Raw genomic sequence first — 215457 nt, forward strand, 5'->3', positions numbered from 1 at the left:
GGTTCATCACCCCCGACGACGGCGGCCCCGACGTGTTCGTGCACTTCAGCGCGATCGACGACCAGGGCGGGTTCCGCACCCTCGACGAGGGCCAGCGGGTCGAGTACGAGGCCAGCCAGGGCGAGCGCGGCGTGCAGGCCGACCACGTGCAGCCGTTCTGAGCCCGGCGGGTCCCCGGCGCCCCGCACGGCGCCGGGGGCCCCTGGGGCACCACACCATGGCGGGAGGAACCGCCTCACCGACCTGCGGCTGTCCGACCCGCCGTCGTCGAGGGCGCCGTCGTCGAGGGCGCCGTCGTCGATGGCGCCGTCACCGGCCGGCCAGCCGTTCGTGTGCCAGGCTCACCGCCATCGCGCCCTCGGCGACCGCCGAGGCGATCCGCTTCGTCGACCCGCGCCGGACGTCGCCGGCGGCGAACACCCGCGGCACGGAGGTCTCCAACGGCAGCGGCGGGACGTCGAGCGGCCAGTCCGGCGGTGGCGAGCCGAGGTCGGCCCCGGTGAGCACGAACCCGCGCTCGTCGCGGCGCACCACGCCTTCGAGCCAGCCGGTGCGCGGCGCCTGGCCGATGAAGACGAAGACGGCGTCGGCGTCCACCTCCCGCTCCGCCGTCCCGCCCGAGCGCAGCCGCAGCCCCGCGAGCCGCCCGGTGCCGACCGCGCCGACGACCTCGGTGTCGTACTCGACCGAGACGGTCTCCGCGGCCTCCAGCCGGTCGATCAGGTAGCGGGACATCGTGCCGGCCAGCTCGCTGCCGCGGACGAGCAGGGTGACCGACGCGGCGACCTGGCCGAGGAAGATCGCGGCCTGGCCGGCAGCGTTCCCGCCGCCGACGACGTACACCGCGCCGCCGGCGTGGTCGACGGCCTCGGCCCGCCCCGCGCCGTAGTAGACGCCCTGGCCGGACAGGGCGTCGACGCCGGGCACGTCGAGGGTCCGGTAGGTGACGCCGGAGGCGATGACCAGGGTCGAGGCGCTCACCTCGTCGCCGTCGGCGAGCCGGACGACGGTGTAGGGGTCGGCCCGGCGCAGGCCCACCGCCTCGGCGGGCACGAGGACCTCGGCGCCGAGCCGGATCGCCTGCTCGCGGGCGCGCACGGTCAGGTCGGCGCCGGAGAGGCCGGCCGGGACCCCGAGGTAGTTCGCGATCCGGCTGGTGGCCCCGGCCTGCCCGCCCGGCGCGTTGCACTCCAGCAACAGCGTGGACAGCCCCTCGGAGGCGCCGCGGACGCCCGCCGCCAGGCCCGCCGGCCCGGCGCCGGCCACCACGAGGTCGTAGGCGGTCCGCTGGGCGCGCGCGGGCAGGCCGATCCGGCCGGCCACCTCCGCCGGCTCGGGGCGGGTCAGCACCTCGCCGTCGTCGAGAAGGAGGACCGGCAGCGAGCCGGCGTCGGCACCGGCGACGACCAGCAGCTGGCGGGCCGCGCAGTCGGCCTCCACGTCCATCCACCGGTAGGGCACCAGGTTGCGGCCGAGGAACTGGCGCAGCGCGTGGGTGGCCGGCGACCAGCGGTCCCCCAGCAGGCGCAGGCCGGCCACCGGCGCCGGCCGCCGCCACGTCCGGAGCAGGTCGTCGAGCACCGGGTAGAGCCGCTCCTCCGGCGGGTGCCACGGCTTGCGCAGGTAGTGCTGGACGCCGGCGTCGTTGATCGCCGCGATCGCGGCCTCGGTGTCGGCGTACGCGGTGAGCAGCACGCGCCGGGCCTCGGGATGGAGCGGCCGCGAGGCGGACAGCAGCTCCACGCCACAGGTGCCCGGCATCCGCTGGTCGACCAGCAGCAGCGCCACCGGCTCCTCGCGCAGCCGCAACCGGCGCAACAGGTCGAGCGCCTGGCCCCCCGAGGACGCGGTGAGCACACGGTAGTGCTCGGCGTACCGCGCCCGCAGATCCCGCTCCACCGCCGCGAGGACCGGCCCGTCGTCGTCCACTGCCAGCAGGACCGGTCTGCTCATCAGTCACCCCGGGCGGTCCGCTGTCGGGGCAGGCTGCGGTCTCGGGGCTGCCCCGGCGGCACGGCGGACGGTACGCCGGGGCGGCGCCCGGGGGAACCGGTCGGCCGGTCGTACGGCCACCGCGGCCGGCCCGCCGCGCGGGAGGGCATTGCGGGTGCCCCCGCGAGCCGCGACCCTGCTGACACCGGACGAGGGGACGCCGACCATGCCTGCACCGACCGACTACGAGCTCTTCGCCCTCGGGGACGTCACCCTCCAGGGCGGCGGGACCCTGCGCGACGCCCGGCTGGCCTACAAGACCTACGGCACGCTCGCCGAGGACCGGTCCAACGTGATCCTCCATCCGACCTGGTTCAGCGCCTGGCACGACGCCAACGAGTGGTCGATCGGACCCGGGCTGGCCTGCGACCCGGGCCGGTACTTCATCGTCGTCCCGAACCAGATCAACAACGGGCTCTCGTCCTCGCCGAGCAACACGCCCCCGCCGTTCGACGGGCCGAACTTCCCGCCGGTCACCTTTCACGACCAGGTGCAGGCCCAGCACCGGCTGCTCACGGAGCAGTGGGGCATCGAGTCGCTGGAACTGGTCCTGGGCTCCTCCATGGGCGCCGGGCAGACCTACCAGTGGGCGGTCAGCCACCCCGAGATGGTCCGGCGGGCCGCCCCGATCGTCGGCTCCCCCCGCACCAGCGAGCACAACCAGGTCTTCCTGAAGAGCCTGCGCGCGACGCTCACCCTCGACCCGGACTTCCGGGGCGGCCGCTACTCCCCCGACGCGCGCCCCACCCAGGGGCTGCGGGCCTTCGCCCGCATCTACGCCGGCTGGGGGCTGTCCCAGGCCTTCTACTGGCAGCGGGAGTACCGGTCGATCGGCTACTCCTCGCTGGAGGACTTCCTCGTCGGGTTCTGGGAGGGGTTCTGGCTCGACGACCGGGACCCGAACAACCTGCTGGCCATGCTCTGGACGTGGGAGCACGGCGACGTCGGGCAGACACCGGGGTTCGAGGGGGACACCGAGGCGGCGCTGCGATCCATCCGCTGCCCGCTGGTGTCCATGCCGGCCCGCACCGACCTGTACTTCCCGCCCGAGGACGAGGAGTGGGCGATCAAGCTCATCCCGAACGGCGAGGTGCGGGTCATCGACACCATCTGGGGCCACTTCGGCGGCCTCGGGCTGCACGCCCCCGACAACGAGTTCATCGACCGCACGCTCAAGGAGCTGCTGGGCCGGTCCGCGTGACGGCGGTCCCCGACCTGCCGGACAGGGACCGGCGGACGGGGGAATGAGCGCGGCAGCGGCGGGTACCGCACAGCCCGGCGGGCTCGGGAAGCAGCACCCCCGGTAGATCACCCCCGCCGGGAAGTTCCCCATGACCACGCTGCCTGCTGATCTGCTGCCCGAGATCGACCGCCGCATCACCGCGGCGCACTCAGCCCTCGGCACCGCCCGCACCGGGTTCACCGAGTACCCGACCGGCGAGGCGCTCACCGAGTGCGAGACGGCCGAGGCGACCCTCAACGAGCTGCTGGAACTCCGCTTCGCGCTGACGCGCGGGGTCGGTGGAGCGCACAGCCGGGCGCTCGCGCGGGCCCGGGCCGCCTGAGGCCCGGATCGGCCCGCCTCACTCCTCGGGGACGGCAGACAGCGGCCCCCGGTGCGGCGTTCCCCGGGCGTAGGTCTGTCTCCGCAGCCCCAGGTACAGGAACGTCTCGGTCGACGTCACGCCCTCCACCGCCCGGATCCTCGCCACGACGTCCGGCAGCTGGTCGTCGTCCTCGCACACGACCTCGGCGAGGACGTCGAGCGAGCCCGAGGTGATGACGACGTCGTCCACCTCGGGCAGCGCCGCGAGCGTGTCCGCGACCGCGCGCACGTCGCCGCTGGTGCGCACCCCGACCATGGCCTGGCGGGAGAACCCCGGGTGCAGCGGGTCGGTGACGGCCACGATCTGCATGACGCCGGCGTCGACCAGCCGCTGCACCCGCTGCCGGACCGCCGCCTCCGAGAGCCCGACGGCTGTGGCGATCCGCGCGTAGGGCCGCCGGCCGTCCTCCTGCAGCTGCTCGATGATGGCGCGCGAGACGTCATCCAGCGCGTACTGCCGATCCCGGATGGTCATCGCCGCTCTCCCCGTCCGTGCACCTGCGCCGGCCCGGCGCCGGGCCGGAATGGCGACGTGGCCCATCTGACCCCACTCCCAGCACGATGCTCACCGCTGCGCCCCTGCTCCCCGCGGCTCCCCGGCCACGCCGGGCTGCTCCTGCCAGAACCGCGCGTCCCGCATCCACCACACGACCATCAGCACCAGCCCGGCGACGAAGATGCCGATCCCGATGACCAGCGGCGGCCCGACGCCCAGCCAGGCCTGCCCGGTGTAGGAGTTCGCCGGGTCGGACAGGTCGCGCAGGGAGAGCACCAGCAACCAGACCAGCATCAGCGCCCCCGCCACCGGGCCGACCCCGACCAGCAGGAACGTCGAGACGCTGCGGGTCAGCTGCCGACGGAAGAACACCGCGCAGGCGATACCGGTGAGCGCGTAGTAGAAGGCGATCAGCAGCGACAGCGCGGTGATCGAGTCGAACAGCGCGTTCTCGCTGAGCAGGCTGACGACCACGTACCAGGCGATGGCGATGCCGGCGACCCACCAGGTGGAGACGTCCGGGGTGCGGAACCGCGGCGAGATGTGCGCGAACCGCTGCGGCAGCGCGGCTCGCCGGGCCATCGACAGCCCGGTCCGTGAGGCCGGGATGATCGTGGTCTGGGTGGAGGCGATCGCCGAGGTGGCGACGGCGAGCAGCACCACCCAGTCCCAGCCGCCGAGCGCCTCGGTGGAGAGCAGCGCGAAGATCGACTCCTCCTCGTCGGCGTTCTCGCTGAGGAACTGCGTGCCGGCGAACGCGACGACGGCGTAGGCGACGCCGACGTAGGTGAGCAGCAGGACGACGGTCGACAGCACCGCCGCCCGGCCGGGGGCGTGGACCGGGTCCCGGGTCTCCTCGGTCAGGTTGACCGCCGACTCCCAGCCCCAGTACGCGAAGACGCCGAGCAGCAGGCCGCCGGTCAGCGACGCCCCGCCCGCGCCGAACGGGTCGAGCCAGCTCAGCGCCGGGGTGAGCCCGCCGAAGGGACTGTCGCCGTTCACCCCGCGGACGATGGCGACCACGGCGAACACGAGCAGGGCGATCGTCTGGGCCACGATCAGCCCGTTCTGCACCCGCGCCGACATCTCCGTGCCCAGCACGCACAGCGCGGTCATGAGCAGGATGAGCAGTACCGAGAGCACCATCACCGCCGGCCGGGAGTCCGCCCAGCCGTCCAGCCCCGCCGCCAGCAGGGTGAAGCGCACGCCGACCTCGGCCAGCGAGCCGATCACCAGGACGCCGGTCATGGTGATCGCCCAGCCGCCGATCCAGCCCGCCCACGGCCCCATCGCGCGGGTGACCCAGGAGAACGTCGTCCCGCAGTCCTGGTCCGCCCGGTTGAGGTGGTGGAAGGCCGAGGCGATGAGCAGCATCGGCACGAAGGAGGCCAGCAGGACGCCGGGGGCGTGGACGCCGACCAGGGCGACGATCGGCCCGATGATCGCGGCCAGGGAGTAGGCCGGGGAGGTCGCCGCCAGGCCGATCACCAGGGCGTCGGGGAACCCGATCGCCCCCGGTCGGAGACCCGGCCCGGCCGCGGGGCGGACGGCGACGTCGGCGGGGTCCGCGCTCATGCGACCTCCCGTGCAGAGCAGAAGGTGGCCGCGGTCGGTGACCCGCGGTTCGTGCCCGCCCGGGTGGACGCCGGCGGGGCGGCCGCCGTCCGGGCGCTGCTGAGCGCCCACCGCTGCGACGTGCTGCTCAACGCCGTCGATCCCCGTTTCGTGCTGCCGTTGTTCCGGCGGCTCTGGCCGCCGGTGTCGACCACCTCGACATGGCGATGTCATTGTCGCGACCGTCGTTGTCGCGACCGCACCCGGAGCACTCGCACCGGGAGACCGGCGTCAAAGTCGGCGACGAGCAGTTCACCCTGGTCGCGGAGTGGGCCATCCCGCTGGTCGCGGAGGTGCCCCACGGCGGCTTCACGCACTCCGGGTACGGCGAGGACCCCGGGTCAAGCACGTCACGGCCGACATCGAATCCTGGGCCGGCCGCAGGCGGGAGTCTCAAAGTGAGACGATCTGGCGCCGGAGGATCCGTACGGTACGAGCCGTCCCCTGGATGACCTGCATCACAGGCCGCCGGCACGCCCCCCTCGACGGGTGGGATCGGCGGGGGACGCCACACGTACCCACGGAGAGGTGGAACCGGCTGTGCTGAGCATCGGCATCAACCTGGGCTTCGGGAAGCTCGACCCGGACCTGACCGACGAGCAGATGTACGACGGGGAGATCGACCTCGCCGTGCGCGCCGAAGGGCTCGGGTTCGACAGCGTCTGGGCCGTGGAGCACCACTTCGAGGACTACTCGCTGTGCCCGGACAACCTCCTGCTGCTGGCGCACCTCGCCGGCCGCACCCAGCAGATCAAGCTGGGCACCGGCGCGGTGATCGTGCCCTGGAACGACCCGCTGCGGGTGGCCGAGAAGGCGCTCATGCTCGACACCATCTCCGACGGCCGGCTGCTGCTGGGCCTGGGCCGCGGGCTGTCCCGCAAGGAGTACGTGCCCTTCCGCATTCCGCTGGACGAGACCCGGGACCGGTTCGACGAGGCCGCCCCGATGATCTTCGAGGCGCTGGAGACCGGCGTCATGGAGGGCGACGGGCCCTTCTACCCCCAGCCGCGCGCCGAGCTGCGACCGCGCCCGCGGGGCTCCTTCGACGGCCGCCGGTACGTCGTGGCCGGCTCGCCGGACTCGCTGGTCATGGCCGCGAAGCTGAAGGCCCGGATGATGTCGTTCATCGTCCGGCCGGTGCCTGACCTCATGCCCAACTTCACCCGCTACCGGGAGCTGTACGAGGCCGAGCACGGCCAGGTCGCCCCGGCGATCTCGCTGAACGTGAACATGTACTGCCACGAGGACGACGAGGTCGCCCGGGAGCGGCACTTCGAGCACGTCAACCGGTTCTTCATGTCCAACATCGAGCACTACGAGATGGCCGGCGAGCATTTCGCCACCATCAAGGGCCACGAGCGGTACGCGGCCAACGCCGCCTACTTCCGCGAGATCGGCCTGGAGAAGGCCGCCAACGACTACGCCGCCACCGCGCTGTGGGGGAACCCCGAGCGGATCCTCGGCCAGATCGAGGCGATCCGCGACGTCCTCGGCGACTTCGAGCTCATCCTCGCCCCCTGCTTCGGCGGCATGCCCTACGACCAGGCCCGCGCCAGCCTCGAGCTGTTCGCCCGCGAGGTCCTGCCGAAGGCGCGCTCGCTCCACGGCTCGCCGGTCAGCGTGGCGGCCTGAGGTCGGCGCCGGACAACGGGGATGACGGAGGGGGTCGGTCCGGGCGGGCCGCAGGTCCCGCGCACGGCGGCGGAGTGGGAGCGGGTCCGGGAGGCCAAGCACGACGTGCTCTCCCGGGACCCGTTCACGGTGCGCCCGGCCGACCACCCCGGGGTGCGCCCCGAGGTGGTGGCGTCCTGGCGCCGCTCGCTGCTGGCCGGCGTCGACCCGAATGCGACCCGCTTCCCGGTCGACGACCCCTTCGAGCCGCGGACCCGGCTGGCGTCGGTCGCCCAGCCGATCATGAACCGGCTGAAGGACCAGATCTCCGACCTCAGCTCCTGGGGCTTCCTCGTCGACCGCGGGTGCCGGCTGCTCACCGCCGCCGTGGGCGACTTCCCCCAGGCCGAGCGCGTCCTCCGGAAGGACCTGCGACCGGGGACCTGCTTCGCCGAGGACGTCATCGGCACCAACGGGCTGGGCTGCGCCCACGAGCTGCAGCAGGCATTCCTGATCTCGGGGACCGAGCACTTCCGGACCGACAGCGAGGTGCTGACGACCACCGGGGTGGTCATCCGGGACCCGTTCACCCGGAGATATGTCGGCACGCTGGGGGTGCACTGCCGCCGGGAGTACGCCTCGGCGGCGGTGCTCCCACTGGTGGTGGAGATCGGCCGGTCCATCGAGGCACAGCTGCTCGCCAGCCGGAGCGACGGCGAACGCGAGTTCCTCGACGCGTTCCTGGCCGCCCAGCGGCGGTTCCGCAGCCCCGTCGTGGCCGTCAGCCGGCGGCTGTGCGTGGTGAGCACGCGGGCGCGGGAGATCGTGCACGAGGCGGACGAGGACCTGCTGCGTCGCATCGTGGCCGAGTCCGGCGGAGCCCCCTCAGGCCGGACGGTGCGCCGGCGGTTGAGCTCGGGCGCCACCGTGACCGTCCGGGTGCTGCCCGTCGAGCAGCCGCGGGGCGAGTTCGCCGCCGTCCTGGTGCTGGAGCCGGTGGCTGCGGACCGGCCGGCCCCGGGTCCGGCGGCCGGCCCCGAGCCGGCCCCGGCCGACCTCCCCACCCTGCTCGACCGCGCGCTGGGGGCCGGGCGGCCGGTGCTCCTCACCGGCGAGCAGGGCAGCGGCAAGCGGTATCGGGCACGGGAGGTGCTCCGGGCCGGGGCCGGGAACGTCGTCGAGGTGGACGGCGCCTTGGCCCTCCTGGCCCCCGAGACCTGGCTCCGCCGCCTGCGGGACGCCGTGCAGGACCAGCGCGCGGCGGTGCTCCTGGCCCACGCCACGGAGATCCCGCCGTCCCTGACGGCAACCGTGGCCTCACTGGTGGCCGGCGCGCGCACGCCGGTCGTCGGCACCACCGCGGACGACGGCGGCGAGGACGGCACCGTGCTCGCCGTCCGGGAGAGCTTCCCCGTGATCCTGACCGTTCCCCCGCTCCGCGACCGCCGCGGCGAGTTCCCGGAACTCTGCCGCAGCATCCTGGCCGACCTCGCCGAAGCCGACGGCCGGGCGGTGACGCTGGCGCCGCGGGCCCTCGCGGCCCTGCTGGCCGGGGACTGGCCCGGCAACGTCCGCCAGCTGCTGCAGGTGCTGGCCAGCGCCCGCATCCGCGCGGACGGTCCGGAGATCGGCCTGCACCACCTCCCCGCCCGGTTCCGCGGCGGCGCACCCGGCCGGCCGCTCGGCGAGATGGAGCGCGTGGAGCGGCAGGCCCTCGCGGCGGCGCTCCGCGAGACCGGCGGCAACCGCAACGCCGTCGCCGACCGGCTCGGCATCTCGCGGGCCACCGTCTACCGCAAGCTCAAGCGCTACGAACTGCACTGATCCGCGGTCCGGCGGCCCGACGTCGCCCCGCGTCCGACGACATCGACCCGAAGGAGACCGAGCATGTCCCGCACTGTGGAGTTCACCGGTACGACGGCAGTGGTGACGGGAGGCGCCTCGGGCATCGGCAAGGGCCTGGCCCGGGCGTTCCTCGCCAGCGGCTGCCATGTCGTGATCGCCGACGTCGACGAGGCCGCGCTGGCCGCCGCCGCGCACGAGCTGGGCGTCCTCGGGGTGCGGACCGACGTCACCGACCCGGACAGCGTGAGCGCCCTGGCCGAGCGCGCCGTGGCCGAGTTCGGCGAGGTGCACGTGGTCTGCAACAACGCCGGCGTGGGCCCCCAGGGCCCGATCGCCGGGCTCGGGCTGGACGACTGGCGCTGGATGCTCGACGTCAACCTCTACGGGGTCATCCACGGGCTGCAGGCGTTCCTGCCGGTGCTCGAGCGCAACGACGACTGGGGCCAGGTGGTCAACACCTCGTCGATGTCGGTGTTCTTCCCGCCGGCCGGGCTCGGCCCCTACGTCGCCGGCAAGGCCGCCGTCCTGGGCCTGACCGAGGTGCTGGCCGCCGAGCTGCAGGCGGCAGGATCCCTCGTCGGCGCCACCGCGCTGCTGCCCGGCGCCGTGCACAGCAACATCAAGAACAGCCTGCGGACCCGTCCCTCGACCGGTGCGACCGCCCTCCGCGACGTCGACGTGTCCCTGTCCGGGCGGCACCGCTTCCTCGACCCCGAGGACGTCGGCGCGATGGTGGTCGAGGCCGTCCGGCGCAACGACCCCTACGTGGTGACCCACGGCGAGTGGCTGCCGCGGGCGGCCGACCGGCACGCGCGCCTCCAGGCGGCCTTCCCGGCCGAGGACGCGGTCGCCGGCTGACCGCCGGCCGCCGGCGGGCCCGTACGGGCCCGCCGGCGGTCAGCGGGGGGGCAGCTCGAGCCGGGTGCCCTCGGCGCGCACGAACGCGGCAGCGTCGTCCGGGTCGCCCTCGCCGGTCCAGCGCGCCACGCCCGGGTAGGGGAACAGCGGCCGGGTCTGCACCACGGCGCCGCCGTCGTCGACCCGGGCAGCGGTGAGCTGCTCCGGCGCCCGGCCGTTCTCCACCCACTCGACCACCGCCTCGAACTGGCCGGTCGGCTGCGGACCGACCCCGCCGCTGCAGTGGCCCACGCCGGGGGCGAGGAACAACCGCAGGAACTCGTCGGTGCGCTCGGCGCCGAGCCGCGCCCGGACCCGCTCGTAGTAGTCGACGGTGCCCTGGAACGGGATGCCGAAGTCGGCCGCCCCGTGCCACAGCAGGATCTTGCCGCCGCGGTCGGCGAAGGCCGACAGGTCCGGGTCGTCGGCGGCCAGGACGGCGGAGTACATCTCGACCGCCTGGTCGAAGTAGGCCTCGAACCCCTCGTGGGTGAGGGTGCGCCAGTCCCAGGACGGGTCCTGCTCCAGGAACAGGCTGATCCACCACAGGTCGAACACGAACGGCTTCCCCACCAGCTCGCCGTCGACGACGGCGGTGTCGTGCAGCCCCGCGAAGGGCGCCCCGGGGGCCAGGCCGTACCAGAGGAACTCCCCGTTGCGCCGCCGCGGGCCCTCACCGATCTTGCGGATCACCTCGACGTCGGCCGCGGTGAGCTCGCCGTCCGGCGTCGGCAGGCCGACCAGCTGGGTGAAGTCGACGGTGGCGCCCAGCGGGTCGCCGACCACGCGGTCGCGGATGCCGTCGCCGACGGTGTCGCACTGGTCGACGATGGCCGCCAGGGCGGCCTCGAACTTGGCCGCGGAGACGAAGTTCCCCGCCTCGAGCATGACCAGCTGGCCCCAGATCTGGCCGGTCTGCATCCGCGGCCAGTTGATGGCCGGGGCGCCGGAGAGGATGCCGTCGTAGTCGGCCGGGTAGCGCTGGGCCTCCATGAGGCCCTGCCGCCCGCCGGTGGAGCAGCCGTTGAAGTAGGAGTAGGCCGGCGGCCGGCCGTAGTAGGCGGTCACGACTGCCTTCGCCGCGACGGTCATGTCGTGGATGCCGAGGTGGCCGAAGTCCTTGATCCGCTGCCAGGAGAGCCGGTTGCGGTCGTCGAGCGCGAACGACGCGGTCGCGTCGGGGTGCCCGGCGTCGGTAGCCGCGGCCGCGTACCCGGCGCGCAGCGGGTCGAGCAGGAACTCCGGCGAGCCGCCGAGGAACCCTCCGCCGCCGACGCCCTGGAAGCGGCCGTTCCAGGTGTCGGCCGGCAGGTACACCCAGACGGTGACGCGGTCACCGGCCGGCGGGTGGGTGATGGTGAGCTGGACGCGGCAGGAGGGGGGCGTCGTCGCGTCCCCGGGGTCATCGACCACCGAGTCGACGGTCGTGTTGGTCAGCGACAGCGAAGCGAGACGGCTGGAGTCTCCCGGAACCGGCATGCCCGGATCCTGTCAGCGCGGGCAACCTGCGCCACGCCCGCTTCCGCCAGCAGGAACGGTCAGTCTGCGGCGACACGCGGCACCGGCCGCACGTCACGGGCACCGGGGAGTTCGTGCGCAGAACGTGCACCGAGCGCCGCCGCTGCCGCCGACTCACGGCCCGCGCAGCTGCCCGTAGATGCGGGCGAGGTCCGGCAGCTGGTGGTGGGCGTTGAGGCCGCTCGGGTTCGGCACCACCCAGGTGGCCGCTCCCCCGATGCGCTCGGGCTGCGGACCCGTGGTGGCCCGCGGGCGGTCGAAGGCGCGCCGCCAGGCGGTGATGCCCAGGACCGCCAGCACCCGGGGGCGGTAGCGGGCCACCAGCTCGGCCAGGGCCACCGCGCCGGCCCGCAGCTCGACCGGGTCGAGCTCGGCGGCCGCCCGGGTCGGCCGGTCGACGAGGTTGGTCACGCCCAGGCCGTAGCGGGGCAGCTCGCCGTCCTCCTCCGGCGCCAGCCGCCGCGGGGTGAGGCCGGCCAGGTGCAGCGCCGGCCAGAACCGGTTGCCCGGGCGGGCGAAGTGGTGCCCGCGGGCGGCCGACAGCAGGGAGGGGTTGATCCCGCAGAAGAGGACGTCGAGGCCGGGTGCGATCACATCGCGCAGCGGCTTGGCCGTCGTCCGCTCCACGCCCCCATCCTCGGGCACCGCCGACCGGCAGTCACCCGGAACGGATGAGGGCCCCGCCCGCCGGCCGGGCCACGCTGGGGTGCCGCGACGAAGGGGGCGGGCATGACCGGTGCCGAGCCCGCGGGACCCCTGCCGGCGGTCGCACGGCCGGCGCCCGCCGCGCTGCCGACGGTGCCCCCACCGGCCGGTGCCGACCTCGCGATCGGGCTGGCCGCCCTGGCCGTGGCCGCCACCCGCGCAGCCGGGCGCCTCCCCCGGACCGCGTGGGCCCGCCTGCCCCTGCCCGCGGCGGTGCGGAGGGCGGCACGGCAGGCCGGGCAGGCGGTGGCCGCGCACGGCACCGTCGAGCGCGGGGTCGCCGTCGCGCAGCTGCGCCGGCTGGCCGACGCGCTGGTCCCCCGCGTGGTCGAGGCCGTGCTCACCCGCATCGACGTGGCCGACCTCGTCCGGGCGCACGTCGACCTCGACCGCATCGCCGCCCGGCTGGACGTCGACCGGGTGGTCGTGCGGGTCGACCTCGACGCGATCCTCGACCGCCTCGACCTGGACGCGATCGCCGCCCGCCTCGACCTCGACGCCGTCATCGACCGGGTGGACGTCGACCGGATCGCCGCCCGGCTCGACCTCGAGCCGATCCTCGCGCGGGTCGACGTGGACGCGATCGCCACCCGGCTCGACCTCGACGCCGTCATCGACCGGGTGGACGTCGACCGGATCGCGGGCCGCCTGGACCTCGAGCCGATCCTCGCGCGGGTCGACGTGGACGCGATCGCCACCCGCCTGGACCTCGACGCGATCGTCGAGCGGCTCGACGTCGTCGGCCTGACCCGGTACGTGCTGGACCAGATCGACCTGTCCGGGCTGATCCGCGCCTCCACGGGGTCGATCAGCTCCGACGTGGTCCGCGGTGTCCGCAGCCAGGGCGCGGATGCCGACCGGGCGGTGGAGCGGATGGTCGACCGGCTCCTCCTGCGCCACCACGGGCGGCACAGCACGAACGACGGACCGGCCGGCGGGACGGCGCCCGGTCCGGACGGGGCCCCCGGCCGTGGCCGCCCCTGACCGGGAGCGCGCCGGCGGCCTTCCGGACGGCAGCCGGGCCGCGGCGACCGCGCGCTATCCGTGGCGCGCCCCCCACACCCCCGCTCCGGTGCCGGCCGCGCGCCCGGTCGTCCAGGGCCGGCGTGCCGGGCTGGTCACCCGGCTGCTGGCCAACGCCCTCGACGCCGGGGTGGTGGTCCTCCTCCTGGCCGCCGGGTACGTCGCGGTCGCGGCCGGCCGGTTCCTGCTGGACCCGGTGGCCTTCCGGTTCCCGGTCCCGCCCCCGTCCCTGCTTCTGCTGCTCGGCGGCGTCGTCCTGTTCGTCTACTTCGCGCTGGCGTGGGGCGGGGGCGGGCGCACCTACGGCGACGAGGTGCTCGGCCTGCGGGTGGGCGGAGCTCGCGGGGAGCAGCTGCGGCGACCGCGGGCCACCCTGCGTGCCGCGCTGTGCGTCGCCTTCCCGATCGGGTTGCTGTGGGTGCTGGTCAGCCGGCGCAACCACTCGATCCAGGACGCCGTCCTGCGGACGTCGGTGGTCTACGACTGGCCCTCCCCGGACGCCGACGGCGTGCACCGACCCTGAGTGCAAGCGAGGTCGGGTGCCTCAGGAGCGGGGGGCAGCCGTGTGGAGGGTGGCGGCCAGCGGGCGGGTCGGCACGACCTGCGGTGAGGTCAGAACGGTGGCGGATCGTCGTCCGGGTCCGCCGGTGGTGGAGGTTCCGAGCTCGGTGGAGGTTCCGGGCTCGGTGCTGGTTCAGGGGCTGGTGGCTGCAGGCCCGGCGGCCGGGTGGTGCGGGTGATGCCGGAGGGGGTGGTCACCTGGAGGACGCCGTCGGCGGTCATGACGAAGCGCCAGGTCTTGTCCCGGGTCTTGAGCCGGTGGTGGCTGCGGTACAGGCAGCACAGGTTGCCGCAGTCGGTCTGGCCGCCGTCGGCGTGCGCGACGACGTGGTCGAGGTCGGCCCAGCCGACGCGCTGGCCGCAGTTGAGGAACCGGCAGGCGCGGTCGCGGGTGGTGACGAAGGCGTGCTGCGCACCGGTGGGCGGGTAGGCCTCGGTGCCCGCCCGCGGCCGAGCAGCGGACAGCTGCAGTCGCCCGCGGGGTGGGTGGGGCAGCCGCGGCGGGCCAGCCGGGCCAGCTGGTCGAGGGTGGCGGTGGCCAGCAGCGCCCCGCCGGTGTCGGTGAGGGCCAGCACCGCCGCGCCGCCGGGCGGGGACTGCAGCCCCCCGGGGGCGAGGGCCTGCAGGTCATCCAGCAGTTCCCGCAGGTGCGCGGCGGTGATCGGTGGCCCGTTGACCTCACCGGCCTGGCTGGAGCGCCTCGCGAGGCCGGCCAGGGTGGCGACGATGGTCAGCCGCGCGGTGACCGCCGGCCGGGAGTCGTCCCAGAGCCGGCGGAGGAGATCGGCCAGCGCCTGCGCCCGCAGCTGGCCGATCGGGCGGGGGTCACCGTCGGCCTTGAGCATCTGGGCCAGCCGGTCGACGACCTCGTAGCAGGCCGCCGCCGGGGTGGGCAGCTCGGCGGCCAGCGTGCTCATCCCATCCAGCGGTGAGGGGTAGGTGCGCACGTCGGCCTGCCGCTGGGCCGACCGGCGGCGCTGGCCGACCGCCGCGGCGTCCCGCTCCAGGAGCAGCTGCAGGGCGAGCTTCCTCAGCGTGCCGATCGAGAGGTCCCCGGCTCGGGGCAGCAGCTGCGCCTCGATCCCGCGGGCCACCTCCGGCCGGGCGTGCACCAGCACCTCGGCCAGCGCCCTGGCCCGCGCCTCGTCCAGCGTGCCGGCCGCCAGCGCCGCCCAGGTGGCGGGCAGGTTCTCCCGGTAGGTCCAGGCCCGCCGGGCGGCGTGGGAGGCGGTCCCGCGGCCGCAGGTGAGCACCATCGACAGCTCGTGGGTGAACGACTCCGCCACGCCGGGCAGCTCGCCGTCGGCCGCCCACGACCCCTTCCGCGCCGCCGGATGGTCATCGGGCAGCGCGGGGGTGTCATCGGCCAGGGCGAGGATCAGCTCGGCCTCGTAGGCGGCGCGCATCGCCTTCTCCGCCTGCAGCCGCGCCAGCTCCGCGGCCTTCTGCTCCCGCGACAGCAGCGCCACCGGCAGCCGCGACGCCGCCGCGGGCACGCCGACGGCCCAGTCGAGGAGGACCCCCCGATCGACATCGCACCCAGGACCCGCGGCATGCATCGAACATAGGTTCGAGGTACGGCAGAAACGGGCTGCTCCGGCTCGTGGTTGCTTCGCACGACGGGCGAGATGCCCAGCGACCGACGTCCCGGCAGCCGGTGGCAGTGACTCAGGAGTTGAGGATCGCCGCCTTCTGCAGCTCGAACTCGGCGTCGTCCAGGACGCCGGTCTTCCGGAGCTCGCCGAGCTCGCGCAGCTGCGCCAGCTTGGTCGCCGTGTCCGTGCCCGCGGGCGGAGCCGCCGGCCCGGGGGCAGGCGCGGGCTCGGCGTAGGCCGCCTCCTGGGCGCCCCAGCGCCCCGCCTGGCGGCGGGAGACCCGGTTGGACACGGAGGTGGCGGTCCCGGCGATCACGGCAGTGCGGGCGACGCCTCGGAGGAGACCCGGCATGTCAGCTCCTGGGGGTGGGGACGGGCGGGGTCCCGCCGGCCTTCTCGGCCGCGTCGAGGACCTCGAGCAGGGACTGGATCGGGATGCGCCCGGAGGCGACGAGCTGGCCGCCGGCCCGGCGCAGCGCCACGGCGAACGGGGCGGCCCAGACGTTCTCGTACACCAGCACCCCGGCGGCGTTCCCCGGCTCCAGGGCGTGGGCTGCTTCGTCGAGGTCCTCCGGCCCGAGCAGGCCGGAGGCCGCACCGTCGAACAGCAGCGCCTCGAGCATGCCCATCCCCTCGAGGTCGACCATGCTCAGCGTGGTGACCGCGCCGTCGGCCTCCTTCCGGAGGAAGGCCAGGTCGAGGATGCGGATGATCCCCCGGTCGACCAGGTCGACCAGCAGCGGCAGCGCCTCCCCGGTCATCCCGTTCCCCGGGAACTCCACGACGATGTAGTCGACCGGGCCCATCTGGTCCAGGGCCGCCGGTCGTTCGAGGTGTGCGGTCATGTGTGCCCTCCAGCGGTGGGGCGGAGTCGGCCCACCATGCGCCCGGCGGCGCGGGCCGGCGTCATCCCGGGCGGACGATCGGCGGGCGGACGACCGGCCGTCAGCGCGCCCGGGGCATCGAGAGCCCCGCGGCCAGCAGGAAGCCGCCGAAGAGCAGCACCTGGATGCCGAGCAGCACCGACAGCACCAGCACCGTCACCTGCGGCCACGCCAGGGCCATGATGCCGACGACGACGTTGAGGACACCGGCGAAGGCCAGCCAGCCCCAGGTGGGGACCTCCCGGCGGGCGGCGACGGCCAGCGCGATCCGTACCACCCCGTGCAGGAGCAGCGAGACGCCGGTGATGACCGCCAGCGTCCACAGCGTGATGCCGGGCCAGAAGGCCGCGACCAGGCCGCCGACGATCAGGATCGCGCCGACCAGGACCGGACCCCACCGGCGGCCGCTGGCCTGCGAGCCGGCGATCTCCAGGCAGCCGGCGAGCACGAGAGCCAGACCGATGAGGAAGGCGAGGGTCCGCGCGGCGGCCACGGGGTTGAACAGCAGCACGATCCCCACGGCGACGGTGGCGCCGCCGAAGACGATCAGTCCCGTCCTGCCGAGGCGGGCCCCCCGTTCAGGTGAGCGGGACGAGCGGGAGGAGACGTCGGCCATGGGTCCTCCTTCGCAGGCAGCGACGTGCACCGCAGCCGGCACCGCCGCCGCTGACGACGGACGCCCCCAGGCTGTCGCGGCCCGCGGTGGGCGCACATCATCCGGGGGGGAGGATCCGCGGCCACCCCGGGTTGATGACCGTGGGCGCATGAGCCGGACACGGATGGCCGGGGTGCTGGTCCTCCTCCTCGGGGCAGCGGCGGCCGGGTGCGGGGGCGACGGCGGGTCCGCCGCCACCGGCACCACGACCGCCGCCACCACGAGCGCCGCCACCACGACCGGCGCCCCCACTGGAACCGGCCAGCCGGTGTGCTCCTCGGTCGCGGCGCTGCAGACCTCGGTGAACGCCCTCGGCGACGTGGACGTCGGCGCCTCGGGGGTGGCCGCGGTGCAGAGCTCCCTCGGCGCCGTCAAGGCCGACGCGCAGGACGTCGTCCGGGACGCGCAGGGCCAGTACGCCGAACAGACCGACCAGCTGAAGACGGACCTGGCCGCCGTCGAGTCCGCGGTGCAGACCGCGCAGGGCACTGCCTCGGCGGAGACCCTGCGCGGCGTGGGGACGGCGATCCGCACGCTCGGGGCGGACGTCCGCACCCTGTCCCACGACGTGGCCTCGACGTGCTGACCGCCCGAGCGGACACCGCCCCGTCCCCTGCGGAGCGGCGGGCGGCGGGCAAGGCGCGACGCCACGACGTCCCGCAGGAGATCGTCACCGCCACCGTCGCGCGGTACCGGGCCGCGATGGCGCGGTTCGCCGCCATGCGCGATCTCGAGGTCTGGTACAGCTCCGTCGACGCGGCCGGCCTGCAGCAGGTGGTCGCGCCGCGGCTGGACGTCCGGCGCCGGAAGCGGTTGACCCGGGCGCTGGTCGAGTTCGCCGAGACCTGTGCCGACCTGAGCGAGCGCGACCACCGCGCGCTCGCCGACGCCGTGGCGGCCGGGCGGGTGACGGCGCGCACCGGCCTGTGACCCGGCTCGGTCCCCGCGGGCCGGAGGACAGCGAGCCGGCCGCGGACGGTCCACCCTCGGACGGCGTGGACGGCCTTCCCCCCACCGGCCACGCGGGCCCCTCCTCCACGCCGACGCGGTACCTGCCGGCGCGGCGCGCGCTCGCCCGCGCCGGGCTCCGGACGACGCTGACCGTCGCCGCCCTGCTGGTGCTTTTCTACCGGCTCCCGCTGGAGCGGGACTTCAGCGCCGGGACCGTGGTCGCCCTGCTGGGCGGGCTGCTCGCGGTCGGCGTGCTGGTGGGCTGGCAGGTGCGGGCGGTGCTGCGCTCGCCCTATCCGGGCCTGCGGGCGGTGGAGGCGCTGGCGCTGATCGTTCCGCTGTTCCTGCTGCTGTTCGCCGTGGTCTACGTCGTGCTCGACGGGTCGGTGCCGGGCTCGTTCACCGAGGCGCTCAGCCGCACGGACGCCCTCTACCTGGTCGTGACCGTGTTCACCACGGTGGGCTTCGGCGACATCACGCCGGTCACCGAGGTGGCGCGCATCCTGGTGACCGTGCAGATGGTCTGCAACCTCGTCGTGCTGGGCCTGGGGTTCAAGGCGATCCTCGACGCGGTCCAGCGGCGCAGGAGGGGCTGAGGACCGCTGCGGTCACAGCGCGAGCAGCCGGTTCTTCTCCCGGGCGAACTCGTCGTCGGTGAGGACGCCGGCATCGTGCGCCGCGCCGAGGCGCACGATCAGGTCCAGCCGGCCCCCGAGTCCGGCGAGCACCTCGGGGGTCAGCGCGCCGGCCGCGGGTAGGGGCGGCACGGCCGGCTCCGCGGAACGGGTCACGACGAGGGTGGCGCCGGGGACCCCGTCGGTGGACGGTCGCGCGCTCGGCACGGGCGCCTGGTCCGGGGAGGGCGCGCCGGGCGCCGGCGCGGGGAGGGGCTGGCCCGCCGCCTCCCCTCCGGCCGGAGCGGGCCGGGCTGGCGGCGGGACCGGGGGTTCCGCGGGCGCCTCGGCGGCCGGCTCGGGCGCCCGCGCCGCGAGCCACTCCAGCAGCCCGAGCCAGAGCGCGACCAGCGCCGCGATCCACACCAGCACCGACAGCGTCGGCGCCGGCCAGAGCAGCAGGACGACCGCGCCGGCCACGATCCCGATCCACCGCGCGGGGCGCAGGTGGGCGGCGACGAAGGTGCCCAGCCCGGCGACGCGCCGGTCGAGGTCCATGCCGGCGACGAACGCCCGGGTATCGGCGGCGACCCGGCGCGGCCAGCTCTCGCCCGCCGGGACCACGGCACCGGGCTCGCCCGGGGCCCGCTCGGCAGCCAGGGCGCGGGCGGCGGCGTGCTCCTCGCGCCGGTGGCGGACCTGCTCGGCGGCGGTGCGCGCCCCGCGGCGGACGGCCGCGACCAGTCCGAGCCGGCCCCAGACCAGGGTCAGCACGAGCACCACGAGCGCCAGGGCGACCAGCCAGATCGTCCAGGCGCGCAGGCTGCCGGCGACGACGTCCCAGATCGCGCCGACCGCGTCGCGGTTGATCGGCTGGGCGGCCGACAGCACCGGCCCGCGCGCCACCCGCAGCGCGACCAGCGCCAGCAGCCCGAGCACCGCGGTCGTGACTGCCCAGGCCCGCAGCGTGCCGCGCCGGTTCCGCGACAGCGCCAGCGCGCCGGCCAGCGTGGCCAGGGCCAGCACGCCGAACCACCACCACACCGACTGGAGCAGGTCGATCGCGGTGTAGAGCTGCGGGGCGTCGGCGGGGGTCACGAGCGTGACGCCGACGTCGTCGGGAACGAGGCTGAGCACCTGACCGGCCACGCCGTCGCGCCGGTCCGCGGGGACGAGGTCCTTGGCCTGGCCCAGGGTGAACCGCACCGGCTCGCCGGCGACCAGCTGGGTGTGGGCCGAGGTCAGCGCCGCGTCGGTGAGGTCGGTGAACCGGTCGGAGGTGAGCAGCCGCTGGGTGCCGGTGGCCACGATCGAGCGGATGCCCTCCTCGATGGTCGGCTCGAAGCGCTGCAGCCGGTCGGGCAGCACCGCGACCGCGTCGTCGACCGCCTGCTGCACCTCCGGGGTCGCCATGACGGTGCTGGTCACCCGGTCGGTGATCCGCGCCTGCACCGCGGGCTGGGCCAGCATCGTCTCGGTGTCTGCGACGAACACCTCGGTGTTGATCACGTGCCGGCGGGTCCACAGCGAGGTGCTGGCGAGCAGCAGGCTCACGGCGCTGAGCAGGATCAGCAGCCCGGTGAGGAAGCGGCGCATGGTGTCCCTCCACCGCGTCGGTCGCCACCGCGAGGGCCGGGCACGACGCCCGGACCGGTGGCCCGTCGAGCATGCGTGCACGCTCCGGGCCGGCCCTCACCCCGGCCGGATGAGGCAGACCCCGGCCGGCGGGCGCGACGGTGGCGGGACCCGGACCGCGGGTATCCCCACCATCCCCAGGAGGAGCCATGACCATTCCCGAGCCACGCGAGGCATCGGCCACGCAGTCGGCGCTGAGCGACATCGCCTCCGGCGACGGGCCCGTCCTCGAGCGCCTCGTCGCCATGAACCTGGACTCCTTCGAGAACTCCGGGCTCGATGACAGGACCTACTTCCTCGTCCGGCTCGCCGCGCTCGTCGCGATGGACGCCGCTCCGGTGTCGTACCTGATCAACCTGGGGCTGGCCTCCGAGGCGGGGGTGACCGTCGAGGATGCGCAGGGCGCTCTCATCGCCGTCGCGCCGGTCGTCGGCAGCGCCCGGGTGGCCTCGGCCGCGGGGAAGATCCTGCGCGCGTTCGGACTGGCGGCCGCGGCCGCGGGCGTCGAGGAGGAGGTGGCCAAGGCGTGAGCGGCAGAACCTGATCGCAGGCCGTCGGGCCCGCGCGACCGGCCGGTCGCGCGGGCCCGACGGGGTCTGCGCTCAGTACGTCGTGGACTTCAGCTCGCGCCCGTGGACGACGATCGCGTAGATCACGATGACGTCGAGCGCGATCACGATCATCGACCACACCGGGTAGGCGGCGATGAACACCAGGTTGACCAGCGCGCTGAGCCCGGCCAGCACCACCCCGGCGACGCGCGCCGCGGTGTTGCCGGCGAGCAGCCCCACACCCGTCAGGCCGATGAGGACACCGAGGATGAGGTGCGTCCACCCCCAGACCGTGTAGTCGAGGTTCAGCACCAGGCCCGCCGACGTCACCACGTAGTAGTTGTCGTTGACCAGGGCTACGAGCCCCTGCACCACCTGGAAGGCAGCGACCAGGATCATCATCACGCCCGCGAAGACGACCCAACCGGCCCAGCCGGTCGCGGCCTCCTCGTAGGCGGGCTCCCGCCGCGCGGTCTGCGCGGCCTCACTCCGACGCGACGTGTCGGCCATTCTCGTTCTCCCCTCGTGCGGGTTCGGGTACCGGACACCCCGGGTCAGGCGGACAGCAGCCTGCGCTTCATGACCTCGTACTCGTCGGCGGTGATGGCACCGCTGTCGAGCAGCGACTTGGCCTTCATCAGCTGGTCGGCGCCGTCCCCGTTCGATGGGGTGGCCCGGGAGGCCGGGGTGGTGCCGGGGGCGGTCTCGCCGGTCCCCGCGACCGACCGGATGTAGTCGTCCATCGCCGCGCGCTGCGCGCGGGCCTGCGCCTCGTTCCGCTCACCCATCGACCGGCCCTGGGTGATCAGGTAGACGAAGACGCCGATCAGGGGCAGGAAGAGGGTGAGCACCACCCAGCCCGCCTTGGCCCAGCCGCCGATGTCCTGTCGCCGGAACACATCGGTGTAGACGACGATCAGGAGCCAGATCCACAGGATCCAGCCGAAGAACACGAACATCGACCACATGACATCCAGCAGCGGATAGTCCATCGCCCCTCCCTGAGGCCGTGTGTCTTGGGCCGAGTGTGTGCGGGCCGACCGGGTCCGACCTCGTCCGGTGAGGATGAACGCCCCTCCCGGCCTGGTCATCCCCGCGGGACGAGGCCCGCCCCGGCCGGCCGCCCTACGGTTCGGGAGCCGCTTGGGAGGTGGTCATGACCGAACCGAGTCCCGACGGCGCCCGGATCAGCGGCGGCGTCCTCGCCACGCTCGCCGGCGGCGGCCTGCTCGCGGTGTTCATGGTGCAGAACACCGAGAACGTCACGCTGCACTTCCTGTTCTGGAGCTTCACCTGGCCGCTGTGGCTGTTCACCCTGACCGTCGCGGCGCTGGGCGCGGTCGTGTGGCTCGGGGTCGGGGTGCTGCGCCGCCACCGCCGCCGGCAGGCCCGGCGGGACGCCCGGCGCGAGTGAACCGGCCGCGAACCGGCCGCGCTCCTGCCGCCTCCGGCCGGTGCTCCTGCTGCCTCCCGGTCAGTGCGCGGCCGCGGTGTCCCGCGCGGTCCTGCGCGGGATGAGCAGCGCCGCGACCCACCCGACCACCGCGCAGGCGACCAGGACCACGATCGCGAACGCGTACTGCCGGCCGCCGGGAACCGCCCCGGCGACGAGCGAGCCGGCGATGGCCACGCCCAGCGAGGAGCCGAGGTTGGACACGCTGCGCGAGACCCCGGAGATGTCGCCCTGGACCTCCTCGGGCCAGGCCGACTGGACGAGGTTCACCGACGCGGTGAGCATGATCCCGACCCCGGCGCCCATCAGGAGCAGGCCCGGGACGAACGACCAGACCGACGGGCGCTGCGAGCCCAGCGCGAGCAGCAGCGCGAGACCGAGCGCGGTCACGAAGAAGCCGGCCCGGATCAGCCGGCGCTGCGAGTGCCGCTTCGCCATGCGCGGCGCGGCCGCCGACGCCACCAGCACACCGATGGTCGCGGGCAGGAGGACCAGCCCGGTCTCGATCGCGGAGAACCCCCGGGCCTGCTGCAGGTAGACCGAGATCACGAAGGCCGCCCCCTGGAGGATCAGCCACTGGAGGGTCTGGGTCAGCAGGCCGAGGTTCGAGGTCGCGTTGCGGAACAGGCGGACCGACACCAGGGGGTCGCCCCCGCGCCTCTCCCGCGCCCGGACGTGGACGAAGAACGCGGCGAGGAAGACGGCGCCGATCCCGACGAACAGCCACACCGGGGAGATGCCGCCCTCGCGGATGAGGACCGTGCCGCCGACGGCGTAGTCCCGCGTCGCCCGGAACCAGCCGTAGCCGCCGGACTGGAGCACACCGAAGACGACGAAGAACAGCCCCGCCGCCGAGAGCACCGCGCCGAGCCAGTCCAGCCGCGGCCGCTGGGCGCTCCGGGGCGGGTCGCTGATCCGGCGCGCGAGGAACGCGATCCACGCGACGACCAGCACCTGGAGCAGGAACGACGCCCGCCAGCTGACGTAGCTGGTGATCAGGCCACCGATCAGGGGGCCGGAGGCGGCGCCGATGCCCGCGGCGGCGCTGACGACGCCGAAGTACCGCGCGCGGGTGGGGACGTCGTCGAACAGCACGGTGATCAGGATGTAGATCGGCGGGATCAGCAGGGCCGAGCCGATCCCCTCGAGCAGCGAGTAGCCGATCAGCAGGACGGGGAGCCCCTGGGCGAACGCGGCCAGGAGCGCACCGGCCCCGTAGATGACCAGGCCGGCCAGGAAGCAGGTCCTGCGGCCCAGGATGTCGGTCAGCTTGCTGCCGGGGATCATCAGCGCCGCCATCGTGAGGGTGAACAGCGTGATGGTGGCCTGGATCCCGCTGACCGTGGTGCCCAGGTCGGTGGCGATCGCGGTGATCGCCACGTTCATGTTCGAGGCGGCGTAGCTGCAGATGAACTGCGCCAGCGCCAGCGGCAGGACGGCGGCGCGCGCCGTCGCCACCCCCGCGCCGCGGCCGGTCGCGGTCATGGCTGCCCCTCGGGGGACCGGGCGGGGGACGTCAGTCCGCCGCCTGCCGGTCGAGTGCCGCGTCGAGACTGATCGCCGCGTCGATCAGCGCCAGGTGGGTGAACGCCTGCGGGAAGTTCCCGATCTGCTCACCGGTCAGGGCGATCTCCTCGGAGTACAACCCCACGTGGTTGGCGTAGGTGAGCATCTTCTCGAACGTGGTCCGGGCGTCCTGGAGCCGTGCGGCACGCGTGAGCGCGTCGACGTAGGAGAACGTGCACAGCGAGAAGGTGCCCTCCTCCCCGCGGAGGCCGTCCGGCGAGGCCTCCGGGTTGTAGCGGTAGACCAGGCTGTCGGTCACCAGCTCCCTGTCCATGGCCTGCAGCGTCGTGGACCACATCGGGTCACGGCCGTCGATGAACCCGACGGTGGGCATCCGCAGCAGCGCGGCGTCCAGGACGTCGGTGTCGTAGTGCTGCACGAACGCCTGGCGCCGGAAGTGGAAGCCACGCTCCATGACCTGCTGGTAGATGCGGTCGCGCTCGGCGGTCCAGCGCTCCAGCGGTGCGGGCCGGCCGTGCTCGACCGCCAGCCGGAGGCCGCGGTCGAAGGCGGCCCAGCACATCACCCGCCCGTAGGTGAACGGCTGCCGCCCGCCGCGGGTCTCCCAGATGCCCTCCTCGGGCTGGTCCCAGTTGTCCGCCAGCCAGTCCAGGACACCGGAGAGCGCCGTCCAGCCCGCATGGGGCAGCGGCAGGCCGGCCCGGACGCCGCGGTACATGCTGTCCAGGGCCTCGCCGTAGATGTCCAGCTGCAGTTGCTCGGCCGCGCCGTTGCCGACCCGCACCGGCGCCGAGCCCCGGTAACCGCGCCAGTGGTCCAGGACCTCCTCCTTGAGGTCGGAGGAGCCGTCGATCCGGTACATGATGTTGAGCGGGCCGCTGTCGCTGCCGGCCCGTTCCCGGACCCGGTCGCCGAGCCACCGGCCCAGCTGTTCGGCCTCGTCGAGGAACCCGAGCCGCAGCAGCGCCTGCACGGAGAAGGAGGCGTCGCGCACCCAGGTGTAGCGGTAGTCCCAGTTGCGCTCGCCCCCCACCTGCTCGGGCAGGCCCGCGGTCGGCGCGGCCACCAGGCCGCCCGTGGGGGCGTAGGTCATGAGCTTCAGCGTGATGGCCGAGCGCTGCACGGCCTCGCGCCACCGGCCGGTGTAGGTGGAGCCGGCCAGCCACGACCGCCAGAACCCCACCGTCCTGTCGAACAACGCCCGGACCTCCGCCACCCGCGTCTCCCGGGGCGGCCCGTCGGCGGCGGACTCGAGCACCAGCCCGCGGAGCTGGCCGGCGACCAGGTCCAGGGACCCCCGCACGTCCCCGTCGTCGACCCGCACCTGCGCGAGCCGCTCGTCCGCGGGCTCCCGCACCACGTGCAGGGTCAGCCGGAGCGTCTCGGACGCGAACACCACGCCGTTGTCGGACAGCTCGGTGCGGTGCGGCCGGCGGCCGTAGTCGAACCGCGGCGCCACCTCGACCTCGAAGCTCATCCGCCCCCGGACGCACTGCACGATCCGGATCAGCCGGTGGTGGTCCGTGGCCGCGTTCCCGGCCGGCGGCATGAAGTCGACCACCTGGCCCACCCCGGCCTCGGTGAGGAAGCGGGTGACGAGCACGGCGGTGTCCGGGAAGTACATCTGCTTCGACGTGTAGCCCCCGCCGGCCGGGCGGATCCGGAAGTGCCCCCCGTGGTCGTCGTCCAGCAGCGCCCCGAACACGCTCGGTGAGTCGAACCGGGGGCAGCAGAACCAGTCGACCGACCCGTCGGTGGTCACCAGAGCCGCGGTCTGCAGATCTCCGATGAGCCCGTGTTCAGCGATCGCCGTCTCGAGCATGGCCGGTGTCCTCCCACGTCATGCGGGAAGGGCAGCCGGCGCTTCCCGGACCGGGAGCGGCGCCCTTCTCCGAACCGCCTCGCCACGGTCACCGAGCCGCGCTCGCCCCTGCTTCACCCGGGGTGGATGAGTCCGCGCGGCCAGGCCCGGATCTCCACGACCTCCACACCCGAGGCGGTCAGCCGGCCCACGACGTCGGCGAGGTGGCGGTCACCGGCCACGACGAGCCGGCAGGTCGTGTGCCGCGGCACGGCCGTGGCGCTGGCGGGCACCGGCAGGGACGCCACGAGCGCGGCGCTCAGCACGGTCCGCACCGACAGCTGGAAGCGGTACCGCCGCGGGTCCGGGGAGACGTCGTCGCGCGGTCGGGACCCCGGGGCGGGCGGCAGGGGCACGGTCACTGCGGTTCGGCGAGGCGCTGCTCGGGGACGTCGGCAGGGTGGCTGCGGACCTCCAGCAGATCCAGCCCCAGGCGGCTCAGCCGCTGCAACAGGCCCTGCAGCCCGGACTGGTCCGTGGGCTGGGTGTTCAGGACGGTGAGCGGTGGTTCCTCGTGGATGTCGAGCGCCCCGATCTCGCGCAGCAAGTCCGCGGGCACCGCGCCGCGGACGCGCAGTTCGTAGACCTGGAGACCCATGTCGCCTCCTCCGTCGCCGGAGCGGAGCGGTCCACCGGCCGCGGTGCTCCCGGCCTGCACCGTGGCCGCTGGTCCGAGCGGGTGCGCGGTGTCCCCGAGCCTCCGGCCGCCGCGCGCCCCTCGCCTCGTCCCGGCCGGATGACACAGCCGGATGGCGCCGCCGGGCCGGTTCAGATGATCTTGATCTCGCGGGCTCGGCGCACCGCCTGGTTGCGCCGGCTGACCCCCAGCTTCCGCAGGATGCTGCGGATGTGCGTCCGCACGGTGTTGACCGAGACGAACATGGCCGCGGCGATCTCGGCGGTGGACAGCATCTCGGCGAGGTGCCGGAGCACCTCCAGCTCCCGCTCGCTGAGCGCCTGCGTCACCGGCGCCGCGGTGCCCGGGACGGCGGCGCCGGGCAGGAGGTCGTCCGGGGGGACGCGTGGCAGCGGGACGGCCGGGCGGGGCGCGGTGGACGTGGGGGCCAGCCAGGCGCCGGAGGCACCGAGCTGCGGATGGCTCCGCAGCAGCCGCCGGACCTGCGGCGGGGCGTCGAGGAACGGCCAGCGCAGCCGCTCGGGAGCGGCCAGCCGAAGGGCCCGGGTGAGGGCCGCGACGGCGGCGGCGCCGGCACCGGCGTCGGCCCGCTCGCACGCCCGGACGATCTCGGCCTCCACGGCCACGGCCAGTGGCAGCTCGGCGCCCGCGGGCACGGGCGCCGCGGCGTCCGACCCGCCGAGCAGGCCGGCCCGGGCGAGCAGCAGCGCCCGTCGGGGCGCGTCGGTGAGCTCGCCCAGCAGGCCCACGCCGGCCGCCACCTCGTCGTGCGCGAACGCCACCCGCACCTGCTCGCCGACGACCTGCTCGCGCACCCACCGGGGCGCCCCCGCGTCGGCCAGGTGGGGACGGAGGCAGTCCTCGGCGGCGGCCGGCTCGTGGCGCAGCCGGAACAGCCTGCTGTGCAGCACGGCCAGCAACGGCGCGGTGAGCGGCCCGTCGGCCTCCGCCGCGCTCTCCTGCGCCCGGAGCATCCAGCGGCGGGCCTCGGCGTGCTCGTTGCGGTCGACGCAGACCCAGGCCGCCGCCGTCGCCACCGCGGGGGAGTACGCGGCGCGGGACGCGTCGGGCGTGCCGCACAGCGGCCCGGCGCGGGTGATCAGGTCCTCGGCGCGGCGCAGCCGGCCCTGCACGGCCTCCAGGAGTGCGAGCCTGCCCAGGCACCGGCAGCTCAGCCGGCGGGACGCGACGGCCTCACTGGCCGCGAGCGCGGCCCGGTGGGCCTCGAGCAGGGCAGCGTCGGTGGCATCGCTGCGCAGCAGGGCGGTCGCGCGGGCCGCGGCCAGCGCAGCGGTGAGCTCCCGGCGCGCCGGCCGGCGCTCGTCGGGCAGCTGCGCCACCAGCCGGGCTGCCCGGGCCGACGCGTCGAGGACCGGCCCGCCGGCGGGGGTCCCGGCGGCCGCCGCCACGGCCGCGACGACCGACCCGCAGGCCCGCAGGCGCAGGCCAGCGGCGGCGTCCCCGCCCGCGGCGGCCGCGGCGGCCACGTCCTCCGGCCGCGGGGACCGCCCCACCGACAGCGCCCCGGCCGCCCGGACGACGGCCGCCGCCGGCCCCGGCAGGTCCGCGGGGACCGCGTCCAGCCCGCGGGTCGCGGACCCGGGCTCGCGGATCAGCAGGCGGCTGACCACCAGGCCGTCGATCACCAGCGCGACGACCAGCTGCCAGTCCCCGGCTGCGTGCGCGTGCTCCAGCGCCTCGCCGTCCCGGCCCTCCTCGGCGTACCAGTGCGCGCAGACGCGGTGCAGCTCGGCGACCTCCCCGGGCAGCTGGTAGGCCAGCTGCGCCTCGAGCATCTCGCGGAACAGCGGGTGGATGCGGTACTCACCGGGGACCTCGGCGGCCGGCTCCACGAACGCGTTCGCCCGGGCCAGCGCGGCCAGAATGCGCGCGCCGCCGCGGCCGCCGAGGCGGTCGACCAGCTCCGGGTACAGCTCGGGTGCCACGCTGACCCGCAGCAGGAAGCGCCGCACCGAGGCCGGCTGGTCGGCGAGCACCTCGGCGACCAGGTACTGGGCCACGCTCCCGTCGTCCTGGACCAGCCGGGAGACCAGGTGCGCGGCACCCGCGCCCTGCTTCAGGGCGGCCGCGGCCAGCCGGAGGCCCACCGCCCATCCCTCGGTGGCGTCGCGCAGCGCAGCGGCGACCTCCGGAGATTCGGGGACGCCGAGCAGCCCGAGCAGCTGCCGGGTCTCCTCGGCGGTGAAGGCCAGCTGGTCGCCGCGGATCTCGGTGATCGCGTCGGTCAGCCGGTACTGGTGCAGGGGCAGCGGCGGGTCGGCGCGGGCGCAGAGCACCAGCCGCAGCCGCGTGCCGGCGTGCCGGATCAGCAGGTGCAGACCGGTGGTGAGCTCGGAGGTGACCAGCTCGTCGGCGTCGTCCAGGATCAGCACGACCGGCCGGGGGTGCGCGAGCAGGCACGCGGCCAGCCGGGGGACGTAGCCGTCGGGAACGCGCTCGCCGCGTGCGGGGGGCTCCAGGCCGGCGAGCTCGACGCCGGCCCCCCGCAGCGCCTCGGTGACGTAGGCCCAGAAGAGCGCCGGCTCGTCGTCGGAGGCGTCCAGGGTCAGCCAGGCGGCCGGGTGCCGGGCCTGCTGCTCCTGCAGCCAGGATGCCGCCAGCAGGGTCTTCCCGGAACCGGCGGGGCCGCTGATGAGCGTCACCGGCGCCCGGCGCACGCCCCCGTCGAGCAGCGCGAGGACCCGGGGACGCACGAGGAGGGCATCGCCGAGGAAGGGCGGGGCCAGCCTCGAGGTCAGCACGGCGAGGCCGTCTCCCGGCGGGCGCCCCCGTGCGGGCCCGGGACCCGCTGCCCGCCCGCCGACCGGCTGCGCTGCGGACATCCTGAGTCCTCCAGGTCACGGTGCCGGCGACCGGTGTGCGGGGTCCGGGCCCGGCGTGACGTAGTGCGGGCGCTGCGCGTCCCACCCTGGCCCGCCGTAGCGGAACGAAGGAGAGCAGAACGTCCCGTTCCCCCGAGGAGGTGGTGCACGACCGGATCGCGCGAGGCCGGTCCCGCTCAGACGGGGGGCGCGCCGCGGGACCGGCCTGGCACTAGGCCGCGGGGGTGTCGCCGACGTCGGTGCGCGGGTGCGGGCGGCGGCGTACGTGCCGCAGCGACCGCGGGAGGCCGCGGTGCCCCCGCTGCGGTGCCGGAGGGCTCTGCACTCCTGGAGGGCTCTGCACTCCTGGAGGGCTCTGTGCTCCTGGCGTGCGGCCCGCCGCGGACGGGTCCACCGGGAGCCCCGGCGCCCCGGGCAGCCGCGCGGACCGGTCGGCGGGCGGCAGCTGCAGGGGCCGGGACCGCCTCCGCCGCCCGGGGTGGACGTGCGCCCGGGCCGACACCCGCGTGCCGGCCACCGTCACCAGCCGGACCACGGGCGCCCCCCGCGACCCGACGGCGTGCCCGGCGCCCGCGGCTGCCCCGAGCAGCCGGCTGCGGATCCGCACCATGGCGTGCTCTGCCTCGGTCAGCGGCTCGCCTCCGGCGTGCCCTGGAACGCGGGGCGCGCGCTTCTCCCGCTCCCAGCGCGCGGTGCTGCTGCGGGCCAGGGCGATCACCAGCGCGGTCGCCAGGAGGAACCCGACGACGCTCACGATCGGCCAGAGCATGGCGGCCCCACCTTCGGGCGACCGCGGGGATTCCGGATCCCGTTCGTCCGCGACGCCGCTCCGACGATCCCGCCGACGGACCGCGCCGACAAGGAGATCCCGCACGGCCGACCGGCGCACCGGCGCGTCGCGCCGACGCCGGCTCCGCGGTCGACCCGGCGGTCACCTGGGGTCGGTCAGGCGGGCGGGGAGGCCTTCCGCGGCGTGAGCTCGTCCCGCCGTGAGGCTCCGGCGGCCGGGGGGCCGGGAGCGGTGGCCGGTCGCTCCCCCGCGGGCTCTTCGGCTGGTTCCTCTGCTGGTTCCTCGGCCACGAGTGCGTACCGGCGTCCGTAGGTGTCGATGACCGACTCGATCGCGGCGACGACGGGGATGGAGACCAGCGCGCCCCACGGCCCGAACAGGCCGGCGCCGGCGAGCACCGCCCCGAAGGCCACCGCGGGGTGGATCGCCACCGTGCGCGCTGTGATGCGCGGGGCCAGCAGATAGTTCTCCACCTGCTGGTAGACGATGCCGAACACGACGACCCAGAGGGCGTCGCGCGGCTCCCCGGACAGGGCGATGACCGCCGGGACGGCGATGGCCAGGTACGTCCCGATGGTGGGCACGAACTGGGAGACCAGCCCGGTCCACAGCGCGAGCGGCAGCCAGAACGGCACGCCCAGCAGCCAGAGGAACAGCCCGGTGGCCACCGCGCTGACCGTCGCGAGGATCAGCCGGGACACCACGTACCCACCGGTCTTCTCGACCGCGATCGTCCACACCGTGGCGATCACCCGCTGGTGCCGCGGCGGGAACCACCGGGACACGGTGATGCGCAGCCTCGGCCCCTCGGCGGACATGTAGAACGCGAAGAGCAGGAACGTCAGCGCCTGGAACAGCAGGCCCACGAACGAGGCGACGATGCCGACCACCCCGGGCGTCAGCTCCTGGACCAGCTGCTGGATCCGCTCCGGGGTCAGCTGCAGCGACGCGACGACGTCGCCGGCCGAGAAGTCCGTGTCGAAGGTGCGGTTGACCCAGAGGACCACGTTCCCGACGACGTCCGGCAGTCCGCTGACCAGCTGGGCCAGCTGGTCGACCAGCAGGGTGCCGAAAACGGCCACGAAGCCGACCACCAGCCCGACGAGCCCCACCAGAACGAGGCCGGTGGCCGCCCCCCGCCGCAGTCCGCGGCGCTCGAGCGCGTCGACGACCGGCTCGACGCTGATCGAGAAGATCCAGGCCAGGAACAGCAGGCCGAGGAAGCCGCTGAGGTTCCGGAAGGCCCACACGAGCACCTGGTAGCCGGCCACCGCCACGAGGACGAACAGCGCGGCCCGGCGCAGCCACGGCGGCGCCCGATCCGGCCGGCCGGCCGCGTCGCCCTCGGGCTCGCGGGGGCCGGCACCGGCGACCGGTTCTCCGGGGTCCTGGGTGCGGTCCACCGGTGGACGTTAGGACGGGGCCGACCGGCGGGACAGGGTCCAGCGGTCCGGTTCCGCGGGCCCGGGCACCCCCGCCGGCTGCCCCGCCCCGGCAGGCCCGGTCGTCGACGCGTCGATCTCTCGGCACGCAGTGAGGTGGGGCCCGGCTCTGTTAGCGTCCCAGGCCCCTGCCCCGTGCCGGCGGCGCGTGGGTCGAGCATGGTCGCCCGCGCGCCCGCGGCCGGCCGGGAGGGATCGCGGTGAGGGTCGCGCTGTTCGCCACCTGCCTGGTGGACACGCTGGTGCCACAGGTGGCGCGGGCGACGGCGGTGCTGCTGCAGCGGCTGGGCCACGAGGTGGTCGTCCCGCCGGGGCAGACCTGCTGCGGGCAGATGCACGTCAACACCGGTTACCGGCGCGAGGCGGTGCCGATCGTGGCCAACCACGTGCGCGCCTTCGCCGGCGCCGAGGCGGTGGTGGCGCCGTCCGGGTCGTGCGTGGCCTCGATCCACCATCAGCAGGCGATGGTGGCCCGCCGGGCCGGGGAGACCGCGCTCGCCGAGGAGGCCGAGGCGCTGGCCGCGCGCACGTACGAGCTGTCGCAGTTCCTGGTCGACGTCCTGGGCGTGGTCGACGTCGGCGCCTACTACCCGCACCGGGTGACCTACCACCCGACCTGCCACTCGCTGCGCCTGCTGCGGGTGGGCGACCGGCCGCAGCGGCTGCTGCGCGCCGTGCGCGGGCTGGAGCTGGTGGAGCTGCCGGGGGCGGAGTCCTGCTGCGGGTTCGGTGGCACGTTCTCGGTCAAGAACGCCGACACCTCCACGGCGATGCTGACCGACAAGATGGCGAACGTGCTGGCCACGCACGCCGAGGTGTGCACCGCCGGGGACGCCTCCTGCCTGATGCACATCGGCGGCGGGCTGTCCCGGATGCGCTCGGGCACCCGCACGGTGCACCTGGCCGAGATCCTCGCCTCCACCGAGGAGGCCGTGGCCCCCGACCAGGCCACCGCCCCGGCGGTGTCCCGATGAGCGCCACCATGGCCATTTCGGCCCTTGGGGGGCGACGGTGAGCCACGTGTTCCTCGGCATCCCGACGGCGCCGCGTGGAGTCGGCCACCTGCGCGGGGACCGCCCGTTCCCCGAGGCCGCCCGCGAGGCGCTGCGCGACGGGCAGCTGCGGGCCAACCTCGGCCACGCGACGTCGACCATCCGCGCCAAGCGGGCCGCGGTGGTCGGCGAGCTGCCCGACTGGGAGCAGCTGCGCGCCGCCGGCAGGGCGATCAAGGCCGCCACCATGGCCCGGCTCGACGAGCACCTGCTGGAGCTGGAGGCCCGGGTCACCGAACGGGGCGGCACGGTGCACTGGGCGCGCGACGCCGCCGAGGCCAACGCGATCGTCACCCGGCTGGTGCGCGACACCGGCGCCGACGAGGTGGTCAAGGTCAAGTCGATGGCCACCCAGGAGATCGGCCTCAACGAGGCGCTGGAAGCCGCGGGGATCCATGCCTGGGAGACCGACCTGGCCGAGCTGATCGTCCAGCTCGGCGAGGACAGGCCCTCGCACATCCTGGTGCCGGCGATCCACAAGAACCGCGCCGAGATCCGCGAGATCTTCCTGCGCACCATGCCCGACGTCGACCCCCACCTCACCGACGAGCCGCGGCAGCTGGCGATGGCCGCCCGGGCGCACCTGCGCGAGCGGTTCCTCCGGGCGAAGGTGGCGATCAGCGGCGCCAACTTCGCCGTCGCCGAGACCGGCACCCTGGCGGTGGTGGAGTCCGAGGGCAACGGCCGGATGTGCCTGACGCTGCCGCAGACGCTGATCACCGTCATGGGCATCGAGAAGCTGGTGCCCACCTGGCGCGACCTGGAGGTGTTCCTCCAGCTCCTGCCGAGAAGCTCCACCGGCGAGCGGATGAACCCCTACACCTCGCTGTGGACCGGCGTCACCGACGGCGACGGGCCGAGCGAGTTCCACCTGGTGCTGCTCGACAACGGCCGGACGGCGACGCTGGCCGACGAGGTCGGCCGCGAGGTGCTGCACTGCATCCGCTGCTCGGCCTGCCTCAACGTCTGCCCGGTCTACGAGCGGACCGGCGGGCACGCCTACGGCTCGGTCTACCCCGGCCCGATCGGCGCCGTCCTCTCCCCCCAGCTCACCGGGGTCGAGGACAACGCCTCGCTCCCCTACGCCTCCAGCCTATGCGGGGCCTGCTACGACGTCTGCCCGGTGGCCATCGACATCCCGAGCATCCTGGTCCACCTGCGCGCCGAGCACGTTGAGGCCCAGACCCGCCTCACCCCCGAGGCGGTGGCGTTCAAGGCGCTGGCGAAGGCGATGTCGAACTCGCGGCTGTGGCGCACCGCCCAGAAGGCCACCCGGCTCGGCCGGCTCCTCGCCCGCGGGCGGCCGATCCTGCCCGCCACGCTGCCCCCGCCGGCCTCGCAGTGGACCTTCAGCCGCGATCTGCCGACGCCGCCGAAGGAGACCTTCAGCGAGGCCTGGGCCCGGGAGCACCGCCGGTGACCGCCCGCGACGAGGTGCTCGCCCGCATCCGCACCGCCCTGGGCCCCGACCGGCCACCGCCGGAGATCGCCCGCGACTACCGCACCACCGACGAGCGGACGGTGGCGGAGCTGCTCGCCGTCCTCACCGACCGGCTCGAGGACTACCGGGCCACCGTGCTCCGCTGCGCCCCCGACGCGGTCGCCGCCACCGTCGCCGCGGCGCTGGACGCCGGGCTCGGTGCCGGCTGGGACCCGGCGTCGGTCGTCACCGCCCCCGGCCTGCCCGGACCGTGGCGGCCCGGCGGCGCCGCGGAGGACGACGGCCGGCCCGCCGCCGAGCTCGCCGCGTTCGCCGCCACCCTCACCGGGGTCGCCGTGGCGATCGCCGAGACCGGCACCCTCGTGCTCGACGGCTCGCCCCTCTCCGGACGGCGGGCGCTGTCCCTGCTCCCCGACTGCCTGGTCTGCGTGGTCGAGGCCGGCCAGGTCGTGAGCGGCGTGCCGGAGGCGCTGACCCGGCTGGACCCGGCCGCCCCGCTCACGATGGTCAGCGGGCCGTCGGCCACCAGCGACATCGAGCTCAACCGGGTCGAGGGCGTGCACGGCCCCCGCACCCTCCTGGTCGTGCTCGTCGCCTGACCGGGGCGCGGAGGGCGACCACGGGTGGTGCCCTCCGACTCGCCGCGCCGCGCCCCAGGACCGGGCGGGCGGGCGGGTCAGCGGCTGGACCTCAGCAGCGCCTCCGGGGGAACGGCCAGCCGGGCGCCGTCGAAGCGCAGCCCGCGCAGATCGCGCACCACCACCTCCGCCGGCGTCCCCAGCGCCCGCTCGCCGACGCCGACCACGGTGGCTCCCGCGGCCATGCCCGCCGCGACGCCGGCCGGGCTGTCCTCGAGGACCACGCACTCACCCGCCGGCAGGCCCAGCCGGGCGGCGGCCCGCGCGTAGCCCGCGGGGTCGGGCTTGCCGGCCGGCACGTCCTCGGCGCACACGAGGACCGGCGGCACCGGCAGGCCCGCCTCGGCCAACCGGGCGGTGACCAGCTCCTGACGCCCGGACGTGACGACCGCCCACGCGCCGGCGGGCAGCGCGGTGAGCAGGTCGGCCGCGCCCGGCAGGGCGGTGACCCCGGCGGCGTCCTCGACCTCGTACCGGTCGATGGCCGCCAGGGCGTCGGTGCGCGCCGCCTCCTCGACCAGCAGGGCCACCGTGTCGGCCGAGCGCCGGCCGTGCACCATCGCCAGGACCGCGGCGGCGTCGAGGTCCCGCTCCTCCGCCCAGCGGGACCACGACAGCTCGACGACGGCGTCGGAGTCGACGAGGACGCCGTCGGAGTCGAACAGCAGCCCGCGGCAGGGGACGGCGACGGTCACGAGGCACCCCTCCCGGGGATCCGCCGGCAGGTCAGCGCCACCGGTACTCCAGCTCCGGCCGGCCGGTGCCGCCGTAGCGGGGCACCCGGTCGACCAGGCCGGTGTCGGCGAGGTACTCCAGGTAGCGGCGGGCGGTGATCCGCGAGGCGCCGATCAGCCGGCCGGTCTCGGCGGCCGAGACCCCGTCGGCGGCCCGGACGGCGGCGACCACGGCGTCCAGCGTCTCCCGGCCCATCCCCTTCGGCAGCGGCGCCGGGCGGCTGGGCCGGGCGGCGCCGAGCACCCGGTCCACGTCGTCCTGGCCGGCGGCGTCCCCGCCGGCGTGCAGCCGCTCCCGGTACTCGGCGTAGGCGGTCAGCCGGTCCCGCAGGGCCGGGTAGGTGAACGGCTTGAGCAGGTAGCCGACGACGCCGTGGGCGGCCGCGGCCCGCACCGTGGTGAGCTCGCGCGCCGAGGTGACCGCCAGGACGTCGACCTGCGCGCCGGCCCCGCGGATGCGCCGGCACAGCGTGATGCCGTGGGTGTCGGGCAGGTTCATGTCCAGCAGCACCAGATCGACCGGGAGCCGGAACAGCGCGTCGAGGGCCTGGGCGCCGGTGCCGGCGACCGCGGCGGTGGTGAAGCCCGGCGTGCGGTCCACGTAGGCGCGGTGCGCCTCGGCGGCCACCGGCTCGTCCTCGACGACGAGCACGCGGATCACCGGGGCGCCCTCGCCGGCACGCGCAGCGGCAGCGTGACCGAGAACTCGGCGCCGGGGCCGGGGCGCACCGCCAGGGTCCCGCCGTGGCGGCGCACGGCCGCGGCGACCAGCGCCAGCCCGAGGCCCCGGCCGAGGCCGGCCGGCGCGCCGGAGGCGTCCTTGGTGCTCCAGCCGCGCTCGAACAGGTGCGGCAGGTCCTCGGCGGCCACGCCGGGACCGGTGTCCTCCACCCGGATCTCCAGCCGGTCGTCCTCGACCCAGGCGGCCAACTGCACCTCCCGCGGTGGATCCCCGGCCAGGGCCGCCTCGATCGCGTTGTCGAGCAGGTTGCCCACGATGGTGACCAGGTCGCCGCCGGGCAGGCCGGTCTCCCCCACCGCGGTGGCCGGGTCGAACTCCAGCAGCACGCCCCGCTCGTGCGCGGTCGCCGCCTTGCCCAGCAGCAGCGCCGACAGCACCGGGTCGCCCACGGCCCCGACCACCCGGTCGGTCAGCTGCTGGGCCGAGACCAGCTCGGCGGTGGCGAAGTCGACCGCCTCGCGGGTGCGGCCCAGCTCCACGAGCGAGACGGTGGTGTGCAGCCGGTTGGCGGCCTCGTGCGCCTGGGCCCGCAGCGACTCGGCGAAGGAGCGGACGCTGTCCAGCTCGCCGGTGAGCGCCTGCAGGTCGGTGTGGTCGCGGAGGGTGACCACGGTGCCGGCGGAGCCGCCCGCGGCCCGGGGCGGTGCCTGGTTGACCACGAGCACCCGGGCGCCGGCGACATGCACCTCGTCGACGGCGGTGCGCTGCCGGGCCAGCACCTCGGTCAGCTCCGGTGGCAGCCCGAGCTCGGCGACGCGCCGGCCGGTGGGGTCGCCGTCGAGGCCGAGCAGCCGGCGGGCCTCGTCGTTGACCAGCTGCACCCGCTGCTCGTCGTCCACCAGGAGCAGCCCCTCGCGGACGGCGTGCAGCACGGCGTGGTGGTACTCGACCATCCGGGCGAGCTGGGCCGGGGACAGCCCGTGCGTCTGGCGGCGCAGCCGCCGGTTCAGCCCCCAGCTGCCCAGGCCGCCGACGGCGAGCGTGACCAGCGCGGTGCCGGCGATGCCCGGGACGGCGCCCGCCAGGTCCCGGTCGATCGCCTCGACGGTGATCCCGGCCGACACCAGCGCGACCACGTCCCCGTCCGCGGACCGCACCGGCCCGGTCGCCCGCACCGAGGGGCCGAGGGTCCCGGTGTAGGTCTCGGTGAACGTCCGCCCCTCCAGCGCCGGGCCGATGGTGCCCCGGAAGGGCCGGCCGATCTGCGCGGGGTCCGGGTGGGTGTACCGGGTGCGGTCGGGACCGAGCACGGTGATGAACGACGTGCCGATGGCGGCCCGCACCTGCTCGACGTAGGGCTGCAGCACCGCCGTCGGATCCGGGCCGGTGACCGCGTCGCGGACCAGCGGGGACTCCGCGAGGCTCTGCACGATGCCGGTCACCTGCCGCTCGGCCGACTCCCGCACCCCCCGCTCCGCCCGGACGTAGGCGACGGCCGTCGCCGCCAGGACGACCGCGGCGACCACCAGCACCTGGAGCAGCAGCAGCTGGTGGGCGAGGCTCGCGGTCCCGCGGCGGCGCGGGGAGAAGGCGGGGACGTGCACTCCAGCGAGTGTCCCGGCGGCAGCTGTGTACGCAATGAACACATGCGTGACCGCAGTCACTTCGCGGCGGACCGTGAATCCCGGCACCCCTTCCGGGGCAGACCCCCGCCACCCCGGGGAGGCAGCCCGCCTCCCGCCTACCACAGGAGCAGGAATGGCCTCAGGCACCGCCGCCGACCAGCCGCCGACCACCCGGCGACGGGACCGCACGCACTGGCTCTACATCGCCGTCATCGGCGCGGTGCTCGCCGGGATCGCCGTCGGCTTCCTCTTCCCCGAGTTCGCGACCGAGCTCAAGTGGCTGGGCACCGCGTTCGTCGGCCTGATCAAGATGCTCATCGGGCCGGTCATCTTCTGCACGATCGTGCTGGGCATCGGCTCGATCCGGCAGGCGGCGAAGGTCGGTCGGGTCGGCGGGCTGGCGCTGGGCTACTTCCTGCTCATGTCGACCGTGGCGCTGGCGATCGGCCTGGTGGTCGGCAACGTGCTGCACCCGGGCGACGGCCTGCAGCTCTCCGAGGAGCTGCGCGGCCAGGGCTCGCAGCTGGCGGCGACCGCCGAGGAGAGCGGCGGCACCGTCGACTTCCTGCTCGGCCTGATCCCGACGACGCTGCTGTCGGCGCTCACCGAGGGCTCGGTGCTGCAGGCGCTGCTCGTCGCGCTGCTGGTCGGGTTCGCGATCCAGGCCATGGGCCGCTCCGGCGAGCCCCTGCTGCGCGGCATCGGCCACCTGCAGAAGCTGGTGTTCCGCGTCCTCGCCATGATCATGTGGGTGGCGCCGATCGGCGCGTTCGGCGCGATCGCCGCCGTCGTGGGCGAGACCGGCATCGACGCGCTGACCAGCCTCGCGGTGATCATGCTGGGCTTCTACGCCACCTGCGTGCTCTTCGTCGTGGTCGTCCTCGGCCTGCTGCTGCGGCTGGTCGCGGGGGTCAACCTGTTCGCCCTGCTGAAGTACCTGGGCCGGGAGTTCCTGCTGATCGTCTCCACCTCCTCGTCGGAGACCGCACTGCCGCGGCTGATCGCGAAGATGGAGCACGCCGGCGTGAGCAAGCCGGTGGCCGGCATCGTGGTGCCGACGGGGTACTCGTTCAACCTCGACGGCACGGCGATCTACCTGACCATGGCCTCGCTGTTCATCGCCGAGGCGCTGGGCGACCCGCTCTCGCTCGGTGAGCAGCTGGGCCTGCTGGCGTTCATGATCATCGCGTCCAAGGGCGCGGCCGGGGTCACCGGCGCGGGCCTGGCCACCCTGGCCGGCGGCCTGTCCGCCCACCGCCCCGACCTGCTCGACGGCGTCGGCCTGATCGTCGGCATCGACCGGTTCATGTCCGAGGCGCGGGCGCTGACCAACTTCGCCGGCAACGCCGTCGCGACCATCCTGGTGGCCACCTGGACGAAGGAGCTGGACCGCGGGCAGCTGGACGCCACGCTGTCGGGCCGCAGCCCCTTCGACGAGGCGACGATGCTCGACGACGACCACGGTGCCCCCGAGGAGCCGCCGGCGTCGGCCACCAACGGCGGCCCCGGCCGGCGGGACGACGAGGCGGGGCAGCGCGAGCTGGCGGAGCCCTCGCTGCGCTGAGCTCCTCGGTGTTGATCATGGGGTTGTTGCACGCGACACGGGCGGGCACGCCGCGTCGGCCGGCAACAACCCCATGATCACGGCGATTCGGCGGGCGCCTCCGCCTGGCCGAGCAGCAGCAGCTCGGCGTCGGTGTGCTCCAGCGGCGCCGCGAACAGGTAGCCCTGCGCCAGGCCGACCTGGCCCTCGCGCAGGTGGGAGCGCTGGCGCTCCTGCTCGATGCCCTCCGCGACGATCTCCAGGTCGAGGGTGCGGCCGAGGTTGATCAACCCGCGCAGGATCGCCGGCATCGCCTCGGCGTCGTCGATCGTGCTGACGAACGACCGGTCGATCTTGAGGATGTCGACGGCGAACTGGCGCAGGTGCGACAGCGACGAGTAGCCGGTGCCGAAGTCGTCGAGGGCCACCCTCACCCCGAGGCCGCGCAGCTCGTGCAGCCGCTCGGCGGCCAGCAGCGGATCGCGGACCAGGACCGACTCGGTCAGCTCGAGCACCAGGGCGGCCGCGGGCAGTCCGCTGCTCTCCAGCGCCGACCGGACGTCGTCGATCAGCCCCGGTGACCCCAGCTGGGACGGCGAGACGTTGACCGCCATCGACAGCGCGCCGGCGCCCGGGTGGCTGCGCCGCCAGCCCGCCGCGGCGGCGCAGGCCTCGGCCAGGACCCAGCGCCCGATCTCGGGGATGAGCCCGATGTCCTCGGCGACCGGCAGGAACCGCTCGGGGAGGACGACGCCGAGCGTAGGGTGGTCCCAGCGCAGCAGTGCCTCGAAGCCCATCACCCGCTCGCTGCCCAGGTCGACCACCGGCTGGTAGACCAGCCGGAACTGCCCGCCGGGCAGCGCCGCCCAGAGGTCCTCCTCCAGCTGCCGCCGCTCGGCGGCGGCCGAACGCATCTGCGGGTTGAAGACGACGTACCCGCCGCGCCCGGCGCCCTTGGCCCAGTACATGGCGTTGTCGGCGTCGCGGAGCAGGGAGCTCGCGGTGGCGGCGACGTCCCCGGTGGAGATGCCGAGGCTCGCCGAGACGGTGACCCGCTGGCCGCCGAGGTCGACCGGGTTCGACAGCGCGGTCAGGATCCGCTCGGCGATGCGGGTCGCCTCCTGCACGCCGGGCGCGCGCTCGACGAGGATGGCGAACTCGTCGCCCCCGAGGCGGGCCAGGGTGTCCTCGCTGCGCACCGCCCCCTGCAGGATCTGCGCCACCGCGCCGATCAGCCGGTCCCCGGCGTGGTGCCCGAGGCTGTCGTTGACGTTCTTGAAGCCGTCGAGGTCGAGGTAGACGACCGCCACCTCGCCGCCGCTGCGGGCGGTGCGGCGCAGCGCGAGCTCGAGCCGATCGGTGAACAGGGCCCGGTTGGCCAGCCCGGTCAGCCCGTCGTGGAAGGCCAGGTGCGCGAGCTCGGCCTGGGTGCGCTCCCGGCTGCTGCGCTGGAGACGGTCGGCGGCGATCGCGGCGCCGGCCGCACCGGCGAGGCTGAGCAGCAGGTGCGGCAGCACCTCGGTCACGCCGTCCCCGGCGGCCGCGTGGCCGGCGGCCAGGACGGCCGCCGCGCCGGTGGCGAGGAGCACCGCCCGGGAGCGGCCGGGGCGGGGTCCTGTCGTTCCGTCGTCCACGCTGGTGGGCCTTCCCTCGGGTGTGCGTCGTCCCCGGTCTACGGACGACGGCCCCCGCGGGTTGAGCCGGCCGCGCGGGACCCCACCCCGAGGGGTGAGCCCGGCTCAGGACGCCGGGGAGGCCCGCAGCGCGGTGATCCACCACTGCAGCCGCGGGAGGGCCGAGGCGGAGAGCGGCACCACGCCCGACCTCCTGTGTGGGCCCGGGGTGCGCTGGGGAGTATCGGGGGGTGACGCGCACACCGACGACCGACGAGTGGGGCATCGACGCCGCCTGGCTCGATGCCCGCGACGAGGAGCACCAGGTCGCCCAGGCCACCATCGACCGGCTGCGGGAGATCATCGGCACCCCGCCCGCCGACCTCGAGGACCGCGCCCCGATCGTGGCCCGCCCCGGGGACGCGCTGGAGGTCGACCGGGCCGAGGTCACCTGCGAGGACGGGTCGGTGCGCTCGATCGACGGTGAGCTGCCCGAGGACTTCCCGCTCGGCTACCACTGGCTGCAGGCGCCCGGCGGGCCGCGCCGCCGGCTGATCGTCTCCCCGGGCCGCTGCTGGCTGCCCGAGGACCGCGCCTGGGGCTGGACGGTGCAGCTCTACGCCGCCCGCAGCCGCGCCAGCTGGGGCATCGGCGACCTCGCCGACCTGCGGGCGGTCCGGGAGATGGCGGCCGGCCAGGGCGCCGGCTTCGTGCTGGTCAACCCGCTGCACGCGGTGGCGCCGACCCCGCAGCAGGAGGCCAGCCCGTACCTGCCGGCCACCCGCCGGTTCCGCAACCCGATCTACCTGCGGGTCGCCGAGGTCCCCGGCGCCGGCTCGGTCGACCTGGAGGAGGACGCCGGCCGGGCGCTGAACGACGGCGATCTGATCGACCGCGACGCGATCTGGGCCCGCAAGCGCGCCGTGCTGCGCCGGATCTTCGACGCCACCGGGCGCGACGACCCCGCCTTCCCCGACTGGTGGTGGCACCAGGGCCAGCCGCTGCAGGACTGGGCCAGCTGGTGCGCCCTCGCCGACGTGCACGGCCCCGACTGGCGCGCCTGGCCCGAGGAGCTGCGCGACCCCCGCAGCGGCGCGGTCGGGCACTTCGTCGCCGAGCACGAGCGCGACGTCGCCTTCCACGCCTGGCTGCAGTGGGCGCTGCACCTGCAGCTGGGGCGGGCCACCGAGGGGATGACCGTCCTCCAGGACCTGCCCATCGGCGTGGCCGGCGGCGGCGCGGACGCCTGGACCTGGCAGGACGTGCTGGCCTCCGGCGCGCGCGTCGGCGCCCCGCCGGACGCCTTCAACTCCTCCGGCCAGGACTGGGGCTCCCCGCCGCTGATCCCCTGGCGGCTGCGGGAGTGGGACTACGCGCCGTTCATCGAGTCCATCCGCGCCACCATGGCCGGCGCCGGCGGGCTGCGCATCGACCACGTCATGGGCCTGTTCCGGCTGTGGTGGGTGCCGGAGGGCGCGAGCCCGGCCGACGGCGCCTACGTGCGCTACCCCGCCGAGGACCTGCTCGACATCGTCGCCCTGGAGAGCCACCGGGCTCGGGCGGTCGTGGTCGGCGAGGACCTCGGCACGGTCGAGAAGGGCGTGCGGGAGGCGCTGGCCGAGCACGGCATCCTCGGCTACCGGCTGCTGTGGTTCGAGGAGGAGCCCCCGCCGCGGTGGCCGGCCGAGGCGATGGCCGCCGTCACCACCCACGACCTGCCCACCGTGGCCGGCCTGTGGACCGGGGCCGACCTCGAGGAGCAGCGGCACTACGGCGTCGGCACCGACGAGGAGCTCGAGCACGGCCGCCAGGAGCTCCTGACGCGGCTCCCGGGCCTCCCGCGGAACGCCGGGCCGGAGACGGCGGTCCGGCGGGCGCACGAGCTGCTCGCGACGGCGCCGTCGCTGCTGCTGTCGGCCACGCTGGAGGACGCCGTCGGCGCGGTGCGGCGGCCGAACATGCCCGGCGCCACCGACCGGCCGAACTGGTCGCTGCCGCTGCCGGTGCCCGTCGAGGAGCTGCCCGGGCACCCGCTGCTGCAGGCGGTGGCCCGCACGCTGGCCGAAGGGGTCGCCGCGCGCAGGTGAGCGCCGCGCCGGTCGAACGCCTGTTCGATCAGCGTGCCAGACTGCTCCCGTGGCCGGCGGCATGCACCCAGGGAGATCCGGCCGCTCCCTCGGCGAGCGGGCCGCCTCCTCCGGCGTCGGCCGGCCGGTGGAGGCGGCCGAGCCGCGCCGCCCGGGCGGCGCGGGGGCGGCGGCACGGGCGGCGGCACGGGCCGAGGGCGGGGGCCGGCACTGCTGGGTGCACGACCCGCCCGGCGCGCCCGGCATCTGGCCGGGGCTGCTCGTGGAGTGGCGGCAGGCCGAGGGCGGCTGGCACGGCCGCGTCGCCTACGCCGTCGCGGGGCCGCACGGGCCGCTGCTCGTGGAGACCTGGGTGCCCGCCGCCCTCCTGGAGCAGCGCTGATCACCGGGTACCGCGTGTACCGGCAGAAGGTAGGCCCGGGAGCACGCCGCCCACGGCGGACCAGAGCCACCGCCTGGGACCATGGGATCCGTGAGTGCACACCGGGACCGCTGGGGCGCGATCGCCTGGCTGCTGACCCTCCAGTTCTTCCTCGTCGAGGCCGTCGTCGTGCTGCAGCACGACGGGCCCTACTCGCGCGCCGACGACCTGATCAGCGCGCTGGGGGTCGCGACCTCCGCCGGGCACGTGCTCATGAACGCCTCCTTCGTCGTCCAGGGGCTGCTGATCGCGGCGGGTACCGCGCTGCTGCGGCCGCGGCTGCTCGGCGGCGGCGGGAGAGTCGCCCCCGCCCTTCTCGCGGCGGCCGCGATCGGCGTGCTGCTCGTGGGCCTGTTCCCGCAGGACAGCCGGCCGACGCTGCACGAGGCCGGCGCCGGGCTGTACCTGGTCGGCGGCGGGCTGGGCCTGATCGCCCTCGCCTACGCCGTCCGGCCGCGGTCGGAGCTGCTCGGGACGACGCTGGCGCTGCTCGGCGTCGTCGGCGCCGCGATGACGGTCTTCTTCGTCGCCGGGATCACCGGGTTCCTCGGCGAGGGCGGCACCGAGCGGGCCGCTGCCTACGTCCTGCCGATCGGGCTGGCGCTCGCGGGTGCGGGGCTGTGGCGGCTCGGGCGCACCGAGCCGGAGCGCGCGGGCCGGCCCTCCCGGCGGGAGCGCAGGCGCGCGGAGGCGGCCGAGCGCGCCGAGCGCGTCCGCGAGCGGGACGCGGCGCTGGAGGCCGCCGCCCGGCCGGCGGAGCCCACGCGGGCGACCGCACCGGCCGGGGACGCCGACGACTTCGACCCCGACGACCCCTGGGGCTCCTCCCGCCGCCGCTGACCGTCCGGCCGGTCGACCGCCGGGTCAGCCGGTGCCCGGCGCGAAGCTCAGCACCTCGGCGACCGGCCGCCGGCCCGCGGTCGCCGTCGGGGCCGTCGCCGGGTACCCCATCCGCAGCAGCATCTGCGGGTAGCCCACCAGCGACAGCCGGGTGCGCATCCGGGTGCGGGTCGCCGGCCAGTCCAGCGCCTGGGTGAGCGGCGAGGCGACCAGGCCCTCCGCGGTGGCCACGAGCAGCAGCCGGCCCAGCGCCCGGCCGGCCAGCAACCACGCCGTCCGGTCGTCGCTGTTGGTGCCCAGCAGCACCACCGACGGCCGCTCCACGGCCGGCGGCGGGGCGTCGGGGTCCCCCGGCGGGAGGAAGGCCGACTGCGGCCCGCGGCTGCCGACGACGAAGTCGCGGATCAGCCAGTTCGACGGCCGGGTCGCCGGGTCCTCGCTGGGCACGGCGACCACGGGGACGCCGTCCGCGGCGGCAGGATCGGTGCGCAGCCAGCCCTTCAGCTCCGCGAGGTACTCGGGATCGCTGCGCTCCATCTCCTCGGCGCGGGAGATGAGGAAGACGGTCGCGACCTCCTCGTCGGAGGCGGTGATCGGCTTGAGCCACACGTCCACCGCGGCGGCGTCCTCCTGCAGCCGGTCGACCAGCCCGACCGGCACCGCCCGCGGCCGGAACGGCGCCCGGTCGGTGTGCCGGCGTCCGATCGCCTCGGCCAGGACCCGGTCCTCCTCGGTGACCTCCCGCGGCGGACCGACATGCACGCTGACCAGGTGGTCGGGGTCGGCGGGGTCGGGCAGGAGCTCGGCCTCGGCGCGGTGACCGGCGGCCCGCAGCGCGACCACGGCGAACTCCGCGGCGGCCCCGCAGCTGATCACCTGCTGGCGGGCGGTGGGGTCGAGCACCGGGAGCGCCCGCGCGGGGTCCAGGTGCAGCTCCAGCCGGTCCGGCGCGGCGACGAACCGCCACGGCTGGGTGTTGTGGATCGACGGCGCCCGGGTAGCGGCCGCCACCACGGCTGTCCAGCCCTGCTCGTCCATTCCGCACCTCCGGCGCGTTCCGGCTCCCGGCCCGGGAGCACCTCCCCTGCCTACCCCATCGGGCGCGGCGGCCGCACCCGGCCGGGTCGCCCGGCCGCGAAGCGGGGAGGATGAGCGCATGAGCGCCCCTGACTCCGGTGGACGGACCCTCCGCGTGCTGGTCGGCTACGACGGCTCGCGCAGTTCGGTGAACGCCATCGAGGCGGCCGCCCACCTGATCCCCTCGGCCGACGCCACGGTCCTGCACCTGTGGGAACCGCCCTTCACCTCCCCGGAACTCCGGCAGCGGCTGGCCGGCCGCGCCGACAGCCTCGAGTCCCTCAGCAATCTCCTGGAGAGCGAGGGGCGGGCCGAGGCCGAGCGGCTGACCCGCACGGGGGTGGCCCTGGCCCGCGCCGCGGGCTGGACGGCCGAGCCGCTGGTGAAGCGCACCTTCGGCGGCGACGGCTACCAGTTCGCCCGGACCGCGCAGGAGCTGGGCGCCGACCTGATCGTGGTCGGCTCCCGGGGCCTGAGCGGCGTGCGGGCCGCGCTCGGCAGCGTCTCGGAGCTGGTCGTGCACGTGAGCCCGGTGCCGGTCCTCGTGGTGCCCTACCCGCTCACCAGCGCCGAGTGGGACGCGGCCGATCACGGCCCGGTCCTCGTCGGCACCGACGGTTCGGCCGGCGCGGACACGGCCATGGCCACCGCGGCCGAGCTGTTCCCCGAGCGCAAGCAGCTCGTTGTCTCCGTCAGCGAGCCGGGCCCGGGCCCCGGTCCCACGGCGCCCGACGGCGCCGAGCTGGTCACCGTGCCCTCCGCGGGGCGGCCGGGGAGCTCTCGCGCCACCGCGGCGACGCTCGCCGAGTGCGCCACCGGCCACGGCGCCGGCGTCATCGCCGTGGGCACCCGCGGCCGGTCGGCCAGCCGGGAGCTGCTCGTCGGTGGCGTCACCCGCGCCCTGCTGCACCACGCCCACCGGCCGACCCTCGTCGTCCCGGGACCGCCGTCGCCGGTCGCCTGACCTCTCCGTGCGGGCGGCGCGCCGGGTGCAGCCCGGGCGCCGCCCGCGGCGTGTCCGGGGTCCCCTCTCAGATTGGGGGTCATAGGACCCCCTCGCCATGGCTGCTGGCATGACCGCACGCGGACGACCGTGTTCCGCACGCTCCGGTCACCCGATCGGGGAACAGCTCGACCGCGGAGACGTCATGGGCTCACCAGGCACGACCACCACCGGCGGTCGCCACCGTGCACGGGGCGCTGCGGCTCCCCTCGCCAGGCGACCGGCCGAGCGGGACACCAGCACGAGGGCGGGACGGCGGAAGGCTGTGGGCCTGCTGTCGGCCGCGACCCTCGGGGTCGGATCCGTCGTCCTGACCGGCGGTGCGGCGCAGGCGGCGCCGTTGCCCACCCTCCCGAACAACATGGTCATCTTCCCGGACCGGGACTTCATGACCGTCGAGGGCTTCGAGGGCCTCACCGACGCCACCGCCCGGGTGCAGGTGCTGCGCGGTACCGGCGAGACCGTCGTCGGCCAGACCGACGCCCCCGTCAACTACCCCGAGGCGGGGGTGGCCTTCGAGATCAACCACCCGGGCGGCGCCTGCTGGGGCGAGGGAGCCCCCGCCGGCCTCAAGGTGACGCCGGACATCCAGGGCGGCGACGTCCTCCGGCTGGTCATCGACGGCGTCACCTACGACAGCCCGGTCGCGCCGATCAGCGTGGAGTCCGAGTCCGCCAGCGGCGCCACGGTCACGGTCATCAGCAACGTCCCGGCCGACATCCCGCTGGAGCGGGTCGAGGGCCGGATCATCCAGCCCGACTTCAAGGACACGGCGGTCGGTCGCCGCGACGCCCGCGCCACGGTCGACGGCACCGGGGACACCGGCTACACCTCCTCGCTGACCCGCATCAGCGACACCCAGGTGCAGGCGGAGTACACCTTCGAGGACGCGGCGACCGCGCAGACCGCGCTCGCCGGCACCGCGCGGGTCATGTCCTGGGTCACCACCCAGGGCGAGGAGCGGGCCGGCATCACCATCGCCGAGCACGAGGAGGTCGGCGGGCCCGGGATGGGCGGCTGCCCGGCCGGTCCCGGTGACGCCGCCCAGCCCGCGCCGGGCAACGCGACGTTCCAGCGCTCCGCCGACCGCACCCAGATGCAGGTCCGCTGGACCCCGGCCGACGACGTCGCCGGCGGCACCGCCGTCTCCGGCTACCAGATCATCGCGACCGACCCCCAGGGCAACCTGCGGGGCCGGAACGAGGCCGCGACCGCGACCAGCACGACGCTCACCGGACTCGACCCGGCGCAGAACTACGCCATCCAGGTGCGGGCGGCCCAGGGCGAGGCCCTGAGCGCGGCGTTCCTGGCCGGCGAGTCCACCGGCACGCCGCCGGGAGGCGGGGGCACCCCGGGCGACACGGTGCAGCCGACGCTCGGTGAGGCCCAGTTCGACCCCGCGACCAACCAGCTCACGCTGTCGGCCACGGACGACGCCGGGACCCCGCAGATCTACTACACCGTGGACGGCAGCCCGGCCAACGACATCGACATGCCGGCGCTCAACGCGGAGCTCTACACCGCTCCGATCACCCTCACGGGCACGGCCCCGGTGACGGTCAACTACGCGGCGTTCGACGCGGCGGGGAACGTGACGACCGGCAGCTACACCGGGACGCCGGGCGAGGTCGCGCCGCCGGCCCCGCTGGCCGCTCCGGCCGAACTGATCGCGACCTCGGTCTCCGGCGCCGTCCGGCTGGACTGGCAGGCGGTCCCCGAGGCCACCGACTACGAGGTGAGCGTCCTCAACGCGGACGGCTCCGCGGCCCGGCCGGCGTCGCTGACCAGCGGCGCGCGGACGGCCACCGTCACCGGCCTCACCGGAGCGACCAGCTACACCTTCTCGGTGAAGGGGGTCGCGGCCGGCCGGACCGGCACGGCCGCCACGGTCGACGGCTCGCCGGGGGTGTTCGTGAGCTCCCCGGTGGTCACCCGGGCGCAGTGGAGGTCCGGTGACTTCCGCATCGAGGGCACCTCGGACGTCACCACGGGTCAGGTGCGGCTCTACCGGGCCAACGCTGGCGGCCAGCTGCTCAACGCCGGAGGCACCGTCGTCACCGCCGTCGCCCAGGCCCAGCAGTTCGGCAACGGCACCGCGGTGACCGCCGCGGTGGCCCCCGAGACCGGCGGCGAGTTCACCCTGCGGCTGCGGAACAACGCGGCCGGGACCGCCAACCCCGGGTACCTGGTGGCCATCGCCACCGACGGTGGCAGGAGCGCTCCATTCCAGGTCAGCGGCCGGTAGCCGCCGACCGGCGGTGATCCCACCGCTGCCGCCCGACTGAAGAGACCGAGGGCCCGTCACCGGCCGGTGGCGGGCCCTCGGTCCGTGTGCAGACCCCTGGCCGTCCGTGCCGGCCGGGGGTCAGGCGCGCGTGCCGGCCTCCTGCGCGAGCGGTGGGGAGACCCGGCCGCGCCGGCGGGACAGCGCCACCCCGGCCAGGCACACCGCGCCCCCGACGACGGCCAGCGCGGGCGGCACCTCGTCGAGCAGCAGCCAGCCGAGGGCGATCACCAGCGGCGGCACCAGGTAGGTGGTGACCCCGAGCTTCCCGGCATCGGTGCGGGCCAGCGCGTAGGCCCAGGTGCTGAAGGCCAGGGCGGTCGGCACGACGCCGAGGTAGACCATGCCGGCGGGGGAACCCCTCCCCCAGCCACAGCCCGGCGAGGACCGCGATGAGGATCGGCCCGATGTTGACCAGCATCGCCGTCGTCCCGGCGTCCAGGTGCTGCTCGGCGGCGTTGAGGGCGACGTTGTAGATGCCGAACCAGCCGACCCCGCAGATCGCGAGCAGCCCCCACTCGCCCCGGGTGGGCGGCACCCAGCGCCGGCCCGCGAGCGCCATCAGGGCCGCCAGCACTCCCGTGCCGACGGCCAGGCGCGCCAGCGCCAGCGCCCCGGGTGAGAGATCGGCGCCCACGGCGCGGATGGCCACGAACGCCGACGCCCAGGCCAGCACGGTGACGACGACCGCGGCGAGCACCGGGACGGCGGCACGGCGGCCGGGGGTGCGCACCGCCCGACCACAGGCAGCACCGCGGACGGACCACCGGCGGGTTTCCGACGTCGTCCTCCCGCCCCGTCCCGGCCCCCTGCAGGGCCCCGCCGCGAGCGTGCGAGCGGTGGGGAGCAGGGGGTTCTTGTTCAGCCGCGCAGGTGCTCGGCGTACGTCCGCCGCCCGTGGGTACCCCCGGAGGGCAGCGCCCCACCGTCCCGGACGGCGGCGGACAACCGCCCCGGCACCGGGGCGGACACCACGCGGGCACCCGGCTCCCGGGCGGCGGCCCACTCCCGCGCCACGTCGGCGGCGGTCAGCTCCTCCGGCCCGGAGTACTCGACGACATCCCCGGACGGGGAGCCGAGCGCCACCTGGACCGTGTGGGCCGCCGCCTCGCCGACGTCCACCGGCCGGATGCGCCAGCCCATCGGCACCGGCAGGATCGGCCCGCGCCGGGCGGTGGCCAGCAGCTCGTCGACGAAGTCGTGGAACTGGGTGATGCGCAGCAGCGTCACCGGCAGTCCGGAGGCCAGCAGCACCTGCTCGGCGGCGAACTTGGCGCGGTAGTAGCTGTAGGGGATGCGGTCGACGCCGACGATCGAGACGTAGACCAGGTGCCGCACCCGGTCCCGGTCGACCGCCTGCACCAGCCGCCGGGTCCCCGCGACGTCGACCTGCCAGGTGTCGCCACGCGGGTCGCTGGCCGCGTGCACGACCACCTCCGCGTCGCGCAGCGCCGGGGCCAGGTCGCGGCCGGTGGCCAGGTCGCCGCGCACCCCGCCCGGTCCGGTGCCGCGCCGGGACATCTGGCGCACCCGGTGCTCGCCGCCCTGCAGCAGCTCCACCATCCGCCGGCCCAGCCGCCCGGTTCCTCCGGTGACGAGAACATCCACGGGTGCAGTCTGGCCGGAGCCCTCCGCTGGGGCCAATCCCGAGCGCCGTGGAACTGCTCATCTCACATACGAGATAACGTTTCTCCTCGTGACGGCGCACGACTTCCCCTCGACCGACACCGCCACCCGCCGCATCGGCTCGCTGATCCGCGACGCCCGGCGGCACCGCGGCCTCACCCAGGCGCAGCTCGCCGAGCGGCTGGGCACCAGCCAGAGCGCGATCGCCCGCATCGAGCAGGGCGGGCAGAACCTCACCCTCGAGCTGCTCAGCCGTCTCTCCGACGCCCTCGACAGCGAGCTCCTCCGCGTCGGTCCGGCCGGCCCCGCCCACCTGCGCGTCACCGGCGGGCGCCCGCTGCGGGGCAGCGTCACGGTGAAGTCCTCGAAGAACGCCGCGGTCGCGCTGCTGTGCGCGGCGTTGCTCAACCGCGGCCGGACGACACTGCGCAACGTGGCCCGCATCGTGGAGGTCGAGCGCATCCTCGACGTGCTGCGCTCCATCGGCGTCGCCGCCACCTGGGACCCCGACGGCCACGACCTCACCCTCGTCGTCCCCGACGAGCTGGACCTGGTCGGCATCGACGCCGACACCGCCCGGCGGACCCGCAGCATCATCATGTTCCTCGGGCCGCTGCTGCACCGCGCGCCCGGTTTCGACCTGCCCTACGCCGGCGGGTGCGACCTCGGCACCCGCACGGTGCAGCCGCACATGATCGCGCTGCGTCCCTTCGGCCTGGAGGTGGAGGCACGCGCCGGCGAATACCACGCCACCGTCTCCGCCCCCGGCACGGCCGACCGCACCATCGTGCTCACCGAGCGCGGGGACACGGTCACCGAGAACGCGCTGCTGGCCGCGGCGCGCGCCGACGGCACGACGACCATCCGCAACGCCAGCTGCAACTACATGGTCCAGGACCTCTGCCTGTACCTGCAGCTGCTCGGCGTCGGCATCGAGGGCCTGGGCACCACCACGCTGGTCGTCCGCGGCCGGCCGGTGATCGACGCCGACGTCGACTACACGATCAGCGAGGACCCGGTCGAGGCGATGAGCCTGCTGACGGCGGGCATCGTGACGAGCTCGGAGCTGACCGTGTGCCGGGCACCGGTGGAGTTCCTCGAGATCGAGCTCGCCGTCCTCGCCGAGATGGGGCTGCGCTACACGCTCTCCCCGGAGTACCTCGCCGACAACGGGCACACCCGGTTGGCCGACATCACCATCTCCCCGTCGGAGCTGCACGCCCCGATCGACAAGATCCACCCGATGCCGTTCCCGGGCCTCAACATCGACAACCTGCCGTTCTTCGCGGTGATCGCGGCGGCCGCCGGCGGGTCCACGCTGATCCACGACTGGGTCTACGACAACCGGGCGATCCACCTCTCCGACCTGACCCGGCTCGGCGCCGACGTCCGGCTGCTCGACCCGCACCGGGTGCTGGTCACCGGCCCCACCCACTGGTCGAGCGCCGAGGTCGTCTGCCCCCCGGCGCTGCGGCCGGCGGTCTGCCTCCTGCTGGCGATGCTCGCCGCCAAGGGCACCTCGGTGCTGCGCAACGTCGACATCATCGCCCGCGGCTACGAGCAGCTCTACGAGCGGCTGATCGAGATGGGCGCGCAGATCGAGGTCTTCCGCGACTGAGAGGACCCCCTGCCCCCCACCGCTCGCACGCTCGCGGCGGGACCCTGCAGGGGGCCGCCGCTGGTCACGACGCCGGGTTCCTCCCGACTCGTTCAGCGCTCCTGGTCGGTGGGGCGGATCAGGATCTCGTTGACGGCGACGTGCGGCGGCTGGGTGACCACGTAGCGGATCGCGCGGGCGATGTCGTCGGCCTGCAGCGTGCGCATGTTCTCCGCCATCTGCCGGGAGGCCTCGCGCGCCTCGGGCTGGGTGATGTGGCTGGACAGCTCCGTCGCCACCGCGCCGGGCTCGACCAGGGAGACCCGCACCCCCCGGGCGGTCACCTCCTGGCGCAGCGACTCGCTGAAGGCGTTGACCGCCCACTTGCTGGCGTTGTAGACGCCGGCCCCCTTGCGCGCGGTCCGGCCGGCGACGCTGGAGATGTTCACGATGTCGCCGGACCCCTGCTCGAGCATCCCGTCGACGGCGGCGTGCGTCATGTACATCAGGCCGAGCACGTTGGTGTGGATCATCCGGCGCCAGTCCTCGGTGTCGGCCCCGACGATCGTGCCGAGCAGCATCACGCCGGCGTTGTTCACCAGCACGTCCAGGCCGCCGAGCTCCTCCCGGGTGTGACGGACGGCGTCGATGCAGGCCTGCTCCTCGGTCACGTCCAGGTCCAGCGCCAGCACGCGGGCGCCCTCGTCCCGGAGCTTGGCTGCGAGGTCGTCGAGCCGGTCGCGGCGGCGGGCGCCGATCGCGACAGCGGCACCGGCAGCGGCCAGGGCGATGGCGGTGGCCTCCCCGATGCCGGACGACGCGCCGGTGACCAGCGCAACCTTGCCGGCGAGCGGACGGGCGACGTCGGTCATGCGGTTCCTCCCTCACGGCCGCCCGGTGCGGCCCCGCCCCCAGCCTCGTCGACGGGGTCGGGCCCGGTGCGCGGAGGGGGGGTCAGGTCAGCGAGACGCCGAAGCCGCGGACGGCCAGCCGCAGCAGCACCGGTCCCGGCCGCAACAGGTCGTCGACGCGGGCGGCGGCGGCCGCCTCCAGCTGGGCCACCCGGCGGGGGTAGCTCCCCGGCCCGCGCCGGCGTGCGACGTCCAGCTGCGCGGCGTTGGCCCACACCTTGCGCCGCGACTCGCGCAGGAACACCTGGCTGGCCGTGCGGTTGGCCGGGGCCAGCACCCGGTCCAGGACCGTGCGCCGCCCGCCGGCCCGGTGCAGCTCGACGTCCTCCGCGGCGACCCGCGCGGCCAGCACCCGGTCGATCCGTTCATGGTCGCGGCGCCGGCGGTCGAGCAGCTCGGAGTCGTCGAACCCCTCCGGCGGGATCATGGCCACCAGCGACTGCGGCAGGTCGAAGTTGATGTGCGCGTTCATGCCCAGCAGCACGTGCGCCTCCGGTGGCAGATCGGGGCGGGCGCCGAAGGCCAGCCGCCACGGCCGCGGCGGGCCGGCCGGGTCCCGCCGGTGCGCGGCCAGCGCGTCGAGGTAGCGGCAGGCGAAGTCGACGTCCCACTCCTCGACCCACGCCGGCTCCTCGAAGCCGCCGCCGTCGATGGCCGCGCCGACGGCCACCGTGGTGCGCAGGTAGGTGCCCAGGAAGAACCGGGCCGGGTCCCCGCCGGCCTCCAGCGGGGCCAGCAGCCCGGTCATCCGCGCCACCAGGGCGTCCACGCCGGCGCCCATGCGCGCGTGCCTCCCGGCTCAGGTCAGGGCGTCGAGCCCCTCGTCCGGGGGCTGGGTCAGCGCGGCGTCCACCGGCGGGCGGTGCGGCTGGTCCAGCCCCCGCATCCGGGCCGCGTGCAGCGCCAGCAGCAGGTTCAGCCGCAGGGTGGGGTCGGTCGTGAACGGGCCGAGCAGCCGCTCCAGCTTGCCGATGCGGTACCGCATCGTGTTGTAGTGGAAGTGCAGCCGCCGGGCGGACTCCGCGACGTTGAGGTTGGTCTCCAGCAGCACCCGCAGCGTCTCGCGCAGGTCGGCGGAGTCCGGGTCGGAGGCGTCGGCCAGCGAGCCCAGCACCTCGTCGACGTAGTTGCGCAGCTCGGTGCTGTCCGGGATCAGCGACAGCAGCCGGAACACCCCGAGCTGGTCGAAGTGGGTCACCGCCGAGGTGCCGTGGATCTCCTGGCCCACGGCCAGCGCCCGGGCCGCCTGCTGGTGCGCCTCGCCCAGGGCCGACAGCGAGGCGGCGGGCCGGCCGATGCCGGTGCCCAGCACCCGGCCCACCCGGCGCACCCGGGCGTTCACCCGCGAGGTCACCGCCGACACCAGCGAGGTGATCTCCTCCGGCGTGTGGCCGTCGAGCGGCAGCACGGTGACGATCTCGGTGGACAGCCCGGCCACCGCGGCGCCGGACACCTCGGTCTCCAGCGCGGCCCGCCAGCCGTCGGCCAGCCGGTCGAGGACGTCGAGGGCGCGGGTGGGGTCGGCAGTGGCGTCCGCGGCGGTCTCGGTGGCGGTCACCAGGACCACGACCGGCCCGTCCAGCCGCCAGCCGAAGGACCGGGTCTGCGCCAGCGCCCGCTCGGTGTGCCGCAGGGAACCGCCGACCAGCCGCCGCACCAGGTCGCCCTGGAACCGCAGCTCCACCGAGTGGACGGCCTGCTGGCGGATGACCGACAGGGCCGAGACGACGGCCGCGCGCTCCAGCACCCCGCCGGCGCCGACCATCATCGGCCCGGTGCGGTGGACGGCGACCAGCCAGCCGTGCCGCTGCTCGCCGGCCATGATCGGCGCGACCGCGTACTCCCCGACCCCGCCGGGCAGCTCGTGGTGCCCCGGAACGAGGAGGATGCCGTCGGCCGGCGAGAGGTCGGCGTCGGCCAGCACGTCGGCCGGGGTCACCGTGACCTGGTCGGCACGGACGCCGGAGAGCCGCCGGGACGGCGCCATGAGGGCCAGCTCGTCCTCGGCCTCGGCGTCCAGCAGCCACAGCCAGTCGCTGATCTCGGCCACGTCGTCGGCCGGGCCGGCGGTGGTGACGATCTCCCGGTCCGGGCCCAGCCCCAGGACGGCGGCGCCCTGGAGGAAGGACGCCAGCCGCTCGGTCACCTCGGCCAGCCCGCCGCCGCTGAGCGCGACGTCGATGAACTGGTCGTGCATGCGGAAGGAGAGCGCGAGCGCCTCGCTCTGCTTGCCGACGACGGCGCCCAGCACCTCGGAGACGAGCTCGTCGGTGCGGACGTCGGCGGGGAGGGCCAGCACGGGGAAGGCCCGCCGGTCGGCCTCGGCCAGCACCTCGGCCGGCACCGGCGAGGGCCCCTCGGCGCGGGGGAAGGCCAGCGCGGTGGTGCCCATGGCGCCCAGCCGCTCGACCAGGGCGCGGCAGTCGGCCGGGTCGGCCGGAGGGAGCCGGGCCCCGAGCACGACCAGCACGTCGGGACCGGCGAGCGCGAGCGGGTCCACCGGGTCGTCGACGACCATGTGCCGCAGCACGCGGTTCAGCCCGGCGGCGCCGGCCACGACCTCGGCACCGGCCAGCCCGGGCAGCTCGAGCGCCTCGGCGAGGGTGAGCCCGACGCGCTCGTGCCAGCCGGCGCGGTCCGGTGGGTTCTGCGTCACAGGCGCCTCCGGGGCCGACAGGGAGCGACGAAGAGGGATCGCACCGTTACCCCTTGTTGTGATGGTGAGCGTTGCGTCACCCTGGGTCACGGTCTCCACCCTCCCAGTTGCCGTCTTGATCGGCCATACCACGACATCCTGTCAGGACTGCCTGGACCAACGTCCCCATTCTTGGCGACTTCCGCCATACAAGGGCATGCGACGCGCCGCTTAGGTTCGAAGCCCGGTTCCACTCCGCCCGCAGGATGGTAGGCCGGTCACCGCATGCTGGTGCGCCGAGTCCCCCCGACGGGCGAGGCGGGCCTGGGTGGGAGGCCTCGAGCCGACGGTGCCTCCCATTGCATCAACGGTGAAGAGGCCACCATGCGCACCATCGACGAGACCACCGGCTCCGGGAGCGTGCGGCCCGGAACGCCCACCTCCTCGCGCGGCCGCGCCGCCCGCGCCGGAGTCCCCACCATCCCCCTGCCGCGCGAATCGGCCCAGGCCGCCGCCCGCACCGCCCGCTCCGCCCGCGCCGCCACCGCGGTGCCGGCCTCGGCCAGCACCGGCGTCGCCGAGCTCCTCCGGGGACCGGTCCGCCCGGCGCGCGTGCTCATGAGCGTCCCGGCGGCGGTGTACCTCCAGACGACCGGGGACCGCGGCAGCGAGGTCGTGGGCGTCCTGACCAGCGACGCCGCGCGGCTGCCGCTCGGCTGCGTCCTCTTCCGCCCGAGCAACGGCCGGCCGCTCGTGGCCCTGCCCAGCGGGGCGCCCGCCGAGGTCGGCGGTGGCCGGATCGTCGTCGGTGACCTGGCCGTCAGCGCCGCCGCCTGGTGGGAGCCGCGCCCCCGGCTGCCCAGCGCCCAGCCGGCACTGCTGCCCGAGGGCGTCCGGCAGCTGCGCAACGCCCTCTACGGCGAGGGCGTCCCGCACAGCGCCTTCACCCTGCCCGGCCTGCCGCCCGGCCCCGGCGGCCCTTTGGCCGCCCTGCGGGGCGCCGTCCGCCGGGCCGACCTCGACGCCGCCCTGCGGACGGCCGCCCGTCTCGTCGGCCTCGGCCCGGGTCTGACCCCGGCCGGCGACGACGTGATGGCCGGCACGATGGCCGGGCTGGTCCTGCTCGGCCACCCCGCCGCCGAGCGGTTCGCCGCCGGCGTCTACGCCCTCGCAGCCGGGCGCACCACGGAGCTGTCGCGGGCGCTGCTCCGACACGCCGCCGCGGGCCGGGTCAGCGGCGAGTACGCCGCGGTGCTGCACGGCCTGGTCGGCGAGCGGCCGCTCGGCCCGGCCATCGCGGGCCTGCTGGCCACCGGGTCCACCAGCGGCCGGGCCATGGCCCTGGGGCTGTGCACCGCGATCGACCTCGTGGACCGGACCACCCGGAACCGGTGAGCACGGACGCGTGAGAGCCCCCGCCCTCGGGACGGGGGCTCTCGCGTGCGATCCGGAGGATCGCGGTGTCACAGCCGGCAGGCGTGGATGCTGGTCACCAGGATCGCGCGGGCGCCGAGCTCCCACAGCTCGTCCATCACCCGGTTGGTCTCGCTCTGGGCGACCATGGCCCGCACCGCCGACCACCCCTCGGTCTGCAGCGGGCTGACCGTCGGGCCCTCGAGCCCGGGGGTGAGCGCGGTCGCCTTGGCCAGCAGCTCGTTCGGGCAGTCGTAGTCGAGCATCACGTACTGCCGGGCGACGAGGACCCCCCGTAGGCGGCGGCGCAGCTGGGCGACCGCCGGGATCTCCTCGGCGCCCGCCCGCCGAACCAGGATGGCCTCGCTGGTGAGCACCGGCTCGCCGATGATGTGCAACCCGGCCGCGCGCAGCGTCGTGCCGGTCTCCACGACGTCGCAGACGGCGTCGGCGACGCCGAGCCGGCAGGCGGTCTCCACCGCGCCGTCGAGCTTGACCACGCCGGCGCTGATGCCCTGGTCGTCGAGGTAGCGCTGGAGCAGGACCGGGTAGGCGGTGGCGATCCGCTTGCCGGCCAGCTGCTCGACGCTCTCGATGCCGGACTCCACCGGGACGGCGAACCGGAACGACGAGCGCCCGAAGCCCAGCGGCATGACCTCCACCGCGGCCGCACCCTCGCCGTCGGCCGGCGCGGTCTCCAGCAGCATGTCGCGCCCGGTGATGCCGACGTCGAGCGTGCCGGCGGCGACGTAGACGGCGATGTCCCGCGGCCGCAGGTAGAAGAACTCGGTGTCGCTGTCGGGGTCGTAGACGGCGAGGTCCTTGGTGCTGCGCCGCTGCCGGTACCCGCTCTCGGACAGCATCGCCGCCGCCGGCTCGCTGAGGACGCCCTTGTTGGGCACGGCGATGCGCAGCACTCGAGGTCTCCTCGGACGTGAGATGACAGGGCGGCCCGGCCCCGTCCAGAGGCTCGCCCCGAGCATGTGAGGGGTGAGGAGGACGGGGTGTTTTTCAGAGGTGAGCGTAGACGTCGTCCAGAGTCAGCCCGCGGGCGAGCATGAGCACCTGCACCCGGTAGAGCAGCTGGCTGATCTCCTCCGCCGTCCGCTGCTCGTCCTCGTGCTCGGCCGCCATCCAGGACTCGGCGGCTTCCTCCACGACCTTCTTGCCCGCGGTGTGCACGCCGTCGCGGACCGCCGTGACCGTCCCCGAGACGGGGTCGCCGGCAGCGACCTTGGCGGAGAGCTCGGCGAACAACGAATCGAAGGTCTTCACGCGCGGCTCCCGTCGGCGGCCGGGGGGATGGAGAAACCGGTGGGTCGGTGCGGCGCCCGGAGGTCGCGGAGGGTCAGAGCGGTGGCCAGCGCAGCGATCGTGGCCTCCCAGCCCTTGTCCTCGGCCGAATCGGGCAGGCCCGCGCGGTCACGCGCCTGCTGCTCGGTGTCGCAGGTGAGGACGCCGTTGCCGACCGGTCGGCCGGCGTCCAGGGCCACCCGGGTCAGCCCCATGGTGACCGCGTCGCAGACGTACTCGAAGTGCGGCGTCCCGCCGCGGATGACCACGCCGAGGGCGACGACCGCGTCGTACCGCTCGGTGAGCGCCTGGGCGACCACCGGCAGCTCCACCGCGCCCGGGGCCCGGACGACGGTCGGCTCGACGATGCCGCAGGCGCGGGCGGCGGCGATGGCGCGGTCGAGCAGCGCGCCGGTGATCTCGGCGTGCCAGGTGGTGGCGACGATGCCCAGCGTCAGCCCGGCGGCGTCCACCGGCCCGACCTCGGGGGCTCCCCGGCCGCTCACGTGACCACCTCGCCGGCGCTCGTCGGCCGCGTTCGCGGCCCCGCTGCTCCGTCCCTGCGTGAACTCGCCCGCTCGTTCACGAGCGCTGCTCGCTGCCGCCGAGTCGGACCTCCGGAGGCACCTCGCCCGGGACGACCGGCCACGAGGGCACCGGCGCGGGCAGGTCGGCCGGCCCGGCAGCGTCCTCCAGCATGGCCGACGGCTCGATGATGTCCAGCAGGTGTCCCATCCGGTCCCGCTTGGTGCGCAGGTAGGCGAGGTTCTCCGCGGTGACGTGGCTGGGCAGCGGGACCCGGCCGGTGATCTTCAGGCCGTATCCCTCCAGCCCGGCGCGCTTGGCCGGGTTGTTGGTCAGCAGCCGCATGGTGTGCACGCCCAGGTCGACCAGGATCTGCGCCCCGGTCCCGTAGTCACGGGCGTCGGCCGGCAGCCCGAGGTCGAGGTTGGCGTCGAGGGTGTCGACACCGCTGTCCTGCAGCTGGTAGGCCTGCAGCTTGTGCAGCAGGCCGATCCCGCGGCCCTCGTGGCCCCGGATGTAGAGCACGATCCCCCGTCCCTCCTGGGCCACCGTGGCCAGCGCGGCCTGCAGCTGCGGGCCGCAGTCGCAACGCAGCGAGCCGAAGACGTCGCCGGTGAGGCACTCGGAGTGCACCCGCACCAGCACGTCCACGCCGTCGCCGATGTCGCCGTAGACGAAGGCGACGTGCTCCCGCTCGTCGTAGGAGCTGCGGTAGCCGACGGCGGTGAAGACGCCCGGGGACAGCGGCACGGTCGCCTCGGCGACCCGCTCGACCAGCTTGTCGAAGCGCTTGCGGTAGGCGATCAGGTCGGCGATCGAGACCAGGCACAGGTCGTGCTCGTCGGCGAACGCCCGCAGCTCCTCACCGCGGGCCATGCCGGTGGGGTCCTTCTCGCTGACCAGCTCGCACAGGGTGCCCGAGGGCCGCAGGCCCGCCAGCACGGCGAGGTCGACGGCGGCCTCGGTGTGCCCGGGACGGCGCAGCACGCCGCCGTCCCTTGCCCGCAGCGGCACGATGTGGCCGGGCCGGGCGAGGTCCGCCGACGACGTCTCGGCGTCGGCCAGCAGCCGGATCGTGTGCGCCCGGTCGGCGGCGGAGATGCCGGTGGTGACGCCCTCGCGGGCGTCCACGGTGACGGTGTAGGCGGTGCCCCGCCGGTCCTGGTTCACCCGGTACATGGGGGGCAGGTCCAGCCGGTCGGCGTCCTCCTCGGTCACGGCCACGCAGATGTAGCCCGAGGTGTAGCGGACCATGAACGCCACGAGCTCGGGCGTGACCAGCTCGGAGGCGAAGATGAGGTCGCCCTCGTTCTCGCGGTCCTCGTCGTCGATCACGACGACCGGGCGCCCGCGCTTGATGGCGGCGATCGCGTCCTCGATCGAGTCCAGCTGCGTTCCCGGATCCGTCACCGGCGTGCTCCCAACAGGCGTTCCACGTACTTGGCGATCACGTCGACCTCCAGGTTGACCGGGCTCCCCGGAGGAACCGCGCCGAGCGTGGTCTCGCGCAGGGTGGTGGGGATGAGGCTGATCTCGAACCACGGCTCCGGCGCGTCCGGCGCGCTCACCGCGCTGACGGTGAGCGAGACACCGTCGACCGCGACCGAGCCCTTCTCGACGACGTAGCGGGCCAGGTCGGGGGGCAGCGCGATCCGCACGACCTCCCAGTGCTCGCTGGGCGTGCGGGTCAGGACCGCGCCGACGCCGTCGACGTGGCCCTGCACGAGGTGCCCGCCCAGGCGGGTGTGCGGCGTCACCGCGCGCTCGAGGTTGACCGGGTCCCCCTCGGCCAGGGCGCCCAGGCTGCTGCGGCGCAGCGTCTCGGCCATGACGTCGGTGGACCAGGTGTCGCCCTCGACCGAGGTGACGGTGAGGCAGACGCCGTTGACGGCGATGGAGTCGCCCAGCGCCACGCCTTCGAGCGCTCGGCGTGCCCGGATCCGCAGCCGCGCGGCATCGCCCTGGTCCTCGCGGACGGTCAGGCTGCCGATTTCCTCGACGATCCCGGTGAACACCTCAACCCCTCCCGTCCGCCGGCCGACCCGCACCAGTGTGCCGGGTCGGCCTCAGGCGGACCTGCACGTCCCCGCCCAGGCGGGTCACGTCGACGACGTCCAGGGTCAGCGCGTCGTCGATGGCGGAAATTCCCAGGTCACCGACGAGGGGGGCGCCGGCGCCGAGCAGCTTGGGTGCCAGGTGCACGACCACCTCGTCCACCAGGCCGTCGCGGAGGAAGGCGGCGGCCAGCGTGGGACCGCCCTCGAGGAGCACCCGGCGCACGTCCCGGGTGAACAGCTCGGCCAGCAGCTCCCGCGGGCTGGGGGCGGCGCTGACGTGGGTGGGCGCGGCGCCGTCGAGCACCCGGGCGGTGCCGGGCAGCCGGCCGCGGCGGTCCATCACCACCCGCAGCGGCTGCCGGGCCGCATCGGCGCCGTCGGCGTCCCGGACGGTGAGCTGGGGGTCGTCGGCCAGCGCGGTGCCGGTGCCGACGACGACGGCGTCGCAGGTGGCCCGCAGCCGGTGCACCGCGGCACGCGCCTCGGGCCCGGTGATCCAGCGGCTGCTGCCGTCAGCGGCGGCGACGCGACCGTCGAGGGTGCCGGCGACCTTCCAGACGACGAACGGCCGGTGCCGGCGGATGCCGGTCAGCCACGCGGCCAGGGCGCCGTCGGCGGCCTCGGCCTCCTCGACGCCGAGGAGCACCTCGACACCGCCGTCGCGCAGCCGCTGCGCTCCGCCGCCGGCCAGCTCGGTCGGCTCGGGCACGGCGACCACCACCCGCGCGATGCCGGCCGCCAGGAGCGCGTCGGCGCACGGTCCGGTGCGGCCGGTGTGCGCGCACGGCTCGAGGGTGACGACGACGGTGCCGCCGCGGGCCCGTTCGCCGGCCCGGGCCAGCGCCACCACCTCGGCGTGGGGGCCGCCGGGCGGCGTGGTGGCGCCCTCCCCGACCGGGACGCCTGCCGCATCCAGCACGACCGCGCCGACCGGGGGGTTGGGGTGGGTGGTGCCGAGCACGGCGGCGCCGAGCTCCCGGGCGCGGGCCATGGCGCTGGACTCGTGCGCGGGGGTGGCCGCGCTGGACTCGTGCGCGGGGGTGACTGCGGGCCGCTCGCTCGCGGTGTTGCTCACCCCTGCATCGCCGCGGCGGCCCGCTTCCGCAGGGCGGCGATCGCCTCGGCAGGGTCGGCCGCGCCGTAGACGGCAGACCCGGCGACGAAGACGTCGGCACCGGCCTCGGCGGCCTGCTCGATGGTGTCTGCGTTGATCCCGCCGTCCACCTCGACGAACAGCTGCAGGTGCCCGGTGCCGACCAGCTCGCGGGCCCGGCGGACCTTGGGCAGCACCTCGGTGATGAACTCCTGCCCGCCGAAGCCCGGCTCGACGGTCATCACCAGCAGGGTGTCGAAGTCGCGCAGCACCTCCACGTACGGCTCGAGCGGCGTGCCCGGCTTGAGCGCCAGCCCGGCCAGCGCCCCGGCGGCGCGGATGTCGCGGGCGACGGCGCGGGGGTCGGTGCAGGCCTCGGCGTGCACGGTGACGTTGCGCGCGCCGGCCTCGGCGTAGCCCGGCGCCCAGCGCTCGGGGGCGTCGATCATGAGGTGGCAGTCGAGCGGCACGGGGCTGACCGCCTGGACGGCCTGCATCACCGGCAGACCGAAGGTGAGGTTGGGGACGAAGTGGGCGTCCATGACGTCGAAGTGCAGCCAGTCGGCGTCCGCGACCCGCTGGGACTCGTCGGCCAGCCGGGCGAAGTCCGCCGAGAGCAAGCTGGGCGCGATCATGGGGATGCGGGACACGTCTTCCGAGTCTAGATGACCTATTCCACGGGTCACTGGTCGTAGCGAGCAGCGCTCGCCGGACGGGTGGGCCGGTGTGGTCGTTGTGCCAGGTCGCGGCGGTCAGGTCATCGGTTCCCGGCCGGGAGGGGTCATAGGACGAAAGTGCAATGGAGTGCCCCCCGCGTCCGGCGGCATCCTCGTGCGGCAACCGGCGGGCGGCCTTCCGCAACCCCCCGATGCGGCACGCCGCCCGCCGGTGCCTCTGCAGGTGCGCGCCGCGCGGCGCGGAGCGCGCCCGAGCGGGCCGCGCCCGGGGAGGTCCCCGGCCGGCACCACCCCACCTAGTCTCTGAATGGTGAAGCGGATCACAGTGAACCGGTCCGCCGGCCGGCCCGATCGCGTGTCGGTCGCCGCGTCCGTCGCTCGCTTCACCGCGGCCGGGGTGGTGGTGACGCTGCTGCTCGCCGCCGTCATCGCCACGCTGGCCAGCCGGGCCGGCATGGAGGAGGGGACGCGGTCGGCCGAGCACGTGGCCCGCGTCGTCGCCTACGGCATCGTGGCCCCGTTGCTGACCCCCGAACTGCTCGACGGGGACGAGCAGCAGCGGACGCACCTGCGCATGGCGGTCGAGGCCGTCGCCGCCACCGGTCCCATCACACGGGTGAACGTCTGGGACGCCGAGGGAAGGATCCTCTGGTCCGACGAACCACGGCTCGAGGGCGAGGTCCACCCGCTGGACCCCGGGGTCCGCGCCGCCCTGACCGAGGGCGCGGTGTTCTCGGCCGTGGCCGACGCGTCCTCCCCCGACAACCGCTTCGCGCCGCCGGGGGAGGAGCAGCTCGAGGCCTACGTGGGGGTCCGCGACCGCGCCGGCCGCCCGCTGCTGGTGGAGATCGACCAGGGCTACGAGACGGTGGAGGCTCCGGCGTACTCGGCCTGGATGCGGTTCGCGCCACCCGCGCTCGGCGGCCTGCTGCTGCTGCAGCTGTTCCAGGTGCCCTTCGCCTGGCGGCTGGCCCTCCGGCTCCGGCGCCACCAGGAGATCGAGCGACGCCTGCTGCAGTCGGTCGTCGACGCCTCGGAGGCCGAGCGCCGGCGCATCGCCGCCGAGGTGCACGACGGCGTGGTGCAGGACCTGACCGGCCTGACCTACGACCTCGACGCGGCCCGCCTCGGCGCGCAGGGCAGCGACGACACGGCCCTGGTCACCCGCACCGCCGACCGGGTGCGGCACAGCGTCACCGAGCTGCGCTCGCTGCTGGTGGACCTCAACCCGCCGAGGCTGCCGAGCGCCGGCCTGGCCCCCGCACTGAAGGTGCTCGCCGAGGGCCTGGAGCGCTCCGGCGTCCGGGTCCGGCTGGACGTGCAGGACGCCGACGACCTGCCCGAGCCGGTCGCGACGCAGCTGTACCGGTGCGCCCTGGAGGCGCTGCGCAACGTCACGGCGCACAGCTCGGCCTCCCGGGTGCAGGTCACCGTGTCCCGGGCCGACGACGACGCCACCGTCGTCGTCGACGACGACGGCCGGGGCTTCGACGAGGTCAGCCTCGCGGCCAGCGACGCCAACGGGCACCTGGGGCTGCGGGCGCTGGGCGACCGGCTGCAGGCCATCGGCGGATCCCTGACGGTGGCCAGCGCGCCGGGACTCGGCACCCGGGTCGAGGCGATCGTCCCGCTGGGGCTGCCGTCCGCCTCATCCCCCGAGCCGCTGTCCTCCGCCGATGCGGTGCCCGGGCGCACCGGGGCCGCGCCGTGATCCGGGTCCTCGTGGTCGACGACCACGCCGTGGTCCGCACGGGGCTGATGCACCTGCTGGCCACGGCCGGTGACATGGAGTGCGTCGGGCAGGCTGCCGAGGGCGAGGCCGTGCCGGAGCTGGTCGCGCGGCTGCGCCCCGACGTCGTGCTCCTCGACCTCTCGATGCCAGGCGCGGACGGGGTGACGGTGATCCGGGATCTGCGGGCGGCGGCCTTACCGGCCCGGATCCTGGTGCTGACCTCGTTCAGCGACGCCGGGTTGGTCCTCGACGCCGTCCACGCCGGCGCCGACGGGTACCTGCTCAAGCAGAGCGAGGGCGAGCAGATCCTCGACGGCGTGCGCACCGTCGCCGCCGGGGGTGCCCCGGTCGACCCCGCCGTCGCCCGGTCGCTGCTGCGCACGGTCCGGGAGCGGGGCGGGCCGACGGTGGCGCTGACCGAGCGGGAGACCGAGGTGCTCGAGCTGATCCGGCTCGGCTACCCGAACAAGACGATCGCGCGCCGCCTGCAGATCAGCGAGCGCACGGTGAAGGCGCACGTCACGCACATCCTCCAGCGCATCGGCGTCCCCGACCGGACGCAGGCCGCGCTGTGGGCCGAGCGCAACCTGCACCCGCCGGGCAGCCGGGAGGCCCCGTCGTGACCCGGGGCCCCACGCCCCAGGGCCGGGGTCAGCGGGTCCGGCGGAGCAGGGCCAGGAACATCGCGTCGGTGCCGTGCCGGTGCGGCCACAGCTGCCCGTACCGGCCCCGGCTGAGGTCGGGGACCTCTGGGAACAGGGGCGCCACGGGCAGCACCTCGACGTCGTCGCGCGCAGCGGCCGCGTCGACCACCGCCACCGTCTCGGCCGTGTGCGGCGAGCAGGTGACGTAGGCGACGAGCCCGCCCGGGCGTACCGAGGCGAGGGCGCGCTCCAGCAGCGCCGCCTGCAGCTCGGCCAGCGGGGGGACGTCGTCCCCGGTGCGCCGCCAGCGCACCTCGGGCCGTCGGCGCAGGGCCCCGAGGCCGGTGCAGGGCGCGTCCAGCAGCACCCGGTCGAAAGACCCCGGTGCCCACGGCGGCTGCCGCCCATCGGCCACCAGCACCTCGACGTCCTCCTCGCCGCGCAGCGACCTCCGCACCAGCTCGGCGCGGTGCGGGGCGCGGTCGGCGGCGGTCAGCCGCACGCCCGGCGGACGGACGGCGGCCAGCAGCCCGGACTTCCCGCCGGGGCCGGCGCACATGTCCAGCCATGCGGCGTCCGGCCCGTCGAGGGGCGCGCGGGCCAGCAGCAGTGCGGCCAGCTGGCTGCCCTCGTCCTGCACGGCTGCCGCACCGGAACGCACGGCCGGCACCAGTCCCGGGTCGCCCCCTCCCAGGCGGACCGCGTACGGCGACCACGGCCCGGGCCGGCCGCCGGACTGCTCGACCAGCTCCGCGCGCGGCACCCGGCGGGCGACCAGGTGCACCTCGGGTGCCGCGTCGTCGGCCTGCAGCGCGGCCTCCAGCTCCGCCTCACCGTCGGGGGTCTCGTCTCCGAGGGCCTCGCGCCACGCCTGCACGATCCAGCGCGGGTGGTCGGTGGCCAGCGCCAGCCGGTCGTCGCCCTCGCCGTCCAGGGTCTCCAGCCAGCGGGCGCGGTCCCCGCCCGCGGCGACCCGGCGCAGCACCGCGTTGACCAGACCCGACGCACCGGCGCCGACGATCGCCCGGGTGAGGTCGACGGTGGTGGCCACCGCCGCGTGCGCCGGCACCCGGAGGTCGAGCAGCTGGTAGGTGCCCAGCCGCAGGAGGTCGAGCACCCGGGGGTCCAGGTCGGCCAGCGGCCGGTCGACCAGGCCGGTGAGGACCGCGTCGAGGGTGCCCCGGGCCCGCAGCGTGCCGTAGGTCAGCTGGGTGGCGAAGGCCGCGTCCCGCTGCTCGAGGTCCCGCTCGCCCAGCAGCTGGGGCAGGAGCAGGTTGGCGTATGCCGCGCGGGAGGTGACCGCGTCGAGGACGTCGTAGGCGGTCAGCCGCGCGCCGTCGAGCACCGGCCGGCGCGGGGCCGGGCGGCGGTCGCGGCGTCCGGATCGGGACGCGCCGGAGGGGCGGCTCATCCCCCGACCCGTTCGCCGGGGCTCGGGCGGGCGCCGCGGGCCCAGTCGGCCGCCGGCAGCATCCGCTTGCCGGCCGGCTGCACCTCGCCGAGCCGGACCGCGCCGCCACCGGTGCCCACCAGGACCCCGGTCGGGCCCACCGACAGCTCTCCCGGTTCCAGCCCGAGGGATGACGGGAGCGGCTCGACCGGCCCCAGCCGCAGCCGGTCCCCGCGCCAGGTGGTCCAGGCGCCCGGCGCGGGGGTCACGCCCCGGACCCGGCGGTCGACGACGTGCCCGGGCAGCGTCCAGTCGACGCGGGCGTCGGCCGGCTCGAGCCGGGGTGCCAGGCTGACCCCCTCGGCAGGCTGCGGCTCGGGCACCACCGTGCCGGACTCGATGCCGTCGAGGGTGGCCACCAGCAGCCGGGCGCCGCTGAGGGCCAGCCGGGCCAGCAGGTCGCCGGCGGTGTCCCGGGGGGCGATCGGCTCGGTGACCACGCCGTAGACCGGCCCGGTGTCCAGGCCCGCCTCCAGCTGGAAGGTCGACGCGCCGGTCAGTTCGTCGCCGGCCATCACCGCGTGCTGCACCGGCGCGGCCCCCCGCCAGGCCGGCAGCAGCGAGAAGTGCAGGTTCACCCAGCCGTGCCGGGGCAGGTCCAGCGCCGCCTGCGGCACCAGCGCGCCGTAGGCGACCACCGGCGCGCAGTCGACGGCGAGGTCGGCCAGCCGCTCGAGGAACTCCGGGTCGCGGGGCGAGCGCGGCTGCAGCACCGGCAGGCCCGCGGCATCGGCCCGCTCGGCGACCGGCGAGCGGCTGAGCCCGCGGCCGCGGCCGGAGCGGGCGTCGGGGCGGGTGAGGACCCCGACGACGTCGTGCCCGGAGGCGAGCAGCAGATCCAGCGAGGGGACGGCGACGTCGGGCGTCCCGGCGAAGAGGAGTCTCAGTGGGGGCTCACCTTCACCGTCGGGACCCAGGCCCCGGCACCGGACCACTCGGCCTCGGCGATCTCCGCCAGCGCGGCCGCCCGCGCCTGCGCGTCCAGCCGGTCGATGAACAGCACGCCGTCGAGGTGGTCGACCTCGTGCTGCACTGCCCGGGCCAGCACGTGCGAGCCCTCCACCCGGACCGGCTCGCCGTGCATGTCCCGGCCGGTCGCGGCCACGTGCAGGTGCCGGCGGCAGTCGTAGGCGTACCCGGGGATCGACAGGCAGCCCTCCGGTCCCTCCTCGGTCTCCTCCCCCACCGGGGTCACCTCCGGGTTGACCAGGTGCCCCAGCTCGCCGTCGACGCACCAGGTGAACACCCGGAGGCCCACCCCCAGCTGCGGGGCGGCCAGGCCGGCGCCGCCGGCGGCCACCATGGTGTCGGTCAGGTCGGCGACGAGCCGGTGCAGCTCCCGGTCGAAGTCGACGACGGGCGCGGCGGGCGTGCGCAGCACCGGGTCGCCGTAGAGCCGGATGGGGGTCACGCTCACCGGTCGATCGTAGGTGCCCCGGCGACGGCGCCGTCCCGCCGGAGCTGGTCCGGTGGGACGGCGCTCCCGATGGCTCAGTAGTCAGTCGTCGTCCCAGCCGGCGGTGGAGTCTCCATACACACGTCGCTGTACACCCAAGGTCCCGGGCACGACGCGCCGCCGGTGCGGCGCCGCCCGCACCGCGACGGACCCATTCGAGCCGGAACCGACCTATTCTCACGAAAGTGATCCGCAGCACGGGGCGACGGCGCCGGCCGGTGTCCGTGGACACCGACCGGGCGCACTCCCCCGACCCGCCGGCCGACCTCGGGCGCCCGGCGGCGGGGCTGCTCACGTCCGGCCCGGTGGCCGGGCCGTCGGTCCGGGACGCGGCCGGGCGGGTGCCGTGGTCGGACCGGTCCGAGGCCATCCTCGAGGGCGTCCGGATCGTCAGCACGGGGGGAGGACCCATCGACCCGCACGTGACACCTTCGGTGCTGGCGGCCCTGCGCGACCGGGGGCGGGGCGAGCAGCTCAGCGACCGCGAGCGGGAGGTCCTGGAATTGCTGCGCCAGGGGCACTCGAACAAGGTGATCGCCCGTCGGCTGCGCATCACCGAGGGAACCGTGAAGACGCACGCGAACCACATCCTGCACCGGGTCGGAGCCCTCGACCGGACCCAGGCGGGCCTGTGGGCGGAGCGCCACCTCCGGCCCGGCCGTCCGCAGGAGGGCAGACGCTGATGAGCACTGCCGCGCACGGCAACCGCCGAGAGCCCGGCCCCCCGGTCCCCGCTGACGGCCGGGACCGCCCCGTGGTGTTCCTGCGGGCCGCTCCGGCCCGCCCGCCGCGGCGCAGGTGGTGGGCCCTGGCGCGGGTGACGGCGGGCAGCCTCGTCGTCACCGGCGCCTTCCTCCTCGTCGTGCTCGTCGGGACGTGGGTCGGGCTGTCGCTGGTGGGTCGGCCCCCGGCCGACCACGCCCGCACCGTCGCCGAGCCGTTCCCGGGTGCCAACGACCTGCTGGGGCCCGGGAGCCGCGAGCCGCCGGCCGGGACCCGCGGACCGGATCCGCCCGCCGGCCCCGGCACGCTCGACCAGCCGACCCTGCAGTCCCGTCCGCCGGACGCCGGGCCACCGGAGGAGGGCGCACCCCTCGCCCGGCTGAGCGGCGAGTTGCCCGCTCCGTCCCCGCCGTCGGAGCCCGCTCCGGCCCGGGCCCCCACCCCGGCCGCGGGCCCTCCGCCTGCCCCGGAGGAGACCGCCGCCGCGCGGCAGCCCCCCGCCGCCCCGTCGGCGGCCGGCGCGCCTGCCGCGCCGCTGACCGCCCCCACTCCGGAGGCCCCAGCACCCCCCGCACCCCCGGCGGCGCAGCATGTGGCGCCGGCCCCAGCACCCGCTCCGGCTCCGGCCCCCGCACCGGCTCCGGCCCCCGCACCGGTACCCGCCCCCGCACCGGTACCCGCCCCCGCACCGGCACCGGCACCGGTCCCCGCCCCCGCACCGGCACCGGCACCCGAGCCGCCACCGGCCGGCCGCCCGGCGTCCGGACCCGGCCAGCACGAACCGGGAGACGGCCGGGCGCAGGCAGGCCGAGGGCACGGGGAGTGCCACACGGCCGCGGCCCCCGGCACCGGACCGGGCCGGACGCCCGCGGCGCGCGACGACGCGGCGCAGCCCGCCCCCGACCAGCAGCACCGGCCGGCCACGCCCGGGCCCCGCTGACCCCGCCCCGGGGTCACCGGCTCACACCAGGTCGAGCGGGTCCAGCTGCACGCGGACGTGCTCGGGCACCTTCTTCGCGCTGCGCACGCCCTGCACCTCGGCCAGCGCCGCGGCCAGGGCCACCCCCTCACCGCGGGGCACCCGCACCAGGTAGCGCTCCCGCTCGCCCTCCTGGCCGGGGCGCGGCGGCTCCGGCACCGGGCCCAGCAGGTCGGCGTCGGCCGGCAGCCGGGCGGCCTCCAGGAACTCCGCCAGCGCCTGCGGCGACCCCGAGAGGGCGGCGATGCGGGTGGCCGGCGGGAAGCCGAGGGCCCGCCGGTCGGCGAGCTCCCGCCCGGCCAGCCAGCCCGGGTCCCAGCGCACCAGCGCCTGGACGACGGCGTGCGCGGCGTCCGCGGCCACGACGACCTGCCCACCGGCCGTGGCGGGGCGGACCAGCGCGGCGGCGTTCAGCCAGCGGCGCAGCGTCTCCTCCCCCGCCCGCAGGTCGGCGCGCCCGAGCAGAGCCCAGGAGTCCAGCAGCAGCGCCGCCCCGTACCCGCCCTCGGCGACCGGCTCGGCTCCCGGTGTGGCGACGACGAGCGCGGGGCCCCCGGGCACCGTGGGCAGCACCCCGGATCCGCGGCCGGACACCCGGACCGCGGCGCCCGGGAAAGCCCGGCCCAGCTCCTCGGCGGTGCGCGTGGCCCCGACGACGGAGGCCCGCAGCTTCGTCCCGTGGCAGTGCGGGCAGTCGAAGGTCGCCGCGGGGCGCGCGCACCACCGGCAGGCCGGTACCCGCGACCCCCCGGGCCCGGGCGTGGGCGAGATGCCCAGCGGCCCGGAGCACACGGCGCAGCGCGCCGGCGCCCGGCAGCGGTCGCAGGCCAGGCCCGGTGCGTACCCGGCCCGGGGCACCTGGACCAGCACCGGCGCGCCGTCGGCCAGCGCCTGGCGGGCCACCCGGTGCGCCAGGCTGGGCAGCCGGGCGGTGCGGGCGGCCGGGTCGCGGGCCAGCTCCGCGTCGGCGCCGAGGGCCTGCACACGGGGGGCCGCGGCGCGCAGGGCGATCCGCTCGGCGGCCAGCTCGTGCGCCCAGCCGCTCTCCACCAGCAGCTGGGCCTCCGCGGTGCGCGCGGTGGCGGCCACGACGGCCGCGCAGGAGGCCAGGTGCGCCCGGTGGAGCAGCACGTCGCGGGCGTGGGCGTAGGGGGCGCGCGGCTCGGCGTGCAGGTCGTCGCCGTCGTCCCAGACGGCGACCAGCCCGAGGTCGGCGACCGGCGCGTACACCGCGGCCCGGGTGCCGAGAACCACCCGCGCGCTGCCCCGCACGACGTCCAGGAAGCGGCGGTAGCGGGCGTCGGGAGCGGCGTCGGCCCGGAGGACGACGAAGGAGCCCGGGGGCAACCGCTGCTCGGCGGCGGCGGCCAGCCGGTCCAGGTCCTTGCCGTCGGGCGCGACGACCAGCGCGCCACGGCCGCCGGAGAGCGCGGCCTGGCAGAGCTCGACGAGCCGGGCCGGCCAGTCCTCGCCGGGCAGCGCGGTCCACACCGCCCGCGCGGGGCGGCCCTCGCCGACGGCGGTGAGCAGCGCCGGCCCGGTCGGGTAGCGGGCGAACCCGGCCGGATCGGGGGCGGGCGGCAGCGGCGGCGGCTCGGGAACGGGCCGCTTCTCGGCCGCGGCCCGGCGGGGTGGGACGGCCAGCCGCAGCACGTCGGTGACCGTGCCGCCCCAGCGGTCGGCCACCGAGCGGGCCAACACGCTGACCTCCGGGCTCAGCACCGGCTCGGCCGACACCAGCTTGGCCAGCGGGGCCAGCTTCCCGCCGTGCTCGGTGGTGTCGGCCAGCTCGAGCACGAAACCGTCCACCAGCTGGCCGGCGAACCGCACCCGCACCCGGCAGCCGGCCCGGATCTCGGCAGCCATCGCCTCCGGGACGGCGTAGTCGAACGGCCGGTCCAGGTGGGCCAGCGGCACGTCGACGACGACCCGGGCGACCCGCGGCGTGCGGGCAGCCGGTTCGGTGCCGTCAGCGGCGGACCGGGGCGGGGCCGAGGTCAGCGGGATCTCCGTTCGGCGGATGCTGCGGGGTCGCCGCCAGTGTCGCCGCCGGGTACGACGGCGCCGCGGAGCTGCGCGGCCCCGTCCCGAGGCTCACCCCGAGCCTGTGGCGGGGTGAGGACGGCGGCCCCGCTGCAGGGACCCGCCGCCAGGGTGCGAGTGGCGAGGAGGACGGCGGCCCCGCTGCAGGGACCCGCCGCGAGCGTGCGAGTGGCGAGGAGGACGGCGGCCCCGCTGCAGGGACCCGCCGCGAGCGTGCGAGTGGCGGGGGGCAGCGGGGTCCTTTCTCAGACCCCGGTGGCCGAGCGCAGCGCGTCGACGCGGTCGAGCCGCTCCCAGGGCAGGTCGACGTCGGTGCGCCCGAAGTGGCCGTAGGCGGCTGTCTGCGCATAGATCGGGCGCAGCAGGTCCAGATCCCGCACGATCGCGCCCGGGCGCAGATCGAAGACCGAGCCAATCGCCTTCTCCAGCACGTCGTCCGGGAGGGACCCGGTGCCGAAGGTCTCCACGAACAACCCGACCGGGTGCGCGGCGCCGATCGCGTAGGCCACCTGCACCTCGCAGCGGCGGGCCAGGCCCGCGGCGACGACGTTCTTGGCCACCCAGCGCATGGCGTAGGCGCCGGACCGGTCCACCTTCGACGGGTCCTTGCCGGAGAAGGCGCCGCCGCCGTGGCGGGCCATGCCGCCGTAGGTGTCGACGATGATCTTGCGGCCGGTGAGCCCGGCGTCGCCCATCGGGCCGCCGATGACGAACTTGCCGGTCGGGTTGACCAGCAGCCGGTAGCCCTCGGTGGGCAGGCCGAGCGCGGCGAGCTCGGGCTCGACCACGAGCTCCTGCACGTCCGGGGTGAGCAGCTGCTCGATGGAGATGTCCTCGGCGTGCTGGGAGGAGACGACCACGGTGTCGACGCCGACCGGCCGGTCGTCCTCGTAGACGACGGTGACCTGGGTCTTGCCGTCGGGACGGAGGTAGGGCACCGAGCCGTCCTTGCGGACCGCGGACAACCGGCGGGACAGCCGGTGCGCCAGCGCGATCGGCAGCGGCATCAGCTCGGGGGTCTCGTCGGTCGCGTACCCGAACATCAGCCCCTGGTCGCCGGCGCCCTGCCGCTCGATCTCGTCCTCGGTGGTACCGGAGGTGCGCGCCTCGTAGGCGGTGTCCACACCCTGGGCGATGTCCGGCGACTGCGAGCCGATCGAGACGCTCACGCCGCAGGAGGCGCCGTCGAAGCCCTTCCGCGAGGAGTCGTAGCCGATGCCGAGGATGGTGCGGCGGACGATGTCGGCGATGTCGACGTAGCCGGCGGTCGTCACCTCGCCGGCGATGTGCACCTGGCCGGTGGTGATCAGCGTCTCGACCGCGACCCGGCTGCGCGGGTCCTGCGCGAGCATCGCGTCGAGGATCGAGTCGCTGATCTGGTCGGCGATCTTGTCCGGGTGGCCCTCGGTCACCGACTCGGACGTGAAGAGGCGGCGTGGCACTCGGTACTCCCTGGCTCGGTGACGTGTGGATGGGGCGGCGCTGGTCCCGTACGGCGGCAGCCGTGCGTCGGTTGCACGTTACCGGCGCGGGGCCGCGGCGGGTCGAACGCGCCCGTCGCGGTCGCGCGGCTCAGGACAGCCGCGGGGCCACGGCCGACCAGATGCCGGCAGCGACGGCGTCCTTGCTGCCCTGGAGCTCCTCGCCCGCCGTGCCGTCGGCGGCCAGCACCACCGCGGCGTTGTCGGGCCGGCCGAAGACCCCTCCGCCGGAGACGTCGTTGACCACGAGCAGGTCACAGCCCTTGCGGGCGAGCTTGGCCCGCGCGTGCGTGAGCACGTCGCCCGCGTCGTCCCCGGTCTCGGCGGCGAACCCGACGACGAGCTGCCCGGCCGGCCGCTTGGTCACCAGCTCGGCGAGGACGTCGGGGTTGCGCACCAGCGGCACCGCGCTCGGCTCGGCGGCGCCGCCCTTCTTCAGCTTGGTGGCGGCGACGGTCTCCGGCCGGAAGTCGGCGACCGCGGCGGCCATGACGACGACGTCGGCGTCGGCGGACTCGGCGAGCATCGCCGCGCGCAGCTCCTCGGCGGTCCCGGCCGGGACGACGCGGACGCCGAACGGTGCGGGCAGGTCGACGTTGGCCGCGACCAGGACCACCTCGGCGCCGCGGGCGGCGGCGACCCGGGCCAGCGCCCAGCCCTGCCGGCCCGACGAGCGGTTGCCCAGGTAGCGGACCGGGTCCAACGGCTCGCGGGTGCCTCCGGCGCTGATGACGACGCGGCGGCCCACCAGGTCCTGGGTCAGCGCCCCGGCGCCGGCCGTCAGGACGACGGAGGCCAGCGCGGCGATGTCGGCCGGCTCGGGCAGCCGGCCGGGACCGGAGTCGGGGCCGGTCAGCCGGCCGACGGCGGGCGGCAGCACGATCGCACCTCGGCGGCGCAGGGTGGCGACGTTGTCCCGGGTCGCGGGGTGCAGCCACATCTCGGTGTGCATGGCCGGGGCGAAGACGACCGGGCAGTGCGCGGTGAGCAGGGTGGCGGTGAGCAGGTCGTCGGCGCGGCCGGCGGCGGCGCGGGCGAGCAGGTCGGCCGTGGCCGGGGCGACGACGACCAGGTCGGCGGTCTGCCCGATGCGGACGTGGGCCACCTCGTCGACGTCGGCCCAGACGTCGGTGGTGACCGGGTTGCCCGACAGCGCCTCGAAGGTGGCCGCGCCGACGAAGCGCAGCGCCGCCGGCGTCGGGACGACCCGCACGTCGTGTCCGGCCTCGGTGAACGCCCGCAGCAGCAACGCGGCCTTGTAGGCGGCGACGCCCCCGCCCACGCCGAGCACGATCCGGCTCATGCAGTCATCCTCCCCACACGAGAACGCACCCGGCAGCCACTGCCGGGTGCGTTCTCATCACTTCTGGGTGCCCCTGGTGAGGTACTGGAGCGGCCACCCTGCAGGGACCCGCCGCGAGCCTGCGAGTGGCGGGGGGCAGGGTGGTCCTTTCTCAGTTGTCGCCGGCGGTGTGGGTGAGCAGGCCCTCGTTGATCTCGCGCAGCGCGATGGAGAGCGGCTTCTCCTGCGGGGCGGTGTCGACCAGGGGGCCGACGTACTCCAGCAGGCCCTCGGAGAGCTGGCTGTAGTAGGCGTTGATCTGACGCGCGCGCTTGGCGGCGAAGATCACCAGGCCGTACTTGCTGCTGGTGCGCTCGAGCAGTTCGTCGATCGGCGGGTTGGTGATGCCCTCGGGGGCGGGTGCGACTCCGGACACGGCGGGGCTTGCTCCTCGATCGTTGGGCGGGAGTGGCGGGCGGCGGGACCAGGCCCCGTCACTCGGAGGCGCCACCGCTCCGGAGGGATCCGGACGACGGCGCAGTCAACAAGCCTACCAACTCGTCTGCGGCCCGGACGACGTCGTCGTTGACCACGACCACGTCGAACTCCCCGGCGGCGTCCAGCTCGGCCTGCGCGATGGCCAGCCGGCGCTCCTGCACCGCCGCCGGCTCCGACCCGCGACCGGCCAGCCGGCTGACCAGCTCCCCCCACGAGGGCGGGGCCAGGAAGACCAGCTGGGCGTCGGTGTCGCGGGCCCGGACCTGGCGCGCCCCCTGCAGCTCGATCTCCAGCAGGGCCGGCGCCCCGGCGGCGAGGCGTTCGCGTACCGGGGCGGCCGGCGTGCCGTAGCGGTTGCCGGCGTACTCGGCCCACTCGAGCAGGCCGTCATCGGCGATCAGGCGGTCGAACTCGGCATCGGAGACGAAGTGGTAGTGCACGCCGTCCACCTCCCCGGGGCGGGGCGGGCGGGTGGTGGCCGACACCGACACCCACACCTCGGGGTGCCGGCGCCGGACCTCGGCCACGACCGTTCCCTTACCGACCCCGGACGGGCCGGAGAGCACGGTCAGACGTACCGGGGGGTGCTGGGGGGCGGCACTCGCCACGCGTCGTCCTCGGCCTCCGGGTGCCTCGTGGAGCGGGTCAGCCCTGGGCGGAGACCTGCTCGGCGGCCGCCTGCTCGCCGCCGAACTCGGACTCCAGGGCTCTGCGCTGGTTGGCACCCAGACCACGCACCCGGCGGGTCGGGGAGATCTCGAGCCGCTCCATGATCTTCGCAGCCCGCGCCTTGCCCACTCCGGGCAGGGACTCGAGGACCGCGGAGACGCGCATCTTTCCGATCACCTCGTCGGTGTCACCCTGCCGAAGGACGTCGCTGACCGTGGCGCCCTTGCTCTTGAGCCGCTCGCGCAGCTCGGCTCGGGCCTTGCGGGCGGCTGCGGCCTTCTCCAGAGCGGCGGCGCGCTGTTCGGGGGAAAGCTCAGGAAGGGGCATGGTGCGACCCAATCATCTTGGCGCTGGCCAACTGTCGGACCAGGCGGGCTCGGTGCGGTGTCGGGGTCAGGGGCTCGCTGCTGAGCCTGGCGATCAACCTAGTTCCCGGCATATGCGCAGGTCACGCTCCTCTGCGCCGCCAGATTCCCGTACTCGGCACCCCAGCGCTCACCCTGTGTGGCACTTTCCGGTGACCATCGGTCATCTCCCCAGGTCAGGAGCGAAACCGTCCGGTATCGACCGCGGCGAGATTTCCGGACGGATTCGTCCGACACACCGCGCGCGACACGCCGGGCGCGGTGTCGGAACCGCTGGTGAGCGCGCCGTCCGGCGTGTCCTCCGCCCCTTCGCGGTCCGGCATGCCCCCCGCCCGTCTCATCCGGCCAGCTCGTCGGCCCACCGTCGGGCCGCCGCCCGCAGCCCGGCGGGATCGGGGCCGGCGGCCAGGACGTCCCGGGAAACCGTCGGCACCACGGCCGTTCCGGACCCGAACAGCCGGCGCAGATCGGCGGCCGACCCGCCCTGGGCGCCCAGCCCCGGCGCGAGCACCGGGCCGCCGAGCCCCTCGAGGTCGATGTCGAGGTCGCGCAGCGTGGCGCCGACGACCACGCCGAAGGAGCCCGTGGTCGGCCCGAACCGGCTCGCCTGGTCCCGGACTGCGGCGACGTCCGGCAGCGGGTCGCCGATGACCCAGCCGGGGGTGTTCCAGCCGCGGACGGTGTCCACGACCACCTGCGCGACGCTCCGCTCGCCCACCGACGCGTGCTGGAACGTGCCGGCGTCCGGGTTGGAGGTGCGGGCCAGCACGAACAGCCCCCCGCCGCACATCCGGGCGGTGTCGACGGCCGGCTGCAGGGACCCCGGGCCCAGGTAGGGGCTCACGGTCATCGCGTCGACGGCGAGCGGGTGGTCGGGGCGCAGGTAGTCGGCGTAGGCGTCCATGGTCGACCCGATGTCCCCGCGCTTGGCGTCGAGCAGCACCAGCGCGCCGGCCGCCCGGGCCCGCGCGACGGCGTCCTCCAGGACCGCCAGGCCCCGCGAGCCGTGCCGCTCGTAGAAGGCCAGCTGCGGCTTGAGAACGGCGACGGTGCCGGCCAGGGCGTCGACGACGGTGGCGGTGAACCGGGCCAGCCCCTCGGGCCCGTCGGGCAGGCCCCACTTCTCCAGCAGCGGCGCGTGCGGGTCGATGCCCACGCACAGCGGGCCGCGGGCGGCGACGGCGTCGGCGAGGCGCCGACCGAAAGGGGCGGTCACGTCTCCTCCTCGCTGGCGCTCGTCGTCACCGCGCCCGACGGTGCTGCGCCTCCGGATGACCTCGCGAGCTCGGTCATCTGTGCGCATACCCGACGGCCTCGCGGAGGCTGCCGAAGCCCCGGGCGGCCAGCGCCGCGGCCAGCTCCTCGTGTACCCGGGCGACCGCGGTCGGGTCGTTGAACACCGCCGTCCCTACCGAGACAGCGGAGGCGCCGGCGAGCACGAACTGGAGGGCGTCGAGGCCGTCGCGGATGCCCCCCATGCCGAGGATCGGCACCTCCGGCAGGGCCTGGTGCACCTGCCACACGCAGCGCAGGGCGACCGGCCGGATGGCCGGGCCCGACAGCCCTCCGGTGACACCGCCGAGGACCGGCTTCATCGTGTCGGGGTCGATGACCAGCCCGAGCAGGGTGTTGATCATGGACAGGCCGTCGGCGCCGGCCTCGGTGACCGCGCGGGCGACGCTCACGATGTCGGTGACGTCGGGGCTCAGCTTCGCGTACACCGGCTGGGCGGGATCGGCCGCGGCCCGGACCGCGGCGACGACGTCGGAGGCGGCGACGGGGTCGCAGGCGAACACCTCGCCCCGGCTCTCGACGTTCGGGCAGCTGATGTTCACCTCGAGGCCGAGCACCCCCGGCACGCCGCGCAGCCGCTGGGCCAGCTCGGCGAAGTCCTCGACGCGCGTACCCGCGATCGAGACGAACGCCCGGGCGCCGCGCTCGGCCAGCCACGGCAGGTCATCGGCGAGCAGCCCGTCGATGCCCGGGCCCTGGAGCCCGATCGAGTTGAGCATCCCGCTCGGGGTCTCGGCCATCCGCGGCGTGGGACGGCCGGAGCGGGCCCGCAGCTGCACCGACTTGGTGACCACGGCGCCGATGGCGGTGAGGTCGATGAAGGGATCGAGTTCCTGCCCGAACGCCGAGCAGCCCGACGCGGTCAGCACCGGGCTCGGGATCGGTGCCGCGCCGAGCGCCGTCGTCATGTCGACGGCCGCATCCACCAGCGTCACGGCGCCACCACTCCCATCGCGTCGGCCCCCACGACGTCCCAGGGCAGCGCCCCGACGTCGGCGAAGCGCACCCGGTCACCGCCGAAGACCGGGCCCTCGGTGCACGAGCGGGAGAAGCGGGTGCGCCCGTCCTCACCCACCACAGGCAACACGCACGTCATGCAGACGCCCACCCCGCAGGCCATCGACTCCTCGACCGCGACGTAGGACGGCAGCCCCGCGGCGGTCGCTCCCTCGGCCACCGCGCGCAGCATCCCCATCGGGCCGCACGCGTAGACCACGCCGACCCGCCCGAGGACCCCGGCCATCGCGTCGGTGACCCAGCCCTGCCGGCCGGCGCTGCCGTCGTCGGTCGTGACGACCACCTCGGCCAGTTCACCCAGCTCCTCGACCGAGGAGAGCCGGTCGGCCGAGGCGGCGCCGCAGATCGCGGTCACCGGGGAGCCGGCGGCCCGCAGCCGGGCGGCCAGCCCGACCAGCGCGGCCGCGCCGTACCCGCCCCCGACCAGCAGCGCCGGGGTGCCGTCGGCCGGCATCGGGTAGGGCCGGCCGAGCGGGCCCACGACGTCGACGGTGTCCCCGGCCTGGAGCGCGGCCAGCCAGGTGGAGCCGGGCCCGTGCGGGGCCACCACGACCGTGACCTCGCCGTCCCCGGCACCGGCGATCGCGATCGAGCGGCGCAGCAGGTGCGCCGACGTCGGCCCGCCGACGGCGAAGGCCACGAACTGACCGGGCTCGCTGCGCTCGGCGATGTCCGGCGCGGCGAGGACCAGCTCCACGTAGGCCCCGACCGGCCGCCGCCGCGCCACCTCGACCACCCGCTGCACCGGCCGGTGCGTCGCCCGGGGCGCCGGGGAGGTCAGCAGCGGGCCGACCTGGCCACGTCGGCCCGTCACGGCCGCGCTCCGCCGAGTGCCGCGTGGACCTCCTGGAGGCTGCGCACGCCGATGTCGCCGCCCCGCAGCGCCTCGATGCCCTGCACGGCGGCCGCCATGCCCTGGACCGTGGTGATGCACGGGATCCCGGCCGCGACGGCGGCGGCGCGGATCTCGTAGCCGTCCAGCCGCGGCCCGCTGTTGCCCGGCGACCCGAAGGGCGTGTTGACGACGATGTCGACCTCGCCGGCCTGGATCCGCTCGACGACGTTGCCCGGCCCCTCGCTGAACTTGCCGACCACCTCGGCCGCCACCCCGTTGCGCCGGAGCACCTGCGCGGTGCCGGTGGTGGCGAGGACCCGGAAGCCGAGGTCGGCCAGCCGCTTGATCGGGAAGATCGCCGAGCGCTTGTCGCGGTTGGCCAGCGAGACGAAGACGGTCCCGCCGGTCGGCAGCGACCCGTAGGCGGCGGCCTGCGACTTGGCGAACGACGTGCCGAACTCGGTGTCGAGCCCCATCACCTCGCCGGTGGACTTCATCTCCGGCGAGAGGACGGTGTCGACGCCCTGCCCCTCCACGGTGCGGAACCGGTGGAAGGGCAGCACCGCCTCCTTGACCGCGATCGGCGCGTGCTCGGGCAGGTCGGTGCCGTCGCCGGTCGCGGGCAGCACACCGGCGGTCCGCAGCGAGGCGATCGTCTCGCCCACCGCGATCCGCGCCGCCGCCTTCGCCAGCTGCACCGCCGTCGCCTTGGACACGAACGGCACCGTGCGGCTGGCCCGCGGGTTGGCCTCGATGACGTAGAGGATGTCGTCCTTGATCGCGTACTGGACGTTCATCAGGCCCCGGACGCCGATGCGGGCGGCCAGCTGCTCCGTCGCGGCGCGGATCTTCCGCAGGTCCGCCGAGCCGAGGGTGATCGGCGGCAGGGCGCAGGCCGAGTCGCCGGAGTGGATGCCGGCCTCCTCGATGTGCTCCATGACCCCGCCCAGGTAGAGCTCGGTGCCGTCGTAGAGCGCGTCCACGTCGATCTCGACGGCGTCCTCGAGGAACCTGTCGACGAGCACCGGGTGGTCGGCGCTGACCTCGGTCGCCTTGGCGATGTACGCCTCGAGGGTGGCGTCGTCGTAGACGATCTCCATCCCCCGCCCGCCCAGCACGTAGGACGGGCGGACCAGCACCGGGTACCCGATCTCGGCGGCGATCGCCCGGGCCTCCGGGAACGTGGTCGCCGTCCCGTGCTTGGGCGCCAGCAGGCCGGTGTCGGCGAGCACGCGGGAGAAGGCCCCGCGGTGCTCGGCGTCGTCGATGGCCTCGGGCGACGTGCCGAGCACCGGCACCCCGGCGTCCTTGAGCCGCTGCGCGAGGCCGAGCGGCGTCTGCCCGCCCAGGGTGCAGATCACCCCGGCCACCGGCCCGGCCGCCCGCTCGGCCTCGACCACCTCGAGGACGTCCTCGAAGGTCAGCGGCTCGAAGTACAGCCGGTCGGCCGTGTCGTAGTCGGTGGAGACGGTCTCCGGGTTGCAGTTGACCATCACCGCCTCGTAGCCGGCGTCCTGCAGCGCCATGACGGCGTGCACGCAGGAGTAGTCGAACTCGATGCCCTGACCGATCCGGTTCGGGCCCGAGCCGAGGATCAGCACCGCCGGCTTCTCGCGGGGTTCGACCTCGGTCTCCTCGTCGTAGGAGGAGTAGTGGTAGGGCGTGCGGGCGGCGAACTCCCCGGCGCAGGTGTCCACCGTCTTGTAGACCGGCCGGACCCCCAGCCGCCAGCGCAGCCGCCGGACGCCGTCCTCGCCGGCCAGCTCCGGCCGCAGGGCGGCGATCTGCCGGTCGGACAGGCCGTACCGCTTCGCGCGGCGCAGCAGCTCGGGGGTGAGCGCCGGCGCCTCGCGGACGGCCTCGCCCACCTCCCGGACCAGGGCGATCTGGTCGACGAACCACGGGTCGAACCCGCTCGCCGCGGCCACCTGCTCGACCGTGGCGCCGGCCCCCAGCGCGGCCTCGGCGAGGTAGAGCCGGCCATCGACCGGGACCCGCAGCGCGTCGAGGAGGTCCTCGGCCGAGCGGGGATCCGGCTTCCCGGTCCAGAAGCCCGCGACCTTGGTCTCGGTCGACCGCATGGCCTTGCCCAGCGCCTCGGGGAAGTTGCGGCCCATCGCCATGACCTCGCCGACGCTCTTCATCGTCGTCGTCAGCCGGGGGTCGGCGCCGGGGAACTTCTCGAAGGCGAACCGCGGGATCTTCACGACGACGTAGTCCAGCGTCGGCTCGAAGGCGGCCGGGGTGACACCGGTGATGTCGTTGGTGATCTCGTCGAGCGTGTAGCCGATGGCCAGCTTCGCGGCGATCTTCGCGATCGGGAAGCCGGTGGCCTTCGACGCCAGCGCCGACGACCGCGACACCCGCGGGTTCATCTCGATGACGACCAGCCGGCCGGTCTCCGGGTGGACGGCGAACTGGATGTTGCACCCGCCGGTGTCGACGCCGACCTCGCGCAGCACCGCGATGCCGACGTCACGCATCCGCTGGTACTCGACGTCCGTGAGCGTCATCGCCGGGGCGACGGTCACCGAGTCGCCGGTGTGCACGCCCATCGCGTCGATGTTCTCGATCGAGCAGATGACGACGACGTTGTCGCTGCGGTCGCGCATCAGCTCGAGCTCGTACTCCTTCCAGCCCAGCACCGACTCCTCGATGAGGACGGTGTGCACCGGGGAGTCGGCGAGGCCGTGGCCGGCCATGCGGCGCAGCATCGGCTCGTCGGTGGCGATGCCCGACCCGAGCCCGCCCATCGTGAACGACGGCCGGATGACGACGGGGTAGCCGACCTCGGCCGCGGTGGCCAGGGCCTCCTCGACCGTGCCGCAGACCCTCGAGCGGGGGGCGTCGGCACCGATCGACCGGACGATGTCCTTGAACAGCTGCCGGTCCTCGCCGCGGTTGATGGCGTCGACATCGGCACCGATGAGCTGGACGCCGTACTTCTCCAGCACGCCGTTCTCGTAGAGCCCGATCGCGATGTTGAGCGCCGTCTGCCCGCCGAGGGTGGCCAGCAGCGCGTCGGGGCGCTCCTTCGCGATGACCTTCTCGACGAACTCGGGGGTGAGCGGCTCGACGTAGGTGGCGTCGGCGACCTCGGGGTCGGTCATGATCGTCGCCGGGTTGCTGTTGACCAGGCTGACCCGCAGCCCCTCGGCCTTGAGCACCCGGCACGCCTGGGTGCCGGAGTAGTCGAACTCGGCGGCCTGCCCGATGAGGATCGGCCCGGAGCCGATCACCATGACGTGCTGCAGATCGGTCCGCTTAGGCACTGCGGTTCTCCTCCATGAGGTCGACGAACCGCTGGAAGAGCGGAGCGGCGTCGTGCGGCCCGGCCGCCGACTCGGGGTGGAACTGGACGCTGAACGCCGGCGCCTCGAGCAGGCGCAGGCCCTCCACCACGTCGTCGTTGAGGCCGACGTGGCTGACCTCCACCCGCCCGTAGGGGGTGTCGGTCGGCCGGTCCAGTGGCGCGTCCACGGCGAAGCCGTGGTTGTGGCTGGTCACGCGGACCGTGCCGCTGACCCGGTCGAGGACCGGCTGGTTGAGCCCCCGGTGCCCGAACTGCAGCTTGTAGGTGCCGAGTCCCAGGGCCCGGCCGAGGATCTGGTTGCCGAAGCAGATGCCGAACAGCGGCCGGCGGGCGTCGAGCACGCCCCTGACCGCGTCGACCGCGTAGCCGGCGGCGGCCGGGTCGCCCGGGCCGTTGGAGAGGAACACCCCGTCCGGCCCGGCGGCCAGCAGCTCCTCGGCCGTGGACGTCGAGGGCAGCACGTGCGTCTCGACGCCGAGCGCGGCCAGGTGCCGCGGGGTCGCGGTCTTGATGCCGAGGTCGAGGGCGGCGATCGTGTACCGCTTCTCCCCCACCGCCGGGACGACGTACGCCTCACCGGTGCTCACCTGGGGCGCGAGGTCCGCGCCGGTCATGCTCTCGGCCGCCTGCACCACCTCGAGCAGCTGGTCCTGGTCGAGCTCGGTGGAGATGCCCACGCGCATCGCGCCGCGGTCGCGCAGGTGGCGGGTGAGGGCCCGGGTGTCGATGCCGCTGATCCCGACGACCCCCTGCTCGGCCAGCTCGTCGTCCAGGCTGCCGGTGGCCCGCCAGTTGGCCGGCCGGCGGGCGGGGTCGCGGACGACGAACCCGGCGACCCACATCCTCCGGCTCTCGTCGTCCTCGTCGTTGACGCCGGTGTTGCCGATGTGCGGGGCCGTCATGACGACGACCTGGCGGTGGTAGCTGGGGTCGGTCAGCGTCTCCTGGTAGCCGGTCATGCCGGTGGCGAAGACCGCCTCACCGACCGTCGTCCCGACCGCGCCGTAGGACTCGCCCCGGAACGTCCTGCCGTCCTCCAGGACGAGCAACGCTTCTCTCACCTCTGTGCCTTTCCGTCCAGAACGGTCGGGATCCCACGCAGGAAGGTCGCGACCACCCGGCCGGGCAGTTCCCGGCCGGCATAGGGGCTGTTGCGGCTGCGGCTGGCCAGCGCCGCGGGGTCGACCGTCGACCGCACGCCGGGGTCGAGCAGCAGCAGGTTCGCCGGCTCCCCCGGCTCGAGCGGGCGGCCGTGACCGTCGAGGCGGCCGATCGCCGCCGGGCGGGCCGACATCCGGTCGGCGACGCCGCGCCAGTCCAGCAGGCCGGTCTCGACCATCGTCTGCACGACCACCGGCAGGGCCTGCTCCAGCCCGAGCATCCCGGGCCGGGCCTGCGCCCACTCGCACTCCTTGTCCTCCACCGGGTGGGGGGCGTGGTCGGTGGCGACCGCGTCGATCGTCCCGTCGGCCAGCCCGCGCCGGACGGCCTCGACGTCGGCGTCGGTGCGCAGCGGCGGGTTCACCTTGAACACCGGGTCGTAGCTCTCGGCGCACTCGTCGGTGAGCAGCAGGTGGTGCGGTGTGACCTCCGCGGTCACCTGCACGCCCCGCGCCTTCGCCCAGCGCAGGATGTCCACCGAGCCGGCCGTGGAGACGTGGCAGATGTGCAGCCGGGCGCCGACGTGCCCGGCGAGCAGCACGTCGCGGGCGATGATCGCCTCCTCGGCGGCGGCGGGCCAGCCGGTCAGGCCGAGGCGCGCCGAGCGGTCGCCCTCGTGCATCTGGGCGCCCACGGTCAGCCGCGGTTCCTCGGCGTGCTGGGCGACGACGCCGTCGAGCGCTTTGACGTACTCCAGCGCCCGGCGCATCAGCGCGGGGTCGGCGACGCAGTGCCCGTCGTCGGAGAACACCCGCACCCGGGCGGCGGAGTCGGCCATGGCGCCCAGCTCGGCCAGCCGCTCACCGGCCAGCCCCACGGTGACCGCACCGACCGGGACGACGTCGACCAGTCCGGCCTCCTGGCCCAGCCGCCACACCTGCTCGACGACGCCGGCGGTGTCGGCCACCGGGTCGGTGTTGGCCATCGCGTGCACCGCGGTGAAGCCGCCGAGCGCGGCCGCGCGGCTGCCGGTCTCGACGGTCTCGGCGTCCTCCCGGCCCGGCTCGCGCAGGTGGGTGTGCAGGTCGACCAGGCCGGGCAGGGCGATCAGCCCGGCAGCGTCGACCACCTCGGCGCCGGTCGCGGCCAGCGACTCGCCGATGGCGGCGATCCGGCCGTCCTTCAGCAGGAGATCGACGGCGTCCCCGCCGTAGGGCCGTGCGCCCTTGATCAGGTACGAGGTCACTGGACGCCGCCTCCCAGCAGCAGGTAGAGCACGGCCATGCGCACGGAGACCCCGTTGCCGACCTGCTCGACGATGGTGGAACGGGCCGAGTCGGCCACGTCGGCGGCGATCTCCATGCCGCGGTTCATCGGGCCCGGGTGCATGACGATCGCGTCGTCGGGCAGGGCCGCCATGCGGGGGGCGTCGAGGCCGTAGCGGCGGCTGTACTCGCGGGCGCTGGGGAAGAACGAGGCGTGCATCCGCTCGGCCTGCACCCGCAGCATCATCACCACGTCGGACTTGGGCAGCACGGGGTCCAGGCCGTAGCTGACCTCCGCGGGCCAGCTGCCCACGCCGACCGGCAGCAGCGTCGGGGGCGCGACGAGGGTGACCTCCGCGCCGAGGGTGTGCAGCAGCCGCACGTTCGAGCGGGCCACCCGGCTGTGCAGCACGTCGCCGACGATCGCCACCCGAACGCCCTCGAGCCGGCCCAGCCGGCGCCGGACGGTGTAGGCGTCCAGCAGCGCCTGGGTGGGGTGCTCGTGGGTGCCGTCGCCGGCGTTGACCACGCTGCCCCGCACCCAGTGCGCCAGCCGGTGCGGCGCCCCGGAGGCGCTGTGCCGGACGACGATGGCGTCGCTGCCCATCGCCTCCAGGGTCAGCGCAGTGTCCTTGAGGCTCTCACCCTTGGAGACGCTGCTGCCCTTGGCCGAGAAGTTGATGACGTCGGCCGAGAGCCGCTTGGCCGCCAGCTCGAAGGAGATCCGGGTGCGGGTGGAGTCCTCGTAGAAGAGGTTCACCACGGTGCGGCCGCGCAGCGTGGGCAGCTTCTTGACCTCGCGACCGGCCAGCGCGGCGTCGATCTGCGCCGCGGTGTCGAGCACCAGGGTCGCATCGGCGCGGTCGAGGTCGGCCGCCTCCAGCAGGTGCCGCTTCACCGCTCGCCCCCGAGGAGCACGACCTCGTCGGCCCCGTCGATCTCGGTCAGCCGCACCTTGACCTGCTGGGTGAGCGAGGTCGGGACGTTCTTCCCGACGTAGTCGGCGCGGATCGGCAGCTCGCGGTGCCCCCGGTCGACCAGCACGGCCAGCCGCACCGCCCGGGGCCGGCCGAGGTCGCGCAGGGCGTCGAGAGCGGCGCGCACCGAGCGGCCGGAGAAGAGGACGTCGTCGACGAGCACCACCAGCCGGCCCTCGATGCCCGCGGCGGGCAGCAGCGTCGGCTCCAGCGCGCGGACGCCCTGCCGCCGCAGGTCGTCGCGGTAGAGGGTGATGTCGACGGTGCCGACGTCGACGGGGATCCCGGAGAACGCCTCGACGCGGGCGGCCAGCCGGCGGGCCAGCGGGGCACCGCGGGTGGGGATGCCGACGAGGACCAGATCGGAGAGACCGCCGTCCGGGGCGCCCGGACTGGCGGCCGCCGCCCGCTCGATGAGCTGGTGGGCCATCCGGTCCACCACACGGGTGACGTCGGCGGCGGAGAGCAGAACGCCGGTCGCGGGCGCGCTGCCGAGGGCATGCTCGGCCATCAGGCCTCCTTCCCCGCCTCACGGGACGGGTCGTTAAAGGAGTGGGGTGGACCGCCGACGACGGTACTGCACCCGGCCGGCAGCCCGCCGGAGTGGGCCCGAGCGACCGCGGTCGCCCTCCGGGGCTCGACCGTGGTCCCCGCCGGCGGCGGCCGCGCCGGCGCCGACCGGGCCCACGAATTCGGCGGTTCGCACGAACGGATGTGGCCCGTACCGGGGCGATGAGCGCGAGGATCGTGGCCGGATAACCCAGAGGAGTGTGATGGTGCCGTTACCTTTCCTTGACCAGTACGCTCCGTGACGACAGATCGCTAACCACGACGACGGACAGTGAGCAGGACAGCGATGAGCACCGACTACTCACGGGCCCTCGGTGCCCGGCTTCGCGCGATTCGCAACCAGCAGGGGCTCTCGCTCCAGGGAGTGGAGGACAAGTCACACGGCCGCTGGAAGGCCGTCGTCGTCGGCTCGTACGAGCGCGGTGACCGCGCGGTCACCGTGCAGCGGCTCTCCGAGCTCGCCGTCTTCTACGGCGTGCCGGTCTCCGAGCTGCTGCCCGACCCGCGCCCCAGCTCGGCGGTGACGTCGACGACGAAGATCGTGCTGAACCTGGAGTCGCTCGGGTCGCTGCCCGCCGACGAGGCCGGCCCGCTGGCGCGTTACGCCTCGACGATCCAGGCGCAGCGGCACGACTACAACGGCAAGGTGCTCTCCATCCGCGCCGAGGACCTCAAGTCGCTGGCGATCATCTACGACATGAGCCCCGACGAGCTCACCTCCCGGCTCATCGAGTGGGGCGTCCTCTCCCCCGGCATGGAGGGCATCGCCGGGGGAGAGGACGAGGACGAGGAGATCAACCCCAACTGGGAGCGCCGCCGCTCCCCGCGCTGACCTCGGCGTCGTTCAGCCGGTCCTCACGGCCCGGTGATCGGCGCGAAGGGCGCGGCGGACGGCGGCACGAGCCGGCTGCCGGCCGGAACCGGGAAGGGGAACCCGAGGACGGCCAGCCGCCCGCGGACCTGGTTCTGCGCCTGGCAGTCGGAGGTGCACTCGGTCGGCGGGTTGGCCACCTCGACGGAGTCCTCACCGGTCACGAAGCCCATCCGGCCGCCGCTGGCGACGTCCCAGACCGACACCCGGCCGCAGTGCTCGACGCTCGGCGTCACCGGGGCCTGGGTGTTGCACTCCGGCTGCGGCACCCGGTCGGCGACCTGGGCGCTGTCGCGGGCGACGAACCGCGAGGAGACGTCGTTGCCGATGTTCACCCGCGGCGAGACCCGGACGCAGAACCGGCTCGGCGGGCCGGTCTCGACGCTGGTGCACTCCGACCCGAGGTACTGCCCCTGGCGGGCACGGAAGTTCGGGTTGTCGAAGTAGAAGGCCTCGGGTGCCAGCGTGTGCTGGATGCGGGTCGCGGTGCCGTCGCCGCGCTCGGGCTCCATCTGGAAGATGCCGCCCTGCGCGCAGTCCTTGGACTGGATCTTCATCGACAGGCCGGTCCCGGTGCGGCTGATGACCAGGTCCTCGTCCTCCATCTGGACGGTGACGGCGCTGCTGAGCGCCAGGCCGCGGTGGTCGGGGACCTTGCTCTCCCACACCGGGGTGAACCGGCCGCCGGTCATGTCCAGCCGGTTGGCCGCGCCGGTGAAGGCGTAGTCGAACAGCGCGAGGTCGCTGGCCCGGACCACGAACTGGTTGTAGCGGCCCTGCACGGTGAACGTGGCGCCGAGGGTGACCGCCGGGACCGTGGTCACGACCTCCCGGTCGGTGGCCCGCGCGACGACCGCGCCGGTGCTGCTGATCAACCGGTAGCCGCCGTTCTCGCACGCCTTCGACGAGGCCGCCTGCGCCGGTGAGGCGAGGGCCGCCAGCGGCACCGCCAGGGCGAGGGCGATCAGGGCTGCGCGCCAGCGGGAGCCGGCGCGACGGGCGCGGCCGCGGTCGGGATCGCGGTCTCTCATGGTGTCCTCCTGGGTCGGGATGCGCCCTGATCCTGGGCACCGGCGAGGAGGGGACCCCAGTGCCCATTGGTCGTACGACAGGCCGCTGAGCTGGGCTTCCGTGCGCCGCGGGCCGGTTCGGCCGGCGGGTTGTGCCAGGGTGCTCGCCCCCGAGGCGGACCCACAGGGAGGCCCCACGCCGGCCGTGCAGACGACCGCGGTCTCCAAGACCTACCGGCCTGCTTCAGACGCAGGGCCGGGGTGTGCTGCTCACCGTGTTCTCCGCGCAGCTCGGCTTCGGCCTGACCAGCATCGTGCGCAACAGCGGCGCGGCGCTGGGCATCGCGTTGGTCTACGTCGTGGTCGCCCAGACCGCGGTGCGGGCGATGCGCCCGCGGTGACAGCCCGGCTGCTCACCGACATCGCGCGGGGACCGGTGCAGGAGGGCGGCAACACGATCGTCGTCCACGACGGCGTCCCCGACGCCACCGGCTTCCTGCAGCCGTGGGAGTACCACCTCGGGCACCTGCAGTCGGGGGTCACCCGCGGCGTCCTGCTCTTCGCCCGCCGCGACCTGCAGTGCCGCTGTGCACCTGGCCCGCGACAGGAACCGGGGCAGCCGTCGTCAGCTTCGAGGGGGGCCCTCGGTGGGGACCTCCCGGTCCAGGATCGCCCCGAGGACACCGTTCACGTACGCCGGCGAGTCGTCGGTGGACAGCGCCCTGGCCAGCTCCACGGCCTCGTCGATGACCACCGCGTCGGGCACGTCGTCGACCCAGAGGAGCTCGAAGACGGCCATGCGCAGGATCGCGCGGTCGACGTCGGGCAGCCGCTCCAGCGTCCAGCCGGTGGCGTGCCGGGAGATCAGCTCGTCGATCCGGTCGGCGTGCTCCGCGACGCCCTCCACGAGGCGCACGGAGTGCTCGCTGACCGGCGGGTGCCCCTCGGCGATCCGCTCGCGCAACAGCTCCAGGCGGTCGGCGCCGCGTAGATCGGCCTCGTAGAGAACGTCGACGGCACGCTTGCGCGCCTTGGACCGGGCGGCCATGGTCGGAGCCGGGCGGTCAGTTGGCGCGGCCGAGGTACCGGCCGTCGCGGGTGTCGACCTTCAGCCGGTCGCCGGTGTTGATGAACAGCGGGACCTGGATCTGCGCGCCGGTCTCCAGGGTGGCCGGCTTGGTGCCACCGGTGGAGCGGTCGCCCTGCAGGCCCGGGTCGGTGTGCTCGACGACGAGCTCCATGGTCACCGGCAGCTCGACGTAGAGCGGGGTGCCGTCGTGCACCGCCACGACGGCCTCGGTGTTCTCCAGCAGGTAGTCCGCGCCGCCACCGACGGTCTGGGCGGACACGGGGATCTGGTCGAAGGTGTCGCCGTCCATGAAGACGTAGTCGGCGCCGTCCTTGTACAGGTAGGTCATCGACCGCTTGTCCACGTTCGCCGTCTCGACCTTGGTGCCGGCGTTGAAGGTCCTGTCGACCACCTTGCCCGAGAGCACGTTCTTCAGCGTGGTGCGGACGAAGGCGCCGCCCTTGCCGGGCTTGACGTGCTGGAACTCGGTGACGGCCCAGAGCTGGCCGTCCAGGTTGAGAACCATGCCGTTCTTGAGGTCGTTGGTGGTAGCCATCTAGAGAACCAGCAGTTCCTTGCTCGTGAGGGTCAACAATTCGGGCTCGCCATCCATGACGACCAGCGTGTCCTCGATCCGGACCCCGCCGTGGCCGGGCAGGTAGACCCCTGGTTCCACGGTGACGGCCATGCCGGCGGCCAGCGTACCCGCGCCGAGCTGCCCGATGCCCGGCGCCTCGTGGATCTCCAGGCCCACGCCGTGCCCCAGGCCGTGGGTGAAGTGCTCGCCGTGACCGGCCGCGGCGATGACGTCGCGGGCGGCGGCGTCGACCTGCACCACGTCGGCGCCCACGGCGAGCGCCGCCCGCCCGGCCGCCTGCGCGGCGGCAACCAGCTCGTAGATCTCCCGCTGCCAGTCCGCGGCCGTGCCGTGAGGGCCGCCGAGGACCACGGTGCGGGTCATGTCCGAGTGGTATCCGTCGACGGTCGCGCCGAAGTCCAGCTTGAGGAAGTCGCCCTCCCGCAGCACGGTCGCATCGGGCCGGTGGTGCGGGATGGCGGAGTTGGCGCCGGTGGCCACGATCGTCTCGAACGACGGCGCCTCGGCCCCCATCGCCAGCATGCGGGCGTCGAGCTCCCGGCTGACCTGCAGCTCGGTGCGCCCCGGGCGCAGCGCCCCCTCTGCCGCCAGCTCGGCCAGCGCCGCGTCGGCCACCGCGCAGGCCCGCCGCAGGGCGTCGATCTCCGCGTCGTCCTTGATCGCCCGCTGATCCTCGACGGCGCGCCGCACGCTGGTCAGCTCCGGGACCGTCCCGCCCTCGGCGGCGTCGGCGAGCACCCGCTCGAGGGCGCGCAGGGCGTCGACGGTGAGGTGGTGGCTCTCGTAGCCGATCCGGCCGGCCCCGCGCCGGACCGCCGCCCGGGCGAGCGCGCCCACCGTGCCCCGGTCGACCAGCAGCTCGACGTCGGGCACCTGCGCGCCGGCCTGGGTGGTGTAGCGGCCGTCGGTACCGAACACGTCGGCGCCGTCGGTGCGCAGCAGCAGCGCGCCGTTGGACCCGGTGAACCCGGTCAGGTAGCGGACGTTGAGCAGGTTGGTCACCAGGACCGCGTCCAGCCCCCGCTCGGCCGCGGTGGCCCGCAGCCGCTCCCGCCGCTCCGCCGCGCGGCTCACCGGGTTCACCGGTGATCCCGGGCGGCCAGCCAGCGGAGGGCCAGCACGTAGCCGTCCACGCCCAGCCCGGCGATGACGCCGTCGGCCACGCGGGAGACGTAGGAGTGGTGCCGGAACTCCTCCCGCCGGTGGATGTTGGTGAGGTGCACCTCCACCACCGGCGCGGTGGCCGCGGCCAGGGCGTCGTGCAGCACGACCGAGGTGTGCGACCAGCCGCCGGGGTTGATGACGACCGGGTGGCCGGCGTCGGCGGCGTCGTGGACCCAGCGCAGCAGCTCACCCTCGTCGTCGGTCTGACGCACCTGCACCTGCAGACCGAGCTGCGCGGCGGCCGCCTCGATCAGCTCGACCAGCTCGGCGTAGGTCGTCGTCCCGTACTTCTCCGGCTCGCGCTTGCCCAGCCGGCCGAGGTTGGCGCCGTTGAGAACCTGGATCGTCACGCGCGCTCCTGTTCGGGTGAGGGGGCGGCCACGGCCGCCCAGGCCGCGTCCAACCAGGCCTGGTCGGGGTCGGCGAGGATGCGCGGGCGGCCCAGCCCGTCGAGGACGACGAAGCGCAGCGACGCGCCCCGGGCCTTCTTGTCCACCCGCATGACCGACTGCAGGCCCTCCCAGTCCCCGGCGTAGCGGGTGGGCAGGTAGCGGGTGGGTAGACCGATCGCCTCGATCAGCGTGCGGTGCCGGTCGACCTCGCCGCGGGTCAGCAGGCCGGCCTGCCCGGCCAGCTCCGCGGCGAACACCATGCCCACCGCGACGGCCTCGCCGTGCCGCCAGCCGAAGTCCTCCACCCGCTCGATGGCGTGGGCCAGGGTGTGCCCGTAGTTGAGGAACTCCCGGCGGCCGGTGTCGAAGAGGTCCTCCCCCACCGCGTCCGCCTTGACCTGCACGGCGCGCTCGATCAGCTCCGCGGTGTTCCGCCGGCCGCTGGGATCGGCCGCGAGCAGGTCGAGGATGCCGCCGTCGGCGATGAAGCCGCACTTGACCACCTCGGCGAGCCCGGCCCGGAACTCCGCCTCCGGCAGCCCGGCGAGCACGTCGGTGTCGGCCAGGACCCCCGCGGGCGGGTGGAACGCGCCGACGAGGTTCTTGCCGGCGCCGGTGTTGATGCCGGTCTTCCCGCCCACGGCGGCGTCGACCATGGCCAGCAGGCTGGTCGGCAGGTGCACCACGCGCACGCCCCGGACCCAGGTCGCGGCCAGGAAGCCGGCCAGGTCGGTGACCGCCCCGCCCCCGACGCCGACGACGGCGTCGGACCGGGTGAGCCCGAGCCGGCCGAACTCCTCCCACGCCCCTGCGGCCACCTCGGCGGTCTTGGCCGCCTCGCCGTCGGGGACGACGACCGCCTCCGCGGCCACGCCCGCGGTCTGCAGGGTCTCGACCGCCGCGCCGGCGAGCGCGGCCAGCGGCGGCGCGTGCACCACCGCGGCCCGCGCGGTGCCGGCGAGGAGCAGGCCCAGCTCGGCCTGCGCCCCCGGCCCGATGACGACCTCGTAGGGCTTGTCGCCGGGAACGGTCACCCGCCTCACGAGGGGCTCCGCTGCGGCGCGACGGCGGCGGCGACCTCGGCGATGACCTCGTCCGGCTGGCGCCCGCCGGTGGGCACGGTCAGGGTGGCCACCTCGCCGTAGAGGGGGGCGCGGGCCACGAGCATGTTCCTCAGCGTGGCCCGCGGGTTCATGCCGAGGACCGGGCGCTCCCGGCCCAGGCCGACCCGCTTGGCGGCCGAGGCGAGGTCGACGTCGAGCCAGACGACCGTGCCGCCCTCCCGGACGTAGCGCACGAGCAGGGCGCGGGTGGCCGCGCTGAGCACCGCGCCACCCCCCAGCGCCAGGACGCCGCCGTGCGCGGCGAGGGCGAGCGCCACCGCCTGCTCCTCCAGTGCCCGGAAGTGCGGCTCTCCGCGCTCGATGAACAGGTCGGCCACCGTCTGGCCGGTCACGTCCTCGATGTCGGCGTCGGTGTCCCGGAACGGCACGCCGAGGATCCCGGCCAGCGCCGTGCCGACGGTCGTCTTGCCCGACGACGGCGGGCCGACGAGGACGGCGAGGGGACGGGTCATCGGATCGCGAGGGAGTCGAGGTAGGCCTGCGCGTTGCGGCGGGTCTCGGCCAGGGAGTCGCCGCCGAACTTCTCCAGCACCGCGTCGGCCAGCACCAGCGCGACCATCGCCTCCATGACGACGGCCCCGCGCGGCACCGCGATGGCGTCGCTGCGCTGGTTGATGGCGACCGCGGGCTCCCTGGTGGCGACGTCGACGGTGGCCAGGGCCCGGGGCACGGTCGAGATCGGCTTCATCGCGGCCCGCACCCGCAGCACCCCGCCGTTGGTCATCCCGCCCTCGATGCCGCCGGCGCGGTCGGAGAGCCGCTGGATGCGTCCGTCGGCCAGCACGATCTCGTCGTGGGCGACCGATCCGCGGCGGCGGGCGGTCTCCAGCCCGTCGCCGACCTCGACCGCCTTGACCGACTGCACGCCCATGAGCGCGGCGGCCAGGCGGGAGTCCAGCCGGCGGTCCCAGTGGACGTGGCTGCCCAGGCCCGGCGGCAGCCCGTGCACGACGACCTCGATGACCCCGCCGAGCGTGTCGCCGTTCTTCCGGGCGTCGTCCACCTCGGCGACCATGAGGGCGCTGGTCTCCGGGTCGGCGCAGCGCACCGGGTCCTCGTCGATGCGCGGGTTGTCCTGCGGTCCGGGCACGATCCCGTCGGGCACGACGACCGGCCCGATGCCGACGACGTGGCTGACGACCTCCACGTCGAGGGCCTGGCGCAGGAAGGCCCGGGCGATGGCGCCGAGGGCGACGCGGGCCGCGGTCTCGCGGGCGCTGGCCCGCTCGAGCACGGGGCGGGCGTCGTCGAAGCCGTACTTCTGCATGCCCGGCAGGTCGGCGTGGCCGGGCCGGGGGCGGGTGAGGGGCGCGTTGCGGGCCTGCCCGGCGAGCTCCTCGGGGTCGACCGGGTCGGCGGACATCACCGTGGTCCACTTCGGCCACTCGGTGTTGCCGACCTGGACGGCGATCGGGCCGCCCTGGGTGCGCCCGTGCCGGACCCCGCCGGTCAAGGTCACGACGTCCTGCTCGAAGGACATCCGCGCGCCGCGGCCGTGGCCGAGCCGGCGGCGGGCCAGGTCGAGGTCGAGGTCGGCGGTCCGGACGTGCACGCCGGCGGGCAGGCCCTCGAGGATGGCGGTGAGCTGCTGGCCGTGCGACTCACCGGCGGTCAGCCAGCGCAACATGCCCGTGATTCTGCCAGGCGGGCGCTGCGCGCTCCGCCGCGGCTGCCGGCCCGGTCCTCCGCTCAGCCGAGCGGGACCGGGCCCTCCAGGGCCAGGGCCAGTGCGGCGCCGACGAGCAGCGGGGGCCCGAACGGCAGCGCGGTGCGCCAGCCCGCGCGCCGGCCGGCGACCAGGGCCAGCGACACGAGGGCTCCGGTGAGCAGGCCGAGGAACACCCCGGCCAGCAGCGCACCCCAGCCCACCCAGCCGAGCACCAGCCCCAGCAGGGCGAGCAGTTTGACGTCGCCGAAGCCGAGGCCCTCGGGTGAGAGGAGGGCCGCGAGCAGCGCCAGCCCGAAGGCCGCGCCGGCGGCCAGGACGGCGCGCAGCAGCGCGGGCCACGTGCCGAGCACGGCGGCGTCGACCAGCAGGGCGGCGGCGACCGCGGCGCAGGCGGGGAAGGTCACGCGGTCGGGCAGCCGGTGGACGGCGAGGTCGACCGCGCCGAGGACGAGCCCCGCGGCCGCGGTCCAGGCGAGCCCGACCGTGGCCGGGCGCAGCCCGCTCAGCGCGAGGACGGCGGCGAGGAGGGCGACCAGCGCGAGCGTGGTGACCGCGATCCGCCGTCCCGACGGCAGCGCGGTCTCGTCCCGGGCCGCCAGCCGCACCGAGACGCGGGCCAGCCAGGGACCCACCGCCACGGCCGCGAGCAGCACCGCGGCCAGGACGGGGCCCGGCGCATCCCCGAGGCTCAGCGGGCGTCCAGGGCGGCGCGCATCGCGGCGATCGGCGCGGGCTGCCCGGTCATGAGCTCGACCTGCGCGGTGGCCTGCCAGAACAGCACCTCGAGGCCGCTGATGACGGTGCCCCCGCACGCGGTGACGCGGGTGGCCAGCGGGGTGGGCCACGGGTCGTAGAGCACGTCGAGCACGGTCTGGCCGGTGCACCACTCCAGCGCGGCGGCGGCGGGTTGCCCGCCGACCGGCACGGTGCTGACCACCACCGGCGCGTCGACGGTGGTCCCGGCCAGCGGCCGGACCGTGGTCGGCACGGACAGGGTGTCCAGGACGCGCAGCAGGTCCGCGGCGCGGGCGGGCTCGCGGACGATCACGTCCACGTGCTCGGCGCCCAGCGAGGCGAGGGCGACGGCGGCCGCGGCCGCGGTGCCGCCGGCCCCGACGAGCGCGGCCCGCCCGACCCGTTCGACGCCGGCCAGCTGCAGCGCCATCCCGATGCCGGCGACGTCGGTGTTCTCCGCGCGCCAGCCGGCCTCGGTCCGCACCAGCGTGTTGGCCGCGTGCAGCAGCCGCGGCAGCGGTTCGACGACGTCGGCGACGTCCACCGCGGCCTGCTTGCACGGCATGGTCACCGAGAAGCCGCGCCACTCCTCGCCCAGCCCGGCCAGCAGCACCGGGAGGTCCGCAGGCCCGATGTCGAGGGCGTCGTAGGTCCACCCGGTGAGCCCGAGCGCGGCGTAGGCGGCCCGGTGGAGCAGGGGGGACAGCGAGTGCCCCACGGGCCGGCCGAGGACGGCCGCGCGCGCGCCGGCGGGCCCCGCCTTCCCCCCGGCGGTCCCGTCAGCCACCGCAGCCGAGGCCGGCGGCGGCGCACCGCTCCCGCGCCGCCTGGAACTCGGCGTAATCGGCGGTGAAGAAGTGCCGGCCGTCCGGCGACTCGAGCACGTAGTACAGGAGGTCGCCGGCGGTCGGGTTCAGCGCCGCCTGGAGGCTGGCCTCGCCCGGGGAGCTGATCGGCGTGGGCGGCAGGCCCGGGCGGGTCCGGCTGTTGTACGGGCCGTCGGTCTGCAGGTCGGTGACCGTCAGCTCGTTGCCGTTCTTTCCCAGGCCGAAGGCCAGCGTGGCGTCGATGCCGAGCGCGATCCCGCGGTCGAGCCGGTTGTAGATGACCTGCGCGACGGTCGTCCGCTCCTCGTCCAGCCGGGTCTCCGACTGCACCATCGAGGCGACGGTCACGATGTCCTCGACCGTGCGCCCGCTGGCCGCGGCCCGCTGCTCGAGCTGCATGCGCGCGGCGGTCTCGGTGAACTTGCCGACCATCGTCCGGAGCATGTCCACCGGGGTGGTGTCCGGGGTGAAGTCGTAGGTCGCCGGGAACAGGTAGCCCTCGAGCTGGCCACCGGCGTAGGCGGGCAGGCCCAGCGCCGCGGGATCGGCCGCGGCGGCCTGCAGCTCCTCGACCGGCGTCTCGGTGGCCTCGGCGAGCCGGTCCAGCACCGCCTGCACCGTGAAGCCCTCGGGGATGGTCACCCGGGAGAACAGCCGGGTCGCCGGGTCGAGCAGCAGGTCGAGGGCGGCCTGCCCGCTCATCTGCTCGCGCATGGCGTAGACGCCGGGCTGGATGCCCATCGCCGCGGGCTCGACCTCGGCGGCGTCGACGAACGGGCCGACGGAGGCGATCACGCCCGCGTCGGTCAGGGCCCGGGCGATGTCGCTGAGGGTGTCCCCCACCGCGATCCGGACCTCGACGCTGCCGCTGCCCTGCCCGGCGAAGTCCTCGCTGGGCGGGTTCACCAGGGTCAGCAGCGCCTTGCCGCCGAAGACGATGCCGGCCACCAGGCCGGCGAGCACCACGAGGGAGACGACGACGGCGATCGGGCTGCGGCGACGCCGCCCGGCGGCCGGGTCGCCGGCTCCGCCGCCGTCCCCGTGCCGGGCGCGGCGCCGCGACCGGGGGAGCTCCTCGGTGCCGGGCGTGCCGAGCACCTCCAGGCCACCGGTGGAGTCCTGCTCGTCGTCCCAGGCATCCCGGCCGCGGGTTCCGGCCTCCTCGACGGGGTCGTCGTCGCGCGGCTCGCCGGGCACGCCGGGGGCGGCGGCGAGCGGCTGGGCGACGGTCTGCGCGTCGTCGGGGCCGGCCTCGTCGCGGCGCTGCAGGCGCGACCAGGCGCCGGCCGGCCGCGGCGGCAGGCCCGGCAGCGGGGCCGACGGGTGGGTGCCGGGCTCGTGCGCGGCGCCGGGCACCGGCCGGGCGGGGCCGGGAACGGTGCCCCCGGCGGGCGGGATCAGGGGGCCGGTGCGGTGCTCCCCGTCGGAGGGGCCGGATGCCGCCTCGCGGAACAGCCCACCCGGCGGCACCTGCGGGACGCCGGTGGCCGGGGTGGCCCGGTGCAGCCGGGGCGCCGGTGCGCCGAACGCGCCGGCCGGGACCGGGTTGCCGGGCCCCTCCCCGGTCACCTGTCGCGGCATGGCGGCCCGCCACGCGTCGGCGGGCACGCCGCCGAACTCGTCGGGCGAGGCGTGCCGACCCCGCCGCCGGGGCGGGGTCGGATCACTCACGGGCGCTCCCGCTGGGCGTCCAGGTATGCCTGCAGGATGACCACGGCGGCAGCCTGGTCGATCACCGAGCGCTGCTGACGGCTGTCGAGACCGTTCGCCCGGAGGGAACTGGCTGCGGTCACGGTGGAGAGCCTTTCGTCGACGAGGTGCACGGGCACGTTCCCGATCCGCCCGGCAAGAGCTCGAGAGTAGGCACGGGCCTCCCGCGCCGAGGCGCCCGACGCACCCGAGAGGTGCCGCGGCTCCCCCACGATCACCTCTGTCACCTCGTGTTCCACGACCAGCGCCGCGATGTGATCCAGGTCCGATTCGTCACGGCGGCGCTGGACGGTCTCCAGCGGGCTGGCGAGGGTCCCCGTGGGGTCGGAGACGGCGACGCCGACGCGCACCGTGCCGACGTCGATCCCGAGGCGCCGGCCCTGCCGCGGGCGCCGCGGCGGGATCGGCAGCCCGCCGGGCAGCCCGCCGCTCAGATCGATCTGCGAGGTCTCGTGCCGCACCGGGGGGAAGCCGGCGGAGAGGTCGATCGCCTCGGTCCGGTGGTGGACCTGTTCGGGCGTGGTGCGGGGGCGCGCCGGCGGCACCGCGGGGCGGCGCACGGAGCGCTCTCCTACCGGACCGGTCTCGTCGGGCCGCTGCTGGGGCACGGGGCTCACCTTCCTGCGGCGGTCGCGACCGCCTGCTCGCCGGCCTGCAGGGCCGCGGGGATGCCACCGGCATCGGTTCCGCCGCCCTGGGCCACATCGGCCTTTCCACCGCCCCGGCCTCCGACCGGGGGCGCCGCCGCACGCAGGACGTCGTTCGCGGACAGCCCGCGCTCCTGTGCGGCCGGGTTCAAGGCTGCCACCAGTGCCACCTTGCCCGCCGACTCCGAGGCGAGCAAGACCACTGCGGGCCGGTCGGCCGACAGCCGGCCGCGGACGTCGAGGGCCAGCGTGCGCAGGTCCCCGCCGCCCAGCCCGGTCGGCGAGCCGGTGACCACCGCGATCCCGCCGACGTCGTGCGCCGAGGCGGCCAACGAGCCGGCCGCGGCGAGGGCCTGCTGGCCGCGCAGCTCGGCCAGTTCCTTGTCCACGTCGCGGATCCGGGCGAGCATGCCGCTGACCCGCTCGACCAGGTTGTCGGTCGGCGTCCTGAGCATCTCCCCGAGCTGGCGGACGAGGTCGCGCTCGCGGGCCAGGTAGCGGAAGCCCTCCAGGCCGACGACGGCCTCCACGCGGCGCGAGCCGGAGCCGACGGAGGACTCGCCGGTCAGCGCCAGCGTGCCGATCTGGGCGCTGCCCTGCACGTGGGTGCCACCGCAGAGCTCGCGCGACCACGGCCCGCCGATCTCCACGACCCGCACCTGCTCGCCGTAGGTCTCGCCGAACAGGGCCAGGGCGCCGATGGCCCGCGCCTCCGCCAGGGACATGTAGGTGGCCGACACCTTGTGGTCGGCGCGGACCGCGGCGTTGGCGACGTCCTCGATGTCCTGGCGCTGCTGGGGGGTGAGCGCACCCTGCCAGGCGAAGTCCAGCCGCAGGTAGCCGGGGCGGTTGTAGGAGCCGGACTGCAGCGCCTGCGGGCCGAGCACCTGCCGCAGGGCGGCGTGCACCACATGGGTGCCGGAGTGGGCCTGGCAGGCGTCCAGCCGCCACTCCCGGTCCACCTCGGCGACCAGCTCGGCGCCCTCGCGCAGCTCTCCCTCCAGCACCCGCACCTGGTGGGCGACCAGGCCCTTGACCGGCCGTTGGACGTCGAGCACCTCGGCACGGCCGCCGTCCCAGGTGAACACGCCGGCGTCGGCCACCTGGCCGCCGGACTCGGCGTAGAACGGCGTGCGGTCGAGCACCACCCGGGTGATCTCCCCCGGCCCGGCCGGGGCGGCCCCCCCGTCGGCCTCGGCGAGGTCGGAGACCAGGCCGAGCACGCGGGCGTCGGTGCGCAGCGTGTCGTAGGCCCGCCAGTCGGTGGGACCGTGCTCGGCCAGCAGCCGGCGGTAGGCCAGGACGTCCACCGAGCCGGTCTTCTTGGCGCGGGCGTCGGCGCGGGCCCGCTCGCGCTGCTGCTGCATGAGCGCGCGGAACCCCTCCTGATCGACGGTGACGCCCTGCTCGGCGGCCATCTCCAGGGTGACGTCGATGGGGAAGCCGTAGGTGTCGTGCAGCGAGAAGGCCTGCTCCCCGGAGAGGATCGGGCTCCCTGCCTGCTTGGCCTGCGCGACCGCGGTGTCGAACAGCGCGCTGCCGGAGGACAGCGTGCGGCGGAAGGCCTCCTCCTCGGCGTAGGCGACCGCGGCGATGCGGTCGAAGTCGGCGGCCAGCTCGGGGTAGCTGGGGCTCATGGCGTCCCGGGACACCGGCAGCAGCTCCGGCAGCGTGGCCGAGTCGACCCCCAGCAGCCGCATTGAGCGGACCGCGCGGCGCAGCAGGCGGCGCAGGATGTATCCGCGCCCCTCGTTGCCCGGGGTGACGCCGTCACCGATGAGCATCAGGCCGCTGCGCACGTGGTCGGCCACGACCCGCAGCCGGACGTCGTCCTCGTGGTTGCGCCCGTAGGTGATCCCGGCGAGCTCGGCGGCGCGGTGCAGCACCGGCGCGACCTCGTCGATCTCGTAGAGGTTGTCCACGCCCTGCAGCAGATAGGCCACCCGCTCCAGGCCCATGCCGGTGTCGATGTTCTTCTTCGGCAGGTCGCCGACGATGCGGAACTCCTCCTTGCTCCGCACGTCCTCGATCTGGTGCTGCATGAAGACCAGGTTCCAGATCTCGAGGAACCGGTCCTCGTCGACGACCGGCCCGCCGTCCTTGCCGTGCGCGGGGCCGCGGTCGACGTAGATCTCGCTGCACGGCCCACCCGGGCCCGGCTGGCCGGTGTGCCAGTAGTTGTCCTTCAGCCCGCGGCGCTGGATGCGCTCGTCGGGCAGCCCGGCGATCCGCTTCCACGCCTCGGCGGCCTCGTCGTCGTCCAGGTAGACGGTGACCCAGATCTTCTCCGGGTCGAAGCCCAGCCCGCCGTCCTCCACCGAGCCGGTGATGAGCTCCCAGGCGGACTGGATCGCGCCTTCCTTGAAGTAGTCGCCGAAGGAGAAGTTGCCGTTCATCTGGAAGAACGTGCCGTGCCGGGTGGTCTTGCCCACCTCCTCGATGTCGAGGGTGCGGACGCACTTCTGCACGCTGGTGGCCCGCGGGTAGGGCGCGGGCTCACGGCCGGTCAGGTACGGGATGAACGGCACCATGCCGGCCACCGTGAACAACAGCGACGGGTCCGGGGAGACCAGCGAGGCGCTGGGGACGACGGTGTGCCCGCGCGCGGCGAAGTGCTCGAGGAAGCGGCGGCGGATCTCGGCGGTCTGCATGTGGTTCTACTCGGCTTCTGTCGTTCCTGGGCCGGCGCCGGTCTCGCGCGGACGGCTCGGGGATGGTCAGCGGTCGGCGGCGTGCGCGCCCCGGCGGGCGGGGAGCTCCACGTGGCCCCGGGTGGGCAGGGGCGCATCCAGTTCGGTGCCCGCGCGCAGTTCCTGCTCCCGCTCCGCGGCGGCGGCGCGCACGTCTGCGCCGAACTCGCCGATCGCGTCGGCGAGATCGCGCAGCCCCTCCACGAGGGCACCGGCGACGCCCTGTGGGGTGAGCTTCTCGGCGGCCCGGGACAGCTTGCGGACGACCAGGGCTCCGATGGTAATGCCCATCGCGAGCCAGAAGAGCCGGCGCATCAGGCGGCCCGCCGGGCGGCGCGACGGGTGCGGCGCGCCTCCTTGTCACGGCGGGCGGCCTCGGCGATGGCCTGCCCCTCCCGCTTCTTGCGCGTGGCGCTGCGGACGCCGTAGCTGAAGGCGGCCACCTTGATCAGCGGGCTGCCCACGGTGGCGGCCACCACGCTGGTCAGGGCGGCGACGTTGCTGGAGACGTTCGCGGCGTTGCCGGTGATGTCGTCGACCCGCTCGAGGTTGCTGTTCACGTGGGCGACCGTGGTCGAGGCCTGGCTCAGGATCGGTGCGCTCTGCTCGCGGGTCTGCCGGATGGTCAGCGTCGCCTCGTCCAGCGTGCGCCCCAGCTTGAGGATCGGGACGGCCAGCAGCACCACCAGCAGCAGCAGCGCCAGCGCTGCGATCATTCCGGCCCACTCTCCTGCGGACACGCGCGGTCTCCTGTTCCTCGTTCGACGCCTCTGCACGCACCTGCCCGGCTCCGACCGGCGGGCGTCGGTCCGGCGTGGTCACAGTAGTCGCGGCCGACGACGGCCGCGGGGAGCCCGCTGGGGGTTCAGCGGCCGCGCCGGACGATCGCCCTCAGCTTGCCCAGGCGGGCGGCGATCGGCCCCTCCGCGCCGCGGCTGGTGGGCCGGTAGTAGTCGCGGCCGACGAGGGCGTCGGGCGGGTACTGCTGCGGCACGATGCCGTCGGGCGCGTCGTGGGGGTAGCTGTAGCTCCGGCCGTGGCCGAGCTTCTTCGCCCCGGCGTAGTGCGCGTCCCGCAGCCCGGGCGGCACCGGCCCGGCCAGCCCGGCGCGCACGTCCGCGATGGACTCACTGATCCCCACCGTGAGGGCGTTGGACTTCGGCGCGGTGGCCAGGTGGACGACGGCCTGGGCGAGCGGGAAGTGCCCCTCGGGCATGCCGATGAAGGCGACGGCCTCGGCGGCCGCGACCGCGGTCTGCAGCGCCGTGGGGTCGGCCATGCCGATGTCCTCGCTGGCGGCGATGACCAGCCGGCGGGCGATGAAACGCGGGTCCTCCCCCGCCTCCACCATCCGGGCCAGGTAGTGCAGGGCGGCGTCGACGTCGCTGCCGCGGATGCTCTTGATCAGCGCGCTGGCGACGTCGTAGTGCATGTCGCCCTGCCGGTCGTAGCGGACCGCGGCCTGGGCCACCGCCGTCTCCAGGGTGGCGAGGTCGAGGACGTCGGTGCCCATGGCCCGCGCCGCCCCGGCCCCGGACTCCAGCGCGGTCAGCGCCTTGCGCGCGTCGCCCCCGGCGACCCGCACCAGGTGCTCCTCGGCCTCCTCGGTGAGGGTCACCGCGCCGTCCAGGCCCCGGTCGCTGGTCAGCGACCGCCGCAGCACCGCGCGGACGTCGTCGTCGGACAGCGGCTGGAGGGCCAGCACCAGGGAGCGGGACAGCAGCGGGCTGACGACGGAGAAGAAGGGGTTCTCGGTGGTCGCGGCGATGAGGCTGACGATCCGGTCCTCGACCGCGGAGAGCAGGCTGTCCTGCTGGGTCTTGGAGAAGCGGTGCACCTCGTCGATGAACAGCACCGTGCGCCGGCCGGCGTAGGTGAGCTCGCGCTTGGCGCCCTGGATGACGGCCCGGACCTCCTTGACCCCGGCGTCGAGGGCGGACAGCTGCACGAACTGCCGCTTGGTGGCCAGCGAGATGACGTGCGCCAGCGTCGTCTTGCCGGTGCCTGGTGGGCCGTAGAGGACGACCGACATCGGCTCGTCGGCCTCGACCAGCCTTCTCAGCGGCGAGCGGGCGCCGAGCAGGTGCTCCTGGCCGACGACCTCGTCCAGCGAGCGCGGCCGCATCCGCACCGCGAGCGGCGCGCCGGGGTCGACGGTCGCGCCCTCCTCCGCGGCCGGGGCGTCGAACAGCGAACTCACGAATACGACGCTACCTGCGGGGCACGACCGTTCCCGGTTCCCGATCCGAGGAGGAGTCTTCCGTGCAGCAGCGCAGCATCGGCAACGACGTGGTCGGTCGGGCTCCGGTCGGGGCCATCGGCCTGGGGGCGATGCTCCTGTCGACCAGGGAGGACCGCCCCTCGCCCGCCGACGCGGAGGCCACCGTGCACGCCGCGCTCGACGCCGGGGTGACGCTGATCGACACCGCCGACGCCTACGCCCACGACGAGTCCGAGTTCGGGCACAACGAGTCGCTGGTCGCGGCCGCCCTGGCCTCCTACGGGTCGAGCACGACCGACGTGCTCGTCGCGACCAAGGGCGGGCACACCCGGCGCGGCACCGGCTGGGAGCTGGACGGGTCCCCGGCCTACCTGCGGCGGGCGTGCGAGGCGTCGCTCAAGCGGCTCGGCGTCGACGCCATCGGGCTCTACCAGTTCCACCGGCCCGACCCGGACACCCCCTGGGAGGAGTCGATGGCGGGGCTGCGGCACCTGTACGACGCCGGCCTGGTCCGGATGGTGGGCATCTCCAACGCCGACGTCGCGCAGATCGACGTCGCCCGGGCGGTCCTGGGCGACGCGCTGGTGAGCGTGCAGAACCAGTTCTCCCCCGGCTGGCGGTTCTCCGCCGACGAGCTGGCGCACTGCGCCGCGCACGGGCTGGCGTTCCTGCCGTGGAGCCCGTTCGGCGGGATCTCGGCCGCCGGCTCGCTCGCGGCGGCCGCGCCGGCGTTCGCGGAGGTCGCCGCCGAGCTCGGCGTGTCGGTGTACCGGGTGACGCTGGCCTGGCACCTCGCCCAGGCCGACGTCCTCGTCCCTATCCCCGGGGCGTCCCGGCCCTCGTCCGTCACCGACTCCGCCGCGGCGGCCGACCTCGCGCTCACCGCCGAGCAGCTCGCCCGCCTGGACGCCACCTGACCCTGCCCGCGTTGATCATCGTCTGCCTGCACGACATCCGGGCAGGCACACCGCTGAGCCGTGCACCCAGACGATGATCAACTGCAAGGGTCGCGTTCCACAGGTCCCGGCCCGTCCACAGATCCGATCAACGGCCCCGCCCGACCCGCCCACGCCCTCAGCGTCGCGGTATGGAGGGCATACCGCTGGGCAGCTCGTACACGTGGTCGGAAGCCCGCCGTCGCGGCGTGACGCGCCGGCAGATCGCTGCGGACGGTGTCGCGATCGGCCGAGGCCTGTACCTGTCCCGCGCGGTCGAGCCGACGCTCGCCGAGCGCTGCCGCGCCTGGGCCGGACTGCTCCCGGCAGACGCCGCCTTCGGGTTGGGCACGGCCACCGCGTTGTACGGGGTGACCGACCCGGAACCGCACGCTCTGCACGTCGTGTTGCGCCCGCGCTCTGTTCTTCCCCAGCAGACCGAGCTCACCGTGCACGCACGCCGGCTGACCGACGAGGACGTCGTCGTACACGGCGATCTCCGGTTGACCTCGGGGCCGCAGACCTACCTGGACATGGCGGCCCGGCTTCTGGCACCGGACCTGCTCGCCCTCGGCGACGCCCTCATGCACGCCGGCCACATGGATTCCGAGGCGCTCGAACGCCGGTTGAGCCGTGCCGATCGGGTCCGCGGGGTGGTGCGCGCCCGCGAATGGGCCCCGCACCTTTCCGGCCGGGCTGCCTCGCCACGCGAGAGCTGGCTGCGGTACTGCCTTCTCGCCAGCGACCTGCCCGACCCGGTGATGCAGGTGCCCATCGTGGACCGCTGGGGGCGCGCGGTCGTGCACGCCGATCTCGGCTATCCGGCGTGGAAGCTGGCGCTGGAGTACGAGGGACGGCAGCACGCCGAACGCGAGCAGTTCGACCGCGACATCGACCGGTACTCGCTCATGGCGGCCGACGGCTGGCTGGTGCTCCGCTTCGGCGCCCGCAACTCCGGTGCCGGCGTGGTCGTGGAGCGCACCCGACGGGCCCTCCTCAGCCGGGGCTGGCAACCCGGCCTCAGTTGATCACCGTCTGCGTGCACGACCCCTGGGTGGACACGCCGCCCGACCGAGCACGCAGACGATGATCAACTCACGGGGAGGTCGCCTCAGCGGCCGAGGACCTCGCGCAGCGCCCCCAGCACCAGCGTCACGGTGTCCGGGCGGGCGTTGTGGCCCATCAGCCCGATCCGCCAGACCGACGCGGCGTACGCGCCCACACCGCCGCCGATCTCCAGGTCGTAGCGCTCCAGCAGCTCCTTGCGGACGGCGGCGGAGTCCACCTCGTCGGGCACGCGGACCGTGGTCAGCTCCGGCAGCCGGTGCCCCTCGGCGGCGAAGAGCTCCAACCCCATCGCCTGCAGCCCCTCCTGCAGGAGCCGCCCGGCCTCCGCGTGCCGGGCGTGGACGGCGTCCAGGCCCTCGTCGAGGATCCGGCCGAGCGCGGCGTGCAGCGACACGACCATCCCGGTCGGCGCGGTGTGGTGGTAGGTGCGGCCACCGGAGCCCGCGGCCTCCCCGGCGTAGCCGCCGAGCATGCCCAGGTCCAGGTACCAGCTCTGCGGCTTCGCGATCCGCCGCTCCCACGCGCGGTCGTTGATCGTGAACGGCGCGAGGCCGGGCGCCACGCCCAGGCACTTCTGCGCGCCGGAGTACGCGAGGTCCACACCCCACTCGTCCAGCTGCACCGGGATCCCGCCCAGCGAGGTCACGCAGTCGGCGAGCAGCAGCGCGTCGCCCTTGCCCGCGGCCAGCGGCGTGAGGTCGGACAGCGCACCGGTGGAGGTCTCCGCGTGGACGGCGGCGATCAGCTTCGGCGCGGGGTGCGCGGCCAGCACGCGGTCGGCGTCGACCGGCTGCCCCCACTCGTGGTCCACCCGGACGACGGTGGCGCCGCAGCGGCCGGCGACGTCGACCATCCGCTCGCCGAACAGCCCGTTGACCGCGACGACGACCACGTCGCCGGGGCCCACGGTGTTGACGAACGCCGCCTCCATCCCGGCCGAGCCGGTGGCCGACAGCGGCAGGGTGCGCCGGTTCGCCGTCCCGAAGACCTGCCGCAGCCGGTCCGACGTCTCGTCCAGCACCTGCAGGAACACCGGGTCGAGGTGCCCGAGCAGCGGCTGCCCGAGGGCCACCGTCGCCTCCGGGTAGGGATTGGAGGGGCCGGGTCCGAGGAGGGTGCGGGCACGCAGCGGCATGGGAGGGACGCTACCGGTGAGACCGTGACCCACCGGCGTGGGACATCGACGCCGTGTCCGGGTCGGGGCCGTCCGGGACGGTGTCGCCCCCGGCCTCGGCCGGGTCGTCGTGCACTACGGCCGGATCGTCACGCCGCTTCCCGGCGCGCCGGGCTCCCCCGGCAGCGGCGGCTCCTCCGGCGTGGCGTCGATGCCGGCCTCCTTGCGCTGCTCCTCGGTGATCGGCGTGGGCGCCCCGGTGAGCGGGTCGTAGCCGGCCCCGGTCTTCGGGAAGGCGATGACCTCGCGGATCGAGTCCACCCCGGCCAGCAGCGCGACGGTGCGGTCCCAGCCGATCGCGGCGCCGGCGTGCGGCGGCGGGCCGTAGGAGAACGCCTCCAGGAAGAACCCGAACCGCTCCCGGGCCTCCTCCTTCGACATGCCGAGGGTCTCGAACACCCGCTCCTGCAGCTCGGCGTCGTGGATGCGCACCGAGCCGCTGGCCAGCTCGTTGCCGTTGACCACCAGGTCGTAGGCGTCCGACAGGGCGTTGGCCTTGTCCTCGGCGAACCGGTCCCGCCACTCGGGGGTGGGCGAGGTGAACGGGTGGTGCATGAACGTCCAGCCGCCGTCCTCGGTCTCCTCGAACATCGGGAAGTCCACGACGAACAGGAACGACCAGGTGCCGGGGGAGATCATGTCCAGCCGGCGGGCGATCTCGTTGCGGACGGCGCCCAGCAGCTCCTGCGCCGGGCGGCGCGCGCCCGCGGCGAAGAAGACGGCGTCGCCGGGCTGCGCGCCCACGGCCGCCACGAGACCGGCGCGCTCCTCCTCGGAGATGTTCTTCGCGACCGGCCCGCCGAGGGTGCCGTCCTCGCCCACGGTGACGTAGGCCAGCCCCTTGGCGCCTCGCGACTTCGCCCAGTCCTGCCACGCGTCGAACGCCCGCCGTGGCTGCGACGCACCGCCGGGCATCACCACGGCGCCCACGTACGGTGCCTGGAACACCCGGAACGGGGTGTGCGCGAAGTAGGAGGTCAGCTCGGTGAGCTCCAGGCCGAAGCGCAGGTCCGGCTTGTCCGATCCGAAGCGGTCCATCGCCTCGCGGTAGCTCATCCGCGGGATCTCGGGCACCGCGTAGCCGGCCAGCTCCCGCCACAGCGCCCGGACGACGTCCTCGGCCACGGCCAGGACGTCGTCGCGGTCGACGAAGCTCATCTCGAAGTCCAGCTGGGTGAATTCCGGCTGGCGGTCGGCGCGGAAGTCCTCGTCCCGGAAGCACCGGGCGATCTGGTAGTAGCGCTCGAGCCCACCGATCATCAGCAGCTGCTTGAACAGCTGCGGCGACTGCGGCAGGGCGTACCACTTGCCCGGCTGCAGCCGGACCGGGACCAGGAAGTCGCGGGCGCCCTCGGGGGTGGACCGGGTGAGGTCGGGGGTCTCCACCTCGACGAAGCCGTGCCCGGCCATCACCTGGCGGGCGATCCGGTTGACCTCCGAGCGCAGCCGCAGCGTGCGGGCCGGGCCCTGCCGCCGCAGGTCGAGGTAGCGGTACTTGTAGCGGACGTCGTCGTTCGCGGCCTGGTCAGTCTCGATCGGGAACGGCAACGGCGCCGACGCCGACAGCACCTCGAGCGAGGACGTGGCGACCTCGATCTCGCCGGTCGGCAGGTCGGGGTTCTCGTTGCCCTCCGGGCGACGGCGCACCTCACCGGTCACGAGCACGCAGTACTCGTTGCGCAGGTGGTGTGCCTCCTCCTCGCGCACGACGACCTGCACGTACCCCGAGGCGTCGCGCAGGTCGAGGAAGACCACGCCGCCGTGGTCGCGGCGGCGGGCCACCCAGCCGGCGAGGGTGACCGTGGAACCGGCGTCGGACGCGCGCAGCGTGCCGGCGTCGTGGGTGCGAAGCAAGGTGGGGTGCCTTTCGGAAGGAGGGGACGGCGAGGACTACCAGCGGTCGTGCACGTGCGCGCGGATGCGCTCGTCGTACACGCGCTCGAGATCGGCCAGCTGGGTGTCGGTGAGAGGGGCGCGGGCCGCGGCGACGCGGACCCCGGCCTTGGCCGGTGCGGGCAGCAGCTCCTCGGCTCCCGTCCGGCCGAGCGGGCGGGTCTGCACGGGACTCATGCCCCCACCGTCGCACGCACCCGCTCGAACAGCTCACCGGTCGGGACGGCGATCTGCTCGCCGGTGCGCAGGTCCTTGAGCTGGCCGACCCCCGCGGCGAGGTCCCGCTCGCCGATGACCACCGCGTGGGAGGCGCCCGACCGGTCGGCGGCCTTCATCGCGCCCTTGAGCCCGCGGTCGCCGTAGACGGTGTCGGCCGAGATCCCGGCCTGCCGCAGCTGCCCGACCAGGCGCACCGCCAGCCGCTTGGCCTCCGCCCCCAGCGGGACGACGAACGCCTGCACGCCGGTCGCGACGCCGATGTCGAGCCCCTCGGCCTGCACGGCCAGCAGCGTGCGGTCCACGCCGACGGCGTAGCCGATGCCCGACACGTCCGGCCCGCCCAGCGCGGCCGACAGCCCGTCGTAGCGGCCCCCGCCACCGATCGCCGACTGCGCGCCGAGCCCGTGGTGCACGAACTCGAAGGTGGTCTTCGTGTAGTAGTCCAGGCCGCGCACCAGCATCGGCGCCTCGGTCCAGCTGATGCCGAGGTCGGTGAGGTACTGGCGGACCGCGTCGTAGTGCGCCCGGGAGGAGTCCGACAGGTGGTCGACCATCAGCGGGGCGTCCTGGAGCTGGGCCTGCACCTCCGGCCGCTTGTCGTCGAGCACCCGCAGCGGGTTGATCTCCGCCCGCCGGCGGGTGTCCTCGTCGAGGTCGAGCCGGTCCAGGTAGGCGACCAGCTTCTCCCGGTACTGCGGCCGGTCGCTGCCGTCGCCGAGGGAGGTCAGCAGCAGCTCGAAGTCGGTGAGCCCCAGGTCCCGGAAGCCCTGCACCCCGAGCGCGACCACCTCGGCGTCCAGCGCCGGGTCGTCGACGCCGAGCGCCTCCATGTCCACCTGGGTGAAGTGCCGGTAGCGGCCGGCCTGGGGCCGCTCGTAGCGGAACGCCGAGCCGACCGTCCACAGCTTCACCGGGAGCGCGCCGGTGTGCAGCCGGTGCTCGATGAACGCCCGCATCAGCCCGGCGGTGAGCTCGGGCCGCAGGGTCAGCGAGCGGCCGCCCCGGTCGTCGAAGGTGTACATCTCCTTCGTCACGACGTCGGTGGACTCCCCCACCCCCCGGGAGAAGACGGCGGTCTCCTCGAACACCGGCGTCTCGACGTAGCCGTACCCGGCCCGCCGCAACGGCGCGGTCAGCGTCTCCCGGACGGCCAGGAACCGCTCCGACTCCGGCGGCAGGACGTCGAAGGTGCCCTTGGGCGCCCGCAGTCCCTCACTCACAGCCCTCGCCCCTTCGGCGCCGGCCCCTGCCCCGCGGCCGCCTCGGCCAGGTACGGGTTGGTCGCGCGCTCGCGCCCGATCGTGGTGGCCGGGCCGTGCCCGGGCAGCACCACGGTCGCGTCGTCCATCGGCAGGACGACCTCGCGCAGCGAGCGCAGCATGTCCTCCCAGGAGCCGCCGGGCAGGTCGACGCGGCCGACCGAGCCGGCGAAGAGGACGTCGCCGGCGAGCAGGCCCGGGGCGTCGTCGAGGTCGACGGAGAACATCACCGAGCCCTGGGTGTGGCCGGGGGCGTGCCGCACGGTCAGCTCCACCCCCGCCAGCGACAGCACGGCGCCGTCGTCCAGCGGGCGCACGTCGGAGGGGTCGGGCAGCTTCACCCCGGTGATCAGCGGCGCCAGCTGCGGGCCGTGCCAGCGCACCGGGTCGGCGAGCATGTCGAAGTCGCGGGGGTGCAGGTAGGCGGGGATGTCGTAGCCGTCGCAGACGGGCAGCACGGAGAACGTGTGGTCGAGGTGGCCGTGGGTCAGCACGACGGCGACCGGGCGGAGACCGTCCTCGGCCAGCATGCGGGCCAGCGGCTCGACGGCGTCCATGCCGGGGTCGATCACCACGCACTCCTGCCGCGGCCCGGGGGCGACGGCGTAGCAGTTGGTGCCGAACGCACCGGCCGGGAACGAGCGGATGAGCACCCCAGCAGGTTACGCGGGCCCGTTCCGCCGCACCGGGGCTTCCCGGCAACCAGGGAACGTCCAGGAACTGCACCTAGACTCGCGCGGAGTCCCGCGGTGTGCGGGCGCGCCCCGGGGCGCCGCCCCGCCGCAGCACACGCCGTCCGAGGAGTACGACCCGTGCCGAGCAACAAGCAGCGGCGGCAGGCCGCCCAGCGTCGCCTGCAGCGCCAACTCGAGCGCCGTGCCGAGCTGGCCCGCAGACGCCGGCGCAACCTGCTGATCGGGGTCACCGCCGCCGCGGTGGTGCTCGTCATCGGCGCCGTCTGGCTGATCACCGGGGGCGGCGGCGACACCGACAACGCCGCCGCGGAGCCGACCACCGCCGCCCCCACCAGCCCCGCGGTCGTCGACGGCAGCGACGGCACCTGCGACTGGACCCCGGCCGACACCGCGAGCAACCCCGCCCTGCGCGGTGACACCGGCACGCCGCCCACCGAGGTGAACCCGACCGGCACCACCCCGGCCACGATCACCACCAACCTCGGGACGATCGGGCTGACGCTGGACAACGCCAACGCCCCGTGCGGCGTGGCGAGCATGGTCCACCTGGCCCAGCAGGGCTACTACGACGGGACGGTCTGCCACCGGGAGACCGACTCCGAGGGCCTGAAGGTCCTGCAGTGCGGCGACCCCAGCGGCACCGGCCGGGGCGGCCCCGCCTACCAGTTCCCCACCCAGGTCACCGGCGCGGAGACCTACCCCCGGGGCACGGTGGCGATGGCCAACAGCGGGCAGGGCTTCGACGGCAGCCAGTTCTTCCTGGTCTACGGCGACAGCCAGCTGCCCCCGAGCTACACCGTCCTGGGGACGATCGACGAGGCCGGGCTGGCGACCCTCGACACCATCGCCGCCAACGGCAACGACGGCAGCAACGGCCCCGGGGACGGCGCGCCGACCCAGGAGGTCCGCATCGAGTCGCTGACGGTCGCCTCGTGACCGAGCCCGCGAGGTCACCCATGGGCACGGCGCGCCGCGTTGCGGGCTCGACGAGCGCCGGCGGGGAGCGCCCGTGACGCTGCGCCTGCGCGCAGGCGCCGGCCTGGCCGGTGCGCTGCTGCTCCTGTCCGCCTGCTCCGGTGAGGTGAGCGGGTCGGGCGCCCAGGCCCGCGCCGGGAGCGGCGGCGGCTCCGGGACGGCCGGTTCCGGCGAGACGGTGACCTGCGAGTGGTCGGCCGCCCCGTCACGCAACCCCTACCTCATCGAGGTGGACCAGCCGGCCGACGAGGTGCCCGCCGAGGGGACCGCGCAGCTGCGCATGTCGACCAACCTCGGTGAGCTGACGCTGACCCTGGACCGGGCGGCCACGCCCTGCACGGCGGCCAGCCTGGTGCACCTGGCCGAGGAGGGGTACTTCGACGACTCCCCGTGCCACCGGCAGACCGACAGCGCCTCGCTGCAGGTGCTGCAGTGCGGTGACCCGACGGGCACCGGCGCCGGCGGGCCGACCTACAACTCCCCCACCGAGGTGACCGGCGAGGAGACCTATCCCCGCGGCACCATCGCCATGGCCAACAGCGGGCAGGGCGTCGACGGCAGCCAGTTCTTCCTGGTGTGGGGCGACAGCCTGCTGCCGCCGGACTACACGGTGGTCGGCACCGTGGACGACGCCGGCCTGGCGGTGCTCGACGAGGTGGCGGCCAACGGCAACGACGGCTCGCTGGATCCCAGCCCGGGCGGCGGCGCCCCCACCGAGCCGGTGACCATCGAGTCGATGACGGTCGCGGAGTGACCCTCCGGGCGGGCCTCCGCCGTCCCGGCGTCGTGCTCGCGGCGGTCGCCACGGTGCTTGCCGTGGCCGCCGTCGCCGGCTGCACGGGCACGGTGACCGGGGACCCCGCCCCCGCCCCCGACGCGGTCACCCTCGAGAACACCCGCGTGGCCGACTACGCCCCCGGCCAGCCGCACGTGACCGGGGACGTCCCCTACGCCGAGCGCCCGCCCGTCGGCGGGCCGCACGACCCGGCCTGGGCCGACTGCACCGGCACCGTCTACGCCGCGCCGATCCGGCCGGAGAACGCCGTCCACTCCCTGGAGCACGGCGCCGTCTGGATCACCTACGACCCGCAGCTGGCCGACGCCGAGTCCGTCGCCGCGCTGGCCGCCGCGGTCGAGGGCGTGCCGGGCCTGATGCTCTCGCCGTACCCGGACCTCGGCGTGCCGGTGTCCCTGCAGGCGTGGAACCATGCGCTCCGCCTGGACGCGGCGGACGACCCGCGCCTGCGGCAGTTCGTCGAGCTGCTCACCGGTAACCCCGAGACGACGCCGGAACCCGGCGCCCCCTGCGAGAACGCCCGCTTCCTGAGCGAGACGCTCCCCGCCTAAGCCCCGCGCCCGGCCGCCTGAGGGTGCCGTTTCTCAGGCGGTGACGCGCTCCACGTCGAAGACGCCCTCGACGTTGCGCACCGTCTGCAGCACCGCGCCCAGGTGCGCCGGGTCGGCCAGCTCGAAGGTGAACCGGCTGATCGCCACGCGGTCGCGGCTGGTCTGCACCGAGGCGGAGAGGATGTTCACCCGCTCGTCGGCCAGCGCCCTGGTGACGTCGGAGAGCAGCCGGTGCCGGTCGAGCGCCTCCACCTGGATGGCGACCAGGAACACCGACCCGGGGTGGCTGCCCCAGGTGACGTCCACCAGCCGCTCCGGCTTGCTCGTGAGGTCCTCGGCGTTGGTGCAGTCGGTCCGGTGCACGCTGACGCCGCCGCCCCGGGTGACGAACCCGAGGATGTCGTCGCCCGGCACCGGGGTGCAGCACTTGGCGAGCTTCGCCCAGACATCGGCCATCCCGTGGACGACGATGCCCGGGTCCCCCCCGGAGGAGCGGCGGTGCACCGGCCGGCGGGCCGGGATGGCGGTCTCGGCGATGTCCTCGACCGCGCCCTCGGTACCGCCCAGCGCGGTGATCAGCTTCTCGACCACCGAGGCGGCCGAGATCTGGTTCTCCCCGACCGCGGCGTAGAGCGCCGTGACGTCGCCGTGGCGGAGATCCATGGCCAGCGTGGAGAGCGCCTCGCCGCCGAGCAGCCGCTGCAGCGGGAGGCCCGCCTTGCGCATGGCCCGGGTGAGGGCCTCCTTGCCGGCCTCGACGGCGTCCTCGCGGCGCTCCTTGGTGAACCACTGCCGGATCTTGGTCCGCGCGCGGGAGGAGCCGACGAAGGCCAGCCAGTCCTTCGACGGGCCGGCCGTGGGCGACTTCGACGTGAAGATCTCCACGACGTCGCCGTTGTTCAGCGTGCTGTCCAGCGAGACCAGCGCGCCGTTCACCCGGGCGCCGATGCAGCGGTGCCCGACCTCGGTGTGCACCGCGTAGGCGAAGTCGACCGGCGTCGAGTTGCCCGGCAGGCTGATCACGTCGCCCTTGGGCGTGAAGACGAAGACCTCCTGCGGACCGAGGTCGTAGCGCAGGGTCTCGAGGAACTCACCGGGCTCCTGGGCCTCGCGCTGCCAGTCCAGCAGCTGGCGCAGCCACAGCATGTCGTCGGGCGAGCCCACCTTGGACCTGCCGGTGTCCCCGGCCCGGCCGCCGGCCTTCGCCTTCTCCTTGTACTTCCAGTGCGCGGCGATGCCGTACTCGGCGGTGCGGTGCATGTCGTGCGTGCGGATCTGCAGCTCGACCGGCTTGCCCTGCGGGCCGATCACCGTGGTGTGCAGCGACTGGTACATGTTGAATTTCGGCATCGCGACGAAGTCCTTGAAGCGGCCCGGCACCGGCTGCCAGTGCGCGTGCATGATGCCCAGCGCGGCGTAGGTGTCGCGGACCGACTCGACCAGGATGCGGATGCCGACCAGGTCCCAGATGTCGGTGAAGTCCCGGCCGCGGACGATCATCTTCTGGTAGATCGAGTAGTAGTGCTTGGGCCGGCCGGTGACGACCGCCTCGATGCCGGCGGCCTTGAGCTGGTCCTTGACCGCGGAAGTCACCTCGGCCAGGTAGGTGTCGCGGGACGGCGCCCGCTCGGCCACCAGGCGCACGATCTCGTCGTAGCGCTTGGGGTAGAGCGTGGCGAACGCGAGGTCCTCGAGCTCCCACTTGATGGTGTTCATGCCCAGCCGGTGGGCCAGCGGGGCGAGGATCTCCAGCGTCTCCCGCGCCTTCTTCTCCTGCTTCTCCGGCGGCAGGAAGCGCAGCGTGCGCATGTTGTGCAGCCGGTCGGCCAGCTTGATGACCAGCACCCGGGGGTCGCGGGCCATCGCCACGATCATCTTGCGGATGGTCTCGGCCTGCGCAGCGTCGCCGAGCTTGACCTTGTCGATCTTGGTGACCCCGTCGACGAGGTGGGCGACCTCCGGGCCGAACGTCTCGGTGATCGACTCCAGCGTCTGCCCGGTGTCCTCGACAGTGTCGTGCAGCAGCGCGGCGACCAGCGTGGTCGTGTCCATCCCCAGCCCGGCCAGGACCGTCGCGACGGCCAGCGGGTGGGTGATGTAGGGGTCACCGCTCTTGCGCTTCTGCGCGGCGTGGGCGGCCTCCGCCACGTCGTAGGCCCGCTGCAGCAGCCCCAGGTCGGCCTTGGGGTGGCTCTGCCGGTGCAGGGCGGACAGCGGCTCCAGCACCGGGCGGACCAGGCCGCTGCGCTGACCCGCGACGATGCGGCGGGCCAGCCGGTCGCGCACTCGGCGCCTGGGCGCGCCGACCGGTTCGTTCTCCCCGGGCGGCTCGCTGCCGACGTCGTCCGGACGACGGACGATCGGCCGGGTGGGCAGCGGCGGGCGCTCCGCCGGCGCGGCGCCCGGATCGGCCGGCGCGGTCCCGGGCGCCGCCGAGCCGGCCGGCAGCGCAGGCGTCTCAGGCCGCGGGGCAGCCACGTTGGTGGCGGCGTCGGGGCCCATGGCGACTCCTGCAGGCCTGAGGAGGAGGAACCCTCACCATGGTAGTCGGCCCCTGGACGAGGACTGCCTGCTCGGGCAGGTCATCTCCCTCTCAGGTGGTCCACAGCGCGTGCACCGTGTGCGGGGCCAGCCGCTGGCGCCCGGCCAGTGCGGCGAGCTCGACCACCACGGAGACCGCCGCGACCACCCCGCCCAGCTGCTCGACCAGCGCGATGGCCGCGCCCAGCGTGCCGCCGGTGGCCAGGACGTCGTCGACGATCAACACCCGCTGCCCGGGGCGGATGGCATCGGTGTGCAGCTCGAGAGTGGCGGTCCCGTACTCGAGGGCGTAGTCGGCGGAGACGCGTTCCCGCGGCAGCTTGCCGGCCTTGCGGACGAGGACCACGCCCACACCCGCGTCCAGGGCCACGGCCGCCGCGAGCAGGAAGCCCCGGGCCTCCACGCCGACCACCACATCGAAGCCCGGATCTCCCGGCGGGTGCGGCGCGGGCCCCGCCAGCGCGGCGGCCCGCGGGTCGGAGGCCCCCGGCGCGGCCAGGCCGTCGATCATCCGGCGGAACGCCCGCCCGTCGGCGAAGACCGGCGTGAGGTCACGGAAGACGACGCCCGGCTCCGGGTGGTCCGGGATGTCGACGGTGAGACCGGCGATGAGCTCGTCCAGCGGCTCGTCCACGACCTCCTGGGCCGGCTCGACGTTCACCGGCGCTTCTTCCCGCCGCCGGACCGGCCCGGGCGCTGCGGACGGGCGCCGGGCCGCGGGGCCGCCGTTCCACCCCGCGGCTCGGGCTGCACCGAGTCCGGCGATTCCACCACCATGTCGGCCTGCGCCGGACCGAGGTCCTCCTCGCGCTCGGCCAGGGCCACGCCGGCGGCGCGGGGTGCTGCGCCACGGGCGCGACGGGCGCTGGCCACCGGGCCGGCGTCCGGGCGGGCGCCGCCCTGGCGGGCCTGGGCGGCGCGCCGGGCCAGCACCCGCTTGCGCAGGGCCTGGACCTCGGGCTCGCGGGCCTTGAGGTCGGCGACGATCGGGGTGGCCAGGAAGATCGACGAGTACGTGCCCGCCGCCAGCCCGACGAACAGGACCAGCGCCAGATCCTTCAGCGTGCCCACGCCCAGCAGGCCGGCGCCGACGAACAGCAACCCGGCGACCGGCAGCAGCGCGATCACCGAGGTGTTGATCGAGCGCATGAGGGTCTGGTTGACCGCCAGGTTCGCCGCCTCGCCCCAGGTCATCCGGGCGGTCTTCATGAGATCCCGGGTGTTCTCGTCGACCTTGTCGAAGACCACCACGGTGTCGTAGAGGGAGAACCCGAGGATGGTGAGGAACCCGATGATCGTCGACGGGGTGACCTCGAAGCCGACCACGGCGTAGACGCCCGCGGTGAGGACGATGTCGTGCGCCAGCGCCGCTATCGCGCCGACCGCCATCTTCAGCTGGAACCGCAGCGCCAGGAACGCCACCACGGCGACGAGGAACACCGCCAGCGCGATCAGCGCCTGCTGGGTGATGTCCCGGCCCCACTCGGGGCTCACCGCCTCGACACTGACCTCGGACGGCTCGATGTCGGCGGCCTCGGCCACCGCCTGGATCACCTTGCGCTCGGCGTCGTTGCTGAGCGCGCCGGTCCGCAGCAGCACGGTGTTGCCGCCCACGATCTGCGCGCTGGCGACATCCGCACCCGCCTCCTCGGCGGCCTCGCGCACCTGGCTCAGCTCGGCCTGGGTGCCGGGCAGCCGGAAGCTGTTGCCGCCGGCGAAGTCGATGCCGAAGTTGAAGCCCCGGAAGACGATCGCGAGGATGCAGGCCAGCACCACGACCGCGGTGATCCGGTAGATCAGCCGGCTGCGGCCGACCACGTCCAGCCCGGCCTCGCCGTTGTAGAGCCGGTGCCCCAGCGACGCGCGCCGCTCGGGACGGCGCGCCGCGGTGCCCTCGCGGGGCAGCCCGGCGTCCTCGAGCGCGGTGTCCGCCGCGGTCCGGCCGGTGGGGGTGTGCTCCGCCGCCCGGCCGGGACGGGGCTCCACGGGCGGGTCGCCGTCGGTCCGGGTGGGCGGCTCGTCGCGGGGGGTCATGACGTGCTCCTGTCCTGGGCACCGGCCCGGGAGGCGGTGCCCGCGGTGGCCAGCTGCTTCGACCCGGCCGGGGCGGGCCGGGCGGGACGGCGGGTGTGCTCGACCTGCCCGAGCCCGGAGAACCGGCTGCCGGCGAAGCCCTTGAACCGGGAGAGCACCGCCATGAGGGGATGGGTGAAGAGGAAGACCACGATCAGGTCCAGGACCGTGGACATGCCCAACGTGAACGCGAAGCCCTTCACGTCGCCGATGGCGAGCACGTACAGGATCGCCGCAGCCAGGAAGCTGACCGCGTCCGCCGAGAGGATGGTGCGCCGGGCGCGCACCCAGGCGCGCGGCACCGCCGACCGCAGCGTGCGGCCCTCGCGGATCTCGTCCTTGAGCCGTTCGAAGTAGACGACGAAGGAGTCGGCGGTGATGCCGATGGACACGATGAACCCGGCGATGCCGGCCAGGCTCAGGGTGAACCCGATCTGCCGGCCCAGCAGCACGAGGACGGCGTAGACGACCACCGCCGACAGGATCAGGCTGGCGAGCATCACCAGGCCCAGCAGCCGGTAGTAGATGAGCGCGTAGACGAAGACCAGCGCCACGCCGATGGCCCCCGCGATCAGCCCCGCCCGCAGCTGCTCGGCGCCCAGCTCGGTGGAGATCGACTGGGCGGTGGCCTGGGTGAACGTGAGCGGCAGGGCGCCGTAGCGCAACTGGTTGGCCAGCTCCTCGGCGCTGGTCTGGTCGAACTGCCCGGTGATCGTCGTGGGGTTGCTGGTGATCGCGCTCTGGATGGTCGGGGCGGAGATCACCCGGCCGTCGAGGGTGAACGCGACGTTCTTCCCCACGTTGGCCGCGGTGTAGTTGGCCCAGGTGGTGCGGCCGGTGTCGTTGAAGTCCAGGAGCACGACCCACTCGCCGGTGCCCTGCTGCGTGCCGGCCCTGGCGTCCTCGATCTCGGTGCCCTCGATGATCGTGGGGCCGAGCAGGTACTTGACCTCGCCGTTCTCGCTGCACGCGGCGACGTAGTCCTCGGAGCGGTCCACCGCGCCGAGCGGCTCGTCGGCGCAGGTGAGCGTCGCGTACTCGGCGGCCGCCTGCTCCTCGGTCACCGGAGGCGCGTCGGGGGCGGGCGCCGCGGGGGCGGACCCGTCGGTCGGGGTGGCCTCGCCCGACGGCGAGGGCGTGTCGGTGGGCGGCGCGCCCTCGACCGCCCCGGCCGGCGGCGTGGCCGGCTCGGGGCCGGCCAGCACCGGCCGGAACCGCAGCTGGGCGGTCTGGCCGAGTTCGCGGGCCTGCTCCCCGTTGTCGCCCGGGACGGAGATGACGATGTTCGAGTCGCCCTCGGTGACCACCTCGGCCTCGGCGACACCGAGACCGTTGACCCGCTGCTCGATGATCTGGCGGGCCAGGTCGAGATCCTCGGGATCGGGAGCCTTGCCGTTCGGCGTCTGGGCGGTCAGCGTGACCGTCGTGCCGCCGCGCAGGTCCAGCCCGAGCTGCGGCGTGCGGGTGTCGCCGGTGAGGAAGATCAGGGTGTAGAGCAGGGCGACGAGCAGGAAGAACGCGCCGATGTAGCGGCTCGCCGGGAGCTGACGCTGGGCCACGGGAAGCTCCGGATCAGCGCAGGGGGTCCGCGGGGCCGTCGTCGACGGACCCCGGCGTGTCGTCACGGGGCGCGGCGGGGCCGGGCTGGGCATCGGCCGGACGTCGCACCTCGAGGATCGCCTGCCGCGCGAACGTGGCCACGACGCCGGGGGCGATCTCCAGGTCCACGGTGCCCTCACCGAGGCCCGCCACCGTGCCGTGCAGCCCGGAGGTGGTCATGACCGGGGTGCCCGGCGCCAGGGACTCCTGCATCGCCTGGGCCCGGGCCTGCATCTTCTTGCGCTGCCGGGCGGGCAGCACGATGAGGAGCACGAAGGCCAAGGCCAGGAGGACGAGCGGGAAGTACTGCTCCACGACAGATGTGCCTCTCTACCGCGGCGCGTCGCGCGGTGGGTACGGCCCCGGACGGGACCGCTCGGGAACGTCGGTTGCGGCACGCCGACGACCGGCGCACGGGGCGCGGCCGGGGCTGAGCTCGGGTTGCGCGCCAGCGACGTGCAGTCTAGGCGTCGAACAGTGGCTCCGCTGATGTCCCCGGTACCTGCGGGACGGCTGTGACCGATCCGAGCGGGATCCCGCCGCGCGGGACCGGCTGCCCCAGGTGACGCCACGCCGCTTCGGTGGCCACCCGGCCCCGCGGGGTGCGGGCGAGCAGCCCGGCCCGCACGAGGAAGGGCTCGCAGACCTCCTCGACGGTGTGCGGCTCCTCCCCCACCGCCACGGCGAGGGTGGCCACCCCGACCGGACCACCGCCGAAGCGCATGACCAGGGCTTCCAGCACCGCGCGGTCGAGCCGGTCCAGCCCGAGGTGGTCGACGTCGTAGAGCGCCAGCGCCGCCTCGGCCACCTGCCGCGTGACCCGCCCGTCGGCCTTGACCTCCGCGTAGTCGCGCACCCGGCGCAGCAGCCGGTTGGCGATGCGCGGCGTCCCGCGCGAGCGGCCGGCGATCTCGGCCGAGCCGGCCTCGGTGAGCTCCACGCCCAGCAGCGCCGCGCTGCGGGCGAGCACCAGCTGCAACTCGGCGGGCTCGTAGAACTCCATCTGGCCCACGAACCCGAACCGGTCGCGCAGCGGGCCGGTGAGCAGCCCGGCCCGGGTGGTCGCCCCGACCAGCGTGAAGGGGTTGATCTCCAGCGGGATCGCCGTGGCCCCGGGCCCCTTGCCGACGACGACGTCGACGCGGAAGTCCTCCATCGCCATGTACAGCAGTTCCTCGGCCGGCCGGGCGATCCGGTGGATCTCGTCGATGAACAGCACGTCACCGGGGCCGAGGTTGGACAGCATCGCGGCCAGGTCGCCGGACCGCTCGATCGCCGGGCCGCTGGTGATCTTCACCGCGGTCCCGAGCTCCGAGCCGATGATCAGGGCCAGGCTGGTCTTGCCCAGACCCGGCGGGCCGGACAACAGCACGTGGTCCGGCGGCCGCCCGCGGCGCTTGGCCCCCTCGAGCACGAGGTCCAGCTGGCGGGCCACCTTGGGCTGGCCGATGAAGTCGGCCAGGGAGTGCGGGCGCAGCGCCGACTCGACGACCCGCTCCTCGTCCCCGGCCTGCGCGGACACCGCGTCGAACGGCCCGGGGCCCACGGCGTCGGACTCGGCCAGCAGCGGCCGGTCGAACGGCGCGCTCATGCGCTCACCCCCTCACACCGACGGTCGCTCACGACCGCCCCAGCAGCTGCAGCGCCTGCCGCAGCAGAACCGCGACCTCGACGGCACCGCTCGCCGCCACCTGCTCGTCGGCGAGCGGCGCGAGCTGGACGACGGCGCCCTCGGCCTCCTTGCCCGACCAGCCGAGCCCGACCAGGGCGGAGGTCAGCTGGTCCCGCCACGGCGCGACGGGGGTGACCGGCCCCAGGCCCGCGGGGATCGGCGCGCCGTCCAGCTGGGTGTCGGTCGTCGTCGTGCCCAGCCGGTCGCGCAGCTCCAGGATCAGCCGCTCCGCGCCCTTCTTGCCGATGCCGGGCACCTGCATGAGCGCCTTGACGTCGGCCGTCGACACCGCCCGCCGCACCTCGCGCGGTGGGTGGATGGCCAGCACCGCCTGGGCCAGCCGCGGGCCCACGCCGTTGGCGGTCTGCAGCAGCTCGAACAGCTGCCGCTCGTCGTCATCGGCGAAGCCGTAGAGGGTCAGCGAGTCCTCCCGGACCACCAGGCTGGTCGACAGCCGGGCGCTCTGCCCCACCTGCAGCCGCGCGATCGTGCCCGGTGTGCACTGCACGGCCAGCCCGACGCCCCCGACCTCCACCACGGCGCCGTCCGGCGAGACCGCGGCGACCCGGCCGCTCACGCTGGCGATCATCGGGCCGACACCCCCTGCCAGCGGGGCAGCGTGCGCTGCACGACGGGCGCCCCGAGCCCGCCGGCGAGCGCCGCGCTCCGCAGCCGCTGCTGTGCCGGGCCGCGCCAGGCGTGGCAGACCGCCAGCGCCAGGGCGTCGGCCGCGTCGGCGGGCTTCGGCGGGCTCGCCAGCCCGAGCACCCGGGTGACCATCAGGGTGACCTGCTCCTTGTCCGCACGGCCGCTGCCGGAGATCGCGGCCTTGACCTCGCTCGGGGTGTGCCAGGCAACCGGCCGGTCGGCCTGGGCCGCGGCCAGCGCCGCGACCCCGGCCGCCTGGGCGGTTCCGGTGGCCGTGCTCTTGTTGTTCTGGGTGAACACCCGCTCGATCGCCACGACGTCCGGCCGGTGCTCGCGCAGCAACGCGGTGACCGTGGTGTGCAGCTCGAGCAGCCGCAGCTCCAGGTCCAGCTCCGCGGCGGTGCGGATCACGCCCACGCCGACCGCGGTGGGCCGGGCGCCGGGACGCCCGTCGACCACGCCCCACCCGCACCGGGTCAGGCCCGGGTCGATGCCGAGCACCCGCATGGAGGCGCCTCCCGCCGTCAGCCGAACTGGTGTTCGACCCACGCTAACCGCCGCGGCCGACGATCCGGCACCGCGACGCGGACTTCCGCGCCGAAAGTCCGCCGGTGGCGTCAGCCGACCTTCTCGAGCACCTCGTCCGAGACGTCGTAGTTCGCGTACACGTTCTGCACGTCGTCGCAGTCCTCGAGGGCGTCGATGAGCCGGAAGACCTTGCCCGCCGTCTCCTCGTCGAGCTCCACCGTGACGCTGGGCACGAACCCGGCCTCGGCCGAGTCGTAGTCGATCCCGGCGTCCTGCAGCGCCGCGCGGACGGCGACCAGGTCGGTGGGCTCGGAGATGACCTCGAAGGTGTCGCCCTGGTCGCGGACCTCCTCCGCGCCGGCCTCGAGCACCGCCAGCAGCACGCTGTCCTCGTCCACGCCGTCGGCCTTCGGCACCACGACGACGCCCTTGCGGGAGAAGAGGTAGGCGACCGACCCGGGGTCGGCCATCGACCCGCCGTTGCGGGTCATGGCGGTGCGCACCTCCATGGCCGACCGGTTCTTGTTGTCGGTCAGGCACTCGACGAGGACGGCGACACCGCCGGCGGCGTAGCCCTCGTACGTGATGCCCTGGTAGTCGACCCCGCCGGCCTCGAGACCGGCACCGCGCTTGACCGCCCGGTCGATGTTGTCGTTGGGCACCGAGCTCTTCTTCGCCTTCTGGATGGCGTCGAACAGCGTCGGGTTGCCGGCGGGGTCACCGCCGCCGGTGCGCGCCGCGACCTCGATGTTCTTGATCAGCTTGGCGAAGAGCTTGCCGCGCTTGGCGTCGATCCCGGCCTTCTTGTGCTTGGTGGTCGCCCACTTGGAATGGCCGCTCACGGCACTCCCCTCTCGTTCCCGGCGCCCGATCGGTCCGCCATGTGTGTGCGCACCAGGTCGACGAACAGCGCGTGCACCCGGCGGTCCCCGGTCAGTTCGGGGTGGAAGCTGGTGGCCACCAGGTTCCCCTGGCGGACTGCGACGATCTTACCGTCGGCCGGCCCCCCGACGACCCGGCCGAGGATCTGCACCCCGGGGCCGGCCTGCTCGACCCACGGGGCCCGGATGAAGACGGCGTGCAGCGGGCCCCCGGGTACCCCCTCGAGCGCGATCTCGGACTCGAAGGAGTCGACCTGGCGACCGAAGGCGTTGCGCCGCACGGTGACGTCCAGCCCGCCGATCGTCACCTGGTCCGGCGGCGCGTCGAGCAGCCGGTCGGCGAGCATGATCATCCCGGCGCAGGAGCCGTACACGGGCAGGCCGCCGGCGACCGCGGACCGCAGCGGCTCCAGCAGGCCGAAGCGGGTGGCCAGCCGGGCCATGGTGGTCGACTCCCCGCCCGGGATCACCAGCCCGTCGACGGAGGCCAGCTCGGCCGGACGGCGCACGGTGACCGCCGCGGCTCCCTGCGCGCGCACCGCCGCCAGGTGCTCGCGGACGTCACCCTGCAACGCCAGCACTCCGATGAGCGGTTCGGCACGCACGAGGGACCAATCTACGGCGCCCGCTCCGGGGCCTCCGGGGGCCCGACGGCGTCCCGGGCGGTCGCGGGTCCCGTCCCGGCCGCCCGCCCGGAGCTCCAGGTGAGCAGCCGTTCGAGCGCTCCCCGCCCCAGGAGCAGCCGCCAGAGGGACGCCACGAGCAGCGCGGCGGTGCAGAAGCGCAGCCACAGGCCGGCCCCGGCCGGGAAGCCGGGGTCGAGCCACCACAGCGCCACGAGGTGCGCGCTGTACACCGACAGCGCCAGGGCGCCCACGGCCGCCAGCGGGTAGGTCAGCCGGGGCAGCCGGTCGGCGAGCACCAGGCACAGGCCGATGACCGCCAGCGCCACCCCGGTGGAGCCGAGCACCTCGAACGTCGTGCCGCCGTGCGCGGCGGCGCCGCTGAGCCAGGCCGCGTCCCACTCCCCGAGCTGCGGGAAACCGACGTCCACCCCGGTCGACGGGCGGCCGTCGGCCAGCAGCTCGGTGCTCAGCCAGCCGCCGGCGTAGCCCAGGGCGGCCAGCGTCGCGCCGCCCGGCACCAGGGCCGCGCGGACCCGGGCCGCGCCGAGATCCAGCCGGCCGACCGCGAGGCCGACGAGCACGAAGGCCCACCAGAGGACGGCCGGGTAGACGCCGGTGAACAGCAGATCGGTGAACGGCCGGTCCGCGGCGCCCTGCTCGGTGGCCAGCTGCCCGACGAGCAGGTCGACCGGAGGCGCCACCACGGCGAGCGCGCCGGCGAGGGTCAGCAGCCGCGGCGGGGACCAGCGCAGGAACGGGACGGCGAGGACGAACAGGACCGCGTAGACGGGCAGGATGACCGCGACGAAGGTGTCGAGCAGCTCCAGCAGGCCACCGATCGCGAAGAGCCAGGCCGCCCGGACCAGGATGCGCACGCGGGCCTGCACCAGCTGGTCGCCGTCGGGCGGGCGGGTGCGCCCGGACAGCAGCGCCATCGACACGCCCGCGAGGACGGCGAACAGGATCGACGACCGGCCGTTGACCACCTCCGACCAGGTGGCGGGGTCCCAGGACAGGTCGTCGGCGAGGCCCATGTGGGCACCGAACATGCCCAGCACGGCGAGACCGCGCGCCAGGTCGATGCCGCCCACCCGGGGAGCCGGCGCGCCCGGCCGGGCCCCGGCCGCCTCGTCCGGGCGCTCCTGCCGCACCGCCACGGGCCGCACACTAGGCGCGGAGCGCATCGCTCCGGTCACGTGCGCACCGCGGGGCGCGGGATCACCAGCCGCGGGTGGCGTACCGCTCGCTGTCGGGCAGGGTGGCCACGTTGATGCCGACCATGGCCTCGCCGAGCCCGCGGGAGACCTTGGCGATCACGTCCGGGTCGTCGAAGAACGTCGTCGCCTGCACGATCGCCGCGGCGCGCTGGGCGGGGTCGCCGGACTTGAAGATGCCCGAGCCGACGAAGACGCCCTCGGCGCCCAGCTGCATCATCATCGCCGCGTCGGCCGGGGTGGCCAGGCCGCCGGCGGTGAACAGCACGACCGGCAGCTTCCCGAGTCGCGCCACCTCGGCGACCAGGTCGTAGGGGGCGCGCAGCTCCTTGGCCGCGACGAACAGCTCGGTCTCGTCGAGGGTCGCCAGGCGGCGGATCCCGGAGCGCAGGGCCCGCATGTGCCGGGTGGCCTCGACGACGTTGCCGGTGCCGGCCTCGCCCTTGGAGCGGATCATCGCCGCGCCCTCGGCGATGCGCCGCAACGCCTCGCCCAGGTCGGTGGCGCCGCACACGAACGGCACGGTGAACGCGTGCTTGTCGATGTGGTGCGCCTCGTCGGCCGGGGTCAGCACCTCGGACTCGTCGATGTAGTCCACGCCCAGGCTCTGCAGCACCTGCGCCTCGACGAAGTGACCGATGCGGGCCTTGGCCATGACCGGGATCGAGACCGCCTCGATGATGCCCTGGATCATGTCGGGGTCGCTCATCCGCGCGATCCCGCCCTGCGCGCGGATGTCGGCGGGCACCCGCTCGAGCGCCATGACGGCGACGGCGCCGGCGTCCTCGGCGATCCTGGCCTGCTCCGGGGTGACGACGTCCATGATCACCCCGCCCTTGAGCTGCTCGGCCATGCCGCGCTTGACGGCCGCGGTGCCGGTGGTGGCGGCGGGGAGGACGGAAGGGTTCTGCTGTGCGTCGTGCGCTGCCACGGGATGCTGCCTCAGGTTCGACGATGATCGGGCAGGCTCATCGTACGGCCCGTCAGGGCCTGCCCCGACCGGCGCCGGAGACGCTGCCGGTCACCTCGTCCAGACCGTCCTCGATGTCGAAGAACCGCGGCAGCGGCCGGGAGGCGTGCAACCGCAGCAGCCCGGTGAGCCGCCGGGTGCGCAGCAGGTGGGTGTCGCGGACGGCGTCGTTGTAGAAGCGCCGGGCCAGCCCGATCCGGGTGGCGGTGCCCCGGAGGTCGGCGAGGAGCGCGGGAGGCACCCCCGGCAGCTCCGCGGGGAGCTCGCGCAGCTCGCGGCCCAGCTGGTTCTCCGCCAGCTCCCGGTCGCCGGCCCGCGGGTCGCGCGCCTCGCGCGCGGCAGCCGCCAGCCGGGCCGCGTGTTCCCTCCCCAGCGCGGCGGCGTGGTCGCGGGTCAGCTCGGCGGCCAGCCCGGCGCGCCGCCGCAGCTGGGTGTCCAGGGCGATCCGGGCGCGCTCCACGCGCGTCTCCAGGCGCCGCAGCCGGGTCAGCGTCCAGCCGGCCCACAGCATCAGCAGCAGCACGGCGGCGGCCACCGCCAGCAGCAGCCAGACGTCGGGAGTCACGACGGGTCAGGCTAGCGCTGGACCCACCGCCGCAGCGGTGACCGGGACGGGGCGTCCGTGGGTTCCCCGGGCAGGAGTGCGGGCACGGCGGGCAGCTCGACGTCCTCCGCCGCGGTCACCTCCGGCCCGCCGGGCAGCACCACGGTCTCGTAGACGGCCAGGATCCGGCGCGCGACCACCGACCAGTCGTAGCCGGCGGCCGCCGCCCTGCCGGCGGCCGAGAGCCCGGCCCGCCGGTCGGGGTCGGCGAGCAGGTCGCCCAGGGCCCCGGCCAGCGCCCGGGGGTCGCCGCGGCGGACCAGGACGCCGGCGGCGCCGTCCTCGAGCACCTTGGCGAAGGCGTCCAGGTCGCTGGCGACGATCGGCGCCCCCGCGGCCATCGCCTCGATGAGGATGATCCCGAAGGACTCGCCGAGCAGGTTCGGGGCGCAGTAGACGTCGACCGAGCGCAGGAAGGCGGCCTTGTCCTCCTCGGCGAGCTCGCCCAGGAGCGCGACGTGCGCGCGCAGGTCCTCCCCCAGCAGCTCGTGCACGGCCCCGGGATCGCCGCGGCCGGCGATGAGCAGCCGGGCGCCGGGGTGCTCCCGGACGACGGTGCGCATGGCCTCGAGCAGCACCGGCAGGCCCTTGCGCGGCTCGTCGTAGCGGCCGAGGAAGCCGATGGTGGGCCCGTCGACGCCCCGGGCGTACCCGGGCAGCGTCGGTCCCTCCGCGAAGGCGGGCACGTGCACGCCGTTGGGGATGATCACCGCGTCCCCGCCCAGGTGCTCGACCTGCACCCGGCGGGCGAAGTCGGACACGGCGATGCGGCCGCTGATCTTCTCCAGCCACGGGCGGATGACCGGCCCCAAGGCAGCCAGGAACTTGGACCGGGTGGTGGCCGCGTGGAAGGTGGCCACGATCGGGCCCCTGGCGATCATGCAGACCAGCAGGCCGGTCGACGGGGGCGCCGGGTCGTGCACGTGGACGACGTCGAAGTGCCCGTCGCGCAGCCAGCGCCGCACCCGCGCGGCCGAGACCGGCCCGAACTGCACGCTGGCCATCGAGCCGTTGTACGGGACGGGGACGGTGCGCCCGGCCCAGGTGACGTGCTCGGCCGGCAGCGACTCCTCCCGCTCGGCGGGGGTGAGCACCTCGACGTGGTGGCCCATCCCGCGCAGGGTCTCGGCGAGGTCGCGCACGTGGTACTGGACCCCGCCGGGGACGTCCCACTGGTAGGGGCAGACCAGGCCGATCCTCATCGGGACCGGTCTCCCCTCGCCGGGTCGGGAGGCACGTCGGCCCAGACCCGCCCGAGCATGTGCCAGTCCTCGGGATGCCGGGCGATGCCGTCGGTGAAGGCGTCGGCCACGCCCTGCATCGCGGCAGCGACGCGGTCCCGCAGCCGGCCCGGGCCGTCGACGGGAACCTCGCGCCGGACGTCCAGCCGCCAGCCGCGGTCGGTGAACGAGCAGACCGCCGGGTGCAGCGCGGCGCCGGTGCGGGCGGCCAGCAACGCCGGCCCGCCGGGCATCGTCGCCGGCCGGCCGAAGAAGTCCACCGGGATGCCGCCGTGCCCGAGGTCGCGGTCGACGAGCAGGCAGACCGACCCGCCGGCGGCGAGCCACTCGCCCAGGACGGCGGAGCTGGGCCGCGGCCCCCCGGTCAGCGGCACCACCCGCATGCCCAGGGACTCGCGGTAGTCGAGGAACCGGCGGTACAGCGACTCCGGCCGCAGCCGCTCGGCGACGGTCATGAACGGGCCGTCGAGCCAGTCGACGAACCACACCCCCGCGGCGTCCCAGTTGCCGCTGTGCGGCAGGGCGAAGACCAGGCCCCGGCCCTCGCCTCGCGCCTTCTCGAGGTGCTCCCGGCCGAGCATCTCGGAACCGGCGACGATCCGCCCGCTCGACAGCCGCGGCAGCCGGAAGGCCTCCTGCCAGTAGCGCGCGTAGGAGCGCATCGCACGCCCGGTGAGCGCGTCGAGCTCGGCCTCGCCCAGCCGGCCGCCGGTGACCACCCGGAGGTTGGCGCGCAGCTGCCGCACGCCCCGGCCGTCGCGCCCGGCCGCCCACCGCCCAGCCGCGTCGAACGCGGCCCGCACCACCGGCTCGGGCAGCAGCTTCACCGCACCCCAGCCGGCCGCGTAGCCCAGGTCGGTCAGCCGGGCCGAGGCCCGCGCGCCCGGCGAGGGGCGGCCCGGCACCGGGCGCAGCTCCACGGCCCCGCCGGGTCCGGCCCCCGGCTCCGGCACCCCGCCGCCGAGGGCCCCGCTCACGGCGCCTTCTCCGGCGACGGCGAGGCCGCGGACAGCTGCTGGTCCCGCGCGGCCCGGTGCACCGCGGCGAAGCGCTGCCCGACGGTCACCGCGCTGCCGACGAGCAGCACCCACAGCCCCACGTGGACGGCGTAGGGCACGCCCAGGCCGAACAGCCCGGTGCCCGTGAGCACGAGGATCAGCCGCTCGGTGCGCTCGACGATCCCGACGTCGCAGGACAGGCCCATGCCCTCCGCGCGGGCCTTGACGTAGGAGGTGAGCACGCCGAGGACGAGGCAGAGCAGCGCCAGCAGCACCAGCAGCCGGTTGTCCCCCGCCCCGGAGAACCACCACACCAGCGCGCCGAAGATCGCCGCGTCGGCGGCCCGGTCGCCGGTGGAGTCCAGCACGGCACCGAAGACCGACCCGCCACCGCGCGCCCGGGCCAGCGCGCCGTCGAGCATGTCGAGCAGCACGAAGACCGTCACGGTGAACGCGCCCCAGAACAGGTGCCCGGTGGCGATGAGCCCGATCGCTCCGGCGATCGCGCCCAGCGTGCCGGTGAGGGTGACCATGTCGGCGGTCACCCCGGAGCGCACCAGGCGCGCCACGACCGGCGCCCAGAACCGCCCGACGGCGGCCCGGGCGTTGATCCCGAGCACCTCAGGCCTCCCGGGGTGGCGCGGCCCCGCCGTCGGGGGGCGTTCTCCGGTCCGGTTCCGTTCCGGGCTCGTTCGCCACGGCGACGCCCCCGCGGCTGTCGTCGGGGAACGGCCAGCTCTCGGCCAGCAGCGCCCGCGTCTCGCTCAGCACCTGCGGGAGTACCCGGGTCAGCCCGACGACCGGCATGAAGTTGGTGTCCCCGCCCCAGCGCGGCACCGCGTGCTGGTGCAGGTGGTCGGCGATGCCGGCGCCGGCGACCGAGCCCTGGTTCATCCCGATGTTGAACCCGTGGGCCCCGGAGACCGCCCGCACCACCCGCATCGCCGTCTGGGTGAACTCCCCCAGCTCCGCGACCTCCTCCGGCGTGAGGTCGGTGTAGTCGGGCACGTGCCGGTACGGCACGAGCATCAGGTGCCCGGCGTTGTACGGGTACAGGTTCAGGACGGCGTAGACCGTCTGGCCGCGGGCCACGATCAGCCCGTCGTCGTCGCTCATCTGCGGGATGAGGCAGAACGGGCAGTCGTGCGCGCCGGTGGGCTTGCCCTCCCCGCGGATGTAGGCCATCCGGTACGGCGTCCACAGGTGCTCGAACACCGTGGCCGGGCCGCCGTCGTCGTTGGAGACCGGGGCGTGTAAACCCGCCCGGTCGCTCGCACCGTCGGTCCCGGCGGTCATCCGGCCACCAGCGCCTCGGCGGTGGGGTCGACGTTGGCCCGGCTCTCGACCCACTGCACGATCGCGGCCACCGCCTGGTCGACCGGCACGCCGTTGTGCTGGCTGCCGTCCCGGAAGCGGAAGGAGACCGCGCCGGCCTCGGCCTCGGTGGCGCCGGCGATGAGCACGAACGGCACCTTCTGCTTGCTGGCGGTGCGGATCTTCTTCTGCATCCGGTCGTCGGAGTCGTCGACCTCCACCCGGATGCCGCGCGCCCGCAGCTGCAGGGCGACGTCGGTCAGATAGGGCACCTGCTCGTCGGTGACCGGGATGCCGGTGACCTGCACCGGGGCCAGCCAGGCCGGGAACGCCCCGGCGTAGTGCTCGGTGAGGACGCCGAAGAACCGCTCGATCGACCCGAACTTGGCCGAGTGGATCATGACCGGCTGCGCGCGGCCGCCGTCGGCGGAGGTGTACTCCAGGCCGAAGCGCGCCGGCTGGTTGAAGTCGTACTGGATGGTCGACATCTGCCAGGTGCGGCCGATCGCGTCGCGGGCCTGGACGGAGATCTTCGGCCCGTAGAACGCCGCGCCGCCCGGGTCGGCCACGAGTTCCAGCCCGGTCTCCCGCGCCGCCTCCTCGAGCACCGCGGTGGCCTCGGCCCACTGCTCGCCGGAGCCGATGAACTTGTCCGAGTCCCCGCGGGTGGACAGCTCCAGGTAGTAGTCGTCCAGGCCGAAGTCGCTCAGCAGGCCGAGCACGAAGGCCAGCAGGTGCCGGATCTCCCCGGGTGCCTGCTCCGGGGTGACGTAGCTGTGCGAGTCGTCCTGGGTCAGCCCGCGCACGCGGGTGAGCCCGTGGACGACGCCGGACTTCTCGTACCGGTAGACCGTGCCGAACTCGAAGAAGCGCAGCGGCAGATCGCGGTAGGACCGCCCGCGCGACCTGAAGATCAGGTTGTGCATCGGGCAGTTCATGGCCTTGAGGTAGTACTCCGCGTTCTCCAGCTCCATCGGCGGGAACATGGTGTCCGCGTAGTACGGCAGGTGCCCCGAGGTCTCGAACAGGCCGCGCTTGCTGATGTGCGGCGTGCCGACGTAGTCGAAGCCCTCCTCGATGTGGCGGCGGCGGACGTAGTCCTCCATCTCCCGCTTGATCACGCCACCCTTGGGGTGGAAGACGACCAGGCCCGAGCCGATCTCGTCGGGAAAGCTGAACAGGTCCAGCTCGGCGCCCAGCCGCCGGTGGTCGCGGCGCTCGGCCTCGGCCAGCTGCTCCAGGTAGGCCTTGTGCGCCTCCCTGCTCTCCCACGCGGTGCCGTAGATGCGCTGCAGCTGCGGGTTCTTCTCGCTGCCGCGCCAGTAGGCGGCCGCCGACCGGGTGAGGGAGAACGCCGGGATGTTGTTGGTCCGCGGCAGGTGCGGGCCGCGGCAGAGGTCGGTCCACACCAGGTCCCCGGTGCGGGCGTCGCGGTTGTCGTACATGGTCAGCTGCGCGCCGCCGACCTCGACGTCGGCACCCTCGGCGGCCTCCCCCGCACCACCCTTGAGCCCGATCAGCTCGAGCTTGTACGGCTCGGAGGCGAGCTCCGCCTCGGCGTCGGCGTCGCTGATCTCCCGCCGGGAGAAGTACTGACCGGCCCGGACGATCTCCTGCATCCGCTTCTCGAGGGCCTGCAGGTCCTCGGGGGTGAACGGCCGCTCCGGGTCGAAGTCGTAGTAGAAGCCGTTCTCCACGGGCGGGCCGATGCCCAGCCGGGTGCCGGGGAAGAGGTCCTGGACCGCCTGCGCAAGCACGTGCGCGGTGGAGTGCCGGATCACCGCACGGCCCTCGGGGCTCGCGGCGGGTACCGGTTCCACCTCGGCGTCGGCCTCGGGCGCCCATGCGAGGTCCTTCAGGTCGCCGGTGGCCAGGTCCCGGACGACGACGGCTCCGTCGGGTCCCTTGAGTGGGATCCCGGCCTCCTTGAGCGCGTCCTGGGCCGTCGTCCCGGCCGGCACCCGGATCGGGGCGGTGGCGGCGAGGTTGGGCGCGGCTGACACGGGAGCTCCTGGGAGGTCGATCGATGCGGCCCGGCCGGGTCGGCCGGGACTAGGGAAGGGTATCCACCGGAGCTCCGGGAACCGGCGCGCCGGACCCAGCCGGCAGCGATCCCCGGGTCGGGGCTCTCTAGGGGGTGAGCACCTCGACCCGATCCCCGACCCGCACCAGGCCGGGGGTGCGGACCTCGGCGTAGACGCCCAGACAGTGCTTGGGCGTGCGGCTCACCGACAGCTCGACCTCGCCGACGCGCAGGTTCCGCCCCACCCAGGTGCGCTCGTCCTGCTCGTCGTCGAGCGCCAGCAGCAGGTTCGCGCGCGGGTCGTCGGCCGAGCAGCCCTCGGGGACGTCGCCCCCGGCGGCGCGGGCGATCGCCGACCGGCTGACCAGGTGGACGGCGGCGGCGTCCCCCTGCGGCGCCTCGGCGCGCACCAGCCGCACCGGGAGGCCCAGCACCTCGGTGAGGGTGATCGTGTCGGCCTCGCCGTCGCCGGTGGCGACCACCTCGGCCATCGCGGGTGCGGTCCTCGTCGTCACCCGCTCGCCCGTCGTCGCGTCGACCACCGCCCACGCCCGGTCCCCGACCAGACCGGCCGGACCCACCCTCGCCTCACCGACGGTGCGGCCGGCCAGGCTCTTCACCGGGTAGACGGCGATCTGCGCCACGCTGCCCACGTTCTCGGTCACGGCCCCTCCTCGCCGGCCCGGTCACCTCGCCGGCTCCGTCACATGGCGACGCTACGGCGACCCGGGGACCGTGCGCCCGCCGGCCGGGGCAGTCGTCGGCGCAGCCGGCGCAGCTGCGCGTCGAGGTAGGGCCGGGCCCGCCGCTGCCCACCGGTGCGGGTGATCGCCTCCTCCAGTCCGGTGAGCGCCCGGCCCAGCCGCGCCGCGTCGGGATCCCAGCCGCGCCGCTCGCACTCCTCGAGCCAGTCGACCGGGGCGCGGTGCCCGCGCTCGGAGTTGCACCGGCGGCAGGCCGCCACCTCGTTCTCCAGCCAGGACGGGCCGCCCTTGAGGCGGGGCACGACGTGCTCGGTGGTGGGGCGGATCAGGGGGCCGAACGCGCGGCCGCACCAGATGCACGTGGCGCCGTCGCGATCGAGGATCACGTCGAGGCGGTCGGCTCGGGCGAGCTGGGGCACTGCCCCATGGTGCGCCGCCGCGGCCGTCCCCGCCGCCGGCCGGCCGGGGCGGCAGCAGGCCGCGCGCCGCTCCTCAGGAGCCGGCGCGCGGCGCGTACATGATGACCAGCACGCCGACCAGGCAGATCGCCGCGCCGAGGATGTCGTAGCGGTCCGGGCGGAAGCCGTCCACGACCATCCCCCAGGCGAGGCTCCCCGCGACGAAGATTCCGCCGTAGGCGGCGAGGATGCGGCCGAAGTGCGGGTCGGGCTGCAGCGTCGCGACGAGCCCGTAGCCGGCCAGCGCCAGGGCCCCACCCGCCACCCACAGCCAGCCCCGGTGTTCGCGCAGGCCCTGCCAGACGAGCCAGGCGCCGCCGATCTCGGCCAGCGCGGCGAGCAGGAACAGGGCCAGGGAGCGCGCCACGGTCACCGGGTGATCATCCCGCGGGCGGTCTCCGGAGCCCTGCACGACGAAGGGTCAGGTCCGTGACGGACCTGACCCTTCGTGCGCGGTGGGCGATACTGGGTTCGAACCAGTGACCTCTTCGGTGTGAACGAAGCGCTCTACCACTGAGCCAATCGCCCGTGCGTCATCGATTCTGCCAGACGCTCATCTCCACAGGGGTACCCACCCCGGCACCCAGCCGGGAACCCCCGTCACGTGCAGGGTGACGACCAGGACGCCGTAGACGGACGCCGCCGTCACCAGGGCGACCGCCGCGCGCACCCACACGGGCTGCCGGCCGAGCCAGTCCGTCCAGGACTTGACGTGCTTCTTGGTGAACTCCAGCAGCCGCTCGGCCCAGAAGAACTCGGTGGCCAGCACGAACAGGCCGGCGATGACGGTCAGCCAGCCCGGGCCCGGCAGCGGGATCGTCGCCAGGCCCACGGCGACGATCACCCCGCCGACGACGCCCACGACGAGGCGGTACGCCGAGTCGACCGTCCGGCGGGTGGCCAACCGGCGCCGCCACCGGGTCTCGGCGACCCGCTCGCGCAGGCTGCGGAACCCGTCGTCGGCGAAGTGCTGCCGCCAGCCCTCGGGGGTGTGCTGGTGGCCGGACCGCTCGGGCGGCGCCGCCGTCTCCGGACCGCTCAGCTGGGCACCTCCCCGATCGCGACGTACTCCGACGGTTCCGGCGGAGCCTGGCGTCCGGGTTCGAGGCTGATGCCGTACGTGGCGTAGCCGTCCGGCCCGGTCGACGCGGAGCCTACGGTCTTCAGCTCCATTCGTGGGTGTACGACGTCGAAGGTGCCCAGCGCCACGTCCGCGCCCTCCCCGATTCCCCACACGACGTAAGTCTGTCGCTCGTCGTCGTTGACCGGGAGTCCGTGCGTCACCACCTGCAGCTGACCGGTACGGACGACGACGGTGGCCACCGCCGCCCCGTCGTCGTCGGACAGCGCCGCGACGGCGGTCCGACCGGGGGCCAGGAGGGCGTTCAGGATGCCGGCCTGCTCCGCCGCCGCGGTCCGGGCCTCGTCCCGCGCCGTGCCGAGCACCACGTTCCACGTGCCCAGGGCGAGGATCGCGGCCACCACGGCGGCGACCAGCGCGTTGGGCAGCACCCGCCGCCAGGCCGAGGGCGCCACGTCGTCGTCGAGCGGCGGGGGCACCCGGTAGTCGGGGGGGCCGGTGGTGGGGTCGCGTCCCGGCCGCGCGGCCGGGACGGGTCCTGCGGGCTCGGCGGGACCGGGCGGGTCGTCGAGCCGCGGCACCTGCGGGGTCTGCTCCACCGCGGCGCGCAGCTGCGCCCGCAACCGCTCGGCCGGCGACGGCTGGGGCAGGTCGGTGGCCATCGCGCCCATGACCTCCGCGGTCTCCGCGACGGTGCGCAGGCAGCGCAGGCACTCCGGCAGGTGGGCGGCGACGAGCGCCTCCTCCTCCGGCTCCAGGGCGTGCAGCGCCCAGCCGACCGCGAGCTGGTCGAACCGCTCGTGCCCCTCGCGCCGGGCCGCGGGGCCGGGGTGCGCGCTCACCGGCCCGCCCCGTCGGCCCGGGCGGCCTCGCCGAGCGCGCCCCCGGTCGCGGCGCCCGCGTGCTGGCCCAGCTCCTCCTTGAGGGCGCGCATGCCGGTGAGCATCCGGGTCCGGACGGCGTCGATCGGGACGCCGGTCAGCGCCGCCACCTCCCGCTGGGTGTACCCGCCGTAGTAGGCCAGGGCGAGCACCGCGCGCTCCCCGGGGGGCAGGAAGTCCAGCGCCGTCGGCGGGTGCTCCGCGGCCCCGGCGGCCAGGGCGAGCTCGTCCCCGGCCCGGGTCTGCCTGCGCCGGTGGGGCTCCTCCCGGCGGACGGCGTCGACCGCGTGGCGGTGCACCGTCGCCAGCAACCAGGCCGCGACGCTGCCACGACCCCGGCCGAACGCGCCGGGCTCGCGCCATGCGGAGAGGAACGCCTCCTGGAGCACGGCCTCGGCCAGGGCGTCGTCGCCGACGACCCGCCGGGCCAGCGCGAGGGCCGGGCGGCTGAAGCGGTCGTACAGCTCGTCGAGCGCGGCCCGGTCCCCCGTGCGCAGGCGCAGGGCGAGGTCGATGTCCCCGGAGCTGCCGCCGGGGCGCCGTGCCGGACGGCTCACCGCTCCATCGTCACACGTCCGGCCCGGAAGGGGCCGCGGTTCAGCCCCTGCCGGAGCGGGCATCACCAGAGCGACACGCCCGGGGAGAGTCCTGGCGTGACCTCGTACCGGAAAGGTCGTTCTACGGAACATGGTCAGCCGCTCGACACCCGGGTACACGTGCCCCACCACTCTCCATCTCGTCGGCCCGCAGTCCTGGACCGAGGTGCCCGCGCTGCTCAGCTACGAGATCAGCGACCCGTTCGCGGTCCGCATCACCTTCGGTGACAGCAGCGCCGGCGGTGGCGAGGGCATCTCCTGGCTGGTCGGCCGGGAGCTGCTCCGGACCGGGCTGGACCGGCCGGCCGGCGAGGGCGACGTCCGGCTGTGGCCCTCGCGCACCTCCGGGGACGTCCTCTACCTGCACCTGCGGGCCCCGTCGGGCGAGGCGCTGTTCGAGGTCTCCCGCGGCACGGTGGCGGGATTCCTGCGGCTGACCGAGTCGATCGTCCCGGCCGGGGAAGAGAGCTCGGTCCTGGAGGTGGACGACGAACTGGCTGCCCTGCTGTCCAACGGAGGGGCGGATCCGACGGGTCGCTGACCCCCCGGGGACCCCCCCGTGAACCCCGGTCGCGGGGTCAGGTATCGTTCTTCCTGCAACACAGCAACGCGGACGTGGCTCAGCTGGTAGAGCATCACCTTGCCAAGGTGAGGGTCGCGGGTTCGAATCCCGTCGTCCGCTCGGAACCTCGGGCGCTGGTCGCGAGACCGGCGCCCGTGTGCGGTGGAGTGGCCGAGAGGCGAGGCAACGGCCTGCAAAGCCGTCTACACGGGTTCAAATCCCGTCTCCACCTCGGCTCCTCGCCGAGCGCGGTGGAGCGGACCGGCCTGCAGGCCGGATCGGGCGATTGGCTCAGTGGTAGAGCGCTACCTTGACACGGTAGAGGTCACTGGTTCGAACCCAGTATCGCCCACCAGCACGAGAGGCCCGGGTCCACGTGGACCCGGGCCTCTCGGCGTTCCGAGCCCCTGCGCGGAGATTCCTGCGCCCTACGACCGGTCCCCTGCGTCGTACGACCACCGGCACGGCGGCATGAGGCATGAGGCATCGGTTCTCGCCGTCTTGACGATGCCCGGACGACGGTCTGCGCGCGAGCCGCCCGGCTCCCGCACACCGATCCCCGGGAGATGTCCTGCGCGCCATCCCGCCCCGCCTCACGGCCGTCCTGTCCGCCGGACTGCTCGCCGGCCTCGGGCTCGCCGCGAGCCTGGCTCACGCGGCGCTGTCCTGCCCTCCCGACCCGTACGAGAAGGACTGCGCCGCCGCGGCCGCCCCGCTCGAGGTCGGTGGGACGACGACCCGGGCGATCCGCCAGGCCCCGACCCCGCAGCCGCGGACGGAGAGCCCGTGGGTTGTCACGGCGGTGCAGGGCAGCTACACGCTGAGCGCCCCGCTCCCGCGGGCGGGATGTACGTGCACCTCGGCAGCAGCCACGTCTACAACGCCACGCCTCAGTCGGCGTACACCCCGGCCGGCGCGAGCCGGGTGAACGTCACGGTCACGACCCGCGCGAGCTCCAGCGACCTGCGGGTGACGCTCACCGCCCGGGGCGGGGTCGGCGATCGCCGCCCGCCGAGGACTCGGCATGCACCGCGGTGGCGCCGAGCGCCTCGGCCTCCACCAGGACGGCGATCAGGGCACGCCGGGCGATGCCCGGCTCAGCCATCACGAGCGACCCGCTCGGTCCAGAACCGGTCCACCTGCTCGGCCAGCTCCTCGGGCGTGCCACTGTTGTCGAGGACGACGTGGGCGACGGCGCGGCGCTGCTCGTCGGTGGCCTGGGCCGCGATGCGTGCGCGGGCGTCCTGCTCGGCCAGCCCCCGGAGGACCAGCCGCTCGATGCGGGTGCCGAGGTCGGCCTCCACCACCAGCACGAGGTCGTAGGAGGCCGCCTGCCCGGTCTCCACGAGCAGGGGGACGTCCTGCACCACCACGGCCTCCGCGGGGGCCTCGGCGATCAGTTCGAGGGCCCGTTGCCGGACCAGGGGGTGCACGATCCCGTCCAGCCGCCGCCGCGCCTCGGGATCGGCGAAGACGACCGCGGCCAGCGCCGGCCGGTCGAGTGCGCCCTCGGCGGTCAGCACGTCCGGGCCGAACTCCGCCACGACGGCCGCCAGCCCCGGGGTGCCCGGCTCGACGACCTCGCGCGCGATGCGGTCGGCGTCGATGATCCGCGCGCCGCGGGCGGCCAGCAGCCCGGCCACGGTGCTCTTTCCCGATCCGATCCCGCCGGTCAACCCGATGCGCAGCACGGACGGACAGTAGCCAGCACGCGGAGACCGGTCACGGACCGGTAACACCCGCCCATCTTGTCCGGCGCGTCGCTCCAGTCACACCCGTCACGCCACTAACGTCCGCCTCGGCGATCTTCCCCGCCGAGAGAGGCAGAACCGACCATGACCCGATCCGCCCACGCGGCCCCCTCGCCGTCCCCTGCTGCTGCACGACGGGGCCCTGGTCGTCACCGGATCGACCGCCCCGCCGGGGTGCGGGTCACCGACCTGCCCGCCGTGCGGGAGCGGCTGGAGCGCGACGGGGCCTCCGTGCGTCCGCGCAACGCCTTCCTGCGCTGGCTGTCGGCCACCGCGCCCGCGGGCCGGCACACGTGGCAGTTCCTCGCCAACTCCGGCGGGCGCCCGCGCACGGCGTTCGCCATCATCCTCAGCCTCTGAGCAACCCACCGAGGGCCCCGCGGACGTCGTCCGCGGGGCCCTCGTCGTCCCTGCGGCGGGCCCCCCGCGCAGGGCCCGGGAACGCCCGAGGCCCAGGACCACGCGGGTCCTGGGCCTCGGGCGTTCAGCCGCGAGCTACTGCTCACTCACCGCCGGCGAGCTTGGCCCGCAGCGCGGCGAGCGCCTCGTCGCTGGCCAGCGTGCCACCGGAGGAGGTGTCGCCACCGGTCTCGGCGTCACTGCTGGAGTAGCTGCCGCCGGCCGCAGCCTCGGCGTCGGCGGCGCGGGCCTCGGCGATCTGCTTGCGGTGCGCCTCGAAGCGGGCCTGGGCCTCGGCGTACTGCCGCTCCCACTCCTCGCGCTGGGCGTCGAAGCCCTCGCGCCACTCCCCGGTCTCCGGGTCGAAGCCCTCGGGGTAGATGTAGTTGCCCTGCTCGTCGTACGAGGCGGCCATGCCGTAGGCGGCCGGGTCGAACTGCTCCTCGTCGCCGATGACGCCCTCGTTGGCCTGCTTGAGGGACAGCGAGATCCGCCGCCGGTCCAGGTCGATGTCGATGACCTTGACCAGGATCTCGTCGCCGACCTGCACGACCTGCTCGGGGATCTCGACGTGACGCTCGGCCAGCTCGGAGATGTGCACCAGGCCCTCGATGCCCTCGTCGACGCGCACGAACGCGCCGAAGGGGACGAGCTTGGTGACCTTGCCCGGGACGACCTGACCGATCTGGTGGGTCCGGGCGAACTGGCGCCACGGGTCCTCCTGCGTCGCCTTCAGCGACAGCGAGACCCGCTCACGGTCCAGGTCGACGTCGAGGACCTCGACGGTGACCTCCTGACCGACCTCGACGACCTCGGACGGGTGGTCGATGTGCTTCCAGGAAAGCTCGGAGACGTGCACCAGACCGTCGACGCCGCCGAGGTCCACGAACGCACCGAAGTTGACGATCGAGGAGACCACGCCGGTCCGGACCTGCCCCTTGGCGAGCTTGTTGAGGAACTCGCTGCGCACCTCGGACTGGGTCTGCTCGAGCCACTGGCGCCGGGACAGGACGACGTTGTTGCGGTTCTTGTCGAGCTCGATGATCTTGGCCTCGAGCTCGCGGCCCACGTAGGGCTGGAGGTCGCGGACGCGACGCATCTCGACCAGCGAGGCGGGGAGGAACCCGCGCAGGCCGATGTCGAGGATGAGACCACCCTTGACGACCTCGATGACGGTGCCGGTGACGACCTCGTCGGCTTCCTTCTTCGCCTCGATCGTGCCCCACGCGCGCTCGTACTGGGCGCGCTTCTTGGACAGGATCAGGCGGCCTTCCTTGTCCTCCTTCTGGAGGACGAGGGCTTCCACCTCGTCGCCGACGCTGACGACCTCGTTGGGGTCGACGTCGTGCTTGATGGACAGCTCACGCGAGGGGATGACGCCCTCGGTCTTGTAGCCGATGTCCAGCAGCACCTCGTCGCGGTCGACCTTGACGATGACGCCCTCGACGATGTCGCCATCGTTGAAGTACTTGATCGTCTGGTCGATGGCGGCGAGAAAGTCCTCAGCGGTGCCGATGTCGTTGACGGCGACCTGGGGAGTGCTGTTCGGACGGACCTGGGTGGAGGTCATGTGGTCGAGTGCTCCGGACGGGGGATGCGTAGGGACAGGATTCCCCGCGGCCGGACGACCGCGGGGAAACGCGGGAGAGCCGGCTCGCGCCGCACCCGCGTGCGGGATACAGCACTCCAGACCTCTGGCGTATTCCCCATCGTACGGACGCCGAGACGCCCCGGTCCACCTGGGTCGCCCGCCGGTTTCCGTTCCGGGCGGCGTGTCACCATCGGCGTGTCATGACCTCTTCCCCGCGCCCGCACCCCACCCTGCCCCTGGGGAGCGACGGCTACCCGGTGCCCAGCGGGGTCGAGCGGCGCACCGCGGGCACCGTCGAGTCCGCCCGCGCCAACCGCCGCTGGTGGGACGCGGCGGCGCCGGCCTACCTCGCCGAGCACGGCGACGACCTCGGCGACGTGGACTTCCTGTGGTGCCCGGAGGGGCTGCGGGAGAGCGACGCGCACCTGCTCGGGAACGTCGCCGGCCGCCGGGTGCTCGAGGTCGGCTGCGGATCGGCCCCCTGCTCCCGGTGGCTGCGCCGCGCCGGTGCCGAGGTGGTCGCGACGGATCTCTCCGGCGGCATGCTCGCCCGCGCCGCGGCGCTGAACCGGTCGACCGGCGTCGACGTGCCCCTGCTGCAGGCCGATGTCGGCGCGCTGCCCCTGGCGTCGGCCGGCGTCGACCTCGTCTGCTCGGCCTTCGGCGGGCTGCCTTTCGTGGCCGACGTCGAGGGCGCCCTGACCGAGGTCGCGCGGGTGCTGCGGCCCGGCGGCCGGTTCGTCGCGTCGGTGAACCACCCGCTGCGCTGGCCGCTGCCCGACTCCCCCGACCCGGAGGACCTCCGGATCGTCTCCTCCTACTTCGACCGGCGGCCGTACGTGGAGACCGACGAGGAGGGCCGGGCGGTCTACGTGGAGCACCACCGCACGGTCGGCGACTGGGTGCGCGCGGTCGTCGGGGCGGGTCTGGTGCTGGAGGACCTGGTCGAGCCCGAGTGGACGCCGGACCGCACGCAGGAGTGGGGCCAGTGGTCCCCGGCCCGGGGGGCGCTGATCCCCGGCACGCTCATCCTGGTCTGCCACCGCCCCTGACAGCGGCCGCCGAGCCTCACCCTCGACCAGAGCTGGAGGGTGAGGGTCGGCAACCGCCGGGAGCGGGGCGCCCGGGGAGCGGGGCGCTCAGCGCCGCACCGGCGGACCGAGGCGGTCCTCGATCCAGGAGGCCACGAGGGCCCACGCGTCGGCGTTGTTCTCCTCGTGCGCGAGGCCGTGCCCGCTGCCGGTCACGCCGTGCTCGACCAGATCCAGGTGGTCGACCGGCACGCCGGCGTCCCGCAGGAACCGGACGGAGCTCCGGTCCGCCTCGGCCCGCCCCGACGCCTCCGCCGTGACGACGCACACCGGCACCGTGGCGAGGCACGGCAACGCGGTCCCGTCCGCCGAGCGGGTGAGGGGCACCGCCGTGAGGCCCTCGGAGAGCCGGCCCAGCGGACCGAGGTCGCGGTGCGGCGGGCCGAGCGGCTCGAGCGCCACGACGGCGCGCACCCGACCCGGACGGCGGTCGGCGGCCAGCCACCCCGACGGCGCGCCGGCCGAGGCGGCGACCAGGACCGCGGGGCCGGTCCGGTCCAGCAGGTCGACCAGGCGGCGGGCGTCGAGCTCCTGACTGAGGGCGAGGTCGCGCAGCATGCCGGAGGAGGACGCCACCTGGGCGTCGGCGTGCGGGCTGCCCGCCGTCCGCCCCCAGGGCCACGCGGTGTGCGCCGCCGCCCGCGCCTCGTCGCGCGGCACGAGAAGCTCCAGCCCTGGATAGTCCGGGAACGGCGTCTTGCCCCCCAGTCGGGCCGGGTCCCACGGCGAGCGCCCGTAGCCGGGCCGGTCGAGCAGGTACACCGGGTACCCCGCCCGGACGGCCAGCTCGGCCCACCCCACCGGGGCGCCCGTGGTCCCCAGCCAGTCCGTCGACTGGCTTCCGCCCCCGTGGACGAACACGATCGGCGGGCGCCCCGTGAGCTCGGCCGGCGCCTCCCACTGCACCCACGCCGGGCCGAGCTGCCACGGACGGCCGTCGGTGTGCTGCAGGTCGCCGGGCAGCCAGAACGCGCCGCGGCGGCGGTGGACGGGGTCGGCGAGCTCGTGCGGAGCGGGGCCGGTCACCACGCTCCGATCAGCGACTTGGTCTCCATCGCCTTGGTCACCATCAGGCGCTCGATCAGCGCCTCCCGATCGGTAGCGAGCCGGCGGAGCCCGGCCATGTCCCGCTCGAGCTGCTGCGGGTCGGACGAGTGGAAGATCATCTTCTTGATCGCGGTGGCCGCCGGGTTGACCATCTCGAGGAAGACCCGGCGGCGTTCCCGGGCGTACGCGTCGAGCACCGACCCGTCGGCCTCCCCGCGGATGACCGCGGCGAGCGCCTCCTGCAGGACGAAGGTGTCGAACAGCCCACCGGTCAGGCCCAGCCCGCCGGCCGGGTTCGTCACGTGCGCGGCGTCCCCGGCCAGCAGCACCCGCCCGTCGCGGAACCGCGTGGCGCAGCGCTGGTGCATCCGGTAGGGGGCGTGCTCGACCAGCTCGAAACCGTCCAGGTCGGGCAGCACCGCCGCGAAGAACCCCGGCATCCGGTCGAGGATGGCCTCCTCGGGCAGGGCCACGTCCTCGCAGTAGGTGTAGCGCCACAGCCCCCCGCCGGGCGACTCGTCGAGCTTGGCGATCACGGCGCCGTAGACGTCGTCGCAGACGAAGCTGGTCTGCGCGAAGCCGTGCTGCTGGAACGGGTAGCGGACGTTGGTCGCCACGAACCGCTCGGGCCAGGTGAAGCCCTCGAACTCGATGCCGAGCGCCCGCCGCACGGCGCTGTGCGCGCCGTCGGCCCCGATCAGCCAGCCGGCCCGCAACTCCCGCCGGCCCCCGGGCGCGTCGACCGCGACGGTGACTCCCGACTCGTCCTGCGCGACGCCGACGACGGTGTGCTGCCACAGGACGGTGGCCGAGTCGTGGGCGGCCAGCTCCTCGAGGGCGAGCCGCACCAGATCGCCCTGCCCGAGGTGCAGGTTGTACGGGCGGGCCACGATGCCGTCGAGCGGCTCGAGTCCGAACCGGACCCGCTCCCCCGTCCGGTGCGCGCGGTACTCGTAGTCCTGCTTGAGGAAACCGCGGGCGGCCGCCTTCTCGTAGACGCCGAGCCGGTCCAGCCCCTCGAGCACCGCCCAGTGGTAGACCGCCGCCCGCGGCGCCATCACCACGTCGTCCGCCCGGTCCAGCACGGTCACGGGGATGCCCGCCCGCGCGAGCCCGAGGGCGTTCAGGATGCCGACCGGCCCCGCGCCCACCACCAGCACTGTGTCATCGATCACGGCGCCAACGTCCCGGCCGGCGAACGGCGGGTCAACCCGCCCCTCCGCCCGCCGGAAGGGACGTTCGGGCAGGTCAGTGGGCAGCGGCGTCCCAGCTGGCGCCGAAGCCGACCGAGACCTCCAGGGGCACGCTCAGCTCAGCGGCCCCGGCCATCTCGCGGCGGACCAGCGCCTCCAGGGCCTCCCGCTCCCCCGGCGCCACCTCGAGCACGAGCTCGTCGTGCACCTGCAGGAGCATCCGGGAGCGCAGGCCCTCGGCGGCGATCGCCTTCTCCACGTTGAGCATCGCCACCTTGATGACGTCGGCCGCCGAGCCCTGGATCGGGGCGTTGAGCGCCATCCGCTCGGCCATCTCCCGGCGCTGCCGGTTGTCGCTGGTGAGGTCGGGCAGGTAGCGGCGCCGGCCGAGGGTGGTCTCGGTGAACCCGGTCTGCCGGGCCTCCTCGACCACGCCGTCGAGGTAGTCACGGATGCCGCCGAAGCGCTCGAAGTAGGCGTGCATCTGCTCGCGCGCCTCCTCCGGGGTGATCCGCAGCTGCTGGGCCAGTCCGTAGGCCGACAACCCGTAGGCCAGGCCGTAGCTCATCGCCTTGATCCGGCGGCGCATCTCCGGGTCGACGTCCTCGATCGGGATGTTGAACGCCCGCGAGGCGACGAAGGAGTGCAGGTCCTCGCCCGAGGTGAACGCCTCGATGAGCCCCTCGTCGCCGGACAGGTGGGCCATGATCCGCATCTCGATCTGGCTGTAGTCCGCCGTCATCAACGACTCGAAGCCCGGGCCGACGACGAACGCCTGCCGGATCCGCCGCCCCTCGGCGCTGCGGATCGGGATGTTCTGCAGGTTCGGGTCGGTCGAGGACAGCCGGCCGGTGGCCGCGATGGTCTGCTGGAACGTCGTGTGGATCCGCCCGCCGTCGTCGACCATCGGGATCAGCCCGTCGATGACCGTGCGCAGCCGGGTCACGTCACGGTGGCGCAGCAGGTGCTCGAGGAACGGGTGCCCGGTCTGCCCCAGCAGCCAGGTGAGCGCCTCGGCGTCGGTCGTGTAGCCGCTCTTGATCTTCTTGGTCTTCGGCAGGCCCAGCTCGTCGAACAGCACCGCCTGCAGCTGCTTGGGCGAGCCCAGGTTCACCTCGCGGCCGATCACCGCGTAGCACTCGGCGGCCGCGCCGGCGACGCCGTCGGCGAACTCCCGCTGCAGCTCCATGAGGAAGTCCAGGTCGGCGGCGATCCCGCGCTGCTCCATGCGGGCCAGCACGAAGCTCAGCGGCAGCTCCAGCTCGCCGAGCAGCCGGTCCCCGCCGCGCTGCCCGAGCACCGACTCCAGCGCGTCGGAGAGGTCGTTGACCGCCACGGCCTTGAGGACGTCTGCCCGGGCCGCCTCGCGGGCGAGGTCCTCCTCCGACGGGCCCATCCCGTCGAGGGTGAGCTGCGCCTCCTCGGCGGCGGCCTCCCTGAGCTCGCGGCGCAGGTAGCGCACCGCGAGGTCGCCCAGGTCGAACGACCGCTGCCCCGGCATCGCCAGGTAGGCGGCCAGCGCGGTGTCGCTGACCACGCCGACGAGCTCCCAGCCGCGGGCCCAGATGGCCAGCAGCGGGCCCTTGACCTCGTGCACGACCTTCGGCCGGTCGGGGTCGGCCAGCCAGACGGCCAGCGCCTGCTCGTCGGTGGCGTCGAGGCCGGGGCCGAGGTCGACGAAGGTCGTGTGGTCGTCGGCGGCGGCCAGTGCCAGCCCGCTGAGCTCGCCGGTGCCCCGCCCCCACGTGCCGCGGAAGATCACGCCGGTCCGGCCGGTGCGCGCGTGCGCGTCCAGCCAGGCACCGAGCGCCCCGGCGGGCACCTCGTCGACGGTGACGTCGAAACCGCCCTCGACCTCGGGTTCGGCGCTGCTCAGGGTGGCGAACAGCCGGTCGCGCAGCACCCGGAACTGCAGGTTGTCGAAGAGGGTGTGCACCTCGTTGCGGTCCCACGGCGCGACGGCCAGGTCGCCGGGCCCCAGCTCCAAGGGGACCGCGCGGTCGAGCTCGGTCAGCCGGCGGTTCTGCAGCACCGAGGACAGGTGCTCGCGCAGCTTGTCGCCCACCTTGCCCTTGACGGTGTCGACCTGGTCGACCAGCGCGTCGAGCGAGCCGTACTCGCGCACCCACTTGGCGGCGGTCTTCTCCCCCACGCTCGGGATGCTCGGCAGGTTGTCGCTGGGGTCGCCCCGCAGCGCGGCGAAGTCGGGGTACTGCGCCGGCGAGAGGCCGTACTTGGTCTCGACCTCCTCCGGGGTGAACCGGGTGAGGTCGGAGACGCCCTTGCGGGGGTACAGCACGGTGACGTGCTCGTTGACCAGCTGCAGCGCGTCCCGGTCGCCGGTGGCGATGAGCACGTCCATGCCCTGCTCGACGGCCTGGACGGTGAGGGTGGCGATGACGTCGTCGGCCTCGTAGCCCTCCGCGGTGATGACCGGCACGTGCAGCGCGCCGAGCACCTCCTGGATCAGGCTGACCTGCCCGCGGAAGTCCGTGGGGCTCTCGGCCCGGTTGGCCTTGTACTCGGCGTAGATCTCGCTGCGGAAGGTCTTGCGGCCCACGTCGAAGGCGACCGCCAGGTGGGTCGGCTGCTCGTCGCGGAGAATGTTGATCAGCATCGAGGTGAAGCCGTAGACCGCGTTGGTCGGCTGGCCCGTGGTTGTGGAGAAGTTCTCCACCGGCAGGGCGAAGAAGGCCCGGTAGGCCAGGGAGTGCCCGTCGAGGAGCAGCAGCCGCGGGCGCTGCCCGGCGCCCGTCGGGACGGCGGTCGTCGGGGCACTGGACGCGGGGGCGGAGACCGAAGCGGACATCGGCAACGATCCTAGAAGGACCCCACCGCTCCCCAACCCTCGCAGGCTCGGGTCGGGACCCTGCAGCGGGGCCGCTGAGCGAGCGCTGGTTACCGTGCCGGGGTGACCCTCGCTCGACCCGACTGGCTGCCCACCGGCCACATCAGCCCGCTCGACGAGAAGCTGGGCATCGAGATCACCGACTACGACCCCGACCACCTGGTGGCCACCATGCCGGTGGAGGGCAACCAGCAGCCGGCCGGGCTGCTGCACGGCGGGGCCACCTGCGCCCTGGTGGAGACGGTCGGCTCGTGGGCGGCCGCGCTGGGCGCCGGGCCCGGCCGGCGGTGCGTCGGGGTGGAGCTCAACGTCAGCTACCTGCGCGCGGCCACCAGCGGCGTCGTCACCGCGGTGGCCACCCCGGTACGCCGGGGCCGGACGCTGGCCACGTTCCTGGTCGAGGTCACCGACGAGGCCGGCCGGACGACGGCCACGGCCCGGCTGACCTGCATGCTCGGCGGCTGACCGCAAGCCGGCTCAGCCCTCGGCGGCGTCGAGCAGCGGGACGACCCGGCCCATCGGCCGGCGGCGCACCGGAGGACGGCGCGGGACCGGGATGGTCACGCCGCCGCGCTGCCACGCCGCCAGCGACCGGGCGAGGGTTTCCCGCGGCACGATCCGGCGGGTGGTGAGCGGCGCGAAGCCCATCCGCACGAAGAACCGCTGCCGCTCCGCCTCGTGCCCGCCGACGGCAGCGACCACGTGGTCCGCGCCGGAGTCGACCGCGTGCTGCACCGCGGCCCGCAGCAGCGCCGCGCCGGCGCCGCACCGGCGGTGGTCGCGGTGCACCACCAGGTTGTCGACGGTCACCTGGGGGACCCCCAGCACGACCGACAGCGGGTCGAGCCCGAGGACGGCCAGCCCGATGACGAGCTCGCCGGCGCCGTCCCCGCGGGCCGCGTTCGGCCCCGGCAGCACCGCGAGGACCACGCGGTGCCCCGGATCGGCGAGCAGCCGGCGGAAGCCGGCCGCTGTGGCGGCCCCGGGTGTCTGCCCGGTGAGGACGCCCTCGGCATGTGCCTCCGACCGGTGCTGGCGCACCAGGGCGAGCACGGCGGGCAGATCGTCGGGACGCGCCGTGCGCGTACCCACGCGGGACCGCGAACCTGTTCCTGGCACAGGAGCCCTCCCCTGGACGGTGGCCAGAGCGTGCACCTCCACCGGCCCGGGGGCACGACGGCGCGCCGCCCCCTGGTACGGGCGTGACAGAAGCAGCGTGTCGCGGAAAGGTCACAGCTCATCCCGAGGACAGGAGCGGGTGGGTGAGCTGGGTTACGGTCCTGCCTCACCACACCCGCTGGGAGGTCGAGTGACGCACGCGCCAGGGCGATTCCGACGGCCGGGACGCTGGACCGGCCCCGGAGAACCCGCCGCCCGGGACCGCCGGTGGGCCCTGCTGCGCCTGCTCCTCGTCGCGGTGTTCGCCACGGGCATCGCCGCCCTCACCCCGGGGGTGGCCTCCGCGGAGGGGGAGCAGCTCCTCGGGACCCTGCAGACCAGCCGGAGCGGCCCCATCGGGGGCGTCCAGATCGAGGTCACCACGCCCGGCGGCGAGGAGATCGAGACCGTCGAGAGCGACGAGCGGGGCCGCTGGTCGGTCGACCTCCCCGGCCCCGGGGAGTACGTGGTCACCCTCGACGCCGACGACCTCCCCGACGGGGTGGAGCTGGCCGGGGAGGACAGCCGCACCGTCACCGTCGACGAGAACCGGCGCGAGCCGGTCATCATCGGCCTCTCCGACGGCAGCCGGGACTCCGGCGGCGGCACGGTCCGGGCCGTCCAGCTGCTCGTCGACGGCATCCGCTTCGGGCTGCTGATCGCGATGTGCGCCGTCGGGCTCTCCCTGATCTTCGGGACGACGGGGCTGACGAACTTCGCGCACGGCGAACTGGTGACCATCGGGGCGGTCGTCGCCTGGTTCATCAACGTGGAGGGCGGCGTCCCGCTGATCCCGGCCACGATCATCGCGATGGTGGTCGGCGCCGCCGTCGGCGCGCTCAACGAACTGGCCCTGTGGCGGCCGCTGCGCCGCCGGGGCACCGGGCTCGTCGCCGCACTGGTGATCTCCATCGGGCTCTCGCTGCTGCTGCGCTACCTGATCCAGATCGTCTACGGCGGCCGCTCCAGCCCCTACCGGTTCCAGCCCGGCCGGGCCGTGGACTACGGCCTGTTCACCCTCACCGACCGGGCCGTGGCCTCGATCATCATCTCGATCGTCGTCCTCCTGCTGGTCGCGGTGATGCTGCAGCGGACCAGGATCGGCAAGGCGATGCGCGCGGTCGCCGACAACCGCGACCTCGCCGCTGCCTCCGGCATCGACGTCAACCGGGTCATCCTCGTGGTCTGGCTCATGGGCGGCGCGCTAGCGGCACTCGGCGGTGTGCTGCTGGGGCTGTCCGACCAGGTCCAGTGGGACATGGGCTTCCGGCTGCTGCTGCTCATGTTCGCCGGCGTCACGCTCGGCGGCCTCGGCACGGCCTACGGGGCGCTGGTGGGCAGCCTCATCGTCGGCGTGTTCGTGCAGATGTCGACCCTCGTCATCCCGAATGACGTCAAGTACGTCGGAGGACTGCTGCTGTTGATCGTCATCCTCGTCATCCGGCCCCAGGGCATCCTGGGCAGCCGCGTGCGGGTCGGCTGAGTCATGGGTGAGCTGATCGACGCCCTCACCGTCGCCGGCAAGGCGGCCCTGGGCTTCCAGGCGATCTTCTTCGCGCTGCTGGCCATCGGCATCAACGTCCAGTTCGGGTACGCTGGCCTGCTCAACTTCGGGCAGATCGCCTTTGCCATGCTGGGCGGCTTCGGCATCGCCATCTCGGTCAGCAAGTGGGGCCTGCCGTTCTGGGTGGGTGTGCTGGTCGGCGTCCTCGCCGCCGTCGTCCTCGCCCTGCTGCTGGGCCTGCCCACCCTGCGGCTGCGCGCCGACTACCTCGCGATCGCGACCATCGCGACCGCCGAGGGGCTCCGGCTGCTGTTCCGGTCGGTGTCGGCCACGCCGGTCACCAACGGCACCCGGGGCCTCTCTGCCTTCAACGGCGACTTCATCGCCCTGGCCCCGTGGGACACCGCCCGCCGGTACCGGTTCCTGGGCACCAGTTGGTCCGGCGCCGAGCTGTGGGTCGCCCTGGTCGGGTGGGTCCTCGTCGCGCTGGCCTGCCTGCTGGTGTGGGCGCTGGTGCGCAGCCCGTGGGGCCGGGTCCTCAAGTCCATCCGCGAGGACGAGGACGCCGTCCGCGCCCTGGGCAAGAACGTCTACGTCTACAAGATGCAGGCCCTCGTCCTCGGCGGCGTCGTCGGCGCGTTCGGCGGCATGATCTACGCCGTCGGGACCGGGTCGGCCGTGCCCGACCAGTACCAGAACGCCAACACGTTCCTCGCCTACGCCGCGCTCATCCTCGGCGGCGCCGCCCGCGTGCTCGGGCCGGTCGTCGGCGCCATGCTGCTGCTGTTCATCCTGCAGTTCGCCGACACCCTGTTGCGAGCGCTGATCGACAACGGGGTCATCCCCTCGGAGCTGCTGTCCTCCACCGACGTCGCGCAGATCCGCTTCGTCCTGGTCGGGCTCGGGCTCATCCTGTTGCTGGTCTTCCGACCGCAGGGCATCTTCGGTGACCGACGAGAGGTGATGCTCGATGCCCGCTGACCCCCGCTCCCCCGAGCCTCAGCGGCTGGCGCGGGCGGCGCTGCGCGACGTCGCCTGGGAGGTCGGCGTCGCCAAGCCCGACCCGGCCATCGTCGTCGACGGCGTCACCCGCACCTTCGGCGGGCTCACCGCCGTCGCGGTCGACCACCTGGAGATCCAGCGCGGCGGCATCACCGGCCTGATCGGCCCCAACGGGGCCGGAAAGACCACCCTGTTCAACCTGCTCACCGGCTTCGACCAGCCCAACGCCGGCAGCTGGACCTTCGACGGCCGGCCGCTGGGCAAGCTGGCGCCACACCGGGTGGCCCGGCTCGGCGTCGTCCGCACCTTCCAGCTCACCAAGGCGCTGGCCCGGCTCACCGTGCTGCAGAACATGCTGCTCGGGGCGCAGGATCAGCGCGGGGAGAGCTTCTTCCGGGCGCTGGTGCCCGGGATCTGGCGCCAGCAGGAGAAAGAGAACACGGAGAAGGCGATGGACCTTCTCGCGAGGTTCAAGCTGGACTCCAAGAAGGACGACTTCGCCGGGACCCTGTCCGGCGGTCAGCGCAAGCTGCTCGAGATGGCCCGGGCGCTGATGAGTGACCCCCAGGTCGTCATGCTCGACGAGCCGATGGCCGGGGTGAACCCTGCCCTGACCCAGAGCCTGCTCGGCCACGTCAAGGACCTGCGCGAGCAAGGGATGACGGTCATCTTCGTCGAGCACGACATGGACGTCGTGCGCGACATCAGCGACTGGGTGGTGGTCATGGCCTCCGGCCGGGTCATCGCCGAGGGGCCGCCGGAGTCGATCAGCCAGAACCAGGCCGTGGTCGACGCCTACCTGGGCGCCCACCACGACGCCCCGCTCACCGTCGAGGAGGAGGATCGCGTCCTCGCCCAGGCCGAGCGGGAGATCGCCCGCGAGGAGCACGTGGAGGGCGAGGTCCTCAGTTCCGACGTACCGCCGCAGGAGAGGACCGACCGATGAGCTCCCCCCTCTTCGAGGTGGACGAGTCCGGCGAGGACCGCACCCGGGCCGACCAGGCCGCCACGACCAGCACCCTCTCCCCCGCCGAGAAGGCCGCCACGCGGGAGGAGCACGTCCGCCTCGCCGAGGGCGCGCTCGTCCGCGCCGACGACCTCGTCGCCGGGTACCTGCCCGGGGTCAACATCCTGCGCGGGTGCGACTTCTACCTGCAGGAGGGCGAGCTCGTCGGCATCATCGGCCCCAACGGCGCCGGCAAGTCCACCCTCCTCAAGACGCTGTTCGGCCTCATCCCGGTGCGCTCGGGCACCGTCACGCTGCGCGGGGAGGACATCACCTCCGCCCCCGCGCACCGCCTGGTCTCCCTCGGCGTCGGCTACGTGCCGCAGAACAACAACGTGTTCCCCTCGCTCACCATCGAGGAGAACATGCAGATGGGCGTCTACCTGCGGCCGAAGACGTTCAAGGAACGCTTCGACTACGTCATCGACCTGTTCCCGCTGCTCGGCGAGCGGCGCAAGGGCAAGGCCGGCGCGCTGTCGGGCGGCGAGCGCCAGATGGTGGCCATGGGCCGGGCGCTGATGATGGATCCCTCGGTCCTGCTGCTCGACGAGCCCTCCGCCGGCCTCTCCCCCGCCTACCAGGACGAGGTCTTCATCCGCTGCCGGCGGATCAACGCCACCGGTGTCTCGATCATCATGGTCGAGCAGAACGCCCGCCGCTGCCTGCAGATCTGCGACCGCGGCTACGTCCTCGACCAGGGCCGCAACGCCTACACCGACACCGGCGAGTCGCTCATGCACGACCCCAAGGTCATCGAGCTCTACCTGGGGACCCTGGCCAAGGCCCGGTAACCCGTTCCTCGGACGACGCCGCGCAGCGGCGGCCATGTCACGCAGCATCGGGCGGGCGTCGGCGCCGGGCAGCCCGAATCGGTCGCCGGGGTCGGAGGAGTGGTCCGCGGCCGCGCGGGCCGCCGGAGCCGCGGTGGCACCGGGCCCGGACAGCACAGTGGCCCGGCACCACGAGGGGTGCCGGGCCACTGCGGTGGCTCTACCGGGTCAGTCACCCGGTCGGGACGCTCAGCGCTGGGGGCCGATGCCCTGGTCGTTGAGGCCCTGCAGGATCCGGGAGGACTCCTCGAACCCGATGACCACGATCGCGTCGGGGTTGAAGTCGACCATCTCCTGCACCTCGGCGTCGTAGTTCGCCGCCTGCGGGTCGTAGGTGAGGTCGACGATGTCGTCCTCGGAGAGCCCGGCCTCGATCAGGTTGTTCTTCGTGTTCTCCGACAGGCCGGTGCCGTACGAGTCGTTCAGCGCCAGGATGCCCACGGTGTTGTTGCCGTCCGCGATGATCATGTCGGCCAGGGCGCGGGCCTGCAGCGTGTCCGGGGGCGCGGTGCGGAAGTACAGCCCGTTGTCGTTGTAGTCGGTGAACTGGTCCGACGTGTTGGCCGGCGAGAACTGCAGGACGCCGGCCCCGGTGATGGCGTCGATGACCGTGAGGCTCACGCTCGACGACGCGGCACCGATGATGGCGTTGGCGCCGGCCTGCAGCAGCCGGTCGACGGTCTGGGTCGCCGTGTCCGTCGAGGTGTCACCGGAGTCGCCCTCGACCAGCTGCACCGGCTGGCCCAGCACGCCGCCGGCGGCGTTGATGTCGTTGATCGCCAGCTTGGAGGCGGCGACCTCCGGCGGGCCGAGGAAGGCCAGGTTCCCGGTCAGCGGCAGCAGCGTGCCGATCACCAGCGGCTCGCCGGTCGTCCCGGCCGGGGCGTAGGCCGGCCCCTCGTCGGTGGCCGCGTTCGCCTCGTCGCCGGTGATGACGAAATCGGTCGCGTCGGCGTCCAGCCGGTTGTCGTCCCCGAACTGGAGGAGGCCGATGCTCGCCTGGGCCGGCTCACCGGCATCGGTGAAGCTCAGCGGGCCGGAGATGCCGTCGTAGTCGACGTTGCCGCCGTTGTTGATGATCTCCAGGCAGGCGGCGAAGTCGGTGCACTGCTCGCCGCCGAAGGTGATGCCGTTGACGTAGTCCTTGAAGACGTTGGCGTCGTTGGTGCCGGCCGCCTGCGCCGCGAGCGCGATGATGATGGCCGCGTCGTAGGTCTCACCGGCGTAGTTGAAGTCCTGCAGGTTCGGGTCGACCTCCCGCAGGCGGCTCATGAAGTCCTCGCCGAGGTCGGTGAGCGGCTGCGTGCCCCGCATGCCGGCCAGGGCACCGTTCTCGCTGAAGTCGTCCCCGGTGCCGTTCGCCGTGTTGCCGTCGACGCCGTAGACGTTGACCAGCTTCTCGCCGTCGCCGCCCCCGTTCGCGCTGCCGCCCTCGTCGTCCCCGCCGCAGGCGGTCAGGACGAGCAGAGCGGCACCCGAGACGGCGATGCTCCGGGCCAAGGTGCCAGTGCGCATCAAGCAACTCCCACTGTCGTGTCGGTCATGCACCGGGCCGTCCCGTGCGGGGGCGACCGGATCAGTGGGGGGAAGGTAGCGGCTGCCCACGGGCCCCGAACCGGGGGCGACAGGACCGTGATGACGTTGTGACCTCCCGGATGGACGGCGGACACGTGCCGGGCCGCACCCCTCCGGGAGGAGACGCGGGTCTCAGTCCGCCGCGGCCTCGGGTGCCGACACCGGCTCGAGGATCTGCTGGGCCAGGGCCTTCATCGAGGTGCGCTCGTTCATCGCCGTCCGCTGGATCCAGCGGAACGCCTCGGCCTCGGTCAGCCCCTGCTCGGCCATGAGCTTGCCCTTGGCCTGCTCCACGACCTTGCGGGTCTCCAGCCGCTCCTCGAGCGTGCGGACCTCACCGTCGAGGGCGGCGAGCTCGGCGAACCGGGCGCGGGCCACCTCGATCGCGGGCACCAGGTCGTTCTTGGAGAACGGCTTGACCAGGTACGCCATCGCGCCGGCGTCCCGCGCCCGCTCCACCAGCTCACGCTGGCTGAAGGCGGTGAGCACGATGACCGGTGCGATGCGGGCCGTGGCGATCTGCTCGGCAGCGGAGAGCCCGTCCAGCACGGGCATCTGGATGTCGAGGATCACCAGATCCGGCCGCAACTCGGCGGCGCGCTCGACCGCCTGCTGCCCGTCACCGACCTCGGCGACGACCGCGTAGCCCTCCTCCTCCAGCATCTCCTTGAGGTCGAGGCGGATGAGGGCCTCGTCCTCGGCGATCAGGACCCGGATCGGCTCGCTGCTCACGGGCGGAGCCTAGCGATGCGGGGCGGGTAACGCCGTCGGGCTAGGCTGCTCGGGCAGCCGGAGCCCCGGTTCCGGCGCGCCCCCGTACCCCAATCGGCAGAGGGAGCGGATTCAAAACCCGCGCAGTGTGCGTTCGAGTCGCACCGGGGGCACCCAGGCACCACCACGACACGGTTGAGCGATTCACAACCCGCGCAGTGTGCGTTCGAGTCGCAGCGGGGGCACCGCCCCCGGGCGCCGGCCGCCCCATACGGTGGGGCCGTGAGCGAGCCGATCCCGACACCCCCGCACATGACGCCCGAGCAGTTCCGGCAGCACGGTCACGAGGTCGTCGACTGGATCGCCGACTACTGGACCCGGGTCGGCTCCCTCCCGGTGCGCTCCCCCGTCGCCCCGGGCGACGTGCGCGAGGCGCTCCCGCCGTCGGCCCCCGAGCAGGGCGAACCGTTCTCAGCCGTCCTCGCCGATCTCGATCGCGTCGTCGTGCCCGGGCTCACGCACTGGCAGCATCCCGGCTTCTTCGGCTACTTCCCCGCCAACACCTCGGGCCCCTCGGTTCTCGGCGACCTCGTCTCGGCCGGCCTCGGCGTGCAGGGCATGTCGTGGGTGACGAGTCCCGCGGCCACCGAGCTCGAGCAGCACGTCATGGACTGGTTCGCCGAGCTGCTCGGCCTGCCGGAGTCGTTCCGCTCCACCGGGACCGGCGGCGGCGTCGTCCAGGACACCAGCTCGGCCGCGAACCTGGTGGCGCTGCTCGCGGCACTGCACCGGGCCAGCAGCGGGGCGACCGTGCGGAACGGGGTGAGCCCGGAGGAGTACACGGTCTACGTCTCCAGCGAGACGCACTCCTCCATGGAGAAGGCCGTCCGCATCGCGGGCCTGGGCAGCGACGCCGTGCGGCTGGTCGAGGTCGACGCGGACCTGGCGATGCGCCCGGCCGCCCTCGCCGCGCGGCTGGAGCGGGACACCGCCCGGGGCTTTCGCCCCGTGCTCGTCTGCGCCACGGTCGGGACGACGTCCACCACGGCGATCGACCCGCTGGCCGAACTCGGCCCGATCTGCCAGAAGTACGGCGTCTGGCTGCACGTGGACGCCGCCTACGCCGGGGTGAGCGCCGTGGCGCCCGAGCTGCGCCCGCTGCAGGCCGGCGTCGAGTGGGCCGACAGCTACACCACCGACGCCCACAAGTGGCTGCTCACCGGCTTCGACGCCACCTTGTTCTGGGTCGCCGACCGGGCCGCGCTCACCGGCGCGCTGGCGATCCTGCCGGAGTACCTGCGCAACGCCGCCACCGACGCGGGCAGCGTCGTGGACTACCGCGACTGGCAGATCGAGCTCGGTCGCCGCTTCCGGGCGCTGAAGCTGTGGTTCGTGCTGCGCTGGTACGGCGCGGAGGGGCTGCGGGCGCACATCCGCTCCGGGGTGGCGATGGCCCAGGAGCTGGCCGGTTGGGTCGACGCCGACGACCGGTTCGACGTGGTCGTGCCGCACCCGCTGTCCCTGGTGTGCCTGCGGCCGCGGTGGGCCGCCGACGTGGACGCCGACGTGGCCACGATGACCCTGATGGAGCGGCTCAACGACGGCGGCGAGGTGTTCCTGACCCACACCACCGTCCGGGGGCAGGTGGTGCTGCGGGTGGCCGTCGGTGCGCCCACGACGACCCGGGCGCACGTCGAGCGGGTCTGGGCGCTGCTGTGCGAGGGGCACGACTGGCTGGCCGCCGACTTCGCCGAGTCCGCCGCCGAGCGGGCCCGGCTCGACGCCGAGCGCCGAGCGGCCCTCGCGGCACCGGCGGAGGCGCCGGCGACGCAGGACGAGACGGCCACGCAGGCCGCGGCGCAGGAGGACCTGCCGGCCGGCCCCGCCGACGTGCCGCCGGGCACGGACTCGGAGCCCGTCCCGGACGAGGCCGACGCCGCCTCGCGCTCCGGGAGCTGAACGCGGGGGCTGCTCAGCGCCCGCCGGCGCGGAGCAGCCCCTCCTGGGCGACGGTGGCGACGTGGGTGCCGTCGGCCGACCAGATCCGGCCGAAGCACAGCGCCAGGCCCCGCGAGGCGGCCGGGCTGTCGGTCTCGTAGAGGAACCAGTCGTCGGCCCGCACCGGGGCGTGGAACCACACCGCGTGGTCGAGGCTGGCCCCCTCGTGCTCGCCCCAGCCGCCGACCCGGGCCAGCCCGGCGCCCAGCAGCGTGAGGTCACTGACGAAGGCCAGCGCCGCGCTGTGCACGGCGGGGTCGTCGGGCAGCCGCCCGGCCACCCGCATCCACACCCGCGTGGAGGTGTCCGGCGGCTGCTTGAGCCGGCGCTCGAACGGGTCCTCCAGCAGCCGTTGCTCGACCGCCCGGCTGATCTCCAGGCTCGACGAATCGCTCGCGTCGTGCCGGGCGGCGACCTCGGCCAGCGAGGGCAGCTCCGCGGGTGCCGGCACGTCGGGCATCGGAACCGCGTGCTCCACGACCGCCTGCTCGCCGGCGTGGAAGTCGGCGGTCAGCGCGAAGATGGCCACCTCCTCGCCCCTGCGGTGCTGCCACGCCACGACCCGGCGGGTGGAGAACGAGCGCCCGTCCCGGATCCGATCGACGGCGTAGCGGATCTCCTCCTGCGGGTCACCGGGCCGCAGGAAATAGGCGTGCAGCGAGTGCCCGAACCGCTCACCGGGGACGGTCCGGCCAGCGGCCATGAGCGCCTGCCCGGCGACCTGCCCGCCGAAGATGCGCTGCAACCGGGTGGTGGGCGTCTGCCCCACGAAGACGTCCCGCTCGCGCTCCTCGAGGTCGAGCACGCCCATCAGCGCCGCGGCCTGCGAGGTCTCGGCGGGCTCGAGCGGCCCCGCGGTCCCGCTCACGAGTCGGTACCGACCTCGTGCACCCGGATGAGGTTGGTGGACCCGACGGTGTTGGGCGGGCTGCCGGCGACCACGACCACCCGGTCGCCCTCCTTGAGCCGGCCGATGGCCAGCAACGAGAAGTCCACCTGCTGCACCATGTCGTCGGTGTGCTGCACCTCGGGCACCAGGAAGGTCTCCACGCCCCAGGACAGCGCCAGCTGGCTGCGCACGCGGGCGTCGACGGTGAAGGCCAGCAGCGGCTGGCGGGGGTGCAGCGCGGCCAGCCGGCGGGCGGTGTCCCCGGTCTGGGTGAAGGTGGCCAGCGCCCGGACGTCGAGGGACTCCCCGATGTCGCGCGCCGCACGGACGATCGCCCCCGAGCGGGACCGCGACCGGCGGACCAGCTCCGGGGCCCGCACCGAGTCGCTCTCGACCGCGTCGATGATCCGCTCCATCGTCCGCACCGCGGCGATCGGGTAGCGGCCCACCGAGGTCTCCCCCGACAGCATGACGGCATCCGCCCCGTCGAGGACGGCGTTGGCGACGTCGGAGGCCTCGGCGCGGGTCGGCCGCGACGAGCTGATCATCGATTCGAGCATCTGGGTGGCGACGATGACCGGCTTGTTCCGCTCCCGGGCGGCCTGCACGGCCCGCTTCTGGACCAGCGGCACCTGCTCCAGCGGCAGCTCCACGCCCAGGTCGCCGCGGGCGACCATGATCCCGTCGAAGGCCTCGACGATCGCCTCGAGGTTCTCCACCGCCTCGGGCTTCTCCAGCTTGGCGATGACCGGGACGTGCACGTCCTCCTGGCGCATGATGTCGCGCACCAGCTCGACGTCGCGCGGCGAACGGACGAAGGAGAGCGCGACGAAGTCGACCGAGAGGTGCAGGGCGAAGCGCAGGTCCTCCGCGTCCTTCTCCGACAGCGCCGGCACGCTCACCGCGACCCCCGGCAGCGACAGGCCCTTGTTGTTGGAGACCTCACCGCCCTCGACCACGAGGCACTGCACGTCCGGGCCGTCGACGCCGACCACCGACAGGGCCAGCTTGCCGTCGTCCACCAGCAGCCGGTCCCCGACCTTGACGTCGGCCGACAGGCCCTTGTAGGTGGTGGAGACCCGCTCGGCGGTGCCCGGGACGTCCTCGACGGTGATGCAGACCCGGCTGCCGGTCTCCCAGTGCGCCCGCCCCTCGGCGAACGTGCCCAGCCGGATCTTGGGGCCCTGCAGGTCGGCCAGGACGGCCACGGCGTGCCCGGTGTGGTCCGAGGCCTCCCGCACCAGCCGGTAGGCCTTCTCGTGGTCGGCGTGCGAGCCGTGGCTGAAGTTCAGCCGGGCCACATCCATCCCGGACTCGACGAGGGCGGTGACCTGCTCGAGGGAGCTGGTCGCCGGACCGAGCGTGCAGACGATCTTGGCGCGGCGGGACATGCCCTGAACGCTAGTGGGAGGACCCTGGCGGCGCCGGGAGGGTGGGGTGTGACGATCGCCCACCGACCAGCAGGGCCGGGCCCCGCCTGTGGCAGGACCCGGCCCCGGCCGGTCAGGGTGCGCTCAGCGCAGCGCGACCGCCGTCGGCGTCACCGGCCGCGGCAGCATCGACTCCCCGGTGAGCCACGCGTCGACGGCACCGGCCGCCGCCCGGCCCTCGGCGATCGCCCACACGATCAGCGACTGCCCACGGCCCATGTCACCGGCGACGAAGACGCCGGGCACGGTGGACATGAACTCGCCGTCGCGGGCCACGTTGCCGCGGCCGTCGATCTCCACGCCCAGGGTGTCGAGCAGGCCCTCGCGCTGCGCGCCGGTGAAGCCCATGGCGAGGAACACCAGGTCGGCCGGGAGCTCCCGCTCGGTCCCCTCGACCTTCTGGAACCGCCCGTCGACCCGCTCCACCTCGTGGATGAGCAGGGCGCGCACGTTGCCCTGGGCGGGGCCCTCCTCATGACCCAGGAAGCGCTCGGTGTTGACGCTGTAGAGCCGCTCGCCGCCCTCCTCGTGCGCGCTGGAGACCCGCATGATCATCGGGTACGTGGGCCAGGGGTTGCTGTTCTGGTCCCGCCGGTCCGGCGGCGGCGGCATGATCTCCAGCTGGGTCACCGACAGCGCGCCCTGCCGGTGCGCGGTGCCCAGGCAGTCGGCGCCGGTGTCGCCGCCGCCGATGATCACGACGTGCTTGCCGTGCGCGTTGATCGGCGGCTCGTCCAGCTCGCCGAGGGCCTGCCGGTTGCCGAAGGGCAGGTACTCCATCGCCAGGTGGATGCCCCGGAACTCCCGGCCCGGAGCGGGCAGGTCACGGCCGATGGTGGCGCCGCCGGCCAGGACGACGGCGTCGTACTGGGCCCGCAGCTGCTCGGCCGACAGGTCGTCGGCACCGCTGCCACCGACCTCGACGCCGGTGACGAACCGGGTGCCCTCGGCCCGCATCTGGTCCAGCCGCCGGTCGAGGACGGCCTTCTCCATCTTGAACTCGGGGATGCCGTAGCGCATCAGCCCGCCGACCCGGTCGGCCCGCTCGTAGACGGTCACCTCGTGCCCGGCCCGGGTGAGCTGCTGGGCGGCAGCCAGCCCGGCGGGGCCGGAACCGATGACGGCAACCTTCTTGCCGGTGCTCTCCTGCGCCGGCACGGGGCGCACCAGATCACGCTGGAACGCCTGGTCGATGATCTCCCACTCGATCTGCTTGATCGTGACCGGCGACTCCTGGAGGTTCAGGACGCAGGAGCCCTCGCACGGCGCCGGGCACAGCTTCCCGGTGAACTCCGGGAAGTTGTTGGTGGCGTGCAGCCGCTCGATGGCCTCGGTCCAGTCGTCCCGGCGGGCGAGGTCGTTCCACTCCGGGATCAGGTTCCCCAGCGGGCACCCGTGGTGGCAGAACGGGATGCCGCAGTCCATGCAGCGGGCGGCCTGCTGGCGCACCGCGGCCACCGGGAAGACGGCGTCCTCGCCGTTCTGGCGGGCGAGGTACACGTCCTTCCAGTCCAGGATCCGGACGTCGACCGGGCGGCGCGGTGGCAGCGCCCGGTCGTGCTTGAGGAAGCCGGTGGAGTCAGCCACGGCGGGTCTCCTTCGGGCCGAGGGGTCCAAGGGGCAGGGAGCGGCGCGGGTCAGCCACGTGCGGCCTCCATGACGGCGAGGTCGACGTCCGTGCCCGCGGCCTCGGCGGCCCGCCGGGCCTCGAGCGCCCGCCGGTAGTCGCGCGGCATGATCACGCTGAACCGCTCGGACCACCGGCCCCAGTCGGCCAGCAGGGCGCCGGCCACCGGGGAGTCGGTGTCCCCGTGGTAGCGGACGAGCACGTCGCGCAGCCACTGCGCGGACTCCCCGTCCAGCGGGTCGATGTCGACCATCTCGGTGTTCACCCGGTGCCGGGCCAGGTCGAGCACGTAGGCGACGCCGCCGGACATGCCGGCCGCGATGTTCCGCCCGGTGGGGCCGAGGATCACCGCGCGGCCGCCGGTCATGTACTCCAGGGCGTGGTCGCCCGCGCCCTCCACGATCGCCAGGGCCCCGGAGTTGCGGACGCAGAACCGCTCGCCGACCCGCCCGCGCAGGAAGATCTCCCCGCCGGTGGCGCCGTAGCCGATGACGTTGCCCGCCACGACGTTGTCCTCGGCGGCGAACGTCGCCTCCCGCGAGGGGCGGACGACGATCCGGCCGCCCGACAGGCCCTTGCCGACGTAGTCGTTCGCGTCACCGAGCAGCCGCATGGTGATGCCGCGCGGCACGAAGGCGCCGAAGGACTGACCGGCCGACCCGGTGAAGGTCAGGTCGATCGTGCCCTCGGGCAGGCCCTCCCCGCCGTAGCGGCGGGTGACCATCGACCCCAGCATGGTGCCGACGGTGCGGTTGACATTGCGCACCGGCAGCTCGAGGGTGACCGGCCGCGCGTCGAGCAGCGCGCCCTCGCACAGCTGGATGAGGGTCTGGTCCAGGGCGACGTCCAGGCCGTGGTCCTGCTCCCGCACCCGGTGCCGCGGCGCGCCCTCGGGCAGCTCCGGCACGACCAGCATCGGCGAGAGGTCCAGCCCGGCGGCCTTCCAGTGGTCCACCGCGCGGCGGGTGTCCAGCAACTCGGCGTGGCCGATGGCCTCGTCGAGGGACCGGAAGCCCAGCTCGGCCAGGTAGTGCCGGACCTGCTCGGCCAGGAACTCGAAGAAGGTGACGACGAACTCCGGCCGCCCGGTGAACCGCTTGCGCAGCTCCGGGTTCTGGGTGGCGACGCCGACCGGGCAGGTGTCCAGGTGGCAGACGCGCATCATCACGCAGCCGGAGACCACCAGCGGAGCGGTGGCGAAGCCGTACTCCTCGGCCCCGAGCAGCGCGGCGACGATCACGTCGCGGCCGGTCTTCATCTGCCCGTCGCACTGCACGACGATGCGGTCGCGCAGGCCGTTGGCCAGCAGCGTCTGCTGCGTCTCGGCCAGCCCCAGCTCCCACGGCGAGCCGGCGTGCTTGAGCGAGGTGAGCGGCGCGGCGCCGGTGCCGCCGTCGTGCCCGGAGATCAGGACGACGTCGGCGTGGGCCTTGCTCACCCCGGCCGCGACCGTGCCGACCCCGACCTCGCTGACCAGCTTGACGTGGACCCGCGCCTCGTTGTTGGCGTTCTTCAGGTCGTGGATCAGCTGCTTGAGGTCCTCGATCGAGTAGATGTCGTGGTGCGGCGGCGGGCTGATCAGCCCGACGCCCGGCGTCGAGTGCCGGGTGCGGGCCACCCACGGGTACACCTTCTGGCCGGGCAGCTGGCCGCCCTCGCCGGGCTTGGCGCCCTGCGCCATCTTGATCTGGATGTCGTCGGCGTTGACCAGGTACTCGCTGGTCACGCCGAAGCGGCCGCTGGCCACCTGCTTGATCGCCGAGCGGCGCAGGTCGCCGTTCGGGTCCGGGGTGAACCGGTCGGGGTCCTCGCCACCCTCACCGGTGTTGGACTTCCCGCCGAGGCGGTTCATCGCGATGGCCAGGGTCTCGTGCGCCTCCTGCGAGATCGAGCCGTAGCTCATCGCGCCGGTGGAGAAGCGCTTGACGATCTCGCTGACCGGCTCGACCTCGTCGAGCGGCACCGGGGTCCGCTCGCCGGTCTTCAGCGTGAAGAGCCCGCGCAGGGTGGCGGCCTCCTCCGACAGCTTGTCGACGGTCGTCGTGTACTTCTCGAAGACGTCGTACTGCCGCGCGCGGGTGGCGTGCTGGAGCAGGAACACCGTCTCGGGGTTGAACAGGTGCACCTCGCCCTCGCGGCGCCACTGGTACTCCCCGCCGGTCTCCAGCCGGCGGTGCGCCCGCTCGGCCGGGTTGGCCGGGTACGCCCGGCGGTGGCGCATGGCCACCTCCTCGGCGAGCACGTCGATGCCGACGCCGTCGAGGGGGGCGGAGGTGCCGGTGAAGTACTCGTCGACCAGCTCCTGGGACAGGCCGACGGCCTCGAAGATCTGCGCCATCGTGTACGAGCCGACGGTGCTGATGCCCATCTTGCTCATGACCTTCAGGACGCCCTTGCCCAGCGCCTTGACCATGTTGCGGACGGCCTGGCCCGGCTCCACGCCGGTCAGGACGCCGTCGCGGATGAGGTCCTCGATCGACTCGAACGCCAGGTACGGGTTGACCGCGGCGGCGCCGTAGCCGAGCAGCAGCGCCACGTGGTGCACCTCGCGGCAGTCGCCGGACTCGACCACCAGGCCGACCTCCATGCGGGTCTTCTCCCGCACGAGGTGGTGGTGGACGGCGGCGGTCATCAGCAGCGAGGGGATCGGCGCGCGGTTCTCGTCGCAGTCCCGGTCGGAGAGCACGAGGATCCGCGCCCCGGCGGCGATCGCCTTGCTGACCTTGGTGCGCAGCTGCTCGACGGCCTCGGCGAGCGCCTTCCCACCGCCGTTGACGTCGAAGTGGCCGGTGATCCGCACGGCGGCGTAACCGGGCAGGTCGCCGTCGTCGTCGATGTGCAGGATCTTGGCCAGCTCGTCGTTGTCGATGACCGGGAAGGGCAGGAAGACCTGCCGGCAGGACGCCGGGGTGGCGTGCAGCAGGTTCTGCTCCGGCCCGAAGGTGCGCCCGAGGCTGGTCACCAGCTCCTCGCGGATGGCGTCCAGCGGCGGGTTGGTCACCTGGGCGAACAGCTGACCGAAGTAGTCGTAGAGCAGCCGGGAGCGATCCGACAACGCCGCGACCGGGGTGTCGGTGCCCATCGAGCCGATCGGCTCGGCGCCCGCCGAGGCCATCGGGGTGAGAAGGACGCGCAGGTCCTCCTCGGTGTAGCCGAACAGCAGCTGCCGGCGGACGACGGACTCGTGGCTGGGCCGGGCGCGGCGGCGCTCGGGCAGCTGCGGGAGGTGCACCAGGCCGGCGTGCAGCCAGTCCTCGTAGGGGTGCTCGGCGGCCAGGGCGCCCTTGACCTCCTCGTCGGAGACGATCTTCTGCGCCGCGGTGTCGACGAGGAACATCCGGCCCGGCTGCAGCCGGCCCTTGGCGACGACCTCGGCGTCGGGGATCTCGAGCACGCCGACCTCGCTGGCCAGCACGACCAGGTCGTCCTTGGTGTGCCACCAGCGGCCCGGGCGCAGCCCGTTGCGGTCGAGGACGGCGCCGATGAGCGTGCCGTCGGTGAACGCGACCGCGGCCGGCCCGTCCCACGGCTCCATGATCGAGGAGTGGAAGCGGTAGAAGGCCCGGCGGGCCGCGTCCATCTCGTCGTGGTTCTCCCACGCCTCCGGGATCATCATGAGCACCGCGTGCGGCAGCGAGCGGCCGGACAGGTGCAGCAGCTCGAGCACCTCGTCGAAGGTGGCCGAGTCGCTGAAGTCGGCGGCGGTCACCGGGAAGATCCGGTCGAGGCCGAGCTCCGAGGCGGGGCCGGCCGGGCCGTCGAACAGCGCCGTCTCCAGCTTGGCCTCGCGGGCCCGCATCCGGTTCCGGTTGCCCTTGATGGTGTTGATCTCGCCGTTGTGCGCGATCACCCGGAACGGGTGGGCCAGCGGCCAGCTCGGGAAGGTGTTGGTGGAGAACCGGCTGTGCACCAGCGCGATCGCCGACTCGTACCGCTCGTCGCGCAGGTCGGGGAAGAACGCGGGCAGCTGGTCGGTGGTCAGCATGCCCTTGTAGGTGATCGTCCGGGAGGACAGCGAGGCGACGTAGAGCGAGCTGCCCGCCTCGGACGCGGCCCGCTCGGCGCGCTTGCGCAGCACGAACGCGCGCCGCTCCAGCCGGGTGACCCCGTTGCAGACGATGTTGCCGCCGAAGGCGGCGGCGTCGGCGCGGGCGCCGATGGTCTCGGCGACGAACACCTGGGCGAAGTGCGGCATGACCGCGCGGGCGGTCGGGCCGACGTCGGCGCCATCCGCGTCGACCGGCAGCTCGCGCCAGCCGAGGACGGTCAGCCCCTCCTCGGCGGCGATCCGGGCGACGTCCTGGACCCGCGCGGCCCGCTCGGCCTCGTCGACCGGGAGGAAGGCGACGCCGACGGCGTACTCCCCCAACGGGGGCAGGTCGAAGTCGACCTCGGCCCGCAGCAGGGCGTCGGGGATCTGGGTGAGGATGCCGGCACCGTCACCGGAGTTCGGCTCGGAGCCGGCCGCGCCGCGGTGATCGAGGTTGTGCAGCGCGGTCAGGCCGGCGGCCACGATCTTCCGGGAGCGGCGCCCCTGCACGTCGGCGACGAAGGCCACGCCGCAGGCGTCCTTGTCGTTGGCCGGGTCGTAGAGGCCCACGGCCGGCGGCACCGCGGAGAAGGGAACGGCCGTGCCGCCGGAGGCGGCGGACGCCGTGCCGGAGGCGGGAGACCCGGTGGCGGGGGCGGGGAACTCGGACATGTCACTCCCGTCGTCGGCACGCCGTCCGCGGCCGTCGGCGGTGACGGGCGGGCGGGGGGCGAGGAGCCCGGGCCGGGTGGTCAGAGGGCGGAGAGGGCAGCACTGCGGGGAGCCGGGGAGCGGCAGGTGGTCGGGGACCACCTGCCGCACTGGCTCGCTAGCCCCGGGAGGGGTGTCCCGAGGCTGTCGTCCGCGGGGCGGCGCTGGCCCGGTTCCGACGGTTGGGACCCCCAGGATCACTGGGAGGTCTGGGTGAAGGGTACACATCCGTAACACGGGCCTCACACGCGTGAACCCCGTTCCGGCGCGTCCCGCTCAGGTCGTCCCGGCGTCCGGGAGACCGGCCTCACCTGCGGATTCGTCGCTCCGCCCGGCCTCCCGGGCCGGCGCGGCGGGCGCGGGCGGGCGGTCCTCCCCCGTTCCTGCACGGGGAGTGTCTGACTTGTCACTTCCGCGGGTGAGGACCTCCCGCGGACGGCCGCGCTGCCAGACCAGGTAGGCCACCGCGAGCAGGCCGACGATCAGCGACGTGTACACGTTGAGGCGGACGCCGAAGAAGGTCTCCGCGGGGTCGCTGCGCAGCAGCTCGATCCACAGCCGCCCCGCGCAGTAGCTGGCGACGTAGAGGGCGAAGACCCGGCCGTGGCCGAGGCGGAACCGCCGGTCGGCCCAGATCACGAAGGCCGCCGCGGCCAGGTTCCACAGCAGCTCGTACAGGAACGTGGGGTGGAAGGTGCCCAGCACCACCGGCTCGCCGCCGGGGCCCACCACCGCGCGGGCGCCGTCCCAGTCGTAGATCGTGAGCGCCCAGGGCAGGTCGGTGGGGCCGCCGTAGAGCTCGTTGTTGAACCAGTTGCCCAGCCGCCCGATCGCCTGGGCGACCAGCAGCCCGGGGGCGAGCGCGTCGGCGAAGGCCGGCAGCGGGATGCCCTTGCGCCGGCAGGCGATCCAGGCCCCGACCCCGCCGAGGGCGATGGCGCCCCAGATGCCCAGGCCGCCCTCCCAGATGGCGAAGGCGCGCAGCGGGTCGCCGCCCTCGCCGAAGTAGGCGCGGGGGCTGGAGAGGACGTGGTAGAGCCGGCCGCCGACGATGCCGAAGGGAACGGCCCAGACGGCGATGTCCAGGACGTCGCCCTTGGCCCCGCCGCGGGCCTCCCAGCGCTTCTCGGTGAGCCAGATGGCCGCGACGATCCCGGCGATGATGCACAGGGCGTAGGCGCGGATCGGCAGCGGGCCGAGCTCCCAGACCCCCTGGGTGGGGCTCGGGAGCGCCGCGAGGGAGGTCATGCGGGCGCGCTCTCGTGCCGGCGCACGCCCGCGGCGAGCTCCCCGGCCAGCCGGCGGGTCGCCGCCGCGCCCGCGGCCTCGTCCTCGGCGTCCAGCACGCACCGCACGAACGCCGACCCGACGATGACGCCGTCGGCGAAGGCGGCCACCTCGGCGGCCTGGTCGCCGTTCGAGACGCCCAGGCCCACGCACACCGCCAGGTCCGGCGCCGCCGCCCGGGTGCGGGCGACCAGCTTCTCGGCGGCGTCGCTCACCGTGGCCCGCGTCCCGGTGACCCCCATGGTGGAGGCCGCGTAGACGAAGCCGCGGCAGGCCGCCGTGGTGGAGACCAGGCGGGCGTCGGTGGACGACGGCGCGACGAGGAAGACCCGATCGAGGTCGGCCCGCTCGGCGGCGGCCAGCCACGCGCCGGCCTCGTCCGGGATCAGGTCGGGGGTGATGGCCCCCGCTCCCCCGGCGGCGGCCAGATCGCCGGCGAACCGTTCGACGCCGTAGCGCTCGATCGGGTTCCAGTAGCTCATCACCACCGGGACGGCGCCGGCGGCGGCCACCGCCTCGACGGCGCGCAGCGCGTCCCGCATGCCCACGCCCGCACGGACGGCGACGTCGACCGCCTGCTGGATGACCGGGCCGTCCATGCCCGGGTCGCTGTAGGGGACGCCCACCTCGACGATGTCGGCGCCGCCCTCGACGGCCGCCACCATCGCCGCGATCGAGCCCTCGACGGTGGGGTAGCCCACCGGGAGGTAGGCGATCAGCGCCGCCCGCCCCTCCGCCTTCGCCGCGGCGATGCGATCGGCCAGCTTGCTGCTCACGCGGTCTCCCCCGCTTCCTGCCCGGCGACGGCGTCGCCGGCGGCGACCGCGCCCTCCGTGGGCTGCTGCTCGGTGTCCAGGCCCGGCCCCGGGTCGACGTCCTCGCGGTCGCCGAGCCCGAACCAGCGCGACGCGGTCTCGACGTCCTTGTCGCCGCGGCCGGAGAGGTTGACCAGCAGCAGCGCGTCCGGCCCCAGCTCCTCCCCCACCTTCAACGCGCCGGCCAGGGCGTGCGCGGACTCGATCGCCGGGATGATGCCCTCTGTCCGGCACAGCAGCGCGAAGGCCTCCATGGCCTCCGCGTCGGTGATCGCCCGGTACTCGGCCCGGCCGATGTCGTGCAGGTAGGAGTGCTCCGGGCCGACGCCGGGGTAGTCGAGCCCTGCGCTGATCGAGTGCGACTCGATGGTCTGGCCGTTGTCGTCCTGCAGCAGGTAGGAGCGGGCGCCGTGCAGCACCCCGGGCGTGCCGCCGGTGATGGTGGCCGCGTGCCGGCCGGTCTCCAGCCCGTCGCCGCCGGCCTCCAGGCCGATCAGCCGCACCCCCTCGTCGGGGACGAAGGCGGTGAAGATCCCGATCGCGTTGGAGCCCCCGCCCACGCAGGCGAGCACCGCGTCGGGCAGCCGGCCCTCGCGCTCGAGCACCTGCGCGCGGGCCTCGTCGCCGATGACCCGCTGGAAGTCGCGGACCATCTCCGGGAAGGGGTGCGGGCCGGCGACCGTGCCGAACACGTAGTTGGTGGTCTCCACATTGGTGACCCAGTCGCGGAACGCCTCGTTGATCGCGTCCTTCAGCGTCCGGGACCCCGTGGTGACCGGGATGACCTCGGCGCCGAGCAGCCGCATCCGGGCGACGTTGAGCGCCTGCCGGCGGGTGTCCTCCTCGCCCATGTAGACGGTGCAGGACAGGCCCATGAGCGCCGCCGCCGTCGCGGTGGCCACGCCGTGCTGCCCGGCGCCGGTCTCGGCGATGACCCGCGTCTTGCCGATCCGCTTGGTCAGCAGAGCCTGGCCCAGCACGTTGTTGATCTTGTGCGAGCCGGTGTGGTTGAGGTCCTCGCGCTTGAGCAGCACCCGGGCCCCGCCGGCGTGCCGGGCGAACTTCGGCACCTCGGTGATCGGGCTGGGGCGGCCGGTGTAGTCGCGCTGCAGGCGGGCGAACTCCTCCAGGAACGCGGGATCGGTCCGCATCGCCTCGTAGGCCTCGGTCAGCTGGTCGAGGGCGGCGATCAGCGCCTCGGGGACGAAGCGGCCACCGAAGATGCCGAAGTGACCGGTGGCGTCGGGCCAGCTCGGGCGCGCCGGCTGGAGGTCTGCTCCGGGCTGCGGTGGGCTGGTCGTCGTCATGGGCACAGTGTCCCGTGCCGCGGGCCCGCGCGGTGCAGCGGGTGATCGGGACACGCGCGGAACGCCACCGCACCGCGCCCCGTCCCCGCCGGGACGGGGCGCAGGGTCAGCGGGTGGCGCGGGGCGTCGCCGGGTGCGACCCGGCGGTGACCAGGTCCGCGACCGCCTGACGCGCGTCCCGGGCGGTGACCAGTCCCTCGCCGACGAGCACCGCATCGGCGCCCGCGGCGGCGTAGCTGATCAGGTCGTGCGGGCCGCGGACGCCGGACTCGGCCACCTTGACGACGGTCGAGGGCAGCCCCGGGGCGATCCGCTCGAAGGTCGACCGGTCGACGTCCAGGGTGGTGAGATCGCGGGCGTTGACGCCGATCACCGAGGCGCCGGCGGCCAGCGCGCGGTCGGCCTCGGCCTCGGTGTGCACCTCGACCAGCGCGGTCATGCCGAGGGACTCCACCCGCTCGAGCAGGCCCAGGAGGGCGTTCTGCTCGAGGGCGGCGACGATGAGCAGGACGACGTCGGCACCGTGGGCCCGGGCCTCGTGCACCTGGTAGCTGGTGACCACGAAGTCCTTGCAGAGGATCGGCACGTCGACGGCCGCGCGGACGGCGGCGAGGTCGGCGTGCGACCCGCCGAACCGGCGGCGCTCGGTCAGCACGCTGATCACCCGGGCCCCGCCGGCGGCGTACTGCTGCGCCAGGACGGCGGGGTCGGGGATGGTGGCCAGCGCGCCCTTGGAGGGACTCTGCCGCTTGACCTCGGCGATGACCCCGACGCCGGGAGCGCGCAGTGCGGCCAGTGCGTCGAGCGCCGGACGGGCGTCCTGCGCGACGGCCCGCACCTCGGCCAGCGGAGTGACCGCCTCCCGCGCGGCCAGGTCCGCACGGACACCGGCGACGATCTCGTCGAGGACAGTCACGCGTTCACCCCGCTGGGGATCACCATGGGATCCCGGTGGTTTCGGATCAGTGGGCTCACTCTAGAGGCGGGAACGGCCGCCGCGGCCCGGGGGGCCACCCGAGGAGCAGTTCTCGGTGGTTGAGCCCGGTGGGCCCGGGGTAGTCAAGGCCGCTTGGCGCTCGAGCCCCCGTCGTCGCGCCCGGGTCGGTCCCCGTCCCGCTCCTCCGTCGGGTCCTCCCCCCGGTCGAGGGCGCGCCAGGCGTCCACGGCGCGGTCCTCGTCGGTTCGTTCCCGTGGGCTCCCCCCGGTGCCGCCCTGCCGCTCGTAGCGGCGCCCCATCCCGGGCCAGGTCCGGCCGCGGACGACCGTCAGCAGCCCGGCCAGCACGGCCAGCACCCCGGCGACCACCGCGAGTACCGGCCACGCGGCGTGCACCTCGGTGGTGAGGGCGCCGCCGGACGGGCCGGCGGCGACGGCGTCGGCCGCCGCCGTCGCGACGTCCGTGAGCAAGGGGCGCAGGCCCGACCAGCCGAGCAGCCCGCCGGCGGCGGCGGCGAGCAGGCCCACCACCGCCCGCCCGGCCCCGCGGACGGCAACCAGCGCCACCGCCGCGGCGAGCAGGAGCAGCCCGGCCGCGGGGACCAGGGGCGCCAGCGTGGTCCCGGTCAGGGCCTCGGTGCTCGGGGGCAGGGGGGCCGGGCGGCTCACGGTGACCGTCACCCAGGCCTGCCCCCCGGCCGACAGCGCCAGGCCGCCGGCGACCGCGGCGCCGATGACCGCCGCGGCCAGCTCCCGGCGGGCCGGGGGCGTCACCGGAGTTCCCGCATCCCTTCGGCGGTGGCGATCGCCGAGAGCACCGCGCGGGCCTTGTGCCGGGTCTCGGCCTCCTCGGTCGCGGGGTCGCTGTCGGCGACGACCCCCGCGCCGGCCTGCACGTAGGCCCGGCCCTCGTGCAGCACAGCGGTGCGGATGGCGATGGCCATGTCCATGTCGCCGCTGGCGTCGAAGTAGCCGACCGTCCCCGCGTAGAGCGCCCGGCGGGTCGGCTCCAGCGACTCGATGATCTCCATCGCCCGCGGCTTGGGCGCCCCGGAGACGGTGCCCGCCGGGAAGGTGGCGTCGAGGACGTCGAGGGCGTCGAAGTCCCCGGCGACCTCCCCGGCCACCGTCGACACCAGGTGCATCACGTGGCTGTAGTACTCGATCCGCATGAAGTCGGGGACCTCCACGGTCCCCGGCACGCTCACCCGCCCCAGGTCGTTGCGGGCCAGGTCGACCAGCATCACGTGCTCGGCGCGCTCCTTCGGGTCGGCCAGCAGCCCCTCGGCCAGCCGGGCGTCCTCGTCCGGGGTGGCGCCACGGGGGCGGGTACCGGCCGGCGGGTGGACGACGGCCGACGCGCCGGTCACCGTCACCAGCGCCTCGGGCGAGGAGCCGACGACCTCGAAGGGGGTCTGCCGCCCGGCGAAGCGCAGCAGGTACATGTAGGGCGACGGGTTGGTCGCGCGCAGCACCCGGTAGAGGTCCAGCGCCTCCACCCGGGTGGGCAGCTCGAAGCGCTGGGCGAGCACGACCTGGAAGGCGTCGCCGGCGCGGATGTGCTCGCGCACCTGCTCGACGCCCTTCTCGAACACCCCCGGCGCCATGTTGCTGGTCACCGGCGGCGCCTCGACCGTGGCGAAGGTGGCCACGCCCGGCGGTACCGCCTTGGTGAGGTCGGCGGCCATCGCGTCGAGCCGGGCCACGGCGTCGTCCCAGCCGGTGCCCTCCTCCCCCGCGCCCCTCAGGGCATTGGCGATCAGCAGCACCGTGCCGTCGGTGTGGTCCAGCACGGCCAGGTCGGTGATCAGCATCAGCGCCAGCTCGGGCATGCCGAGGTCGTCGACGCTGGTCGAGGGCAGCCGCTCCAGCCGCCGGACGATGTCGTAGCCGAGGTAGCCCACCAGCCCGCCGGTCAGCCGGGGCAGGTCGGGGGTGCGCGGGGAGCGCAGCCGGCGGGCCAGCGTGCGGACGGCGGCCAGCGGGTCGGCCGGCAGGTCGTCGGTCAGCCCCGGCAGCTGCTCCCCCAGCCACTGGGTGCGGCCGTCGCGCTCGGTGAGCACGCCGGCGCTGCGCACGCCGACGAAGCTGTACCGGCTCCACTGCTTGCCCTGCTCGGCCGACTCGAGCAGCACCGTGCCGGGGCGGTTGCCGGCCAGCTTGCGGTAGAGACCGACGGCGGTCTCGCCGTCGGCCAGCAGCCGTCGCGTGACCGGCACCATGGCCTGGTCGCGGGCGGCGAACTCCTCCCGCGAGGGTGTCGTCTCACCGAGTCGCACGGGACACCTCCAGCTCGCGGTGGAAGCAGCTGCGCTCGCCGGTGTGGCAGGCCGGGCCCTCCTGGTCGACGAGGACCAGCAGCGCGTCGCCGTCGCAGTCCAGCCGCACGTCGCGGACCCACTGCCGATGGCCGGAGGTCTCGCCCTTCACCCAGTACTCCCTCCGGCTGCGCGACCAGTAGGTGGCCCGGCCGGTGGTGAGGGTGCGGCGCAGCGCCTCGTCGTCCATCCAGGCGACCATGAGCACCTCGCCGGTGTCGTGCTGCTGGACGACGGCGGCGACCAGGCCGGCCGGGTCGCGGCGCAGCAGCGCGGCGACGGCGGGATCCAGCGCGGAGTCGGCGGGCGGGGCGGCGGACATGGCCCGATCGTCCCATCCAGCGCCGCCGGCCCGGGTCACCGGTGCTGCGTCGTCCCCTCCCCCGGGGTGCCGCCGAACCACTCGCGGGCGGGCCGGCCGACGAGCAGCCCGAGGCCGACGGCGGGGGCCGCGGCGAAGCAGAACACGGCGAACAGCAGGACCGCCGAGGGGTTCGACCCGACGGCACCCTCGGCGAGGGCGAGCAGCCGCACCGCCCAGTACAGCGCCAGCGCCACCTGGGCGCCGAGAGCGGCGAGCAGCGTGCGGCGGGCGCCCGGGCTGCGGCGGTTGAGCGCGAGGATCCCGCCGGCGACGAGGACGATCACCGAGACGACCTGCAGGGCGGCCAGGACCGAGGCCTCCGTGGCCAGCGCCTCGCCGTCCCCCGGGAACCCCGGCTCGGCCGCGGCCAGGGTGAACACCGAGGCGAGCAGGAAGACGTAGGCCGACGTCAGCGCGACCACGCCCGCCTGCACGAAGGCGAGCACCGCGGCGGCGATGACCTGGCCCGGCAGGCGGGGACCGCCCTGCGGCGGCCAGGGCATGCCGTACGGGCCGGCCGGCGGCCAGCCGTACGGGGCCGCGCCGTAGGGAGAGGCGGGCGGCCAGCCGTAGGGGGCCGGCGTCCCCCAGGAGCTCGCCGGCGCCGTCACCGGCGGGCCGGCGTACGGCGCCCCGGCCCCGGTTCCGCCGGCGGGATCGGACCAGGGGTCGACCGGACCGCTCACAGCGCCGCCGCCAGCGCGCGACCGGCCACCCGCCCGGAGAACAGGCAGCCACCGAGGAACGTGCCCTCCAGCGACCGGTAGCCGTGCATGCCGCCCCCGCCGAAGCCGGCCACCTCGCCGGCCGCGTAGAGCCCGGGGAAGGCCTCGCCGTCCGGCCGCAGCACCCGCCCGGAGAGGTCGGTCTCCAGCCCGCCGAGCGTCTTGCGGGTCAGCAGGTTCAGCCGCACCGCGATCAGCGGCCCGGCGGCGGGATCGAGCAGCCGGTGCGGCGACGCCACGCGGATCAGCTTGTCGCCCAGGTAGCCGCGGGCCCCGCGCAGGGCGGTGATCTGCAGGTCCTTGGTGAAGGCGTTGGTGATCTCCCGGTCGCGGGCCACGACCTCGGCCTCGACGGCGGCGAGCGGGAGCTCCGGCGTCCCGCCGGTGATCCGGTTCATGCCGGCCACGAGCTCGGGGAGGGTGCGGGCGACCACGAAGTCCTCGCCCTTGTCGAGGAACGCCTGCACCGGGCCGGGGACGCCGGCCCTGACCCGGCCCAGCAGCAGCTTGATGTCCCTGCCGGTGAGGTCGGGGTTCTGCTCGGAGCCCGAGAGCGCGAACTCCTTCTCCACGATCTTGTGCGTGGCGACGAACCAGGTGTGCTCGTGCCCGGTCCGGCCGATGTGCGCGAGCGTGCCGAGGGTGTCGAAGCCGGGGAACAGCGGAACCGGCAGCCGCCGGCCGGTGGCGTCCAGCCACAGCGAGGAGGGGCCGGGCAGGATCCGGATGCCGTGGTCGGCCCACACCGGCGAGTGGTTGGCGATGCCCTCGGTGTAGTGCCACATCCGGTCGCGGTTGACCACCCGCGCACCGGCGGCCTCGGTGGCCAGCAGCATCCGGCCGTCGACGTGCGCGGGGACACCGGCGAGCAGCCGCTCGGGCGCCGGCCCGAGGCGGGCCGGCCAGTTCTGCCGGACCAGGTCGGGGTTGCCGCCGATACCGCCGGAGGTGACGACGACGGCCTGCGCGCCGATCTCGAAGGGCGCCACCTCGTGCCGGGAGCTGGCCGCGCCGCGGGCCGCGGAGCTGGGCTCCAGGACGGCCCCGCGCACCCCGGTCACCGCGCCGCCGCTGACGACCAGCTCGTCGACGCGGTGGCGGAACCGCAGCTGCACCAGCCCGCGGTCGACCGCCGCGCGCACCCGGCGGGCGAACGGCTCGACCAGGCCCGGCCCGGTGCCCCACACGATGTGGAAGCGCGGCACCGAGTTGCCGTGGCCGGTGGCGGTGTAACCGCCGCGCTCGGCCCATCCCACGATCGGGAAGAACCCCACGCCCTGCTCCTTGAGCCAGGCCCGCTTCTCCCCGGCGGCGAACTGCAGGTAGGCCTCGGCCCAGCGGCGGGGCCAGTGGTCCTCGTCGCGGTCGAACCCGGCGCTGCCGAACCAGTCCTGCCGGGCGAGCTCGAGCGAGTCGCGCACCCGCAGGCGGCGCTGCTCCGGGGAGTCGACGAGGAACAGGCCGCCGAAGGACCACCAGGCCTGCCCGCCGAAGGAGGCCTCGGGCTCCTGCTCGAGGAGGACCACCCGCTTCCCGGCGTCGGCCAGCTCGGCGGTGGCGACCAGCCCGGCCAGCCCCGCTCCCACCACGACGACGTCGATGTCCGTCACGGTCGGCACGCTATCGGGCGCGCACCGTCCCTCGCCCCTGGTCGGGCGGCCGCGTCGCCCGGCCGGGGCGGGTCCACTCGCGGACGGGGCGGCGCAGGGTCAGCGCCAGGCAACCGACCGGACCGGCCAGGAGCAGCAGCCCCCACCACACCGCCTGCCCACCACCGAGGGCACCGAAGAGCACCACGAGCGCGACCAGGCCCAGCAGCGGCAGCACGCTGGCCGCGGCGAGCACCAGCCAGCCCCATGCCCGGCCCAGCCACACCATCGCCGCACCCAGAACGGTGATCGCGGCGAGCACCGCGGGCAGCACCACGTACCAGTACCAGCCGGGTTCGGGCTCCCACAGCAGGTAGGCCAGGTAGATGTCCTCGGCGGCGACCAGCACGCCGAACACGGCGGCGAACGGGACCAGCAGCGGGCGCTCGTCGAGCGCCGGTCGCGCCCCGCGGGCCAGCGGCGAGCGGGGCGCCGGTCGCGGCGAGCGCCGCGTCGCCGCCCGGCCACGCGAGGAGGACGACGGCATGGGCCGCAGCCTAGGTCCCGACGGCCCGGTCAGCGGGTCCGGCGCTCTCCCCGTGCGGGCCGCGGCCGCCCGGTCACCCACCGTCGCACCGGCGGCGTGAGCGCCAGCCCGGCGGCGATCACCGGGAGGACGAGGAGCAGCAGCGGCCACGCCCGGCCGCCGTCCCCCTGCCCCGCCGCGATGACAGCGCCGGTGAACACCGCCAGCGGCAGGACCGCGAGCACCAGTGGCCACCAGGCCCGGCGGGCGACCAGCCACGCGGCGGCCGCCACCTGCAGGACCGCGGCGGCCACCAGCAGGTAGGTCCACGGGTCGGGGCCGGCGTCCCCCGACAGGCCGCCGAGAGCGATGGCGACCACCGCCAGCAGCGCCGGGGGCAGCGCGCCGAGGAAGCCGACGAGCCCGGCGGCCAAGGCCAGGCCCGGCATCCGGGGGTCGGACGGCGGCACGGTCAGCTCGCCTGCTGGGGGTCGCCGGCCGCGGACCGCCGCCACGAGGCGTGCAGCCGCGCGTAGGGACCCTCCGCGTCGACGAGCTCGGCGTGCGTGCCGCGCTGGACCACCCGCCCGGCGTCGACCACGAGCACCTCGTCGGCCCGCTCCGCGGTGGACAGCCGGTGCGCGATGGTCAGCGTCGTCCGGCCATCGGTGAGCCGGTCCAGCGCGTGGGTGAGCCGCCGCTCGGTCGCCGGGTCGACGGCGCTGGTGGCCTCGTCGAGCACCAGCAGGTCGGGGTCGGCGACGTAGGCGCGGGCGACGGCGACCAGCTGCCGCTCCCCCGCCGACAGCGATTCGCCGCGCTGCCCGACCCGGGTCGCTACGCCCTCGGCGAGGCCCTCGACCCAGGCGGACAGGCCCAGCTGGGCGAAGGCGGCGAGCACCTCGGCGTCGGTCAGTCCCGGCCGGCCGTAGCGCACGTTGTCGGCGATCGTGGCGTCGAAGAGGAAGCCGTCCTGCGGCACCATCACCACCCGCTCCCGCAGCGAGGCGAACGAGACCTCGGCCAGCGGCACCCCGCCGAGCAGCACGCGGCCCTCGGTGGGGTCCATCAACCGCGTGACCAGCTTGGCGAGGGTCGTCTTGCCCGAGCCGGTCTCGCCGACGATCGCCACCCGCCGCCGCGGGGCGATCTCCAGGTCGACGTCGTCCAGGGCCGGGCGGGCGCCCGGCGCGTAGCGGAAGGAAACGTGCTCGAAGCGCACGCCCAGCGGGTGATGGGGCAGTTCGCGGGCGCGTGCGGGGTCGGCCTCGGCGGGGTCGCGCACGTCGGGCTCGGTGGCCAGCACGTCGAGCACCCGGCGGAACCCGGCGACGGCGTTCTGCGCCTCGTTGAGCACCTCGCTGGCCGTCTGCACGGGGGCGATGAACAGCGTCACCAGGAAGAGGAACGCCACGAGCGTGCCGGCGGTGATGTCGCCGGCCAGCCCGAGCAGGACGCCGGCGACGACGACCGCGGCGGTGGCCAGCGCGGCGACGAACTCGCCGCTCACGAACACCGCGGCGGTGACCTTCTGTGCGGCGACCTGTGCGCGGTAGTGCCGGCCGATGGCGCGGTCGAGCCGGGCCGCGGTGCGCTGACGGATGCCGTAGGCGCGCACGGTGGGGGCGCCGACCACCGACTCGGAGACGGCGGCCAGCACGTCGCCCACCCGCTCGCGGACCACGCCGTGGGCGGTGGCCAGCCGGCGGGCGAAGACCCGGACGGCGAGCGCCAGCGGTACGAAGCAGCCCAGCACCAGCAGGGTCAGCTGCCAGGAGTAGACCGCCATCACGGCGGTGGCGACCAGCAGCTGGCCCAGGCTCACCACGCCGAGCACGCCGCCCCACTGCATGAACGTGGAGAGCTGGTCGACGTCGCTGGTGACCCGGGAGACCAGCGAGCCGCGCCGCTGGCCCTGCTGGTGCAGCATCGACAGGTCGTGGACGTGGCGGAACGCGCGCGCCCGCAGCCCGGCCAGCGCGGTCTCCGTCGTCCGGAACAGCCGCACGTTCATCCGGTAGACCGCGACGGCGGTCAGCAGCACGACGGCGGCGCAGAGGAGCACGAGGTTGCGGACCAGGTCCAGGTCGGGGCCGCCCGGGCCGGTCAGGCCGCGGTCGATCACCTGCTGGACGGCGATCGGCACGACCACCCGGCCGCCGGTGGCGATCAGCGCGAGCGCGAAGGTCGCCGGCAGGCCCCGGCGGAACTCCGGCATCATCCGCAGCCCGCGTCGCAGGGTGGCCAGCGCCCCCTCCTCCCGGTGCTCGGCGAGGTGGCCGCCGCCGATCCCGGGCGCGCTCACGCCGCCACCTCCGCCTGGGCGTAGGCGTGCACCAGCGCCGCGTAGCCGGGCACCTCGGCGAGCAGCTGCTCGTGGCTGCCGCGGGCCAGCACCCGGCCCGACTCGAGCCAGACCACCTCGTCGGCCAGGGCGATGGTCGCCTGCCGGTAGGCCACGACCACCACGGTGGAGGGCCGGTCGGCGGCGCGGAGGGCGTCGAGGATGCGGGCCTCCACCGCCGGGTCGACGGCGCTGGTGGCGTCGTCGAGGACCAGCAGCCGGGGCCGGCGCACCACCGCGCGGGCGAGCGCCAGGCGCTGGCGCTGCCCGCCGGACAGGGTCGCGCCACGCTCGCCGACCCGGGTGTCGAGGCCCTCGGGCAGGCGGGCCACGAAGTCGTCGGCCGCGGCCACCCGCAGCGCCGCCCACACCTCCTCGTCGGAGTGGTCGGCGCCGAGGGTGACGTTGCCGCGCACCGTGTCGTCGAAGAGGAAGGTGCCCTGGGCGACGAACGCGGCCTGGCCGCTGACCTCCCCCTCCCGCAGTGCGCGCAGGTCGACCCCGTCGAGCAGCACGGTGCCCTCGCTCGGGTCGACCAGCCGCACGAGCAGTCCGGCCAGCGTGGACTTGCCCGAGCCGGTGGGACCGACGACCGCGACCGTGCGGCCGGCGGGAATCTCGAAAGTGACGCCCGAGAGCGTGGGCCGCGCTGCCCCGTCGAAGCGGAAGCCCACGTCGCCGAGCCCGAGCGCGGCTCCGCCCGCGCCGGCCGCGGCGACCTCCCGGCCGTGCCGCGTCTCCCCGGTCGCGTCGAGCACGGGGGTGACCCGGTCGAACCCGGCCAGGGCCCGCGGCAGGTCGGCGAGCACCCAGCCGATCGCCCGGATGGGCAGCGCGAGGAGCGTGAACAGGTAGGCGATGAAGACCAGGTCGCCGGCGTCGGTGGCGCCCTCGGCCACCCGCCCGGCGCCGATCAGCAGCACGGCGAGGGTGCCGAGGTTGGGCAGCGCCTCCATCATCGGGTCGAACAGCCCGCGGACCCGGCCGACCGCGACCAGCCCGTCGCGCAACTCCTCCGCGCGCCGGGTGAACCGCCGCGTCTCGACGTCCTCCCGGCCCAGGGTCTTCACCACCAGCGCGGCGTCGAAGCTCTCGTGGGCGATCTCGCTGACCTCGGCCCGCAGCTGCTGGGCCCGCCGCATGCGCGGGCTCATCGCCTGTGAGTAGACGGCGTTCACCACGAAGACCAGGGGGAAGACGACCAGGCCGACCAGGGCCAGCAGCGGGTCGGTGAGGAAGAGGGCGCCCGCGGTGATGCCGATCATCACCACCGCGCCGCAGGCGAAGGGCAGCGGCGCGACGAAGTACCAGGCGGCCTCGACGTCGGAGTTGGCGTTGGACAGCAGCTGCCCGGTCGGGTGGCGCTGGTGCCAGGACAGCGGCAGCCGCAGGTACTGGCCGGTGACCCGGCGCCGGTAGTCGGCCTGCAGCCGGTAGCCCATGATCCCGGCGAACAGCCGCCGGCCGAGGATGCCGAGGATCTTCAGGACCGCGACCGCGACGATGGCGACGGCGGCCAGGGTGAGCGCCGCGGCGGTGGTCGCGCCGTCCTCGAACGCGGGGAGGATGACGCGGCCGGACACCTCGCCGATGACGTAGGCGCTGGCGACGGTCATGCCGCCGTAGAGGCTGCTGGCGACGAAGGCCAGCGTGAACATGCCGGGTTGCTCGGCGATCGCCCGCCCGATGTGGCGGATTCCTCGCCGCACCACGGCGTCTCGGCGGCGGGGCACAGCTCTCCTCTGAGGTCGTGCGGGGGCGGCGGCGTGACTGTACTGAGCCGTGCCGACCACCCGTGGCAGAAATCCGGCCGGTGCCGGACCGCTGTCGTCGGTAACTTCGGGCGGTGGCCTCCTCTTCCCGGCCCCTGTCCGACCGCGAGCGGGCCGGGCTCGCCGACCTGCTCGACGCCCTCGGCCCGGACGCTCCGACGTGCTGCGTGGGGTGGACCACCGCCCACCTCGCCGCACACCTCGCCGTCCGCGACCGGCGGCCGGACGCGATGCCGGGCTACGGGCTGGAGATGCTGCCCGTCGGCGGGCGGCTGGCCGGCTGGTCGCACCGGCTGGAGGACCGGCTGCGCACCGCCACGCCGTACGCCGCCGTGGTGGACCAGGTGCGGTCGGGTCCCCCGCGGTGGTCGCCGATGCGCCTGCCGCAGGTGGGCGCCGCGGTGAACTCGGCCGAGTTCACCATCCACCACGAGGACGTGCGGCGGGCGCAGCCGGGCTGGCAGCCGCGCACCCTGCCGGGGGCCGACCAGGACGCGCTGTGGCCGGCCGCCAGGATGTTCGCCCGGCGGGCCACCGGCCGCGACGGGCTGGTGCTCCGGCGCAGCGACGCGCCCGGCGTGGAGAAGCGGCTCGGGGCGGGTGGCCGCACGGTGACCGGCGAACCGCTGGAGCTGCTGCTGTGGGTGAGCGGCCGCCGCGACGTCGCCCGGGTCACCGTCTCCTGAGCGGAGTCGCTCAGCGGACGGGGATGCCGGCGCCGGCCAGGGAGGCCTTGACCTCGCCGATCCGCAGCTTGCCGAAGTGGAAGACGCTGGCCGCGAGCACCGCGTCGGCTCCCGCCTCGACCGCGGGCGGGAAGTGCTCGGCCTCGCCCGCGCCCCCGCTGGCGATCACCGGCACGGTCACCTCGCGGCGCACGGCCCGGATCAGCTCGGTGTCGAAGCCGGCCTGGGTGCCGTCGGCGTCCATCGAGTTCAGCAGCACCTCGCCCACGCCCAGCGCGGCGGCCTGCACCACCCACTCGACGGCGTCCCGGCCGGTGCCGCGGCGCCCGCCGTGGGTGGTGATCTCGAAGCCGGAGTCGGTGGCCGCGCCGTCACGCACCCGCCGCGCGTCCAGCGACAGCACGAGCACCTGGTTGCCGAACCGGTCGGCGATCTCGGCGATCAGCTCCGGCCGGGCCACCGCGGCGGTGTTCACGGCGACCTTGTCCGCGCCGGCCCGCAGCAGCCGGTCGACGTCGTCGGCGCTGCGCACCCCGCCCCCCACGGTGAGCGGGATGAACACGCTCTCCGCGGTCCGGCGGACGACGTCGTAGGTGGTCTCCCGGTCCCCGGAGCTGGCGGTGATGTCGAGGAAGGTCAGCTCGTCGGCGCCCTCGGCGTCGTAGACGCGGGCCATCTCCACCGGGTCGCCGGCGTCGCGCAGGTCGACGAAGTTGACGCCCTTGACCACCCGGCCGGCGTCGACGTCCAGGCACGGGATCACGCGGACGGCGAGGCTCACGCCCCGGCCCCCCGCACCGCGTCGGCCTCGATCTCGACCAGCATCGCCGGGTCGATCAGCCCGGCCACCTGGACCATCGAGGTGGCCGGCCGGATGTCGCCGAACACCTCGCCGTGGGCGCGGCCGACCTCCTCCCACCGGGAGATGTCGGTGACGAACATCCGGGTCCGGACGACGTCGGCGATCGAGAACCCGGCCCGCTCCAGCGCATCCTCGAGGTTGGCCAGCGCCTGGCGGGTCTGCGCGGCCGCGTCGCCGGGGTGCACGACCACGCCGTCGACGGTGGCGGTGGTGCCGCTGACCCACGCGGTGTCGCCACGCACGACCACCCGGCTGTACCCGACCACGCCCTCCCAGGGCGCCCCGGAGCCGAGCCGGATGATGCTCATGCGGCGACCTCCCGGGTCACGGCCAGGGCCTGGGGCAGGGTGAACGCGCCGGCGTAGAGCGCCTTGCCGACGATCGCGCCCTCGACACCGACGGCGCTCAGCCCGGCCAGCGCGCGGATGTCGTCGAGCGAGCTCACCCCGCCGGAGGCGATCACGGGGCGGTCGGTGGCGGCGCAGACCTCCCGCAGCAGGTCCAGGTTGGGCCCGCGCAGCGTGCCGTCCTTGGTGATGTCGGTGACCACGTAGCGGGCGCAGCCCTCGGCGTCCAGCCGCGCGAGGGTCTCGTAGAGCTCGCCGCCCTCGCGGGTCCAACCGCGGGCGGCCAGCCGGGTGCCGCGGACGTCGAGGCCGACGGCGATCCGGTCGCCGTGCTCGGCGATCGCCCGGGCACACCACTCCGGCGACTCGAGGGCGGCGGTGCCCAGGTTCACCCGGCGGCAACCGGTGGCCAGCGCCGCGGCCAGCGACTCGTCGTCCCGGATGCCTCCGGACAGCTCGACGTCGACGTCCAGCTCGCCGACCACCCGGGCCAGCAGCTCGCGGTTGCTGCCCCGGCCGAACGCGGCGTCCAGGTCGACCAGGTGCACCCACTCGGCACCGTCCCGCTGCCAGGCCAGGGCCGCCTCGAGCGGGTCGCCGTAGGAGGTCTCGCTCCCGGCCTCCCCCTGCACGAGCCGGACGGCCTGGCCGTCGGCGACGTCGACGGCGGGGAGCAGCTGCAGCGTGGGCACGACCGACAGGCTAGTGACCCGCCGCGTGTAGCCCGCGTCACCGGCGGGCGACCCTCCGGTCGGCGGTATCCCGTGTCGTCGGCGGCCGGCGCGGCCACCGGCAGCCGGGCTCTCAGCGCGCGTGCAGGGCGGAGAACTCCCCCGGCGTCATCCCGGTGACCCGGGCGAAGTCGCGGTGGAAGTGCGGCTGGTCGGCGTAGCCCAGCACCGCGGCGGTCTCCGCGAGCGTCGTCCCACCGGCGCGGAGCCGTTCGGCCGCCTCCTGGAGCCGGCGGCGCTGGATCAGCCACTTGGGGGTCAGCCCGAGCCGGCGCTGCACGAGCCGCTGCAGCGCCCGCTCGGACAGGTCGAACTCGGCGCAGACCTGCGCCACCCGGAGGACGGCGCTGTTCGCCTCGACGAACCCCACGACCCGGTTGACCAGCTCCCCCTCCGGGTCGACCGGGAGGAAGCGCCGCAGCACCTCGCCGACGGCGTCCATGGCCGCCCGGTGTGCGGCCGGGGAGGCGGGGTCGGGGCCCATCGCCGCGCGCACCCGGTCGGCCAGCCGCGCGCCGTCGTCGCCGAGGACGTCGGTGAGGGCGACGGAGCGGTCGGTGTGGCCGGAGACCGGTGTCCCGGTGAGGAGCCACCCCGCGGCCGGAGCGCACATCACCCCGACGGCCCACCCGTCGCCGCTCAGCGTCGTCGTCGACAGACCCGTGGCCACTCCGTGGAAGCGGGCGTCGTGGGCCGAGACGACGACCAGGCACACCGGGTACTGCAGGACCTTCTGCGGCGCCGCGGTGCCCGGCGGCACCGACCAGACCGGGATCCAGAACCGGCGGAGCAGCTCCTCGAACCCGGCATCCGGCGGGTACCGGAAGATGACGTGCGAGGCGTCCCGCGGGTCCTTCAGGTGCGCCCGCTCGTGCGGTTCCCACGGCCGGGGACCGGTGTCGCCTTTCATCAAGACCGAGTCTGCCGACCTTCCTATGTTTCCTGCATGAACCGCACCGCGACGCAGTACGCAGCCGCAGACCGACGGCTGACCGACATCCTCGACGGCGTGCCGGCGGCCGGCTGGACCAGCCCGTCCCCCTGCGAGGGCTGGTCGGCCCGGGACGTCGTCGGCCACCTGATCGAGACCCAGCGCGCGTTCCTCACCGGTCGCGGCCTCGACCTCGGCGCGGCGCCGGACGTCGCCCTCGATCCGGCCGCGGCCTGGCGGGAGCACGCCACGGCGGTGCTCGGCCTGATCTCCGACGACGGCGTGGTGGCGGCCGGCTACGACGGGGTCTTCGGGCCGACCTCGATCGGCGACACCCTGGATCGGTTCTACGTCTTCGACATGGTCGTGCACCGGTGGGACGTCGCCCGGGCGACCGGCGGGGACACCGGCCTCTCCCCCGACGAACTCGACCGCATCGAGGCCGGCGCGGACGGCTTCGGCGACGCCCTCTACATGGAGGGGGTCTGCCGCCCCGGCATCGAGGCGCGGGCCGGCGCCGACCGGGCGGCCCGCCTCCTCGCCCGGCTCGGTCGCCGGGCCTGACCGGGGCACCGGCGACCGCCGGCGGGCACGGGGGCCGCCCTCAGCGCCCCTGCCCGTCGGCGGCGAGCGGCTCCGGGTGGCGCAGCGGGAACGGGCTCATGCCGCCGCCGTCGATCGGGATCGCCTGCCCGGTGACGTAGCCGGCCTCGGGCGAGGCGAGGAAGGCGACCGCGGCGGCGACGTCCTCGGGCAGGCCCACCCGGCCCACGGGGATGGCGCGACCCCGCTGGGCCATCAGTGCGGCCTCGTCGACGTCCGGACCCGAGCTGAGGAACGCCCGGCTGGTGCCGACCAGCCCGGGGCACAGCGCGTTGACCGTGATCCCCCAGGGGCCCAGGTCCATCGCCAGCGCCCGGGTGAGGCCGATGACGCCGGCCTTGGACGCCGAGTACGGCCCGGAGAAGGGGGCCGCGGTGAGCCCGGCCATCGAGGAGATGTTCACGATCCGGCCGGAGCGCTGGGTGCGCATGACCGGTACCGCCGCCCGGCTCATCAGCCACGGCCCGCGCAGGTTGACCGCGACGACCCGGTCGAAGACCTCGACCGGGATGTCGGCGACGTCGGCGCGGTCCGGGCCCTGGGGCGCCGCGGCGTTGTTGACCAGCACGTCGAGCCGCCCGAAGCGCTGCACAGCCTCATCGACCATGCGCTGGGCGTCGGCCTCGACGGCGACGTCCCCGAGCACGGCCGCGGCCGTCCCCCCGGCGGCGGTGAGGTCGGCGACCAGCGCCTCGACCCCGCCCCAGCCGGCCGACCGGTGCTCCTGCTGCCGGTTGGGCACCCCGGTGGCCTGCAGGTCGGTGACGACGACGGCGGTGCCCTGCGCGGCGAGCCGCCGCGCGATCGCCTGGCCCATCCCGTCCGGCTTGCCGCAGCCGGTGACGAGGGCGACCCGCTGCACGGTCACCGGTTCTCCCCGGCGGGCTTCGGCGGCTTGGGGCTGCTCGGGCCGCCGTCCACCGACAGGATCTGGCCGGAGATCCAGCGGGCCCGGTCGCTGGAGAGGAACAACACCGCCTGGGCGATGTCCCAGGGGCTGCCCTCGGTGCCGAGCGCCGACCAGCCCTTGCGGATCTCCCGCATCTCCGGCGACATGTTGGCGGCGGCGAAGGCCCCCCAGATGGCGCCGACCTGCACGCAGTTCACCCGGATGCCGCGGTCGCCGAGGGTGTTGGCGGCGCCGACGGTCATGTTCTCCAGGCCGGCCTTGGCCAGGTTGTAGACCATGCCCGGCCCGCGTGCCCGGACGCCGACCGAGCTGATGTTGACGATCGCCGAGCCGCTGGGCAGCACCTCCACCGCGTGGCGGGTCATCTGCCAGGCGGTGGTCAGGTTGAGGTCCATCAGCTGGTGGAACCGCTCGGGGGTCACCTCGAAGATGCCCGCGCGGTCGCCCACCGCCACGTTGTTGACCAGCGTGTCGACGCCGCCGAACTGGGCGACGGTCTCCTCCACCGCCCGCTTGCAGGCGTCGTCGTCGAGCAGGTCGGCGACGACGGGGACCGCCTTGCCGCCGTCGGCCTCGATGGCGTCGACGGTGCGCTGCGCCGCGGCCGGGTCCCGGTCGAGGACCGCCACCCGGGCGCCGTGGGCGGCGAACACCCGGCTGATGGCGTAGCCGACCCCGGGCTCGTTGTCGCTCTGCTGGCCACCGCCGGTCACCAGGGCGGTGCGGCCGGCCATCCAGAGGTCACCGGCCCCGCCGAAGGGGTCGGTGAGGGACTCGCTGTACTCGGTCACTGCGCGGCTCCTACCGGAGTGGAGGGGGTGGTCCGGCCGACGACCGGCACGGAGCTGGCCGACCAGCCGGAGAAGACCCGCACGACCATCGAGATACCGGCGTTGCGGGCGCCGGCGACGAGGATCGGCAGCGCCTCGGGGCCGTCGGTGGCGAAGAGGCGGTCGAAGGCTCCGGGGTCGGTGCCGCCGTCGGCGAAGCGGACGCCGTTGTCGCCGACGCCGTCCTTGCCGACCCGCGCCAGGTCGGCCTTGGACCGGCCGCACCGCTCGACCAGCCAGGCACGGACGTCGGCCTTGCTCATCCCGGCCCCGGCCAGCAACTGCGCGTGCTCCGGGCAGAAGACGATGCCGGCCGGGTGGTGGCGGAAGATCGCGGCGCCGCTGCGGGAGATCGTGTCGGCGAAGTCGGCGAGCAGCTGCTCGGGGTCGGCGGTGTGCCGGTTGTCGACGTACTCGACGGTGCGGGTGAGCATCCCGGAGACCGCCGAGGTGCCGGCGGGCACGCCGCCCTCCACGGCCAGCGGCTCCCAGGGGCTCTCCTCCTCGTTCTCGGCGAGGCAGACCTGCCAGCGGCCGGGCAGGCCCTGGGTGGCCTGCTCGAAGCCGTGCGGGACGACGCCGAGGGCGTTGCGCACCATCAGGCCGATCGCACGGGCGATCGTCATGTTGGGGCGGAAGCCGGGGCCGAAGGCGCCGCCGGCGGCATTGAAGCCCAGCTCCCGGCGCACCGGCCCGTTGACGACCAGCAGCGGCGAGGGGCCGCTGGTGCTCTGCCAGCCTCCGCCGGTGGCCGAGCGGTCGCGCTGGATGGCCTCCCAGGCGGCGAGCACCACCGGGAAGTACTCGGGGCGGCAGCCGGCCATCGCCGCGTTGATGGCGGCGAGCTCGAGGGTCACGCTGCGGTTGAGGTGCGGCAGCGTGCCGATGACCTCGTCGGGCTGCCGGTCCACGGTGGCGAGGAACCGGTCGACCAGCGTGCGGGTCGCGGGCACCAGCGGCAGGCCGTCGGACCAGTCCTGCGCGTAGCAGTGCTCGATCGCCGCCTGGGCGGCCTCGGGGTCGGCGTCCGGGACGGCGACCGGCGCGTCCGCCTGCAGCGTCACGACGCCACCCGCTGCGCCGACGCGTCGGTCACCGTCGCCACGACCTGCGGCAGCAGCTGGCGGGCCCGCTCGCGGACCGCGTCGGCGTCGAGGATCGCCACCGGGTGGGCGGTGGTCAGGTAGGCGTAGCCGGGCGCGCCCTGGACCTCGGCCATCCCGCTGGCGGTGGCGGTGAAGGCGTCGGAGCAGATGACCGCGGCCGGCACGCCGGCCCGCTCCAGCGCGATCCCGTCGGCGACCGCCGAGGCGCTGCAGGAGCCGCAGTCGCCGACCCCGGTGAGGACGACGTCGCACTCGCCGACCAGCTCGGCCAGCGTCTCCTCCGGCAGCGGCAGCGCGAACGCGGTCTTGGTGCGGCGCAGGACGGTGGCCGAGGCCCCGTGCTCGCTCTGCAGCAGCGCCGCGAGCTCGTCGAGCAGCAGGGCGGCGTTGTGCTTGGTGTTCTCCAGCAGCCCCAGCCGGACGCCGGTCAGGCCGGTACGCCGCGGCGCCCGCGCGGTGGCACCGATGCGGGCCGTCGCCCGGCCGGTCGGGTCGAGGATGTCGGCGAGGGTGGCCATCAGGCGGTTCCTCCCGCGACGGGGTTCGGGTTCGGGTTCACGCTGCTCGTGTCCTCTCGGCGGGATGGGGCCGCGGGCCGGGGCCCGGAGGCCCGGCCGGCGCGCGGATCACGGCTGATGGACGGCGCGCATGGCGGCCGGCGCACCGCCCTCCGGCGGGCGCCGGGCACCCGCCCGTCCTCGCCCCACCATGGTGTGCGGAGCCACACTCCCGCAGCGACGGGCCTTCCCCCCGGTGGAAGCCGGGCGCGCGGCACACCCACCGGCGGGCGTGCTTGACACCGCAGGAACCGCCTGCGCACAGTGGCGCGGCCCACGATGGGTGCATGACCCAACGTGATGGGCCGCGAAACGAGAGGGCGTTGATGGCAGTTCCGACACCGACCGCAGCCGCCACCGAGAGCCAGCCGGCCCGGCTCCCGGTCGGAGGGGCCGCGACGGCCGCCGGCCGGGTGCTCGCCGTGCTGTCCGCCTTCGGCCCGACGCACCCGTCCCTCACCCTCAGCGAGATCAGCCGGCGGTCCGGGCTGACGCTGACCACCACCCACCGGCTGGTCGGCGAGCTGCGGCAGTGGGGCGGCCTCGAGCGGGGGCCCGACGGCCGCTACGCCATCGGCCTGCGGTTGCTCGAGCTCGGCGCGCTGGCCCCGCACGGGCTACAGCTGCGCGAGCTGGCCCTCCCCTACCTCGACGACCTGCACCAGGCCACCCGCGCCAACGTGCACCTCGCCGTCCGGGACGGCGCCGACGGCGTCTACGTGGAGGCGTTGCGGGCCCGGGGTGCGGTGCAGGTGCTCAGCCGGCTGGGCGGCCGCTGGCCGCTGCACGCCACGGGCACCGGCCAGGTGCTGCTGGCCTTCGCCGACCGGGAGGTGCAGGACGAGCTGCTCCAGGCGCGGCTGAAGCGGTTCACCCCGGACACGATCACCGACGTCGGCGAGCTGCGCCGGGTGCTCGCCGAGGTGCGCCGCACCGGGGTCGCCATCGCCGACAACCAGCTGACGCCCGACGCCCTCGCCATCGCCGTCCCGGTGCGCGGCCGGCGCGACGAGGTGGTCGCCGCCCTGGGCGTCACCGTGCAGCGCGGGACCGTGCCGAGCCACGCCCTCGCGCCGGCTCTGGCCGCCACCGCCCGCGGCATCTCGCGCGCCCTGGGCTCGCCCTCGGCCACCCCCGAGGCGGGCGGCGCCATTCGCGCGTCGCGCACCGGGGGTGCGATGACGCCGCGGTCGCGCTGACCCCCGCTGACCCGACGCCGCCGGTCCTCAGGGACCGGCGGCGTCGTCGTGTCCGCGCACGGCTCGCCGGGCGCACGGCTGAGGCCGCCGGCACCAGGAGGTGCCGGCGGCCTCAGCGTCGGGCCCCTACGACGGCCCCGTCCAGAGGCTCACCGCGAGCCTGCGAGCGGTGAGGAGGACGTGGTCCTTCTACTCGTGCAGGATGACGCCGCGGATGTTCTTGCCGTCGGCGAGGTCCTGGTAGGCCTCGTTGACCTCGTCCAGCTTGTAGGTGCGGGTGACCAGCTCGTCGAGCTTGAGCTGACCGTCCTGGTACAGGCGGAGCAGCCGGGGCACGTCGAAGAGCGGGTTGCAGTCGCCGAACAGCGCGCCGCGGACCTGCCGCTGGTAGCCGATGAGCGCGCCGGCGTGGAAGTGCGCGGCCTTCTCGGTCAGCTTGCCGACGCCGGTGATGGTGACCTTGCCGCCCTTGCCGGTCATCTGGATGGCGGCGTTGACCATCTCCTCGGTCACCACACCGGGGGTGAGGATCGCGTGGTCGGCCAGCTGGCCCCAGGTGGTCTCGACCACGAACTCGTGCGCCTCCTTCGCCGAGGCGAAGGCGTGCGTCGCGCCGAAGACCGAGGTGGCCATGTCGCGCTTGAACTCGACCGGGTCGACGACGACGACGTTCTTCGCGCCGGCGTACCGGGCGCCCTGGACGGCGTTGCTGCCGACCCCGCCCGAACCGAAGATCACCACGGTGTCCCCGGCCCGGACGCCGGCCGCGTTGACCGCCGAGCCCCAGCCGGTGGGGACGCCGCACCCGACCAGGCAGGCGACCTCCCACGGGATGCCGTCGGCCAGCGGGATGGCCGCCCACTCCGAGATCACCGCGTACTGCGAGAAGGAGCCGACGGTGCAGAAGCCGCCGAGGTCCTCGTCGCCGAGGTGGAAGCGGAAGGTGCCGTCGAGGAACATGCCGGTCCCGGCGTTGAGCCCCTTGACGCACATGTTCTGGTGCCCGGTGGAGCAGGGCCGGCAGGCGCCGCAGGCCGGGATGTAGGAGCAGACGATCCGGTCACCGGGCTTGACCCGGGTGACGTTCGGGCCGACCGACTCGACGATGCCGGCCCCCTCGTGGCCACCCACCACGGGCATGCGCACCGGCGCGTCGCCCTGGGTGATGTGGTCGTCGGAGTGGCACAGGCCCGAGGCGGCGAACTTGACCCGGACCTCGTGCTCCTTGGGGTCGTCGAGCTGGAGGTCGACCAGCTCCCAGCCCTTGTGCGCCTCGCGGGCGATGGCCGCGCGCGTCGTGATGCTGCTCATGCGATCCCTCTCAGTTCCCGGTGCCACGGAGGGACACGGTCTTGACCTGGGTGTAGTCGAGGACCGCGTCGGCGCCCATCGACCGGCCGAAGCCGCTGCGCTTGTAGCCGCCGAACGGCCCCCCGATGACCCCGGCGCCCAGCGCGGCGTTCACCGCGACCTGGCCGGCCTGCAGACCGCGGGCGAACTTGACGGCCTTGCCGACGTCGCGGGTCCAGACGGAGGCGACCAGGCCGTAGTCGGTGCCGTTGGCGACCTGGAGGGCCTGCTCGTCGTCGTCCACCGGGGTGACGCCGAGGACCGGCCCGAAGATCTCCTCCTGGTGGATGCGCATCGCCGGGTCGACGTTGTCGAACAGGGTCGGCTCGACGAAGAAGCCGCGCTCGAACTGCTCCCCGGACGGGCGCCCGCCACCGAGGACGAGCTCAGCGCCCTCCTCCTGGCCCAGCTGCATGTACTTGAGCACGCGCTCCTGCTGCTTGGCGTTGATGAGCGGGCCCATGTTGACCTGCTCGTACCAGGGCCCGACCTTGACCTGGGACATGTGCTCGGCCAGCCGCTGCACGACCTCGGCGTGGATCGAGCGCGCGACCACGACCCGCGAGCCGGCGGCGCAGATCTGGCCGGTGTTGAGCGTGATGCCCCGGGCGATCGCCGGGACGGCGGCGTCGAGGTCGGCGTCGGCGAGGATGACCTGCGGCGACTTGCCGCCCAGCTCCAGGTGCAGCGGGGTGAGGTTCTTCGCGCAGGCGGCCATGATCAGCTCGCCGGTCTGCGGGGAGCCGGTGAAGCTGATCCGGCGGATCCTCGGGTGCGCCGGGATGGCGGCGCCGGCCTCGTGCCCGTAGCCGGTGACGACGTTGACCACGCCCGCCGGGATGCCGGCCTCGACGGCCAGCTTGGCCAGCGCCAGCGCGGTCAGCGGCGCGTCCTCGGCCGGCTTGATCACGATGGTGTTGCCCGCGGCGATGGCCGGGCCGACGTCGGTGACGAACATCGGGCCGGGGGCGTTCCACGGGATGACCGCGCCGACGACGCCGTACGGCTCGCGGAGGGTCAGCCCGAGGGCGTCCGGCGTGTAGGTCGGCAGGGACAGGCCTTGCACCTTGTCGGCCTGGCCCGCGGTGAAGCGGAGCTGGCCGGACATCGGCGGCGGCCCCCAGTGCGGGCGGCCGACCTCCTGGGACTCCAGGGAGTCCAGCTCGGCGATGTTCTCGTCGATGAGCGCGGCCCAGCGGAACAGCAGGGCGGCACGGGCGGTGGCGTTGGTGTCGCGCCAGGCCGGGAAGGCGGCCTCGGCGGCCGAGACGGCGGCGTCGACGTCCGCGGCGGTGCCGCGGGGCACCCGTGCGAGCACCTCGCCGGTGGCCGGGTTCAGCACGTCGATGGTCTCGCCGCTCGCGGCGGGGACCCAGTCGCCGCCGATCAGCTGCGCGTTGTCGATGATCAGGGACTTCCCGGTCGCAGGGCCGGGAGGGGCGATCGTCATGTCTTCGTCCTCAGTTCCGTTGTCTGCCGGCGGCTCAGCGCCTCTGACTTTCGATGCCTCAGTGCTCGTGGACGATGACGCCGCGGATGTTCTTGCCGTCGAGCATGTCCTGGTAGCCCTGGTTGACCTCGTCGAGCGTGTAGGTCCTGGTCACCAGCTCGTCGAGCTTGAGCTTCCCGGAGCGGTAGAGGCTGATCAGGCGCGGGACGTCGTGCAGCGGGTTGCAGCCGCCGAAGATGCCGCCCTGCACGCGCCGCTGGTAGCCGATGAACACGCCGGGGTGCTCGTTCACCCAGCCGTTGCCGACGGCGGTGACGGTGACCTGACCGGCCTTGCCGACCACCTGCAGGGCGTCGGCGATGACCTCGTCGTGCAGGCTGCCGACGGTGATGATCGCGTGGTCGGCCAGCTCACCCCAGGTCGACTCGACGACGAACTCGTGCGCCTCCTTGGCCGAGGCGAAGGTGTGGGTGGCGCCGAAGACGGTCGCCATCTCCCGCTTGAACTCCACCGGGTCGACGACGACCACGCGCTCCGCGCCGGCGAGGGCCGCGCCCTGGACCGCGTTGCTGCCGACGCCACCGGCGCCGTAGATGACCACGGTGTCGCCGGCCTTGACGCCGGCGAGGTGGACCGCGCTGCCCCAGCCCGTGGGCACACCGCAGCCGACGAGGGCCGCGATCTCGAACGGGATGTCCTCGGGGATCTGGATGACCGAGTACTCGCTCACGACCGCGTACTGGGAGAAGGTGCCCAGGACGCACAGACCGCCGAAGTCCTCGCCGTTCTGGTGGAAGCGGAAGGTGCCGTCGGGGAACTCGCCGGTGGAGGCGTTCTTGCCCTCGTCGCAGAGGTTCTGCCGGCCGGTGGAGCAGTAGCGGCACTTGCCGCAGGCGGGGATGAAGGAGCAGACCACGTGGTCGCCGACCTTCACCCGGGTGACGCCGGCACCGACGGCGTCGACGATGCCGGCCCCCTCGTGCCCGCCGACCACGGGGAAGCGCATCTGCGCGTCGCCCTTCTGGATGTGGTCGTCGGAGTGGCACATGCCGGCCGCCATGAACTTGATGCGGACCTCGTTGGCCTTCGGCTCGTCGAGCTCGAGCTCGGTGATCTCCCACGGCCGACCAGGCTCGCGGCAGACCGCGGCGCGCGTGGTCATGCTCATATGGGCTCCTTCCCAGGTACTGGACGTCGGCCGCAGCGGGGTGCTCGGCGGAGGCGCGGGGCCGTCGGGCGCGGGCCCTCGGGTGCCGACCGCCGGAACTGCTGAGCGCTCTCCCGGCCGCGTCCAATCTGCGGCGGCGGAGGTGGCGCGGACCACAGGTCTTCCCCATCACGGAAGACGACGGCGGAACCGGCTCCCCGCCCGAGCTGTGCACTGCGTCTCCTTTCCGGCACGTGGAAGTGGCACTGCTCCCCCGCCGGTGCGGCTGCTGCACTCGACGTGCCGACCTGAGCAACCGCTGCCCGGTACCGGTCGGTCGCTGAACCAGCAGTCCCCGCGCCGCCCGGCGCCTCCGCGGAGCCGCCGTCCGGTCCGCGAGCGAGCCCATCCCCGTGGAAGGACCCATCCCCCGTGAAGGACCGCCAGTGATCGACAAGTTCCGCGAGGACGTCCTGTCCGTGGTCGACGCCGTGCCCTCGGGTGCCTCCATCGCCGTGGGCGGCTTCGGCAGCTCCGGCCGGCCGGACGCGCTGCTCGACGCGCTCTGCGAGCTGGACAAGCGCGACCTGCACGTGATCGTCAACAACGTCGGCCACGACTTCACCGGCGTCGGGCGGCTGCTGCACGAGGGCCGGCTGCGCCGCGTGACGGCGTCCTTCCCGATCCTGCAGGAGTTCTACGACGAGTACTTCGCCGGCCGGGTGGAGCTCGAGCTCATCCCGCAGGGCACCCTCGCCGAGCGGCTGCGGGCCGGTGGCGCCGGCATCCCCGCCTTCTTCACGCCCTCCGGCGCGGGCACGATGCTCTCCGACGGCTCCTTCACGCTGCGCTACGCCCCCGACGGCGGCGTCGCCGAGCACGTGCCGGCCAAGGAGACCCGCCTGATCAACGGCCGCGAGCACGTCCTCGAGGAGGGCATCGTCGCCGACTTCGGGTTCGTCAAGGCGCACAAGGGCGACCGCAAGGGCAACCTGCGGTTCCGGCTCTCGGCCCGCAACTTCAACCCGATGGCGGGCATGTCGGGGAGGACGACGTTCGCCGAGGTCGAGCACCTCGTCGAGGCCGACGAGCTGCACCCCGACGACGTCCACCTGCCCGGCGTGTTCGTGGACGACGTGGTGCTGTCCACCGGCAAGGCCCCCGCCATCGACGACCCCGCCGCCGCGCCGACGAGGAAGGCCTCCTGATGACCGGCACCATCCCCGCCCCGGCCCCCGTCGTCGGGCGCACCCGCGAGGGCATCGCCCAGCGGCTCGCCGAGGACCTGCAGGACGGCTACGTCGTCAACCTCGGGGTCGGCATCCCGCTGCTGGTCCCCCGCTTCCTCCCCGCGGACAAGGAGGTCGTCCTCCACGCGGAGAACGGCGTCCTGGGCATCGGTGCCGAGGCCGCCCCCGGCCAGGAGGACCCCGACCTCACCGACGCCGGCAAGCAGCCGATCACCCTCATCAGCGGGGCGGCCATCACCGACTCGGCGCTGTCGTTCGCGATCATCCGCGGCGGCCACCTGGACTGCACCATCCTCGGCGCGCTGCAGGTGTCGGCCTCCGGCGACCTGGCCAACTGGTACGTGCCGGGCAAGAACCCCGCCGTCGGCGGCGCGATGGACCTCGTCGCCGGCACGCCGCAGGTGTGGGTCGCGATGGAGCACGTCGACCGCACGGGCCGGCCGAAGATCGTGCCCGAGTGCACGATGCCCCTGACCGGCAAGGGCGTGGTGACCCGGGTCTACACCGACCTCGCCGTCTTCCACGTCGTCGACGGCGCGCTGCGGCTGGTCGAGTGCGCCCCCGGCGTCACCCCCGAGGACGTCCGCGCGAACACCACCGCCCCCTACACCGAGCACCTGGCCGGCTGACCGGTCCGGTCCCTGGCTCCCGGGCCCGTACCGCCGTCCGTGCGGTGCGGGCCCGGATCGTGTCGAGACGAGGAGAGAACATGCAGGACGTCGAGGGCAAGGTCGCCTTCATCACCGGCGGGTCCAGCGGGATCGGCCGCGGCATCGGGCTGGCCTTCGCCCGGGCCGGCATGACGGTCGTCATCAGCGGCCGCCGCCAGGAGCACGTCGACGAGACGCTCAAGGAGTTCGCCGACGCGGGCCTGTCCGCCGACGCCGTGCTGCTCGACGTCACCGACCGGGACGCCGTCGAGCGGGCCGCCGAGGAGACCGAGCGGCGGCACGGCCGGGTCGACGTGCTGGTCAACAACGCGGGGATCGGGCTCACCGGCCCCGTCATGAAGGCCACGCCGGCGGACTGGGACTGGCTGATCGACGTCAACATCAAGGGTGTCGGCCACGGCATCCAGGCGTTCGTGCCGCGGATGCGCGCCCACGGGCAGGGCGGGCACGTCGTCAACACCGCCTCGATGGCCGCGCTCATGCCGATCGTCGCGGGCCTGTACTCGATGACCAAGGCGGCCGTCGTGGCGCTGTCGGAGGCGCTGGCCATCGAGCTGGCCCCCGAGGGCATCGGCGTCTCGGCGTACTGCCCCGGCCCGGTGCACAGCAACATCGCCGGCGCCGTGGCCAACCGGCCCCAGCAGTACGGCGAGAGCGGCTACACCCCGCCGCCGGCGGAGTTCCTCGAGCGGGCCAAGACCCAGCCCTACATGAGCTACGTCGAGGCCGGCGAGCGGGTGCTGGACGGCGTCCGCCGCAACGACCTGTTCATCCTCACCCACCCGGAGTTCAAGGCCGGCGTGCAGGACCGCTTCGACACCACGCTGGCCGCGTTCCCCGACGAGCCGATCAACGAGGAGCGGGCCGCGGCGATCCCGTTCCTGACCGCGCACCCGGTCTACTCGCCGGAGCGCCGCCTGCCCTCCCCGCGCCTCTCGCGCTGACCCCAGCCCCGGAGGGGGCAGAAATGGCCATTTCTGCCCCCTCCGGGCGGCCCTGTGGACGGCGGCAGCGAAGACCGGCCTGATCCGGCCACCCTGCCGCAGTGCCTCGCTCACACCTCACCGGAGTCTTCGTCGGCAGCCGTGCCGTTGCCGACGGCCTCCTCAGCGTCAAGCAGTTGCGCGAGCGCAGCTACCGCCGCCTGGTCCAGGGCGTCTACGCCGATCCCGCGCTGGTGCTCGACCACCGGCTCAGGTGCCAGGGCGTCGCCCTCCTCCTGCCGCCCGGCACCGCGATCGGCGGACACTCCGCGGCCGCCTGGCACGGCGCGCCCTTCGCCGGCCCGCACGACCCCGTGACCGTCGTCCGCCCCAGCACCGTGCAGTGGAAGGGACCGCGCGAGGTGCGCGTGCACCGCAGTGACCTCGACGCGACGGACGTCGAGTGGCGCGACGACGTCCCGGTGACGTCGGCGGTGCGGACGGCGTGGGACCTGGCCGCGCTGGAGTCGCGGGGCACCGCAGTCGCCGCAATCGACGCGATGGTCCGGTGCGGAGCGGTCTCGCAGGACGATCTCTCGGCCATGGCGAACGCGGGCGCGGGCCGGTGGGGCGTCGCTCGTGTGCGCAAGGCGGTCCTGCTCGTCGACCCGCGGGCGGAGTCGGCACCGGAGTCCCGGGTCCGGGTGGCTCTCGTCGTGGCCGACCTGACGCCGGTCCCCCAGTACGAGGTGCGGGTGGCCGGTGAGTTCGTCGCCCGGGTGGACCTGGCGTTCCCGGAGGCGCGCCTGGCGATCGAGTACGAGGGCGCCCACCACTTCACCGGCGACCAGATCGCCCGGGACGACGCCCGCCTCGAGCGGCTACGGGCAGCGGGCTGGAGGGTGATCCGACTCAGCGCGAGCGACCTGCGGGACCTGGACGGCGTCGTCGCCCGGGTCCGCGCCGCACTGGGCCTGTGACCCGCTGGAGGGCAGAAATGGCCATTTCTGCCCTCCAGCGGGGTGGGGTCAGGGCAGCGGGGTCTCGTCCAGCGGGATGAGCGGCACGGGGCCGGCGAGGTCCTCGGGGTCGGCCGGGAAGTAGGCGAAGTTCTTCGCCCGCGCGCCGCCGTCGACGACCAGGTCGGTGCCGGTGATCAGCCGCGCGTAGTCCGAGCACAGCCAGGCGACGGCGTGGCCGATGTCGGTCGGCGTCCCGGTGCTGCCCAGCGGCACCAGCGGCGGGCGCTCCCCCGACCACCGGGCCGGACGGCGCCACGGCTCGTCGCCGGTGTTCCCCCCGAGGCCGCCGCCCTTCCGGCCGGCGTTGAGCATGTCCACCGGCCGGCCCTGCGCCTGCAGCTCAGCGACCAGCTCGGGGTTGTCGATCGTCGGCGCGGTCGGGGTGTAGCTGTTGACCCGGATGCCGTACGGCGCGAGGTCCATGGCCGCGGCCCGGACGAAGTTGTTCACGCCGCCCTTGTTGAACGCGTAGGCGATGACGCCGGCCGAGCCGTTCCACCCGTTGGACGACGAGATGCAGACGATCGAGCCGCGGATGCCGCGCTCGGCCATGGCCCGCCCGACGATCTTGGTGTTGAGGAAGTAGCCGAGGCCGGAGACCTTGATCGAGCGCTCGAAGGTGCCGGCGTCCTCGTCGAGCACGCCCTTCCCGCCCAGCATGGCGGCGTTGTTGACCAGGATGTCGATCCGGCCCCACTTCTCCAGGACCGCGTCGACGTAGCCCTGCACCGCGGCCTCGTCGGTGACGTCCCCGGGCGCGGCCATCGCCTCACCGCCGTTGCGCTCGATGCGCGCCATCGCGGCCTTGATGACGTCGTCGCTGACGTCGTTGCAGGCCACCTTGGCGCCGTACCGGGACAGCGCCAGGGCGATGCCGCTGCCGATGTTGGGGCCGACGCCGGTGACCAGCGCGACCTTCCCCTCCAGGGAGATCTCCACTCCGTGCTCCGTTTTCGATCGGGCTGCAGCGCGGGCCGCAGCGCGGGATGTCGGGCTGTCGCGGGCACACCGAGGACCCGTGGGAAGCCACCGGGCTCCCCACGGGTCCGCGGGGCTCGCCGTCCGCGCGGGGGTCGGGACCCGCGCGGACGGACGGTCAGGCCTTGTCGGTCGGGTAGGTCAGCCGGATGCTGTCGGGCTGCACCCCGAGGACCGGGGCGAGCATCGACTGCATGAGGGGCTTGGGCACCAGGCACTCCTCGCACGCGTCGGGCCCGGCCACGATCGCGACGTCGGCCGAGTCGCCCTGCACGTCGACGTCGAGCCGGTAGTCGTCGGCCTGCAGCGTCTGCTTGAGCTGCTCGAGCTGAGCCTGATCGATGGTCACGGGGAGACCTCCTGGACTGTGGTCGGCCGGGCGTCGGCCGACCAGCGGACGGGTACGGAGCGGCCGGACCACGAGGCCCAGCCGAAGGGGCGGAAGACCATGGAGATCGCGGCGTTGGCCGCCCCGGCGACGAGCACCGGGATCTCCGCGGCGGACGGCATCATCGGGAACGCCGCGTCGCCCTCGGCGGGGCCACCGGGCCCGACCTTGCCGGCGGCCGCGAGCTCCTCGTGGGAGTGCGTGGCGTGCTCGAACAGCCACTGCTGGACGTCGGCCCGGCTGTAGCCGGCGTCGGCCAGGACGTGCGCGTGCTCGGGTCCCAGCACCAGACCGCCGCTGGAGTGCCGGATGCCCAGGTAGGCGCCGATGCGGGCGAGTGAGTCGGCGAGGTCCTGCAGGACCGCCTCGGCGCTCTCGGTGTGCCGGTTGTCCACGTACTCGCAGCAGCGGATGAGCATCGCCGAGACCGCGTCGACACCGAGCTCGAGCCCGCCGACGACGCTGAGCGGCTCCCACGGGGAGAGCTCCTCGTTCTCGCCGACGAGCAACTGCCACCGGCCGGGCACGCCCTGGGTGGCCTGCTCCAGCTGCTGCGGCTTGATGCCGTAGCCGTTGCGCACGATCAGCCCGATGGCGCGGGCGATGGTGGCGTTCGCGCGGAAACCGGGGCCGAAGACCCCTCCCGCGCAGTTGATGCCCAGGCGCTGGCGCATCGGCCCGTTGGCCACCAGCAGCGGCGCCGGGCCGCTCGTGGACTGCCACGCCCCGCCGTTGGTGGCCGGCTCGCCGTTGAGGGCGTCCCACGCGGCGAGGACGACCGGGAAGTACTCGGGCTCGCAGCCGGCCATGATCGCGTTGACCGCGGCCTGGCGCACGGTCACCCGGCGGTTGAGGTGCTCCTGCGCACCGATCACCTCGTCGGGATCCCGGTCGGTGGTGGCGAGGAAGGCGTCGAGGTCCTCCCGGGTGGCGGGTACGACCGGCAGGCCGTCGGTCCAGCCCTGCTCGTAGCAGTACCGGATCGCCTCCCTCGCCGTCCGGACCGGGTCCTCCAGTGCCGTCATGAGGCCACCGCCGCGGCGGGCCGGGTGAGCATGCCGACGATCTCCGGCAGGGCCGCGACGGCGCGCTCGCGGACCCCCTCGCGGGAGAGGCTGGCCACCGGGTGGGCGGTGGTGACGTACTCGTAGCCCGGCGTGCCCTGCAGGTTCGCCATGGCGTCGGCGCTGACCCGGAAGGCGTCGCTGCAGATGACCGCGGCCGGGATGCCGGCGGCCTCCAGCTGCAACCCGTCGGCGACGGCCGAGGCGCTGCAGGACCCGCAGTCCCCGACGCCGACGACCACGACGTCGGTCTCGCCGCGGAACTCCTCGAGCATCTCCGGCGGAGCGGGGTGGACGATGCTGGGCTTGGTCCGGGTGAGGACGGTGGTCACGCCGTACTCGGACTCCAGGGCTGCTGCCACCTCCTCGAGGAAGTCCGCGGCGTTGCGCTTGGTGTTGACCAGCAGGCCCAGCCGCAGCCCGTTCAGCTGCGCCGGCCGGCCGGCCAGCGCCGTCCGGCCCCGGTCGTTCCCGGGGGCGCCGACCGTCGGGTCGATGATGCTGTCGAACACGTCCCCTCCTCGGTCAGGCAGCCGTCGTGCTGGTCGGCGCCGGGTCGGCGACGGGCGCGGCCGGCTTCGGCGGCACCGTCGGCATCGGCAGGTCCAGCGGGAAGTGGCAGGACACCTGGTGCCCGGGCAGCCGCTCGACGAGCTGCGGCGCCTCCTCGGCGCACTTCTGCTGCGCCCGCGGGCAGCGGGTGCGGAAGCGGCAGCCGCTGGGCGGGTCGATCGGCGACGGCGGCTCGCCGGGCAGCGCGACCGGGCGGTGCGCCGCCCCGGTCACCGGGTCCACCCGCGGGATCGAGTCCAGCAGGGCCGCGGTGTAGGGGTGCAGCGGCTGCCGGTAGATCCCCTCCGACGGGCCGATCTCGGCCAGCTGGCCCAGGTACATGACCGCCACCCGGTCGCTGACCTGCTTGACCATCGCCAGGTCGTGCGCGATGAACAGGTAGGAGAGGTTCATCTCCCGGCGCAGCTTCTCGAACAGGTTGAGCACCTGCGCCTGGATCAGCACGTCCAGGGAGGAGACCGCCTCGTCGGCGACGATCAGCGCCGGCTCCAGGGCGATGGCCCGGGCGATCGCCACCCGCTGGCACTGACCGCCCGACAGCTCGAACGGACGGCGCTTGCCGTACTGCGAGGGGTCCAGACCGACCAGGTCGAGCAGCTCCTCGACGCGGCGCTTGCGGCTGTCGGCGTTGCCCCAGCCGTGGCCCCGCAGCGGCTCCTCGACCAGTTCGGTCACCCGCCAGCGCGGGTTCAGCGAGCCGAACGGGTCCTGGTAGACCATCTGCATGTGCCGGCGGGAGTCCTTGAGCTCCCGGCGGCCGACCTTCATGAGGTCCTTGCCCTGGAACTCCACCGTGCCGGACTTGGGCCGCGGGAGCTGGATGACCGACCGCGCCAGGGTGGACTTGCCCGAGCCCGTCTCCCCCACCACGCCGAGGGTCTCGCCGGCGTAGATGTCGAACGACACGTTCGACACCGCGTGCACCACACCGCCCTTGACCCCGCCGGCGGCCCGCACCGGGAACTCCTGCACGAGGTTGCGGGCGCGCAGCAGCGGGCTCCCCGTTCCGGCCCGCTGTCCGCCGGTGCGCTCGTCGACCGCGGTCATCGCTGTTCTCCGTTCGCGCTGTTGTGACCGGCGCCGGCACCGACCGGGTGCCAGCAGGCCCACAGGTGCTCGGGCTCGTGTTCGGTGAGGGGCGGGGCCTGCAGGCACGTGTCGGTGGCGTACTGGCACCGCGGCCGGAACGGGCAGCCCTTCGGCAGCGCGGACAGGTCCGGCGGCTGGCCGGGGGTCACGTCGAACAGCGAGTGCGGCTCCCGGTCCAGCGCCGGGATGGCGCCGAGCAGGGCGTGGGTGTAGGGCATCCGCACGTTCGCGAACAGCGTCTGCGTGGGCGCCTGCTCCACGGCCCGGCCGGCGTACATGACGACGACGTGCTGGGCGTAGCTGGCCGCCAGCCCGAGATCGTGGCTGATCATGATCACCGCCATGCCGAGCCGCTGCTGCAGCTCGACCAGCAGCTCCATGATCTGCGCCTGGGTGGTGACGTCGAGCGCCGTGGTGGCCTCGTCGGCGATGAGCAGCCGCGGCTCGCCGGCCAGCGCGATGGCGATCATCACCCGCTGGCGCATCCCGCCGGAGAGCTGGTGCGGGTACTCGTGGAAGCGCCGCTCGGCCGCGGGCAACCGCACCAGCTTGAGCAGTTCCACCGCCCGGGCGTGCGCGCCCCTCTTGTCCAGGTCGCTGTGCAGCCGGACGGCCTCGGTGATCTGGGCACCGATCTTCATCGTCGGGTTGAGCGACCGGGCCGGGTCCTGGAACACCATGGCGATGTCGCCGCCGCGCAGCTCCCGCATGTCCTTCTCCGGGAGGCCGATGAGCTCGCGCCCGTCGAACCGGATGGAGCCGGAGATCTTCGCCGTCGGTGGCAGCAGCCCCATGAGGGCCCGGGAGCTGACGCTCTTGCCGGACCCGGACTCGCCGATGATCGCCATCATCGTGCCGGGCTCGAGCCGGTAGGACAGCCCGTTGACCGCGTTGACCTTCCGGCCGCCCCGGGTGAACTGGACCCGGAGGCCCTCGACCACCACGAGCGGCTCGCCGGCCGCGCCCGCCCGGGCCGGTGCCGGGCGCCCGGCACGGGCCGGCGCGATCACGCCCTCGGACACGAGGGTGTCACCCGCGGGGTAGGCAACGGTTCGTTCGCCGCTCATCGACCACTCCAACGCGCACGCAGGTTCTCGCCGAGAAGGTTGAAGGCGAGGACGGTGACCAGCAGGGCCACGCTGGGCCAGACGACGAGCATCGGCGTCGCCGAGAGGCTCAGCTGGCCGGTCGCCACCATGTTGCCCCAGCTGGGAGCCGGGTCCGGGATGCCCAGGCCGAGGAAGCTCAGCGCGCCCTCGATGATGATCACGATGCCCATGCCCAGCATGCCGAAGGTGATCAGCTGGGGGGCGATGTTGGGCGCGAGGTGCTTGAACAGCATCCGCCACGCCGGGGTCCCGGCCAGCTTCGCCGCCGCCATGAACGGCATCTCCCGCAGCCGCAGGACCGCCGAGCGGGCCACCCGGGCGAACGCCGGGATGCTGAAGAAGGCCAGCGCGAAGATCGTGTTCGTCATGGACGGGCCGAGCGCCTGGGCCACGGCCAGGGTGAGCACCAGCGAGGGGAACGCGATCAGCACGTCGAGGACCCGCATGATCAGGGTGTCGGCGACGCCGCCCACGTAACCGGACAGCGCACCCAGGGTGCCGCCGATGACGAGGCCGAGGATGTTGACCGCCAGGGCGATCCACAGCGAGGACTGACCGCCGTTGAGCAGCCGCGAGAGGATGTCGTTGCCGTTCGGGTCGGTGCCCAGGAAGTGCCCGGGCGAGAACGCCGGCTGGTTGCTCTCCAGGATGTTGCCGCCCACGGGGCTGGGCAGCGACAGCAGGGTCGGGCCCAGGAAGCAGGCGATCACCACGAAGGCGATCAGCCCGGCCGGGATCCAGGTGCCCAGGTTGCCGCCCCGGCGGCGGCCGCGGATACCGGCCTTGGCCTCGGCCTCGTCGATCTCGGGGCCGATGGCGAAGGACGGAGCCGGCTCAACGACTGCCATAGCGGATCCTCGGGTCCAGGACGGCGTACAGCAGGTCCACGACCAGGTTGGCGACCACCGCGACCAGCGCGAAGATCACGACCGCGGCCTGCACGACGACGAAGTCACGGGTGTTGATGGCCTGCAGGAGCATCTGACCGATGCCCGGCAGCGCGAAGATCTGCTCGATGATCACGGTGCCGCCGATGAGCGCACCCAGGTTCAGGCCGACGACCGTGATCAGGCCGAAGGACGAGTTCCGGAAGGCGTGCTTGATCAGCACCGACCAGGAGCCGACGCCCTTGGCGCGCGCCGTGGTGACGTACTCCTCCTGCTGCATCTGGTCGACCAGGTCACCGCGCAGGAACCGGGTGTAGAAGCAGAACAGCGGGAAGCCGATCGCTGCCGAGGGCAGGATCATCGCCTCGAGGTTCGCCCACAGCCCGTCCTCGAGCGGGACGTAGCCGATGGCCGGCAGCCAGCCGAGGGTCACCGCGAACACCAGCACCAGGATCAGGGCCAGCACGTAGTTGGCGACCGAGAGGCCCAGCGTGCTGACCACCATGCTGATCCGGTCCATGATCCCGCCCGGCTTGTGGGCGGCCAGCAGCGCGACCGGGATGGCCAGGACCAGGGAGATGAGGAAGGCCAGCAGCACCAGCTCGCCGGTGACCGGCAACCGGTCGGCGAGGACGTCGCTCACCGGCTGCCGGCTGACGATCGAGTTGCCCAGGTCGCCGGTGACGGCGCCCTGCAGCCACTCCAGGTAGCGGACGACGCCGGGCTGGTCCAGGCCCAGCTGCCGCTCCAGCAGGGCGACGTCCTCGGGGGTGGCCTCGGCGCCCAGCAGCTGCTCGGCCGCGTTGCCGGGGATGAGGCTGAGCACCCAGAACGTCAGGATGGTGACCCCGAGCATGATCGGAACGGCCATCAGCAGCCGCTTGACGATCAGCCGGAGCACCGGCGACCCGGTCACCCGGGTGAGGCGGGAGACCCGCGGGTCCCGGCTGACCGGGACCCGCGGGGTGGTTGCCGTCGCGGTCACTGCTCCCGCCAGACCTCGTCCCAGATGACCCCGGAGTTCACCAGGAGCGGCGGGATCTTGGTGGTCAGGCCGGGGCCGTGGACGCCCTCGACGGCGACGTTGGCCGGGGCGAAGGCCAGCCCGAACGGCGCGTAGAAGTTCTCCGCGATCCGCTCGGCGGCCTGGCTGTACAGGCCGGCCCGCTCGTCCTCGTCGACGGTGGCGGCGGCATCGGCCAGCAGCTTGTCCAGCTCGGTGTCGACCACCCCGCTGTAGCGGGCGGTGGAGTTGAACCGGAAGCCGACGCCGACACCGGCGGCGGGGTCCCACGCGCCGGCGGTCTGCAGCATCGCCTGCCACTGGCCGCCGGTGAACTCCTGGATGACGCCGGAGAGCTGGGCGTCGAAGATCTCGACGTCGATCCCGGCCTCCTGCCACTGCGTCTGCAGCGCGGTGTTGATCTGGGTGGCGACGTAGTTGCTGATCGTGCCCAGCCGGACGGTCAGCCCGCCGAGCTCCTGCACGAGCTCCTTGGCGCGGTCCACGTCGTACTCCGGGTAGCCCCCCACCTCCAGCGCGTAGAACTTGCCACCCGGCGCGACGAAGGAGTCGGCCACCTCGTAGTTGCCGCCGAAGATGCCCTCGTTGATGGCGTCGAAGTCGGTCGCCCGGTAGATCGCCTCACGAGCCCGCGGGTCGTCGAACGGCGCGATCTTGGTGTTGAGCTGGACGACGTAGGGCGAGGTCGCCGGCTGGATCGTCACCTGCAGCTGGGAGTTGTTCTGCGCCTGCTCGACCAGCGGGGTGGTGTTCATGCCCTCGTAGGCCTGCGCCTGGCCGGCCTGCAGCGCCTGGTAGGCCGGCTGGTCCCCACCGATCGACTGGAAGGTGAGCTTGTCCAGGTAGGGCAGGCCCTCCTTGAAGTAGCTCTCGTTCCGCTCCAGCTTCAGCACCGAGGACAGCTGGTTCTCCACCACGGTGAACGGGCCGGCACCGACCGGGGTGATCTTGAAGGCGTCCTCGCCCATCTCCTGCAACGCCGTCGGCGAGGCGATCCAGTTGACGTTGCTGACCGGGAACGAGGCCAGGATGGCCGGGTACGGCTGGGTGAAGGTCAGCGAGATCGTCAGCGGGTCGACCACCTGGATGCCGTTCGGGGCCAGCGGCCAGTTGGGCTTGCAGGTGCACGGGTTGGCGAGGGCGCGGTCCCAGTTGAACTTGACCGCCTCGGCGTCCAGCGGGGTGCCGTCGCTGAACTGGATGCCCTCGCGGAGCGTGACCGTGAAGGTCGTCCCGTCCTCGGAGAGCTCGTAGCTCTCGGCCTGGTTGCCCTCGACGCGGGCGTTGGAGCCGTCGTCGTCGGCCTTCAGGAGGAACAGGCCGCCGTAGATGGCCTGCTGCATCGCGATGTTCGAACCACCGGTGGTGTTGGTGGCCGGGTCGAGACCGGCGGGCCAACTGCCGGCGAAGGCGGCGTCCTCCAGGACGGTGAGCTCACCCCCGGACTGCGGCTCGCCGACCGGGCCCGTCGTGCCGGAGGCGCTCGCGCCTCCGTCGCCACCGCCGCACGCTGACAACGTCAGCGCTGCAGCGGTGAGGAGGGACAGGATCGTCCGTTGCTTCATGTAGGTGCTCCCCTTGGGGCCTCGGTGACTCTGGGGTGGACGGTGGAGCGGCACGCCGAGGGCTGACTCGAGCGGGCGAGCCGGTGGCAGGCGCCGTGATGACGGTCACTGGCGGCCGGACCAGAGTCCGGGAGCGACCCGCCCGCGGACCTCGCCGCTTTCGTCCCGCGGAAGACAAGTTGGGGGCCCAGGGGCGGACCGGGCGGTCCACTCGGCCGCGGCGTCACAGCCGTCCCAGCCGGCACACGGATCGGCCAGCGAGCCCGTTTGACACGCCCGGCCGCGCGAACGGAGAGTGGCGCGGGACACGCCCCGTGCCCCGCGCCGGGGGCTGCCTGCGGGGCAGGGCTGGAGGCTGGGTTGAGCACGACGAGACCGCTGCGGCCGGTCGGCGGACGGAGCCGGGAGGTCCCCGGCAGCGGGCAGGGCTCCGCCACCGCGGCCAGCCGGGTCCTCGCCGTCCTGGACGCGTTCGGGCCCGCCCACGCCACCCTGACCCTCAGCGAGATCAGCCGCCGCGCCGGACTGTCCCTGACCACCACGCACCGCCTGGTCGGCGAGCTGCGGGTGTGGGGCGCGCTGGAGCGCAGCGAGGACGGGCGCTACGGCATCGGGCTGCGGCTGCTGGAGCTCGGCGCGCTGGCCCCGCACGGCCTGCAGCTGCGGGAACTCGCCGTCCCGTACGTCGACGACCTGCACCAGGCCACCCGGGCCAACGTCGTCCTGGGGGTCCGGGACGGCGCCGACGTCGTCTACGTCGAGGCGCTGCGCGCGCGGGGTGCGGTGCGGCTGATGAGCCGGATCGGGGGGCGCTGGCCACTGCACGCCACGGGCACCGGCCAGGTCCTCCTGGCCTTCGCCGGCCCGGAGGTGCAGGAGGAGGTGCTCAGCGGCCCGCTGACGTCCTTCACACCACACACGATCACCGACCCGGCCGCGCTGCGGCGCACGCTGGCGGAGGTCCGCCGGACCGGCGTGGCCGTGGCGGAGAACCAGCTGACCGCCGACGCGCCGGCGCTCGCCGTCGCCGTCCCGGTGCGCGGCCGGGGCGACGAGGTGGTCGCCGCCCTCGGTGTGACCGTCGCGGCGGGCACGACGCAGGCCTCGGCACTGGCGCCGGTGCTCAACGCGACCGCCCGCGGCATCTCCCGCGCGCTGGGCGCCCCGTCCGCGCAGCCGCCGTCCCGCCGCTGCACCTGACCCACGACGGCGCCGGAGCCCGCGCGGGGCTCCGGCGCCGGGCCGGTCAGCGGGTGGGCTGCATGCCCAGCCAGCGCCAGGCGTTGTCCCACGTGATCTGCCGCAGCACGTCGTCGGGCAGGCCCATCGACGCGAGCGTCCGGCCGGCCGGGTCCTCCCGCGGCATCGCCGGGAAGTCCGAGCCGACGAGCAGCCGGTCGGCGCCGAGCAGGTCGATGAGGTAGGTCAGCGCCCGGCGGTCGAAGACCAGCGAGTCGTAGTAGAAGCGCCGCGCGTGCTCCAGCGGCGACGGGCCGTCGTCGGGCATGACGGCGCGCTCGGGGTTCTTCGGCTCCTCGTTCCACGACCCGCCCCAGAAGTACTGGTGGCGCGGGATCATCAGCGGGTAGCCGCCGGCCGCGTGGCTGAAGGAGATCCGCAGGTCCGGGCACTTGGCGGCGGTGCCGCCGGTGACCATCGAGGCGGCGGCGAAGGCGCCCTCGACGCCGACCACGTAGGTGCCCATGGCCGACATGGGCAGCCGCTCGGTGGGCGACGGCATGGCATGCACGAACACGGCCAGGCCGAGCCGCTCGCACTCGGCGAAGAACGGCAGGAACTTCTCGTGGCCGATCGAGGCGCCGAGGATGTTGGAGGCGATCTCCACCCCCGCCAGGCCCATCTCCTGGATGGCGGTCAGCTCGGCGGTGGCGGCGTCCGGGTCCTGCATCGGGACCATGCCCAACGCGATCAGCCGGGTGGGCTCGGTCTGGCACAGCGTGGCGCTGAACTCGTTGACGTGCCGGGCCAGGGACAGGCCGTCGGCCAGCGGCAGGTCGTAGCGCAGCAGCGGCGGCATCGGGGTGAGCACCTCGACGTCGACGCCGGAGGCGTCCTGCGCCTCGAGGCGGCGCTCGGCGTCGAAGAAGACGTCCCTGGCCTTGAACTGCATCTGGCCGAACAGCAGCGTGCGCGCGGTCTCGCCGTCCACCGGCTCCATGCGGGGGAAGCACTCGGGCGCGTCGGCCGGGTAGTCGTACGGCAGCAGGTGGGCGTGGGTGTCGATGAGCATGCGGGTCCTCCGGTCGGGTCAGAGATTCGGGTGGACGGAGACGTGGACGGCGGACTCACCGGGCACCTCGCCGGCGAGGACCTCGATCGCGTGCGCGGTGTCGTCCAGGCCGAACGTGTGGGTGTGCATCCGCTCCAGCGGGAAGCGGCGGGACTCGATGAGCGCGATCGCCTCGGCCATCGCCTTGGCGTCCACGCCGAAGGCCCCTTGGACGGTGAGCGCCCGGTTGATGATCAGGTCGGTCCGGAGCGGGATCTCCCGGTCGCCCTTGATGCCGGCGAGGACGACCCGCCCGCCGTGCTTGGTCGACAGCAGCGCGTCGGTCACCGGGCCCGCGGCCATCGGGGTGAGCTCGAGGGTGGCGTCGACCCCGCGGCCGTCGGTGATCTCGCGGACCCGCTCGACGACGTCCTCGGCGGCGTCGCCGTCGACGACCAGCGTGTGGTCGGCACCGAACTCGCGAGCCAGGGCCAGCTTGTGCGCGTCGGCCTCCAGGCCGGTCACGATGACCGTGCCCGCGCCGGCGGCCCTGGCGGCGATGACCGCAGCGATCCCGCGCAGGCCGGCGCCGAGCACGAGCACCGTCTCCCCGAGCCGGACCTGCCCGTAGTGCAGCGCCCACCGGACCCCGGCACCCATCGAGTTGTACATCGCCGCGACCTCGACGGGCAGCGTGTTGTCGATCTTGTGCATGACCGCGCCGGGCGCCAGGTACATGTGCTCGGCGAAGCCGCCCCACAGCGACGGTGCGACGTCGACCGGGGTGACCCCGTGGCCGCCGACCCGGTTGCGGCAGGCCTGGTAGCTGCCGGTCAGGCACTCGAAGCAGCTCCGGCACGGGATGACCACCTCGAGGGCGACCCGGTCCCCCGGCTGCACGCCCCAGCGCTTGGCGGCGTTCTCACCGACCTCCTCGACGATGCCCATCGGCTCGTGGCCCGGCACGAACGCCGGCATGCCCTGGCGCAGGTGGCCCTTGTAGAACTCGACGTCGCTGCCGCACAGGCCGTTGGCCTCCAGGCGGAGCAGGCCGTCGTCCGGACCGATCTGCGGCCGGGGGAACTCCTGGATCTCGATCTTCCGCGGTCCGACCTGGACCGCGGCACGCACCATGTCGCCCAATTCGTCCTCTTTCCTCGTGCCGAGCCGGGACCGGGGAGGGAGCGACGCGGTCGTCGTCCGGGCACCGGCCCCCCGGCGGGGTCGCACGGGGACCCGCACCGCTCGGTGTGCCGGCGGTCACGCTAGGTCGGGGCGGGGCGGGCCGACCACGGCCCTTCCGCCGTGCGGTGGTCCGGTGCGGGGCGACCTCAGCGGGGCGGCAGGAGCAGCCCGGCGTCGATGTCCGCGACGGTGCGGCAGCCGGTGAGGGCCATGGCCCGGGTGAACTCCGCGCCCAGCAGCTCGAGCACCCGCTCGACGCCGGCCTGCCCGCCGGCGGCCAGGCCGTAGAGGTAGGGGCGGCCCACGAGCACCGCCGTCGCACCGAGGGCCACGGCCTTGAGGACGTCGGTGCCGCGCCGGACACCGCCGTCGAGCAGGACCGGGACCCGGCCGCCCACCGCCTCGACCACCGCCGGCAGCGCCTCGACGGTCGCGGGCACCCCGTCGAGCTGGCGGCCGCCGTGGTTGGAGACGATCAGGCCGTCGGCGCCGCAGTCGAGGATGCGGCGGCACTCCTGGGCCCGCAGCACCCCCTTGATCACGAGCGGGCCGTCCCAGAGGTCGCGCACGAAGGCCAGGTCGTCCCACGTGACCGGCCGGGGCGAGGCGAGGATCTGCCGCTGCGTGGCCCAGGCCGACAGCCGGCCGTCCCGCCGCGTGGGCAGGTTGCCGCGGAGGAACTCCACCGCCCACGCCGGGCGGGACGCCCCGTGCAGCAGCATGCGCGGCGACGGCCGGAGCGGCAGGGAGAAGCCGTTGCGGCGGTCGCGCTCCCGGCCGCCGAAGACGGGGGTGTCGACGGTGAGGACCAGAGCGCGGTAGCCGGCCGCCGCGACCCGCGCGACCATCGCCCGGGTCTCGTCCCGGCTCGCCGGCAGGTAGAGCTGGTACCAGAGCCCTCCCCCGCCGGCCCGCGCCACCTCCTCGAGCGGGTAGCCGGTCACGGTGCTCTGCACGTAGACGGTGTCCTGCCCCCGGGCGGCGGCGGCCACGGCGAGCTCGGCCCGGCGGTGGGCGATCCGGCCGCCCCCGGTCGGGGCGAGCAGCACCGGCAGCGAGAGCCTGCGGCCGAACAGCCGCACCGAGGGGTCGACCCGGGTGACGTCCTCGAACGGGCGGGGGCTGAGCAGGAGCCCCCGGAACGCCGCCTCGTTGCGGGCCAGGGTCAGCTCGTCGTCGGCACCGCCGTCGACCATGTCGAAGACCGGGCGGGGCAGGCGCCGGCGGGCCAGCTCCCGGACGTCGGCCAGGTTCACCGCGGTGCGCAGGCGCACGGATCCTCCCTCCGGGCCGGGGCCCGTGGACGAGACGGAACCGGCGGGGACGGCCGCAGCCGTCCCCGCCGGGGATGAGCGAGCCCGCGGGTCCCGGTCACCCGGGACCCGCGGGGTGGTGCAGGGGTCAGCCCTGCTCGCGCCAGACCTCGTCCCAGATGATCCCGGAGTTGACCAGGATCGCCGGGATCCGGGTGGTCAGGCCGGGCCCGTGGACGCCCTCGACGGCGACGTTGGCCGGGGCGAAGGCCAGCCCGAACGGCGCGTAGAAGTTCTCCGCGATGTGCTCGGCGGCCTGGGTGTACAGGCCGGCCCGCTCGTCCTCGTCCAGGGTGGCGGCGGCGTCGTTGAGCAGGGTGTCCAGCTCCGGGTCGACGACGCCGCTGAAGGGCGAGGTGGAGGCGAAGCGGAAGCCGACGCCGACACCGGCGGCGGGGTCCCACGCGCCGGCGGTCTGCAGCATGGCCTGCCACTGCCCGGAGTTGAACTGCTCCACCAGCCCGGACAGCTGGTAGTCCTCGATCGTCACCTCGATCCCGGCCTCCTGCCACTGCGTCTGCAGCGCGGTGTTGATCTGGGTGGCGACGTAGTTGCTGATCGTGCCCAGCCGGACGGTCAGCCCGCCGAGCTCCTGCACGAGCTCCTTGGCGCGGTCCACGTCGTACTCCGGGTAGCCCCCCACCTCCAGCGCGTAGAACTTCCCGCCGGGGGCGGTGAAGCCCTGGCTGACCTCGTAGTTGCCGCCGAAGATGCCCTCGTTGATGGCGTCGAAGTCGGTGGCCCGGTAGATCGCCTCACGCGCCCGCGGGTCGTCGAACGGCCCGGTCTTGGTGTTGAGCTGGACGACGTAGGGCGAGGTCGCCGCCTGGATCGTCACCTGCAGCTGGGAGTTGTTCTGCGCCTGCTCGACCAGCGGGGTGGTGTTCATGCCCTCGTAGGCCTGCGCCTGGCCGGCCTGCAGCGCCTGATAGGCCGGCTGGTCCCCACCGATCGACTGGAAGGTGAGCTTGTCCAGGTAGGGCAGGCCCTCCTTGAAGTAGCTCTCGTTCCGCTCCAGCTTCAGCACCGAGGACAGCTGGTTCTCCACCACGGTGAACGGGCCGGCACCGACCGGGGTGATCTTGAAGGCGTCCTCGCCCATCTCCTGCAGCGCCGTCGGCGAGGCGATCCAGTTGACGTTCGCGGAGGGGAAGGAGGCCATGACGGCGCCGTTGGGCCGGGTGAACGAGATCGAGATCGTCAGCGGGTCGATGACCTCGATCGGGTCCTCGGCCAGCTGCCAGGCCGGCTTGCAGCTGCAGGGGGCGGCCAGCGCGCGCTCCCAGTTGAACTTGACCGCCTCGGCGTCCAGCGGCGTGCCGTCGCTGAACTGGATGCCCTCGCGGAGCGTGACCGTGAGCGTGAGACCGTCCTCGGACAGCTCGGCGCTCTCGGCCTGGTTGGGCTCGACGCGGGCGTTGGAGCCGTCGTCGTCGGCCTTCAGGAGGAACAGGCCGCCGTAGATGGCCTGCATCATCGCGATGTTGGCCCCGCCGGTGGTGTTGCTGGCCGGGTCCAGCCCGGTGGGCCAACTGCCGGAGAAGGCGGCGTCCTCCAGGACGGTCAGCTCGCCACCGCGCTGCGGCTCGCCGACCGGCGCGTCGGTGGCGGCGGAGGTCCCGCCTCCGCCACCCCCGCCGCACGCGGACAGCGCCAGCGCTGCGGCGAGGAGGAGGGACGGCATCGTCCGTTGCTTCATGTGGTGGATCCCCTTGCTGGGTCGGCCTCGAAATCGGCGGGGTCGATCGGGAACGCTGCGCGGCGCCGCGATGGGGTCGCGGATCGCCCGGCGGGGCTGCGGTGACCTGGATCACTGCGACGGACAAGATCTCGGCCACGGCCGTCCGGGCGTGAGGACGCTTGCGCCTGACGGAAGACATGTTCGGTTTCGGCGTTCGACCTGCACACCTCCGGCCACGCCTCCGGAGGGCAGGCACGAGCGGGGTGGCAGGGTGGGCGCATGGAGCCGCGCCGTGGAGTTCGCTGACGTCGTCCGCCGGCGGCGCATGGTCCGCGACTACGACGCGGACCGGCCGGTCCCGCCGCAGGTGCGGGAGCGGCTGCTCGAGCACGCCGTCCGGGCCCCCTCGGCCGGGTTCAGCCAGGGGTGGGCGTTCCTCGTGCTGGAGTCACCCGAGGAGCGGGACCGGTTCTGGGCGGCCACCACCGCCGGGGGCACGCCCGACAGTTGGCTGACCCGGATGCGCCGGGCACCGCTGCTGATCATCCCGCTGTCGCACAGGGCGGCCTACCTCGAGCGCTACGCCGAGCCCGACAAGGGCTGGGGCGACCGCGACGAGGCCCGCTGGCCGGTGCCCTACTGGGACGTCGACACCGGGATGGCGGCGCTGCTCATGCTGCTGACCGCGGTCGACGAGGGGCTGGGCGCCTGCTTCTTCGGCGTCCCCGCCGACCGGGTCGACGCGTTCCGGGCGGCGTTCGGGGTGCCCGAGGACCACCGGCCGGTCGGCTGCGTCTCGGTGGGCTACCCGGGCGGCGAGGACCGCCGCTCGCCGTCGCTGCGGCGCGGCCGGCGCCCCCTCGAGGAGGTCGTGCACCGCGGCCGGTGGTGAGCCCCGGAGGCTCAGTCGAGGGTGTGCAGCCAGTTGGTCAGCAGCTGTGCGCCGGCGTCGCCGCTCTTCTCGGGGTGGAACTGGGTCGCCGACAGGGCGGCGTTCTCCACGCCGGCCACGAAGCGGTCGCCGTGCTCGGCCCAGGTGACCTGCGGCGGCTTGATCCGCGACGGCACGCCGTCGGCCGCCAGCGGGAGCTCGCGCACGCCGTAGGAGTGCACGAAGTAGAAGCGCTGGTCCTCCAGGCCGTCGAAGAGCACGCTGCCCGCCGGCACCTGCACGGTGTTCCAGCCCATGTGCGGCAGGACCGGGGCCCGCAACGGCTCCACGACGCCGGGCCACTCGCCGCAGCCCTCGGCGTCGTAGCCGTGCTCGACGCCGCGCTCGAAGAGGATCTGCATGCCGACGCAGACGCCGAGCACCGGGCGACCGCCGGCCAGCCGGCGGCCGATGATCCGCGGCCCGTCGACGGCGCGCAGGCCGGCCATGCAGGCGGCGAAGGCGCCCACCCCGGGCACGACCAGCCCGTCGGCCGCCAGCGCGGCCTGCGGGTCGGCGGTCACCGTGACGTCGGCGCCCACCCGGGCCAGCGCGCGCTCGGCCGAGCGCAGGTTGCCCGATCCGTAATCCAGGACGACGACCTTCTTCACGGCGCTCACGGTAGTCGTCAGCCGCGGGCGGTCTCGTGGTGTTCCAGGAGGTCCCTCACACCATGCGGAGGATGCCCGATGCGGTGGCCAGCGCCGCGGCCACGAGCAGCACGACGACGAAGGCCACCTGGGGGCCGGTGCGGCCCTTGGTGTCGGAGTCGGCCTTCCAGATGCTCCAGGCGCCGCCGAGCAGGAAGCCGCCGACAACGAGGAGCAGGACGGCGAACGTCACCTAGAGCGCGCCCTTGGTGGAGGGCACGTCGGTGACCCGGGGGTCCAGGGCGACGGCGGCGCGCAGCGCCCGGGCGAGCGCCTTGAACTGGCCCTCGACGATGTGGTGGGCGTCGCGGCCGGCGTAGAGCACCCGCACGTGCAGGCTGATCCGCGCGTTGAACGCGAAGGACTCCAGCACGTGCTTGGTCAGGCTGGTCGGGTAGTCCGGCCCGATCATCGGCGTCATGTTCTCGGGCTCGGAGTGCACGAAGTAGGGCCGGCCGGAGAGGTCGACGGCCGCCTGCGCGAGCACCTCGTCCATCGGGATGGTGGCGTCGCCGTAGCGGGTGATGCCCTTCTTGTCGCCCAACGCCTGGGCGAAGGCCTGGCCGAGCGCGATCGCGACGTCCTCGACCGTGTGGTGGGCGTCGATGTGCAGGTCGCCGTCGGCCTGCACGGTGAGGTCGATGCCGCTGTGCTTGGACAGCGCGGTGAGCATGTGGTCGTAGAACCCGACCCCTGTGCTGATCGAGCTCGTCCCGGTGCCGTCGAGGTCGAGCTCGACGACCAGCTTGGTCTCGCTGGTCTCCCGCTCCACGCGTGCAGTGCGACTCATGCGATCAGTCTCCCAGGCGGTGGTCGGCGGCCACCTCACCCAGCGCGGTGAGGAAGGCATCGGTCTCCTCGGCGGTGCCGGCGGTCACCCGCAGCCAGCCGGGCAGCCCGACGTCGCGCACCAGCACCCCCCGGTCGAGCAGCGCCCGCCAGGCGGCCGGCGCGTCGGCGAAGCGGCCGAACAGCACGAAGTTGGCGTCGCTGGGCACGCTGGTCAGCCCCAGGCCGGGCAGCGCGGCGACGATGCGGTCCCGCTGCGCCTTCACCGCGTCGACGGTGGCGAGCAGCGCGTCGGTGTGCGCCAGCGCGGCGCGCGCGGCGGCCTGGGTGAGCGAGCTCAGGTGGTAGGGCAGCCGGACCAGCTGCAGCGCGTCGACGACGCCGGGGTCCGCGGCGAGGTAGCCCAGCCGCAGCCCGGCCATCCCGAAGGCCTTGCTCATCGTGCGGCTGACGATCAGCCGGGGACGTCCGGGCAGCAGGGTGAGCGCCGACGGCGTCCCGGTGCGGGCGAACTCCTCGTAGGCCTCGTCGACCACCAGCACGCCGGTGGTGGCCTCGTAGAGGGTCGCGATCGTGTCCAGCGCGACCGCCGTGCCCGTGGGGTTGTTCGGGCTGGTCACGAAGACGACGTCCGGCGCCACCTCGCGCACCTGCGCCGCGGCAGCGGCCGGGTCGATGGTGAAGTCGGCCCGGCGGTGCCCGTCGACCCAGGCGGTGCCGGTGCCCGCGGCGATGATCGGGTGCATCGAGTAGGACGGCGTGAAGCCCAGCGCGCTGCGGCCGGCCCCGCCGAAGGCCTGCAGGATCTGCTGCAGCACCTCGTTGGAGCCGTTGGCCGCCCACACCTGCTCGGGCGCCACCGGCTCCCCGCCGCCGCGGGACAGGTACGCGGCGAGGTCGCCGCGCAGCGCGAGCGCGTCCCGGTCGGGGTAGCGGTTGAGGTCCAGCGCGGCCCGCTGCAGCGCCGCACCGAGGTCGGCGAGCAGCTCCGGTGGCAGCGGATGCGGGTTCTCGTTGGTGTTGAGCCGGTACTTCGCCGGCAGCTGCGGGGCGCCGTAGGGCGAGCGACCACGCAGCTCCGGCCGCAGCGGGAGCTCGTCGAGGGAGGTCATGCGCGCTGCCGGACCCGGACGGCGGCGGCGTGCGCGGGCAGGTCCTCGGCGCCGGCCAGGGCGTCGATGTGCGGCGCCACCTCGGCGAGGGCCTGCTCGTCGTACTCCACGACATGGATGCCACGCAGGAACGACTGCACCGACAGGCCACTGGAGTGCCGGGCGCACCCGCCGGTGGGCAGCACGTGGTTGGAGCCGGCGCAGTAGTCGCCCAGCGAGACCGGGGACCACGCGCCGACGAAGACCGCGCCGGCGTTGCGGACCCGCATGGCCACCTCGCGGGGGTTGCGGGTCTGGATCTCGAGGTGCTCGGCGGCGTAGGCGTCGACCACCCGCAGCCCGGCCTCCAGGTCGTCGACCAGGACGATGCCGGACTGGCTGCCGTCCAGCGCCGTGGTGATCCGGTCGGAGTGCTTGGTGGCGGCCACCTGACCGGGGACGAGGGCGAGGACGGCGTCGGCCAGCTCCTCGCTGCTGGTGACCAGCACCGCACCGGCCAGCGGGTCGTGCTCCGCCTGGCTGATCAGGTCGGCGGCCACGTGCGCCGGGTCGGCGGTGTCGTCGGCGAGGATCGCCACCTCGGTGGGGCCGGCCTCGGAGTCGATGCCGATGAGGCCGCGCAGCAGCCGCTTGGCCGCCGTCACGTAGACGTTGCCGGGGCCGGTGACCATGTCGACCGGCTCGCAGGAGCCGGCGCCGTAACCGAAGACGGCGATCGCCTGGGCGCCGCCGACCGCGTAGACCTCGGTGATGCCGAGCAGCGCGCAGGCGGCGAGCACGCCCGGGTCGGGCAGGCCGCCGTGGTCGCGCTGCGGCGGGGAGGCCACCGCGATGGACTCCACGCCGGCGATCTGGGCGGGGACGACGTTCATGACCACGCTGGACAGCAGCGGCGCGAGCCCACCGGGGACGTAGAGGCCGACCCGGCGCACCGGCACCCAGCGCTCGGTCACCGTGCCGCCGCGGACCACCTGGGTGGTGACGTCGGTGCGCGCCTGGTCGGCGTGCACCCGGCGCACCCGGGCGATGGCCTCCTCCAGGGCGGCACGGACGGCGGGGTCGATCCCGGCCAGCGCGCCGTCGATCGCGTCCTGCGGGACGGCGAAGTCCTCGAGGTCGACGCCGTCGAGCCGAGCGGTGATCTCGCGAACCGCCTGGGCGCCGCGGACGCGGACGTCCTCGCACAGCGGGCGGACCGTCGCCAGCACCGAGTCGATGTCGGTGGCGGCACGCGGGAGCAGCCCGGAGAGCTCCCGCACCCCGGGCAGAGCGGATCCACGCAGGTCGATGCGGGCGAGCACGGGCGGACCTCCGGGGCGTACGAACGGGAACACCCCAGGGTAGACGGGCCCGGACGGGCTCCCGCCGTCCCGTCCGCCGCCGTGCGGGGTCACCCCGGCCGGACCGCTCCCCCGTAGGCTCGCCGCGTGGGCGACCTCATCCCGCTCTTCCCGCTGGGGACCCCGCTGTTCCCCGGGGTGGTGCTGCCGCTGCAGATCTTCGAGCCGCGCTACCGGCGGCTCGTGCGCGACCTGCTCGCGCAACCCGACGAGAACACCCGGCGCTTCGGTGTGGTGGCCATCCGGCAGGGCTGGGAGGTCGAGCAGGTGGCGCCGGCCGCGGCGCTCTACGACGTGGGCTGCACCGCCCACGTCCGGACCGTGCGGCCGCAGCCCGACGGCGGCTTCCGCATCACCACCGTGGGCGGGGAGCGCTTCCGGCTGCTCGACGTCCACGTCACCCAGGACCCGCCCTACCTGAGGGCCGAGGTCGAGTGGCTGGCCGAGGAGGAGGCGGCGGAGGAAGCCGCCGGCGACCACGAGGTGCTGGCCGCCCCGCACGACGGCGGCGTCCACGACAAGGACCTGGACGCGCTGGTCTCCGACGTGGCCCGCAGCTCGCTGGAGGTGCTGGTCCGCGGCGTCCGCGAGCTGTTCACCCGCTACGTCGGCGCGGTGGCCGGGCTGGGCGTGGGGGCACCCGACGACGAGGCGGTGGAGACCGCGCTGCTGGGCGCGGTGGCCGAGGACCCGCGGGCGCTGTCCTACCTGGTGGCCTCCGCGGCGCTGCTCACCACCGAGGACCGGCAGGCGCTGCTGGCCGAGTCGGCCACCCGCCGGCGGCTGGTGACCGAGGCACGGTTGCTGCGCCGGGAGCTGTCCCTGGTGGAGACCATCGGCGCGGTGCCCGCGCCGCTGCAGCGCTTCGCCGTCCCGCGCAGCGCCAACTAGACGAGTAAGTCCGAACTCGATCAGTGGTCGTAGGCGATCAGGGATCGGGTGATCGGCTGGCCGGTGGCGCGGTTGTGCCAGATCGCGGCGGTCAAGGCCAGGATCCGTTGAGCGACGCGGGTAGCCACGCCGGTGAGCGTGCGTGCGCCGTGCAGTTCCAGGTCCAGCTGGCCTTTGAGGGTGTCGTAGACGGACTCGATGAGCTGCCGGATCGGCGCCAGCAGGCCCTGGCCGGGCCGGGGTGCGCGGTGGCGCAGGGACGGGCGCAGCAGATCGGCGCCGCGCCGGTGCAGGTAGTCGTCGAGTTCGGCGGAGATGTAGCCCTTGTCGGCGATGA

Annotated in this window: 207 protein-coding genes, 5 tRNA genes and 2 pseudogenes; 57 read left to right on the top strand and 157 right to left on the bottom strand. The window is 74.5% G+C overall.

Features of this window, described 5'->3' with window-relative positions; genetic code table 11:
• Nucleotides 1-5 precede the first annotated feature (5 nt).
• Nucleotides 6-161 (top strand): cold-shock protein, encoded by a 156-nt coding sequence (locus BMZ50_RS12530; protein ID WP_143087170.1) that lies wholly within the window; start codon nucleotides 6-8, stop codon nucleotides 159-161.
• Nucleotides 162-309: 148 nt separating this feature from the next.
• On the opposite strand, the gene BMZ50_RS12535 is transcribed toward BMZ50_RS12530, so the two are convergent.
• Complete coding sequence (locus tag BMZ50_RS12535) at nucleotides 310-1953, bottom strand: FAD-dependent oxidoreductase (protein WP_091324924.1); 1644 nt, start codon at nucleotides 1951-1953, stop codon at nucleotides 310-312.
• A gap of 205 nt (nucleotides 1954-2158) precedes the next feature.
• On the opposite strand from BMZ50_RS12535, the gene BMZ50_RS12540 reads away from it, so the two are divergent.
• Nucleotides 2159-3193 carry an alpha/beta fold hydrolase gene (locus BMZ50_RS12540; RefSeq protein ID WP_091325419.1) on the top strand — a complete coding sequence of 345 codons (1035 nt, stop codon included), beginning with the start codon at nucleotides 2159-2161 and terminating at the stop codon, nucleotides 3191-3193.
• Between the two features lie 130 nt (nucleotides 3194-3323).
• The gene (locus tag BMZ50_RS12545) at nucleotides 3324-3557 is read left to right on the top strand and encodes a hypothetical protein (protein WP_091324927.1); all 234 of its coding nucleotides are present in this window, start codon (nucleotides 3324-3326) and stop codon (nucleotides 3555-3557) included.
• 18 nt (nucleotides 3558-3575) lie between these two features.
• On the opposite strand, the gene BMZ50_RS12550 is transcribed toward BMZ50_RS12545, so the two are convergent.
• Nucleotides 3576-4073: an Lrp/AsnC family transcriptional regulator gene (locus BMZ50_RS12550; RefSeq protein WP_091324929.1), complete on the bottom strand. Its 498-nt coding sequence runs from the start codon at nucleotides 4071-4073 to the stop codon at nucleotides 3576-3578.
• Nucleotides 4074-4163: 90 nt separating this feature from the next.
• Nucleotides 4164-5669: an APC family permease gene (locus tag BMZ50_RS12555; protein ID WP_091324931.1), complete on the bottom strand. Its 1506-nt coding sequence runs from the start codon at nucleotides 5667-5669 to the stop codon at nucleotides 4164-4166.
• Nucleotides 5670-6236: 567 nt separating this feature from the next.
• Here BMZ50_RS12555 and BMZ50_RS12560 point away from each other — a divergent pair.
• The 3 genes from BMZ50_RS12560 to BMZ50_RS12570 all read left to right on the top strand — a co-directional run bounded on the left by BMZ50_RS12560 (nucleotide 6237) and on the right by BMZ50_RS12570 (nucleotide 10022).
• A complete protein-coding gene (locus BMZ50_RS12560) occupies nucleotides 6237-7340 on the top strand; it encodes an LLM class flavin-dependent oxidoreductase (RefSeq protein WP_218146224.1) in 1104 nt (367 codons plus the stop codon).
• Nucleotides 7341-7361: 21 nt separating this feature from the next.
• Nucleotides 7362-9143 (top strand): sigma-54-dependent Fis family transcriptional regulator, encoded by a 1782-nt coding sequence (locus BMZ50_RS12565; RefSeq protein WP_091324933.1) that lies wholly within the window; start codon nucleotides 7362-7364, stop codon nucleotides 9141-9143.
• A gap of 63 nt (nucleotides 9144-9206) precedes the next feature.
• On the top strand, nucleotides 9207-10022 hold the full coding sequence (locus tag BMZ50_RS12570) for an SDR family NAD(P)-dependent oxidoreductase (RefSeq protein WP_091324935.1): 816 nt from the start codon (nucleotides 9207-9209) through the stop codon (nucleotides 10020-10022).
• Nucleotides 10023-10061: 39 nt separating this feature from the next.
• Here BMZ50_RS12570 and BMZ50_RS12575 read toward each other — a convergent pair whose 3' ends face one another.
• Together BMZ50_RS12575 and mug are read right to left on the bottom strand one after the other, a co-directional pair.
• Entirely contained in the window at nucleotides 10062-11540 is a 1479-nt protein-coding gene (locus BMZ50_RS12575; protein ID WP_091324937.1) for a tannase/feruloyl esterase family alpha/beta hydrolase, read from the bottom strand.
• A gap of 153 nt (nucleotides 11541-11693) precedes the next feature.
• Nucleotides 11694-12206: a G/U mismatch-specific DNA glycosylase gene (gene mug / locus BMZ50_RS12580; RefSeq protein WP_218146225.1), complete on the bottom strand. Its 513-nt coding sequence runs from the start codon at nucleotides 12204-12206 to the stop codon at nucleotides 11694-11696.
• Nucleotides 12207-12308: 102 nt separating this feature from the next.
• Between mug and BMZ50_RS24775 the strand changes: the two genes are divergently transcribed.
• Both BMZ50_RS24775 and BMZ50_RS12585 read left to right on the top strand, forming a co-directional pair.
• On the top strand, nucleotides 12309-13268 hold the full coding sequence (locus tag BMZ50_RS24775; protein WP_245753613.1) for a hypothetical protein: 960 nt from the start codon (nucleotides 12309-12311) through the stop codon (nucleotides 13266-13268).
• Nucleotides 13255-13830 (top strand): RDD family protein, encoded by a 576-nt coding sequence (locus BMZ50_RS12585; RefSeq protein WP_245753614.1) that lies wholly within the window; start codon nucleotides 13255-13257, stop codon nucleotides 13828-13830. Before BMZ50_RS24775 ends, BMZ50_RS12585 begins: the two co-directional genes overlap by 14 nt.
• 256 nt (nucleotides 13831-14086) lie before the next feature.
• Here the strand turns inward: BMZ50_RS12585 and BMZ50_RS12590 are convergent, their stop codons facing one another.
• From BMZ50_RS12590 to BMZ50_RS12605, 4 genes are all read right to left on the bottom strand, one after another.
• Nucleotides 14087-15364 carry a DUF222 domain-containing protein gene (locus BMZ50_RS12590; protein ID WP_245753615.1) on the bottom strand — a complete coding sequence of 426 codons (1278 nt, stop codon included), beginning with the start codon at nucleotides 15362-15364 and terminating at the stop codon, nucleotides 14087-14089.
• A 172-nt stretch (nucleotides 15365-15536) separates the two neighbouring features.
• Nucleotides 15537-15815: an SHOCT domain-containing protein gene (locus BMZ50_RS12595; RefSeq protein WP_091324944.1), complete on the bottom strand. Its 279-nt coding sequence runs from the start codon at nucleotides 15813-15815 to the stop codon at nucleotides 15537-15539.
• Between the two features lies 1 nt (nucleotide 15816).
• On the bottom strand, nucleotides 15817-16308 hold the full coding sequence (locus tag BMZ50_RS12600) for a DUF6325 family protein (RefSeq protein WP_218146226.1): 492 nt from the start codon (nucleotides 16306-16308) through the stop codon (nucleotides 15817-15819).
• Nucleotides 16309-16408: 100 nt separating this feature from the next.
• Nucleotides 16409-16963, bottom strand: a complete 555-nt coding sequence (locus BMZ50_RS12605; RefSeq protein WP_177212767.1) for an HdeD family acid-resistance protein — start codon at nucleotides 16961-16963, stop codon at nucleotides 16409-16411.
• 148 nt (nucleotides 16964-17111) lie between these two features.
• On the opposite strand from BMZ50_RS12605, the gene BMZ50_RS12610 reads away from it, so the two are divergent.
• The 3 genes from BMZ50_RS12610 (at nucleotide 17112) to BMZ50_RS12620 (ending at nucleotide 18549) form a co-directional block, all read left to right on the top strand.
• Nucleotides 17112-17588 (top strand): hypothetical protein, encoded by a 477-nt coding sequence (locus tag BMZ50_RS12610; protein ID WP_143087165.1) that lies wholly within the window; start codon nucleotides 17112-17114, stop codon nucleotides 17586-17588.
• Nucleotides 17582-17932, top strand: coding sequence for a hypothetical protein (locus tag BMZ50_RS12615; RefSeq protein ID WP_091324951.1), 351 nt, complete (start codon nucleotides 17582-17584; stop codon nucleotides 17930-17932). The genes BMZ50_RS12610 and BMZ50_RS12615 overlap by 7 nt, the downstream gene beginning before the upstream one ends.
• Nucleotides 17933-17997: 65 nt before the next feature.
• On the top strand, nucleotides 17998-18549 hold the full coding sequence (locus BMZ50_RS12620) for a potassium channel family protein (protein ID WP_218146227.1): 552 nt from the start codon (nucleotides 17998-18000) through the stop codon (nucleotides 18547-18549).
• Between the two features lie 12 nt (nucleotides 18550-18561).
• On the opposite strand, the gene BMZ50_RS12625 is transcribed toward BMZ50_RS12620, so the two are convergent.
• A complete protein-coding gene (locus tag BMZ50_RS12625; protein ID WP_091324953.1) occupies nucleotides 18562-20163 on the bottom strand; it encodes an SHOCT domain-containing protein in 1602 nt (533 codons plus the stop codon).
• A 188-nt stretch (nucleotides 20164-20351) separates the two neighbouring features.
• Between BMZ50_RS12625 and BMZ50_RS12630 the strand changes: the two genes are divergently transcribed.
• The gene (locus BMZ50_RS12630) at nucleotides 20352-20732 is read left to right on the top strand and encodes a carboxymuconolactone decarboxylase family protein (RefSeq protein WP_091324956.1); all 381 of its coding nucleotides are present in this window, start codon (nucleotides 20352-20354) and stop codon (nucleotides 20730-20732) included.
• Nucleotides 20733-20804: 72 nt separating this feature from the next.
• Here the strand turns inward: BMZ50_RS12630 and BMZ50_RS12635 are convergent, their stop codons facing one another.
• Nucleotides 20805-21263: a DUF7144 family membrane protein gene (locus BMZ50_RS12635; RefSeq protein WP_091324958.1), complete on the bottom strand. Its 459-nt coding sequence runs from the start codon at nucleotides 21261-21263 to the stop codon at nucleotides 20805-20807.
• A 44-nt stretch (nucleotides 21264-21307) separates the two neighbouring features.
• Nucleotides 21308-21745, bottom strand: coding sequence for an SHOCT domain-containing protein (locus BMZ50_RS12640; RefSeq protein ID WP_091324961.1), 438 nt, complete (start codon nucleotides 21743-21745; stop codon nucleotides 21308-21310).
• A gap of 164 nt (nucleotides 21746-21909) precedes the next feature.
• On the opposite strand from BMZ50_RS12640, the gene BMZ50_RS12645 reads away from it, so the two are divergent.
• Nucleotides 21910-22167, top strand: a complete 258-nt coding sequence (locus BMZ50_RS12645; RefSeq protein ID WP_091324963.1) for a lipopolysaccharide assembly protein LapA domain-containing protein — start codon at nucleotides 21910-21912, stop codon at nucleotides 22165-22167.
• Between the two features lie 60 nt (nucleotides 22168-22227).
• Here BMZ50_RS12645 and BMZ50_RS12650 read toward each other — a convergent pair whose 3' ends face one another.
• The 7 genes from BMZ50_RS12650 to BMZ50_RS12680 all read right to left on the bottom strand — a co-directional run bounded on the left by BMZ50_RS12650 (nucleotide 22228) and on the right by BMZ50_RS12680 (nucleotide 31267).
• Nucleotides 22228-23691 carry an MFS transporter gene (locus tag BMZ50_RS12650; RefSeq protein WP_091324965.1) on the bottom strand — a complete coding sequence of 488 codons (1464 nt, stop codon included), beginning with the start codon at nucleotides 23689-23691 and terminating at the stop codon, nucleotides 22228-22230.
• Between the two features lie 31 nt (nucleotides 23692-23722).
• Complete coding sequence (locus BMZ50_RS12655; protein WP_091324968.1) at nucleotides 23723-25555, bottom strand: glycoside hydrolase family 15 protein; 1833 nt, start codon at nucleotides 25553-25555, stop codon at nucleotides 23723-23725.
• 113 nt (nucleotides 25556-25668) lie between these two features.
• Nucleotides 25669-25956: a hypothetical protein gene (locus tag BMZ50_RS12660; protein WP_091324971.1), complete on the bottom strand. Its 288-nt coding sequence runs from the start codon at nucleotides 25954-25956 to the stop codon at nucleotides 25669-25671.
• On the bottom strand, nucleotides 25953-26192 hold the full coding sequence (locus BMZ50_RS12665; RefSeq protein WP_091324972.1) for a hypothetical protein: 240 nt from the start codon (nucleotides 26190-26192) through the stop codon (nucleotides 25953-25955). Before BMZ50_RS12665 ends, BMZ50_RS12660 begins: the two co-directional genes overlap by 4 nt.
• Nucleotides 26193-26362: 170 nt before the next feature.
• Nucleotides 26363-28993 (bottom strand): winged helix-turn-helix domain-containing protein, encoded by a 2631-nt coding sequence (locus BMZ50_RS12670; protein ID WP_091324974.1) that lies wholly within the window; start codon nucleotides 28991-28993, stop codon nucleotides 26363-26365.
• Between the two features lie 292 nt (nucleotides 28994-29285).
• The gene (locus BMZ50_RS12675; RefSeq protein WP_091324976.1) at nucleotides 29286-29843 is read right to left on the bottom strand and encodes a hypothetical protein; all 558 of its coding nucleotides are present in this window, start codon (nucleotides 29841-29843) and stop codon (nucleotides 29286-29288) included.
• A 176-nt stretch (nucleotides 29844-30019) separates the two neighbouring features.
• A complete protein-coding gene (locus tag BMZ50_RS12680; protein WP_091324978.1) occupies nucleotides 30020-31267 on the bottom strand; it encodes an AI-2E family transporter in 1248 nt (415 codons plus the stop codon).
• 239 nt (nucleotides 31268-31506) lie between these two features.
• Here BMZ50_RS12680 and BMZ50_RS12685 point away from each other — a divergent pair, with 239 nt between their 5' ends.
• From BMZ50_RS12685 to BMZ50_RS12695, 3 genes are read left to right on the top strand one after another with little or no spacing between them, the layout of a single operon-like run.
• Nucleotides 31507-32280 (top strand): (Fe-S)-binding protein, encoded by a 774-nt coding sequence (locus BMZ50_RS12685; protein ID WP_091324980.1) that lies wholly within the window; start codon nucleotides 31507-31509, stop codon nucleotides 32278-32280.
• A gap of 37 nt (nucleotides 32281-32317) precedes the next feature.
• On the top strand, nucleotides 32318-33778 hold the full coding sequence (locus BMZ50_RS12690; RefSeq protein WP_091324982.1) for a LutB/LldF family L-lactate oxidation iron-sulfur protein: 1461 nt from the start codon (nucleotides 32318-32320) through the stop codon (nucleotides 33776-33778).
• Nucleotides 33775-34398 (top strand): LutC/YkgG family protein, encoded by a 624-nt coding sequence (locus BMZ50_RS12695; RefSeq protein ID WP_091324984.1) that lies wholly within the window; start codon nucleotides 33775-33777, stop codon nucleotides 34396-34398. Before BMZ50_RS12690 ends, BMZ50_RS12695 begins: the two co-directional genes overlap by 4 nt.
• Before the next feature lie 77 nt (nucleotides 34399-34475).
• On the opposite strand, the gene BMZ50_RS12700 is transcribed toward BMZ50_RS12695, so the two are convergent.
• From BMZ50_RS12700 to BMZ50_RS12710, 3 genes are read right to left on the bottom strand one after another with little or no spacing between them, the layout of a single operon-like run.
• Nucleotides 34476-35132, bottom strand: a complete 657-nt coding sequence (locus tag BMZ50_RS12700) for an HAD-IA family hydrolase (protein WP_091324986.1) — start codon at nucleotides 35130-35132, stop codon at nucleotides 34476-34478.
• 31 nt (nucleotides 35133-35163) lie between these two features.
• Entirely contained in the window at nucleotides 35164-35832 is a 669-nt protein-coding gene (locus tag BMZ50_RS25055; RefSeq protein WP_091324988.1) for a response regulator, read from the bottom strand.
• Complete coding sequence (locus BMZ50_RS12710) at nucleotides 35829-37457, bottom strand: sensor histidine kinase (RefSeq protein ID WP_091324990.1); 1629 nt, start codon at nucleotides 37455-37457, stop codon at nucleotides 35829-35831. Before BMZ50_RS12710 ends, BMZ50_RS25055 begins: the two co-directional genes overlap by 4 nt.
• A 154-nt stretch (nucleotides 37458-37611) precedes the next feature.
• Between BMZ50_RS12710 and BMZ50_RS12715 the strand changes: the two genes are divergently transcribed.
• Entirely contained in the window at nucleotides 37612-39042 is a 1431-nt protein-coding gene (locus tag BMZ50_RS12715) for a cation:dicarboxylate symporter family transporter (protein ID WP_091324993.1), read from the top strand.
• Nucleotides 39043-39119: 77 nt separating this feature from the next.
• Here BMZ50_RS12715 and BMZ50_RS12720 read toward each other — a convergent pair whose 3' ends face one another.
• Complete coding sequence (locus tag BMZ50_RS12720; protein WP_091324994.1) at nucleotides 39120-40655, bottom strand: putative bifunctional diguanylate cyclase/phosphodiesterase; 1536 nt, start codon at nucleotides 40653-40655, stop codon at nucleotides 39120-39122.
• Between the two features lie 230 nt (nucleotides 40656-40885).
• On the opposite strand from BMZ50_RS12720, the gene malQ reads away from it, so the two are divergent.
• From malQ to BMZ50_RS12735, 3 genes are all read left to right on the top strand, one after another.
• The gene (gene malQ, locus BMZ50_RS12725) at nucleotides 40886-42721 is read left to right on the top strand and encodes a 4-alpha-glucanotransferase (RefSeq protein WP_091324995.1); all 1836 of its coding nucleotides are present in this window, start codon (nucleotides 40886-40888) and stop codon (nucleotides 42719-42721) included.
• 49 nt (nucleotides 42722-42770) lie between these two features.
• On the top strand, nucleotides 42771-43103 hold the full coding sequence (locus BMZ50_RS12730) for a hypothetical protein (RefSeq protein ID WP_245753616.1): 333 nt from the start codon (nucleotides 42771-42773) through the stop codon (nucleotides 43101-43103).
• A gap of 81 nt (nucleotides 43104-43184) precedes the next feature.
• Nucleotides 43185-43982 (top strand): DUF998 domain-containing protein, encoded by a 798-nt coding sequence (locus BMZ50_RS12735; protein WP_091324996.1) that lies wholly within the window; start codon nucleotides 43185-43187, stop codon nucleotides 43980-43982.
• A 24-nt stretch (nucleotides 43983-44006) separates the two neighbouring features.
• On the opposite strand, the gene BMZ50_RS12740 is transcribed toward BMZ50_RS12735, so the two are convergent.
• Entirely contained in the window at nucleotides 44007-45020 is a 1014-nt protein-coding gene (locus BMZ50_RS12740) for an Acg family FMN-binding oxidoreductase (protein WP_091324997.1), read from the bottom strand.
• A gap of 118 nt (nucleotides 45021-45138) precedes the next feature.
• Between BMZ50_RS12740 and BMZ50_RS12745 the strand changes: the two genes are divergently transcribed.
• Both BMZ50_RS12745 and BMZ50_RS12750 read left to right on the top strand, forming a co-directional pair.
• A complete protein-coding gene (locus tag BMZ50_RS12745) occupies nucleotides 45139-46023 on the top strand; it encodes a universal stress protein (RefSeq protein WP_091324998.1) in 885 nt (294 codons plus the stop codon).
• Nucleotides 46024-46327: 304 nt separating this feature from the next.
• Complete coding sequence (locus tag BMZ50_RS12750) at nucleotides 46328-48307, top strand: fibronectin type III domain-containing protein (RefSeq protein ID WP_091324999.1); 1980 nt, start codon at nucleotides 46328-46330, stop codon at nucleotides 48305-48307.
• Between the two features lie 120 nt (nucleotides 48308-48427).
• On the opposite strand, the gene BMZ50_RS24510 is transcribed toward BMZ50_RS12750, so the two are convergent.
• From BMZ50_RS24510 to BMZ50_RS12760, 3 genes and pseudogenes are all read right to left on the bottom strand, one after another.
• Nucleotides 48428-48691: a DMT family transporter gene (locus BMZ50_RS24510; RefSeq protein ID WP_218146228.1), complete on the bottom strand. Its 264-nt coding sequence runs from the start codon at nucleotides 48689-48691 to the stop codon at nucleotides 48428-48430.
• Nucleotides 48692-48758: 67 nt separating this feature from the next.
• Nucleotides 48759-49079, bottom strand: a pseudogene (locus BMZ50_RS25270) (EamA family transporter); the annotation flags it as partial.
• A gap of 128 nt (nucleotides 49080-49207) precedes the next feature.
• On the bottom strand, nucleotides 49208-49954 hold the full coding sequence (locus tag BMZ50_RS12760) for an SDR family oxidoreductase (RefSeq protein ID WP_091325000.1): 747 nt from the start codon (nucleotides 49952-49954) through the stop codon (nucleotides 49208-49210).
• An 88-nt stretch (nucleotides 49955-50042) separates the two neighbouring features.
• Here BMZ50_RS12760 and BMZ50_RS12765 point away from each other — a divergent pair, with 88 nt between their 5' ends.
• The gene (locus BMZ50_RS12765; protein ID WP_091325001.1) at nucleotides 50043-51590 is read left to right on the top strand and encodes a helix-turn-helix domain-containing protein; all 1548 of its coding nucleotides are present in this window, start codon (nucleotides 50043-50045) and stop codon (nucleotides 51588-51590) included.
• A gap of 92 nt (nucleotides 51591-51682) precedes the next feature.
• Here the strand turns inward: BMZ50_RS12765 and BMZ50_RS12770 are convergent, their stop codons facing one another.
• The 3 genes from BMZ50_RS12770 to BMZ50_RS12780 form a co-directional block, all read right to left on the bottom strand.
• Nucleotides 51683-52441, bottom strand: coding sequence for an SDR family NAD(P)-dependent oxidoreductase (locus BMZ50_RS12770; protein ID WP_091325004.1), 759 nt, complete (start codon nucleotides 52439-52441; stop codon nucleotides 51683-51685).
• A gap of 82 nt (nucleotides 52442-52523) precedes the next feature.
• On the bottom strand, nucleotides 52524-53261 hold the full coding sequence (locus tag BMZ50_RS12775) for a DUF5995 family protein (RefSeq protein WP_091325006.1): 738 nt from the start codon (nucleotides 53259-53261) through the stop codon (nucleotides 52524-52526).
• 18 nt (nucleotides 53262-53279) lie between these two features.
• On the bottom strand, nucleotides 53280-55136 hold the full coding sequence (locus tag BMZ50_RS12780) for a helix-turn-helix domain-containing protein (RefSeq protein WP_091325008.1): 1857 nt from the start codon (nucleotides 55134-55136) through the stop codon (nucleotides 53280-53282).
• Between the two features lie 363 nt (nucleotides 55137-55499).
• On the opposite strand from BMZ50_RS12780, the gene BMZ50_RS12785 reads away from it, so the two are divergent.
• On the top strand, nucleotides 55500-56510 hold the full coding sequence (locus tag BMZ50_RS12785) for an oxamate carbamoyltransferase subunit AllH family protein (RefSeq protein ID WP_091325010.1): 1011 nt from the start codon (nucleotides 55500-55502) through the stop codon (nucleotides 56508-56510).
• A gap of 68 nt (nucleotides 56511-56578) precedes the next feature.
• On the opposite strand, the gene hisG is transcribed toward BMZ50_RS12785, so the two are convergent.
• From hisG to rpe, 7 genes are all read right to left on the bottom strand, one after another.
• Nucleotides 56579-57445 carry an ATP phosphoribosyltransferase gene (hisG, locus tag BMZ50_RS12790; protein ID WP_091325015.1) on the bottom strand — a complete coding sequence of 289 codons (867 nt, stop codon included), beginning with the start codon at nucleotides 57443-57445 and terminating at the stop codon, nucleotides 56579-56581.
• Between the two features lie 94 nt (nucleotides 57446-57539).
• Nucleotides 57540-57803, bottom strand: a complete 264-nt coding sequence (locus BMZ50_RS12795) for a phosphoribosyl-ATP diphosphatase (RefSeq protein ID WP_091325017.1) — start codon at nucleotides 57801-57803, stop codon at nucleotides 57540-57542.
• Nucleotides 57800-58327 (bottom strand): 6,7-dimethyl-8-ribityllumazine synthase, encoded by a 528-nt coding sequence (gene ribH, locus BMZ50_RS12800; protein WP_091325022.1) that lies wholly within the window; start codon nucleotides 58325-58327, stop codon nucleotides 57800-57802. The genes BMZ50_RS12795 and ribH overlap by 4 nt, the downstream gene beginning before the upstream one ends.
• A 76-nt stretch (nucleotides 58328-58403) precedes the next feature.
• Nucleotides 58404-59756, bottom strand: coding sequence for a bifunctional 3,4-dihydroxy-2-butanone-4-phosphate synthase/GTP cyclohydrolase II (locus tag BMZ50_RS12805; RefSeq protein WP_245753617.1), 1353 nt, complete (start codon nucleotides 59754-59756; stop codon nucleotides 58404-58406).
• Nucleotides 59753-60361, bottom strand: a complete 609-nt coding sequence (locus BMZ50_RS12810; protein ID WP_091325024.1) for a riboflavin synthase — start codon at nucleotides 60359-60361, stop codon at nucleotides 59753-59755. The genes BMZ50_RS12805 and BMZ50_RS12810 overlap by 4 nt, the downstream gene beginning before the upstream one ends.
• Before the next feature lies 1 nt (nucleotide 60362).
• Nucleotides 60363-61478 carry a bifunctional diaminohydroxyphosphoribosylaminopyrimidine deaminase/5-amino-6-(5-phosphoribosylamino)uracil reductase RibD gene (ribD, locus tag BMZ50_RS12815; protein ID WP_245753618.1) on the bottom strand — a complete coding sequence of 372 codons (1116 nt, stop codon included), beginning with the start codon at nucleotides 61476-61478 and terminating at the stop codon, nucleotides 60363-60365.
• Nucleotides 61475-62146 carry a ribulose-phosphate 3-epimerase gene (gene rpe, locus BMZ50_RS12820; protein WP_218146229.1) on the bottom strand — a complete coding sequence of 224 codons (672 nt, stop codon included), beginning with the start codon at nucleotides 62144-62146 and terminating at the stop codon, nucleotides 61475-61477. The genes ribD and rpe overlap by 4 nt, the downstream gene beginning before the upstream one ends.
• Before the next feature lie 337 nt (nucleotides 62147-62483).
• On the opposite strand from rpe, the gene BMZ50_RS12825 reads away from it, so the two are divergent.
• On the top strand, nucleotides 62484-63884 hold the full coding sequence (locus BMZ50_RS12825) for a sensor histidine kinase (protein ID WP_177212768.1): 1401 nt from the start codon (nucleotides 62484-62486) through the stop codon (nucleotides 63882-63884).
• A complete protein-coding gene (locus tag BMZ50_RS12830; RefSeq protein WP_091325108.1) occupies nucleotides 63881-64528 on the top strand; it encodes a response regulator in 648 nt (215 codons plus the stop codon). Before BMZ50_RS12825 ends, BMZ50_RS12830 begins: the two co-directional genes overlap by 4 nt.
• Before the next feature lie 28 nt (nucleotides 64529-64556).
• Here BMZ50_RS12830 and BMZ50_RS12835 read toward each other — a convergent pair whose 3' ends face one another.
• The 3 genes from BMZ50_RS12835 to def are packed head-to-tail and all read right to left on the bottom strand — an operon-like array spanning nucleotide 64557 to nucleotide 67416.
• Entirely contained in the window at nucleotides 64557-65960 is a 1404-nt protein-coding gene (locus BMZ50_RS12835) for an RsmB/NOP family class I SAM-dependent RNA methyltransferase (RefSeq protein ID WP_091325111.1), read from the bottom strand.
• Nucleotides 65957-66934: a methionyl-tRNA formyltransferase gene (gene fmt, locus BMZ50_RS12840; protein ID WP_245753619.1), complete on the bottom strand. Its 978-nt coding sequence runs from the start codon at nucleotides 66932-66934 to the stop codon at nucleotides 65957-65959. Before fmt ends, BMZ50_RS12835 begins: the two co-directional genes overlap by 4 nt.
• Entirely contained in the window at nucleotides 66883-67416 is a 534-nt protein-coding gene (gene def, locus BMZ50_RS12845) for a peptide deformylase (protein WP_091325113.1), read from the bottom strand. Before def ends, fmt begins: the two co-directional genes overlap by 52 nt.
• 224 nt (nucleotides 67417-67640) lie before the next feature.
• Here def and BMZ50_RS12850 point away from each other — a divergent pair, with 224 nt between their 5' ends.
• Nucleotides 67641-68138, top strand: coding sequence for a LuxR C-terminal-related transcriptional regulator (locus tag BMZ50_RS12850; RefSeq protein WP_245753620.1), 498 nt, complete (start codon nucleotides 67641-67643; stop codon nucleotides 68136-68138).
• A 1001-nt stretch (nucleotides 68139-69139) separates the two neighbouring features.
• Here BMZ50_RS12850 and BMZ50_RS12860 read toward each other — a convergent pair.
• The 14 genes from BMZ50_RS12860 to pyrR all read right to left on the bottom strand — a co-directional run bounded on the left by BMZ50_RS12860 (nucleotide 69140) and on the right by pyrR (nucleotide 85807).
• Nucleotides 69140-71158 (bottom strand): primosomal protein N', encoded by a 2019-nt coding sequence (locus tag BMZ50_RS12860; protein ID WP_281245438.1) that lies wholly within the window; start codon nucleotides 71156-71158, stop codon nucleotides 69140-69142.
• Nucleotides 71159-71445: 287 nt separating this feature from the next.
• Nucleotides 71446-72642, bottom strand: coding sequence for a methionine adenosyltransferase (metK, locus tag BMZ50_RS12865; RefSeq protein WP_091325119.1), 1197 nt, complete (start codon nucleotides 72640-72642; stop codon nucleotides 71446-71448).
• A gap of 130 nt (nucleotides 72643-72772) precedes the next feature.
• A complete protein-coding gene (gene coaBC, locus BMZ50_RS12870; RefSeq protein WP_091325122.1) occupies nucleotides 72773-73984 on the bottom strand; it encodes a bifunctional phosphopantothenoylcysteine decarboxylase/phosphopantothenate--cysteine ligase CoaBC in 1212 nt (403 codons plus the stop codon).
• A gap of 151 nt (nucleotides 73985-74135) precedes the next feature.
• A complete protein-coding gene (rpoZ, locus tag BMZ50_RS12875) occupies nucleotides 74136-74399 on the bottom strand; it encodes a DNA-directed RNA polymerase subunit omega (protein ID WP_089305624.1) in 264 nt (87 codons plus the stop codon).
• A 58-nt stretch (nucleotides 74400-74457) separates the two neighbouring features.
• Entirely contained in the window at nucleotides 74458-75069 is a 612-nt protein-coding gene (gene gmk, locus BMZ50_RS12880) for a guanylate kinase (protein WP_091325124.1), read from the bottom strand.
• Nucleotides 75070-75106: 37 nt separating this feature from the next.
• Nucleotides 75107-75457, bottom strand: coding sequence for an integration host factor, actinobacterial type (gene mihF / locus BMZ50_RS12885; protein WP_091325126.1), 351 nt, complete (start codon nucleotides 75455-75457; stop codon nucleotides 75107-75109).
• A 375-nt stretch (nucleotides 75458-75832) separates the two neighbouring features.
• The gene (gene pyrF, locus BMZ50_RS12890; protein WP_218146230.1) at nucleotides 75833-76711 is read right to left on the bottom strand and encodes an orotidine-5'-phosphate decarboxylase; all 879 of its coding nucleotides are present in this window, start codon (nucleotides 76709-76711) and stop codon (nucleotides 75833-75835) included.
• Between the two features lie 73 nt (nucleotides 76712-76784).
• Nucleotides 76785-77723 carry a dihydroorotate dehydrogenase gene (locus BMZ50_RS12895; RefSeq protein WP_245753621.1) on the bottom strand — a complete coding sequence of 313 codons (939 nt, stop codon included), beginning with the start codon at nucleotides 77721-77723 and terminating at the stop codon, nucleotides 76785-76787.
• A complete protein-coding gene (locus BMZ50_RS12900) occupies nucleotides 77720-78619 on the bottom strand; it encodes a dihydroorotate dehydrogenase electron transfer subunit (RefSeq protein WP_218146231.1) in 900 nt (299 codons plus the stop codon). The genes BMZ50_RS12895 and BMZ50_RS12900 overlap by 4 nt, the downstream gene beginning before the upstream one ends.
• Nucleotides 78616-81912 (bottom strand): carbamoyl-phosphate synthase large subunit, encoded by a 3297-nt coding sequence (gene carB / locus BMZ50_RS12905; protein WP_091325132.1) that lies wholly within the window; start codon nucleotides 81910-81912, stop codon nucleotides 78616-78618. Before carB ends, BMZ50_RS12900 begins: the two co-directional genes overlap by 4 nt.
• Complete coding sequence (carA, locus tag BMZ50_RS12910) at nucleotides 81905-83014, bottom strand: glutamine-hydrolyzing carbamoyl-phosphate synthase small subunit (RefSeq protein ID WP_091325134.1); 1110 nt, start codon at nucleotides 83012-83014, stop codon at nucleotides 81905-81907. The genes carB and carA overlap by 8 nt, the downstream gene beginning before the upstream one ends.
• A complete protein-coding gene (locus tag BMZ50_RS12915) occupies nucleotides 83011-84300 on the bottom strand; it encodes a dihydroorotase (RefSeq protein ID WP_091325137.1) in 1290 nt (429 codons plus the stop codon). Before BMZ50_RS12915 ends, carA begins: the two co-directional genes overlap by 4 nt.
• Entirely contained in the window at nucleotides 84297-85217 is a 921-nt protein-coding gene (locus tag BMZ50_RS12920; RefSeq protein WP_091325139.1) for an aspartate carbamoyltransferase catalytic subunit, read from the bottom strand. The genes BMZ50_RS12915 and BMZ50_RS12920 overlap by 4 nt, the downstream gene beginning before the upstream one ends.
• Nucleotides 85214-85807, bottom strand: a complete 594-nt coding sequence (gene pyrR, locus BMZ50_RS12925; protein ID WP_091325141.1) for a bifunctional pyr operon transcriptional regulator/uracil phosphoribosyltransferase PyrR — start codon at nucleotides 85805-85807, stop codon at nucleotides 85214-85216. Before pyrR ends, BMZ50_RS12920 begins: the two co-directional genes overlap by 4 nt.
• Nucleotides 85808-86152: 345 nt before the next feature.
• Between pyrR and bldD the strand changes: the two genes are divergently transcribed.
• Complete coding sequence (bldD, locus tag BMZ50_RS12930; RefSeq protein ID WP_091325144.1) at nucleotides 86153-86698, top strand: transcriptional regulator BldD; 546 nt, start codon at nucleotides 86153-86155, stop codon at nucleotides 86696-86698.
• Between the two features lie 23 nt (nucleotides 86699-86721).
• Here the strand turns inward: bldD and BMZ50_RS12935 are convergent, their stop codons facing one another.
• Nucleotides 86722-87768, bottom strand: a complete 1047-nt coding sequence (locus BMZ50_RS12935; protein WP_218146232.1) for a hypothetical protein — start codon at nucleotides 87766-87768, stop codon at nucleotides 86722-86724.
• A gap of 242 nt (nucleotides 87769-88010) precedes the next feature.
• On the opposite strand from BMZ50_RS12935, the gene BMZ50_RS24190 reads away from it, so the two are divergent.
• Entirely contained in the window at nucleotides 88011-88148 is a 138-nt protein-coding gene (locus BMZ50_RS24190; RefSeq protein ID WP_177212769.1) for a hypothetical protein, read from the top strand.
• A 224-nt stretch (nucleotides 88149-88372) separates the two neighbouring features.
• Here the strand turns inward: BMZ50_RS24190 and nusB are convergent, their stop codons facing one another.
• From nusB to BMZ50_RS13010, 15 genes are all read right to left on the bottom strand, one after another.
• Nucleotides 88373-88795, bottom strand: coding sequence for a transcription antitermination factor NusB (nusB, locus tag BMZ50_RS12940; protein WP_091325146.1), 423 nt, complete (start codon nucleotides 88793-88795; stop codon nucleotides 88373-88375).
• A gap of 16 nt (nucleotides 88796-88811) precedes the next feature.
• Nucleotides 88812-89372 (bottom strand): elongation factor P, encoded by a 561-nt coding sequence (gene efp, locus BMZ50_RS12945; RefSeq protein WP_091325148.1) that lies wholly within the window; start codon nucleotides 89370-89372, stop codon nucleotides 88812-88814.
• Nucleotides 89373-90497 (bottom strand): M24 family metallopeptidase, encoded by a 1125-nt coding sequence (locus BMZ50_RS12950; RefSeq protein ID WP_245753622.1) that lies wholly within the window; start codon nucleotides 90495-90497, stop codon nucleotides 89373-89375.
• On the bottom strand, nucleotides 90494-90928 hold the full coding sequence (gene aroQ / locus BMZ50_RS12955; RefSeq protein WP_091325150.1) for a type II 3-dehydroquinate dehydratase: 435 nt from the start codon (nucleotides 90926-90928) through the stop codon (nucleotides 90494-90496). The genes BMZ50_RS12950 and aroQ overlap by 4 nt, the downstream gene beginning before the upstream one ends.
• Nucleotides 90925-92013, bottom strand: coding sequence for a 3-dehydroquinate synthase (gene aroB / locus BMZ50_RS12960; RefSeq protein WP_091325152.1), 1089 nt, complete (start codon nucleotides 92011-92013; stop codon nucleotides 90925-90927). The genes aroQ and aroB overlap by 4 nt, the downstream gene beginning before the upstream one ends.
• On the bottom strand, nucleotides 92010-92546 hold the full coding sequence (locus tag BMZ50_RS12965; RefSeq protein WP_091325154.1) for a shikimate kinase: 537 nt from the start codon (nucleotides 92544-92546) through the stop codon (nucleotides 92010-92012). Before BMZ50_RS12965 ends, aroB begins: the two co-directional genes overlap by 4 nt.
• Nucleotides 92543-93721: a chorismate synthase gene (aroC, locus tag BMZ50_RS12970; protein WP_091325156.1), complete on the bottom strand. Its 1179-nt coding sequence runs from the start codon at nucleotides 93719-93721 to the stop codon at nucleotides 92543-92545. Before aroC ends, BMZ50_RS12965 begins: the two co-directional genes overlap by 4 nt.
• Nucleotides 93722-93783: 62 nt before the next feature.
• A complete protein-coding gene (locus tag BMZ50_RS12975; RefSeq protein WP_245753623.1) occupies nucleotides 93784-94416 on the bottom strand; it encodes a prepilin peptidase in 633 nt (210 codons plus the stop codon).
• Nucleotides 94417-94451: 35 nt separating this feature from the next.
• Entirely contained in the window at nucleotides 94452-95285 is an 834-nt protein-coding gene (locus BMZ50_RS12980) for a shikimate dehydrogenase (protein ID WP_091325158.1), read from the bottom strand.
• Complete coding sequence (gene mltG, locus BMZ50_RS12985; protein WP_091325160.1) at nucleotides 95278-96996, bottom strand: endolytic transglycosylase MltG; 1719 nt, start codon at nucleotides 96994-96996, stop codon at nucleotides 95278-95280. Before mltG ends, BMZ50_RS12980 begins: the two co-directional genes overlap by 8 nt.
• Nucleotides 96993-97595, bottom strand: a complete 603-nt coding sequence (gene ruvX, locus BMZ50_RS12990; protein WP_177212770.1) for a Holliday junction resolvase RuvX — start codon at nucleotides 97593-97595, stop codon at nucleotides 96993-96995. Before ruvX ends, mltG begins: the two co-directional genes overlap by 4 nt.
• A gap of 53 nt (nucleotides 97596-97648) precedes the next feature.
• On the bottom strand, nucleotides 97649-100333 hold the full coding sequence (gene alaS / locus BMZ50_RS12995; protein ID WP_091325165.1) for an alanine--tRNA ligase: 2685 nt from the start codon (nucleotides 100331-100333) through the stop codon (nucleotides 97649-97651).
• Between the two features lie 66 nt (nucleotides 100334-100399).
• A complete protein-coding gene (locus tag BMZ50_RS13000) occupies nucleotides 100400-100663 on the bottom strand; it encodes a hypothetical protein (protein WP_245753624.1) in 264 nt (87 codons plus the stop codon).
• A 23-nt stretch (nucleotides 100664-100686) separates the two neighbouring features.
• Complete coding sequence (locus BMZ50_RS13005) at nucleotides 100687-101088, bottom strand: DUF948 domain-containing protein (RefSeq protein WP_245753625.1); 402 nt, start codon at nucleotides 101086-101088, stop codon at nucleotides 100687-100689.
• 149 nt (nucleotides 101089-101237) lie between these two features.
• On the bottom strand, nucleotides 101238-102572 hold the full coding sequence (locus BMZ50_RS13010) for a replication-associated recombination protein A (RefSeq protein WP_091325172.1): 1335 nt from the start codon (nucleotides 102570-102572) through the stop codon (nucleotides 101238-101240).
• 62 nt (nucleotides 102573-102634) lie between these two features.
• Here BMZ50_RS13010 and BMZ50_RS13015 point away from each other — a divergent pair, with 62 nt between their 5' ends.
• Together BMZ50_RS13015 and BMZ50_RS13020 are read left to right on the top strand one after the other, a co-directional pair.
• Nucleotides 102635-103510 (top strand): aldo/keto reductase, encoded by an 876-nt coding sequence (locus BMZ50_RS13015; protein ID WP_091325174.1) that lies wholly within the window; start codon nucleotides 102635-102637, stop codon nucleotides 103508-103510.
• 170 nt (nucleotides 103511-103680) lie between these two features.
• The gene (locus tag BMZ50_RS13020) at nucleotides 103681-104556 is read left to right on the top strand and encodes a hypothetical protein (RefSeq protein ID WP_091325177.1); all 876 of its coding nucleotides are present in this window, start codon (nucleotides 103681-103683) and stop codon (nucleotides 104554-104556) included.
• Between the two features lie 83 nt (nucleotides 104557-104639).
• On the opposite strand, the gene BMZ50_RS13025 is transcribed toward BMZ50_RS13020, so the two are convergent.
• The 5 genes from BMZ50_RS13025 to BMZ50_RS13045 form a co-directional block, all read right to left on the bottom strand.
• Complete coding sequence (locus BMZ50_RS13025) at nucleotides 104640-105731, bottom strand: pyridoxal-phosphate-dependent aminotransferase family protein (protein WP_091325179.1); 1092 nt, start codon at nucleotides 105729-105731, stop codon at nucleotides 104640-104642.
• 114 nt (nucleotides 105732-105845) lie between these two features.
• Nucleotides 105846-107624, bottom strand: coding sequence for an aspartate--tRNA ligase (gene aspS / locus BMZ50_RS13030; protein WP_091325184.1), 1779 nt, complete (start codon nucleotides 107622-107624; stop codon nucleotides 105846-105848).
• A gap of 36 nt (nucleotides 107625-107660) precedes the next feature.
• A complete protein-coding gene (locus tag BMZ50_RS13035) occupies nucleotides 107661-107840 on the bottom strand; it encodes a hypothetical protein (RefSeq protein ID WP_091325188.1) in 180 nt (59 codons plus the stop codon).
• Entirely contained in the window at nucleotides 107837-109102 is a 1266-nt protein-coding gene (gene hisS, locus BMZ50_RS13040; RefSeq protein WP_091325190.1) for a histidine--tRNA ligase, read from the bottom strand. The genes BMZ50_RS13035 and hisS overlap by 4 nt, the downstream gene beginning before the upstream one ends.
• Nucleotides 109099-109794, bottom strand: coding sequence for an MBL fold metallo-hydrolase (locus BMZ50_RS13045; RefSeq protein ID WP_091325192.1), 696 nt, complete (start codon nucleotides 109792-109794; stop codon nucleotides 109099-109101). The genes hisS and BMZ50_RS13045 overlap by 4 nt, the downstream gene beginning before the upstream one ends.
• A gap of 159 nt (nucleotides 109795-109953) precedes the next feature.
• Here BMZ50_RS13045 and BMZ50_RS13050 point away from each other — a divergent pair, with 159 nt between their 5' ends.
• The 3 genes from BMZ50_RS13050 to BMZ50_RS13060 all read left to right on the top strand — a co-directional run bounded on the left by BMZ50_RS13050 (nucleotide 109954) and on the right by BMZ50_RS13060 (nucleotide 112158).
• A complete protein-coding gene (locus BMZ50_RS13050; RefSeq protein WP_091325194.1) occupies nucleotides 109954-110772 on the top strand; it encodes a peptidylprolyl isomerase in 819 nt (272 codons plus the stop codon).
• Nucleotides 110773-110845: 73 nt separating this feature from the next.
• Nucleotides 110846-111565, top strand: coding sequence for a peptidylprolyl isomerase (locus BMZ50_RS13055; protein WP_091325196.1), 720 nt, complete (start codon nucleotides 110846-110848; stop codon nucleotides 111563-111565).
• The gene (locus tag BMZ50_RS13060; protein ID WP_091325198.1) at nucleotides 111562-112158 is read left to right on the top strand and encodes a thioredoxin-like domain-containing protein; all 597 of its coding nucleotides are present in this window, start codon (nucleotides 111562-111564) and stop codon (nucleotides 112156-112158) included. The genes BMZ50_RS13055 and BMZ50_RS13060 overlap by 4 nt, the downstream gene beginning before the upstream one ends.
• Nucleotides 112159-112191: 33 nt before the next feature.
• Here the strand turns inward: BMZ50_RS13060 and BMZ50_RS13065 are convergent, their stop codons facing one another.
• From BMZ50_RS13065 to BMZ50_RS13185, 25 genes are all read right to left on the bottom strand, one after another.
• Nucleotides 112192-114660: a RelA/SpoT family protein gene (locus tag BMZ50_RS13065; protein ID WP_091325201.1), complete on the bottom strand. Its 2469-nt coding sequence runs from the start codon at nucleotides 114658-114660 to the stop codon at nucleotides 112192-112194.
• A gap of 91 nt (nucleotides 114661-114751) precedes the next feature.
• Nucleotides 114752-115360, bottom strand: a complete 609-nt coding sequence (locus BMZ50_RS13070; protein ID WP_091325202.1) for an adenine phosphoribosyltransferase — start codon at nucleotides 115358-115360, stop codon at nucleotides 114752-114754.
• Nucleotides 115357-116733 (bottom strand): protein translocase subunit SecF, encoded by a 1377-nt coding sequence (secF, locus tag BMZ50_RS13075; RefSeq protein WP_091325209.1) that lies wholly within the window; start codon nucleotides 116731-116733, stop codon nucleotides 115357-115359. The genes BMZ50_RS13070 and secF overlap by 4 nt, the downstream gene beginning before the upstream one ends.
• Nucleotides 116730-118331 carry a protein translocase subunit SecD gene (secD, locus tag BMZ50_RS13080; protein WP_091325213.1) on the bottom strand — a complete coding sequence of 534 codons (1602 nt, stop codon included), beginning with the start codon at nucleotides 118329-118331 and terminating at the stop codon, nucleotides 116730-116732. The genes secF and secD overlap by 4 nt, the downstream gene beginning before the upstream one ends.
• 13 nt (nucleotides 118332-118344) lie before the next feature.
• Complete coding sequence (gene yajC, locus BMZ50_RS13085) at nucleotides 118345-118686, bottom strand: preprotein translocase subunit YajC (protein WP_091325215.1); 342 nt, start codon at nucleotides 118684-118686, stop codon at nucleotides 118345-118347.
• A 148-nt stretch (nucleotides 118687-118834) separates the two neighbouring features.
• Nucleotides 118835-119962 (bottom strand): Holliday junction branch migration DNA helicase RuvB, encoded by a 1128-nt coding sequence (gene ruvB, locus BMZ50_RS13090; RefSeq protein WP_091325217.1) that lies wholly within the window; start codon nucleotides 119960-119962, stop codon nucleotides 118835-118837.
• Between the two features lie 28 nt (nucleotides 119963-119990).
• On the bottom strand, nucleotides 119991-120620 hold the full coding sequence (gene ruvA, locus BMZ50_RS13095) for a Holliday junction branch migration protein RuvA (protein WP_245753626.1): 630 nt from the start codon (nucleotides 120618-120620) through the stop codon (nucleotides 119991-119993).
• A gap of 8 nt (nucleotides 120621-120628) precedes the next feature.
• A complete protein-coding gene (gene ruvC, locus BMZ50_RS13100; RefSeq protein ID WP_091325221.1) occupies nucleotides 120629-121198 on the bottom strand; it encodes a crossover junction endodeoxyribonuclease RuvC in 570 nt (189 codons plus the stop codon).
• Between the two features lie 110 nt (nucleotides 121199-121308).
• Nucleotides 121309-122061: a YebC/PmpR family DNA-binding transcriptional regulator gene (locus tag BMZ50_RS13105; RefSeq protein ID WP_091325224.1), complete on the bottom strand. Its 753-nt coding sequence runs from the start codon at nucleotides 122059-122061 to the stop codon at nucleotides 121309-121311.
• On the bottom strand, nucleotides 122058-122705 hold the full coding sequence (gene pdxT, locus BMZ50_RS13110; RefSeq protein WP_091325227.1) for a pyridoxal 5'-phosphate synthase glutaminase subunit PdxT: 648 nt from the start codon (nucleotides 122703-122705) through the stop codon (nucleotides 122058-122060). The genes BMZ50_RS13105 and pdxT overlap by 4 nt, the downstream gene beginning before the upstream one ends.
• Before the next feature lie 11 nt (nucleotides 122706-122716).
• Complete coding sequence (locus BMZ50_RS13115; protein WP_218146233.1) at nucleotides 122717-123883, bottom strand: heparan-alpha-glucosaminide N-acetyltransferase domain-containing protein; 1167 nt, start codon at nucleotides 123881-123883, stop codon at nucleotides 122717-122719.
• Nucleotides 123884-123944: 61 nt separating this feature from the next.
• Nucleotides 123945-124871, bottom strand: coding sequence for a pyridoxal 5'-phosphate synthase lyase subunit PdxS (gene pdxS, locus BMZ50_RS13120; protein ID WP_091325232.1), 927 nt, complete (start codon nucleotides 124869-124871; stop codon nucleotides 123945-123947).
• A 52-nt stretch (nucleotides 124872-124923) separates the two neighbouring features.
• Nucleotides 124924-125475, bottom strand: a complete 552-nt coding sequence (locus tag BMZ50_RS13125) for a LemA family protein (protein ID WP_091325234.1) — start codon at nucleotides 125473-125475, stop codon at nucleotides 124924-124926.
• Between the two features lie 11 nt (nucleotides 125476-125486).
• Nucleotides 125487-126716 (bottom strand): glycosyltransferase family 4 protein, encoded by a 1230-nt coding sequence (locus BMZ50_RS13130; protein ID WP_091325236.1) that lies wholly within the window; start codon nucleotides 126714-126716, stop codon nucleotides 125487-125489.
• Complete coding sequence (locus tag BMZ50_RS13135; RefSeq protein ID WP_245753627.1) at nucleotides 126713-127732, bottom strand: phosphatidylinositol mannoside acyltransferase; 1020 nt, start codon at nucleotides 127730-127732, stop codon at nucleotides 126713-126715. Before BMZ50_RS13135 ends, BMZ50_RS13130 begins: the two co-directional genes overlap by 4 nt.
• Nucleotides 127729-128373, bottom strand: a complete 645-nt coding sequence (gene pgsA / locus BMZ50_RS13140; RefSeq protein WP_091325239.1) for a phosphatidylinositol phosphate synthase — start codon at nucleotides 128371-128373, stop codon at nucleotides 127729-127731. Before pgsA ends, BMZ50_RS13135 begins: the two co-directional genes overlap by 4 nt.
• A gap of 1 nt (nucleotide 128374) precedes the next feature.
• Nucleotides 128375-129049, bottom strand: coding sequence for an HIT family protein (locus BMZ50_RS13145; RefSeq protein WP_281245436.1), 675 nt, complete (start codon nucleotides 129047-129049; stop codon nucleotides 128375-128377).
• A complete protein-coding gene (thrS, locus tag BMZ50_RS13150; RefSeq protein ID WP_091325241.1) occupies nucleotides 129046-131070 on the bottom strand; it encodes a threonine--tRNA ligase in 2025 nt (674 codons plus the stop codon). The genes BMZ50_RS13145 and thrS overlap by 4 nt, the downstream gene beginning before the upstream one ends.
• A gap of 127 nt (nucleotides 131071-131197) precedes the next feature.
• Nucleotides 131198-131755 (bottom strand): MOSC N-terminal beta barrel domain-containing protein, encoded by a 558-nt coding sequence (locus BMZ50_RS13155; RefSeq protein WP_245753628.1) that lies wholly within the window; start codon nucleotides 131753-131755, stop codon nucleotides 131198-131200.
• Nucleotides 131756-131793: 38 nt separating this feature from the next.
• Entirely contained in the window at nucleotides 131794-132213 is a 420-nt protein-coding gene (locus tag BMZ50_RS13160) for an HNH endonuclease (protein WP_091325243.1), read from the bottom strand.
• A 73-nt stretch (nucleotides 132214-132286) separates the two neighbouring features.
• On the bottom strand, nucleotides 132287-132625 hold the full coding sequence (locus tag BMZ50_RS13165; RefSeq protein ID WP_091325246.1) for a YnfA family protein: 339 nt from the start codon (nucleotides 132623-132625) through the stop codon (nucleotides 132287-132289).
• Between the two features lie 83 nt (nucleotides 132626-132708).
• A tRNA-Val gene (locus BMZ50_RS13170) sits at nucleotides 132709-132780 on the bottom strand.
• A 25-nt stretch (nucleotides 132781-132805) separates the two neighbouring features.
• A complete protein-coding gene (locus BMZ50_RS13175) occupies nucleotides 132806-133156 on the bottom strand; it encodes a PGPGW domain-containing protein (RefSeq protein ID WP_245753629.1) in 351 nt (116 codons plus the stop codon).
• A gap of 134 nt (nucleotides 133157-133290) precedes the next feature.
• The gene (locus tag BMZ50_RS13180; protein ID WP_091325248.1) at nucleotides 133291-134175 is read right to left on the bottom strand and encodes an anti-sigma factor domain-containing protein; all 885 of its coding nucleotides are present in this window, start codon (nucleotides 134173-134175) and stop codon (nucleotides 133291-133293) included.
• Entirely contained in the window at nucleotides 134172-134771 is a 600-nt protein-coding gene (locus BMZ50_RS13185; protein WP_245753630.1) for an RNA polymerase sigma factor, read from the bottom strand. The genes BMZ50_RS13180 and BMZ50_RS13185 overlap by 4 nt, the downstream gene beginning before the upstream one ends.
• A gap of 130 nt (nucleotides 134772-134901) precedes the next feature.
• Between BMZ50_RS13185 and BMZ50_RS13190 the strand changes: the two genes are divergently transcribed.
• From BMZ50_RS13190 to BMZ50_RS13205, 4 genes are all read left to right on the top strand, one after another.
• On the top strand, nucleotides 134902-135351 hold the full coding sequence (locus tag BMZ50_RS13190) for an SsgA family sporulation/cell division regulator (RefSeq protein WP_091325251.1): 450 nt from the start codon (nucleotides 134902-134904) through the stop codon (nucleotides 135349-135351).
• A 68-nt stretch (nucleotides 135352-135419) separates the two neighbouring features.
• Nucleotides 135420-135492 (top strand) — tRNA-Gly (locus tag BMZ50_RS13195).
• Nucleotides 135493-135533: 41 nt separating this feature from the next.
• A tRNA-Cys gene (locus BMZ50_RS13200) sits at nucleotides 135534-135604 on the top strand.
• A 48-nt stretch (nucleotides 135605-135652) separates the two neighbouring features.
• A tRNA-Val gene (locus tag BMZ50_RS13205) sits at nucleotides 135653-135727 on the top strand.
• A 296-nt stretch (nucleotides 135728-136023) separates the two neighbouring features.
• Here the strand turns inward: BMZ50_RS13205 and BMZ50_RS24195 are convergent.
• From BMZ50_RS24195 to coaE, 3 genes are all read right to left on the bottom strand, one after another.
• Nucleotides 136024-136170, bottom strand: a complete 147-nt coding sequence (locus BMZ50_RS24195; RefSeq protein WP_177212771.1) for a hypothetical protein — start codon at nucleotides 136168-136170, stop codon at nucleotides 136024-136026.
• A gap of 178 nt (nucleotides 136171-136348) precedes the next feature.
• Nucleotides 136349-136477, bottom strand: coding sequence for a hypothetical protein (locus BMZ50_RS25060; RefSeq protein WP_281245437.1), 129 nt, complete (start codon nucleotides 136475-136477; stop codon nucleotides 136349-136351).
• The gene (coaE, locus tag BMZ50_RS13210) at nucleotides 136470-137063 is read right to left on the bottom strand and encodes a dephospho-CoA kinase (protein ID WP_091325254.1); all 594 of its coding nucleotides are present in this window, start codon (nucleotides 137061-137063) and stop codon (nucleotides 136470-136472) included. Before coaE ends, BMZ50_RS25060 begins: the two co-directional genes overlap by 8 nt.
• 234 nt (nucleotides 137064-137297) lie before the next feature.
• Here coaE and BMZ50_RS13215 point away from each other — a divergent pair, with 234 nt between their 5' ends.
• Nucleotides 137298-137483, top strand: coding sequence for a hypothetical protein (locus BMZ50_RS13215; RefSeq protein WP_245753631.1), 186 nt, complete (start codon nucleotides 137298-137300; stop codon nucleotides 137481-137483).
• A 142-nt stretch (nucleotides 137484-137625) separates the two neighbouring features.
• Here the strand turns inward: BMZ50_RS13215 and rpsA are convergent, their stop codons facing one another.
• Nucleotides 137626-139092, bottom strand: a complete 1467-nt coding sequence (rpsA, locus tag BMZ50_RS13220) for a 30S ribosomal protein S1 (RefSeq protein ID WP_091325258.1) — start codon at nucleotides 139090-139092, stop codon at nucleotides 137626-137628.
• Between the two features lie 221 nt (nucleotides 139093-139313).
• Here rpsA and BMZ50_RS13225 point away from each other — a divergent pair, with 221 nt between their 5' ends.
• On the top strand, nucleotides 139314-140165 hold the full coding sequence (locus BMZ50_RS13225; protein ID WP_091325260.1) for a class I SAM-dependent methyltransferase: 852 nt from the start codon (nucleotides 139314-139316) through the stop codon (nucleotides 140163-140165).
• Between the two features lie 87 nt (nucleotides 140166-140252).
• Here BMZ50_RS13225 and BMZ50_RS13230 read toward each other — a convergent pair whose 3' ends face one another.
• The 3 genes from BMZ50_RS13230 to polA all read right to left on the bottom strand — a co-directional run bounded on the left by BMZ50_RS13230 (nucleotide 140253) and on the right by polA (nucleotide 145253).
• On the bottom strand, nucleotides 140253-141230 hold the full coding sequence (locus BMZ50_RS13230; RefSeq protein ID WP_177212772.1) for an alpha/beta fold hydrolase: 978 nt from the start codon (nucleotides 141228-141230) through the stop codon (nucleotides 140253-140255).
• Nucleotides 141227-142426, bottom strand: a complete 1200-nt coding sequence (locus BMZ50_RS13235) for an FAD-dependent oxidoreductase (protein ID WP_091325265.1) — start codon at nucleotides 142424-142426, stop codon at nucleotides 141227-141229. Before BMZ50_RS13235 ends, BMZ50_RS13230 begins: the two co-directional genes overlap by 4 nt.
• A 73-nt stretch (nucleotides 142427-142499) precedes the next feature.
• On the bottom strand, nucleotides 142500-145253 hold the full coding sequence (gene polA / locus BMZ50_RS13240) for a DNA polymerase I (protein ID WP_091325267.1): 2754 nt from the start codon (nucleotides 145251-145253) through the stop codon (nucleotides 142500-142502).
• A 102-nt stretch (nucleotides 145254-145355) separates the two neighbouring features.
• On the opposite strand from polA, the gene BMZ50_RS13245 reads away from it, so the two are divergent.
• Entirely contained in the window at nucleotides 145356-145757 is a 402-nt protein-coding gene (locus tag BMZ50_RS13245) for a PaaI family thioesterase (protein WP_091325270.1), read from the top strand.
• A gap of 12 nt (nucleotides 145758-145769) precedes the next feature.
• On the opposite strand, the gene BMZ50_RS13250 is transcribed toward BMZ50_RS13245, so the two are convergent.
• Entirely contained in the window at nucleotides 145770-146384 is a 615-nt protein-coding gene (locus BMZ50_RS13250; RefSeq protein ID WP_143087167.1) for a GNAT family N-acetyltransferase, read from the bottom strand.
• 217 nt (nucleotides 146385-146601) lie between these two features.
• On the opposite strand from BMZ50_RS13250, the gene BMZ50_RS13255 reads away from it, so the two are divergent.
• The 4 genes from BMZ50_RS13255 to BMZ50_RS13270 are packed head-to-tail and all read left to right on the top strand — an operon-like array spanning nucleotide 146602 to nucleotide 150753.
• Nucleotides 146602-147933: a branched-chain amino acid ABC transporter permease gene (locus BMZ50_RS13255; RefSeq protein ID WP_245753632.1), complete on the top strand. Its 1332-nt coding sequence runs from the start codon at nucleotides 146602-146604 to the stop codon at nucleotides 147931-147933.
• Between the two features lie 3 nt (nucleotides 147934-147936).
• The gene (locus BMZ50_RS13260) at nucleotides 147937-148935 is read left to right on the top strand and encodes a branched-chain amino acid ABC transporter permease (protein WP_091325276.1); all 999 of its coding nucleotides are present in this window, start codon (nucleotides 147937-147939) and stop codon (nucleotides 148933-148935) included.
• A complete protein-coding gene (locus tag BMZ50_RS13265; RefSeq protein WP_091325279.1) occupies nucleotides 148925-149902 on the top strand; it encodes an ABC transporter ATP-binding protein in 978 nt (325 codons plus the stop codon). The genes BMZ50_RS13260 and BMZ50_RS13265 overlap by 11 nt, the downstream gene beginning before the upstream one ends.
• Nucleotides 149899-150753: an ABC transporter ATP-binding protein gene (locus BMZ50_RS13270; protein WP_218146235.1), complete on the top strand. Its 855-nt coding sequence runs from the start codon at nucleotides 149899-149901 to the stop codon at nucleotides 150751-150753. The genes BMZ50_RS13265 and BMZ50_RS13270 overlap by 4 nt, the downstream gene beginning before the upstream one ends.
• Nucleotides 150754-150981: 228 nt before the next feature.
• On the opposite strand, the gene BMZ50_RS13275 is transcribed toward BMZ50_RS13270, so the two are convergent.
• Complete coding sequence (locus BMZ50_RS13275; protein ID WP_091325281.1) at nucleotides 150982-152307, bottom strand: ABC transporter substrate-binding protein; 1326 nt, start codon at nucleotides 152305-152307, stop codon at nucleotides 150982-150984.
• A 192-nt stretch (nucleotides 152308-152499) separates the two neighbouring features.
• Nucleotides 152500-153099, bottom strand: a complete 600-nt coding sequence (locus BMZ50_RS13280; RefSeq protein ID WP_091325283.1) for an ANTAR domain-containing response regulator — start codon at nucleotides 153097-153099, stop codon at nucleotides 152500-152502.
• 78 nt (nucleotides 153100-153177) lie between these two features.
• Between BMZ50_RS13280 and BMZ50_RS13285 the strand changes: the two genes are divergently transcribed.
• Nucleotides 153178-153251 (top strand) — tRNA-Leu (locus BMZ50_RS13285).
• A gap of 109 nt (nucleotides 153252-153360) precedes the next feature.
• On the top strand, nucleotides 153361-155037 hold the full coding sequence (locus tag BMZ50_RS13290) for an aminotransferase class I/II-fold pyridoxal phosphate-dependent enzyme (protein ID WP_218146236.1): 1677 nt from the start codon (nucleotides 153361-153363) through the stop codon (nucleotides 155035-155037).
• 13 nt (nucleotides 155038-155050) lie between these two features.
• Here BMZ50_RS13290 and BMZ50_RS13295 read toward each other — a convergent pair whose 3' ends face one another.
• From BMZ50_RS13295 to BMZ50_RS13375, 17 genes are all read right to left on the bottom strand, one after another.
• Nucleotides 155051-155944: an acyl-CoA thioesterase gene (locus tag BMZ50_RS13295; protein ID WP_245753633.1), complete on the bottom strand. Its 894-nt coding sequence runs from the start codon at nucleotides 155942-155944 to the stop codon at nucleotides 155051-155053.
• The gene (gene pyk, locus BMZ50_RS13300) at nucleotides 155941-157356 is read right to left on the bottom strand and encodes a pyruvate kinase (RefSeq protein ID WP_091325285.1); all 1416 of its coding nucleotides are present in this window, start codon (nucleotides 157354-157356) and stop codon (nucleotides 155941-155943) included. The genes BMZ50_RS13295 and pyk overlap by 4 nt, the downstream gene beginning before the upstream one ends.
• 123 nt (nucleotides 157357-157479) lie before the next feature.
• Entirely contained in the window at nucleotides 157480-158982 is a 1503-nt protein-coding gene (locus BMZ50_RS13305) for a glutamate synthase subunit beta (RefSeq protein WP_091325287.1), read from the bottom strand.
• A gap of 50 nt (nucleotides 158983-159032) precedes the next feature.
• Nucleotides 159033-163724: a glutamate synthase large subunit gene (gene gltB / locus BMZ50_RS13310; protein WP_218146237.1), complete on the bottom strand. Its 4692-nt coding sequence runs from the start codon at nucleotides 163722-163724 to the stop codon at nucleotides 159033-159035.
• A gap of 315 nt (nucleotides 163725-164039) precedes the next feature.
• Nucleotides 164040-165011 (bottom strand): prolipoprotein diacylglyceryl transferase, encoded by a 972-nt coding sequence (gene lgt / locus BMZ50_RS13315; RefSeq protein WP_091325289.1) that lies wholly within the window; start codon nucleotides 165009-165011, stop codon nucleotides 164040-164042.
• Nucleotides 165008-165826, bottom strand: coding sequence for a tryptophan synthase subunit alpha (gene trpA, locus BMZ50_RS13320; protein ID WP_091325292.1), 819 nt, complete (start codon nucleotides 165824-165826; stop codon nucleotides 165008-165010). Before trpA ends, lgt begins: the two co-directional genes overlap by 4 nt.
• Nucleotides 165823-167172 (bottom strand): tryptophan synthase subunit beta, encoded by a 1350-nt coding sequence (gene trpB / locus BMZ50_RS13325; RefSeq protein ID WP_091325295.1) that lies wholly within the window; start codon nucleotides 167170-167172, stop codon nucleotides 165823-165825. The genes trpA and trpB overlap by 4 nt, the downstream gene beginning before the upstream one ends.
• A gap of 106 nt (nucleotides 167173-167278) precedes the next feature.
• Nucleotides 167279-168088, bottom strand: coding sequence for an indole-3-glycerol phosphate synthase TrpC (trpC, locus tag BMZ50_RS13330; protein ID WP_091325298.1), 810 nt, complete (start codon nucleotides 168086-168088; stop codon nucleotides 167279-167281).
• A gap of 143 nt (nucleotides 168089-168231) precedes the next feature.
• Nucleotides 168232-168882: a TIGR02234 family membrane protein gene (locus tag BMZ50_RS13335; RefSeq protein ID WP_091325300.1), complete on the bottom strand. Its 651-nt coding sequence runs from the start codon at nucleotides 168880-168882 to the stop codon at nucleotides 168232-168234.
• Nucleotides 168879-170387, bottom strand: coding sequence for an anthranilate synthase component I (locus BMZ50_RS13340; RefSeq protein ID WP_091325302.1), 1509 nt, complete (start codon nucleotides 170385-170387; stop codon nucleotides 168879-168881). Before BMZ50_RS13340 ends, BMZ50_RS13335 begins: the two co-directional genes overlap by 4 nt.
• A complete protein-coding gene (gene hisI / locus BMZ50_RS13345) occupies nucleotides 170374-170748 on the bottom strand; it encodes a phosphoribosyl-AMP cyclohydrolase (protein WP_091325307.1) in 375 nt (124 codons plus the stop codon). Before hisI ends, BMZ50_RS13340 begins: the two co-directional genes overlap by 14 nt.
• A gap of 35 nt (nucleotides 170749-170783) precedes the next feature.
• Nucleotides 170784-171476, bottom strand: a complete 693-nt coding sequence (locus BMZ50_RS13350; RefSeq protein ID WP_091325309.1) for a hypothetical protein — start codon at nucleotides 171474-171476, stop codon at nucleotides 170784-170786.
• Nucleotides 171473-173125, bottom strand: coding sequence for an FAD-binding dehydrogenase (locus BMZ50_RS13355; protein WP_091325462.1), 1653 nt, complete (start codon nucleotides 173123-173125; stop codon nucleotides 171473-171475). Before BMZ50_RS13355 ends, BMZ50_RS13350 begins: the two co-directional genes overlap by 4 nt.
• Before the next feature lie 10 nt (nucleotides 173126-173135).
• A complete protein-coding gene (locus BMZ50_RS13360) occupies nucleotides 173136-173651 on the bottom strand; it encodes a hypothetical protein (protein WP_091325312.1) in 516 nt (171 codons plus the stop codon).
• A gap of 29 nt (nucleotides 173652-173680) precedes the next feature.
• Nucleotides 173681-174100, bottom strand: a complete 420-nt coding sequence (locus BMZ50_RS13365) for a hypothetical protein (protein ID WP_143087168.1) — start codon at nucleotides 174098-174100, stop codon at nucleotides 173681-173683.
• A 2-nt stretch (nucleotides 174101-174102) separates the two neighbouring features.
• A complete protein-coding gene (locus BMZ50_RS13370) occupies nucleotides 174103-175935 on the bottom strand; it encodes an ABC transporter ATP-binding protein (RefSeq protein WP_245753634.1) in 1833 nt (610 codons plus the stop codon).
• Nucleotides 175932-177707: an ABC transporter ATP-binding protein gene (locus BMZ50_RS13375; RefSeq protein WP_245753635.1), complete on the bottom strand. Its 1776-nt coding sequence runs from the start codon at nucleotides 177705-177707 to the stop codon at nucleotides 175932-175934. Before BMZ50_RS13375 ends, BMZ50_RS13370 begins: the two co-directional genes overlap by 4 nt.
• A 113-nt stretch (nucleotides 177708-177820) precedes the next feature.
• Here BMZ50_RS13375 and BMZ50_RS13380 point away from each other — a divergent pair, with 113 nt between their 5' ends.
• Nucleotides 177821-178432, top strand: a complete 612-nt coding sequence (locus tag BMZ50_RS13380; protein WP_091325316.1) for a TIGR03085 family metal-binding protein — start codon at nucleotides 177821-177823, stop codon at nucleotides 178430-178432.
• 10 nt (nucleotides 178433-178442) lie between these two features.
• Here BMZ50_RS13380 and hisF read toward each other — a convergent pair whose 3' ends face one another.
• The 4 genes from hisF to BMZ50_RS13400 all read right to left on the bottom strand — a co-directional run bounded on the left by hisF (nucleotide 178443) and on the right by BMZ50_RS13400 (nucleotide 181282).
• The gene (hisF, locus tag BMZ50_RS13385) at nucleotides 178443-179213 is read right to left on the bottom strand and encodes an imidazole glycerol phosphate synthase subunit HisF (protein ID WP_091325320.1); all 771 of its coding nucleotides are present in this window, start codon (nucleotides 179211-179213) and stop codon (nucleotides 178443-178445) included.
• On the bottom strand, nucleotides 179210-179602 hold the full coding sequence (locus BMZ50_RS13390; RefSeq protein WP_091325322.1) for a RidA family protein: 393 nt from the start codon (nucleotides 179600-179602) through the stop codon (nucleotides 179210-179212). Before BMZ50_RS13390 ends, hisF begins: the two co-directional genes overlap by 4 nt.
• The gene (priA, locus tag BMZ50_RS13395; protein ID WP_091325325.1) at nucleotides 179599-180333 is read right to left on the bottom strand and encodes a bifunctional 1-(5-phosphoribosyl)-5-((5-phosphoribosylamino)methylideneamino)imidazole-4-carboxamide isomerase/phosphoribosylanthranilate isomerase PriA; all 735 of its coding nucleotides are present in this window, start codon (nucleotides 180331-180333) and stop codon (nucleotides 179599-179601) included. The genes BMZ50_RS13390 and priA overlap by 4 nt, the downstream gene beginning before the upstream one ends.
• A gap of 112 nt (nucleotides 180334-180445) precedes the next feature.
• Nucleotides 180446-181282: a helix-turn-helix domain-containing protein gene (locus BMZ50_RS13400; RefSeq protein WP_091325327.1), complete on the bottom strand. Its 837-nt coding sequence runs from the start codon at nucleotides 181280-181282 to the stop codon at nucleotides 180446-180448.
• 36 nt (nucleotides 181283-181318) lie between these two features.
• On the opposite strand from BMZ50_RS13400, the gene BMZ50_RS13405 reads away from it, so the two are divergent.
• Complete coding sequence (locus BMZ50_RS13405; protein ID WP_091325331.1) at nucleotides 181319-181867, top strand: TIGR03086 family metal-binding protein; 549 nt, start codon at nucleotides 181319-181321, stop codon at nucleotides 181865-181867.
• 40 nt (nucleotides 181868-181907) lie between these two features.
• Here the strand turns inward: BMZ50_RS13405 and BMZ50_RS13410 are convergent, their stop codons facing one another.
• Genes BMZ50_RS13410 through BMZ50_RS13425 form a run of 4 tightly spaced genes read right to left on the bottom strand, consistent with a single transcriptional unit; the run spans nucleotide 181908 to nucleotide 185270 of the window.
• Nucleotides 181908-182774, bottom strand: coding sequence for an SDR family NAD(P)-dependent oxidoreductase (locus BMZ50_RS13410; protein WP_091325334.1), 867 nt, complete (start codon nucleotides 182772-182774; stop codon nucleotides 181908-181910).
• Entirely contained in the window at nucleotides 182771-183607 is an 837-nt protein-coding gene (locus BMZ50_RS13415; protein ID WP_245753636.1) for an SDR family NAD(P)-dependent oxidoreductase, read from the bottom strand. The genes BMZ50_RS13410 and BMZ50_RS13415 overlap by 4 nt, the downstream gene beginning before the upstream one ends.
• Nucleotides 183604-184710, bottom strand: a complete 1107-nt coding sequence (locus tag BMZ50_RS13420; RefSeq protein ID WP_245753637.1) for a hypothetical protein — start codon at nucleotides 184708-184710, stop codon at nucleotides 183604-183606. The genes BMZ50_RS13415 and BMZ50_RS13420 overlap by 4 nt, the downstream gene beginning before the upstream one ends.
• Nucleotides 184707-185270, bottom strand: a complete 564-nt coding sequence (locus BMZ50_RS13425) for a UGSC family (seleno)protein (RefSeq protein ID WP_091325337.1) — start codon at nucleotides 185268-185270, stop codon at nucleotides 184707-184709. Before BMZ50_RS13425 ends, BMZ50_RS13420 begins: the two co-directional genes overlap by 4 nt.
• 365 nt (nucleotides 185271-185635) lie before the next feature.
• On the opposite strand from BMZ50_RS13425, the gene BMZ50_RS13430 reads away from it, so the two are divergent.
• Nucleotides 185636-186508 carry an IclR family transcriptional regulator gene (locus BMZ50_RS13430; protein WP_091325341.1) on the top strand — a complete coding sequence of 291 codons (873 nt, stop codon included), beginning with the start codon at nucleotides 185636-185638 and terminating at the stop codon, nucleotides 186506-186508.
• Nucleotides 186509-186697: 189 nt separating this feature from the next.
• Here the strand turns inward: BMZ50_RS13430 and BMZ50_RS13435 are convergent, their stop codons facing one another.
• The 3 genes from BMZ50_RS13435 to BMZ50_RS13445 are packed head-to-tail and all read right to left on the bottom strand — an operon-like array spanning nucleotide 186698 to nucleotide 190470.
• Nucleotides 186698-187819 carry an NDMA-dependent alcohol dehydrogenase gene (locus tag BMZ50_RS13435; RefSeq protein WP_091325344.1) on the bottom strand — a complete coding sequence of 374 codons (1122 nt, stop codon included), beginning with the start codon at nucleotides 187817-187819 and terminating at the stop codon, nucleotides 186698-186700.
• Between the two features lie 10 nt (nucleotides 187820-187829).
• Nucleotides 187830-189308: an aldehyde dehydrogenase family protein gene (locus BMZ50_RS13440; protein ID WP_091325346.1), complete on the bottom strand. Its 1479-nt coding sequence runs from the start codon at nucleotides 189306-189308 to the stop codon at nucleotides 187830-187832.
• Nucleotides 189309-189366: 58 nt separating this feature from the next.
• Nucleotides 189367-190470, bottom strand: a complete 1104-nt coding sequence (locus tag BMZ50_RS13445; RefSeq protein WP_245753638.1) for an NDMA-dependent alcohol dehydrogenase — start codon at nucleotides 190468-190470, stop codon at nucleotides 189367-189369.
• 431 nt (nucleotides 190471-190901) lie between these two features.
• Between BMZ50_RS13445 and BMZ50_RS13450 the strand changes: the two genes are divergently transcribed.
• The 4 genes from BMZ50_RS13450 to BMZ50_RS13465 all read left to right on the top strand — a co-directional run bounded on the left by BMZ50_RS13450 (nucleotide 190902) and on the right by BMZ50_RS13465 (nucleotide 194279).
• Complete coding sequence (locus tag BMZ50_RS13450; protein WP_091325350.1) at nucleotides 190902-191663, top strand: CoA transferase subunit A; 762 nt, start codon at nucleotides 190902-190904, stop codon at nucleotides 191661-191663.
• Nucleotides 191663-192334 (top strand): 3-oxoacid CoA-transferase subunit B, encoded by a 672-nt coding sequence (locus tag BMZ50_RS13455; protein WP_091325353.1) that lies wholly within the window; start codon nucleotides 191663-191665, stop codon nucleotides 192332-192334. The genes BMZ50_RS13450 and BMZ50_RS13455 overlap by 1 nt, the downstream gene beginning before the upstream one ends.
• An 80-nt stretch (nucleotides 192335-192414) precedes the next feature.
• The gene (locus BMZ50_RS13460) at nucleotides 192415-193320 is read left to right on the top strand and encodes an SDR family oxidoreductase (RefSeq protein ID WP_091325355.1); all 906 of its coding nucleotides are present in this window, start codon (nucleotides 192415-192417) and stop codon (nucleotides 193318-193320) included.
• Nucleotides 193321-193421: 101 nt separating this feature from the next.
• A complete protein-coding gene (locus BMZ50_RS13465; RefSeq protein WP_091325357.1) occupies nucleotides 193422-194279 on the top strand; it encodes a DUF559 domain-containing protein in 858 nt (285 codons plus the stop codon).
• A 48-nt stretch (nucleotides 194280-194327) separates the two neighbouring features.
• Here the strand turns inward: BMZ50_RS13465 and BMZ50_RS13470 are convergent, their stop codons facing one another.
• From BMZ50_RS13470 to BMZ50_RS13510, 9 genes are all read right to left on the bottom strand, one after another.
• Nucleotides 194328-195260 (bottom strand): SDR family NAD(P)-dependent oxidoreductase, encoded by a 933-nt coding sequence (locus BMZ50_RS13470; protein ID WP_091325359.1) that lies wholly within the window; start codon nucleotides 195258-195260, stop codon nucleotides 194328-194330.
• A 157-nt stretch (nucleotides 195261-195417) separates the two neighbouring features.
• Nucleotides 195418-195648 (bottom strand): hypothetical protein, encoded by a 231-nt coding sequence (locus BMZ50_RS13475; RefSeq protein WP_091325361.1) that lies wholly within the window; start codon nucleotides 195646-195648, stop codon nucleotides 195418-195420.
• Entirely contained in the window at nucleotides 195645-196712 is a 1068-nt protein-coding gene (locus BMZ50_RS13480; RefSeq protein WP_091325364.1) for a hypothetical protein, read from the bottom strand. Before BMZ50_RS13480 ends, BMZ50_RS13475 begins: the two co-directional genes overlap by 4 nt.
• Nucleotides 196709-197263, bottom strand: coding sequence for a UGSC family (seleno)protein (locus BMZ50_RS13485; protein WP_091325366.1), 555 nt, complete (start codon nucleotides 197261-197263; stop codon nucleotides 196709-196711). Before BMZ50_RS13485 ends, BMZ50_RS13480 begins: the two co-directional genes overlap by 4 nt.
• A gap of 13 nt (nucleotides 197264-197276) precedes the next feature.
• Complete coding sequence (locus BMZ50_RS13490) at nucleotides 197277-198371, bottom strand: ABC transporter ATP-binding protein (protein ID WP_091325368.1); 1095 nt, start codon at nucleotides 198369-198371, stop codon at nucleotides 197277-197279.
• Nucleotides 198368-199480 carry an ABC transporter ATP-binding protein gene (locus BMZ50_RS13495; protein ID WP_091325370.1) on the bottom strand — a complete coding sequence of 371 codons (1113 nt, stop codon included), beginning with the start codon at nucleotides 199478-199480 and terminating at the stop codon, nucleotides 198368-198370. Before BMZ50_RS13495 ends, BMZ50_RS13490 begins: the two co-directional genes overlap by 4 nt.
• The gene (locus BMZ50_RS13500) at nucleotides 199477-200370 is read right to left on the bottom strand and encodes an ABC transporter permease (RefSeq protein WP_091325373.1); all 894 of its coding nucleotides are present in this window, start codon (nucleotides 200368-200370) and stop codon (nucleotides 199477-199479) included. The genes BMZ50_RS13495 and BMZ50_RS13500 overlap by 4 nt, the downstream gene beginning before the upstream one ends.
• The gene (locus tag BMZ50_RS13505) at nucleotides 200357-201394 is read right to left on the bottom strand and encodes an ABC transporter permease (protein WP_218146238.1); all 1038 of its coding nucleotides are present in this window, start codon (nucleotides 201392-201394) and stop codon (nucleotides 200357-200359) included. The genes BMZ50_RS13500 and BMZ50_RS13505 overlap by 14 nt, the downstream gene beginning before the upstream one ends.
• Nucleotides 201391-202998: an ABC transporter substrate-binding protein gene (locus BMZ50_RS13510; protein ID WP_091325375.1), complete on the bottom strand. Its 1608-nt coding sequence runs from the start codon at nucleotides 202996-202998 to the stop codon at nucleotides 201391-201393. The genes BMZ50_RS13505 and BMZ50_RS13510 overlap by 4 nt, the downstream gene beginning before the upstream one ends.
• A 360-nt stretch (nucleotides 202999-203358) precedes the next feature.
• On the opposite strand from BMZ50_RS13510, the gene BMZ50_RS13515 reads away from it, so the two are divergent.
• Nucleotides 203359-204198 (top strand): IclR family transcriptional regulator, encoded by an 840-nt coding sequence (locus tag BMZ50_RS13515; protein WP_245753639.1) that lies wholly within the window; start codon nucleotides 203359-203361, stop codon nucleotides 204196-204198.
• Between the two features lie 46 nt (nucleotides 204199-204244).
• Here the strand turns inward: BMZ50_RS13515 and BMZ50_RS13520 are convergent, their stop codons facing one another.
• The 4 genes from BMZ50_RS13520 to BMZ50_RS13535 all read right to left on the bottom strand — a co-directional run bounded on the left by BMZ50_RS13520 (nucleotide 204245) and on the right by BMZ50_RS13535 (nucleotide 209425).
• Nucleotides 204245-205249 (bottom strand): amidohydrolase family protein, encoded by a 1005-nt coding sequence (locus BMZ50_RS13520; protein ID WP_091325378.1) that lies wholly within the window; start codon nucleotides 205247-205249, stop codon nucleotides 204245-204247.
• Nucleotides 205250-205267: 18 nt separating this feature from the next.
• On the bottom strand, nucleotides 205268-206362 hold the full coding sequence (locus BMZ50_RS13525) for a zinc-dependent alcohol dehydrogenase (protein WP_245753640.1): 1095 nt from the start codon (nucleotides 206360-206362) through the stop codon (nucleotides 205268-205270).
• A 197-nt stretch (nucleotides 206363-206559) separates the two neighbouring features.
• Complete coding sequence (locus tag BMZ50_RS13530) at nucleotides 206560-207687, bottom strand: alpha-hydroxy acid oxidase (protein ID WP_091325384.1); 1128 nt, start codon at nucleotides 207685-207687, stop codon at nucleotides 206560-206562.
• 127 nt (nucleotides 207688-207814) lie between these two features.
• Nucleotides 207815-209425 carry an ABC transporter substrate-binding protein gene (locus BMZ50_RS13535; protein ID WP_091325386.1) on the bottom strand — a complete coding sequence of 537 codons (1611 nt, stop codon included), beginning with the start codon at nucleotides 209423-209425 and terminating at the stop codon, nucleotides 207815-207817.
• A 274-nt stretch (nucleotides 209426-209699) separates the two neighbouring features.
• On the opposite strand from BMZ50_RS13535, the gene BMZ50_RS13540 reads away from it, so the two are divergent.
• Nucleotides 209700-210299, top strand: a complete 600-nt coding sequence (locus tag BMZ50_RS13540) for a nitroreductase family protein (RefSeq protein ID WP_091325388.1) — start codon at nucleotides 209700-209702, stop codon at nucleotides 210297-210299.
• An 11-nt stretch (nucleotides 210300-210310) separates the two neighbouring features.
• Here BMZ50_RS13540 and hisH read toward each other — a convergent pair whose 3' ends face one another.
• Genes hisH through hisD form a run of 5 tightly spaced genes read right to left on the bottom strand, consistent with a single transcriptional unit; the run spans nucleotide 210311 to nucleotide 214190 of the window.
• Nucleotides 210311-210949 carry an imidazole glycerol phosphate synthase subunit HisH gene (gene hisH, locus BMZ50_RS13545; RefSeq protein WP_091325475.1) on the bottom strand — a complete coding sequence of 213 codons (639 nt, stop codon included), beginning with the start codon at nucleotides 210947-210949 and terminating at the stop codon, nucleotides 210311-210313.
• A gap of 55 nt (nucleotides 210950-211004) precedes the next feature.
• Nucleotides 211005-211181, bottom strand: coding sequence for a hypothetical protein (locus BMZ50_RS24200; protein WP_177212773.1), 177 nt, complete (start codon nucleotides 211179-211181; stop codon nucleotides 211005-211007).
• On the bottom strand, nucleotides 211182-211778 hold the full coding sequence (gene hisB / locus BMZ50_RS13550) for an imidazoleglycerol-phosphate dehydratase HisB (protein WP_091325391.1): 597 nt from the start codon (nucleotides 211776-211778) through the stop codon (nucleotides 211182-211184).
• A gap of 4 nt (nucleotides 211779-211782) precedes the next feature.
• A complete protein-coding gene (locus BMZ50_RS13555; RefSeq protein ID WP_091325393.1) occupies nucleotides 211783-212889 on the bottom strand; it encodes a histidinol-phosphate transaminase in 1107 nt (368 codons plus the stop codon).
• Complete coding sequence (gene hisD, locus BMZ50_RS13560) at nucleotides 212886-214190, bottom strand: histidinol dehydrogenase (protein ID WP_091325396.1); 1305 nt, start codon at nucleotides 214188-214190, stop codon at nucleotides 212886-212888. Before hisD ends, BMZ50_RS13555 begins: the two co-directional genes overlap by 4 nt.
• Nucleotides 214191-214316: 126 nt before the next feature.
• Here hisD and BMZ50_RS13565 point away from each other — a divergent pair, with 126 nt between their 5' ends.
• The gene (locus BMZ50_RS13565) at nucleotides 214317-215120 is read left to right on the top strand and encodes an LON peptidase substrate-binding domain-containing protein (protein ID WP_091325399.1); all 804 of its coding nucleotides are present in this window, start codon (nucleotides 214317-214319) and stop codon (nucleotides 215118-215120) included.
• 20 nt (nucleotides 215121-215140) lie between these two features.
• On the opposite strand, the pseudogene BMZ50_RS13570 reads toward BMZ50_RS13565, so the two are convergent.
• Nucleotides 215141-215457: pseudogene (locus tag BMZ50_RS13570) on the bottom strand (IS982 family transposase); the annotation flags it as partial.

The organism is Geodermatophilus ruber (assembly GCF_900114385.1).
Classification (GTDB): Bacteria; Actinomycetota; Actinomycetes; order Mycobacteriales; family Geodermatophilaceae; genus Geodermatophilus; species Geodermatophilus ruber.

Excerpts from the sequence above, each read along its gene's own strand:
- BMZ50_RS12535 (WP_091324924.1), bottom strand. The coding sequence starts at position 1,953 with ATGAGCAGACCGGTCCTGCTGGCAGTGGACGACGACGGGCCGGTCCTC.
- BMZ50_RS12540 (WP_091325419.1), top strand. The coding sequence starts at position 2,159 with ATGCCTGCACCGACCGACTACGAGCTCTTCGCCCTCGGGGACGTCACC.
- BMZ50_RS12545 (WP_091324927.1), top strand. The coding sequence starts at position 3,324 with ATGACCACGCTGCCTGCTGATCTGCTGCCCGAGATCGACCGCCGCATC.
- BMZ50_RS12550 (WP_091324929.1), bottom strand. The coding sequence starts at position 4,073 with ATGACCATCCGGGATCGGCAGTACGCGCTGGATGACGTCTCGCGCGCC.
- BMZ50_RS12555 (WP_091324931.1), bottom strand. The coding sequence starts at position 5,669 with ATGAGCGCGGACCCCGCCGACGTCGCCGTCCGCCCCGCGGCCGGGCCG.
- BMZ50_RS12565 (WP_091324933.1), top strand. The coding sequence starts at position 7,362 with ATGACGGAGGGGGTCGGTCCGGGCGGGCCGCAGGTCCCGCGCACGGCG.
- BMZ50_RS12570 (WP_091324935.1), top strand. The coding sequence starts at position 9,207 with ATGTCCCGCACTGTGGAGTTCACCGGTACGACGGCAGTGGTGACGGGA.
- BMZ50_RS12575 (WP_091324937.1), bottom strand. The coding sequence starts at position 11,540 with ATGCCGGTTCCGGGAGACTCCAGCCGTCTCGCTTCGCTGTCGCTGACC.
- BMZ50_RS24775 (WP_245753613.1), top strand. The coding sequence starts at position 12,309 with ATGACCGGTGCCGAGCCCGCGGGACCCCTGCCGGCGGTCGCACGGCCG.
- BMZ50_RS12595 (WP_091324944.1), bottom strand. The coding sequence starts at position 15,815 with ATGCCGGGTCTCCTCCGAGGCGTCGCCCGCACTGCCGTGATCGCCGGG.
- BMZ50_RS12600 (WP_218146226.1), bottom strand. The coding sequence starts at position 16,308 with ATGACCGCACACCTCGAACGACCGGCGGCCCTGGACCAGATGGGCCCG.
- BMZ50_RS12605 (WP_177212767.1), bottom strand. The coding sequence starts at position 16,963 with ATGGCCGACGTCTCCTCCCGCTCGTCCCGCTCACCTGAACGGGGGGCC.
- BMZ50_RS12610 (WP_143087165.1), top strand. The coding sequence starts at position 17,112 with ATGAGCCGGACACGGATGGCCGGGGTGCTGGTCCTCCTCCTCGGGGCA.
- BMZ50_RS12625 (WP_091324953.1), bottom strand. The coding sequence starts at position 20,163 with ATGCGCCGCTTCCTCACCGGGCTGCTGATCCTGCTCAGCGCCGTGAGC.
- BMZ50_RS12630 (WP_091324956.1), top strand. The coding sequence starts at position 20,352 with ATGACCATTCCCGAGCCACGCGAGGCATCGGCCACGCAGTCGGCGCTG.
- BMZ50_RS12635 (WP_091324958.1), bottom strand. The coding sequence starts at position 21,263 with ATGGCCGACACGTCGCGTCGGAGTGAGGCCGCGCAGACCGCGCGGCGG.
- BMZ50_RS12640 (WP_091324961.1), bottom strand. The coding sequence starts at position 21,745 with ATGGACTATCCGCTGCTGGATGTCATGTGGTCGATGTTCGTGTTCTTC.
- BMZ50_RS12645 (WP_091324963.1), top strand. The coding sequence starts at position 21,910 with ATGACCGAACCGAGTCCCGACGGCGCCCGGATCAGCGGCGGCGTCCTC.
- BMZ50_RS12650 (WP_091324965.1), bottom strand. The coding sequence starts at position 23,691 with ATGACCGCGACCGGCCGCGGCGCGGGGGTGGCGACGGCGCGCGCCGCC.
- BMZ50_RS12655 (WP_091324968.1), bottom strand. The coding sequence starts at position 25,555 with ATGCTCGAGACGGCGATCGCTGAACACGGGCTCATCGGAGATCTGCAG.
- BMZ50_RS12665 (WP_091324972.1), bottom strand. The coding sequence starts at position 26,192 with ATGGGTCTCCAGGTCTACGAACTGCGCGTCCGCGGCGCGGTGCCCGCG.
- BMZ50_RS12675 (WP_091324976.1), bottom strand. The coding sequence starts at position 29,843 with ATGCTCTGGCCGATCGTGAGCGTCGTCGGGTTCCTCCTGGCGACCGCG.
- BMZ50_RS12715 (WP_091324993.1), top strand. The coding sequence starts at position 37,612 with ATGGCCTCAGGCACCGCCGCCGACCAGCCGCCGACCACCCGGCGACGG.
- BMZ50_RS12735 (WP_091324996.1), top strand. The coding sequence starts at position 43,185 with ATGGGATCCGTGAGTGCACACCGGGACCGCTGGGGCGCGATCGCCTGG.
- BMZ50_RS12740 (WP_091324997.1), bottom strand. The coding sequence starts at position 45,020 with ATGGACGAGCAGGGCTGGACAGCCGTGGTGGCGGCCGCTACCCGGGCG.
- BMZ50_RS12745 (WP_091324998.1), top strand. The coding sequence starts at position 45,139 with ATGAGCGCCCCTGACTCCGGTGGACGGACCCTCCGCGTGCTGGTCGGC.
- BMZ50_RS24510 (WP_218146228.1), bottom strand. The coding sequence starts at position 48,691 with ATGGTCTACCTCGGCGTCGTGCCGACCGCCCTGGCCTTCAGCACCTGG.
- BMZ50_RS12770 (WP_091325004.1), bottom strand. The coding sequence starts at position 52,441 with ATGACCGACGTCGCCCGTCCGCTCGCCGGCAAGGTTGCGCTGGTCACC.
- BMZ50_RS12775 (WP_091325006.1), bottom strand. The coding sequence starts at position 53,261 with ATGGGCGCCGGCGTGGACGCCCTGGTGGCGCGGATGACCGGGCTGCTG.
- BMZ50_RS12785 (WP_091325010.1), top strand. The coding sequence starts at position 55,500 with ATGCGCACCATCGACGAGACCACCGGCTCCGGGAGCGTGCGGCCCGGA.
- BMZ50_RS12835 (WP_091325111.1), bottom strand. The coding sequence starts at position 65,960 with ATGAGCCGCCCCTCCGGCGCGTCCCGATCCGGACGCCGCGACCGCCGC.
- coaBC (WP_091325122.1), bottom strand. The coding sequence starts at position 73,984 with ATGAGCCGGATCGTGCTCGGCGTGGGCGGGGGCGTCGCCGCCTACAAG.
- mihF (WP_091325126.1), bottom strand. The coding sequence starts at position 75,457 with ATGCCCCTTCCTGAGCTTTCCCCCGAACAGCGCGCCGCCGCTCTGGAG.
- pyrR (WP_091325141.1), bottom strand. The coding sequence starts at position 85,807 with ATGGCCGAGCATGCCCTCGGCAGCGCGCCCGCGACCGGCGTTCTGCTC.
- bldD (WP_091325144.1), top strand. The coding sequence starts at position 86,153 with ATGAGCACCGACTACTCACGGGCCCTCGGTGCCCGGCTTCGCGCGATT.
- BMZ50_RS12935 (WP_218146232.1), bottom strand. The coding sequence starts at position 87,768 with ATGAGAGACCGCGATCCCGACCGCGGCCGCGCCCGTCGCGCCGGCTCC.
- nusB (WP_091325146.1), bottom strand. The coding sequence starts at position 88,795 with ATGGCCGCCCGGTCCAAGGCGCGCAAGCGTGCCGTCGACGTTCTCTAC.
- efp (WP_091325148.1), bottom strand. The coding sequence starts at position 89,372 with ATGGCTACCACCAACGACCTCAAGAACGGCATGGTTCTCAACCTGGAC.
- BMZ50_RS12965 (WP_091325154.1), bottom strand. The coding sequence starts at position 92,546 with ATGACCCGTCCCCTCGCCGTCCTCGTCGGCCCGCCGTCGTCGGGCAAG.
- aroC (WP_091325156.1), bottom strand. The coding sequence starts at position 93,721 with ATGTTGCGCTGGCTGACCGCCGGTGAGTCGCACGGCCAGCAGCTCACC.
- alaS (WP_091325165.1), bottom strand. The coding sequence starts at position 100,333 with ATGCAGACCGCCGAGATCCGCCGCCGCTTCCTCGAGCACTTCGCCGCG.
- BMZ50_RS13000 (WP_245753624.1), bottom strand. The coding sequence starts at position 100,663 with ATGGGCATTACCATCGGAGCCCTGGTCGTCCGCAAGCTGTCCCGGGCC.
- BMZ50_RS13005 (WP_245753625.1), bottom strand. The coding sequence starts at position 101,088 with ATGATCGCAGCGCTGGCGCTGCTGCTGCTGGTGGTGCTGCTGGCCGTC.
- BMZ50_RS13020 (WP_091325177.1), top strand. The coding sequence starts at position 103,681 with ATGGAGGGCATACCGCTGGGCAGCTCGTACACGTGGTCGGAAGCCCGC.
- BMZ50_RS13025 (WP_091325179.1), bottom strand. The coding sequence starts at position 105,731 with ATGCCGCTGCGTGCCCGCACCCTCCTCGGACCCGGCCCCTCCAATCCC.
- BMZ50_RS13035 (WP_091325188.1), bottom strand. The coding sequence starts at position 107,840 with ATGAGTCCCGTGCAGACCCGCCCGCTCGGCCGGACGGGAGCCGAGGAG.
- BMZ50_RS13065 (WP_091325201.1), bottom strand. The coding sequence starts at position 114,660 with ATGGGCCCCGACGCCGCCACCAACGTGGCTGCCCCGCGGCCTGAGACG.
- secF (WP_091325209.1), bottom strand. The coding sequence starts at position 116,733 with ATGACCCCCCGCGACGAGCCGCCCACCCGGACCGACGGCGACCCGCCC.
- ruvB (WP_091325217.1), bottom strand. The coding sequence starts at position 119,962 with ATGAGCGCGCCGTTCGACCGGCCGCTGCTGGCCGAGTCCGACGCCGTG.
- ruvC (WP_091325221.1), bottom strand. The coding sequence starts at position 121,198 with ATGCGGGTGCTCGGCATCGACCCGGGCCTGACCCGGTGCGGGTGGGGC.
- BMZ50_RS13130 (WP_091325236.1), bottom strand. The coding sequence starts at position 126,716 with ATGAGGATCGGCCTGGTCTGCCCCTACCAGTGGGACGTCCCCGGCGGG.
- BMZ50_RS13145 (WP_281245436.1), bottom strand. The coding sequence starts at position 129,049 with ATGACCGCCGGGACCGACGGTGCGAGCGACCGGGCGGGTTTACACGCC.
- BMZ50_RS13190 (WP_091325251.1), top strand. The coding sequence starts at position 134,902 with ATGGTCAGCCGCTCGACACCCGGGTACACGTGCCCCACCACTCTCCAT.
- BMZ50_RS25060 (WP_281245437.1), bottom strand. The coding sequence starts at position 136,477 with ATGGCTGAGCCGGGCATCGCCCGGCGTGCCCTGATCGCCGTCCTGGTG.
- rpsA (WP_091325258.1), bottom strand. The coding sequence starts at position 139,092 with ATGACCTCCACCCAGGTCCGTCCGAACAGCACTCCCCAGGTCGCCGTC.
- BMZ50_RS13225 (WP_091325260.1), top strand. The coding sequence starts at position 139,314 with ATGACCTCTTCCCCGCGCCCGCACCCCACCCTGCCCCTGGGGAGCGAC.
- polA (WP_091325267.1), bottom strand. The coding sequence starts at position 145,253 with ATGTCCGCTTCGGTCTCCGCCCCCGCGTCCAGTGCCCCGACGACCGCC.
- BMZ50_RS13260 (WP_091325276.1), top strand. The coding sequence starts at position 147,937 with ATGGGTGAGCTGATCGACGCCCTCACCGTCGCCGGCAAGGCGGCCCTG.
- BMZ50_RS13265 (WP_091325279.1), top strand. The coding sequence starts at position 148,925 with ATGCCCGCTGACCCCCGCTCCCCCGAGCCTCAGCGGCTGGCGCGGGCG.
- BMZ50_RS13270 (WP_218146235.1), top strand. The coding sequence starts at position 149,899 with ATGAGCTCCCCCCTCTTCGAGGTGGACGAGTCCGGCGAGGACCGCACC.
- BMZ50_RS13275 (WP_091325281.1), bottom strand. The coding sequence starts at position 152,307 with ATGCGCACTGGCACCTTGGCCCGGAGCATCGCCGTCTCGGGTGCCGCT.
- pyk (WP_091325285.1), bottom strand. The coding sequence starts at position 157,356 with ATGTCCCGCCGCGCCAAGATCGTCTGCACGCTCGGTCCGGCGACCAGC.
- gltB (WP_218146237.1), bottom strand. The coding sequence starts at position 163,724 with ATGTCCGAGTTCCCCGCCCCCGCCACCGGGTCTCCCGCCTCCGGCACG.
- lgt (WP_091325289.1), bottom strand. The coding sequence starts at position 165,011 with ATGACCTCCCTCGCGGCGCTCCCGAGCCCCACCCAGGGGGTCTGGGAG.
- trpB (WP_091325295.1), bottom strand. The coding sequence starts at position 167,172 with ATGACGACGACCAGCCCACCGCAGCCCGGAGCAGACCTCCAGCCGGCG.
- hisI (WP_091325307.1), bottom strand. The coding sequence starts at position 170,748 with ATGTCCGCCGCCCCGCCCGCCGACTCCGCGCTGGATCCCGCCGTCGCC.
- BMZ50_RS13360 (WP_091325312.1), bottom strand. The coding sequence starts at position 173,651 with ATGCCGTCGTCCTCCTCGCGTGGCCGGGCGGCGACGCGGCGCTCGCCG.
- BMZ50_RS13390 (WP_091325322.1), bottom strand. The coding sequence starts at position 179,602 with ATGAGCATCATCCGGCTCGGCTCCGGGGCGCCCTGGGAGGGCGTGGTC.
- BMZ50_RS13400 (WP_091325327.1), bottom strand. The coding sequence starts at position 181,282 with ATGAAAGGCGACACCGGTCCCCGGCCGTGGGAACCGCACGAGCGGGCG.
- BMZ50_RS13405 (WP_091325331.1), top strand. The coding sequence starts at position 181,319 with ATGAACCGCACCGCGACGCAGTACGCAGCCGCAGACCGACGGCTGACC.
- BMZ50_RS13425 (WP_091325337.1), bottom strand. The coding sequence starts at position 185,270 with ATGGCCACCCTCGCCGACATCCTCGACCCGACCGGCCGGGCGACGGCC.
- BMZ50_RS13430 (WP_091325341.1), top strand. The coding sequence starts at position 185,636 with ATGGCAGTTCCGACACCGACCGCAGCCGCCACCGAGAGCCAGCCGGCC.
- BMZ50_RS13435 (WP_091325344.1), bottom strand. The coding sequence starts at position 187,819 with ATGAGCAGCATCACGACGCGCGCGGCCATCGCCCGCGAGGCGCACAAG.
- BMZ50_RS13440 (WP_091325346.1), bottom strand. The coding sequence starts at position 189,308 with ATGACGATCGCCCCTCCCGGCCCTGCGACCGGGAAGTCCCTGATCATC.
- BMZ50_RS13445 (WP_245753638.1), bottom strand. The coding sequence starts at position 190,470 with ATGACCACGCGCGCCGCGGTCTGCCGCGAGCCTGGTCGGCCGTGGGAG.
- BMZ50_RS13455 (WP_091325353.1), top strand. The coding sequence starts at position 191,663 with ATGACCGGCACCATCCCCGCCCCGGCCCCCGTCGTCGGGCGCACCCGC.
- BMZ50_RS13460 (WP_091325355.1), top strand. The coding sequence starts at position 192,415 with ATGCAGGACGTCGAGGGCAAGGTCGCCTTCATCACCGGCGGGTCCAGC.
- BMZ50_RS13480 (WP_091325364.1), bottom strand. The coding sequence starts at position 196,712 with ATGACGGCACTGGAGGACCCGGTCCGGACGGCGAGGGAGGCGATCCGG.
- BMZ50_RS13490 (WP_091325368.1), bottom strand. The coding sequence starts at position 198,371 with ATGACCGCGGTCGACGAGCGCACCGGCGGACAGCGGGCCGGAACGGGG.
- BMZ50_RS13495 (WP_091325370.1), bottom strand. The coding sequence starts at position 199,480 with ATGAGCGGCGAACGAACCGTTGCCTACCCCGCGGGTGACACCCTCGTG.
- BMZ50_RS13500 (WP_091325373.1), bottom strand. The coding sequence starts at position 200,370 with ATGGCAGTCGTTGAGCCGGCTCCGTCCTTCGCCATCGGCCCCGAGATC.
- BMZ50_RS13510 (WP_091325375.1), bottom strand. The coding sequence starts at position 202,998 with ATGAAGCAACGGACGATCCTGTCCCTCCTCACCGCTGCAGCGCTGACG.
- BMZ50_RS13520 (WP_091325378.1), bottom strand. The coding sequence starts at position 205,249 with ATGCTCATCGACACCCACGCCCACCTGCTGCCGTACGACTACCCGGCC.
- BMZ50_RS13525 (WP_245753640.1), bottom strand. The coding sequence starts at position 206,362 with ATGGTGCGTGCCGCGGTCCAGGTCGGACCGCGGAAGATCGAGATCCAG.
- BMZ50_RS13535 (WP_091325386.1), bottom strand. The coding sequence starts at position 209,425 with ATGAAGCAACGGACGATGCCGTCCCTCCTCCTCGCCGCAGCGCTGGCG.
- hisB (WP_091325391.1), bottom strand. The coding sequence starts at position 211,778 with ATGAGTCGCACTGCACGCGTGGAGCGGGAGACCAGCGAGACCAAGCTG.
- BMZ50_RS13555 (WP_091325393.1), bottom strand. The coding sequence starts at position 212,889 with ATGACCTCCCTCGACGAGCTCCCGCTGCGGCCGGAGCTGCGTGGTCGC.